Origin of the sequence: Helicobacter pylori Shi112 (genome assembly GCF_000277405.1) — a bacterium.
GTDB lineage: Bacteria > Campylobacterota > Campylobacteria > Campylobacterales > Helicobacteraceae > Helicobacter > Helicobacter pylori_C.
Window position 1 is genome coordinate 1,325,998 of record NC_017741.1, and the last position, 228,757, is coordinate 1,554,754.

225 protein-coding genes, 3 rRNA genes, 10 pseudogenes and 1 riboswitch (2 of these 239 running past the window's edge) are annotated in these 228,757 nt (G+C 38.0%); of the genes and pseudogenes, 73 read left to right on the forward strand and 165 right to left on the reverse strand.

All coding sequences use genetic code 11. The features are described from left to right. From HPSH112_RS06375 to HPSH112_RS06390, 4 genes are all read left to right on the forward strand, one after another. Positions 1 to 130 carry the final stretch of a YceI family protein gene (locus tag HPSH112_RS06375; RefSeq protein WP_000709474.1) on the forward strand. Its footprint begins 419 nt before the window's first position, so only the last 130 of its 549 coding nucleotides appear in the window; its start codon lies beyond the left edge, outside the window; it ends in the stop codon at positions 128 to 130. Positions 131 to 719: 589 nt separating this feature from the next. Further along, positions 720 to 1,376 carry a thiaminase II gene (gene tenA / locus HPSH112_RS06380; protein WP_001198274.1) on the forward strand — a complete coding sequence of 219 codons (657 nt, stop codon included), beginning with the start codon at positions 720 to 722 and terminating at the stop codon, positions 1,374 to 1,376. A 21-nt stretch (positions 1,377 to 1,397) separates the two neighbouring features. Beyond that, positions 1,398 to 1,507, forward strand: a riboswitch (TPP riboswitch). Beyond that, the gene (pnuC, locus tag HPSH112_RS06385; RefSeq protein ID WP_000909319.1) at positions 1,496 to 2,158 is read left to right on the forward strand and encodes a nicotinamide riboside transporter PnuC; all 663 of its coding nucleotides are present in this window, start codon (positions 1,496 to 1,498) and stop codon (positions 2,156 to 2,158) included. (Overlaps the previous riboswitch by 12 nt.) After that, entirely contained in the window at positions 2,146 to 2,760 is a 615-nt protein-coding gene (locus tag HPSH112_RS06390; RefSeq protein ID WP_001149185.1) for a thiamine diphosphokinase, read from the forward strand. The genes pnuC and HPSH112_RS06390 overlap by 13 nt, the downstream gene beginning before the upstream one ends. Before the next feature lie 548 nt (positions 2,761 to 3,308). On the opposite strand, the gene rplQ is transcribed toward HPSH112_RS06390, so the two are convergent. From rplQ to rpsJ, 29 genes are all read right to left on the reverse strand, one after another. Then, the gene (rplQ, locus tag HPSH112_RS06395) at positions 3,309 to 3,659 is read right to left on the reverse strand and encodes a 50S ribosomal protein L17 (RefSeq protein WP_001216127.1); all 351 of its coding nucleotides are present in this window, start codon (positions 3,657 to 3,659) and stop codon (positions 3,309 to 3,311) included. After that, the gene (locus HPSH112_RS06400; protein ID WP_000864569.1) at positions 3,659 to 4,693 is read right to left on the reverse strand and encodes a DNA-directed RNA polymerase subunit alpha; all 1,035 of its coding nucleotides are present in this window, start codon (positions 4,691 to 4,693) and stop codon (positions 3,659 to 3,661) included. The genes rplQ and HPSH112_RS06400 overlap by 1 nt, the downstream gene beginning before the upstream one ends. An 11-nt stretch (positions 4,694 to 4,704) precedes the next feature. Continuing rightward, complete coding sequence (gene rpsD / locus HPSH112_RS06405; RefSeq protein ID WP_000135247.1) at positions 4,705 to 5,331, reverse strand: 30S ribosomal protein S4; 627 nt, start codon at positions 5,329 to 5,331, stop codon at positions 4,705 to 4,707. Positions 5,332 to 5,340: 9 nt separating this feature from the next. Further along, positions 5,341 to 5,736, reverse strand: coding sequence for a 30S ribosomal protein S11 (gene rpsK / locus HPSH112_RS06410; protein WP_001129289.1), 396 nt, complete (start codon positions 5,734 to 5,736; stop codon positions 5,341 to 5,343). Between the two features lie 22 nt (positions 5,737 to 5,758). Continuing rightward, on the reverse strand, positions 5,759 to 6,121 hold the full coding sequence (gene rpsM, locus HPSH112_RS06415) for a 30S ribosomal protein S13 (RefSeq protein WP_000090809.1): 363 nt from the start codon (positions 6,119 to 6,121) through the stop codon (positions 5,759 to 5,761). A gap of 3 nt (positions 6,122 to 6,124) precedes the next feature. Beyond that, complete coding sequence (rpmJ, locus tag HPSH112_RS06420; RefSeq protein WP_000868339.1) at positions 6,125 to 6,238, reverse strand: 50S ribosomal protein L36; 114 nt, start codon at positions 6,236 to 6,238, stop codon at positions 6,125 to 6,127. 78 nt (positions 6,239 to 6,316) lie between these two features. After that, entirely contained in the window at positions 6,317 to 6,535 is a 219-nt protein-coding gene (gene infA, locus HPSH112_RS06425) for a translation initiation factor IF-1 (RefSeq protein WP_000090248.1), read from the reverse strand. Then, a complete protein-coding gene (gene map, locus HPSH112_RS06430; protein ID WP_001018115.1) occupies positions 6,535 to 7,296 on the reverse strand; it encodes a type I methionyl aminopeptidase in 762 nt (253 codons plus the stop codon). Before map ends, infA begins: the two co-directional genes overlap by 1 nt. Beyond that, positions 7,296 to 8,558, reverse strand: a complete 1,263-nt coding sequence (gene secY, locus HPSH112_RS06435) for a preprotein translocase subunit SecY (protein WP_001030195.1) — start codon at positions 8,556 to 8,558, stop codon at positions 7,296 to 7,298. Before secY ends, map begins: the two co-directional genes overlap by 1 nt. A gap of 37 nt (positions 8,559 to 8,595) precedes the next feature. Next, the gene (gene rplO, locus HPSH112_RS06440) at positions 8,596 to 8,997 is read right to left on the reverse strand and encodes a 50S ribosomal protein L15 (protein ID WP_014534306.1); all 402 of its coding nucleotides are present in this window, start codon (positions 8,995 to 8,997) and stop codon (positions 8,596 to 8,598) included. A gap of 17 nt (positions 8,998 to 9,014) precedes the next feature. Then, positions 9,015 to 9,458, reverse strand: coding sequence for a 30S ribosomal protein S5 (gene rpsE, locus HPSH112_RS06445; RefSeq protein ID WP_001860543.1), 444 nt, complete (start codon positions 9,456 to 9,458; stop codon positions 9,015 to 9,017). A 14-nt stretch (positions 9,459 to 9,472) separates the two neighbouring features. Next, positions 9,473 to 9,829 (reverse strand): 50S ribosomal protein L18, encoded by a 357-nt coding sequence (gene rplR / locus HPSH112_RS06450; RefSeq protein ID WP_000991853.1) that lies wholly within the window; start codon positions 9,827 to 9,829, stop codon positions 9,473 to 9,475. A 13-nt stretch (positions 9,830 to 9,842) separates the two neighbouring features. Further along, entirely contained in the window at positions 9,843 to 10,379 is a 537-nt protein-coding gene (rplF, locus tag HPSH112_RS06455) for a 50S ribosomal protein L6 (RefSeq protein WP_000086586.1), read from the reverse strand. A 10-nt stretch (positions 10,380 to 10,389) separates the two neighbouring features. Continuing rightward, positions 10,390 to 10,785 (reverse strand): 30S ribosomal protein S8, encoded by a 396-nt coding sequence (gene rpsH, locus HPSH112_RS06460; protein ID WP_000245805.1) that lies wholly within the window; start codon positions 10,783 to 10,785, stop codon positions 10,390 to 10,392. A gap of 9 nt (positions 10,786 to 10,794) precedes the next feature. Further along, positions 10,795 to 10,980, reverse strand: a complete 186-nt coding sequence (locus HPSH112_RS06465) for a type Z 30S ribosomal protein S14 (RefSeq protein ID WP_001085694.1) — start codon at positions 10,978 to 10,980, stop codon at positions 10,795 to 10,797. 9 nt (positions 10,981 to 10,989) lie between these two features. Next, positions 10,990 to 11,535, reverse strand: coding sequence for a 50S ribosomal protein L5 (rplE, locus tag HPSH112_RS06470; RefSeq protein WP_000467363.1), 546 nt, complete (start codon positions 11,533 to 11,535; stop codon positions 10,990 to 10,992). Positions 11,536 to 11,547: 12 nt separating this feature from the next. After that, a complete protein-coding gene (gene rplX, locus HPSH112_RS06475) occupies positions 11,548 to 11,769 on the reverse strand; it encodes a 50S ribosomal protein L24 (protein WP_000834238.1) in 222 nt (73 codons plus the stop codon). Then, positions 11,769 to 12,137: a 50S ribosomal protein L14 gene (rplN, locus tag HPSH112_RS06480; protein WP_000616110.1), complete on the reverse strand. Its 369-nt coding sequence runs from the start codon at positions 12,135 to 12,137 to the stop codon at positions 11,769 to 11,771. The genes rplX and rplN overlap by 1 nt, the downstream gene beginning before the upstream one ends. Positions 12,138 to 12,139: 2 nt before the next feature. Beyond that, a complete protein-coding gene (rpsQ, locus tag HPSH112_RS06485) occupies positions 12,140 to 12,400 on the reverse strand; it encodes a 30S ribosomal protein S17 (protein ID WP_001092746.1) in 261 nt (86 codons plus the stop codon). Between the two features lie 13 nt (positions 12,401 to 12,413). Further along, a complete protein-coding gene (gene rpmC / locus HPSH112_RS06490; RefSeq protein WP_000877876.1) occupies positions 12,414 to 12,614 on the reverse strand; it encodes a 50S ribosomal protein L29 in 201 nt (66 codons plus the stop codon). After that, a complete protein-coding gene (gene rplP, locus HPSH112_RS06495; protein WP_000928961.1) occupies positions 12,601 to 13,026 on the reverse strand; it encodes a 50S ribosomal protein L16 in 426 nt (141 codons plus the stop codon). The genes rpmC and rplP overlap by 14 nt, the downstream gene beginning before the upstream one ends. 2 nt (positions 13,027 to 13,028) lie before the next feature. Further along, complete coding sequence (rpsC, locus tag HPSH112_RS06500; RefSeq protein WP_000529972.1) at positions 13,029 to 13,733, reverse strand: 30S ribosomal protein S3; 705 nt, start codon at positions 13,731 to 13,733, stop codon at positions 13,029 to 13,031. Between the two features lie 3 nt (positions 13,734 to 13,736). Further along, entirely contained in the window at positions 13,737 to 14,105 is a 369-nt protein-coding gene (rplV, locus tag HPSH112_RS06505) for a 50S ribosomal protein L22 (protein ID WP_000030355.1), read from the reverse strand. 9 nt (positions 14,106 to 14,114) lie between these two features. Next, a complete protein-coding gene (rpsS, locus tag HPSH112_RS06510; protein ID WP_000091385.1) occupies positions 14,115 to 14,396 on the reverse strand; it encodes a 30S ribosomal protein S19 in 282 nt (93 codons plus the stop codon). A gap of 11 nt (positions 14,397 to 14,407) precedes the next feature. Next, complete coding sequence (rplB, locus tag HPSH112_RS06515) at positions 14,408 to 15,238, reverse strand: 50S ribosomal protein L2 (RefSeq protein ID WP_000985819.1); 831 nt, start codon at positions 15,236 to 15,238, stop codon at positions 14,408 to 14,410. Between the two features lie 15 nt (positions 15,239 to 15,253). Beyond that, the gene (locus HPSH112_RS06520) at positions 15,254 to 15,535 is read right to left on the reverse strand and encodes a 50S ribosomal protein L23 (protein ID WP_000763613.1); all 282 of its coding nucleotides are present in this window, start codon (positions 15,533 to 15,535) and stop codon (positions 15,254 to 15,256) included. A 3-nt stretch (positions 15,536 to 15,538) separates the two neighbouring features. Beyond that, a complete protein-coding gene (rplD, locus tag HPSH112_RS06525) occupies positions 15,539 to 16,186 on the reverse strand; it encodes a 50S ribosomal protein L4 (RefSeq protein WP_000030176.1) in 648 nt (215 codons plus the stop codon). A 34-nt stretch (positions 16,187 to 16,220) separates the two neighbouring features. Further along, the gene (rplC, locus tag HPSH112_RS06530) at positions 16,221 to 16,796 is read right to left on the reverse strand and encodes a 50S ribosomal protein L3 (protein ID WP_000395323.1); all 576 of its coding nucleotides are present in this window, start codon (positions 16,794 to 16,796) and stop codon (positions 16,221 to 16,223) included. 36 nt (positions 16,797 to 16,832) lie between these two features. Then, positions 16,833 to 17,147 (reverse strand): 30S ribosomal protein S10, encoded by a 315-nt coding sequence (gene rpsJ, locus HPSH112_RS06535; RefSeq protein ID WP_000411561.1) that lies wholly within the window; start codon positions 17,145 to 17,147, stop codon positions 16,833 to 16,835. A gap of 209 nt (positions 17,148 to 17,356) precedes the next feature. Between rpsJ and HPSH112_RS06540 the strand changes: the two genes are divergently transcribed. Next, positions 17,357 to 18,445, forward strand: a complete 1,089-nt coding sequence (locus HPSH112_RS06540; RefSeq protein ID WP_014662280.1) for an ATP-binding protein — start codon at positions 17,357 to 17,359, stop codon at positions 18,443 to 18,445. Between the two features lie 302 nt (positions 18,446 to 18,747). After that, positions 18,748 to 19,329: a hypothetical protein gene (locus tag HPSH112_RS06545; RefSeq protein ID WP_000992747.1), complete on the forward strand. Its 582-nt coding sequence runs from the start codon at positions 18,748 to 18,750 to the stop codon at positions 19,327 to 19,329. Here HPSH112_RS06545 and HPSH112_RS06550 read toward each other — a convergent pair. The 3 genes and pseudogenes from HPSH112_RS06550 to fumC all read right to left on the reverse strand — a co-directional run bounded on the left by HPSH112_RS06550 (position 19,303) and on the right by fumC (position 23,947). Next, complete coding sequence (locus HPSH112_RS06550; protein ID WP_000600328.1) at positions 19,303 to 19,917, reverse strand: ribonuclease HII; 615 nt, start codon at positions 19,915 to 19,917, stop codon at positions 19,303 to 19,305. The genes HPSH112_RS06545 and HPSH112_RS06550 overlap by 27 nt on opposite strands. Continuing rightward, positions 19,914 to 22,552: pseudogene (locus HPSH112_RS06555) on the reverse strand (P-loop NTPase). The gene HPSH112_RS06550 and the pseudogene HPSH112_RS06555 overlap by 4 nt, the downstream one beginning before the upstream one ends. Positions 22,553 to 22,555: 3 nt before the next feature. After that, a complete protein-coding gene (gene fumC, locus HPSH112_RS06560; protein WP_001160564.1) occupies positions 22,556 to 23,947 on the reverse strand; it encodes a class II fumarate hydratase in 1,392 nt (463 codons plus the stop codon). A gap of 175 nt (positions 23,948 to 24,122) precedes the next feature. On the opposite strand from fumC, the gene crdA reads away from it, so the two are divergent. From crdA to HPSH112_RS06580, 4 genes are read left to right on the forward strand one after another with little or no spacing between them, the layout of a single operon-like run. Next, complete coding sequence (crdA, locus tag HPSH112_RS06565) at positions 24,123 to 24,500, forward strand: copper resistance determinant CrdA (RefSeq protein WP_000731572.1); 378 nt, start codon at positions 24,123 to 24,125, stop codon at positions 24,498 to 24,500. A 4-nt stretch (positions 24,501 to 24,504) separates the two neighbouring features. Next, entirely contained in the window at positions 24,505 to 25,743 is a 1,239-nt protein-coding gene (gene crdB / locus HPSH112_RS06570) for a copper resistance outer membrane protein CrdB (protein WP_000948250.1), read from the forward strand. Continuing rightward, complete coding sequence (locus HPSH112_RS06575; protein ID WP_000822207.1) at positions 25,740 to 26,747, forward strand: efflux RND transporter periplasmic adaptor subunit; 1,008 nt, start codon at positions 25,740 to 25,742, stop codon at positions 26,745 to 26,747. The genes crdB and HPSH112_RS06575 overlap by 4 nt, the downstream gene beginning before the upstream one ends. Next, positions 26,748 to 29,861, forward strand: coding sequence for an efflux RND transporter permease subunit (locus tag HPSH112_RS06580; protein ID WP_000570422.1), 3,114 nt, complete (start codon positions 26,748 to 26,750; stop codon positions 29,859 to 29,861). 3 nt (positions 29,862 to 29,864) lie between these two features. Here HPSH112_RS06580 and HPSH112_RS06585 read toward each other — a convergent pair whose 3' ends face one another. The 3 genes from HPSH112_RS06585 to dnaJ are packed head-to-tail and all read right to left on the reverse strand — an operon-like array spanning position 29,865 to position 32,006. Then, entirely contained in the window at positions 29,865 to 30,206 is a 342-nt protein-coding gene (locus HPSH112_RS06585; protein ID WP_000928542.1) for a branched-chain amino acid transporter permease, read from the reverse strand. Then, positions 30,200 to 30,886 (reverse strand): azaleucine resistance protein AzlC, encoded by a 687-nt coding sequence (gene azlC / locus HPSH112_RS06590; RefSeq protein ID WP_000543680.1) that lies wholly within the window; start codon positions 30,884 to 30,886, stop codon positions 30,200 to 30,202. Before azlC ends, HPSH112_RS06585 begins: the two co-directional genes overlap by 7 nt. 10 nt (positions 30,887 to 30,896) lie before the next feature. Further along, a complete protein-coding gene (gene dnaJ, locus HPSH112_RS06595) occupies positions 30,897 to 32,006 on the reverse strand; it encodes a molecular chaperone DnaJ (RefSeq protein WP_000423861.1) in 1,110 nt (369 codons plus the stop codon). A 124-nt stretch (positions 32,007 to 32,130) separates the two neighbouring features. Here dnaJ and HPSH112_RS06600 point away from each other — a divergent pair, with 124 nt between their 5' ends. Beyond that, entirely contained in the window at positions 32,131 to 33,261 is a 1,131-nt protein-coding gene (locus tag HPSH112_RS06600; protein WP_001210164.1) for a hypothetical protein, read from the forward strand. Positions 33,262 to 33,468: 207 nt separating this feature from the next. Next, on the forward strand, positions 33,469 to 34,158 hold the full coding sequence (locus HPSH112_RS06605; RefSeq protein ID WP_000039546.1) for an NYN domain-containing protein: 690 nt from the start codon (positions 33,469 to 33,471) through the stop codon (positions 34,156 to 34,158). Between the two features lie 60 nt (positions 34,159 to 34,218). Here the strand turns inward: HPSH112_RS06605 and mnmA are convergent, their stop codons facing one another. Further along, complete coding sequence (gene mnmA, locus HPSH112_RS06610; RefSeq protein WP_000686262.1) at positions 34,219 to 35,247, reverse strand: tRNA 2-thiouridine(34) synthase MnmA; 1,029 nt, start codon at positions 35,245 to 35,247, stop codon at positions 34,219 to 34,221. A gap of 138 nt (positions 35,248 to 35,385) precedes the next feature. Here mnmA and HPSH112_RS06615 point away from each other — a divergent pair, with 138 nt between their 5' ends. Next, the gene (locus HPSH112_RS06615) at positions 35,386 to 36,147 is read left to right on the forward strand and encodes a J domain-containing protein (RefSeq protein ID WP_001062449.1); all 762 of its coding nucleotides are present in this window, start codon (positions 35,386 to 35,388) and stop codon (positions 36,145 to 36,147) included. On the opposite strand, the gene nadD is transcribed toward HPSH112_RS06615, so the two are convergent. Further along, positions 36,144 to 36,659: a nicotinate (nicotinamide) nucleotide adenylyltransferase gene (gene nadD / locus HPSH112_RS06620; RefSeq protein ID WP_014662283.1), complete on the reverse strand. Its 516-nt coding sequence runs from the start codon at positions 36,657 to 36,659 to the stop codon at positions 36,144 to 36,146. The two genes, HPSH112_RS06615 and nadD, sit on opposite strands and share 4 nt — an antisense overlap. Further along, the gene (gene nikR, locus HPSH112_RS06625) at positions 36,652 to 37,098 is read right to left on the reverse strand and encodes a nickel-responsive transcriptional regulator NikR (protein WP_000380817.1); all 447 of its coding nucleotides are present in this window, start codon (positions 37,096 to 37,098) and stop codon (positions 36,652 to 36,654) included. Before nikR ends, nadD begins: the two co-directional genes overlap by 8 nt. A gap of 336 nt (positions 37,099 to 37,434) precedes the next feature. Here nikR and exbB (HPSH112_RS06630) point away from each other — a divergent pair, with 336 nt between their 5' ends. The 4 genes and pseudogenes from exbB (HPSH112_RS06630) to HPSH112_RS06645 form a co-directional block, all read left to right on the forward strand. Further along, complete coding sequence (exbB, locus tag HPSH112_RS06630) at positions 37,435 to 37,872, forward strand: TonB-system energizer ExbB (RefSeq protein ID WP_014534310.1); 438 nt, start codon at positions 37,435 to 37,437, stop codon at positions 37,870 to 37,872. Beyond that, positions 37,869 to 38,258 (forward strand): TonB system transport protein ExbD, encoded by a 390-nt coding sequence (exbD, locus tag HPSH112_RS06635; protein WP_000836353.1) that lies wholly within the window; start codon positions 37,869 to 37,871, stop codon positions 38,256 to 38,258. The genes exbB (HPSH112_RS06630) and exbD overlap by 4 nt, the downstream gene beginning before the upstream one ends. Continuing rightward, complete coding sequence (locus HPSH112_RS06640) at positions 38,224 to 39,078, forward strand: TonB family protein (protein WP_000703745.1); 855 nt, start codon at positions 38,224 to 38,226, stop codon at positions 39,076 to 39,078. Before exbD ends, HPSH112_RS06640 begins: the two co-directional genes overlap by 35 nt. A gap of 168 nt (positions 39,079 to 39,246) precedes the next feature. After that, positions 39,247 to 39,640: pseudogene (locus tag HPSH112_RS06645) on the forward strand (outer membrane protein); the annotation flags it as partial. 139 nt (positions 39,641 to 39,779) lie between these two features. Here HPSH112_RS06645 and HPSH112_RS06650 read toward each other — a convergent pair. The 27 genes and pseudogenes from HPSH112_RS06650 to HPSH112_RS06780 all read right to left on the reverse strand — a co-directional run bounded on the left by HPSH112_RS06650 (position 39,780) and on the right by HPSH112_RS06780 (position 67,405). Further along, positions 39,780 to 40,508 (reverse strand): TerC family protein, encoded by a 729-nt coding sequence (locus HPSH112_RS06650; RefSeq protein WP_000395253.1) that lies wholly within the window; start codon positions 40,506 to 40,508, stop codon positions 39,780 to 39,782. Positions 40,509 to 40,514: 6 nt separating this feature from the next. Next, positions 40,515 to 41,471 carry a magnesium/cobalt transporter CorA gene (gene corA / locus HPSH112_RS06655; protein WP_000248479.1) on the reverse strand — a complete coding sequence of 319 codons (957 nt, stop codon included), beginning with the start codon at positions 41,469 to 41,471 and terminating at the stop codon, positions 40,515 to 40,517. Positions 41,472 to 41,486: 15 nt separating this feature from the next. Continuing rightward, entirely contained in the window at positions 41,487 to 42,695 is a 1,209-nt protein-coding gene (locus HPSH112_RS06660) for a phosphoglycerate kinase (RefSeq protein ID WP_000879996.1), read from the reverse strand. 15 nt (positions 42,696 to 42,710) lie between these two features. Beyond that, the gene (gene gap / locus HPSH112_RS06665; RefSeq protein WP_001122637.1) at positions 42,711 to 43,703 is read right to left on the reverse strand and encodes a type I glyceraldehyde-3-phosphate dehydrogenase; all 993 of its coding nucleotides are present in this window, start codon (positions 43,701 to 43,703) and stop codon (positions 42,711 to 42,713) included. Between the two features lie 88 nt (positions 43,704 to 43,791). Further along, a complete protein-coding gene (ung, locus tag HPSH112_RS06670; protein ID WP_000764778.1) occupies positions 43,792 to 44,493 on the reverse strand; it encodes a uracil-DNA glycosylase in 702 nt (233 codons plus the stop codon). Then, a complete protein-coding gene (locus tag HPSH112_RS06675) occupies positions 44,490 to 45,212 on the reverse strand; it encodes a 1-acyl-sn-glycerol-3-phosphate acyltransferase (protein WP_000841267.1) in 723 nt (240 codons plus the stop codon). The genes ung and HPSH112_RS06675 overlap by 4 nt, the downstream gene beginning before the upstream one ends. Then, positions 45,199 to 46,362, reverse strand: a complete 1,164-nt coding sequence (locus HPSH112_RS06680) for an SH3 domain-containing protein (protein ID WP_000506022.1) — start codon at positions 46,360 to 46,362, stop codon at positions 45,199 to 45,201. The genes HPSH112_RS06675 and HPSH112_RS06680 overlap by 14 nt, the downstream gene beginning before the upstream one ends. A 6-nt stretch (positions 46,363 to 46,368) precedes the next feature. Then, positions 46,369 to 47,733, reverse strand: a complete 1,365-nt coding sequence (locus HPSH112_RS06685) for a S41 family peptidase (RefSeq protein ID WP_014662284.1) — start codon at positions 47,731 to 47,733, stop codon at positions 46,369 to 46,371. 110 nt (positions 47,734 to 47,843) lie between these two features. Then, positions 47,844 to 48,119 (reverse strand): annotated as a pseudogene (locus tag HPSH112_RS06690) (adenine specific DNA methyltransferase 2 domain protein); the annotation flags it as partial. A 22-nt stretch (positions 48,120 to 48,141) separates the two neighbouring features. Continuing rightward, a complete protein-coding gene (locus tag HPSH112_RS06695) occupies positions 48,142 to 49,035 on the reverse strand; it encodes an HpyAIV family type II restriction enzyme (protein ID WP_000386432.1) in 894 nt (297 codons plus the stop codon). Further along, positions 49,035 to 50,114, reverse strand: a complete 1,080-nt coding sequence (locus HPSH112_RS06700) for a DNA-methyltransferase (protein ID WP_000346776.1) — start codon at positions 50,112 to 50,114, stop codon at positions 49,035 to 49,037. Before HPSH112_RS06700 ends, HPSH112_RS06695 begins: the two co-directional genes overlap by 1 nt. 119 nt (positions 50,115 to 50,233) lie before the next feature. After that, entirely contained in the window at positions 50,234 to 50,461 is a 228-nt protein-coding gene (locus tag HPSH112_RS08520) for a hypothetical protein (protein ID WP_041199806.1), read from the reverse strand. A 44-nt stretch (positions 50,462 to 50,505) separates the two neighbouring features. Then, a complete protein-coding gene (locus tag HPSH112_RS06710; RefSeq protein WP_014662285.1) occupies positions 50,506 to 53,844 on the reverse strand; it encodes a type ISP restriction/modification enzyme in 3,339 nt (1,112 codons plus the stop codon). Positions 53,845 to 53,867: 23 nt separating this feature from the next. Continuing rightward, entirely contained in the window at positions 53,868 to 54,689 is an 822-nt protein-coding gene (gene nadC / locus HPSH112_RS06715) for a carboxylating nicotinate-nucleotide diphosphorylase (RefSeq protein WP_000404041.1), read from the reverse strand. Further along, the gene (gene nadA, locus HPSH112_RS06720; RefSeq protein ID WP_001141821.1) at positions 54,689 to 55,699 is read right to left on the reverse strand and encodes a quinolinate synthase NadA; all 1,011 of its coding nucleotides are present in this window, start codon (positions 55,697 to 55,699) and stop codon (positions 54,689 to 54,691) included. Before nadA ends, nadC begins: the two co-directional genes overlap by 1 nt. Beyond that, positions 55,689 to 56,492 (reverse strand): phosphatidylserine decarboxylase, encoded by an 804-nt coding sequence (locus HPSH112_RS06725; protein WP_000968158.1) that lies wholly within the window; start codon positions 56,490 to 56,492, stop codon positions 55,689 to 55,691. The genes nadA and HPSH112_RS06725 overlap by 11 nt, the downstream gene beginning before the upstream one ends. Continuing rightward, positions 56,489 to 56,992, reverse strand: a complete 504-nt coding sequence (locus tag HPSH112_RS06730) for a DUF6115 domain-containing protein (protein WP_000953078.1) — start codon at positions 56,990 to 56,992, stop codon at positions 56,489 to 56,491. Before HPSH112_RS06730 ends, HPSH112_RS06725 begins: the two co-directional genes overlap by 4 nt. Before the next feature lie 12 nt (positions 56,993 to 57,004). Continuing rightward, positions 57,005 to 57,499, reverse strand: a complete 495-nt coding sequence (locus HPSH112_RS06735; protein ID WP_000544982.1) for a hypothetical protein — start codon at positions 57,497 to 57,499, stop codon at positions 57,005 to 57,007. Beyond that, positions 57,492 to 58,376, reverse strand: a complete 885-nt coding sequence (gene mqnP, locus HPSH112_RS06740) for a menaquinone biosynthesis prenyltransferase MqnP (protein ID WP_000913959.1) — start codon at positions 58,374 to 58,376, stop codon at positions 57,492 to 57,494. The genes HPSH112_RS06735 and mqnP overlap by 8 nt, the downstream gene beginning before the upstream one ends. A 28-nt stretch (positions 58,377 to 58,404) precedes the next feature. Continuing rightward, positions 58,405 to 59,718, reverse strand: a complete 1,314-nt coding sequence (locus HPSH112_RS06745; protein ID WP_000653541.1) for a ComEC/Rec2 family competence protein — start codon at positions 59,716 to 59,718, stop codon at positions 58,405 to 58,407. Further along, positions 59,715 to 61,181 (reverse strand): replicative DNA helicase, encoded by a 1,467-nt coding sequence (locus HPSH112_RS06750; protein WP_000349785.1) that lies wholly within the window; start codon positions 61,179 to 61,181, stop codon positions 59,715 to 59,717. The genes HPSH112_RS06745 and HPSH112_RS06750 overlap by 4 nt, the downstream gene beginning before the upstream one ends. 10 nt (positions 61,182 to 61,191) lie before the next feature. Continuing rightward, positions 61,192 to 62,586, reverse strand: coding sequence for a bifunctional ADP-dependent NAD(P)H-hydrate dehydratase/NAD(P)H-hydrate epimerase (locus HPSH112_RS06755; RefSeq protein WP_000938197.1), 1,395 nt, complete (start codon positions 62,584 to 62,586; stop codon positions 61,192 to 61,194). A gap of 2 nt (positions 62,587 to 62,588) precedes the next feature. Continuing rightward, positions 62,589 to 63,791 carry a copper-sensing histidine kinase CrdS gene (gene crdS, locus HPSH112_RS06760; protein ID WP_080024726.1) on the reverse strand — a complete coding sequence of 401 codons (1,203 nt, stop codon included), beginning with the start codon at positions 63,789 to 63,791 and terminating at the stop codon, positions 62,589 to 62,591. Next, positions 63,757 to 64,398 carry a copper response regulator transcription factor CrdR gene (gene crdR / locus HPSH112_RS06765; RefSeq protein ID WP_001169800.1) on the reverse strand — a complete coding sequence of 214 codons (642 nt, stop codon included), beginning with the start codon at positions 64,396 to 64,398 and terminating at the stop codon, positions 63,757 to 63,759. Before crdR ends, crdS begins: the two co-directional genes overlap by 35 nt. Before the next feature lie 87 nt (positions 64,399 to 64,485). Beyond that, a complete protein-coding gene (locus HPSH112_RS06770) occupies positions 64,486 to 65,757 on the reverse strand; it encodes a hypothetical protein (protein WP_001170524.1) in 1,272 nt (423 codons plus the stop codon). Between the two features lie 15 nt (positions 65,758 to 65,772). Then, positions 65,773 to 66,555: a site-specific DNA-methyltransferase gene (locus HPSH112_RS06775; RefSeq protein ID WP_000602629.1), complete on the reverse strand. Its 783-nt coding sequence runs from the start codon at positions 66,553 to 66,555 to the stop codon at positions 65,773 to 65,775. Beyond that, complete coding sequence (locus HPSH112_RS06780) at positions 66,542 to 67,405, reverse strand: DNA-methyltransferase (RefSeq protein WP_001024665.1); 864 nt, start codon at positions 67,403 to 67,405, stop codon at positions 66,542 to 66,544. The genes HPSH112_RS06775 and HPSH112_RS06780 overlap by 14 nt, the downstream gene beginning before the upstream one ends. Positions 67,406 to 67,646: 241 nt before the next feature. Between HPSH112_RS06780 and HPSH112_RS08630 the strand changes: the two genes are divergently transcribed. Genes HPSH112_RS08630 through HPSH112_RS06790 form a run of 3 tightly spaced genes read left to right on the forward strand, consistent with a single transcriptional unit; the run spans position 67,647 to position 73,032 of the window. Next, the gene (locus HPSH112_RS08630) at positions 67,647 to 69,062 is read left to right on the forward strand and encodes a DNA methyltransferase (RefSeq protein WP_000855789.1); all 1,416 of its coding nucleotides are present in this window, start codon (positions 67,647 to 67,649) and stop codon (positions 69,060 to 69,062) included. Continuing rightward, positions 69,046 to 70,113, forward strand: coding sequence for a site-specific DNA-methyltransferase (locus tag HPSH112_RS08890; RefSeq protein WP_000508638.1), 1,068 nt, complete (start codon positions 69,046 to 69,048; stop codon positions 70,111 to 70,113). Before HPSH112_RS08630 ends, HPSH112_RS08890 begins: the two co-directional genes overlap by 17 nt. 9 nt (positions 70,114 to 70,122) lie before the next feature. Continuing rightward, positions 70,123 to 73,032, forward strand: a complete 2,910-nt coding sequence (locus HPSH112_RS06790; protein WP_001074864.1) for a DEAD/DEAH box helicase family protein — start codon at positions 70,123 to 70,125, stop codon at positions 73,030 to 73,032. Between the two features lie 49 nt (positions 73,033 to 73,081). On the opposite strand, the gene mreC is transcribed toward HPSH112_RS06790, so the two are convergent. From mreC to fabZ, 5 genes are read right to left on the reverse strand one after another with little or no spacing between them, the layout of a single operon-like run. Beyond that, entirely contained in the window at positions 73,082 to 73,828 is a 747-nt protein-coding gene (gene mreC / locus HPSH112_RS06795) for a rod shape-determining protein MreC (protein WP_001213283.1), read from the reverse strand. Between the two features lie 3 nt (positions 73,829 to 73,831). Beyond that, positions 73,832 to 74,875 (reverse strand): rod shape-determining protein, encoded by a 1,044-nt coding sequence (locus HPSH112_RS06800; RefSeq protein WP_000577744.1) that lies wholly within the window; start codon positions 74,873 to 74,875, stop codon positions 73,832 to 73,834. A gap of 42 nt (positions 74,876 to 74,917) precedes the next feature. After that, on the reverse strand, positions 74,918 to 76,264 hold the full coding sequence (clpX, locus tag HPSH112_RS06805) for an ATP-dependent protease ATP-binding subunit ClpX (protein ID WP_001006329.1): 1,347 nt from the start codon (positions 76,262 to 76,264) through the stop codon (positions 74,918 to 74,920). Between the two features lies 1 nt (position 76,265). Beyond that, a complete protein-coding gene (gene lpxA / locus HPSH112_RS06810) occupies positions 76,266 to 77,078 on the reverse strand; it encodes an acyl-ACP--UDP-N-acetylglucosamine O-acyltransferase (protein ID WP_000034080.1) in 813 nt (270 codons plus the stop codon). A gap of 2 nt (positions 77,079 to 77,080) precedes the next feature. Next, positions 77,081 to 77,560, reverse strand: coding sequence for a 3-hydroxyacyl-ACP dehydratase FabZ (gene fabZ / locus HPSH112_RS06815; RefSeq protein ID WP_000437109.1), 480 nt, complete (start codon positions 77,558 to 77,560; stop codon positions 77,081 to 77,083). Between the two features lie 48 nt (positions 77,561 to 77,608). Here fabZ and HPSH112_RS08975 point away from each other — a divergent pair, with 48 nt between their 5' ends. After that, positions 77,609 to 77,782 (forward strand): flavoprotein oxidoreductase, encoded by a 174-nt coding sequence (locus HPSH112_RS08975; protein WP_096394549.1) that lies wholly within the window; start codon positions 77,609 to 77,611, stop codon positions 77,780 to 77,782. Here the strand turns inward: HPSH112_RS08975 and fliW are convergent. Then, the gene (gene fliW, locus HPSH112_RS06825) at positions 77,743 to 78,132 is read right to left on the reverse strand and encodes a flagellar assembly protein FliW (protein ID WP_001867287.1); all 390 of its coding nucleotides are present in this window, start codon (positions 78,130 to 78,132) and stop codon (positions 77,743 to 77,745) included. The two genes, HPSH112_RS08975 and fliW, sit on opposite strands and share 40 nt — an antisense overlap. Positions 78,133 to 78,347: 215 nt before the next feature. Here fliW and HPSH112_RS08640 point away from each other — a divergent pair, with 215 nt between their 5' ends. The 4 genes from HPSH112_RS08640 to HPSH112_RS06840 are packed head-to-tail and all read left to right on the forward strand — an operon-like array spanning position 78,348 to position 82,544. After that, positions 78,348 to 78,518: a hypothetical protein gene (locus tag HPSH112_RS08640; RefSeq protein ID WP_000516304.1), complete on the forward strand. Its 171-nt coding sequence runs from the start codon at positions 78,348 to 78,350 to the stop codon at positions 78,516 to 78,518. 18 nt (positions 78,519 to 78,536) lie between these two features. After that, entirely contained in the window at positions 78,537 to 79,199 is a 663-nt protein-coding gene (locus HPSH112_RS06830) for an outer membrane protein assembly factor BamD (RefSeq protein WP_001237316.1), read from the forward strand. Between the two features lie 40 nt (positions 79,200 to 79,239). Continuing rightward, the gene (lon, locus tag HPSH112_RS06835) at positions 79,240 to 81,708 is read left to right on the forward strand and encodes an endopeptidase La (protein WP_000133736.1); all 2,469 of its coding nucleotides are present in this window, start codon (positions 79,240 to 79,242) and stop codon (positions 81,706 to 81,708) included. A gap of 8 nt (positions 81,709 to 81,716) precedes the next feature. Then, positions 81,717 to 82,544, forward strand: coding sequence for a prephenate dehydrogenase (locus HPSH112_RS06840; RefSeq protein WP_000643532.1), 828 nt, complete (start codon positions 81,717 to 81,719; stop codon positions 82,542 to 82,544). 274 nt (positions 82,545 to 82,818) lie between these two features. On the opposite strand, the gene HPSH112_RS06845 is transcribed toward HPSH112_RS06840, so the two are convergent. Beyond that, positions 82,819 to 83,667 (reverse strand): DNA/RNA non-specific endonuclease, encoded by an 849-nt coding sequence (locus tag HPSH112_RS06845; RefSeq protein WP_000846884.1) that lies wholly within the window; start codon positions 83,665 to 83,667, stop codon positions 82,819 to 82,821. A gap of 124 nt (positions 83,668 to 83,791) precedes the next feature. Beyond that, positions 83,792 to 84,802 (reverse strand): DNA methyltransferase, encoded by a 1,011-nt coding sequence (locus HPSH112_RS08105; protein WP_195727942.1) that lies wholly within the window; start codon positions 84,800 to 84,802, stop codon positions 83,792 to 83,794. A 205-nt stretch (positions 84,803 to 85,007) separates the two neighbouring features. Between HPSH112_RS08105 and HPSH112_RS06855 the strand changes: the two genes are divergently transcribed. From HPSH112_RS06855 to HPSH112_RS06865, 3 genes are all read left to right on the forward strand, one after another. Then, a complete protein-coding gene (locus tag HPSH112_RS06855) occupies positions 85,008 to 85,856 on the forward strand; it encodes a biotin synthase (protein ID WP_001155622.1) in 849 nt (282 codons plus the stop codon). Beyond that, positions 85,856 to 86,734 carry a YihY/virulence factor BrkB family protein gene (locus tag HPSH112_RS06860; protein ID WP_001208641.1) on the forward strand — a complete coding sequence of 293 codons (879 nt, stop codon included), beginning with the start codon at positions 85,856 to 85,858 and terminating at the stop codon, positions 86,732 to 86,734. The genes HPSH112_RS06855 and HPSH112_RS06860 overlap by 1 nt, the downstream gene beginning before the upstream one ends. A 383-nt stretch (positions 86,735 to 87,117) precedes the next feature. Beyond that, a complete protein-coding gene (locus tag HPSH112_RS06865; protein ID WP_000749472.1) occupies positions 87,118 to 88,194 on the forward strand; it encodes a tyrosine-type recombinase/integrase in 1,077 nt (358 codons plus the stop codon). A gap of 64 nt (positions 88,195 to 88,258) precedes the next feature. On the opposite strand, the gene HPSH112_RS06870 is transcribed toward HPSH112_RS06865, so the two are convergent. The 5 genes and pseudogenes from HPSH112_RS06870 to HPSH112_RS06890 form a co-directional block, all read right to left on the reverse strand. Then, positions 88,259 to 89,461, reverse strand: a complete 1,203-nt coding sequence (locus HPSH112_RS06870; RefSeq protein WP_001146617.1) for a hypothetical protein — start codon at positions 89,459 to 89,461, stop codon at positions 88,259 to 88,261. Continuing rightward, a pseudogene (locus HPSH112_RS06875) lies at positions 89,461 to 90,848 on the reverse strand (hypothetical protein). Before HPSH112_RS06875 ends, HPSH112_RS06870 begins: the two are co-directional and overlap by 1 nt. Before the next feature lie 3 nt (positions 90,849 to 90,851). Continuing rightward, positions 90,852 to 93,044 (reverse strand): hypothetical protein, encoded by a 2,193-nt coding sequence (locus HPSH112_RS06880; protein WP_000860797.1) that lies wholly within the window; start codon positions 93,042 to 93,044, stop codon positions 90,852 to 90,854. A gap of 43 nt (positions 93,045 to 93,087) precedes the next feature. Continuing rightward, positions 93,088 to 94,356 (reverse strand): hypothetical protein, encoded by a 1,269-nt coding sequence (locus HPSH112_RS06885; protein ID WP_000923286.1) that lies wholly within the window; start codon positions 94,354 to 94,356, stop codon positions 93,088 to 93,090. Next, a complete protein-coding gene (locus tag HPSH112_RS06890; protein ID WP_001075336.1) occupies positions 94,357 to 95,394 on the reverse strand; it encodes a hypothetical protein in 1,038 nt (345 codons plus the stop codon). A 153-nt stretch (positions 95,395 to 95,547) separates the two neighbouring features. On the opposite strand from HPSH112_RS06890, the gene HPSH112_RS06895 reads away from it, so the two are divergent. The 4 genes from HPSH112_RS06895 (at position 95,548) to HPSH112_RS06910 (ending at position 105,899) form a co-directional block, all read left to right on the forward strand. Beyond that, on the forward strand, positions 95,548 to 103,407 hold the full coding sequence (locus HPSH112_RS06895; RefSeq protein ID WP_001169853.1) for an SNF2-related protein: 7,860 nt from the start codon (positions 95,548 to 95,550) through the stop codon (positions 103,405 to 103,407). Between the two features lie 265 nt (positions 103,408 to 103,672). Then, positions 103,673 to 104,329 (forward strand): ParA family protein, encoded by a 657-nt coding sequence (locus HPSH112_RS06900; RefSeq protein ID WP_000587367.1) that lies wholly within the window; start codon positions 103,673 to 103,675, stop codon positions 104,327 to 104,329. Positions 104,330 to 104,413: 84 nt separating this feature from the next. Further along, entirely contained in the window at positions 104,414 to 104,683 is a 270-nt protein-coding gene (locus HPSH112_RS06905; RefSeq protein ID WP_000394629.1) for a hypothetical protein, read from the forward strand. A gap of 31 nt (positions 104,684 to 104,714) precedes the next feature. Then, positions 104,715 to 105,899 (forward strand): hypothetical protein, encoded by a 1,185-nt coding sequence (locus tag HPSH112_RS06910; RefSeq protein ID WP_000665505.1) that lies wholly within the window; start codon positions 104,715 to 104,717, stop codon positions 105,897 to 105,899. A 24-nt stretch (positions 105,900 to 105,923) separates the two neighbouring features. Here the strand turns inward: HPSH112_RS06910 and HPSH112_RS06915 are convergent, their stop codons facing one another. Further along, entirely contained in the window at positions 105,924 to 107,831 is a 1,908-nt protein-coding gene (locus HPSH112_RS06915) for a relaxase/mobilization nuclease domain-containing protein (protein ID WP_001162713.1), read from the reverse strand. 280 nt (positions 107,832 to 108,111) lie between these two features. Here HPSH112_RS06915 and HPSH112_RS06920 point away from each other — a divergent pair, with 280 nt between their 5' ends. Further along, the gene (locus HPSH112_RS06920) at positions 108,112 to 108,426 is read left to right on the forward strand and encodes a hypothetical protein (protein ID WP_000065283.1); all 315 of its coding nucleotides are present in this window, start codon (positions 108,112 to 108,114) and stop codon (positions 108,424 to 108,426) included. Beyond that, a complete protein-coding gene (locus HPSH112_RS06925) occupies positions 108,419 to 108,700 on the forward strand; it encodes a type II toxin-antitoxin system RelE/ParE family toxin (protein ID WP_000921941.1) in 282 nt (93 codons plus the stop codon). Before HPSH112_RS06920 ends, HPSH112_RS06925 begins: the two co-directional genes overlap by 8 nt. A gap of 274 nt (positions 108,701 to 108,974) precedes the next feature. On the opposite strand, the pseudogene HPSH112_RS08645 reads toward HPSH112_RS06925, so the two are convergent. From HPSH112_RS08645 to HPSH112_RS07010, 18 genes and pseudogenes are all read right to left on the reverse strand, one after another. Next, positions 108,975 to 110,703: pseudogene (locus HPSH112_RS08645) on the reverse strand (type IV secretory system conjugative DNA transfer family protein). Continuing rightward, positions 110,704 to 111,261, reverse strand: coding sequence for a hypothetical protein (locus HPSH112_RS06935; protein ID WP_001167785.1), 558 nt, complete (start codon positions 111,259 to 111,261; stop codon positions 110,704 to 110,706). Beyond that, entirely contained in the window at positions 111,262 to 111,552 is a 291-nt protein-coding gene (locus HPSH112_RS06940) for a hypothetical protein (protein WP_000159821.1), read from the reverse strand. Further along, positions 111,549 to 112,004 (reverse strand): hypothetical protein, encoded by a 456-nt coding sequence (locus HPSH112_RS06945; RefSeq protein WP_000795438.1) that lies wholly within the window; start codon positions 112,002 to 112,004, stop codon positions 111,549 to 111,551. The genes HPSH112_RS06940 and HPSH112_RS06945 overlap by 4 nt, the downstream gene beginning before the upstream one ends. Next, entirely contained in the window at positions 112,001 to 112,942 is a 942-nt protein-coding gene (locus HPSH112_RS06950) for a CpaF/VirB11 family protein (protein ID WP_000625127.1), read from the reverse strand. Before HPSH112_RS06950 ends, HPSH112_RS06945 begins: the two co-directional genes overlap by 4 nt. Beyond that, positions 112,942 to 113,241, reverse strand: coding sequence for a hypothetical protein (locus tag HPSH112_RS06955; protein WP_000660134.1), 300 nt, complete (start codon positions 113,239 to 113,241; stop codon positions 112,942 to 112,944). Before HPSH112_RS06955 ends, HPSH112_RS06950 begins: the two co-directional genes overlap by 1 nt. After that, positions 113,238 to 113,501 carry a hypothetical protein gene (locus tag HPSH112_RS06960; RefSeq protein ID WP_000564645.1) on the reverse strand — a complete coding sequence of 88 codons (264 nt, stop codon included), beginning with the start codon at positions 113,499 to 113,501 and terminating at the stop codon, positions 113,238 to 113,240. Before HPSH112_RS06960 ends, HPSH112_RS06955 begins: the two co-directional genes overlap by 4 nt. Beyond that, entirely contained in the window at positions 113,494 to 113,787 is a 294-nt protein-coding gene (locus tag HPSH112_RS06965) for a hypothetical protein (protein ID WP_000773943.1), read from the reverse strand. The genes HPSH112_RS06960 and HPSH112_RS06965 overlap by 8 nt, the downstream gene beginning before the upstream one ends. Before the next feature lie 69 nt (positions 113,788 to 113,856). Continuing rightward, positions 113,857 to 115,092, reverse strand: coding sequence for a DNA type IV secretion system protein ComB10 (locus HPSH112_RS06970; protein ID WP_000734978.1), 1,236 nt, complete (start codon positions 115,090 to 115,092; stop codon positions 113,857 to 113,859). After that, complete coding sequence (locus tag HPSH112_RS06975) at positions 115,089 to 116,630, reverse strand: TrbG/VirB9 family P-type conjugative transfer protein (RefSeq protein ID WP_000737117.1); 1,542 nt, start codon at positions 116,628 to 116,630, stop codon at positions 115,089 to 115,091. Before HPSH112_RS06975 ends, HPSH112_RS06970 begins: the two co-directional genes overlap by 4 nt. Next, complete coding sequence (locus HPSH112_RS06980) at positions 116,630 to 117,613, reverse strand: VirB8 family type IV secretion system protein (protein ID WP_000416481.1); 984 nt, start codon at positions 117,611 to 117,613, stop codon at positions 116,630 to 116,632. The genes HPSH112_RS06975 and HPSH112_RS06980 overlap by 1 nt, the downstream gene beginning before the upstream one ends. Position 117,614: 1 nt before the next feature. Then, the gene (locus HPSH112_RS08895; protein WP_000243255.1) at positions 117,615 to 117,743 is read right to left on the reverse strand and encodes a hypothetical protein; all 129 of its coding nucleotides are present in this window, start codon (positions 117,741 to 117,743) and stop codon (positions 117,615 to 117,617) included. Then, positions 117,743 to 119,677, reverse strand: a complete 1,935-nt coding sequence (locus HPSH112_RS06985; protein WP_000277567.1) for a type IA DNA topoisomerase — start codon at positions 119,675 to 119,677, stop codon at positions 117,743 to 117,745. Before HPSH112_RS06985 ends, HPSH112_RS08895 begins: the two co-directional genes overlap by 1 nt. Further along, on the reverse strand, positions 119,670 to 122,168 hold the full coding sequence (locus HPSH112_RS06990) for a VirB4 family type IV secretion/conjugal transfer ATPase (RefSeq protein ID WP_000478386.1): 2,499 nt from the start codon (positions 122,166 to 122,168) through the stop codon (positions 119,670 to 119,672). Before HPSH112_RS06990 ends, HPSH112_RS06985 begins: the two co-directional genes overlap by 8 nt. A gap of 12 nt (positions 122,169 to 122,180) precedes the next feature. Next, complete coding sequence (locus tag HPSH112_RS06995; RefSeq protein ID WP_000602756.1) at positions 122,181 to 122,441, reverse strand: hypothetical protein; 261 nt, start codon at positions 122,439 to 122,441, stop codon at positions 122,181 to 122,183. Beyond that, positions 122,442 to 122,744, reverse strand: a complete 303-nt coding sequence (locus tag HPSH112_RS07000; protein WP_000649843.1) for a TrbC/VirB2 family protein — start codon at positions 122,742 to 122,744, stop codon at positions 122,442 to 122,444. Beyond that, positions 122,734 to 124,650, reverse strand: coding sequence for a toprim domain-containing protein (locus HPSH112_RS07005; protein ID WP_000332153.1), 1,917 nt, complete (start codon positions 124,648 to 124,650; stop codon positions 122,734 to 122,736). The genes HPSH112_RS07000 and HPSH112_RS07005 overlap by 11 nt, the downstream gene beginning before the upstream one ends. Before the next feature lie 10 nt (positions 124,651 to 124,660). Next, on the reverse strand, positions 124,661 to 125,425 hold the full coding sequence (locus tag HPSH112_RS07010; protein ID WP_000667750.1) for a hypothetical protein: 765 nt from the start codon (positions 125,423 to 125,425) through the stop codon (positions 124,661 to 124,663). 423 nt (positions 125,426 to 125,848) lie between these two features. On the opposite strand from HPSH112_RS07010, the pseudogene HPSH112_RS08820 reads away from it, so the two are divergent. Further along, positions 125,849 to 126,095: pseudogene (locus HPSH112_RS08820) on the forward strand (hypothetical protein); the annotation flags it as partial. A gap of 123 nt (positions 126,096 to 126,218) precedes the next feature. On the opposite strand, the gene rrf reads toward HPSH112_RS08820, so the two are convergent. The 6 genes from rrf to queF form a co-directional block, all read right to left on the reverse strand. After that, positions 126,219 to 126,336: ribosomal RNA gene (gene rrf, locus HPSH112_RS07015) — 5S ribosomal RNA — on the reverse strand. Between the two features lie 231 nt (positions 126,337 to 126,567). Next, positions 126,568 to 129,454: ribosomal RNA gene (locus HPSH112_RS07020) — 23S ribosomal RNA — on the reverse strand. Between the two features lie 752 nt (positions 129,455 to 130,206). Further along, positions 130,207 to 131,547 carry a PDDEXK-like family protein gene (locus HPSH112_RS07025; RefSeq protein WP_001287054.1) on the reverse strand — a complete coding sequence of 447 codons (1,341 nt, stop codon included), beginning with the start codon at positions 131,545 to 131,547 and terminating at the stop codon, positions 130,207 to 130,209. A gap of 15 nt (positions 131,548 to 131,562) precedes the next feature. Beyond that, positions 131,563 to 131,925, reverse strand: coding sequence for a hypothetical protein (locus HPSH112_RS07030; protein ID WP_001293550.1), 363 nt, complete (start codon positions 131,923 to 131,925; stop codon positions 131,563 to 131,565). Positions 131,926 to 131,945: 20 nt separating this feature from the next. Then, a complete protein-coding gene (locus HPSH112_RS07035; RefSeq protein WP_000331765.1) occupies positions 131,946 to 132,638 on the reverse strand; it encodes a hypothetical protein in 693 nt (230 codons plus the stop codon). Positions 132,639 to 132,906: 268 nt separating this feature from the next. Then, positions 132,907 to 133,347: a preQ(1) synthase gene (queF, locus tag HPSH112_RS07040; protein WP_000187076.1), complete on the reverse strand. Its 441-nt coding sequence runs from the start codon at positions 133,345 to 133,347 to the stop codon at positions 132,907 to 132,909. A 58-nt stretch (positions 133,348 to 133,405) separates the two neighbouring features. Here queF and rsfS point away from each other — a divergent pair, with 58 nt between their 5' ends. From rsfS to HPSH112_RS07055, 3 genes are read left to right on the forward strand one after another with little or no spacing between them, the layout of a single operon-like run. After that, positions 133,406 to 133,747 carry a ribosome silencing factor gene (gene rsfS, locus HPSH112_RS07045; protein WP_001042231.1) on the forward strand — a complete coding sequence of 114 codons (342 nt, stop codon included), beginning with the start codon at positions 133,406 to 133,408 and terminating at the stop codon, positions 133,745 to 133,747. A gap of 7 nt (positions 133,748 to 133,754) precedes the next feature. Beyond that, positions 133,755 to 134,648, forward strand: coding sequence for a tRNA (adenosine(37)-N6)-dimethylallyltransferase MiaA (miaA, locus tag HPSH112_RS07050; RefSeq protein WP_080024728.1), 894 nt, complete (start codon positions 133,755 to 133,757; stop codon positions 134,646 to 134,648). A 4-nt stretch (positions 134,649 to 134,652) separates the two neighbouring features. Beyond that, entirely contained in the window at positions 134,653 to 135,762 is a 1,110-nt protein-coding gene (locus HPSH112_RS07055) for a glycosyltransferase family 8 protein (protein ID WP_000339999.1), read from the forward strand. A 10-nt stretch (positions 135,763 to 135,772) separates the two neighbouring features. Here the strand turns inward: HPSH112_RS07055 and HPSH112_RS07060 are convergent, their stop codons facing one another. Genes HPSH112_RS07060 through HPSH112_RS07095 form a run of 8 tightly spaced genes read right to left on the reverse strand, consistent with a single transcriptional unit; the run spans position 135,773 to position 143,923 of the window. Next, the gene (locus HPSH112_RS07060) at positions 135,773 to 136,735 is read right to left on the reverse strand and encodes an adenine-specific methyltransferase EcoRI family protein (RefSeq protein ID WP_000087157.1); all 963 of its coding nucleotides are present in this window, start codon (positions 136,733 to 136,735) and stop codon (positions 135,773 to 135,775) included. Next, a complete protein-coding gene (locus HPSH112_RS07065; protein WP_001085413.1) occupies positions 136,716 to 137,570 on the reverse strand; it encodes an EcoRI family type II restriction endonuclease in 855 nt (284 codons plus the stop codon). The genes HPSH112_RS07060 and HPSH112_RS07065 overlap by 20 nt, the downstream gene beginning before the upstream one ends. Positions 137,571 to 137,573: 3 nt before the next feature. Further along, positions 137,574 to 138,353, reverse strand: a complete 780-nt coding sequence (locus tag HPSH112_RS07070; protein ID WP_000894397.1) for a UDP-N-acetylmuramate dehydrogenase — start codon at positions 138,351 to 138,353, stop codon at positions 137,574 to 137,576. A 3-nt stretch (positions 138,354 to 138,356) separates the two neighbouring features. Continuing rightward, the gene (fliQ, locus tag HPSH112_RS07075) at positions 138,357 to 138,623 is read right to left on the reverse strand and encodes a flagellar biosynthesis protein FliQ (protein WP_000445741.1); all 267 of its coding nucleotides are present in this window, start codon (positions 138,621 to 138,623) and stop codon (positions 138,357 to 138,359) included. A 10-nt stretch (positions 138,624 to 138,633) separates the two neighbouring features. Further along, the gene (gene fliI / locus HPSH112_RS07080) at positions 138,634 to 139,938 is read right to left on the reverse strand and encodes a flagellar protein export ATPase FliI (protein ID WP_001128779.1); all 1,305 of its coding nucleotides are present in this window, start codon (positions 139,936 to 139,938) and stop codon (positions 138,634 to 138,636) included. After that, a complete protein-coding gene (locus tag HPSH112_RS07085; protein ID WP_000449327.1) occupies positions 139,939 to 140,853 on the reverse strand; it encodes a CpaF/VirB11 family protein in 915 nt (304 codons plus the stop codon). 15 nt (positions 140,854 to 140,868) lie between these two features. After that, complete coding sequence (ileS, locus tag HPSH112_RS07090) at positions 140,869 to 143,631, reverse strand: isoleucine--tRNA ligase (RefSeq protein WP_000666202.1); 2,763 nt, start codon at positions 143,629 to 143,631, stop codon at positions 140,869 to 140,871. A gap of 34 nt (positions 143,632 to 143,665) precedes the next feature. Continuing rightward, positions 143,666 to 143,923 carry an RNA-binding S4 domain-containing protein gene (locus HPSH112_RS07095; RefSeq protein WP_001217152.1) on the reverse strand — a complete coding sequence of 86 codons (258 nt, stop codon included), beginning with the start codon at positions 143,921 to 143,923 and terminating at the stop codon, positions 143,666 to 143,668. Between the two features lie 101 nt (positions 143,924 to 144,024). Here HPSH112_RS07095 and HPSH112_RS07100 point away from each other — a divergent pair, with 101 nt between their 5' ends. Beyond that, positions 144,025 to 144,645 carry a hypothetical protein gene (locus HPSH112_RS07100; RefSeq protein ID WP_000671842.1) on the forward strand — a complete coding sequence of 207 codons (621 nt, stop codon included), beginning with the start codon at positions 144,025 to 144,027 and terminating at the stop codon, positions 144,643 to 144,645. Positions 144,646 to 144,933: 288 nt separating this feature from the next. On the opposite strand, the gene HPSH112_RS08825 is transcribed toward HPSH112_RS07100, so the two are convergent. The 6 genes and pseudogenes from HPSH112_RS08825 to rsmA form a co-directional block, all read right to left on the reverse strand. Next, a complete protein-coding gene (locus HPSH112_RS08825; protein ID WP_228839848.1) occupies positions 144,934 to 145,131 on the reverse strand; it encodes a hypothetical protein in 198 nt (65 codons plus the stop codon). Beyond that, a pseudogene (locus HPSH112_RS09030) lies at positions 145,082 to 145,198 on the reverse strand (hypothetical protein); the annotation flags it as partial. The pseudogene HPSH112_RS09030 and the gene HPSH112_RS08825, both read right to left, overlap by 50 nt. A 178-nt stretch (positions 145,199 to 145,376) precedes the next feature. Then, a complete protein-coding gene (gene rlmN, locus HPSH112_RS07110) occupies positions 145,377 to 146,450 on the reverse strand; it encodes a 23S rRNA (adenine(2503)-C(2))-methyltransferase RlmN (RefSeq protein ID WP_000647774.1) in 1,074 nt (357 codons plus the stop codon). Continuing rightward, positions 146,447 to 147,436, reverse strand: coding sequence for a KpsF/GutQ family sugar-phosphate isomerase (locus HPSH112_RS07115; RefSeq protein ID WP_000062512.1), 990 nt, complete (start codon positions 147,434 to 147,436; stop codon positions 146,447 to 146,449). The genes rlmN and HPSH112_RS07115 overlap by 4 nt, the downstream gene beginning before the upstream one ends. After that, positions 147,420 to 149,495, reverse strand: coding sequence for a ribonuclease J (locus tag HPSH112_RS07120; RefSeq protein WP_000131597.1), 2,076 nt, complete (start codon positions 149,493 to 149,495; stop codon positions 147,420 to 147,422). The genes HPSH112_RS07115 and HPSH112_RS07120 overlap by 17 nt, the downstream gene beginning before the upstream one ends. A 33-nt stretch (positions 149,496 to 149,528) precedes the next feature. Further along, positions 149,529 to 150,344: a 16S rRNA (adenine(1518)-N(6)/adenine(1519)-N(6))-dimethyltransferase RsmA gene (gene rsmA, locus HPSH112_RS07125; RefSeq protein ID WP_041199845.1), complete on the reverse strand. Its 816-nt coding sequence runs from the start codon at positions 150,342 to 150,344 to the stop codon at positions 149,529 to 149,531. Positions 150,345 to 150,594: 250 nt separating this feature from the next. Between rsmA and hpnL the strand changes: the two are divergent. Then, positions 150,595 to 150,759: pseudogene (gene hpnL, locus HPSH112_RS07130) on the forward strand (nickel-binding protein HpnL); the annotation flags it as partial. After that, on the forward strand, positions 150,680 to 150,868 hold the full coding sequence (locus HPSH112_RS08830; RefSeq protein WP_228921638.1) for a hypothetical protein: 189 nt from the start codon (positions 150,680 to 150,682) through the stop codon (positions 150,866 to 150,868). The pseudogene hpnL and the gene HPSH112_RS08830, both read left to right, overlap by 80 nt. Positions 150,869 to 151,312: 444 nt before the next feature. Here the strand turns inward: HPSH112_RS08830 and HPSH112_RS07135 are convergent, their stop codons facing one another. The 3 genes from HPSH112_RS07135 to sppA are packed head-to-tail and all read right to left on the reverse strand — an operon-like array spanning position 151,313 to position 154,176. After that, positions 151,313 to 152,413, reverse strand: a complete 1,101-nt coding sequence (locus HPSH112_RS07135) for a restriction endonuclease subunit S (protein WP_000937127.1) — start codon at positions 152,411 to 152,413, stop codon at positions 151,313 to 151,315. Beyond that, a complete protein-coding gene (purU, locus tag HPSH112_RS07140; RefSeq protein WP_000889166.1) occupies positions 152,414 to 153,295 on the reverse strand; it encodes a formyltetrahydrofolate deformylase in 882 nt (293 codons plus the stop codon). Between the two features lie 2 nt (positions 153,296 to 153,297). Beyond that, positions 153,298 to 154,176 carry a signal peptide peptidase SppA gene (gene sppA / locus HPSH112_RS07145; protein ID WP_000269726.1) on the reverse strand — a complete coding sequence of 293 codons (879 nt, stop codon included), beginning with the start codon at positions 154,174 to 154,176 and terminating at the stop codon, positions 153,298 to 153,300. Between the two features lie 70 nt (positions 154,177 to 154,246). On the opposite strand from sppA, the gene HPSH112_RS07150 reads away from it, so the two are divergent. The 6 genes and pseudogenes from HPSH112_RS07150 to HPSH112_RS08980 all read left to right on the forward strand — a co-directional run bounded on the left by HPSH112_RS07150 (position 154,247) and on the right by HPSH112_RS08980 (position 157,314). Then, the gene (locus HPSH112_RS07150; RefSeq protein ID WP_000752188.1) at positions 154,247 to 154,507 is read left to right on the forward strand and encodes a hypothetical protein; all 261 of its coding nucleotides are present in this window, start codon (positions 154,247 to 154,249) and stop codon (positions 154,505 to 154,507) included. A 239-nt stretch (positions 154,508 to 154,746) separates the two neighbouring features. After that, positions 154,747 to 155,415 carry a toll/interleukin-1 receptor domain-containing protein gene (locus tag HPSH112_RS07160; protein WP_000642955.1) on the forward strand — a complete coding sequence of 223 codons (669 nt, stop codon included), beginning with the start codon at positions 154,747 to 154,749 and terminating at the stop codon, positions 155,413 to 155,415. Positions 155,416 to 155,423: 8 nt separating this feature from the next. Then, the gene (locus HPSH112_RS07165; RefSeq protein WP_000897957.1) at positions 155,424 to 155,879 is read left to right on the forward strand and encodes a hypothetical protein; all 456 of its coding nucleotides are present in this window, start codon (positions 155,424 to 155,426) and stop codon (positions 155,877 to 155,879) included. A gap of 10 nt (positions 155,880 to 155,889) precedes the next feature. Further along, complete coding sequence (locus HPSH112_RS07170) at positions 155,890 to 156,357, forward strand: hypothetical protein (RefSeq protein ID WP_000368683.1); 468 nt, start codon at positions 155,890 to 155,892, stop codon at positions 156,355 to 156,357. Between the two features lie 293 nt (positions 156,358 to 156,650). Next, positions 156,651 to 156,833: pseudogene (locus HPSH112_RS09035) on the forward strand (IS1595 family transposase); the annotation flags it as partial. A 182-nt stretch (positions 156,834 to 157,015) separates the two neighbouring features. Continuing rightward, a pseudogene (locus tag HPSH112_RS08980) lies at positions 157,016 to 157,314 on the forward strand (hypothetical protein). An 812-nt stretch (positions 157,315 to 158,126) separates the two neighbouring features. Here the strand turns inward: HPSH112_RS08980 and HPSH112_RS07185 are convergent. Both HPSH112_RS07185 and HPSH112_RS07190 read right to left on the reverse strand, forming a co-directional pair. Further along, positions 158,127 to 159,631, reverse strand: a 16S ribosomal RNA gene (locus HPSH112_RS07185). A 502-nt stretch (positions 159,632 to 160,133) separates the two neighbouring features. Next, complete coding sequence (locus tag HPSH112_RS07190; protein WP_014662288.1) at positions 160,134 to 160,913, reverse strand: hypothetical protein; 780 nt, start codon at positions 160,911 to 160,913, stop codon at positions 160,134 to 160,136. A gap of 124 nt (positions 160,914 to 161,037) precedes the next feature. Between HPSH112_RS07190 and HPSH112_RS07195 the strand changes: the two genes are divergently transcribed. From HPSH112_RS07195 to HPSH112_RS07255, 13 genes are all read left to right on the forward strand, one after another. Then, complete coding sequence (locus tag HPSH112_RS07195) at positions 161,038 to 161,526, forward strand: peptidylprolyl isomerase (protein WP_014662289.1); 489 nt, start codon at positions 161,038 to 161,040, stop codon at positions 161,524 to 161,526. A gap of 17 nt (positions 161,527 to 161,543) precedes the next feature. Continuing rightward, a complete protein-coding gene (locus tag HPSH112_RS07200; protein ID WP_000906447.1) occupies positions 161,544 to 161,774 on the forward strand; it encodes a carbon storage regulator in 231 nt (76 codons plus the stop codon). Next, positions 161,774 to 162,577, forward strand: a complete 804-nt coding sequence (locus HPSH112_RS07205; protein WP_000542947.1) for a 4-(cytidine 5'-diphospho)-2-C-methyl-D-erythritol kinase — start codon at positions 161,774 to 161,776, stop codon at positions 162,575 to 162,577. The genes HPSH112_RS07200 and HPSH112_RS07205 overlap by 1 nt, the downstream gene beginning before the upstream one ends. Then, positions 162,574 to 163,032 (forward strand): SsrA-binding protein, encoded by a 459-nt coding sequence (gene smpB / locus HPSH112_RS07210; RefSeq protein ID WP_000766474.1) that lies wholly within the window; start codon positions 162,574 to 162,576, stop codon positions 163,030 to 163,032. Before HPSH112_RS07205 ends, smpB begins: the two co-directional genes overlap by 4 nt. Positions 163,033 to 163,034: 2 nt before the next feature. Next, on the forward strand, positions 163,035 to 163,487 hold the full coding sequence (gene exbB, locus HPSH112_RS07215) for a TonB-system energizer ExbB (RefSeq protein ID WP_000661853.1): 453 nt from the start codon (positions 163,035 to 163,037) through the stop codon (positions 163,485 to 163,487). 10 nt (positions 163,488 to 163,497) lie between these two features. After that, positions 163,498 to 163,899 (forward strand): ExbD/TolR family protein, encoded by a 402-nt coding sequence (locus tag HPSH112_RS07220; RefSeq protein WP_000755085.1) that lies wholly within the window; start codon positions 163,498 to 163,500, stop codon positions 163,897 to 163,899. A gap of 73 nt (positions 163,900 to 163,972) precedes the next feature. After that, complete coding sequence (gene rpmH / locus HPSH112_RS07225) at positions 163,973 to 164,107, forward strand: 50S ribosomal protein L34 (RefSeq protein WP_001847286.1); 135 nt, start codon at positions 163,973 to 163,975, stop codon at positions 164,105 to 164,107. Further along, positions 164,067 to 164,552, forward strand: a complete 486-nt coding sequence (rnpA, locus tag HPSH112_RS07230; RefSeq protein WP_001112435.1) for a ribonuclease P protein component — start codon at positions 164,067 to 164,069, stop codon at positions 164,550 to 164,552. Before rpmH ends, rnpA begins: the two co-directional genes overlap by 41 nt. After that, positions 164,539 to 164,889: a membrane protein insertion efficiency factor YidD gene (gene yidD, locus HPSH112_RS07235; protein ID WP_001245450.1), complete on the forward strand. Its 351-nt coding sequence runs from the start codon at positions 164,539 to 164,541 to the stop codon at positions 164,887 to 164,889. Before rnpA ends, yidD begins: the two co-directional genes overlap by 14 nt. 5 nt (positions 164,890 to 164,894) lie before the next feature. Then, positions 164,895 to 166,538, forward strand: coding sequence for a membrane protein insertase YidC (yidC, locus tag HPSH112_RS07240; protein WP_000360144.1), 1,644 nt, complete (start codon positions 164,895 to 164,897; stop codon positions 166,536 to 166,538). Then, on the forward strand, positions 166,538 to 167,335 hold the full coding sequence (locus tag HPSH112_RS07245; RefSeq protein ID WP_001180778.1) for a Jag N-terminal domain-containing protein: 798 nt from the start codon (positions 166,538 to 166,540) through the stop codon (positions 167,333 to 167,335). Before yidC ends, HPSH112_RS07245 begins: the two co-directional genes overlap by 1 nt. Beyond that, the gene (gene mnmE / locus HPSH112_RS07250) at positions 167,328 to 168,680 is read left to right on the forward strand and encodes a tRNA uridine-5-carboxymethylaminomethyl(34) synthesis GTPase MnmE (protein ID WP_014662290.1); all 1,353 of its coding nucleotides are present in this window, start codon (positions 167,328 to 167,330) and stop codon (positions 168,678 to 168,680) included. The genes HPSH112_RS07245 and mnmE overlap by 8 nt, the downstream gene beginning before the upstream one ends. A 203-nt stretch (positions 168,681 to 168,883) precedes the next feature. Continuing rightward, on the forward strand, positions 168,884 to 171,118 hold the full coding sequence (locus HPSH112_RS07255) for an outer membrane beta-barrel protein (protein ID WP_000915368.1): 2,235 nt from the start codon (positions 168,884 to 168,886) through the stop codon (positions 171,116 to 171,118). Here the strand turns inward: HPSH112_RS07255 and HPSH112_RS08660 are convergent. Then, positions 171,115 to 171,258 (reverse strand): hypothetical protein, encoded by a 144-nt coding sequence (locus HPSH112_RS08660; protein ID WP_012443443.1) that lies wholly within the window; start codon positions 171,256 to 171,258, stop codon positions 171,115 to 171,117. The two genes, HPSH112_RS07255 and HPSH112_RS08660, sit on opposite strands and share 4 nt — an antisense overlap. On the opposite strand from HPSH112_RS08660, the gene HPSH112_RS08840 reads away from it, so the two are divergent. Next, positions 171,209 to 171,337: a histidine kinase gene (locus HPSH112_RS08840; protein ID WP_079990323.1), complete on the forward strand. Its 129-nt coding sequence runs from the start codon at positions 171,209 to 171,211 to the stop codon at positions 171,335 to 171,337. The two genes, HPSH112_RS08660 and HPSH112_RS08840, sit on opposite strands and share 50 nt — an antisense overlap. A 300-nt stretch (positions 171,338 to 171,637) precedes the next feature. Here the strand turns inward: HPSH112_RS08840 and HPSH112_RS07260 are convergent, their stop codons facing one another. From HPSH112_RS07260 to dnaE, 7 genes are all read right to left on the reverse strand, one after another. Continuing rightward, positions 171,638 to 172,549, reverse strand: a complete 912-nt coding sequence (locus HPSH112_RS07260) for an LPP20 family lipoprotein (RefSeq protein WP_000720378.1) — start codon at positions 172,547 to 172,549, stop codon at positions 171,638 to 171,640. 9 nt (positions 172,550 to 172,558) lie between these two features. Beyond that, the gene (locus HPSH112_RS07265; RefSeq protein WP_014534320.1) at positions 172,559 to 172,900 is read right to left on the reverse strand and encodes a hypothetical protein; all 342 of its coding nucleotides are present in this window, start codon (positions 172,898 to 172,900) and stop codon (positions 172,559 to 172,561) included. Between the two features lie 7 nt (positions 172,901 to 172,907). Next, the gene (locus tag HPSH112_RS07270; protein ID WP_000795968.1) at positions 172,908 to 173,435 is read right to left on the reverse strand and encodes an LPP20 family lipoprotein; all 528 of its coding nucleotides are present in this window, start codon (positions 173,433 to 173,435) and stop codon (positions 172,908 to 172,910) included. A 31-nt stretch (positions 173,436 to 173,466) separates the two neighbouring features. After that, positions 173,467 to 174,099, reverse strand: coding sequence for a penicillin-binding protein activator LpoB (lpoB, locus tag HPSH112_RS07275; RefSeq protein ID WP_000243161.1), 633 nt, complete (start codon positions 174,097 to 174,099; stop codon positions 173,467 to 173,469). 365 nt (positions 174,100 to 174,464) lie between these two features. Then, on the reverse strand, positions 174,465 to 174,779 hold the full coding sequence (locus tag HPSH112_RS07280) for a thioredoxin family protein (protein WP_001289530.1): 315 nt from the start codon (positions 174,777 to 174,779) through the stop codon (positions 174,465 to 174,467). A 54-nt stretch (positions 174,780 to 174,833) separates the two neighbouring features. Continuing rightward, complete coding sequence (locus tag HPSH112_RS07285) at positions 174,834 to 175,622, reverse strand: pseudouridine synthase (protein ID WP_000398394.1); 789 nt, start codon at positions 175,620 to 175,622, stop codon at positions 174,834 to 174,836. Then, complete coding sequence (gene dnaE, locus HPSH112_RS07290; RefSeq protein ID WP_000662084.1) at positions 175,604 to 179,239, reverse strand: DNA polymerase III subunit alpha; 3,636 nt, start codon at positions 179,237 to 179,239, stop codon at positions 175,604 to 175,606. The genes HPSH112_RS07285 and dnaE overlap by 19 nt, the downstream gene beginning before the upstream one ends. A 147-nt stretch (positions 179,240 to 179,386) precedes the next feature. Between dnaE and HPSH112_RS07295 the strand changes: the two genes are divergently transcribed. Then, the gene (locus HPSH112_RS07295; protein WP_000748307.1) at positions 179,387 to 180,439 is read left to right on the forward strand and encodes a cytochrome-c peroxidase; all 1,053 of its coding nucleotides are present in this window, start codon (positions 179,387 to 179,389) and stop codon (positions 180,437 to 180,439) included. 84 nt (positions 180,440 to 180,523) lie between these two features. Here HPSH112_RS07295 and HPSH112_RS07300 read toward each other — a convergent pair whose 3' ends face one another. From HPSH112_RS07300 to HPSH112_RS07320, 5 genes are read right to left on the reverse strand one after another with little or no spacing between them, the layout of a single operon-like run. Next, positions 180,524 to 181,111 (reverse strand): META domain-containing protein, encoded by a 588-nt coding sequence (locus tag HPSH112_RS07300; RefSeq protein WP_001053512.1) that lies wholly within the window; start codon positions 181,109 to 181,111, stop codon positions 180,524 to 180,526. A gap of 18 nt (positions 181,112 to 181,129) precedes the next feature. Beyond that, positions 181,130 to 181,807 (reverse strand): hypothetical protein, encoded by a 678-nt coding sequence (locus HPSH112_RS07305; RefSeq protein WP_001202836.1) that lies wholly within the window; start codon positions 181,805 to 181,807, stop codon positions 181,130 to 181,132. Between the two features lie 2 nt (positions 181,808 to 181,809). Continuing rightward, positions 181,810 to 182,625 (reverse strand): MlaD family protein, encoded by an 816-nt coding sequence (locus HPSH112_RS07310; RefSeq protein ID WP_000439551.1) that lies wholly within the window; start codon positions 182,623 to 182,625, stop codon positions 181,810 to 181,812. Further along, positions 182,610 to 183,395 (reverse strand): ABC transporter ATP-binding protein, encoded by a 786-nt coding sequence (locus tag HPSH112_RS07315; protein WP_014662292.1) that lies wholly within the window; start codon positions 183,393 to 183,395, stop codon positions 182,610 to 182,612. The genes HPSH112_RS07310 and HPSH112_RS07315 overlap by 16 nt, the downstream gene beginning before the upstream one ends. Further along, positions 183,395 to 184,528, reverse strand: coding sequence for an ABC transporter permease (locus HPSH112_RS07320; protein ID WP_000845749.1), 1,134 nt, complete (start codon positions 184,526 to 184,528; stop codon positions 183,395 to 183,397). Before HPSH112_RS07320 ends, HPSH112_RS07315 begins: the two co-directional genes overlap by 1 nt. A 133-nt stretch (positions 184,529 to 184,661) precedes the next feature. Here HPSH112_RS07320 and HPSH112_RS07325 point away from each other — a divergent pair, with 133 nt between their 5' ends. Further along, entirely contained in the window at positions 184,662 to 185,357 is a 696-nt protein-coding gene (locus HPSH112_RS07325; protein ID WP_000473397.1) for an outer membrane protein, read from the forward strand. Positions 185,358 to 185,361: 4 nt separating this feature from the next. Here the strand turns inward: HPSH112_RS07325 and ilvE are convergent, their stop codons facing one another. The 24 genes from ilvE to HPSH112_RS07445 all read right to left on the reverse strand — a co-directional run bounded on the left by ilvE (position 185,362) and on the right by HPSH112_RS07445 (position 212,672). Next, the gene (gene ilvE / locus HPSH112_RS07330) at positions 185,362 to 186,384 is read right to left on the reverse strand and encodes a branched-chain-amino-acid transaminase (protein WP_001284821.1); all 1,023 of its coding nucleotides are present in this window, start codon (positions 186,382 to 186,384) and stop codon (positions 185,362 to 185,364) included. Between the two features lie 50 nt (positions 186,385 to 186,434). Beyond that, positions 186,435 to 187,181: an outer membrane protein gene (locus HPSH112_RS07335; RefSeq protein WP_000919403.1), complete on the reverse strand. Its 747-nt coding sequence runs from the start codon at positions 187,179 to 187,181 to the stop codon at positions 186,435 to 186,437. A 114-nt stretch (positions 187,182 to 187,295) separates the two neighbouring features. Continuing rightward, complete coding sequence (gene polA, locus HPSH112_RS07340; RefSeq protein ID WP_000392400.1) at positions 187,296 to 189,977, reverse strand: DNA polymerase I; 2,682 nt, start codon at positions 189,975 to 189,977, stop codon at positions 187,296 to 187,298. A gap of 65 nt (positions 189,978 to 190,042) precedes the next feature. Further along, positions 190,043 to 191,212: a restriction endonuclease subunit S gene (locus tag HPSH112_RS07345; protein ID WP_000502608.1), complete on the reverse strand. Its 1,170-nt coding sequence runs from the start codon at positions 191,210 to 191,212 to the stop codon at positions 190,043 to 190,045. 49 nt (positions 191,213 to 191,261) lie between these two features. Then, positions 191,262 to 193,301, reverse strand: a complete 2,040-nt coding sequence (locus HPSH112_RS07350) for an HsdM family class I SAM-dependent methyltransferase (protein WP_001147671.1) — start codon at positions 193,299 to 193,301, stop codon at positions 191,262 to 191,264. 32 nt (positions 193,302 to 193,333) lie between these two features. Further along, positions 193,334 to 193,909, reverse strand: a complete 576-nt coding sequence (locus HPSH112_RS07355; protein ID WP_001203560.1) for a ComF family protein — start codon at positions 193,907 to 193,909, stop codon at positions 193,334 to 193,336. Then, the gene (gene tmk, locus HPSH112_RS07360) at positions 193,897 to 194,472 is read right to left on the reverse strand and encodes a dTMP kinase (protein WP_000289772.1); all 576 of its coding nucleotides are present in this window, start codon (positions 194,470 to 194,472) and stop codon (positions 193,897 to 193,899) included. Before tmk ends, HPSH112_RS07355 begins: the two co-directional genes overlap by 13 nt. Before the next feature lies 1 nt (position 194,473). Continuing rightward, a complete protein-coding gene (gene coaD, locus HPSH112_RS07365; RefSeq protein WP_014662293.1) occupies positions 194,474 to 194,947 on the reverse strand; it encodes a pantetheine-phosphate adenylyltransferase in 474 nt (157 codons plus the stop codon). Continuing rightward, positions 194,947 to 195,510 (reverse strand): UbiX family flavin prenyltransferase, encoded by a 564-nt coding sequence (locus HPSH112_RS07370; protein ID WP_000780116.1) that lies wholly within the window; start codon positions 195,508 to 195,510, stop codon positions 194,947 to 194,949. The genes coaD and HPSH112_RS07370 overlap by 1 nt, the downstream gene beginning before the upstream one ends. A 9-nt stretch (positions 195,511 to 195,519) precedes the next feature. After that, positions 195,520 to 196,176: a flagellar basal body P-ring formation chaperone FlgA gene (gene flgA / locus HPSH112_RS07375; protein ID WP_000697511.1), complete on the reverse strand. Its 657-nt coding sequence runs from the start codon at positions 196,174 to 196,176 to the stop codon at positions 195,520 to 195,522. Next, positions 196,173 to 198,218: a DNA helicase UvrD gene (gene uvrD / locus HPSH112_RS07380; RefSeq protein ID WP_000345161.1), complete on the reverse strand. Its 2,046-nt coding sequence runs from the start codon at positions 198,216 to 198,218 to the stop codon at positions 196,173 to 196,175. Before uvrD ends, flgA begins: the two co-directional genes overlap by 4 nt. Continuing rightward, positions 198,218 to 200,752, reverse strand: coding sequence for a tetratricopeptide repeat protein (locus HPSH112_RS07385; protein WP_000931008.1), 2,535 nt, complete (start codon positions 200,750 to 200,752; stop codon positions 198,218 to 198,220). The genes uvrD and HPSH112_RS07385 overlap by 1 nt, the downstream gene beginning before the upstream one ends. 9 nt (positions 200,753 to 200,761) lie before the next feature. Continuing rightward, entirely contained in the window at positions 200,762 to 202,009 is a 1,248-nt protein-coding gene (gene serS, locus HPSH112_RS07390) for a serine--tRNA ligase (protein WP_000565792.1), read from the reverse strand. Continuing rightward, positions 202,010 to 202,807 (reverse strand): carbon-nitrogen hydrolase family protein, encoded by a 798-nt coding sequence (locus HPSH112_RS07395; protein ID WP_001263165.1) that lies wholly within the window; start codon positions 202,805 to 202,807, stop codon positions 202,010 to 202,012. 3 nt (positions 202,808 to 202,810) lie between these two features. Beyond that, entirely contained in the window at positions 202,811 to 203,071 is a 261-nt protein-coding gene (locus HPSH112_RS07400; protein ID WP_001150297.1) for an exodeoxyribonuclease VII small subunit, read from the reverse strand. A 9-nt stretch (positions 203,072 to 203,080) separates the two neighbouring features. Continuing rightward, entirely contained in the window at positions 203,081 to 203,821 is a 741-nt protein-coding gene (gene ubiE / locus HPSH112_RS07405; RefSeq protein WP_000711670.1) for a bifunctional demethylmenaquinone methyltransferase/2-methoxy-6-polyprenyl-1,4-benzoquinol methylase UbiE, read from the reverse strand. A 26-nt stretch (positions 203,822 to 203,847) separates the two neighbouring features. After that, positions 203,848 to 204,294 carry a protoporphyrinogen oxidase HemJ gene (gene hemJ, locus HPSH112_RS07410; RefSeq protein WP_000394795.1) on the reverse strand — a complete coding sequence of 149 codons (447 nt, stop codon included), beginning with the start codon at positions 204,292 to 204,294 and terminating at the stop codon, positions 203,848 to 203,850. A gap of 10 nt (positions 204,295 to 204,304) precedes the next feature. Beyond that, the gene (locus HPSH112_RS07415; protein ID WP_000854155.1) at positions 204,305 to 204,877 is read right to left on the reverse strand and encodes a YigZ family protein; all 573 of its coding nucleotides are present in this window, start codon (positions 204,875 to 204,877) and stop codon (positions 204,305 to 204,307) included. After that, on the reverse strand, positions 204,864 to 205,994 hold the full coding sequence (locus tag HPSH112_RS07420; protein WP_001008895.1) for an ABC transporter permease: 1,131 nt from the start codon (positions 205,992 to 205,994) through the stop codon (positions 204,864 to 204,866). The genes HPSH112_RS07415 and HPSH112_RS07420 overlap by 14 nt, the downstream gene beginning before the upstream one ends. Beyond that, positions 205,991 to 207,088 (reverse strand): ABC transporter permease, encoded by a 1,098-nt coding sequence (locus tag HPSH112_RS07425; RefSeq protein ID WP_000489074.1) that lies wholly within the window; start codon positions 207,086 to 207,088, stop codon positions 205,991 to 205,993. Before HPSH112_RS07425 ends, HPSH112_RS07420 begins: the two co-directional genes overlap by 4 nt. Positions 207,089 to 207,099: 11 nt before the next feature. Next, positions 207,100 to 208,089, reverse strand: coding sequence for an HlyD family secretion protein (locus tag HPSH112_RS07430; RefSeq protein ID WP_014662294.1), 990 nt, complete (start codon positions 208,087 to 208,089; stop codon positions 207,100 to 207,102). 10 nt (positions 208,090 to 208,099) lie between these two features. Beyond that, the gene (locus HPSH112_RS07435) at positions 208,100 to 209,632 is read right to left on the reverse strand and encodes a TolC family protein (protein WP_000754055.1); all 1,533 of its coding nucleotides are present in this window, start codon (positions 209,630 to 209,632) and stop codon (positions 208,100 to 208,102) included. 2 nt (positions 209,633 to 209,634) lie between these two features. Then, positions 209,635 to 210,978 (reverse strand): hemolysin family protein, encoded by a 1,344-nt coding sequence (locus tag HPSH112_RS07440; RefSeq protein WP_000533368.1) that lies wholly within the window; start codon positions 210,976 to 210,978, stop codon positions 209,635 to 209,637. A gap of 92 nt (positions 210,979 to 211,070) precedes the next feature. After that, complete coding sequence (locus HPSH112_RS07445) at positions 211,071 to 212,672, reverse strand: inorganic phosphate transporter (RefSeq protein WP_000403723.1); 1,602 nt, start codon at positions 212,670 to 212,672, stop codon at positions 211,071 to 211,073. Positions 212,673 to 212,811: 139 nt separating this feature from the next. Here HPSH112_RS07445 and HPSH112_RS07450 point away from each other — a divergent pair, with 139 nt between their 5' ends. The 8 genes from HPSH112_RS07450 (at position 212,812) to HPSH112_RS07485 (ending at position 219,308) form a co-directional block, all read left to right on the forward strand. After that, the gene (locus HPSH112_RS07450) at positions 212,812 to 213,081 is read left to right on the forward strand and encodes a NifU family protein (protein WP_000569301.1); all 270 of its coding nucleotides are present in this window, start codon (positions 212,812 to 212,814) and stop codon (positions 213,079 to 213,081) included. An 11-nt stretch (positions 213,082 to 213,092) separates the two neighbouring features. Then, the gene (locus tag HPSH112_RS07455; RefSeq protein ID WP_001168642.1) at positions 213,093 to 213,704 is read left to right on the forward strand and encodes a hypothetical protein; all 612 of its coding nucleotides are present in this window, start codon (positions 213,093 to 213,095) and stop codon (positions 213,702 to 213,704) included. Between the two features lie 3 nt (positions 213,705 to 213,707). Continuing rightward, positions 213,708 to 215,051, forward strand: a complete 1,344-nt coding sequence (locus HPSH112_RS07460; RefSeq protein ID WP_000768807.1) for a UDP-N-acetylmuramoyl-L-alanyl-D-glutamate--2,6-diaminopimelate ligase — start codon at positions 213,708 to 213,710, stop codon at positions 215,049 to 215,051. Positions 215,052 to 215,054: 3 nt separating this feature from the next. Beyond that, complete coding sequence (gene tal, locus HPSH112_RS07465) at positions 215,055 to 216,005, forward strand: transaldolase (RefSeq protein ID WP_001155051.1); 951 nt, start codon at positions 215,055 to 215,057, stop codon at positions 216,003 to 216,005. 54 nt (positions 216,006 to 216,059) lie between these two features. After that, a complete protein-coding gene (locus HPSH112_RS07470) occupies positions 216,060 to 216,596 on the forward strand; it encodes a 50S ribosomal protein L25/general stress protein Ctc (protein WP_000889354.1) in 537 nt (178 codons plus the stop codon). Positions 216,597 to 216,605: 9 nt separating this feature from the next. Continuing rightward, on the forward strand, positions 216,606 to 217,166 hold the full coding sequence (pth, locus tag HPSH112_RS07475) for an aminoacyl-tRNA hydrolase (RefSeq protein WP_000173943.1): 561 nt from the start codon (positions 216,606 to 216,608) through the stop codon (positions 217,164 to 217,166). Positions 217,167 to 217,220: 54 nt separating this feature from the next. Beyond that, positions 217,221 to 218,288, forward strand: coding sequence for an LptF/LptG family permease (locus HPSH112_RS07480; RefSeq protein WP_001236123.1), 1,068 nt, complete (start codon positions 217,221 to 217,223; stop codon positions 218,286 to 218,288). 108 nt (positions 218,289 to 218,396) lie between these two features. Further along, positions 218,397 to 219,308: a phospholipase D-like domain-containing protein gene (locus HPSH112_RS07485; protein ID WP_195727943.1), complete on the forward strand. Its 912-nt coding sequence runs from the start codon at positions 218,397 to 218,399 to the stop codon at positions 219,306 to 219,308. A gap of 296 nt (positions 219,309 to 219,604) precedes the next feature. Here the strand turns inward: HPSH112_RS07485 and HPSH112_RS07490 are convergent, their stop codons facing one another. Beyond that, positions 219,605 to 220,768, reverse strand: coding sequence for an outer membrane protein (locus tag HPSH112_RS07490; protein WP_195727944.1), 1,164 nt, complete (start codon positions 220,766 to 220,768; stop codon positions 219,605 to 219,607). A gap of 182 nt (positions 220,769 to 220,950) precedes the next feature. On the opposite strand from HPSH112_RS07490, the gene HPSH112_RS07495 reads away from it, so the two are divergent. Next, complete coding sequence (locus HPSH112_RS07495) at positions 220,951 to 221,388, forward strand: CopD family copper resistance protein (RefSeq protein WP_000338889.1); 438 nt, start codon at positions 220,951 to 220,953, stop codon at positions 221,386 to 221,388. Here HPSH112_RS07495 and HPSH112_RS07500 read toward each other — a convergent pair. Genes HPSH112_RS07500 through gltS form a run of 4 tightly spaced genes read right to left on the reverse strand, consistent with a single transcriptional unit; the run spans position 221,385 to position 226,732 of the window. Then, positions 221,385 to 223,751, reverse strand: a complete 2,367-nt coding sequence (locus HPSH112_RS07500) for a heavy metal translocating P-type ATPase (protein ID WP_000650270.1) — start codon at positions 223,749 to 223,751, stop codon at positions 221,385 to 221,387. The genes HPSH112_RS07495 and HPSH112_RS07500 overlap by 4 nt on opposite strands. Before the next feature lie 25 nt (positions 223,752 to 223,776). Further along, entirely contained in the window at positions 223,777 to 224,493 is a 717-nt protein-coding gene (locus HPSH112_RS07505) for a tRNA1(Val) (adenine(37)-N6)-methyltransferase (protein WP_000375282.1), read from the reverse strand. Then, positions 224,475 to 225,509: a dihydrofolate reductase family protein gene (locus HPSH112_RS07510; RefSeq protein ID WP_001241968.1), complete on the reverse strand. Its 1,035-nt coding sequence runs from the start codon at positions 225,507 to 225,509 to the stop codon at positions 224,475 to 224,477. Before HPSH112_RS07510 ends, HPSH112_RS07505 begins: the two co-directional genes overlap by 19 nt. Continuing rightward, a complete protein-coding gene (gltS, locus tag HPSH112_RS07515) occupies positions 225,506 to 226,732 on the reverse strand; it encodes a sodium/glutamate symporter (protein ID WP_001155973.1) in 1,227 nt (408 codons plus the stop codon). Before gltS ends, HPSH112_RS07510 begins: the two co-directional genes overlap by 4 nt. A gap of 85 nt (positions 226,733 to 226,817) precedes the next feature. On the opposite strand from gltS, the gene HPSH112_RS07520 reads away from it, so the two are divergent. Continuing rightward, positions 226,818 to 228,017 carry a saccharopine dehydrogenase family protein gene (locus HPSH112_RS07520; protein ID WP_014662295.1) on the forward strand — a complete coding sequence of 400 codons (1,200 nt, stop codon included), beginning with the start codon at positions 226,818 to 226,820 and terminating at the stop codon, positions 228,015 to 228,017. Between the two features lie 9 nt (positions 228,018 to 228,026). Here HPSH112_RS07520 and ccoG read toward each other — a convergent pair whose 3' ends face one another. Further along, a protein-coding gene (ccoG, locus tag HPSH112_RS07525) for a cytochrome c oxidase accessory protein CcoG (protein ID WP_000894227.1) crosses the window boundary here: on the reverse strand, positions 228,027 to 228,757 show its 3' portion. It continues 646 nt past the right edge of the window; 731 of the gene's 1,377 nt are visible here — the last part of the coding sequence; the start codon falls outside the window, past its right edge; the stop codon is at positions 228,027 to 228,029.

Below are 228,757 nucleotides of genomic sequence, written 5' to 3' on the forward strand. Positions count from 1 at the left end.
AGAATTCATGGTGTTACAAGCTGAAGGCAAAATCAACCGCAAGGATTTTGGTATCGGTAAAACATTTAACGATGCTGTCGTTGGGGATGAGGTAAAGATTGAAATCAAACTAGAAGCTTACGCTCAATAAACTTTTTTTGCAAGAAACAATTTTTTGTTTCTTGCAGCTTTCTTTTCTTAATAGTCTTTTTTCTGCCCAATACCTCTAAAACATCAAAGCCTTTAGTAGCGTTTTTACCCAATCGCTTAAAAAATTGAACGCCTATTTTGAATATATTAGACGCTTTTTTATTTTTATGCTAAACTATTTGAAGTTTCAGCCGATATGACTTAATACAGAGATTAAACCAATCATAAATAGTAAGGTTGATTCCATCTCGCTCTGTAGTAGGTTTGAAACCATGCATCTAAGATTGACTCCTATCTTGTAAGTGCCATACTGCAAGTTCCCATAATAAAAACTTCTAAAAATAAAAACCTGCAGAGCGAGATGGAATCAATCTTTTTATGGTTACAAATGATAGCCAGTCTTAAACAACATAAAGGCAATACAAGCCTTGCAATACCATTAATCGCTATTCAAAATCACAGATATTTTAATACAGCGTTCAACTTTTGAAAGCAAGATCCTACCCACCAACCTTTTTAAAAACAAATTTTTATACCATATCACAAGTTTTCGTGTTAGAATGCGTTGAATGGATTTTAGGAGTGTAAAAATGCAAGTTTCACAATATCTGTATCAAAACGCGCAATCTATTTGGGGGGATTGTATTTCCCATCCGTTTGTTCAAGGCATAGGGCATGGGACTTTAGAAAGAGATAAATTTCGTTTTTATATCATTCAGGATTATTTGTTTCTTTTAGAATACGCTAAGGTGTTTGCTTTAGGCGTAATTAAAGCTTATGATGAAATTGTGATGAGAGAGTTTTCTAACGCTATACAAGATATTTTGAATAACGAGATGAGTATCCATAACCATTACATTAGAGAACTTCAAATCACTCAAATAGAATTGCAAAACGCGCACCCCACCCTAGCGAATAAATCCTATACAAGCTACATGCTCGCTGAAGGGATTAAGGGCTCTATTAAAGAAGTTACGGCGGCTGTTTTGGCTTGTGGCTGGAGCTATTTAGTGATCGCTCAAAATTTAAGCCAAATCCCAAACGCTTTAGAACATGCCTTTTATGGGCATTGGATTAAGGGCTATAGTTCCAAAGAATTTCAAGCGTGTGTGTCGTGGAATATTAATTTGCTTGATTCTCTCACTCACGCTTCTTCAAAACAAGAAATTGAGAAGTTAAAGGACATTTTTATCACTACAAGTAAATATGAATACATGTTTTGGGATATGGCGTATCAAAAAAACTAATTCTCATTGATTCATGTTACAATCAAACTAAAGGGGTGCTTTTTAAAAACGCTCATTTTTAAAAGGCTGAGATCAAACCCGTAGAACTTGTCAAGGTAATTCTTGCGTAAGGAAATAGCATGTTAATAACCACCCAACTATCCAAACGATTTTACGCCACACTCATTCTTGCTTGCGTGTTTTTGATCACCACTAATATTCTTGTCAAAGGCTCGTTTATCAATCTTTTAGCAGGGCTTAGTGGGGTTTTGTATGCGTTTTTTGCCGGAGAAAGGCAAACGATTTGCTTTGTGTTTGGTCTTGTGTATAATTTGAGTTACGCTTATGTCGCTTATCAGTGGAAATTAAACGCTGATGTGATTTTATGCCTTTTTTTGTATATGCCGGTAACGATTTATGGGCTATTCGCATGGAAAAAGACACAGCAGCATGAAGGCGCTATTAAGGCTCAAAAACTTTCCAAAAATTGGCGTTTTGCGCTTATTTTAGGCATAGGGGTTTTAACTTATGTGAGCGCTTTGTTTTTTAAAGAGATTAAAACGAATTTTTTATGGGCAGAGAGTTTTAATTTCGTCATCTTTATTGTTGCTTTTATTTTGCAGGTTTTGCGCTATGTGGAGAATTATGCGCTAGTAACTTTGGGGAATATCGTGTCTATTGTCGTGTGGTTTTGTATTTTTCAAATTTCTACAGAGAGCTTGGTGCAACTCTTCACAACGATTTTATACCTTTTTATTGGCATGTATTATTTTAAGCGCTGGAACAAGTCATGCAAGCAGTGATTTTAGCGAATGGGGAGTTTCCTAAATCCCAAAAATGCTTAGACATTTTAAAAAACGCTCCCTTTTTAATCGCATGCGATGGGGCTGTTGCTTCATTGCATGCGCTTCAATTCAAACCCAGCGTTGTTATAGGCGATCTAGATAGCATTGATTCGCATTTGAAAGCCTTGTATCACCCTATATGCGTGAGCGAACAAAACAGCAACGATTTATCCAAAGCCTTTTTTTATGCTTTGAATAAGGGCTGTGATGATTTTATTTTTTTAGGGTTGAATGGCAAGCGAGAAGACCACGCTTTGGCGAACACTTTTTTATTGTTGGAGTATTTTAAGTTTTGCAAAAAAATCCAAGCCGTAAGCGATTATGGTCTTTTTAGGGCGCTAGAAACCCCTTTTACTTTGCCCAGTTTTAAAGGGGAGCAAATCTCGCTTTTTAGCTTGGATTTTGATGCCCAATTCACTTCCAAAAATCTCAAATACCCCTTAAAAAACTTGCGTTTAAAAACGCTCTTTTCTGGCTCGCTCAATGAAGCTACAGATAGTTTTTTTAGCCTTAGCTCTACACCCAAATCGGTGGTGTTGGTGTATCAAAAGTTCTTATGATCGGGTTTTATTAGGCGAATTTTTGTCTGTATATTGCGCCAAGTTAAGGAGCATTTGAGAGAGTGGGCATAGAGGGTTCATCATTTTTTAACAAAACCATCACAAAGCGGCCAAATCAACCCATATCGGCTAAAATCCAAAGCGGTTTAGTATAAAGGAATAACCACTAGCATGTCTAAAAACACAATCCATCTGGCTCAATCTCTATAGTAGTTGGATTTCTTAAGATCATCAAACCAATTAGAAATCCCAATAAAAATGCAAGAAATACCGCTCAATTAAAGGGTGAGATAGAAGCGAGTTTTGAATTTATTTTAATTTTTTAAAAAATGGGGTTTTAGTTACTTGATTTTTGCAGTTTGAAGGTTATCGCTCAACTAACGCCAAGTTCTTTTATATTTTGATTACAGAAAACGCTTTTTAGCATTTTTTAAATTTTACAATCAATAAAACAAGACCAAAGCTTTTAAGTGCTTCTTTTGAAAAGATGGAATCAAAGCGATAATTACCAACCAAGACTAAAATCTTGGCTAGTAGCCCGTCAAATTTCACACAAATTCAATGGTGGCTAGAGTGGAAGCGTCCCCTCTTCTAAAAGTGGTGCGTTGGATCCTAGTGTATCCGCCATTCCTTTGCGCGTATTTGGGTGCGATTTCAGTTACAAGCTTGTGGGTGGCTTCTTTATTTTGCAAATACGCAAAAACATGGCGGTGCGCGTTAAAATCACCCACACGAGCCGCTGTCGTTAATTTCTCAATGTAACTGCGCAATTCCTTAGCTTTATAAATCCCTGTTTCAATTTTGTTATACTCAATCAAAGCGATCGCTAAATTCTTTAATAACGCCTTTCTGTGCGAGCTGGTTCTCCCAAGCTTGCGGTATCCGTGTTTGTGTCTCATCAGTCGTTACCTCCTTTATCTTCTAATTTTTCTAATCTTTTCTTTAAACTCTCTCTTTGTTCAGGGCTTAATTCTGTGCCTACCGGATAGCCCAAATCATTCAATTTTTCAGCGATTTCATCATAGGATTTTTTACCCATGTTTTTCACGCCTTTAAGCTCTTCTTCGCTCATCAACACGAGTTCGCCCACATACTTGATGCCGATTTTATCCAAGCAGTTAAAACACCTAGCGCTCAAATTCATGCTTTCAATCTTAGCGCTCAAATCTTTAGCGTCATCTCTTTGGGCGTAATCGCCTGAATACTCCGTATTGGCAATGGGTCTTTCGCCAAAAACGCCTAGTTGCTTGCTCATCACTTTCACCGCTGATAAAAACGCTTTATAAGGGTCAATCTGCCCGTCTGTTTCAATATCAAAAATGATTTTTTCATAGTTGGGATCGCCCTCAACCAAAACATTTTCAATCTCATAAACAACCTTTTTAATCGGCGTGAAAGAGCCGTCTAGTGGCATATAGCCCTCAGGCATCAATTCCCTTGTGTTTTCGCTTGGGACATACCCCATTCCTTTATAGATAATGAGCGAAAAATTCAATTGAGCGTCTTCGTTGATTGTGGCTAGGGGCATTTCAGGATTGACGATTTCTATATGCTCAGAATTCAAATCCCTAGCCCTAAGCTCCATAGGCCCTTTAAAAGAATAATTCACCACAACCGATTGGTTTTCTAAAGAGCTATCTTGCCCCACTAACGCCTTGGCTATAAAGCGGATATTCTTTAAATTCATGATAAAAAGCGACACATCTTCAGTAACCCCTCTTAATGAGTCAAACTCATGATGCACGCCTTCAATCTTTAAACCTACAGGAGCATATCCCACAGAGCTTAAAAGCAAAAGCCTTCTAATAGGATGAGCGAGCGTAACAGCGTAACCAAACTCAAATGGAGCCAGAGAAATCTTAACCCGATTGCCCTCTTTCTCTAACACCTTAATTTCTGATGGGATCAAAGGTGCTGTTTTGATAACTTTCATGCTCTAACCCCTTACTTAGAATACAATTCTACAATGAGTCTTTCTTCAATAGGGACAACCACTTCTTCTCTTTCAGGGTAGCGGGTGAAGATGCCGTATTTTTTATCTTTTTCCACATCAATCCATGGCACAATCCCTGTTTGAGCTGTCAATTCCATCGCGCGCACCACTTGAGGGTTGCTCTTGGTTTTTTCTTTGATCTCAATTTTTTGCCCTGAACGCACGAAATAAGAGGGAATATCCAAACGCTTACCATCCACAAGCACATGCCCATGCGTTACTAATTGCCTAGCAGAGCTTCTAGTGGTCGCAAACCCCATGCGATAGACGACATTATCCAATCTCCTCTCAATCAAGCGGATAAGGTTTTCACCCGTATTGCCGTCCAAGCGATTGGCTTCCACAAAAATACTCCTGAATTGCTTTTCAGAAATGCCATACATCATTTTAGCTTTTTGCTTTTCTTTCAATTGCAACCCGTAATCAGAAGTCTTAGCGCGTCTTTGCCCATGCTGGCCTGGCCCATAAGCCCTTTTATCTAGCGCGCTTTTCCCGCTCAATCGCCTTTCACCTTTTAAGGCTAAAGAAACCCCAAAACGCCTTTCTAGTCTTTCTACTGCACCTCTATATCTTGCCATAAAGCCTCCTTACACTCTTCTTCTTTTAGGGGGTCTGCAACCATTATGAGGGAGCGGGGTGATGTCTTTAATCCAAAGCACTTTAACGCCCTCTGTCGCGCCCACGCTCTTAATGGCGGTCTCACGCCCACTGCCTGGCCCTTGAACCTTAATGCCCACTTCTTTAACGCCATGCTCTTTAGCCTTGCTTAGAGCGCTTTCTACAGCTTGTTGGGCCGCATAAGGGGTGGATTTTTTAGAGCCTTTAAACCCTAAACCGCCCGCCGTGCTCCAGCAAATCACATTGCCCATTTCATCAGTGATAGTGATGTTGGTATTATTAAAGGTCGCTGAAATATAAACAACCCCTCTAGCAATATTCTTTTTGACTACTTTCTTTTTAGCCGTTACATTTCTCTTAGCCATTAAATCATCATCTCCTTATTCGCTACTTGCTACCCACGGTTTTTTTCTTACCCTTACGAGTCCTAGCGTTATTTTTAGTGGTTTGGCCTCTTACAGGAAGACCCTTACGGTGCCTGATCCCACGATAATTCCCTAAGTCCATTAAAGATTTAATATCCATTTGAACTTTTTTACGCAAATCGCCCTCTACTAGGTAGCTTTGCTGGATTTTTTTAGCGATGCTAGACACTTCATCTTCGCTCAATTCATGCACGCGCTTGTCAAAAGAAATGCCTACCGCTTCTAAAATCTCTCTGGAACTCTTAAGCCCAATCCCATAAATATAGGTAAGGGCATACTCTACTCTCTTCTTTTTTGGTAAATCTACACCAGCAATCCTTGCCATGCTTTATCCTTGTCTTTGTTTGTGTTTAGGGGTAGCGCAGATCACTCTAATAACGCCCCTTCTTTTAATGATTTTGCACTTATCGCACATCTTTTTCACTGATGGCCTGACTTTCATGATTTTTCTCCTTTGAAAAAATTAGGCACTACTAAAAACTTTTATACTAACATATTTTCATTGAAATAACCCTTAAATTCATTTATATCTAAAAGTTATCCGACCCTTGTCTAAGCTATAGGGCGTAAGCTCTAGCTTGACCCTATCGCCTAAAGCAATCCTAATATAGTGCATGCGCATCTTTCCAGAAATACGGCACAACACCACATGCTTATTGTCTAATTCCACCTTAAAAGTGGCGTTAGGCAACGCCTCAATCACTTTCCCATCCACTTCTATAACATCATCTCTTGCCATTAACGCTCCGTAAGAATCACTGCTTTATTGCCAATTATGGCGATAGTATGCTCATGGTGGCTTGTGTTAAGCCCATCCACTGAAACCACGCTCCACTTATCCGCTAGTATTTTAGGCTCGCCTTGTTTTTGACACACCATAGGCTCTAAGCAAAACACCATGCCCTCTTTGATTTTAGGGCCGCTATTAGGTTTAACGCCTTTTTCTAGGTAGTTGGGGATTTCTGGTTCTTCATGGGGTTTTTTACCAATGCCATGCCCGCAAAATCCCTTCAAAGGCACAAAGCCCCTTTCTGCAATAGCGCCCTCTAAAATCTGACTCAACTCCTTAAAATGCATGCCCACTCTAATTGAATTAATGGCATGCATCAAGCTCTCTTTGGAGCAAGCGAGCAATTTTTCATCTTGCAAGCTTATTGCACCTATAGGAAGCGTGAGGGCCGAATCGCCATAATAGCCATCCACCTCCACCCCCAAATCCAAACCTATAATATCCCCTTCTTGTAAAACATAATCCGTAGGAATGCCATGAATAACCACTTCATTTAAGGACATGCACACAGAGTTGGGGAATCCATACAGCCCCTTAAAAGCCGGCCTGGCATGGGAGGATTTGATAAAATCTTCAGCCATTTTATCCAGCTCTAAAAGTGAAACCCCAGGCCTCACTTCTCGCTCTAAAAGGGCTAACGCTTGAGCGGTCAATTCCCCGGCTTTTCTTAGAGCTTTGATTTCTTTTGGGCTTTTAATAGAGATCGCCATTAAAAGCCTACCGCGCTTAAAGTTTTATACTTGCTCATATAAATTTGCGCTTCAATCTTTTTCATGGTGTCAATAGCGACCTGAACCACAATCAGCACCGCCGTGCCTCCAAAGTAAAAAGGCACGCCCATAGCCTTAACCAAAATCCAAGGCACGGTAGAGATGAGCGCTAAATACAATGAACCCCACAAAGTGAGCTTACTCGCTACAGAATTTAAAAACGATGAAGTCCCCTCCCCAGGCCTAAGCCCTGGAATATACCCGCCATTACGCCTTAAATTATCCGCAATATCCTTAGAATTGAACACGATAGAAGAATAAAAGTAAGCAAAAAAGATAATGAGCAAGAACATCAAAATATTATACGCATACCCTTGCGGGCTTAAAAAATCCGCAATCGCTTGCAAGGTTTTATTGCTTGTGGCTTGCTGCAAAATCGTAGAAGGGAACACGAGCAAAGCTGAAGCGAAAATAGGGGGGATCACCCCGCTTAAATTCAACTTAATAGGAATGTAATTCATGATGCGCTTGTTTTGGTTTTGCATCACCACTTTACGTGCATAGGAAATAGGGATCCTGCGCTCGGCTAATTCCACATAGATAATCGCAAAAATAGTCGCTAAAACAATCAGCACAATACCAATGAGCATTAAGATATTAATAACACCTGTATTGACCAAGTTGAATGTGCCTGAAATAGCCGATGGGATCCCTGAAACAATCCCGGCAAAAATAATGAGACTGATCCCATTCCCCACGCCCCTTTGCGTGATTTGCTCCCCTATCCACATGAGCAGCATCGTCCCTGTAAGCATAGAAAACGCTGAAACGATCATAAAGACTTGCATATCAATCATGATCGCTCCATTAACTCCCCCACTAATGCTCCTTAAGCCCACTGAAACGCTCACCGCTTGGATTAGGGTGATTAAAATGGTTAGATAGCGCACAATTTGCATGTATTTTTGCATGCCGTCTCGCTCTTTTTTCATTTTAGCCAAGTTGGGGAAAGTCGCGCTCAAAAGCTCCATGATAATTGAAGAAGTGATATAGGGCATGATACCCAAAGAGATGATGCTCAAGCGAGAAACCGCATTCCCGCTAAACATGTTAAACAACCCCAAAGCGTTGTTGGAATTGCTGTCAAAAAAAGCCTTGATCGCTGCTAAATCTACGCCAGGAATGGGGATATAAGCTAAGACTCTGTAGAGAAATAAAAAACCCAAAGTGATGAGTATCTTACTAGCAATAGCTTTATTCATATTAACTTATTCCTCTCCAATCAAGCTGATAAGGGCATTACTTCTGCCCGCTTGTTTTGATTCTCTCATCTTTAATTTTAGAAGCCAGGTTTTTAGCGTCTTTACCAATCAATTTCACGCCTTCAATATAAAGGGGGAAATGGCACAAAGCGCGCAAGCTTGAAAAAGTGATTTCTTCTAAATCCTTAATCGCTTCATTCTTTTCTACATTGATAGAATAGATATGAGAATCTTTAGTCCTAAAACCTATTTTAGGCAAACGGCGTTGTAAGGGTTGTTGCCCCCCTTCAAAGCCTCTTTTAGCCTTATAACCTGTCCTTGCGGTTTGGCCTTTACCGCCCCTTGTGGCCGTCTTTCCCATGCCGCTTCCTTGACCACGGCCCACTCGTTTGATTTTTTTAACGCTACCTTTAGCCGGTTTTAAATTTTCTAATCCCATCATCATATCCTTTTTAACTACGCCTTGATTTTCGCTAAAGCGTCAAAAGTCGCGCGCACCACATTATAGGGGTTATTGGAGCCTAAAGATTTGGTGAGAATATCCTTAATGCCTGCTAATTCCACGATAGGGCGCGTTGAACCCCCAGCAATCACTCCCGTTCCCTCACTTGCCGGTTTGAGTAAAATACGGCTTGCGTTGTATTTATGCTCAATATCATGAGCGATAGTCGTGCCTTTAATGGTTACATGGATTAGGTTTTTAAACGCATCATCTACCGCTTTTTTAATCGCATCAGGGACTTCCTTAGCCTTGCCCAAACCAAAGCCTACAAGCCCATTTTTATTGCCCACAACCACTAAAGCGTTAAAACGAAACCGCCTACCGCCCTTAACCACTTTGGTTACACGGCCAATATTCACAACGACTTCTTGAAACTCTTCTCTGTTAATCTCTTCCATACCTTTCCTTTCTGTCATAGAGCAATCCCGTTCTCTCTCAAGCTTTCAGCAAACGCTGCCACCACGCCATGATAGAGGTAACCATTCCTGTCATAAACCGCTCGCTCAATCCCTGCTTTTTTCAATTCTTCAGCAAAGAGAGCGCCTAATTTTTTAGCGTCTTCTTGCGTGTTTTTAAAGCCCATTTTCCTGCCGTCAATATGCGTTATGGTGCTTTGTTTAACATCATCAATCGCTTGCGCATAGAAATAGCGGTTGGAACGAAAAACGCTCACCCTAGGCCTTAATGCATCGCCTAAGAGTTTGCTTTTAATCCTTAATTTTCGGCGATCTCTTAAGGCTTTCTTTTTATACAATGCTTTTGCGTTCATCACTTCACCTTATTTATTTTTTGGCTGTTTTACCAGCTTTTCTAATAATGACTTCATTGCTGTATTTCACGCCCTTGCCCTTGTATGGCTCTGGGGGTCTGAAGCTCCTGATTTCAGCGGCGACTTGCCCTACTTTTTGCTTATCGCTCCCTTTGATAGTGATCGTGTTTTTTTCCACCACCATTTCAATCCCCGCTGGAATGGGGTATTTCACCGGGTGGCTAAAACCCAAACTCAAATCCAAAGTTTTATTGCCCAAAGCCACCTTATAGCCCACGCCATTGACTTCTAAAGTCTTAGCGAAACCGGTGCTTAAGCCTATTACAATGTTGTTGGCTAACGCCCCATAAGTCCCCCAATAAGCCCTAGATTGCGCGTCTTCGCCCACAGGCTGGAAGCTCAATTGGTTGTTTTCAAGCGTGATTTTCACTCGGTTGTGAGTTTCTAACTCATGCTTTTCTTTGCTGTTTTTAAAAAGAAGCTTGCTCCCTTCAACGCTCGCTTGCACAGAGCTTGGAATTTCAATGATTCTTTTCCCAATTCTTGACATTTTCAATCCTTTACCAAATGCTGCAAAGCACTTCGCCGCCGACATTTTGTCTGTAAGCTTCTTCGTTGGTGATCACCCCTTTAGAAGTGCTTACCACAATCACGCCATAGCCATTTTTAAAGCGCTTCAACTCGTTTTTTTGCTTATACACACGACGACCGGGCTTGCTTAAGCGCTTCACTTCGCTGATTTTTGAATGCCCTTTTTCATCATAAGCCAATTGCACATAAACCGATTGTTTCTTGTCTTTATCTTTGACATTGAAATCTTTAATGAAACCTTTTTCTTTAAAAATCTCTAAAATAGAAACCACGATCTTTGCGTAATAAAGCTGTGTGAATTCTAAGCGGCGCATAGAAGCGTTTCTCAAACGAGTTAATGAATCTGCAATTATATCATTTACCATATCTTATCCTTACCAACTAGCTTTTCTCAAGCCTGGGATGAGTCCCTCACTGCCCATTTTTCTTAAGCACACCCTACAAAGTCCAAAATCCCTATACACCGAATGAGGTCTCCCACAAATGCGGCATCTAGTATAAGCTCTTACTTGAAATTTTGGTTTCCTTTGAGCCTTTGCTATCATTGATTTTTTAGCCATATTAACCCCTTATCTCACTTTTGCAAAAGGCAATCCAAGCAATTCTAACAACTTGAACGCTTCTTTATCGTTGTCTGTAGAAGTTACCATAGTGATGTTCATGCCATGACTGACCATAATATCATCATAAACCACTTCTGGGAAAATCAACTGCTCATTGATCCCAAAAGTGTAATTCCCACGCCCATCAAAACCATTCCGTGAAATCCCTCTAAAGTCTTTCACTCTGGGTAAAGAAATCACAATCAGCTTTTCTAAGAAATTATACATGCGTTTATTCCTTAAGGTAACTTTCGCCCCTACCGCCATGCCTTCTCTGATCTTAAAGCCTGCAACGGATTTTTTCGCTTTAGTGATAACCGCTTTTTGCCCTGCAATCAAAGAAATCGTTTGCGCGATATTTTGCATGATTTTCATGTCTTTTGCATGAGCCCCAGCGCCCACGCTGATAACGATTTTTTCTAGCTTGGGTAAAAGCATGGGGTTTTTGATGTCTAATTCTTGAGCGAGTTTTGCCTTCACTTCATTTTGATAAAATTGTTTCAAACCAAACATGTATCCAACTCCTTAGGCTTTCTTCACATTGGAAATGTGCATGGGCTTTTCTTTATGGATAAAGCCCCCTTTAGGGTTATCATCAGTAGGTTTAATCGCTTTTTTCACCACTTTACACCCTTCAACAACCACTTGAGAAGTCTTAGGCAACACCGCTAAAACCTTAGCGACCTTACCCTTATCGTCTCCTGCAATGACTTTCACCATGTCATTTTTTTTGATTTCGCTTTTCATTATACAACCTCCGGCGCTAGAGAAATAATTTTCATGAAATTAGCGTAACGCACTTCTCGGCTCACTGGCCCAAAAATCCTTGTGCCAACCGGATCTTTTTTAGCGTCCAAAATCACTGCTGCATTGTCATCAAAACGCACCAAAGAACCATTTTTCCTTTGGATTTCTTTTTTCGTTCTCACCACAACGGCTTTGACTACTTGACCGCGCTTCACCTTACCATTAGGGATAGCTTTTTTCACGGAAGCCACGATCACGCTACCCACACTCGCATAGCGTTTATGGCTGCCTCCTAACACCTTAATGCACATGATTTCTTTAGCGCCGCTATTGTCAGCGACATTCAATCTTGTAAAACTCTGTATCATGCTTATACTCCCACTACTAAAATTTCTTTAAGCGTGAAAGACTTGGTTTTAGAAAGCGGTCTGCACTCAATCGCGCTCACAAAATCCCCTACTTTCACCTGATTGTTTTCATCATGGATGGTGTATTTTTTAAACTTTTTAACAATCTTGCGGTATTTTTCATGCACCACTTTTCTTTCCACAAGAATCACAGCGCTTTTTTCAGCAAACTTGCTGATAACCTTGCCTTGCACTAACCTCTTATGCGGCTCTTTTGTATTCATTGCTTACCCTTTTTTACTCAGCGCTAGAAGAATAATGCGCATTAATGGCCGTGTTAATGCGGGCGATATTTCTTCTGGCTTTCTTAATCTCGTTAGGATTACTCAATTGCATAGCCTTTAACTTAATGCGCAACTCAAAAAGCTCCGCTTTTTTAGCATGCAACAACTCTTCTAATTCCTTGATACTTTTATCTTTCAATTCAGTATATTTCATTTTCGCTCTCACAAGTTACAATTTTGGTTTTAAAAGGAAGTTTGCTCTGAGCTAACGCTAAGGCTTCTCTCGCTAGTCCTTCTTCAATGCCTAGCATTTCATAAACGATTCTGCCCGGCTTGATATTCATCACCCATTTTTCCACAGAGCCCTTACCTTTACCCATCCTGGTTTCTAAAGGTTTAGCGGTCAAAGGCTTATCAGGGAACACTCTAATCCACACCTTACCCGCTCTTTTAATGTGCCTTGTCATGGCCACCCTTGCGGATTCAATCTGGCGTGAATCAATCCTCCCATGCTCTATGGCTTTAATCGCAATATCCCCAAACGCAATAGAGTTACCACGATGGGCTTTCCCACGATTGCGCCCTTTCATTTGCTTTCTGTATTTTGTTCTTTTTGGCATTAACATGATTATTGCCTCCCTCTTCTGCTTCTTCTAGGCTCTCTTTCTTCTTTAGCCTCTTCTTTTTTCTCAAATTGGATTCCTTTTTGCAAAACTTCCCCTTTGAAAATCCACACTTTCACGCCAATAATACCATATACCGTCATCGCTTCAGCAAAGCCGTAATCAATCTTAGCCCTTAAGGTGTGTAAAGGCACGCGCCCTTCCATATACCATTCGGTGCGAGCGATTTCAGCCCCTGCTAAACGGCCAGAAACGCGCACCTTGATCCCTTTAGCGCCGGATTTTAACGCCGCTTGCATGACCTTTTTCATCGCGCGGCGGAAAGCGACCCTTTTTTCTAACTGGGTGGCTACATTTTCTGCGGCTAATTGGGCGTCAGCTTGGGGGCGTTTGACTTCTTTAATATTAATGGAGACTTCTTTTTTGATGAGCGTTTTTAAGCCTTCTTTGACTTTTTCAATATCCACGCCTTTTTTACCAATGATAAGCCCTGGTCGAGCCGCTACGACCGTAACGCGCAGTTTTTTAGCCGCTCTTTCAATCACAATCTCGCTCACGCCGGCATAATAAAGCTCTTTTTTAAGGAATTTCCTAATCTTATTGTCTTCATCAATATTGCTTGGAGCGGTGCGAGCGCTAGGGAACCATCTGGAAGTCCAATTCCTATTAATACCTAATCTTAAACCTACCGGATTAACTTTTTGTCCCATGCCCTACTTACCTTCTGCTTGATTTTTTTTATGGCTTTTAGAAGATTTCATTTCTTTCCCTTCTGCTACTTCTACGAATACATGAGATGTTGGCTTTCTAATGGCTGTGGCTCTGCCTTTAGCCCTTGGAATGGAGCGCCTAAGCACAGGACCAGCATCCACTCTGCAAGAAACAATCAGAGCGCTCTTGGCGTCTAAAGATCCGTTAGCGACCGCAGAAGCCACCACTTTTGAAAGCACTCTAGCCGCTTTATTGGGCGTAAATTCCAAACTAGCGATCGCTAATTCAGCGTTCATGCCTTGAATCTGTCTTGCAATCAATCTGACTTTAGTAGGAGATAACCGCACAAATTTTAATAACGCTTTACTCATTCTACCCCCTTACTTGCCAATCTTTTTTTGGACACTGCCTTTGTGCCCTTTAAAAGTTCTTGTAGGAGCGAATTCTCCTAACTTATAACCCACATGGTTTTCTGTGATATACACAGGGACAAAAACCCTTCCGTTATGCACATTATAAGTAAAACCAATCATTTCAGGCAAAATGGTGCTTCTTCTAGACCATGTTTTAATCGGGCGGTTATCCTTACCCTCTTTTGCCTTGAGCGTTTTTTTCATCAAGTGGTCGTCTATAAAAGGACCCTTTTTAATTGACCTAGACATTCTTTAACCCTTTATTTATGTTTCTTTCTGGAAATGATGAGCTTGTCGCTAGCTTTTTTCTTTCTCGTTTTATAGCCCTTAGCCGGAGTGCCCCAAGGCGATACAGGATGACCGCTTGTCCCTGTTTTACCCTCACCCCCACCATGCGGGTGATCCACTGGGTTCATAGCGCTACCACGAGTTTGTGGGCGAATGCCTCTGTGGCGGTTACGCCCTGCCTTACCGATAGAGACATTGATAAAATCCTCATTCCCTACCACGCCAATACTCGCCATGCATTCGCTTAGAATGTAGCGCATTTCAGAGCTTGGCATCCTAAGAATGGTGTATTTATTTTCTCTACCCATGATTTGAGCGCTCATCCCTGCACTTCTGGCTAATTGCCCGCCAGCCCCTGGATGCATTTCAATATTATGCACCACCGTTCCTATAGGGATATTTTTTAACTTCATCGCAAAGCCCACTTTAATATCCAAACCGCCTTCAGCAGCGATAACGCTATCGCCTACTTTCAAACCGCTTGGCTGTAAAATGTAGCGTTTGTCCCCATCAGGATAGACTACAAGAGCGATGCGCGCGTTTCTGTAAGGATCATACTCAATCGCAACCACTTTCCCTTCAATGTTGTATTTGTTGCGTTTGAAATCAATAATGCGGTAGAGTTTTTTAGCCCCTCTCTCTTTGTGGCGGCTGGTGATGCGCCCGTTATTGTTTCTCCCTGCTGTTGCTTTAAGCTTAGTGAGCAAGCCTTTGACACTGCTTTTTGCGGTAATGTCTTTAGAGTCCAACACCGACATGAAGCGTCTGCTTGGGGTGTAGGGCTTATAAGTTTTAATCGCCATAACGCTTTCTCCTTTCTACGCGCCAAGGGCGGCAATGCTAGCGCCCTCTGGAACTTTCACATAAAATTTCTTAAACGACTTTCTTTGTCCAAGCTTCCCTCTAAAGCGTTTCACCTTACCCTCTTGTTTCAAAGAATTGATTTTCAAAGGCTCAAAGCCAAAGTAAGTTTTAAACACTTCTTTGAGCTGGTTTTTGGTTACATTTTGAGCCGTTTGGACCACTAAAACGCCTTTTTCTTGCAATCCTAATGACTTTTCAGTGTAAAGAATTGACTTTATATCCATGATGTCTGCCATTTTTTACTCCTCTGTCTTATCTTGCACCACATGCTGAAACGCTGCTTCTTCCATCACAACAGAGCTAAACGCCGCTAAAAGATAAGCGTTTAACTCGCTCACATCAATAATGAGGCATTTTTTAAGGTTACTAAAGGCTAACTCGGTGTATTCGTCCATGTTCATGCACACAAACAAAGTGTCTCGTTGCTCCAAAGCCTGGAACATTTGGTTGGCCTCTTTAGTCAAATGCTTTCTTTTATTGTCTTCAACCACGCCTTTTATAGCGATTTTTTCCACCACAAAAAGCTTATTCGCTTGCGCTTTTTCTTCTAAAGCGTATTCTAAAGCCAAGCGTTTTTGTTTTTTATTGATTTTAAGGTTGTAGTTGCGGTTGTTAGTGGCCCCATGAGAGACACCCCCACCCACAAACACAGGCGAAGTGATGCTCCCTGCTCTGGCCCTTCCGCCCCCTTTTTGCGCCCAAGGCTTCCTACCGCCCCCACTCACTTCAGCGCGGTTTTTACTTTTAGCGGTATTAGCGCGTGTAGAAGATAAATAATGTTTCACATAGAGATAGAGATTATGGCTGTTGATGCCCTCATATCTTTTAGGTAACTCCACGCTACCCTTTTCTTTCAAATGGCTGTCTAAAACGATGGCCTTACTCATATCAAACCCTTTATATTATATTCAATGTATGGTTTTATACCGCTCTAATGCGTCCATAAGCCCCAGAAAAGCCGGCCACTGAACCCTTTAGCACTAACACCATACTTTCTTTATCAAAAGAGAGCACCTCGTTTTGGCAAGTAACTAGCTCATTGCCATAATGCCCTGCCATTTTCCTACCCTTTTGCACTCTTCCTGGCCATTCTCTGTTACCAATAGAGCCAGGGCGGCGATGGAAACGGCTCCCATGAGCGGCAGGCCCGCCTTGGAAATTCCAACGCTTCATCACCCCCGCAAAGCCTCTCCCTTTAGTTTTAAAGCTCGCTTTAACCCTTTTGAGCGTTTCTAAAGCGCTCAAATCCAAATCGCCCAACTCTTGTTGTTGGGAAGCTTTTAAGGTAGCGAAATGGTTAAACTCTTTACTGAGTTGGTATTTCTTTTGCTGGCCTTCAATCGCCTTATTGTGTTTTTTATGCATCGCATAGGCCACTAAAGCTTTCCCATTTTCTAATTGGCACACTTTCGCTTGCAAGACTTTAAGCAAGGTTACAGGCGTGCTGTTAGCGTCAATGGTGCGGCTCATGCCTATCTTTTGAACTAAAAATTCCATATCTAACCCTTATTTTATTATCTCAATGCGTTAGGACTACTTCGTTTCCATAGAGGTTACTTCTACATCCACTTCAGGAGCTAAATCCAACTTCATCAAGCTATCCACGGTTTCTGGGGTGGCCGAGATAATATCAATCAATCGGCTATAAACCCTAATCTCAAACTGCTCTCTTGAATCCTTATTGACATGCGGGGAGCGTAAAACGGTGTAACGCTTATTCTTAGTCGGTAAAGGGATAGGCCCTCTAATTTCAGAACCTGAGCGCTTTACGGCTTCCACGATAGCCACAACAGAGCGATCCAACACTCTATGGTCATAAGCTTTGAGCTTCAACCTGATTTTTTCCATAAACTCTCCTAAAAGAACTCGTTTTATCCGTTACTAAAAACAGAATAAAACAATAAAATAAAAACTGAAATACTACTCAAAATGCGCCATTTAGTCAACAACTTTTGCTATTTTTAGGGATTTTTAGAGATTTTTACTTCCTTTTTATAAGGAAATATAAAAAAATGCGCTACGATTATCTTAATCCAATCTCATTTGAAAGGAAGTTCATGCCCCTTTCTTGCTTGCACCCTTTTGGGCCTTTTGAAACCCCTAAAGAGCCGGCTTTAAACAACCCGCTTTTAAAGGCGCATTCAAGCGATAAAATCTGTCTTTTAGGGCCGATGAAATCCGGTAAAACCACTTCCGCCCTCAAACTAGCGAAGGATTTTAAAAACCCTGTGTATATCAATTACAATGACATGCGTTTGAACAAAAACATTCTAAGCTCATGGCTTTTAAAATGGCATTTAGAAAAGAAAATGGATTTGCTCATTTTAGATCATATTGACCGCTTGGATTTCAGCCTGCCTAAGCTTCCTAAAATCGTTCTTATCCCTAATTATTTAAGCCCCATAACAGCGCCAGATTGCAGCTTGTGCTATGCGTTAGGGTTGAATTTTAAAGAATATACTAGCCTTTTCAAACCCAACACCCCTAAAAACACTCTGTTTAACCGCTTTTTAAAAGACGGCAACGCTTTAGATTCGCTTTTTATAGAAAACGATCAAGAAAAAATCCTAAAAAAACAAGAAAATATCAAATTAATCTTTCAAGCTTACGCCCCCTTAATGGCTAAAATCTGCTCGTATCAATCTAAGTTTGTGAGCGCTTTTTATCTTTATACGCAACTCAAAAAAGAGCTTAAAATCTCTAAAGACACCCTCTATAAATTGTTACATGCGCTAGAAAACCAGTGCATCATTTTTTTAGCCCCCAGTTTTGAAAACAATAAAACCAAATTGTATCTGTGCGATTTTGCCTTGCCTTATAGCCTAACTGCTAGTCCTTCGCTTTTAAATGTTTTTGAAAACATGGTTTTTTTAGAGCTTTACAAGCAATTCCCAAATCATGAGCTTTGCTCCCATGATAATGGGATTTTTATCTTGCACAAAAACGCCACTAACAAGCTCGCCCTCATCGCCCACGCTTTCCCCACGCCGCATTTTTTAGAAAAACAGCTTTCTTGGTGCCATAAACATGGGTTTTTAAAAATTGCAGTCGTTTCTATCAACGCCCCTATTTCAGCAGCTAATACCCCTTACAAACACCTTAATTTCATTGATTTTTCTTTGGATATTCAATCTATTTTGGTATAATAATTACTTGTATTTATGTATTTATGTATTTATGTATTTATGTATTTATGTATTTATGTATTTATGTATTTATGTATTTATGTATTTATGTATTTATGTATTTATGTATTTATGTATTTATGTATTTATGTATTTATGTATTAAATATTATTACTCACATTTTTAAATTATTATTGCATATTTTAATTTTTTCTTAAGCTAACTCACTATAATCTATCCCAGTATTTCGCTTTTTTGAGAAATACCACCTACCCTAAAAGCGTAGGGCGTTTTTAATATTCTTTTATAGAAAGGAAGTTATAATGAATGCATTGAAAAAATTAAGTTTCTGCGCCTTGTTATCCCTAGGCCTCTTCGCTCAAACAGCGCATGCTAAGAGTTTGAAAGACACGATTAACTACCCTGATTGGCTTAAAATCAATCTTTTTGACGACAAGAATCCGCCCAATCAATATGTCGGATCGGCTTCAATTTTTGGTAAGAGGAACGATTTTTACGACAATTACATCCCCTATGATGACAAATTGCCCCCTGAAAAGAACGCTGAAAAAGTGGCTTTTTTAAGGGCTAAAATGAACGCTTATGGCGTTTTAGAGATTCTCTTAGTGACCAAGAAAGTGCGAGAACGCATTTATAAGGAGTTTCAAGATAAAGACCAATCTATCAACAATCTGTTTGGAGTGGTTGATTTGTTAGTCTCTAAATCCATTTTAGCTAAAAGGTATGTGGATGCCATCAACCATCGTGTGTATGTTATGGTGCAATTCCCTTTCATTCAGCCTGAAGATCTCATCGCTTACTTTAAAGCAAAGCATATCAATATCTCTTCAACAAGCGCTACCAATCTCAGCGCCATTTTAAACAAGGCGTTGTTCCACATCTAAGAGTTTGGGATTTAACAAGCGGTTTTTAAGCGTGAAGCTATGCCGATGAAAAGGCGTAGCCCCTAGCTTAATCATCGCTTCTATATGCTGTTTAGTCCCATACCCGCAATTCTTATCCCAGCCGTATTCCTTAAACAAAGCGTGCAATTGTCGCATTTCTCTGTCCTTAAAGGCTTTCGCTAAAACAGACGCCATAGCGATTTGAGCGATCTTTTCATCGCCCTTGATGATGGTTTGTATATTAGGGTAGCGTTTATTCAAACCAAACGCCGTGTTGCCGTCTATTTTTATTTGATTGGCTAAAGAGCGGCCATTTTCTAAAATTTCTTGCACAGCGAGCTTCAAACACGCCCCTAAGCCTAAGTTATCAATTTCATTCGCGCTTTTTTTAACCACCCAAAACTTGACCTCGCCATGCGTTTTGATTTTGTCTTCTAAGAAAAAGCGTTTTTTTGGGCTGAGTTTCTTGCTATCCTTAAGACCCATTTCTAAAAACTCTAAGGCTGTTTTTTCACTACACACCACCCCAGCCACAAAAAGCGACCCGGCCAAACACCCCCTCCCCGCCTCATCAATGCCTAAAATCATTTGCTTGATAAATTTTTTGAGAGATTAGGTTTTTCAAGATTAGGCAAATACTTTTCAAACACCTTCTCGCACCCCCCAATAATCTTTTGTTTATACCATGAACCTTGCCCACAAAAACTACAAAACTTTTCATGATAATCCGCCAAAACTTTCTGAATAACTTCTTGCTTATTTTTTTCAAAATGCAAAAAATGTTTTTCTAAAAATTCCCAAAAACTTCCAATAATGCTGTATTTATATTCATCTTCTTTTCTATGCTCTCCTAGTAACTCAACAGCTTGTTTGAAAAACCTAAACGCATCCTCTTTGTCTTCAGCATTAGTTCCTTGATAGATGTATAAGCGAGCTTGCTGATTATCAATATAATCCACATTGTAGAGCTTATTTTTTTGCTTCGCCTTACCATATGCTTGATTCAAATAGTCTTGTGCCTCTTTAAACTTGCCTATTGGCATATGACACATTGCATATTGCAACCAAAATTGAGGTTCCTCCGCAAGACTTGGAATCTCTCTTTTAGCATCATCATAGTAGTTAAGCAAAAATATAAATTATCCTTATCTCCATCTTTTTCTTTGCCAAACACACGACTCATAGTGTGATAATTCAATAGTTTAAGATAGACTCTATGTTCTTGATTGAATTGGTAATTTTTCTTTGTATTCCTTGATCTTTTTAATATCTCAAAAGCATACCTTGTGATCTCATCGTATGAGAACATGCGGTGCAAAACAAATAAGGCTAGAATACTAGAACCAGAATCGCCATCATTCCATAAATTTAAAGCTCTAAATTGTTTGATGTATTGCGGCTTAAATTTTCCTAATCCATCATCTCCTAATAAATGCGCCAAAAGTGCAATATCTCCACTAGTAATGCTCGCTACACGTAAGAAACAAACAACAAACAATATCTTTTTTATTTGTTTCTCTTTTAAAATATCTTCCAAATTTTCTTTTAGCTTGTTGTGAATATGTTGAGAATTAAAGATATCCAATAAAATAAGCATCATTTCAGCATTGCAATTTCTTTGAAGATACCCTTTTTGTCTTCCAAAAGATTCTCCACTCAAATCTCTCGACCACAAACCAAGATAACTAATAATCTGTGCAAAAACACCCAGATCCCAATCGCTTAGCTGTCCTATTTCTATTAGGGAATCTCCTTGAATAACCTTGTAGTCCTCATCGCCATGCCAATCAACAGCTCTTGTTGCCAATATCAATTTGACACAACGAGTTTCTTTAACTTTCTTAGCGATATATCGAGAAATCTCTGGCTGATTCAGATAAGAATCTATAAAAATATAAGCCTTCTCATCTCTATCTTTGAGTTGTCTTAGTAGCGTATCTATTTCTTCTTTTTGAGAAATAAAATCCCCATGCCTAACAAAAAATACTGAGTTGCCACTTTCAACAAGTGCTATTGCTAATTGTCTTAAAAATATCGTTTTCCCACTCCCTAATTCACCAAACACCCCTAAAATCCCTACGCTATCTCGCGCTAATTCGCGTTGAGCTTCATCAATTTCTTCTTTTCTAGGAATTAGTTTAGGAACATAATCTGACCGAATAAGATTTTTCAAGCTATCTTTATCCTTTACCCCTTCTGTTATCTTATCTCCTAGAGTGAATCCCTTACCTAAAAGACTTTTTCTAATCTGATGCCCATTTTTTAAATACTGCAAAACTTCATTTTGTAACCATCCATCTTTAAACTTACCTTGCTCAAAAAATAATTTTAGGTCATTGTCTCTAATATTGACATCCAATGAATTAGAAATGATTATTTTTTCCAAATAGTTAAAACCTAAATTAGTATCATGCGGCCAACATTCTGAAATTTTGTTTGCAAAAGATTCCACACCAATCCTAAGCAATTTCCCATACCTTTCAAATTTTTTATCACCTATAGGATCTTTATCGTATTTTTTAGAATCTGCAACCACAAAAATAACTTCCCCTCGCATATTCCCCATTTCCATAAGTAAGATTCTCTCAATAGGCATATCTGCTAGAGAATACCCCATAAACACCACCAAAGCAGAATATTGCAGATCTTTTCTAAACTTATTTTCCCACTCCGAAGAATTTGCAAAAACATCACCATTAACATAAGAAGAATGACTCAACTTAAAAGAACTGTCCAAGTGTTCTGGCTTCAATTTTTCCACACAACCATTAATGTGTAAGCAAAAATTCCTAGATTCTTCACTTGGTAAATTGTCTTCAAGCGTTAAAGTATCAATATTTTTACCAACTTGCTTGCCAGCATAACAAATCAAGTCATCGTAATTTGTCGTGTAAATGCTCTTCCATGGCCATCCTACAACAACTTTTTGTTCATCCTTTGGTTGCTTGATCATAAAAATATCTTTTAATTTTTCAACAATTTTTTGACGAGATTTCTCAAGTAGGCAGTATTCAGCCACATCTTTCAGATCTTTTGTCTCATAATACTCCCTCTTAAGTCCACAAAATTCACCTAATTTACCTCTTAGCTGATTACCCAAGGGCAATTCACCATCAAACCCTGTAGCACCAGCTGAAAAGCCAGTCCCAAAAAACACTACAGCACCCCCACTCGCAATTTCTCTTGCCCACTTTTTATAATCTTGATCCGTGACCTTATTCATGTTTCAAGCATTAGGCCCGATCATCTTTTCAGGCACCACGAATTTGTCAAAATCTTCAGCGCTCAAGAGTTTCAATTCCAGCGCGCTTTCTTTTAAAGAAATGCCTTTTTTGTGGGCGTTTTTAGCGATTTTAGCGGCGTTTTCATAGCCTACATGCGGGTTTAGGGCGGTTACTAGCATCAAAGAATGGTGCAAGTAATAATCAATCTTTTCTCTATTAGGTTCAATACCGCTTGCGCAATGGGTATTAAAACTTTCCATGCTGTCGCTCAACAGCCTTAAACTTTGCAAGAAATTATAAATGATTACCGGTTTAAACACATTCAATTCAAAATTACCCTGACTGGCCGCAATGCCAATAGCGGTATCATTCCCCATCACTTGCACGGCCACCATTGTCATCGCTTCGCATTGCGTGGGATTGACTTTACCGGGCATAATAGAGCTGCCCGGCTCGTTTTCAGGGATATTAAGCTCGCCCAAACCACAGCGCGGCCCGCTCGCAAGCCATCTAATATCGTTAGCGATTTTCATTAAATTCGCCGCTAAAGCCTTAAAAGCCCCATGCGCATAAGCGATAGCGTCATGGCTAGTGAGCGCATGGAACTTATTGGGCGCAGAAATGAATTTCACGCCGCTAAACTGGCTCAATTCTTCAGCCACTTTTTCACTCAATTCTTTATGAGCGTTTAACCCTGTGCCTACGGCAGTCCCGCCTATGGCTAATTCTCTTAAATGCTCCAAACTCTCTAAAATTTGTTGTTTAGAATGCTCTAACATGCTCGCATAACCGCTAAATTCTTGCCCCAAAGTTAAAGGCGTAGCGTCTTGTAAATGCGTGCGCCCGATTTTGACAATCTCTTTAAATTGTTGGCTTTTGTCTTTAAAGGTCTTTAGCAGATTCTCTAAACTGGGCAATAACTTGCGCGTGATTTCTAGCACGCTCACAATATGCATTGCGGTAGGGAAAGTGTCGTTGGAGCTTTGAGACATGTTCACATCATCGTTAGGGTGGATGAGTTTTTTCTCCCTGAAATTACCCCCTAAAATTTCTGTAGCCTTATTGGCAATGACTTCATTGAGATTCATATTCGTTTGAGTCCCGCTCCCTGTTTGCCATATCGCTAGGGGAAACTCGCCGCACAACTCGCCTTTTAAAATGCAATCGCACGCCTTGATAATGGCTTGGGATTTTTCTAGGCTTAATTTCCCTAACTTGTGATTGACAACCGCCAGACTCCTTTTGAGTTTGGCAAACGCGCCAATGAGTTCTTTAGGCATTTTTTCGGTGCCGATTTTAAAGTTTTCAAGACTGCGTTGCGTTTGAGCTCCCCAGTATTGGCTGTCATTCACTTGAATTTCGCCCATCGTGTCATGTTCAATTCTAAATTGCATACTAATCCTTTGAAATTTGATTTTAAAACCTTAAAAAAATAGCATAAACTCTTATACCTTCTACTTAAAAACCCTAATTTTTTTAAAAACAATTTCCACAATTTTTACACGAAAGAAAGTTATCATTCATCCGCAACAAGAATTTTCTTGTTATCTTAATTTAAAGGTCAAAACGATGAAAAAGTTAGCCGCTTTATTTTTAATAAGTGCATTGGGGGTTATGAGTTTAAACGCATGGGAGCAAACCCTAAAAGCGAATGACTTGGAAGTGAAAATCAAATCCGTGGGTAACCCCATTAAAGGCGATAACACTTTCGTGCTTAGCCCTACTTTAAAAGGTAAAGCTTTAGAAAAAGCTATCGTTAGGGTGCAGTTTATGATGCCTGAAATGCCCGGCATGCCAGCGATGAAAGAAATGGCGCAAGTGAGTGAAAAGAACGGCATTTATGAAGCTAAAACCAATCTTTCTATGAACGGGACATGGCAGGTGAGGGTGGATATTAAATCTAAAGAGGGTCAGGTTTATCGCACTAAAACAAGCCTGGATTTATAAGAGCATGCTATCTTTTATGAGCGCGTTTTATAAAAGGGGCGTTTCAATACGCCTTCTAAGCGCTTTTTTACTGCTTTTTAGTTTGGGTTTTGCTAAAGATTTAGAGATCCAATCTTTTGTGGCTAAATACCTTTCTAAAAATCAAAAAATACAAGCCTTACAAGAGCAAATTGACGCTTTAAGTTCTCAAGAAAAAGCCGTTAGCAAGTGGGATAACCCTATTTTGTATTTAGGCTATAACAACGCTAATGTGAGCGATTTTTTCAGGCTGGATAGCACCTTGATGCAAAACATGAGCGTGGGCTTGTCTCAAAAAGTGGATTTAAATGGTAAAAAACTCACGCAGTCTAAAATGATCCATTTAGAAAAGCAAAAAAAGATATTAGAGCTTAAAAAAACCAAGCAACAATTAGCGATTAATTTAATGATAAGCGGTATTGAAAATTATAAAAACCAACAAGAAATAGAGCTTTTAAAGACAGCGATTAAAAATTTAGAAAACACCCTCTATCAAGCCAACCATTCTAGTTCGCCCAATTTAATAGCGATCGCCAAGCTAGAAATTTTAAAATCGCAATTAGAAATCAAAAAAAACAATTTAGAAGAAGCGCTATCTGGCAGCCATTATTCCATGGGTGAATTGACTTTTAAAGAAAACGAGCTTTTAAGCATTGCCCCTAAAAATTTTGAATTCAATAAGGAGCAAGAATTGCATAACATTAGCGCCACTAATTACGATATTGCGATCGCTAGGCTTGATGAAGAAAAATCGCAAAAAGACATCACTTTGGCTAAAAAAAGCTTTTTAGAAGATGTGAATGTTACCGGGGTGTATTATTTCCGCTCCAAACAATACTATAACTACGATATGTTTAGCGTCGCTTTGTCTATCCCCTTACCCATTTACGGCAAGCAAGCCAAATTAGTGGAGCAAAAGAAAAAAGAAAGCTTGGTGTTTAAAAGCGAAGTGGAAAACACCAAAAACAAAACCCACCATCTGGCCCTAAAACTCCTTAAAAAATTAGAAACCTTGCAAAAAAACCTAGAATCGATCAATAAAATCATCAAGCAGAATGAAAAAATCGCGCAAATTTATGCGCTTGATTTGAAATCTAATGGCGATTACAACGCTTATTACAACGCTTTTAATGACAAGATCACTATCCAAATCACCCAGCTTGAAACCTTAAGCGCTTTAAATAGCGCTTATTTGTCTTTACAAAACCTTAAAGGATTAGAATGAAACGGATTTTATGGTTAGCCTTGATTTTATTTTTTAGCCCCTTATTCGCTAACGCTCAAAAAACTCAAGAAACTAAAGAAGTTAAAAGCCAAACCCGTTTCAATATTCCCACCACTAAGGTCATAGAAAAAGAATTTTCTCAAAGCCGGCGCTATTACGCGCTCCTACAGCCTAATGAAGCGCTGATTTTTTCTCAAACCCTGCGTTTTGATGGCTATGTGGAAAAGCTTTATGCGAATAAAACCTATACCCCCATTAAAAAGGGCGATAGGTTATTGAGCGTGTATTCCCCTGAACTAGTGAGCGCTCAAAGCGAATTGCTATCATCATTGAAATTCAACCAACAAGTGGGAGCGATTAAAGAAAAATTAAAACTATTAGGGCTAGAAAACTCCAGCATTGAAAGAATTATCAGCGCTCATAAAGTCCAAAATGAAATGACTATTTACTCTCACTTCAACGGCGTTATTTTTAAAAAAAGCCCCAATCTCAATGAGGGGAGTTTCATTAAAAAAGGGCAAGAGTTGTTTCAAATCATAGATTTAAGCCAATTGTGGGCGCTTGTTAAAGTCAATCAAGAGGATTTAGAGTTTTTAAAAAACACGCATAAAGCGATCTTGTTTGTAGAAGGGGTTAAAGGCGGGCAAGAAATCACGCTTGAAAACATCAACCCTATCATAAACAAAGAAGATAAAATGCTAGAAGCGCGCTTCAATGTGCCTAATGCTAAACAGCTTTATTACCCTAACATGTTCGCTCAAGTAGAAATCTTTCAAAAACCACAAAAAATGAAGATCCTGCCTAAAGAAGCGGTTTTGATTAAAGGGGGGAAAGCTATCGTGTTTAAAAAAGATGATTTTGGCTTAAGCCCGTTAGAAATTAAAGCCGTTCGCTTGAGCGATGGGAGTTATGAAATTTTAGAGGGTTTAAAAGCGGGCGAAGAAGTCGCTAATAACGCTTTATTCGTGCTAGACGCTGACGCTCAAAACAATGGGGATTATTGAATGATAGAAAAAATCATTGATTTAAGCGTTAAAAACAAACTCCTTACCACTTTAGTCACTCTGCTCATTTTTTTAGCCTCTTTGTGGGCGATAAAAAGCGTCCGTTTAGACGCTTTGCCGGATTTAAGCCCCGCTCAAGTGGTCGTGCAAATCACTTACCCCAATCAAAGCCCTAAAATCGTGCAAGAGCAGGTTACTTACCCATTAGTTTCTACTTTCATGAGTATCGCTAACATTGACACGGTCAGGGGGATTTCTAGCTATGAAAGCGGCCTGATTTACATCATTTTTAAAGACGGCGTCAATTTGTATTGGGCTAGAGATAGGGTTTTAGAGCAATTAAACAGAGCGCTCAATCTGCCTAAGGACGCTAAAGTGGAAATAGGGAGCGATTCCACTTCTATTGGCTGGGCGTATCAATACGCTCTATCTAGCGATAGCAAGAATTTAAGCGATTTGAAAGTCTTGCAAGATTTTTATTACCGCTATGCGCTTTTGGGGGTTGATGGGGTGAGTGAGGTCGCAAGCGTGGGGGGCTTTGTGAAGGATTATGAAGTAACGCTTCAAAACGATTCTTTGATCCGTTATAACTTGAGTTTAGAGCAAGTCGCTAACGCGATTAAAAATTCCAATAACGATACCGGTGGGGGCGTTATTTTAGAAAACGGGTTTGAAAAAATTATAAGATCGCATGGCTATATCCAATCTTTGAAGGATTTAGAAGAAATTGTGGTTAAAAAAGAAGGGGCTATCCCTTTAAAAATCAAAGATATAGCCAGCGTTAGGCTAACGCCAAAACCACGCCGAGGGGCTGCCAACCTTAATGGCGATAAGGAAGTGGTGGGGGGGATTGTTATGGTGCGCTATCACGCTGACACTTATAAGGTGCTTAAAGCCATTAAAGAAAAAATCGCCACCTTACAAGCGAGTAACCCTGATGTGAAAATCACTAGCGTGTATGACAGGAGCGAATTGATTGAAAAAGGCATTGACAACTTAATCCACACGCTCATAGAAGAAAGCGTGATTGTATTAGTTATTATTGCGATTTTTTTACTGCATTTCAGGAGCGCTTTAGTGGTGATTATCACTCTGCCTTTAAGCGTGTGCATTAGTTTCTTGCTCATGCGTTATTTCAATATTGAAGCGAGCATTATGAGTTTAGGGGGCATTGCGATCGCTATAGGGGCGATGGTGGATGCGGCTATTGTGATGGTAGAAAACGCGCACAAGCATCTGCAACACATTGATACAAAAGACAACGCTCAAAGGGTTAATGCCATCATGCAAGGGGTTAAGCATGTGGGAGGCGCGATATTTTTTGCTTTAATGATTATCGTGGTTTCTTTCTTGCCTATTTTCGCGCTCACCGGTCAAGAAGAAAAGCTTTTTGCCCCTTTAGCTTACACCAAAACCTTTGCCATGCTAGTAGGAGCCTTGCTTTCTATCACCATGGTCCCTATTTTAATGGTATGGCTCATTAAAGGGCGGATTTTAGAAGAGTCTAAAAACCCTATTAACGCTTTCTTCATGAAAATTTATGGCGTAAGCTTGAATGTTGTGCTTAAGTTCAGATACGCTTTTTTAATAGCGAGCGTTGTGGGTTTAGGGGGCTTGTATGTAGCGTATCAAAAACTCAACTGGGAATTTATCCCCCAAATCAATGAAGGGGTAGTGATGTATATGCCTGTAACCATTAATGGCGTGGGCATTGACACCGCTTTAGAATATTTGAAAAAAAGTAATAGCGCTATCAAGCGATTGGATTTTGTCAAACAAGTTTTTGGTAAAGTGGGGCGCGCTAACACCAGCACCGATGCTGCCGGTTTAGCCATGATAGAAACCTACATTGAATTAAAGCCGCAAAACGAATGGAAAGAAAAGCTCAGCTATAAAGAAGTTAGGGATAAATTAGAAAAAACCTTGCAATTAAAAGGCTTGACCAATTCATGGACTTACCCCATTCGTGGGAGAACGGACATGCTCTTAACCGGGATTAGAACGCCCCTAGGCATCAAGCTCTATGGTAATGACACGGATAAATTACAAGAATTAGCGATCCTTATGGAACAACAGCTCAAAACCCTAAAAGAGAGTTTGTCCGTCTTTGCGGAGCGATCCAATAATGGCTACTACATCACGCTGGATTTGAACGATGAAAATCTGGCTCGTTATGGCATCAATAAAAACGCCGTGTTAGACACGATTAAATTCGCTTTGGGCGGAGCCACGCTCACTACCATGATTAAGGGCGTAGAAAATTACCCCATTTCTTTACGCTTAGAAGACACAGAAAGAAACACCATTGAAAGATTACAAAACCTCTACGTCAAAACCGCTTACAATTACATGCCCTTAAGGGAGTTAGCCCATGTCTATTACGACAACTCGCCGGCGGTGTTAAAGAGCGAAAAGGGCTTGAATGTGAATTTTATTTATATTGTGCCCCAAGCCAATATCAGCTCTGATACCTACAGACAACTGGCTCAAAAAGCGCTAGAAAAAATCAAATTGCCCAGCGGGTATTATTATGAATTTAGCGGTGAGAGCCAGTATTTAGAAGAAGCGTTTAAAACCTTACAATACATCGTGCCGGTGAGCGTGTTTATCATTTTTATTTTAATTGTCTTTGCTTTAAAGAATCTCACTAATTCCTTACTATGCTTTTTCACTCTGCCTTTTGCGTTTTTGGGGGGGTTAATTTTTATGAATATCATGGGCTTTAACATGAGCGTGGCGGCGTTAGTGGGCTTTTTAGCCCTTTTAGGGGTAGCGAGCGAAACGGCTATTGTGATGATTATTTATTTAGAAGACGCGTTTCAAAAATTCATCAAAACCCCTTTAAAAGAGCAAAACAGTGCCGCTTTAAAAGAGGCCATCATGCATGGGGCGGTGCTTAGGGTAAGGCCCAAGCTTATGACCTTTTTTAGCATTCTAGCTTCACTCATTCCGATCATGTATAGCCATGGCACAGGAAGTGAGATCATGAAATCCATCGCTGCGCCCATGCTAGGAGGCATGATAAGCAGCGTTGTTTTAACGCTTTTTATTATCCCTACGGCGTATTTTGTGATTAAAAACGCTAGGGTTAAAAGCAATCAAACATCATTTTAAGAATTAAAAAAAAGCCTTTTCTAACGCATGGCTTTGGACTAAAACCATATAAAGAATGGTAGGGAGCGTGATACTTAAAACAAACACCTTAAAAATGCGGTGCAAAAGGATAACGGATAAAAAAGCGATGATTTCATTAATCCCATAAGGGGGTTTTAAAATTTGAATGTCTTTAAAACAATAAACCACGAGCATGCCTATCACTGAGCATGATAAAGCCCTACCCAAATAACGCACAAAGTCGTTGGGCGGGTTTTTAGCGTTAAACACCATAAAAGGCCAGATGCGCGTGAAATAAGTCGTTAATATGATGACTAAAATAATGAGTATAGAATGCATTAACATTCTAACTGCTTTCTAAACAAAATAAGAGCAAGCACCATTAAAACTAAAGCGATGAGCAAAAAGTATTCAGTCCCAAAGAGCGCTAAACAAACAACCGCAATAAAAATCCCAAGCCATGCGTTTTTGTGGTTTGTGTTTCGTTTGTATTGCTCCATAAACAGCACGATAAAAATCGCTGTCATCACAAATTCCATGCCTTGAGTGTCAAAAGAAAAATGCGTTCCCACCAACGAACCCACCAACGAGCCAAAAATCCAATAAGAGTGGTTGAGTAAGGAAATGCTAAAAATAAAGTCTTTTTCACTAACCCCCTCTTTAGGAGCGTATAAATTCAATAGAGCAAAGGTTTCATCCGTGAGCGCATGCGCTAAATAGGGCAAACGCCATTGGGTGTTTTTAAATCTGTCTAGCATAGAAAGCGCATAACAAGTCTGTCTCGCATTCACCAACAAGCTCACAATAACGACATTCATCAAGCTCGCTTGCGCGCTTAAAAGCGTGATCGCTACAAATTGCACCGCCCCAGCGTAGATGAATAACGACATGAACAAGGCCACTTTATAATCATAGCCATGCTGGTCTAAAAGCACCCCAAAAGTCATTCCCATAAGCAAATACCCTAAAAAGATAGAAATGGTATGAGGGAAAGCGTCTTTAAAGGCTTTTAGAAAATCATGCATCAACAACCTTTCATTTGAACCAGTCTTTAATTTTAGAAATACAAGTTTCTAAAACGCTTTTATGCGGCTCGCTCTCATAGCCAAAACTCGCATGCAACTTTTCCAATAACTCTTGCTGTTCTTTATTCAAACTTTTAGGGTAAATCACTTGCAATTCCACGATCAAACTCCCTCTATAAGAGCTTTCTGGGTGTTTCACGCCCTCGTTTCTAAACGCAAAAGTCTGCCTGTCTTTGGCGTTTCTAGGGATTTTTAATTCCAATTCGTCCCCTTTTAAAGACGGCACTTTAATCGTATGCCCTAAAGCGATAGTGGTGAAAAATACCGGCGCTTCAATGAACAAATCACAGCCTTCGCGCTTGAAATGCTCATCTTCTTTGACTCGCGCTTCTAAATACAAATCCCCTCTTTTTCCCTTCTCGTATTCATTGCCTTTATTTTTAAGCACCATGCGGTTTTGATCATCAATGCCCTCAGGGATCATCGCATCAATTTCTTCATCTTTAAGCATATAGGTTTTACCCTTACACGCTTGGCATGGGGTTTTAATGGTTTTGCCCTTGCCTTTACACGCCCCACAAGTTTGCGCAAAACTCATAAAACCTTGACGCATAAACACTTGCCCCTGCCCGTTGCATTGTTTGCAAGTTTCTAGGGCTTTGTCTTTAGCGCCCGTGCCATCGCAACTCTCACAAACGCTCTGGTATTGGACCTTAATGGTTTTTTTACAGCCAAAAACCGCTTCTTTAAAACTCAATTCAATAATTTGCAAATAATCCGGCGCGATAGAGCTTTTTTGCCTTTTACTCCCTCTAGCGCCAAAGCCAAAAGCGTCTTCAAAAAACGAGCCTAAATCTTCAAAAAAATCAGAAAAATCGCTCTGGCTCGCGCCGGCTTGGTTTAAGCCTTTTTTACCATACCTATCGTATAAGGCTCGTTTCTTTTCATCGCTTAACACCCCATAGGCTTCATTGATGAGCTTGAACTTTTCTTCGGCTTCTTTATCGCCGGCGTTTCTGTCTGGGTGGTATTTTAAAGCCAGCTTTCTGTAAGACTTTTTAATGGTCTCTTGGTTGCTGTGTTTTTCCACTTCTAAAATTTCATAATAACTCAATTCCACGATCGCTCCAAAAATGGCATCAAAACGCTTATTTTATCTTAAAAGCGGTGGGTTTGCGTGTTTTTATGCATGCCAAAACTTAGATAAAATAACACGATGAAACTATAGTAATAAAGATAACCCCATGAGATTTTTTTGCTTTTTCTTATTTTTTCTAACCTTTTCAAACGCACAGATAATGATGACTTTTGATTCTCAAACTAACGCCAAGCTCTCGCGCTCTAACGAACAGCTTTCAGACATGCTTTATAAACTCAATGAAAGTTTAAGAATCTATCAAAGCGTGCTTTCCAACAACCAAGATCAGCTTAAAGAAATCAAAAAAGCTAACAGCACCCTAAATAGCCAGAGGCGTTTTTTTAACGCCAGCCAAATCCGCCTTATGGACACTGATGCGCTATTGAAACAAAGCGCTTTGGAATTAGAAAAATTACAAGCTTTAGAAAAACGCTTAAAAGAGAGGATGGAGCAAGAACGCTTAATAGAAGAATCCCAAACGCTTTTTTTGCAAGAGCATTGCCCCTATTTGAGCGGCGTTAAGAATTTAGAAGAGGCTTCAAACGCTTTAGAAGTCCAAGAGCAAAACAACGCCCTTTTCTTACTCAAAGAGCCCAAACTCGCCCGTTTGCTCTCACGATTGGATTTGATGAGCGCTTTAAACGCCTTATGCGATCAAGTTTTAGAAAACCAAGCCCATAACCAACAATCCCATAACAAAACCCTAGAATACAACGCTCTTAAAAACCATGATTTTCAAGCCTATAAAGCCATGCGTTTGAAAAAATTTAAAAACAAGCTTCAAAGCCAAATCCAAGCTAAAGAAGACGCCCTAAAAACCTTTTTACCCTTGGAAAAACGCCTAGAAACTTTAAAAACGCATTTTTTATGCGATAAAGAAAATCTAAAATCATGCGCTAAAGAATTGCGCCAACGCTACCAAAATGCCCTCATAGAGCGAGATAAAGAACTAAAAAACGCTAAAAATAATAAAGAAAAGCATGCTCTAATCTTAGCCAATTACGAGCATACGCTAAAAACCTTGAATGTAGAATTTTTAAGCGAATTGAGTGAGCAAATGGCGTTTTTGAATGAAACCATGGCGTTAAACGCCAAAGTTTTAGCCCTTTTAGCCCAACAACAGACTAAAAAGCCCTTCAATGCGAGCGGTGGTTTGAGCGATGGGAAAGCCCTTATTAAAAATATCCGCTTAGATCCGCATGGATTCCCTAGCTTTGAAAATTTTAAGCGGGAGTAGGACAATACTTGACAAGCAAAAACGATTAGAGTAAAATAAGGGTATAACTTCTAGGAAGGATCTCTTTCTCTTTCATTAAGAGATCCCACGACCCTTGTGAACCTATAGAATACAAGTGCGAACCCTAGATATTCTTTATCCGTTTCTTGTCGCCCAATATTGAAAGGGTTGAAAGGAGCGGACTCTTATACTCATTAGGATTTTAGAATGTCAAAAAAAGTAGCTATACTTGTAGATGGAGACTTTTTTATAAGATGTTACAAATCTCATCTTAAGAAGAAGTCTGATGACGAATATAAAGATCTTAACCCAAAAAAATTAGCACACAATATTCATACTTATTGCCTAAGGCATATTAATAAAGAGAATGAAGAACTATACCGCATATTTTTTTACGATTGCAAGCCATTAGAGAAAAAGGTTCATTATCCACGCACTCAAAGAGATCTAGATCTATCCAAAAGCTCAACCTATAAAGAAAGGAAAGAGTTACACAAACACTTAATTTCCAAACCTTGCTTGGCGTTAAGGTTGGGGTATCTTGACGCAAACAACGCTAGATGGGTCATTCGTGATCAAAAAAAAGAAAAGAAACTTTTTAAGGGAAAAATATGTATAACAGATTTTACAGATGATGATTTTATCTATCACGCAAAGCAAAAGGGCGTTGATATGAAGATAGGGCTTGATATAGCCACTTTAGCGTTGAAAAAATTAGTGCAGAAAATTGTTTTAATTTCTGGCGATAGCGATTTTGTCCCTGCTGCAAAACTTGCTCGAGTTGAAGGTATCATTTTCACTCTTGATCCTATGGGAAAACCTATTAGAGAAGATCTAAAAGAGCATATTGATTATTTGACCACCAGATTGTCACAATTTAAAAAACAACAACAATAACGCCCATTCAATAAAGCATTAAGAGACTGCCAAAAGGCGTATCTCTTAGTTTTTTAATTTTTAAACAATCACGCCCCCGCCAAGCAAGATGTCATCTTTATAAACGACTAAGGCTTGCCCTTTAGCCACGCCATAAAAAGGCTCTTCAAACTCCACCTCAATCGCCTCATCTTTCAAACTCACAAATGCTTTAGTAGGCACGCTCCTGTAACGAGCCTTGATAGAATATTCGCCATTTTTAAAATCTTTCGTTAAAGATTTGTTTTTAGCCTTAAGCGAATGCGTGGCTAAATCTTCTTTTTTGCCCACAATTAACTCGTTCTTTTTAGCGTCAATCCCCACCACAAAATGCGGCTCTAACGCGCCTTTAACACTAAAGCCTTTGCGTTTGCCAATCGTGTATTGCATGTAGCCCTTATGCGTGCCAATGATTTCGCCTTGTAGGTTTTTCACCACGCCCTCTTTTTCCACTTCAACATGCTTTTTTAAAGTGTCAATGTAGCTTTTTTCCACAAAGCAGATTTCTTGAGATTCTTTATAAGTCTCTAGAGTGCCTAAAAAAGGCATCGCATTCAAGGCTAAAGGCTTAATATCCTTTTTTAACAAATCCCCTAAAGGGAACACCAATTTAGCGATAACTTCATGCTCTAAAGCGTATAAAAAATAGCTCTGATCTTTAGTTTTATCCAAAGCCTCTTGAATATAGCTTACCTTGTCAATTTCTTTGACTCTCGCATAATGCCCCGTAGCGATCTTTTCACACCCTAATTTTAAAGCGTGATCTAAAGCTAGCCCAAATTTCATTAAAGGGTTGCACAACGCGCATGGGTTAGGGGTTTGCCCTTCTTCATAAGCGCTGATAAATTCATCATAAACCGCGCTTTTAAAATCCTTTTGAAAATCCAACACCTCTAAAGGAATGCCTAAAAACTCGCATGCTTTTTGAGCGTTTTTAATGTATAAATCATGCTTTTTTTCGCTCGCATGGAGTTTTAAATAAATCCCCACTAATTCATGCCCTTGCTCTTTTAAGCTATAAGCGCTATAAGAGCTATCCACCCCCCCACTGAGTAATACCGCTATTTTCATTTCTAATCTTTCATTAAATGTTATGGCTCGTAGTCTAGCGCAAAAACCATTCATAACCACCTTTTTTAACCATTGGCATGCTAAAATACCTAAAGATTTTTAAAAATCGCATCAAAACGCATGGAGAAAATAAGGGCAATGGCCAAAATTGAATTGTTAGCCAAATTCACGCAAATCGCGCTCCCTAACAGCCAACCCTTATTGAAAAAAGTTTTAAACTACGCTAAAAAGCATTTCAGCCAGTGCCACATGCTCTCTTCATCGTTACTCATCTTAAACGACACGGAATGCTTTAAAAAAAACTACTTGCTTAATTGGGTCTATCATGCCCTTGAATGCGCGCATGAAAAAGATATTAGCCAATATTCATTAGAAGAGATTTTACAAAAAAGCCACTTGCCCATACGCATCAAAATCATAGCTCAAAACACGCTTTTAGAAAAAATAGAAGTGAAAGTTTTAACCTTTGGGGCAGAATACGCGCTTTTTATCACCAAGCACCCTATCGCCAAGCGGTTTTTACGCCAAAAATTTAGCGGCTATGTGTTTTTAGAAACCCAAGATGAATTGCATATAAGAGGCGATTCAGAGCGTTTTTGGGAACTCATTGTAACGCTCAATGAAAATAGAATCGTCCATAACGCATGCTTGCATTTCATCTATCCTAATGGCTTTGGTAAAGACAGCTACACCACCTTGGCTGAGCGCAAATTAAGAGAGTGCTATAAAACACTAGGTTTTATCAAGCATGAAAATTTCAGCGAGGTGAAAAAGCGCTATTTAGAGTTGGCTAAAACCTACCACCCTGATTTATGCGATCTTAAAGAAAAAAAGGCTCTTTATGCCAAACGCTTCGCTATCATTCAAGAAGCCTACCGCCACATTAAAAAACACGCTTAAACCCCTAAACTGGTCCTAATCGCGCTAGAAGAAATCGGCACATCAATGCCTTTTAAAGGGAAATAACGCCCCTTAAATTGGATCTCTTCATAGCCAATCCTTTCAAAAACCACTAATTCCACCCTTTTTAAAAGCTCTTTAGCGTTAGTCCAAGAAGAAAGATGCCTTAAGCAATCCGCCCCTATGACTAAATAAAGCGTTTTAGGGCGGTAGAGTTTTTGAAAATGAATCACGCTTTCTATCGTAGGCACGGCCCTTTCTTGCTTGATTTCAAAATCGCTCAATAGCACCCTGTCTATTCCCTTTAAAGCTCTTTCTAATTCCTTAAAACGGGTTTGCGCGTCCAAAAAACATGGCTTTTTGAAAGGGTTTTGATAAGCGGGTAAGACAATGAGCTTGGCAAATGGCAATAATTCTAAAGTTTGATCAATAATGGCTAAATGAGCCTTGTGTAAGGGATCAAAACTCCCTCCATAGAGCGCTAATTCTTTGTATTTTAAGACGCTATTCATTGCATTCAAAGCTAGACGCCTTGGTCAATTTAGCGAATTTAACCCCCCTAAGCCCTCCGATTTCTAATTGCAAGCGTTGGATTTCAAGCGAATTGCCTTGTAGAATGATCGTCTCTAAACAATTATGCGCGTCCATATGAATGTGCGTGGTGCATAAAACATGCGTCCCGCTGGCATGCTGAATGTCTATCATGCGCTGGTTTAATTCCCTTTGGTGGTGATCATAAATCACCACAAGCACGGCGATTTTGCTCTCATCATTAGGGTTATCTTCTGCCCAATTGTATTCTACTAATTTTTCTCTGATCATGTCGCGCACTAATTCTGAACGAGAAGAATAGCCGTTTTTAATGATGCGGTTGTCTAATTCGTCTAATAAATTTTGTTGCAAAGAAACCGAAAAGCGGATGATTGAATCGTCTTTATTGGGTGTATCCATTGAGAAAAATCCTTTTTTGGCATAAGTCTGTTAAAAGTCGCTCATGCTAGTATTATTGAATTGATTTAAAATTAACAATTATAATACAAATATAATACAAACTGGACTTAAATGGTTGGCCATAAGAGCGTTTGGATTTGATTTCAATTACTAGCTTAATTATTATTGACTTGTTATTATTAAAACAATATAATCAACAATCCGACATTCTTTTATCATTTTTAAAGCATTTATGCGAACGAATGCTTCTTAAAGAGTGCATGCTCTTAGAGTGTGGCTGTATTGCGTGTTGCTTTAATCTTAAGGGAATTATTTTATCATAGACAAGGAGTTTTTATGGGCGGTTTTTCAATGGGAATGTTGAAAGATTATGTGGATGTATTTATTTTTGCGGTGCTTGGCGTGGCCAGTTTTTTAGCTTTGTGGTTTGTGATTGAAAGGGTTATTTTTTATTCTAAAGTCAATTTGAAAGCTTACGATGATATAGATGCCCTGAATTTGGATTTAACCAAGAATCTAACCATTCTCTATGTGATTTATTCCAATGCGCCTTATGTGGGCTTATTGGGGACGGTTTTAGGGATTATGGTGATTTTCTATGACATGGGCATGAGCGGCGGGATGGACGCTAAAACGATCATGGTAGGTTTGTCTTTAGCTTTAAAAGCGACCGCTTTAGGGCTTGCTGTGGCGATTCCCACTTTGATCGCTTACAATAGCTTGTTGAGAAAATCCGATGTTTTGAGCGAAAAATTTAGGATCATGAAAAAATGAAAAGCATCAGAAGAGGCGATGGGCTGAATGTTGTCCCTTTTATTGATATTATGCTCGTTTTGCTAGCGATTGTGCTAAGCATTTCTACTTTTATCGCACAAGGTAAGATTAAAGTCAGTCTCCCTAACGCTAAAAATGCGGAAAAATCCCAGCCAAACGATCAAAAAGTGGTGGTCATCTCTGTAGATGAGCATGACAATATTTTCGTAGATGACAAACCGACGAATTTAGAAGCTTTGAGCGCTGTAGTCAAACAAACAGACCCTAAAACCCTTATAGACTTAAAAAGCGACAAAAGCTCTCGTTTTGAAACTTTTATCAGCATTATGGATATTTTAAAAGAGCATAATCATGAAAATTTCTCCATCTCCACAGAAGCTAAGTAAAGTCTCAACGAGTGTTAGCTTTTTAATCTCTTTTGCCCTATACGCTATAGGGTTTGGCTATTTTTTACTGCGCGAAGAGGTCCCAGCGCCTTTAGCGCAAGCTGGCACCACTAAGGTTACCATGAGTTTAGCCAGCATTAACACTAATTCCAATACAAAGACCAATGCCGAGTCGGCTAAACCCAAAGAAGAGCCTAAAGAAAAACCTAAAGAAAAACCCAAGAAAGAAGAACCCAAAAAAGAGGTTTCAAAGCCTAAGCCTAAACCCAAACCCAAGCCAAAACCTAAGCCTGAACCCAAACCCAAACCCGAGCCTAAGCCAAAACCCGAGCCTAAGCCTGAGCCTAAAGTTGAAGAGGTTAAAAAAGAAGAGCCTAAAGAAGAACCCAAAAAAGAAGAAACTAAAGAGGAAGCTAAAGAAAAAAGCGCTCCTAAACAAGTAACGACTAAAGACATAGTCAAAGAAAAAGACAAGCAAGAAGAATCCAACAAAACCTCTGAGGGCGCCACTTCTGAAGCTCAAGCTTATAACCCAGGGGTGAGCAACGAATTTTTAATGAAGATCCAAACCGCTATTTCTTCTAAAAACCGCTACCCTAAAATGGCGCAGATTAGGGGCATTGAGGGCGAAGTGTTAGTGAGCTTTGTGATCAATCCTGATGGGAGCGTTACAGACATTAAAGTCATCAAAAGCAACACGACGGATATTTTAAACCATGCGGCTTTAGAGGCCATTAAAAACGCGGCGCATTTGTTCCCTAAACCAGAAGAAACCGTGCATCTAAAAATCCCTATCGCTTATAGCTTGAAAGAAGACTAGCCAGTCTTTCTTTTAAAGGCGGTTTTTAAGCCTTAAAAGTTGAATCAAACCCCCATTTTTCCCAATTTACAAAACAAAATCTCTAAAATTTAGAGCTAAAATTAGCCATAAAATTCCATTTATTGCTTATAACACGAAATCTCTTTTTATCAAAGAAAAATCTATTCAGGTGTGGGTATGGATGCGCTTTATAACTTCATTAACGATAAAAACACTAACTTTTTAGGCAAGAACAACAAGCTCTCCGTGGGGCTTTTTGGTGGCTTTGCGTTAGCCGGGGCTTCGTGGTTTAATTCCTAGCAAGTGAATTTGACCATGATGAATGGCATTGATAACGCTAATGTCAGCACTTCTAATTTCCAATTTTTATTCAATTTAGGCTTGAGAATGAACCTTGCCAAAAATAAAAAGAAAAACAGCGATCATGCCGCACAGAGCATGGCGTGGAATTGGGCGTGAAAATCCCTACCATTAACACACGGATTATTATTCTTTCATGGGCACTGAACTCAAATACAGAAGGCTCTATAGCGTGCACTTAAATCATGTGTTTGCTTACTAGGTGCACACAAACCCTCTTTTAAGGGGGTTTCATTGCAAAATGCCGTGCTTATGAGTTTTGATTAAAATTTGGTTATTCACAAAGGCATGAAAGCCTTTTGCAAACAACTTCTTTAATTTTGTTTTTAAGAAAACGCTTTTTAACTTTTTTTCACTTTCTTTTCTATGAAGATATTCAAGCATTCTATGAGCAAGGCAAAACCAATGCCCGCATACAAGTAATTTTTATTGATGTGCAAATGCAATCCTTCTAAAAACAAAAACACGCCCACAACGAGCAAAAAAACAAAGGCTAAAGTTTTGATGCGGTAGTGTTTTTCAATAAAATTGCCAACGATTTTGGAAAAAAACATCATCACTATTACAGATAAAATAATGGCAAGCGCCATGACTTCTAAGTGTTTAGCGATCCCAATAGCCGTGATCACAGAGTCTAAAGAAAAGACGATGTCTAAAAACATGATTTCTATTAAGGCGATGAAAAAGCCAAACGCTTTTTCTTGGTGTTTTTCTTTAGGATAGATCTGCTCTTTTAGTTCCACTAACGCTTTAAAAGCCAAAAACACCCCCCCTACAAGCAGCACCACATCACGCCATGAAAAGCTCATGCCTGCTAAAGTGAATAAAGGCTTTTGCAAGTGGCTGATAAAAAACAAGCTCCCTAAAAGCCCTATGCGAGCGATCATAGCCAGGCCCAAGCCTAAGATCATGGCTTTATTTTGCTGGTGTTTGGGGAGTTTATAGACCATCACCGTGATAAAAATGATGTTGTCAATCCCTAAAATGATTTCTAAAAGCGTGAGCGTAGTCAAGGAGATTATGCCATGCGTTGTAGAAAGAGCGTCTAATAGTGAGGACAAAAATTCCATGAAAGGCTACAACCAGCCTTTCTTTTTAAAATAAACCACTGGGAGGATCGTAGAAATCGCCATGACAATCAATGCGAAAAGATACCCGTATTGCCATTCTAACTCCGGCATGAATTTAAAATTCATGCCATAAATCGTGCCGATCAAAGTGGGGGGCATCATCGCCATGGTCGCCACCGTGAAGAGCTTGATGATTTTATTTTGCTCCACATTGACTTGAGAAGCGAACAGGTTTTGAATGTTGTCTAGGGAGTTGAGATTGACCGTTGTAGACTCCACTAAAGAGCTAAAATCGGTTAAAATGATATTTAAATTATTTTTAGTATCGCTATCCACTTTATTGCTCCTTAATAAAGCGGTAATAATGCGCCGTTTGTCAAAAAAGGAATCCCTTAAAGCCACATTAAATTCTTGCAAATTGGACAAGCGCACTAAAATATCATCATGCGTAGAAGTTTCTTTGAAAATGATGTTTTTGCGCAACAGGCTCGTTTGTTTGTTGATCCACTCTAGGCATTCTACCCCTTTTTCAAAATACACTTCAAAGATTTTGGTTAGAATATCAAACCCGTCTTCAAATTTCTTAGGGCTAGCCAAAACCTTTTTTTGGATAGAATCAAAGATTTCTAAAGTCCCGTAATAAATCGTGAAAAGAATGTTATTAGACAAAATAAAGGTCGCCATTTCCGTGTGGAAAGTCTCATTTTCATCCTGGTTAGTGAAAAAAGCGTTGATCGTAACGCTGGAGCTGTCTTCCCAATATTTGGTAACTGATGAGACTCGTTGGGAATGGTCTGTGTTGTAATGGATAGCGTATTCTTGGATTAGAGTGGCCAATTCATTGGGCGTAGGGTTGATGAGCTCAAACCATAAAACCTCATTTTCTTCTATATCAAAGCCATTAAAATCATTAAAGCGTTTTTTAATGACAAATTTTTGCTGTTTGAAAAACACATTCACCATAAGCGATCCTTAGAGTTAATGGCGTTTATCCAAAACCTCAAAACAAGGTAAAATCTTGCCCTCTAATAATTCCAAACTCGCTCCCCCACCGGTGGAAATAAAACTCATGTTATCCTTTTCGCCCGCGCGGTTGATCGCATCAATGGTATCGCCCCCACCAATGAGCGAGAAAGCGTAAGTGTCAGCGATTTTGTGGGCTAAAAAGGTTGTGCCTCTGGCAAATTCTTGTTTTTCATGCACGCCTAAGGGGCCATTCCATATGATCGTGGGCGCGCTCTCTATGACTTCAGAAAATAATTTCACGCTCGCAGGCCCTATATCAGCGATCTTGTGTTTAGGCTCAATGTCTTGGACGGGTGAAATTTTGATGTGTTTGGGGTTAAGAATATCATCAGTGGTTACAGCGTCTATGGGTAAATAGACTTTGACTTTTTTTTCTTTCGCGCTTTTTAATAACTCTAGGGCGTCATTGATCAGGGCGTCTTCTACAGAAGAATCTTGCACATCATAGCCCAAGGCTTTTAAGAAGGTGTTACTCATCGCTCCGGCAATGATGATTTTGTCAATGAGATCTAAAATGTTTTTTAATAAGGTGAGTTTGGAGCTGACCTTAGCCCCCCCTACAATCAACAATAAAGGGCGTAAAGGGTGGTTAAACGCTTGATAAAACGAATCAATTTCCTTTTTGAGTAAAAACCCGCTCACTTTAATGGGGGCGAATTTAGCGGTGCCATAAGTGCTGGCATGCTTTCTGTGGCTCGTGCCAAAAGCGTCATTCACAAACACATCGCACAAGCCCGCTAAATCTTTAGCCAGATTTTCATCATTTTCTTCTTCACCCTTTAAAAAGCGGATGTTTTCTAAAAGAAAAATCCTTGTGGGCGCGTTTTCGTTTAAAGCTTGCTTGAGTTGCGCGATATTTTGAGAAAAAACCACTTCATGGTTTAAGAGCCTTTCAAGGCGTTTCAAAAAGGGCTTTAAACTCAATTTTTCTTCAACCCCTTTAGGGCGGCCCAAATGGCTCACCAAAATAATATCTTTAGCCTTATTGTCAATACAAAATTGGATGGTAGGCAAGCTCTCTCTAATGCGCGTGTCATCGGTAATATTCAAATTTTCATCTAAAGGCACATTAAAATCCACTCTAATAAGCACCCTTTTATGGCCCACTTCCACTTCTTGAATGTTTTTAACGTTTTGCATAAACGACATTTTAGCTAACATGAAAAATCCTTTCTTTTAATTTTGCACTATATATTGCGCCATGTCTATCAAGCGCTCGCTATAACCCATTTCATTATCATACCATGCCAATACTTTAGCATTTTTTTCGCCTATTGTCATGATTTGATCATCAATCACAATCGCGCTAAAAGGCGAAGAAATAAAATCGCTTGAAACAAGCCTTTCTTCATCAATGCTCACAATCCCTTTAAAAGCATGCTTGCAAGCGTCTTTAAGCGCATGCTGAACGCTCGCTTTACTCACGGATTTTTTAAAGCTTAAAGACAGATCCACTAAGCTCACATTAGGGGTAGGCACTCTAATAGCAAGGCCTGTGATCTTAGGGCCTAAATGCGGTAAGACTAGCGAAATGGCTTTGCTCACGCCGGTGCTTGTAGGGATGAGGTTAAGGCTGGCTGCTCTAGCGCGGCGGATGTCTTTGTGCTTGGTGTCTAAAAGGTTTTGATCGTTGGTGTAGCTGTGAATGGTGGTTAAAAGCGCGTTTTCTACTTTAAAGGCTTCATCTAAGATTTTTAATAAAGGAGTGGTAGCGTTAGTCGTGCAAGAGGCGTTAGAAATCACGCTTTCGTTATGGTAATTCTTATGATTCACCCCATAGACAAAGGTGGGCGTATTTTGCGCGGGAGCGGAGATGATGACTTTTTTCACGCTGTTTTTAAGATGAGCGCTTGAAGCTTCTAGGGAATTGAATTTCCCGGTGCATTCTATGATGATTTCTGCGTTAGCGACAGAAAAATCAAGCTTGTTAATGTCTCGCTCGCTCAACACTAAAATGTTTTTACTATGCCCGATATTTAGGGTTCTATCAGCGTTTAATTTGGCTTCAAAATGCCCATGCACGCTGTCATGGCGGATCAAATGCAAAAGAGTTTCTGTTTCAGCGGTAGAATTGATAGCGGCAATTTCTACATCTTTTCTTTGACTAGCAACTCTTATAGCGCACAAACCGATGCGCCCAGTCCCATTGATAGCGATTCTAATTGGCATGTTTCCCCTTTATTTAAAAACCACCATTTTATCACAAATGCTCTTAAATAAAGGCATTCTTAAGGGGTTCTGTCTCATTAAGCATCAATCATAAACTAAAATCAAAATCCTTATGATAAACCTCTCTGTGGGCGTTTTGGATGCTTGTAAAAACCCCACTCCCTAAAAACCCCCTAGATAAGGGGCTAGGGTGAGGGGCGGTGATGATGATGTGCTTGTTTTTGGGGATTAGATCGATCTTTTTTTGCGCGATCTTTCCTAATAACACCACGATCAAGGGAGCGTTGGCTTCAAAAAGGCGCATCAATATTTGATCGCTAAAAGCTTCCCAGCCGATGCGTTTGTGCGAAGCGGCTTGGTTTTTTTCCACGCTTAAAATGGCGTTCAATAACAGCATGCCCCTTTTAGCCCATGCGCTCAAATCCCCGCAACAAGGCACAGACACGCCTAAATTCGCATGCAATTCTTTAAAAATATTTTTTAAGCTTGGGGGGATGGGGGCGTTTTTTTCCACGCTAAAGCTTAAGCCCATCGCCACAGGCAATTCTTGCTGATTTTTTAGGTAGGTGGAATGGTAGGGATCTTGCCCTAAAAGGATGATTTTAACCGCGCTAGGGGGCGTTAGATTGAGCGCATAAAACAGATTGGAGCTTTTAGGGAAAATGGTTTTAGGGCTTTTTAGAGCTTCTAAGTAGCGTTTTTCTATTTCTAAAAAATAAGGCTTTTTAAATTCGCTTTGCAAAAACTCCCGCCAAGCCAAACTTAAAGGAGCGCAGTCAAAAAGTTTCATGGTTCGCTAGGGTTTAATTCATGGTAGTGTTTTAAATACTCTTTTTGCATGCGTTCTTGTAATTCTTCATACCAAGTGGACGAGCTAAAATTGGGCGTATAGCTTTCTAGCATGACTAAACGGGTGCGGGCTTTATAGGCTTCTAGGGGTTTGGAATTAAAGATTTTAATGGAATTGATTAACACCATGGGTTGGATTTTGAGCTGGAATTTTTCGGCGATGATTTTAGCCCCTTGCTTGAAAGGGAGGAATTTTTCTCCTCCTTTGCCTCTAGTGCCTTCAGGGAAAATCACTAAAGGGCGGTTTTGATCTAGCTTTTCTTTACACGCTTTCAAAAGGCTCACAATCCCCTTTTTATCCTCTCTGTCAATTAAAATCATTCCCGTATCCGTTAGGGCATGCCCATAAAAAGGGATTTCGCCCAACTCTTTTTTAGCGATCCAGCAAATATTGCTAGGGTGGTAGGCTTCTAAATAAATGATGTCTAGTAAGCTTTGGTGGTTTAGGACAATGAGTTTAGCGTCCGTATCAAAAGCGCCTATTTTTTCTAAAGTAACCCCGGTAAGGGGAAAAAAGCACGAACAAGCCCTACGGCTAGAGCGGGCGTTATTGTTTTTGCGGTTAAAATAATTGAAAACAATGATAACGGCTAAGCCTATAGCGATCACTAAAGCCCTATAAATCGCTCTTAAACGATTGGATTTTTTATTTGACTTCATCTTTTTTGACCCACCCTATTTGTTCATGCGGCGTTAGGATTTTATAATAATCATCATGCGAACCTAAGATTTTAATCGGCATTTCATTTTTAGAAAGCCCTAAAATGGTGGAATTTTGCGTGGGCAGAATGCGGATTTTTTTATGAGCGAGCAAAAGGGCTGATTTTTGCGTGAATAAAAGGTGATACAAAACAAACCCTAAGCACAAAATCCCAAGCCCTAAAAAAATGAGTTTGCGCCCAAAAATGAAAAACAGCACCAAGAAAAACACGCACAAAGCGAGCAGCGCCACATTAGAAAAGACTAAAAAATTGTTTTTAGGGATGAGATCGCTTTGAATACCGGTAGTGTCTTGAGTGGGAATGGTTGAAAAAGATAAGGTTTTAAACTGCCTGTTTGAAAGCGAAAAATAATCAAAAGAAAGGTTTTGAATGGTTTTAGGCAACACGCAATAATAAAAAACGCTCCCTTCTTTAGCCTTGATCTGGTTTAAAGAGGCGTTATCAAACCCTTGTTTTAGCGCTTCTTTGATGTGAAAATCTTCCCAATTAGCCTCTTTGAACGCCAATTCCACCACCAAAATATTGTTTTTATCGTCATAATCTTTGGTTTTGTATTGCAAAACTTGTAAATCTTTAGCCATGACATTCGCGTAACGAGGGTTTTTGGATAAATCCGTTACTTGCAAAGTAACTTTTGGGGCTATGGAATGATCTATGTATTTGTCTTTATTGGAAAACGCGCTCACTTCTAAAGACGGAATGTTCGCTTTTACGCCCTTAATCTTGTAATAATAAGTCGCTCTGAAAAGCTCTTTTTCCACCTTTTTCCATTTAGGCATTTTGCTTAAAAGCTCAATTTGGGTTTTATCCAGCCCGTCTTTGATTTTGGCTTCCAAAAACTCAGCGTCAAACAGCAATAAATCATAAGTTACGCCTATGATTTGACCGATATAAACCGGGTTGTTTTCCAAATCTTCTAATTGGGGGATTTTCACATAAACCACTTTAGCCTTGATTTCTTCTGGGTCATGAGTGTTTTCAGCGACCAAAAAGGTGGCTAAAAGGCTTAAAATCAAACCGATGGTTTTAACGATTTTGATTGAATGAGCGCAAAAACCCATTAACGATTTTTCAAATAAAAACCCCATGAGTTTTTATTTCTTCTTAGGCGCTTTTTCATCCATTTTATCATCCACGATAGACCAGGTTTTCAAGCTGTCAATGGCGGTTTTTAGTTGAATATCATCGTTGATCATTTTAGGGGTAACCTCTTTTTCCTCTTCGTTTTTCTTGTCTTTATCCGCCTCTTTGGAATTAGGGGTTTTATCGTCAATCTTTTTAAGCTCTTGCTCTAAATGGTGTTTTAGATCCGCTTCTTTCAAGCTGAATTTGTTTTCATTTTCTGGCGCTTTACCCGGATAAATCACAATATCAGGCGTGATCCCCTTAGCTTGAATGGTGCGCCCGCTCGGCAAATAGTAGCGCGCGGTCGTGATCTTAATGGCTTCGTCTTTATTGACAGGGAGCAGCATCTGCACGCTTCCCTTACCAAAGGTTTTTTCACCGATAATGATGGCTCGTTTGTGATCTTGCAGTGCCCCTGCTACGATCTCGCTCGCGCTCGCTGAACCGCCATTGACTAACACCGCAATAGGCAAATTGGTATAAGGGGCTCTGCCATTAGCCTTGTATTCTAAATTTTCCTCCTTATTTTTGCCTTTTTGAGAGACTAAAATCCCCTCTTTAACGAAGAGGTTAGACAAACCCACCGCTTGGTTTAACAGCCCTCCAGGATTGCCTCTTAAATCCAACACGATCCCCTTAGTCTTAGGGTTAGCTTTTAAGCCGTCTAAAACCGATTTGGTAACATTCTTGTCAAAACTACTCACTCTCACATACAAATAAGGGGTGTCTTTAACCTTTTTCACAGAGACAGAGGGGATTTTGATGATGTCTCTAACAATATTAAACACCAAGGGTTTTGGCTCGTTTTTTCTCACAATGGTGATCTGGATAGGGGTCTTTGGCTTGCCGCGCATGAGATTGATCGCATCATCAATGCTCATGCTCAGCGTGCTTTCGTTGTTGATTTTTAAAATGTTATCGCCCGCTTTAACCCCAGCCTTGTAAGCTGGAGTGCCTTCTAAAGGGGCAATAACGGTTAAAACGCCATCGCGCATGCCCACCGTGATCCCAAGCCCCCCAAATTCGCCCTCGGTTTGGGCTTGAAATTCCTTAAACTTCTTTTCATTCAAATACGCTGAATGCGCGTCCAAATTAGAGAGCAAGCCTTCAATCGCTTTAGTCATGATCTCAGAAATGGTGATTTTATCCACATATTTTTTTTCAATTTCTGTAACCACATTAGTGAAACGATTGAACGCTTCCACCCTTTTAGCCGCTAATTCTTGCGGATCTTCTTTAACCGGCTTGACCGGCTTTTTTTCCTTAACTTCACCACCATGCAAACTCACAGCAAGAGAAATCGCTAACAACCCTTTAAAAAGTCGTTTTGTCATTGTTAATAGCACCACCCATTTTTGAGATTAGAAAGAATCACCTTTAAGGTTTTATTCAATTTTTTGCGTTTATTCTATCTAAAATTTAGATAACATGCCCATTCATTCACTCATTTTGAGCCTAAACGATACAACAAAAACGCATAACTCCCCGATCCATTCACATGCAAATCGCAAAGCATGTTCGTTGCAAAAAGATTAGAAATGGGGCTTACTTTAGAGCCTCTATCGCAAATTAAAGCGAGATTGGATAAGGCAGAATAAAGGGAAAGCTGTTCCCCCACCTCTGCGCTAGATGTTGTTATCGCTTGCTTCTTTGCTGATGAATGCGCCATCAAAGTCAAGGCTGGCTTTGGCTTGATGCGATATAAGGGGCTATTATTGATATAAAGCCGTTGTTCTGGCTCGTTATGAGAGAGGTTTTTGATGATTTTGGATTGATGACAATCTTTCTTCTAACTTTGACGCTAATTGCTGATAAATCGTTTTATTTTGTTGTCTAAAATACTCTGCTAACTTTTTTAAAACTTTTTGTTCTGGGAATAAAATTAACACAAGATTGAAAATTCCATCATTATCCAAAAGCTTTCTATAAACGCTTGGCGCTAAATCTTTGATTTCTTGAAAGCTCTCTGAAGGATTTTCATCAAAATTCAAACTGGGTAAATCAGGTAAGGTTTCACGCCATCGCGCTAAATGGTTTAAAATCTCATCCCAAACTTGCAAGATATTAAGATTTTCAAACAACTCCTTACCATAACACAAGTTCAAAGGCACGCCATAACCAACAGATAATTTTTGCAATTCTTCTTTATAATAATTTTGATTTTTATTCAAACTCTCATCTATAAAGTAAAAATAGCCTTGAATGTTTTCGCCATAATGATGGATTAAAGCCTCTAATTTTCTTTTAAAGTTATCTATTTGCCCTCTCTTTTTGGTGCTGTCATGGTCATCTCGCATTTTTTGTTCTATAAAATAATAGGTGTTATCTTTTTTAGCAAACTGATCTAATTCTAAAGATTCCATTTTTTCTTTATCCTTATTGTAATAAGGAATTTTTTTAGATAAAGGCGAAAAGTTATGCTCTTTTAAATACTCTTCTATTAAATATTCAAACGCATCGCTAAACTTAATCTCATGGGAAGTCAATAAGTTTTGTAATAGTTTTGTTTTAGGCTTAGTGGGTCTAAAAATCCCCAAATAGCGTTCAGGATTTTCAGCAATATTTTCAAGTAATTTTGCTTTAGATGTTCCAAAGACAAAACGATTAAAAATCTCGTTAAAGGTTTGATAATCCATTAAAACTCCTTTTGGCAGATATAACGCAATTCATCTAGCAATAAAAATTGATTTTGGTAATACGCATAAAAAAATTTCCAGCCATTATGGTTGGTTTTATTCAAATATTTAGCGCTCATCTTATGAATAGAAGTTTCATAATTTTCATTATCCCTCACTTGTCCGTTTTCTAAAACTTGACAAATTTTTTCTTTGTTAGATGAGTATAAAAAATCTCCAATTTTTAATAATTGTTTAGAAATTAAAAGACTCATAGGGATTTTTGGGGGTTTAGTTTCTAAAACTAAATTAGTGATAAAATCGCTTTTATCCCTAGTGTTATTCAGGCGTTTTGCCGCTTCTTTGATATAAAAAGAATCTTTTTCAATGCCAATAAAATACCTATTCATGGATTTAGCCACAGCCCCTGTTGTGCCTGTGCCAAAAAAGGGATCTAAAATAATATCTTTAGGCTTAGTCGCGCTTAAAATGATTTTTTTTAAAAGCGCTTCTGGTTTTTGCGTGGAATGCACTTTCTTGCCTTGTGCGTCTTTTAACCTTTCGTTACCAATGCAAATAGGGATTTGCCAAACCGATTTTTCTTGTTTGCCATTATTAAGATACTTCATTGTTTTATAATTAAAGCTAACTTTGCTGTTTTTGTGTTTAGCGCACCAAATAAGCGTTTCATGGGCGTTGCATAGTCTCTTGCCAGCAAAATTAGGCACCGGATTACTCTTGTGCCAAATAATATCATTGAGTATCCAAAACCCTAAATTTTGCAAATGAAAACCAATTCTAAAAATATTTTGAAAACTCCCTATCACACAAATACTGCCATTATCTTTTAAAACCCTTTGGCATTCTTTTAACCAACCCAAACAAAAGGTATCGTATTCCTTAAAAGAGCCAAATTTATCCCAATGATCCTCAACGCCTTGAAATTTTGTGCCTTCAAAACGCTTCAATTCCCCCTCTGTTTGCATGAAATAAGGGGGGTCAGCAAAGATAAAATCAACGCTTCTGTTAGGAAAATCTTTCAACTTTTCTAAACAATCCCCCTCTATGATAGTATTTAAGTTTTCTTTTAAAAAATCCATTATTAACTAACCTTTTATATCTGCTACTCTAATTATTTTAACACAAGCGTTTTAAGGCTATCTTAATGTTTAATCTCTAGATTTGTTCTCATCAAATTATAGAAGTTACCTATCTCCACCTATGTTAAACGATACAACAAAAACGCATAACTCCCCGATCCATTCACATGCAAATCGCAAAGCATGTTCGTTGCAAAAAGATTAGAAATGGGGCTTACTTTAGAGCCTCTATCGCAAATTAAAGCGAGATTGGATAAGGCAGAATAAAGGGAAAGCTGTTCCCCCACCTCCGGAAGAGATGTTAAGATCGCTTGCTTCTTTGCTGATGAATGCACTATCAAAGTCAAGGCTGGCTTTGGCTTGGCGCGATAAGATAAGGGCGATATTGGTATTAAATGGGGGGGGGGGGGGGTGGATTTTGCAAGATTTCTTGCATTAACGCTTCGCTGACATTCCCTTTTAAATGGGGCAAATCGCTAGTTAAAAATCCAAGCGTTTTTTGGATTTCAATCGTGCGCGCGATGACTTTAATGATACGGGTTACATGATCAAAGTCGCAAGGCTCGTTTTTATGGCTTTTTAAATATTTTTCTAAAACGCAATACCCCCCTATTCTATAATCATAAATTTCTTGACTCACCCCACTAAAATAAGCGCTATGGTTGATATAAAGCCGTTGTTCTGGCTCGTTATGAGAGGGTTTTTTGGAGATGATGGGGTTACGCTCATGCCCTTCTTTATAGTTGGATTCGCCTATGGTAGCGTCTTTTAGTTTTTCAAAGCTGTAATTTAGGCTTTCTTGGTTTAAAACATGCAAGCCGATTAACTCAATCCCCAAAAGGCTTAAGGCTCTAAACAAATCTTTATTTTTTGTGAAAAGGATTTTAGGGTAATCAATTTTAAGAAAGCCTTCATAACGCTTGCGATAGTTTGGGGAATACAATAATGCATAAATATAGCCTAAAATCTCTAGCGGCTCAAAAGAGTGGTTATAATGCTTGTCTATAAAGCTTCTAAACTCTGGCGTAAAATTTTCGGTGTAGTTAGGATCTCTAAACTGATAAAGGGGGTAATTAACCCCGGCTCCATTGCCCCCAGAGCTTAACCCTTGATCGTTAATGCACGAGCTTATAAAGCATTGCGTCCAACTCTTATCGTTGTTTTTTAGCTGTCGTGGGGTGTTTAGCGCGACATTTTTGCACGTTTGATTGGGTGTTTTAGGGTTTGTTGGGGGGGGGGGTAACATGTGCTTAAAAACATCATATACAGGTCTAGCTAAAAATCCACAACTTTTATCAGTGTAATAAGTCCAACGATAATCAAAAGGGTGGTATTGGCACAAAACGATGTATTTTTCTAATTCATGTTGATTTTTCTTAACATTTTCAATTGCCCTTCCAAGTTTCCAACCTTCAGTATCTTTTATATCATATTTTCTGCGCAATTCAATGGGTTCTAAGGTTGAAAAATCCTTTAAAAGCTCTAGCAAGCTTTCTTTGTTCTTATGGAAAACGACATGATCTCTTTTAGAGCAAATACCAGTGCCTCCAACTTGAAACATATCTTTAACGCTAAACCCTTGTTCATATTCATCTAACAAGCGCGTTTCTAAAGGCAGCAGCAAGTAAAAAGGCTTCTCTGGGGTAAGCTCAAACCACTCAATGCTATTCAAATCATTTTGAGCTAAAAAGGCGTATTTTTCAGCCCTTTCGCCATAAACATCATAATAGTGGATTTTTTGCTTTGTTGTTTGCGGGTTTTTGACAAAGAGGTTAATGGACACGCCTTGTTTGATATTGAAAACATTTTCATCTTTTGCACCTTGTGGGGTTTTCTCCTTTTTCCTCGCATTTCCATGCAAGTTTAAGATATAAAGCTCATCGTAGCATTCTAAAAAAGAGCGCCTTAACCCTCTAAAAGTAGGGTTGTCTAAAAAGGCGTTATTAGAGATAAAGCCAAAAAGGCCATGCCCTAATGATTCGATCTTGTTTTGAGCGAAACGCATGAATTTCACATAATCGTCTAAGATCCATTTAGAGTTTTGCTCATTTTGCAGTTTGTATTTGGAATGGATTTGTTTAAGATTCTTTAGGGCGTCTTTGTTGGTGTTTTTGACGCTTTTATCGCCTTGCTTTTGGGTTTGAATGTTTTTTAAAAGCGCTTTGATTTTATCGGTGAGTTTAACCTTTTTTTCAATTTCTATTGTTTGAAATTCAGGCTCTATGCCATAAGTGGCTTTCACTTCCCATTCAAACAAGCCCTCATTACTGCTCGCCCCGCTATAAGGGGGATTACCGGTGATGATAAGGATATTTTCATCTTTTTTAATTTCTTGAGCGTTTAAAAGCTCTGTTTCAAAAATCGGGTTTAGCCCACGATAAGCGACAATCTCACTAGGCTGTATGAGGGTGTTAGTTAAAATGATTTTAAGCGCATCGTTTTCTTTGAGAGGTTTTTTAAATTCCTCCTTAAAGGCTTGGCTGAGATTCAAATGAGCGATCGCATAAGGAGCGATCAAGTATTCAAACCCATAAAATTGCTTTAAGAGATTTTGGTATTTATCCTCTTTAGTGGAGATGCCTCCATCGCTTGTTTTCCTCATTTCTAGTGCTTTTCTGAACGCTTCTAATAAAAAAGTGCCCGTGCCGGTGGCAAAATCTAAGAGCTTGATATTTTCGTTATCCAAAGCGCTTTTTAAGCCTAAGGGAGCGTCTTTGAAATGCGTTTTAAGCAAACTATCCAAAGCGTTAATGATGAATTTCACCACAGAATCTGGGGTGTAATACACGCCCTTATTCTCTCGCAATTTAGGGTCATAAGCGCTTAAAAAGGTTTCATAAAAGTGCAAATAAGGGTCTTTATCGTCATTCAAATCTTTAATGATGGAATCCATATCAACATGATTTATCGAGCTTAAAATTTCATTTAAGAGCCATTGGATTTCTTTAATTCCATCAAGTTTCTTTAAAAAATCCGCCATTTCTCTGATCACAGCGAAATTTTTAGGGATGGAACTCCTCACATTATCCAAATTAATTTTTTCAAAAGGGTGGTTGAGCTTGGCTAGAAAAAGGCTGTAGGTGAGCGTTTGAGCGAGCGCATCGCTAAAGTCTTCAAAACTCAATTCTTCATAAAGATATTCTTTAAAATTATTAAAAATGCTAGAAACTTGCGTTTTTTCTTGGTATTTGATTAAAGCGTCTTTTAAATACCTAGTGCGCGGGCTTAAATGCGTTGCGAAATCTTTAGCGTTAGTGATAGGGGCTGCTTCGTGGTTGAAAAAGCTTTTGAACAATTCAATTAAATCGCGCTCGGTTTGTGGTTTGGGTTTTAGGGGTTTAGAGAGTTCATCAAGACTAGCGACAGAGATTTCTTTTTTAATTAAAGGGGCGTTATTTTCATCTTTCCCTACCCACATAAAATTAAGATAATCAGTGAGCATGAGATTAGGGTTTAATTCTAAATATTTACGGATTTGATCGCTTTTTAAGAGCTGGATAAGATTGACCCCTGCTCTTTTATTTTCTATATAGCCGATGTTAAGCCCTTGAAAAGAAACGCGAAAATCAGGCTGGCTTCCTTGATCTCTTTTAGGTTCATGTTCAATCTTAAATTCTTTATTGAAATTGTCTTTTAACCGATTGAGCAAGTTGTATAAAGAAGGGCGGTGCGCGAGTTCATTCTTTTCAGGCGTAAGATCTTTAATGCTTTCTAAATATTCTTTTAGCATGCTAATAACCCTTTTTAAAGTCTTTAAGCCATTTTCATGTGCATGTCAATAAAAGTGGCTTGATGGATTAAAGCCCCTACGCTAATGGCATCCACACCGCTTTTAGCGTAAGCGTTGATGCTCTCTAGTGAAATATTCCCGCTCGCTTCCAATAAAACAAAGGGATAATGCATATCTCTATAAGCGGCAATTTCTTTAGTTTCTAAAACGCTCATGTTATCGCACATCACAATATCCGCCCCCGCATTCATGGCGTTTTTGGCCTCTTCAAAGCTTTCGCATTCAATTTCAATTTTAGCCGTGAAAGGCAAGTTTTTTCTGGCATGCGTTAAAAAGCTTTTGAGATCTTTGACATGCTTTAAATGCGTGTCTTTAAGCATTAAAGCGTCATCTAGCCCTAAGCGGTGGTTGCTCGCTCCCCCATTAAGCACGGAATATTTTTCAAAGATCCTTAAAAGGGGTCTGGTTTTTCGTGTGTCCAACAAACGCACTTCATGGGAGTTTAGGGCTTTCACAAAACGACTCGTTAAAGTAGCGATCCCGCTGCTGTGTTGCAAAAGGTTTAAAAGGGTGCGTTCAACCTTTAAAAGCATGCTAAAATCCCCCCTAATCTCCATTAAAGTGTCTTTAGGCTTGAAGCGTTCTTTATCCTTAATCGTTTGAACGCATTCAATGCCAGTCATTTCCAACAACTCTAAAGCGTATTTTTCGCCTGAAAACACGCCCTCTTGTTTAGCCCTAACAAAGGCTGTGGCTTTAAAGTCTTTTTCTAACACCCTTTCAAACAAATCCCCATGCCCTAAATCTTCTTTTAAAGCGCATTCTAAAAAGGTTTTAATTTCCATTAGGATAACTCCATCATTTTAGTTAAAGCGAGTTTGGCCAAACGCGCCACCTCATCTTTTAATTCAATCGCGTTAAAAGCCCTGTGGTTTTTATAAGCCTTTAAGACTTCAAACAAATCTTTTAAAGTCGTTTCATTCATGGTGGGGCAAAGGGCGAGCGTGCTAGAAAGAATGAAAGTGTTTTGATGGTTACGCTTGGCTTTCAAGCGATTGACTAAATTGCTTTCAGTGCCTATGGCGACTTTTTGATGGGGGCTTAACTTTTCTACAAATTCTATGATTTGACTCGTTGATCCGCTAAAATCAGCATTTTGGACCACGCTAGGCTCGCATTCTGGATGGACAGCGATTAAAATATCCGGGTATTTTTGGCGGTAAAATCCAATGTCTTCTAATTTGAAAAGCTGATGCACCGAACAAAAGCCGTTATAACAAACCACATCAGCGTTTTTAATTTCTTCTTTGCTACTTGCGCCTAAAATCGCGCTTTTTAAGCCATTTTCTAGGGCTAGATTTTCCCCCAAGCATTTATCCGGTAGAAAAAAGATTTTTTTATTTTGTTTTAAAGCATGATTAAAGATTTTAGAAGCGTTGCGGCTCGTGCAAACCACGCCACCATCTTTAGCGACTTTGGCTTTCACTTCAGCGTTAGAATTGATATAAGTGATAGGGTAAAACTCTTTAACGCCGTATTCTTTTAATAAATGAACGCTTCTATCGTAGTAATGGCTATCAATCATCCTCGCCATAGAACAGCATGAGAGTTTGGGCATGATCACTTGTTTGTTAAAAGCTAGGGCTTTGACGCTCTCGCCCATAAAATGCACCCCGCAAAACACGATGAGGTTTTTATCGCTTTGGCTTGCGATTTTAGCTAACTCCAGGCTATCGCCTGTATAATGGGCCAACTCCACAATCTCATCTTTTTGATAAAAATGAGCCACCAAAAGCGCGTCTAAATCGCGCAACAATTCTAAAATAGAAGTTTTTAAATCGTTATCAGTTGGCATGAAATTCCCCTATACTTTCCCCAAACTTCACGCTTTTTTCTTTCAAATCTTTAAAAGCGGTGTTTTGAACGAACAAAACGATCGTAGAGCCCATTTCAAAATTCCCTAAATTATCCCCTTTTTTAACCTTAATTGGAGGGTTGTAAGAGTAGGCTTGCGTCAAATGGGCTTTAGCGTTAGTTTGGATATTCTTATCAAAATTAAAACGCATTTTACCCACATTTAACGCTCCCACCGCTACAAAATACAGCCTATTGCCTTGAATGTCTTTTGCAACCAGCGCGACTCTTTCATTGCCCACAAACAGATTTTTGTTTTTGTATAACGAGGGCTTATTGACCGGCAGCAGTTTCCCCGCAAAGCAACGAGCCTCTAAAATTTCTAAATCGCAAGGGGCGTGGTAGTGGTGGTAATCTTTGGGCGAAAGGTAAAAATTCACATAGAAAAAAGAAGGGCCTAAGGGGTTGATTTCGCCCACTAATTCATGCGCTTTATAGGGCATGCCTTTAATTTGTAAAGCGCTATCGTTGTCTAAAAAAGCGCATTCAGTGATTAAAGCATCGCAAGGCGCAATGCATGCGTTAGGGGCTTTGTCAAAGGGGCGTTCTTTTTTTAAAGAGCGCGTGAAAAGAGCGTTCAAACTCTTATAATTTTCTAAAGGCTCAAACTCGCTCAAATCAATTTTAAAGATCTTAACGTAAAGGGCGTTGATGCCTTTTTGGATAAAAGAAGGGAATTCATAGCCAGCGACAGAGCCAAAAACCCTTGAAAGAGCGTTGCTTAAAGCCATCATTTTAACCCTGCCATGTTCAATACAAACTCCACCTCGCCCTTACTCACTTTAAATTCTTTAGAAATAGAATCCACGCTATAGCCTTCTTGATACATTTTTAAAACCTGTTTTTCGTTGATTTTATCGCTAGCGGCATAATGCCCCATGTCTTTGAATTTGTTTTCTAAAATAATGATTTTTTCTTCTAAATAATCGCGCTCTTTATCCATGGATTTTTGGATTTCTTGCAACTGGTTATAAAGGTGTGAAAGGGTCGTTCTCAATGAGCCATCCTCTTTAGCGCTTTTTTCTAAAGAAATGCCTTCCAAACGCCCCTCTAATTCTTTCAAACGCTTAGAATAAATATAATTTTCTTGATAGGATTCATCTAAGGTTTTTTCTAAACGCCTCATTTTATGGTAAAACTCTTTTTCTTTAAGATACAAATACCCCACCAAGCACACCAACACCAATAAAATCGCCCCTAAAACGACCATAAACAAATCATTAGAAGATAACATGATTGCTCCCGTTCATAATTTCAAGCCTTTCCTTTCGCTATGGACAATGAAAGAATCATAACGCTTAATGTCTAAGGCATGCATGCGAGTGATTTCTAAAAAATTTTTATCCCTAGCCACGCCAAAAAAGGCTAGGATTTTCCCCTCTAACACACAACGCCCGTAATAAGTTTGAGGCGCTATCAGGTCTTGTTTTTTGATACAAATTAACCCATGCCCTAAAGCAGCGATGCGATCCTTTTGCTCTAATTCAAGTAATTTTTCTTTTAAAAGCAGGCTCTCTAATTTTTCTAATTTAAAATACAGCGCTTTGAGCAATTCCAGAGTGTCATTTTCAACATTCAAGCGTGAAAAATCAAAGCCAGAACCCAACCAATCAAATTCTTCTAACACCGCTAAAGAGCGTGTGGTTTTAGAGATGAACCTTTCATAAGAGAGCGATAAATCGCATTGGACTAAGCGCGTTTCAAACCCTAAAGCTTGGGATCTTAAAACCAACTCATGCATGCTTGAACCCCACATCAAGGACAATAAAAATAAAAAACACCACCCCCAAATAGCCATTACTCACAAAAAAGGCTTTAGGAATGTTTTTATAATCTCTAGCCACTAAGATCTGCTCATAGAGTAAAATCAAGGCTGAAACCCCTAATCCTAAATACGCAAAAAGCCCCCCATGATAGCATTTGACAAAACAAAGCCAGCACACAAGCGCCACAAGGTGTGAGAGCCTTGAAAGATTCAAGCACCATTTTTCCCCTAATTGGCTAGGGATGGAAAACAAGCCCCTTTCTTTATCAAACTCCATATCCTGTAAAGAATAGAGCAAATCAAACCCAGCCACCCATAACATCACCCCTAAAGCCAAAAAAACATTCCATAAAGGAATATCCCCTAAAACCGCCACACTTCCGGCAATGGGGGCTAAACCCAAAGCCAAACCCACGATAAAATGCGCCAAAGAAGAAAAACGCTTGAAATACGAATACCCCCCTAAAACGATTAAAAAAGGTAACGAAAGTTTGAAAGCTAAAGGGTTAATGAAATAGCTCACCACCACGAATAAAAGAGCGTTTAAAGCGCTAAAAACCACCATGCCTTTAACGCTGATCCTACCATCCACGCTCGGGCGGTTTTTCGTCCTTGGGTTATCCTTATCAATATCTCTATCCACCAAGCGGTTAAACCCCATAGCGAAGTTTCTTGCCCCTAATAAGGCTAAAAAACAAAGGATTAAGGTTTCTAACCCAAAAAAGAGCGTTTGATTTTTTTGATAGGAGCTTATGACCATAGCCATGAGTAAAAACATGCTAGAAAATATCGTATGCTCCAAAGCGACCAATTCGCTTAAAGCTTTGATTTGATGCGTGATTTTTTTAAGCAATTATTTGATCCCTAATAAAATGACTTTTCTAACCTACAATTAAACTAGGCATTATAATATATTGATAGCAACAATACAAGAAAAAGCCCGCGCTTAAAACATTCATGCTTAAATAAACTTTAAAAAAACGCGCGCTCAGAATCGTTAAAAATAAATGCGCCCCCAAAAGCCATAAAGGCGAAAAAACAAAAATCGTAGGGATTGTTAAAGGCATGTTTAAAATACGATCCAACAAAGACCCCAAACCCACAGCATGCAAGAACAAACTCAAAGGGAAAAACACGATAAAAATCAAGCCTAAAGGAATGCTAAAGAGCTGGTAGGGCGAAAACATAGGGAAAAAGGCATGCGCAATGATGAGCATGTTCAAAAACACCAGCACGCTTAAGCTTATGACCTGAAAAGATCGCATCAAAAAAGAAGAGGTTTTAAAAAAGGCTTGAGTGTGTTTTAAAAACAAAAAGATATACCACACCCCACAAACAGAAAGCAAAAATCCCACGCTAAAAAGCAATTTAGGGAGTAACGCTATAGCGATACAGCACGCTAAAATCAAAAGTTTAAAACTCAAAAGCCTTACCCCAAAAAAGCATGCCAAAAACCCTAACAAGCCCATTAAAAACGCCCTGAAAAAAGAGGGTAAAAAATCCAATAGCAATAAATACCCTAGCAAAAAAACCCACACCAAAACCCCTATATCATAAAAAGCGTTCCTATAAGGGAAATAGCGTTTTTGTAAGGGGGTATAAAAAAGAGAGAAAAGGAAATACACGCTCGCGCTCAAAATCCCTAAATGGAATCCGCTAATGGCTAGTAAGTGGTTGATCCCTAGCGCGTTAGCCCTATCTCTTAAGTCTTTGTTCAAGCTATCCCCTATAAATAACGCGCGGTATAAATTACCCACTAAAGTGCTTGAATGAGCGCTATCAATGAAGCCGCGCCAATGCGATTTGAAATCTTGTTTTCGTGTTAAAGAAAAAGAATAGGTTTGGAAAAAGCATGATTTCATAGACTCCAAGAACGAGCAAGGTTTGATTTTGCCAAAAAATTGCGCATGGCGGTATTGGAGGTTTTTTAAAGGCTCTTTAATGGTGGTGTAAAAAATCATGCCCTTTGATTGGAGCTTTAAAACAAAATAGGTTTTTTGATCTTTAGTTTTGGGGTATTGCAACAAGATTTGAGCGTTCAGGCTTGTAGGTTTTGAAAAATCAAGCTTTTGGTAATTCAAGTATTCTAAATAAAGATTGAGCGCTAACAAAAGGCTTAAAATAACCCCACACAGCAAGTATTCTTTTGGGGTTGCAAGAAGTTCAAACGCCCCCTGAAAAGTTTTATCCTTCAAGTTGTAACTATATCAAAATCCATTTTAGTTTCTTGGTTTTCTTCTAAATGAGAATCCATAGGCATGTCTTCATATCGCGTTAAAGGAGCGTTAAAGCGCGTATAAACCGTTCCTGTAGCCCCATTCCTGTTTTTAGCCACAATGATTTCAGCCTCTTCAATACTGCCATTTTGCTTGTGGATACGCCTTTCTTCATCAACTTTTAGGCGCAACTCTTGCGCCTCTTCAATTTTGCCTTCTTTTTTGAGTTTGTCTATTTTGTTGTCTTCAGCCCTCATTTGATAGATATAGCCTCTATATAAAAATAAAACAATGTCAGCGTCTTGTTCAATCCCTCCGCTGTCTTTAATGTCAGAAAGAATGGGCCGTTTATCTTCTCGGTTTTCCAGGCTGCGGTTGAGTTGCACTAACGCTATGATAGGGATTTCTAATTCTCTGGCTAAAGTTTTAAGCTCCCTTGAAATTTCAGCGATTTGTTCATGGCGTTCTTTAGTGGCTTTATTCCCTGACATGAGTTGCAAATAATCAATAAAAGCGATACCTAGTTCCTTGTGTTGGGATTTAAGCTTTCGTAGTTGCAAGCGGATTTGCTCTATCCTCACATGACTTTTATCGTAGAAAAAGAGTTTTTTGCAAGAAAGGTGATCGTAGCATTTGGCCAAATTTTCCCATTGATCATCATCAAGCCTTGCGCTTTCTAAATCATGCATGTTAATAGAAGTGAGATCCGATAACGCCCTTAAAGCGAGTTGCTCCGCAGACATTTCTAAACTAAAAACCGCTACCCCTCTATCGTCATGGAGCGCGCTTAAGACCATGTTCATCATCAAACTGGTTTTACCCATAGACGGCCTTGCCCCTATAATGACTAAACTCCCCTTATTAAAACCGCTCGTATAATTATCCAACTGGACAAAGCCAGTCGGTATGCCAGTAACTTCCAAACTCCCCTTTCTTTGGTTTTCTACAATAAGATCCATCGTGCTTTCAAGCACTTCTTTAATATCCCTAAAGCCTTCTATCGTGCTGCCGTTCAATAACGCATAAACTTCTCGCTCCACAGCGCCTAAAATATCGCTGGATTTTTGCGCGCTTTCTAGGGCTTGCTCTCTAATGGTGTTAGCCAAGCCAAAAAGTTTTCGTTTAATGGAAGCGTTTTTAATCTCTTCAACATAGGCTTCAATATTGTCTATGGGGCTTGCCGCAAAAATAGCGACCAGATCTTCTTCTTTGATTTGCTTGTCTTTAGGCATTTTTTGGCGGATAAAATTCTCATCAATGGGGCAATTTTCTTCATGCAGTTTTAAAGCGATTTCAAAAAACAAGCCGTTAGGCGGGTAGTAAAAATCGCTAGGCTCTAAAACGCTATGAACCTCTTCAATCTTATGATTGGCCAACACAATACCTGAAAGCACGATCCTTTCCATATTTTGCAATTGCTGCAAATGCTTTAAATGATCCATTTTTATCCTTTTATAATCGTTTGATCTTTTCTATCAAATCTAGGGGCGTTAAAGCGTAATTATTCTTAAATTCTAAACTCGCTATAGCGTGCGCTAAACTTGCGTTAATAGCGGCGTCTAAAGGCGTGTAGTGTTGAGAAAGCAAGCTTAAAATAAGCCCCGCTAACACATCGCCACTCCCTGCTTTGGCTAAAGCCACGCTCCCTAAAATGTTGATAAAAACCCGCCCTTGATGAGCGATTAGGGTATTAGCCCCTTTTAAAAGCAAAACCACCTTGGGGTATTTTTGAGAAAAATCCCTTGCGATTTCTAGTTTATTGTCTAGTAATTCTAGCATGCTTATATGGATCCCCACTAATTTTAATAACGATAAAAACTCTTTGGGGTGAGGGGTTAAAACGACTTCTTTTTCTAAAGCTTGTAAGATCTCTTTATGGTAAAAAACGCCCGCATCTAAAACGCATGGGGCTAATTCAAGCCACTTGTCAAAATCCTTTGGGAAACCCTCTAACCCCATGCCAAGAGCGAACGCGCTCAATGGGTTAGGGAAATTTTCACAAAAAACCAATTCTAAAGGCTTGTTACTGGAAGTTATCTCGCATTCTAACGCTTGGACGCTCACCACCCCAGATCCAAAACTTAACGCGCTTAAAGCGCTCAATAATCCAGCCCCGCTATGCTTGCCTAAAAGAATGTGTGCATGCCCATAATCGCCTTTATGAGCGTTTTTTTTATCCCTTAAGGGCAGTTTCAAATCGCTTTTTTCCAGTAAAAAAGTGTCTGTTGGGATCCCATAAATTTGATTAAAAACCCCTAAATACCCTACTTCCAATTCCCCTATATAGTCTTTAGCCCTATCGCTTAATAAGCATGACTTAATAGCGCCCATGCTGACAGTCATATGCGCTTTAAACGCTCCCTTATCCACCCTGCCTTTAGAATCGATTCCGCTAGGAATATCACAAGCGATCTTAAAGCGCGCTTTTTGAGAAAGGCTTTCAAAGTTTAAAAACGGCTCTAATTCGCCCTTAAAGTTACTCCCTATCACGCAATCTATTAACACATCGCATTCTAAATCTCCATTCTTTTCTTCCCATGCTTTGATGACTACCCCTACTTTTTTAGCCCTTTCTTGTTGCAATTGGCACATGGGGCTTTTGGCTGGTTTCATTTCAAAGACTAGCGTTTTAAAACGCCCCGCTAAACGCCTGGCTAACGCATAGCCATCGCCCCCATTATCCCCGCTCCCACAAAGGATAATGACTTTAGCGCCTAAAGAAGCGTTTTGTAAAACCGCCCTTTCTAAAGCCATAGCGGCGTTTTCCATTAAAATGTCTTCGCTTAAATTAAATTCTTCAAGCGCCCTTTTGTCTAGAGCATTCACTTTTTCATACACTGGAAGCATCTTCATCCTTGAAATTGAACGCAAAACGAATTTTCATAAAACGATCCTTTTAAAGAGGGTTCGCTATGAATTTCTAAACGCATTTTATACTTTTCGCACACTTTTTTCACTAAATCTAACCCTATACCATAACCCAAAACGCTAGAATTGAAACGCGCATAACGAACGCTTAATTCTGCGATCTTGTCTTTAGGGATTTCATACCCTAAATTTTTCACTTTCAAGAACGCATGCGTTAGCTCTATGTGGATATACCCATGCATGACGCTGTATTTGATCGCATTCATGAGCAAATTGCTATAAAGCGAAATGAAATCCTGCTCTTTAGCCTTAAACTCCACTCCCACTAAATCGCTTTTAAATTCCAGCTTGTGGTAGTCTATCATCTCGCTAAAAAGCGTGTTTTCTTTGGTGATTAGGGCTTTTAAATCTAAAAGCATGGGGGATTCGCGCTCAATATCTTGCATCACTAAATACGAGAGCGAGCGGTATAAAAAACTCATGCGCTGGATGGCGATTTTAATGTGGCGGTGTTGTTGGTTGTCTTCTAAGGTTTTTAACGACAAGACTAGAGCGCTCATGGGGGTGTTTAATTCATGCGTGGTGTTTTTTAAAAAATGATCAATACGGGTGATTTCATTCCTAATGGGCTTTAAAAACAAACGCCCCAAAAACACAGAAACCCCTATCACGCATAAAAACGCTATGACAAACACTAAAACAATGTTACGATACAAAGAAGAAAAATGAAGGGGTTTAGAATTTTTAAAAAGCATTTTAGCCACGCCTAAGTGAGCGAAAGTTTCATCGCTAAACAGGTAATACTCTCCCCTAAAACTAAAAAATCCCGCTTCTTTATGGTTTTTAATCAAATTTGCGCTTTCAGGGATATTAGAATACAAAACACGCCTCTTGCTATCAAAAAGGGCTATGGAAGCGTCTTTATAGCGTGAAATCAGAGCGTTTAAAGCGTTTTGATAATCCCCATGCGTTTGCATATGCAAGGCGACCACTTCACTAGCGATCTTAGAAGCCATTTTGTCCATTTCCATGCGTATCATTTTGATTTTTTCGTTTTTTTCATAGTTAAACGCTAAAACGCTAATCACTAGCATTAACACAAACGAAGAGCCTAAATAAGTCCCTAAAAAGAGTTTAAGGGATTTTTTTTCATAGTGGGTTAAAGCGATAGCCCACCCCCTTATGCGTTTCTATGCAATTTTTACCTAAAAGCTTGCGCAACACTTTAATGTAAGTGCGCAAGGTGGAATCATCAATAGCTTGCTCCCATAAATTATTTTCTAACGCTTGAGAGCTAATGATTTGCCCCTTATGCTCTAAAAAGTATTCTAAAAGTTGGGCGGTTTTGGGCGCTAGGATTTCCTTTTTCCCTTTAATATTCAAAGAGTGCTGGTGATAAAAAATGTTAGGCATGATTTCTATGGGATCATCATTGAAAAACCTTTTAATGCGCGCTTCTAATTCGTCCAAATCAAAAGGCTTTTTCAAATAATCGCTCGCTCCTAAATTAAAAGCGTTTTTTAAGGTAGCGTTATCCTGTAAGGCGGTAATAAAAATCACAGGCGTAGAGATTAAAAAATCGTTTTTGATGCGCCTGAACAATTCCAAGCTATTCATTTCAGGCACTTGCACATCTAAAAGCAAGAGGTTGAAGCGCTCAACAGAGAGCCTTTCATAAGCTTCTTTCCCGTTAAAAGCGCAAAACACTTCATAGCCCAAATGCTCCAAAAACTCCTTAACGCTCTCGCTTAAAAGGTAATCGTCTTCTAGTAAAAAAATCTTTTTTTGCATGGGGGTATTGTAGCGCTAATTCTATAGCCTTTATACTAAAAGCGGTTATAAAAAACGCTCTCTTTAAAAAGACACCGCCTTATTTTATCAGCCGTTTTTAGAATGCAATAAATCTTTATTGTATTCCAACATGATATTTTGTAAATCAAGTTTATATAACACATTTTTAATGCAAGTAAAATAAAGGCTTTCTTGTTCTTCTTTTAAGCCTTTAGATAAAATCACATCGCAATCTTTAAAATACAAACAAATATGTTTATTTTGCGTTTGAGATATTTTCGCATGGTTAAAAGCATCAATATAGATTAAATTTTCCCATTTATCCAAAAGATCAAATTCTTCTATAGAGCGAGCCAAGCATAAAGGCACAATATGGTGCAATTCAAAGCCCTTTTCTTTTTTAACGCCATGTTTTTCAAAATAAAGGGCTTTCTCTTTAATAGAGCGTTTGAGTTTTTTATCGTTTTGTTTGTTTTCTTCATTGAGCGTTTTTAAAATAAGCCTCTCTTTATTGGTTTCAAAAAACACGCTTTGTTCTAGCAAGCTAAAAATTTGTTGGGCTTGATTTTTCCAATTATGATAATCTCTCTTTTCTAACTTATTTCCGTTAAAATGGTTAGGGTCGCAATAATCTTGCACTAACTCTTTTAATTTTTCTTTTTGGATACGGCTTAAACTCCTATATTCTCTAACATATTCTATAATTTCACTTCTAGTAAAATTTTCAATATTTAAAAATGTAACAAAAAACATCATTTCTTCAATGTCTAAATAATGGTTGTCAAGCTCTATCATTACCTCTCTGCATTCTGCTCCAAAACCTTGCAAAAGATTTTCTAAAGCTTGCGTGTAACAAAAATTTTTTCTTAACAAATCTTGCGCGTTTAAAAATTCTATAGCTAAGGGAGTTAAACTGATATATTTAATATTGCTTTGAATGTAGGGGTTTGTAGGTTCCTTATTCTTATTGTAGCGTTCAATCAACCCCATTCTATGCATATCTACAAAAAGATTTTTTCTCAAGCTATCTTGGGTTACTTGATTCTTTTTTCCTAAATTGTCTTGAGGCATTTCAGACTTGCAGATACTATCAACCACTTTTGCATAAACCTCTTCGCCTATGATATTGCTAGGGCGTTTGCTCATATCGGTGGTGCGAATTTGTAAAAAATCTTCTCTCACTTCATTGAAAATAGCTTGAATAATGGTTTTAATTTTATTTTGATCGTAACGATTGTGTTGGGATAAGTGTAAGCCCCTATAATCAGATCTTTTTATGCGATTAGCTAAGAATTTCAAACACTCCTTGCTGGGGTCAAGCTGTGTGATTTCTAGCAAAATTTTTTCTAATTTTTGCATGTTAAATATCCTTTTTTATCTGTATTCATTATACCTAAATATTTCCAAACTCTCATGCACATATTCAGCATGGGTTTCACACCCTATAAAATTACGCCCTAAACTTTTAGCCACTAAGCTAGTCATGCCACTGCCACTAAACAAATCTAAAATCAAATCGTTTTTGTGAGAGCTAGCCTTTATCATGCGTTCAATGAGCGCTTTAGGTTTGATGCTAGGGTGTTTTGGCTTAAGGATTTTACCATTCTCTTTTTCAACATGCCTTTGTGAAGTGATTTCCCACACATCAAGGCATAATTTGCCCTTAGGATTAGGGAACCAGCGTTTGTTATTTTTTAAAATCCCCTTACTTTGAGCATGTTTGATGCGTTCGGTGGATTCATAAGCGGTGCGAATCTCATCGGCATTAAAAGTGTAGTTTTTCTTGTGCATGCTATAAAATAAAATGCTTTCTTGCGCGTGGTTATAACGCTTTTTGGCGTTGGCAAACCCATCTTTTTTAACCCAAGTGATAAAATTTAAAAAATGCACTTTTTTATGGCGCAAATACGCTAAAAATAAAGCGCAATTAAAAGGGGTATTAAAGATATAAAAACTCCCCGTGTCTTTAAGTTTGGGCAGCATTTTATCAATCCAAGCGTAAGAAAATGTTAAAAACTCTTCATCGTTTTTAAAACTATCCCATGAAGCAATTTTAAGATTGTAGGGGGGATCAATAATGGCTAAATCAACGCTTTTATCTTCTAATTTGTCTAAAAATGTGAAAACATCTTCTATATAAATCTTATTCAAAATCAAACAAGTTTCCTAGTTTTTGATCAATCAAGGGCTTATAATTTTCATAGAGTTCATAACCTATAAAATTTCTTTTTAAAAGTTTTGCTTCTCTTAAGGTTGTCCCGCTCCCGCTAAATGGATCTAGCACCACATCGCCCACGCAACTATACAATCTAATCAAACGCCTTGCTAATTCAGCCGGCATTAAAGCCGCATGCTTACCAAAAGCAATATCATTTTTATTAGGGATTGGGATTTCCCAAATTTGTTTGGTAAATTCCACCCATTCTTCTTGAGTCAATTGGCTTTGTTCTTTTTGCTCTTTTGTGGGTTGTTTGGGCTTGCCGTCTTTGACAAACACGCCGATAAATTCTATAGTATTTTGCGCATAAAAATTTCTAGGATAAGGGTAGCTCCCAAACATCAATCTTTTAGTAGGATTTGCGCGTTTCCAAATATAGACATCTAGCAAGAACATTTTAGGCTTGTTTTCTAGCGTGTTGTTTAAATCATGCAAAATGGAGTGCTGAATATCAGCATGCAAATCAAAGATATGGCGGTTATAGTGCGTGTTTAAAACCTTTTTAAGCATGGGCATTAAAGGAACATTAATGCATAGCTTACCATTTGGTTTTAGCGCTCTATAGCACTCAAGCCAAACTTTTAAAAGACCTAAAAGATAATCTTCATATTTTTCCAATGCCCCTAAATCTTCAACATGTTGGGTTGAATGCTGTAAATCTTGTGTGCCATTTTTCGTGTAATCTTTGATGTTGAAATAAGGCGGACTTGTGATGATCAAATCCACGCTATTATCTGGCACTTCATTCATGTTGGTGCTACTGTGATAAAACACTTTATTGATATTCAATCTTATTTTTACCTTTTATTAAACTTCAATGGATTTCACAGAGATAATTTTACAATGAAATAGGGGTATTTTAAAAAAATGAGTTAGTCAGGGTAATCTGCATTTTCAACAAGTCAAACTCCTTAACGCTCTCGCTTAAAAGGTGATCGTCTTCTAGTAAAAAAATCTTTTTGCATGGGGTAAGCGTTTAATGAGTGGGCTTTGTTATAATACTTTTTCATGTTTTTTAAGGAGCGTTATAATGAAAACGAACGAAGCGCAATTTTATGAAGTTTTAGAAAACCTTTTTATAGGCGTTAAGATTGAAGACAAACAAGAAAGCCTTTTAGATCCTAACGCTAAAGCAATGAAAAATGGCATGCTCAATCTCATGAAGGCTAAGAGCAAGTATTATCAAAGCAAAAAACAAGAATTAGAAAAACTCATTGATTTAAAATGCCAAAATAACAACGATCTCAAAGAAGAATTGTTTGACAAACTCTATAGCTTTTTCAAGCGTTATTTGAGCGCTAATGGAGGGATTTATTTCAACGACACGCCCCTTTACGATAGCCTTTATACTAAAAGCGACTATGAAAAATGCTCCCTTAAAAAAGACACCGCCTTATTTTATAAAACCAAAGATCTTTATTATGTGAAAAGCGAAACGAATTATAAGGATTTTTGCTTTGAATTAGAAAACATGGTTTTTAATTTTGACACTTCTTCATTAGAAAGTAAAAAGAATAATGAAAAAGTGGATTTAGTCTTTAATCTAAAAGATACAGACACAAAAACTAACACCCTAAACTTTAGCGTTACTCTCAGCAGTAAGGGGAATCAAACAAAAATAAGTGAAATTCTAAAAGAATGTTTAAATCAAGGCGTTGAACTTGATGAAGAAGTGTTAAAAAAAGCGTTTGGAAAATTCAAAAAGCAAGGCAGTATGGATTATTTTATCCATAAAAACGCGCTAGGGTTTTTAAAAGAGCAATTGGATTTGTATTTGTTTGAATACCTTTTTAAAGAAATGACTGAATTTGATGACAAACGCCTTAATTCAATCAACACCATTAAGGAAGTGGCGTTGCAAGTGATTTTATTAGTGAGCGAATTTGAAAACGAACTCTGTAAGATTTGGAACAAACCTCGTTTTGTATTAAACTCGCATTTCATTGTAAGCCTAGACCAATTAAAAGCTAAAAACTACGATCTAAATAAAATCACAAACCACAAAAACTACCCCAAACAAGTCCAAGAATGGCAAGGCTTGAATTTAAAAACCACAGACAATTTTTTAGAAAATGAGTTTTTGCCCCTAGACACCATCTATTTTAAAGATTTAGAAGAAGAGATTAAAAACTTATTCAGTGAAGATGAAATCAATGGCACGCTCATTAAAAGCGAAAACTACCAAGCCCTAAACTCTCTAAAAAACCGCTATAAAGAAACAATTGATTGCATTTACATTGATCCGCCTTATAACACGCAAAACAATGAATTTATTTATGCGGATAATTTCAAACGCTCTAGCTGGCTTTCTATGATGGCTAACCGCTTGGAGCTTGCGCACAAGCTTTTAAACGATAAAGGCGTGATGTTTGTGAGCATTGATGACAACGAACAGGCTTATTTAAAAGCGCTCATGGACGAAGTCTTTAATGGGGGGGGGGGGTGATAACTTTGTAGCGAGTTTGATATGGCGGAAAAAATATGGTGGCGGTAAGGGTAGTCGCTTTTTTGTGGATTTGCACGAATATATTTTAGTATATGCGAAAAATATTAATAATTTACAAGAATTTTACATAGAGAGAAACAATAAACAAAAAGAAATTTTTACAGAAACAGATAAATATGAAGCTGAAAGAGGAAAATTCTATATACGACCGCTTAAATCCGGTTTAGCCGAAAGAAAAACACTTATATATCCCATAACATGTCCTAATGGTAGCATAATTACTACACAATGGATTTGTGCAAAAGAAACTTTTGAAAAAATGAAATCAGAAGAGAGAATAGTTTTTAAGAAGTTAAAAAATGGTTCTTATAATGTGTATAAAAAGTTTTATGAAAAGGATAACAACAGTCAAGTCTTAACAGAAAGTATTATTTATGATTTAGCATATAACCAACAAGGCAAGGAAGAGCTAAAAAAGCTTTTTAATATAAACGAAGGTAGAGAAACTATTTTTAATAACCCCAAACCTGAAGCCCTACTCAAACGCATTATAGAAATCTCTACCCAAGAAAACGATCTCGTGTTAGACTTTTTTGCCGGGAGCGGGACGACTTGCGCGGTGGCGCACAAACTCAAGAGAAAGTATATCGGTATTGAAATGGGGGAGCATTTTGACAGCGTGATTTTGCCTCGCCTTAAAAAGGTTATAGGCGGTTTTAAAAGCGGTGCGGCTAAAGAATTTAATGGAGGTGGGGTGGTGAAAGTTTATGCATTGGAAAGCTATGAAGAGATTTTAAGAAAAATCAAGCATGAAGACAATGACAAACCCTTAGCTTATGATGAACAATACAGCGATTTAGTGGAATGCAAAAACGAATCTTACACGCTCAATTTAAACGCGCTAGAAAAAATGGGCGTGGATATTAAAGAGACTTTGGAAAATTTATGGGGGCTGAAAGTGGAGTTTTTTAATGAAAAGATGGTGAAATTTAAAGGGAATGATAAAGAAGTAGAGATTTTAAAAGCCTTAAAAGAAGCGCTCATTTGGTAAGGAGGCATAATGGCAAAGAAAAAAGATCTAACAACCCATAATGAAATTTTTGTCGCGCAAAAACTCGCTGAAGATGAATTGAACACTAACGAGATTAACGAGCCATTAGAAAGGCTAGACTTTAAAAGCTTTGATAGCAATAAGGAGCTTTTAAATTACCAACAGCAAGCTTTGATTAACGCTTTTAGAATGCTTGTCGCTTATTTTAGAGATTTCAAAGAGAATAAAAAAGAATTTTACGCGTTTTATCAAGAGCATTATTCATTCGCTAATTGCGATTTCACTAACAAAAAACTCAATCATTTGTTAAAGAGCCATTTTAAGGTGGAAAATCAGCGCGTGAGTTTTGAAAATTTTATCAACCGCTTAGCCTTTTACATGGCCACAGGGAGCGGTAAAACGATTGTCATCATCAAACTTGTAGAGCTTTTAAGCGTGGCTATGGGAATGGGTTTAATCCCTAAGAAAAATATCATGTTTTTTAGCGCCAATGAAAATTTGATCAAGCAATTTGAAAAAGAAATTGAAAAATACAACCGGGGTAAGGACTTTTCCAAGCAAATTGATTTCAAAAACCTTAAAGAGGTTACCAATAAAGATTTCCATCGCGCTCCAAAAGATTTTTTTGAAAAAATCGCTCTTTTTTATTACCGCGCGGATTTGATGAATGATGAAGAAAGCAAGGAAAACCTTTTAAATTATAAGGATTATTGGGATAATGGGGAAAATTATGTGATTTTAGATGAAGCGCATAAGGGGAACAAGTCTGAGAGCAAAAGACAGGCTATCTTTAGTCTGCTGTCTTTAAAAGGGTTTTTATTCAATTTCAGCGCCACTTTCACCGAAGAAAGCGATCTCATCACTTCGGTGTATAATTTGAGCGTGGGCGAGTGGGTGAAGCTTGGCTATGGTAAAGAGTCTGTTTTATTGAAGAAAAACAACTTAAACGCTTTTAAGGAATCAAAAGATTTAAACGATAGGGAAAAAGAAATCGCTCTTTTAAAAGCGTTATTGCTTTTAGGCATGCAAAAACGCTATAAAACAGAAGGCTATTTTCATGACCCTTTAATGCTCGTGTTCACGCATTCTGTGAATGTGGAAAACAGCGATGCGGAAATCTTTTTTAAAACTTTAGCGCGCGTGATTGAAAATGACGATGAGAGCGATTTTTTAAAGGCTAAAGAAGATTTATTAGAGGAAATAAAAGATCCGGAATTTCTTTTTAGCGGCAACAAAGATAAAGACTATAAGGTTAAGGTTTTTAAAGAGGGTTTAAAGAGCATGGATTTTAAAGGCTTAAAAGAAGAAGTTTTTTATGCTAATAGCGGGCATATTGAAGTGATTATTAACCCTAAAAACAACCAAGAAATCGCTTTCAAGCTCAACACAAGCGATAAAGTCTTTTGCTTGATTAAAATAGGCGATATTACAGAATGGATTTATGAAAAATTAAAGAGCGTGAAGGTGGTGAGCAAGAATTTAAGCTTTAAAGAAGAAAGCTATTTCAGCCAGATTGACAAGAGCAGTATCAATATCTTAGTGGGGTCTCGCACTTTTGAAACCGGGTGGGATAGCACAAGGCCTAGCGTGATTTTATTTTTAAATATAGGGCTTGATGATGACGCTAAAAAGCTGGTGAAACAATCTTTTGGCAGAGGCGTAAGGATTGAAAGCGTCAAAAACCAACGCCAAAGGTTAGCGTATTTAGAAATAGATGAAGCCATTAAAAAAGCCTTGAAACCAAACGCCGCAATGCTAGAAACGCTTTTTGTGATACCCACTAACCATGCAAGCCTTGAAGCGATTTTAAAGATCCAAAAAGAGAGCGAAAAGAGGGGTGAGAGTAGAGGTTCTTGGCGTGAAATCAAATTAGAAAAAACGCCCATAAAACACGCATTATTCGTGCCTTGCTACCGCAAAGAACCAACAAGCGTTCTTGAACTTCCTGAAAGCGCTTCGTTTAAAATGAGCGAAAAAAATTTTAAGGATTTAAAAGAGTATTTTAATTTGATGAGCGAAAAGCATTTCATTTTAAAGCATGAAATTTATGACCCCAAAGATTATGAGCAGTTAAAAAAAATGATACAAAAAGCGCATTTTAAAAAGGTATCAACTTGGCATTATAAAGATTTAGATTGCATGATTTCTGAAATTAAAGGCAAGCTATACCCTAATCAAAAAGTGCCTAAAGACGAGTTTAACACCCTAGATAATGAGAAAATCGTGCATTTTAAAAGGATTAAAGTTAAGGCAGATAAAGAAGAAGCGTTAATTAAAACCATCCAAGAAGTGAAAGAGCATGCGCCTTTAGATAAAGAAACTTTAAGAATAAAAATCGCACAAGGCGAGATCGATCCTTATGATGCAGAAAAACACAAACAAGACAAAACATTTGAAGTTGATGACGCCGAGCTGTTAAAACTCAAAGAGCATTACTACACCCCTTTAATTAAAGCCAAAAACTGCGATTGGCTTAAGCATGTGGTTAAAGTAGAAAGTGAGATTGATTTTTTAAAAGAGTTGCAAGAAACTGAAACTATAAAAACGCTGCAAGAAAACTATGATTTTTGGGCGTTCAGCAAGATTGATGAGCATTTAGACAATTTGTTTATCCCTTATACCAACAATGTTACAGAAAGGCGCTTTTTCCCTGATTTTATCTTTTGGCTGCAAAAGGGCGATACGCAGATCGTTTGTTTCATTGACCCTAAAGGGATCACATACGCTGATTACGAACATAAGGCAGATGCGTATAAACTCTTTAAAGATAAGATCTTTAACCCTAAAAACGATCCCCATTTCAAGATCAAAGTGGTTTTAAAATTTTATGGAAATAAGGATAAAGTGGCGGATGGTTATAGAGATTATTGGATTAAAAAAGGGAAGTTAAACGATTTTTTTCTAACCTTAAAGGATTAATTTATTGAAAGGGGTTAAAGATCCGCTTAAATCAGCCTTGAATGTAACGCTAGTTTTTCACATCGCTTAAAAACACATGCCTTAAAAGTTTAGCGTCGCTTAAAAAAGCGTTTTTCAACACTGCACTTTTATAAGTGTAATGATCTTCAATGCTTGAAACTTCGCCCACAAACACCCCCGCTCCAAAAATCCCATCTAGCCCGCTCGTTAGCACTTGATCGCCTATGTTAATTTCAGCGTTAGGGACAATAAAATCCACGACTAATTCTTGCTTGAAATTAGATCCTATAAAGCCTAACACTTGATTTTTGCCTACCATCACGCTATAAGCGCAACGCTTGTGAGCGTTCAAAAACCCATTCAAGCGCCCTTTTTCTAGCACGGCAATGCCTATGGCTTGATTGTGAGAAACAAGGCCATAAATCTTATTTTCTTCTAAATCCATGATAGGGTTGAGAGAGACGCTGCGCGTGTCTTCTAAACTGGTGAATGAAGTCATAAAAGTGGGGGAATAGATCATTTTTGGCTTTTCTAAAGGATAAACGCTATTCAAACGCTCTTTCAAATCGGCGTTTTCTAGTTTTAAAGCTTCTAAAATCAAGCGTTCTTTTTGAAACTCCTTAATGTTTTTGGCTTGAAAAAAATACGCTTGAATGTTGTCCAATAGGCTGTTTTTAGCACCCATCAAGGCATTTTTAATCCTGTCGCTGATATAAGAAGAACTGGCCTTAAAATCTAAAAAATAAAAAATAAGAAAAATCCCTAAAAGCCAAAGGAATTTAAAATAAAAACGCATGCATTATTCACTAAAACCCACACGGCTGAGTAAATCCAAATCTTGTATGGCTTCTCCTGTGCCTTTGGCTACGGCCAATAAAGGCTCATCGCCCACATACACAGGGAGTTTAACCATATCGCTTAAATACTTGTCTAATCCCTTAATCAAAGCCCCACCGCCGGTAAGCACCACGCCGTTTTGCACAATGTCTTTAGCCAAATCCGGCTTCACTTCTTCAAGCACGCTCCTTAAAGCGCTAGAGATTTCTCTCACTTGATCTTTAATGGCTTCAAACACATCATCAGAGCTCAATTCAATCGTGTGTAACAACCCGCTCACTTGATCCCTCCCTGACACTTCCATCGTAAGAGGCGGATCCAATTTGATCGCGCAACCGATTTCAATCTTAATCTCTTCGCCGGTGCGCTCCCCTATCAACAGATTGAATTTCTTGCGGATATATTCCACGATGCTTTGATCCAATTTATCCCCAGCCACTCTAATGCTTTTAGAAATGACTAGCCCCCCTAGGCTGATCACGCCAATTTCAGTCGTGCCGCCGCCAATATCCACGATCAAACTCCCTTGAGGCTCTTTCACCGGTAAGCCTGCTCCAATCGCGGCTGCCATAGGTTCTTCAATCAAAAAGACTTCTCTAGCCCCCGCGCTTAAAGCGCTCTCTTTAACCGCATTCCTTTCCACGCTTGTCAATCCATAAGGCACGCACACCATGATGCGTGGGCGAATCCATGTCTTTCGTTTGTGCGCTTTTTCAATAAAGTAGCGAATCATTTTAGCGGTAATGTCATAATCGGCAATCACGCCATCTTTCATGGGGCGAATCGCTCTGATGCTGTTAGGGGTTTTGCCTAGCATTTCTTTAGCCTCACTCCCCACTGCCAAAATATCATAAGCTTTAGAATCAAACAACCCCATGCGCACCGCTACAATAGAAGGCTCATTGATAATAATGCCCTGCCCTTTGACTAACACAATCGTGTTAGCCGTGCCTAAATCTATGGCAATATCATGCGAAAACAAACCGATTAATTTGCTAAAAATCATGCCCTTTCTAATCCTTTATCATTAAATTTATAAGCGTATTTTTTAAGGAAGCATTTTAGAATGCGTTTTAGCAATGATCAAAGGTTCAGCTTGTTTTAAAACACAATCTTTGGTGATACGCACTTCCGATCCTTTAAGCTTGGGCAAATCAAACATAATATCCAAACAAAAATCTTCAATGATTGCCCTTAGGCCCCTAGCCCCGGTTTTTCGCTCTAAAGCGAGTCTAGCGATTTCTTTAATCGCTTCTTCTTCAAAAATCAAATCCACCTCATCCATTTTGAAAAGTTGCTGGTATTGCTTGATTAGGGCGTTTTTAGGCTTTTGTAAAATATCCACCATCGCTTCTAAACTGATGCTATCTAGCGTGCTTAAAACCGGCAAACGACCAATCAGCTCAGGGATAAGTCCGTAAGTAACTAGGTCATGGGTTTGAACTAAATGCAAGATCGCTTCTTGCTCTTTCTTGCTCATCTTTTCTTGAGTGAAACCCAACACATTTTGCGTGGTGCGTTTTTTAATGATTTCGGCTAACCCGTCAAACGCTCCGGCGCAAATGAATAAAATATCGCTCGTGTCAATTTGAATGAAATTGCCCTCAGGATGCTTTCTGCCGCCTTTGGGGGGGATATTCACTAAAGAGCCTTCAACGATTTTCAATAACGCTTGCTGAACGCCCTCTCCAGAAACATCTCTAGTGATAGAGCGGTTTTCTGACAAACGGCTGATTTTATCAATCTCATCAATAAACACAATGCCCTTTTGAGCTTTTTGAACATTCCAATCGCTCGCTTGCAACAATCTTGTAAGGATATTTTCCACATCTTCGCCCACATAACCCGCTTCAGTTAGGCTAGTCGCATCGCTAATGGCGATAGGAATATCCAAATGCTTGGCTAGAGTTTGCGCCATTAAAGTTTTGCCCGATCCTGTAGGGCCGATTAGTAAAATATTAGACTTGCTCAACTCCACTTCTTCTAAATGCTCTAACTCTAAATCGCTATCTTGGCTGTCTTGTTTTTTGAGTTTTTCTTTAAAGGATAAGCGTTTGTAATGGTTATACACGGCTACGGAAAAAACCTTTTTGGCCTGTTCTTGCCCTATCACATAATTATCTAAAACCGCCTTAAGCTCTTTAGGGGCTGGAATGTGAGAGAGCAAAAACTCTTCTTCATGAACGCTTGATTCCATTCTCCTCAATCGCTCTCTTTTGAGCGCTAATAAAGAATCCACTCTGTCGTATTTGTGCAATTCCCCATGCATCACATCTATACAATATTCGCACACGCACACATCTTTATTCAGGTTGCTCGCAAAAATAATGCGGCGTTTTTTGGGATCTCTTGATTCTGGTTTTTTGCAAAAACTGCAATAAAGCGTTTCGTTCATGTTATTCCTCTTGTTTTTCTTCGCTAGAATATTCGCTTGACTTATACGCCACGCCCCTAGAACTCTCTAGAATAAAAGAGCAAATCTCTTTCACAAAAGGGTTATTGGCATGCTCTTCTAACTCTAATTTAGCGCTCTCTCGCAAGGAGGGGACGGGGCGGAACAACCTCTTATAAAGCGCATGGATGAAATCAATATCCTTACTCTCTAGTAATTGGCGCATCCTGTGGCGGTTTAACCCCCTAATAAAAGCGCGATTGCCCTCTACAGTGCAATAAGGCGGCACATCTTTGCCTAAAGCGCTCTTACCGGCTATCATGCACCCTTTAGCGATACGCACAAACTGATGGATCGCTGTAAGACCGCCAATATTGACATAATCGCCTATTTCAATATGCCCTGCTAAAGTTACGCCATTAGCAAAAATACAATGACTACCAATCACGCAATCATGAGCGACATGCACATAAGCCATGAGCAGGTTTTTATCCCCGATAATGGTTTTTTTAATCCCCCCTTCAGTGCCGGGATTTATCATGCAAAATTCCCGAATAAGGTTGTCTTCTCCAATAATCAGTTCGCTGTATTCGCCCTTATATTTTAAATCTTGAGGCTGTGTGCCCAGCACGGCAAAAGGAAAAATTTCGGTGTTTTTCCCAATGAAAGTATGCCCTTGTAAGGTTACATTGTTATGGAGTTTCACGCCATCATTGAGCTTGATATGATCCCCAATAACGCAAAATTCCCCAATCTCTACGCCCTTGCCAATCTCTGCTTTAGGAGAAATAATGGCTGTTTTTGCAATTTTACTCATTTTTAATCTCTCTCTGCGATCATGGCTTTTAATTCGGCTTCAGCGACCACTTTGCCATCCACTTGAGCCGTGCCGCCCACTTGCCAGATCATGCCTTTATGCTTTAAAACTTCTAAATGGTATTCCAATCTGTCGCCTGGGGTTACAGGAATGCGGAATTTAACCTTGTCAATCGTCATGAAATACACGATTTTTGTTTTGGCTATTTCAGGGTCAAACCCCCACAAGCTAGTGAAGGCTAAAAACCCTCCCGTTTGCGCCATGCCCTCTACGATCAAAACGCCCGGGAAAATGGGCTTATCAGGGAAATGCCCGTTAAACACATCTTCATTAAAAGTAATATTCTTATAAGCGACAATTTTTTTATTGGCTTCTAGTTCCACTACTCTGTCTATCAATAGCATGGGATAGCGGTGAGGTAAAATCTGTAAGATATGCTCTATAAAAAATTGAGATTGTAAGTTTTGATGATTTTGTTCCATAAAAATAAACTCCTTGTTTTGGATTCAACTAAAGCGCTATTTTTAGCGTTGGTTATTCTAAAAAATAACCGCTATTATACCATAAGAAAACCGCTCGCTTGCATTTGCAAAAACACCGATGCATTGCACCATAAGCTTAAAGAAACGCTTTATTCAGACACCACTCATGCACCGCTCATGCATCATTCATGCGTGTGGCTTAGAATATTTTCTCTTAAATGATAGTGTGGGTATTTGTTAGAATCCAAAACCACTTGCCCCATGAGCTGTTTGTCAAAATTGAAAATTAAAGGGGCTAAATAATTCACGGTGGAAAGCTCAATGGGGGTTTGAACGACCATGATATTAGCGATCAGAACGCTCTTTGCTCCCTCTAATTCTAAAAGGATTTTTAAGGGGGTAGGCACTTCAAAATCGTATTTTCTTAAAGCAAAGGGATTAACCAGCGTGAAAGACACCACGGAATTATCTTCTGCACTATTCAAACGCAAAAAGACTTCATCAATCTTTTGCAAACGCATTTTATGAATGGTTTCAAACCCCAATATAGGCACTTTCACATCAAAAATCATAGGCGATTGCATTCCCTTTAAAAAAGCACAAAATCTTCTCCTTAAAGAATAAAGACCGCCTTAAAACCAGCGCTCAATGATTTCTAAATTAAAAACTCTGTATTATATCAAACAATTTTGGTAAAATCAATTTTTGCTAGTTTTGGGTATAATCCCAATAATTTAACCATGATGGAAGTTTAACTGAATAATTATAAAATAATAAGGAGCAAGAAATGGGCAAAATAAAACCACAAATCAAGAAAAACAATCCTAGCAAATCTCATCCTAGCACCGGGTGGAATATTTTTGGTGCGGTGTGCTTGATTGGAGAAATAGTTTTTACATTATTCGGTGAGAAAATAAGAAAGATAAGAAAAATAACCATGAGTTATTCAAAAATCTAATTTTATAAGACAGGTGGCATGCGTTTAAAACATTTTAAAACTTTCCTTTTTATCACAATGGCGATTATTGTTATAGGCACCGGTTGTGCGAACAAAAAGAAAAAAAAAGATGAATACAACAAACCGGCGATCTTTTGGTATCAAGGGATTTTGAGAGAAATCCTTTTTGCTAATTTAGAAACAGCGGACAATTACTATTCTTCTTTACAAAGCGAACACATCAATTCCCCCCTTGTCCCAGAAGCCATGTTAGCTTTAGGGCAAGCGCACATGAAAAAGAAAGAGTATGTTTTGGCGTCTTTTTACTTTGATGAATACATCAAGCGCTTTGGGACGAAAGACAATGTGGATTATTTGACCTTTTTGAAATTGCAATCGCATTATTACGCTTTTAAAAACCATTCTAAAGACCAGGAATTTATCTCTAATTCTATTGTGAGTTTGGGCGAATTTATAGAAAAATACCCTAACAGCCGTTACCGCCCCTATGTAGAATACATGCAAATCAAATTCATTTTAGGGCAAAACGAACTCAATCGCGCGATCGCAAATGTCTATAAAAAACGCCACAAGCCTGAGGGCGTGAAACGCTATTTAGAGAGAATAGATGAGACTTTAGAAAAAGAGACTAAACCCAAACCATCGCACATGCCTTGGTATGTGTTAATCTTTGATTGGTAGGATATTTCAAACCATGCAAATTATAACAGAGAGATGAAAAATGACTGAAGATTTTCCTAAAATTCTGCCTTTATTGGTGGAAGAAGACACCTTTTTATACCCCTTTATGATAGCCCCTATTTTTTTGCAAAATAATGCGAGCATTAAGGCGTTAGCTTACGCTAAAACCAATAAATCATTAGTCTTTATTGCATGCCAAAAAGACAAATTGAATGACAATGAAGCCCCTTATTATGATGTGGGGGTGATTGGATCTGTTATGCGTGAAGCCAACATGCCTAATGGGCGCGTGAAATTGCTCTTTAATGGCATCGCTAAGGGGCGTATTTTAGAGCCTGTCAAAGAAAACGAGCAAGGCTTTTTAGAAGCTCAAATAATCCCTATTGAATATTTAGAATACGATAAAGAAAACATTCAAGCTATCATAGAAGTGTTAAAAGAAAAAGTGATCACTCTAGCCAATGTCAGCTCACTCTTTCCTCCGGATTTGATCAAGGCTTTAGAAGACAATGACGATCCTAACCGCATCGCTGATTTAATCGCAGCGGCCTTGCGTTTGAAAAAAGATCAGGCGTATTCTCTTTTTGCCAGCGACAACACCGAGCAGCGCTTGTTGGATTTGATTGATATTGTGATAGAAGAGACTAAAACCCAAAAGCTCCAAAAAGAAATCAAATCCAAAGTCCATCAAAAAATGGAGCAAACCAATAAGGAATTTTTCTTAAAAGAGCAGCTCAAACAGATCCAAAAAGAGCTTGGCACAGACAAACAGCGAGATGAAGATTTAAACCAATACTACCAAAAACTAGAGAGCGTCAAGCCTTTTTTAAAAGAAGAAGCGTTTAAGGAGATTAAAAAGCAAATTGACCGGCTAAGCCGAACCCATGCGGACAGCTCTGATAGCGCGACTTTGCAAAATTATATTGAAACCATGTTAGATGTGCCTTTTGGGCAATACGGGAAAAAAGCGCTTGACATTAAGCGAGTGAGAGAGCAACTAGACAAGGATCATTATTCCTTAAAAAGGCCTAAAGAGCGTATTGTAGAATACTTTGCGACCATGCAGCTTTTAGAAATGCGCCACAAGAAAAAGCAAGAAAAAAAAGACAAAGCTAAAGGCACGATTTTATGCTTTTATGGGCCTCCTGGCGTGGGTAAAACGAGTTTGGCTAATTCCATTGCTAAAGCGATAGAGCGCCCTTTAGTTCGGATCGCTTTGGGGGGATTAGAAGATGTGAATGAATTGAGAGGGCACAGACGCACTTATATAGGCTCAATGCCCGGGCGCATTGTCCAAGGGCTTATTGAAGCCAAAAAGATGAATCCGGTCATGGTTTTAGATGAAATTGATAAGGTGGATAGGAGCGTTAGGGGTGATCCAGCGAGTGCTCTATTAGAGATCTTAGACCCTGAGCAAAATATCGCTTTTAGGGATCATTATGCGAATTTTAGCATTGATTTGTCGCAAGTGATTTTTATCGCTACCGCTAACAATATTGACAGGATCCCAGCCCCTTTAAGAGACAGAATGGAATTTATCAGCGTGTCCAGCTACACGCCTAATGAAAAAGAAGAAATCGCTAAAAACTACCTCATCCCCCAAGAATTAGAAAAGCACGCCTTAAAGCCTAGCGAAGTGAATATTAGCCATGAGTGTTTGAAACTCATTATTGAAAAATACACCAGAGAAGCGGGCGTTAGGGATTTACGAAGACAGATCGCAACGATTATGCGTAAAGCGGCTTTAAAATACCTAGAAGATAGCCCGCATAAAAAAGGGCGAACCAAAAAGAGCGAAGATAGAAAAAGCGAAAATGAAGATTTCTGCGTCTCTGTCACGCCTAACAACCTTAAAGAGTATTTAGAACGCATGGTGTTTGAAATTGACCCCATAGATGAAGAAAATAAAATCGGTATCGTCAATGGTTTGGCATGGACTCCAGTAGGCGGCGATGTGCTTAAAATTGAAGCGCTTAAGATTAGAGGCAAGGGGGAATTGAAGCTCACCGGGAGCTTAGGCGATGTGATGAAGGAATCCGCCATTATCGCTTTTTCTGTTGTCAAAGCCTTATTGGATAACGAAACCTTAAAAGCGCCTAAAATCCCTAGCGAAACCCCTAAAGATGCAGAGGGTAAGAAAAAGAAAAAAGCGCTGAAAGTTTATAACGCTTATGATTTGCACTTGCATGTCCCTGAAGGGGCTACGCCTAAAGACGGCCCGAGCGCTGGGATCGCTATGGCGAGCGTGATGGCGAGCATTTTGTGCGATAGGGCTACAAGAAGCAAGGTGGCAATGACGGGCGAATTGACTTTGAGCGGGGAAGTTTTACCCATAGGGGGGTTGAAAGAAAAATTGATCGCTGCTTTTAAAGCCGGCATTAAAACCGCTCTCATTCCTGTCAAAAATTACGAAAGGGATTTAGATGAAATCCCTGCTGAAGTGCGAGAGAATTTAAACATCGTTGCGGTGAAAAACATCGCTGAAGTGTTAGAAAAAACTTTGCTTTAAAATTTGGCATGAAAGCAGGCATTATTGGTTTAGGGCTTATGGGGGGGAGTTTGGGGCTGGCCTTGCAAGAATGGGGGCGTTTTAAAAGCGTTACAGGCTATGATCATAACGCTTTGCATGCTAAATTAGCCTTGACTTTGGGGCTTGTAGATGAATGCGTGGAATTTGAAAAGATTTTAGAATGCGATGTGATTTTTTTGGCCATTCCGGTTGAGGGCATCATTGCATGTTTGAAAAAAATGACTCCCGTTAAAAAAAGCGCAACGATTATTGATTTAGGCGGTGCTAAAGCGCAAATCATTCACAATATCCCTAAAAGCATTCGTAAGAATTTCATCGCCGCACACCCCATGTGCGGGACAGAGTTTTATGGCCCTAAAGCGAGCGTTAAGGGGCTGTATGAAAACGCTCTTGTGATATTGTGCGATTTAGAAGATTCAGGGACTGAGCAAGTAGAGATCGCTAAAGAAATCTTTTTAGGCATTAAAGCGCGCTTGATTAAAATGAAATCCAATGAACATGACACTCATGTGGCTTATATCAGCCATTTACCCCATGTTTTGAGCTACGCTCTAGCTAATAGCGTTTTAAAGCAAAATGACCCAGAGATGATTCTATCCTTAGCGGGTGGGGGTTTTAGGGATATGAGCCGTTTGTCTAAAAGCTCGCCTTTAATGTGGAAGGATATTTTCAAACAAAACCGAGACAATGTCTTAGAAGCGATTAAAAAATGCGAAAAAGAAATCGCGCAAGCTAAGGCTTGGATAGAAAATAACGATTATGAAAGCCTTGCAGAATGGATGGCGCAAGCGAACAAACTCCAGGAGTTCATGTAAAGTAAAATGATGCAGAATAATTTAAAATTTACATACCGTTGTTTTTAGAGTTGCTAGAAACAGAATGGAGTGTTTTTAGATTGTCCTTATAGGCTGTTTCATGTGGATTGCATGTGGATAGCATGGATTGATCTACAACTATAAGAGATTATCTTAAATTCAGATCTTATGAAACGCTTCCAACAAAAAACAAATTTTAGCCGTTTAGGGATTTGATTCCTTAAACCTTTTTATCAAAAATACCGGTGTTTTTACAGGCATTTTAAGGGCGGTTTTAATACTTCTTAGCGTTGTTAAGATACTTAGACAATTCCTTCAACTCAGCGTTTTTATCGTTCTTAAAAACCACTTGCTTTTCAACCCGCTCATATTCTTTACAATCTCTTCTCATTTCTTGTAAGGGATATTTTTGGTTGTCATTAGGGATGTAGAAACATTCGCTTTTAGCGTTTTCATAGCTATCGGTTAGGCTTATATCATAGTGGTACCAAAATCCGCTAGGGATAGCGATATTTTTAGAGCTAAAAGTCCTATAACCCTGTTTGATGATGGTGAGTTCTTCTACTAAAACTTGATGGTATTTCCTAGCCAAATTACGGCCCTCTTTTTCTACTAATAAAACAGAATGCCTGTTGGTGTTTTTGGCTTCAGGGGTGATATTAGTCATTCTGTAAGTCTCTCTTAAAGGGTTAGACGCAAAATCAAAAGAAGCGTCATTCGCCACAAAATGCCCCCTATCAAAACCGCTTCTTGTGTAATCTTGTGTCGTGGCTTGTTGGTATTTGGCTAATCGTGTGTCCGTTTTAAACTCATAGCGTTTTTCAATATTATTTTTATCCACTAAATCCCCAAACAACACGCTCACGCCATAAATAGGGTTTTTTAGCTCGCTAGAATAACACACCGAATAAAAGTTATTTTTTAAGACTTTACAATCAATGTTAGTGAGAATGCCATTAGCATAGGTCTTAGTGGGGTTAGCGCTATTTACTTGATCCTTGATTTCATTAAGCTTTTTAGTGGTGTAGCTGTTAATAGCCTTAGTGAAATTATCCAGCATGTCCGCTTGGAGCCAACTCATAGCAATCAGGCTAAAACAGAGCAAGTTTTTAAAGGTTTTCATGTTTTGCTCCTTTTTGATTGGCTTGAATGCTACAACAATATTTTTAATCGTTTGTTTTTACCCACTAAATAGCCTAGCGCCTAGCGTTTTGATATGTTAAACGGCGTGCATTGAATGATCAAACTTAAGAATAAAAAATTTCATTGTATTTTTTAGTGATCCCATCTATCCCCCATGCGTCTTCGTCAATATCGCCCAAGTTTAAATAGTCTTCGTTAGAGTCTAAAAGCGTGCAACAAATCCTTTTTTGCTCGTTTAAATCTAAATTTTGGAACTCTTCGCTATGGATTTCACCAATCTTGCAATCGGCGCGTTTTAAAAAACGCTCGCTAAGATCGTTAAAGATTTTTAAGCATTCGCTCTTGCTTTTAGCGTTAAGGATTTGTTTTTTAACTTCTAAATTCACTTCTTTCAATTCAGCATAGACAAAACTCCCGCCCCCTTTAAAATCGCATTTTTTAGAAATGCCCCCTTGCTCGCCCCCTATGACTTTTTTTAACCTTTCTTTAGTGATCGTTTCTATATAGTCCATTTGCTCGATGCCAATGTAGCGGCGTTTCATTTTGTGCGCCACCGCGCAAGTCGTCCCGCTCCCGGCAAAAAAGTCTAACACGAGGTCGTTTTCTTGGGTAGAAACCTCTAAAATTCTTGAAATTAGGGCTTCGGGTTTTTGACCTTTAAAATTTTCATCATCAATTGCTATAGTTTCATCAACTCTTGAAACTGAACTATCAATAGCAATTGAATTTAATTTATCCCACTTATTACTATTCCATGTATCTTCTAATGGATATTTTTCACCTCTATTTTCATGATTTATAAAAGTTAAAAAATCATCTACTTTTTCTTGCGGAAAAGAAAATTTTTTAAAAGCATTTTGCACTTCATTTAAGGTTTTACCGCTACCGGTTGCCATTTCAAACATGAAATGCTTTTGAAAGGGGTTGGATTGTCGTTTTTCTAAATAATTATTTATCGCTTGTTTTTGATAATTTCTAAGCTCGTTTTTTAAGTTGCTTGTGATGTGAGTGGGTAGCTCTATTTCTCCATTATTGGACGCGTTATTGGGCGTGCGATCTTTGATTACTGATTGGGGGGGGGGGGGGGGGTAACCTTGAGTGAATAAATCTTGCATAAAATCCCTTAATGAAAAAGTGAGAAAATTATAGCGTAAAGTTTTGAGATTGACTTTAGAAGCGCTAACGAACAATTGAATTAAAATCAAATAAAGTTTTAGTTTTAATATTTAATGGAATAAAACCCTTAAAATCAAAAGCGCTTCTTTTTCTTTGCTATAATCAGTCTAAAAAAACCAACTTTTTTAAAACAAGGGAATGATGATGCAAGAGATTTTTTTATGTTCTATTTCCAATGTGCGCAGTGGGGATTGCAAAGAAGATTGCGCTTATTGCACGCAAAGCTCACACCACCAAGGAGCGATTAAGCGCTATAAATTCAAAGATGAAAAAGTGGTTTTACAAGAGGCTAGAGCGTTAAGGGAATTAGGGGCTTTAGGGTTTTGTCTGGTTACTTCAGGGCGCGAATTAGACGATGAAAAATGCGAATATATCGCCAAATTGGCTAAAGCCATCAATCAAGAAGAATTGGGCTTGCATTTAATCGCATGCTGCGGGCGCGCGGATTTGGAGCAATTAGAGTTTTTAAGAGATGCGGGCATTCATAGCTACAACCATAATTTAGAGACTTCGCAAAATTTCTTCCCTAAAATTTGCTCCACGCACACATGGGAAGAAAGGTTTATCACATGCGAAAACGCTTTAAGGGCGGGGTTAGGCTTGTGCAGTGGGGGGATTTTTGGGCTTAATGAGAGCTGGGAAGACAGGATTGAAATGCTTAGGGCGTTAGCTTCGCTCTCCCCGCACACCACACCCATTAATTTTTTCATTAAAAACCCGGTATTGCCCATTGATGCAGAGACTTTAAGCGCGGATGAAGCCCTAGAATGCGTGCTTTTGGCTAAAGAGTTTTTGCCTAACGCTAGGCTTATGGTGGCTGGGGGGCGTGAAGTGGTGTTTAAAGATAACGATAAAAAGGAAGCCAAGCTTTTTGAATACGGCATCAATGCGGTGGTTTTAGGGGATTATTTAACCACCAAAGGCAAAGCCCCTAAAAAAGATATAGAAAAACTGCTCTCTTATGGCTTGACAATGGCGACAAGCTGTCATTAATGAGAGAACTTTTTAAAAGCGTTAGAGGGTTTTTGCGCCTTCTTAGAATGATTTTCCCCGAGCGTTTGAAAAACGCCTTTTTGGGTTTGAGCGAATTGTTTTACTACGCTTCCAGCTTGAGTTTTTATACGATTTTGTCTTTATCGCCTATTTTGTTGTTTGTGTTTAGTCTTTTTGTGTCCAATTACATGCAAGCGCACAGCGGTGAAATGGAAGCCTTGATTTTCCCCAACGCTCCTAAACTCATTGGCGCGATTAAGGATTTTTTAGAAAACTTTAAAAAAACAGACATGACCTTAGGCACGCTTGAAGAGGTGTCTATTTTAGTGGCGTTGGTGCTTTTTTGTGAAAACTACCGCTCCATCGCGTCAAAGATTTTTCAAGCAAAGCCCAGAGATTATGCGCATTTTAAGGGTAAAGAAATCTTTTTATTTTGGGGTTTTGGCACGACTTTAGTGTTTCTATTCGCTCTGCCTTTGGTGGTGTTTTTTGACATTAAGATCCAAGTGTTTTTTGAAGATAAAAATTCAAGTTTGTTGCATGTTTTAAGATGGATAGGCACTTACGCGTTTTTTTTGATCCTTTTTACCATTCCTACAAATAAGGTGTTTAAACATTATTTTTGGGTGTTTTTATGGGTGTTTTTTACGAGCGTTTCTTGGCATGTGCTGAAATGGGCCTTCACTTATTATGTGTTGTATAACCGCACTTACCATGAGCTTTATGGGAGCGTTTCTATTTTGTGGTTTTTGATGAGCTGGGTGTATGTGAGCTGGCTTGTGATTTTAATTGGCATGTATGGGTGCAAGGTGTGCGACACATTCGATCCTAAAGAAGTGTTTAAGAAATTTTTAGGCTTTTTTAAAAAAGAAACTTGATGAAAAAAGTTTTCTTTTAGATCGGTTCTAAAAATCCAAAAACACAAAAACCATTCAAACACAACCCCCCCAACTAAAAAGTTAAAAACAAAAAGAATGTAATTATTCAGTTAGCTCTAAGCTTCTTAATTTTCTAATTCTAACTTTCTAAAAACTATCTTTGTATTCTACCATAAATTTTTAAAAATTTGTTTTTTTTTGTAAATCGGAAATTTTTTTCTTTATAATTTTATTATAATAGGGGAGAGAGAAATATATATAATTACAATTATTATATATATCTTTTTATTCTTTTTTTTATAAATAAGCTCCCTGTTTTTGATTTTTTATAAATTACATTCTTTTTGATTTCTATTGAAAAATTTAATATTAAGAGGACTTTTATGAAAAAATCAAATGACAATAACGCACTCGCCAGAAGTCAAAGGGAGTTGTTTGTAGGGATTAGGGATTTTATTGTTTTTAAATTTAAGCGTATGGTTGTTTTTAACGGAGTAAGGGATTTTACAAAAATGAGATTTTTGTCCATAGAATTAGAAAAATGCGAAAATATTAAAGATTTGGAAAAATTATGTCATACAATTTATAATCAAGGCACAAAGCATATTTTGATGATGCGTGTATTGTTTTTATTCTTTGACTATTTTTGCAAGAATTTGAAAGTTAAGCGATTGAGACTAATCAATGAAGAAATGCTTGTGAATTTTTTATTTGAGTTAGCTAAACAAAGAAAGATTAATTCAATGGCAAAATATGTAATGTATATTAGGCAATTTTTTGATTACTTGGATAGGACTAAACATTATGAATTTTATTTTAGTCTTAAAAATATAGCCTTTGCTAAACACAAGGATAATTTGCCTAAACATCTAAATTCAAAAGATTTAAAATCTTTTGTATATACTCTTATAAACTATAGAACTAGAAGCAGTTATGAAAAGAGAAATAAGTGTATTTTACTCTTAATTATTTTGGGTGGTTTGAGAAAATCTGAGGTTTTTAATTTAGAATTGAGAAATATTGTTTTAGAGAAAGAGCATTATATCTTGCTTATAAAAGGCAAAAACAATAAAGAGCGAAAAGCGTTCATTAAACGAGAAATGCTAGAAAAATCTTTAGATGAGTGGTTGGGTGATAGCAAACGATTGAGTAGTTTTAATGGGCGTTTTGTATTTAAGAAGTCTTTGTCTAACTATACTCAAAAGTATTGTTCAATCAGTAATTTTGTGTTAAAGATTTTTATGTTGAGTGGTATTGAAAATTTTAAACAATATGGCACAGGATTGCACCTATTTAGGCATAGTTTTGCCACTTTAGTCTATGCTAAGAGTAGGGATATTGTTTTGACTTCAAGAGCATTGGGGCATCAGTCCTTAAGCTCCACAAAAATCTACATTCACACCGCACAAGAATATAATAAACAAGTAGCAAGCATTTTTGATAATTTGTTGAGTGGGTGAAAGATGGTTAATTTCCTCATTCAAAAATTCTTTAAAAGGTTGTTTTTTGATGTTTTTTTGCAGTTTATCTCGTTGCTTTAGAACCAACATTAACAAAACCAACCGAAGTTCTTATGTTTTCAGGCTGAGAGGCTCTGTTTTTAATGTTATTTACAGCATTGCCTATTACACCTCCTGTTTCCACAAAAAAATTGCCAGTTCCCACAGAAGCGCCTTTAACGCCACCGCTTACTGCACTACCTACATTACTAGCAAAGCTTAAAAAACTTTGCGACCCAGCTTTTAAGAAGTTAGCTAAATCAACCGAGCCACCTTGTGTTCCAAAAATGGTATTGATAATATTTGGAATATTGCTAATTAAAGCTGAAGTAATCGCTGAAATGATAATAATGCCGATAGTTTCTATGATATTTTGAGTAGGGTTAAATAATTCTAACCCAATGGAGTTTAGCATGGCAAATAAAAATACAAGAGGTGCATAAAAGGTTAGAGAAAAGACTTTTTTAATGTAAGAAAAGAAAAATCCTTGAGTTTGTTTAAAAAATAAACAAGGCGTCATAAAAATAAAGCATAGTAAATAAAAAGTTTTTTCTATAAAAATAATACAAATAAGATAAATTGTTTTAAATATAAGTAAGATTTGAAAAAACACAATAGCCACAAAAGATAGAGACTGCATAATGAAAACAAATGGTTTGCTAAAACCTACATTATTTTCTTTAAAGCTTTCATAAAAAGCAAAAAGTTGCTTGGTTTGATTTTTTATGATTCCTTGTATATTACCATTAAAACTTATAAAACTTTGATTTGGTTTATTTTGGGATTGATTTGATTGTTGTTGAGCTTTTTTGTAAAAAGTTTTTGTTGTTTCTTCAATAGCGTTATTAAGAATGATTGCAGGCGTTTCTACAAAAAACTCTACATATGAATGGAATTTTTTAGGACTATTCAAAGCAAAGTGCATTAAGGATAGAAGAGCAAGAAAAAAAGCAAATTGCGTGAAAGTTTTTATTTCAAAAAATTCATTATTTTTGTATTTTTTTACAGAATATGCAAAAATAAGTATTGTTCCTATAGAAACCATAGCAGGTGCGATTGTTTTTGCAATATTGTTGTATTTATCTTTAAATTCATTGGTGAAATTTTGAAATACGCCTATAATACTACTATAAAGCCCATCAGTAGCCACATTGAGATTATCAGCTGGTATGAAATAAGAAATAATACCAATAGCAAGAGAAATACCACCCCAAACCAAATAAGGCATTATTCATCCCATCCTTGTGTAATATTGTTTTTCATTTGTTCAAACTTTTCTGTTGCTATATTCCCACCTTGTGTCATCATAAAAGATTTTTCAACATCAGGCAATTGTGAAGTGGGTAGTCCAAATTTATTTAAATTTGCTTTAAAAGCTTGACTTGTCTTTTTATTTATTTCTAAAAACTCTTTTTTAGTGCTTTCAGGAGGATTTAAAAGTGATGGCATAATGATATTTTGTTGTTTATAATAAGTGTCCGAATAGGCACTTGCCATAAGAGACAGGGTTTGATTTATAAAGTTTAGGTTATTAGCAATATTGAGTAAAATTTGCGTGTTTAACATTTCAAATTTTTGTTTAAAGTCTGCATAGACTTTTGCTTTAGTTTCTTGATTTGTTGCTCCTTTAAGCCTTTCTATATACGAACTGTTGTCTTTCTCAAAAGTGTTTATCAGTCGTTCAATTTCAAGTATATTACTAAAACAATAATCCTTACCATCAATATTTTGTTTAGAGCAATATCCTTCTTTTGCATAAATAGGATTTTTAACGGAAAGCTCTTGTGTGAAACTTGCACCCCTGTTCTGTAAAGATGAAAAAAGTTTAAATGTTCTAGCTTGAGCTTCTTTGAATATTTCTAAATCAATTTGTTTTGACTGAGATAAAAAATCTCCATAGCACTGAAAATTTTTTGATATTAGACAAGTTTGTGCTTGAGCTAGGTATTGTTGCTTTTTTATCTCTAAAAATTCTCGCTCTTTTGTTTTGCAAATAAAGTCTGCTAAAACCCTACCACTTAAACTTGTTGTTATATCTTGAGTGGTTGTAATTTGTGTATTTCCAAGCGCATTAGCTAAATTTTCTAAAACTTGTCTAGCGGCACTCTTTTCTTTTCCCTTATCGGAGAAAAAAATCTCTTTTGTTTTTGGGTTAATTTTATTCATATCTAATTCAGGGCATTTGTTAGCAATATTTCGTAATAAAAATTTTTCGGCTAGATTGTAGTTTTTAGCGCTTTCTTGTAGAGCGAGAGCGTTTAATTTTATATTCTTTTGGCAATTTGAGTTGCATTTTCTACTAAACCCATAGGGTTAGGGATATTTAAAATAGAACCATTCATAAACTGATTGGTTTTCAGTAAAATATCATTCACTTTATTTAGTTGGTTAATGGTTGATTGAGCTTTTTCTATCATATCTTGGTATTTTTTGATTTGGTCAGTCCAGTGATTGACCTGTTGAACAAAGCGAGACTTGTCTATGGCGTCTTTTGCTTGTTGCCAGATATTCTGCGTAGGGTTATCCACAATCATAGCCACAGCGTTCAGGTGATTTAAAGCAATCGCCAACAACAGAATAAGGGATTTTTTTAAAAAAGTCTTTAACGCTTTCATGCCTTATCCTTGAAAAGGTCTATAAATCAGTCTTTGAGTGCAAGAAATTTTATTATCATGCCAATAATACCAATTCTTACCAATTTTTGTGCTTTCACTCCAAATGTTATATTGAGAGCAAAAGCCTTCACTTTGATTGAGATAGTAATTAGTCCAATCAATATAGCCTTGCGATTGTTTAAGATCGTTATCCTTATAATAGCCTTGATGGATTTCTACATACTTCAAATAATCATTACCCAATTTCAATTCGTTTTTCAAAATGTTTTGAGTCCTGTTGATGGTGGTTTGAGTGGTGATAAGATTATAGGTTGTGGGGCTTTCATTATCTTGGGCTGGGCGTAAATAAGGTTGAGTGGTTTGAGTGGTAGTGGTTTTATAAGTGGCGCTCCAATCGGTGATACTAGGATTAGTATGGAAATATTGCGGTTGGCAACGATTGACTCCATAAGGTTTTTGGCATTGTTCCCTCTCACCATAATTTTTTCTTTCTATCTTAAAATAATGGCTTGTAGTCGTATCGCTTAAGACTTTAGAGCTGGACACACCCATCACATAAGGACTAACAACCGCACCACTTTTAATCCCTGCTTCAAAATTACAAGGCGTAACTTCTACCCATTCGCCATTAAGCTTGTTATAGCTTTTTAACATTGTAGGTCTTTTGGCTTCTAATTTAGCGTCATTGTATTCCCATTGACCGCATGCAAATTCTTGATATTGTGAGCTTAATTGGGTAGCAATCCCACGATTTAAAATCTGCTGTTTGTTAGGATTGTTTGGATCATTGTAATATTGATCCACGATGGGCGTTAAGGTTTGTGTTTTATCATTTTTTTCATACCTAACAATCCTGTCTTGCACTCTTGCATAATCGCTGCAAGGCACAGCGACATGGATTAGATTATCCATCCCACGAAACACGATTTCAGTTTGGAATGTCTGAGTTTTCCCCATACCATAACCTTTATCGCTCGTGGTTTGTAAGGCGCATTTGCTGTCATCTTTGTAAAGTTGCATGGCGTATTGAGCGCCTTGTAAATCCACACAACCACCGATATTTTGCGTTTTGTTTTCCCTATCTACATAGTAGTATTGCGTTTGCTTGATAGCCTTACCGGCTTCAAAATCGTATCTATAAGTGCATTTAGTGTCATCTCTTAAAGCGTTCATAGAAATACAAGAACCATCTTTAGCGATAACATCTAGTTTCATCGTGTTGTTAGGGCTCAATTCAGGCACTTTACAATACTGGCTGGAGTAATTGTTTTCTTGCGAGTTAGGATTAATGGTGCTATTAGAACTACTGCCATTAGTTGGGCTAGTGGTGTTAGTAGGATTATTGGAATTGTTTGTGTCTCCATTACCAAAAGGAATAGGGAAAAGCCCCCCATTCCCTAACCCCCCACCACTTGAACTACCATTATTAAAATTGTCATACCCTCCTGTGTTATTGTTAGTAGAGCCATGATTAGTGAAATTATTCTCATACCCCCCTACAGAACCACCGCTTGAAGAACTAGAGCCATTCACTCCATCCACACCTAACACGCCATCTGTATCAATACCACTGCCCACTGCATTATGATTTGAATTATTTCCATTTGCACCATTACTCCCACTGCTCCCATTTATCCCATCGTTGCCATTTATCCCATAGCCATTACTCCCATTTGCACCATCTTTACCATTGATAGCGTTATCATTGGGGCTGTTAGGGTTGTTGCTAAAAGGCGTGTTAACATACATAGGGTCATTGGTAGCGTTCGTTTGAGCGATATTTTCTAGCTTTTGGTACTCTTCTTTACTAATACCTAAAATTTTAGCCACTTCTTCAGCATTCTCGCCTTTTAAAACAAGGAGAGTGGATTCTTTAATCTTGGCGTTAGGAGGTATCTTTAAACTGGTTTTAGCAGGGCTAGTCAAAGGAAACGATTGATTGTCTCTTAAAAGACTGGTGATTTCTATATCTATGCTGTTAGTTGCGTTGTTTCTAAAATAAAACCCATGAGCTTCTACTTTAAACACCCTCTTGCCTAACACCACCCTGCTTTCTATCGCTCCATTAGGCAAATTAGCGTCAATTTCTTTAGTGGTGATAATGCTCAAAGCATAAGCTGGACTAAGCAAACCTAATAAAAACGCTCCCAGAATAAAGTAGGAAAATAAAAAATGGTTATATAAATAAGTTTTCATTTGTTTTTTGCTCCTTTATTAGAGCTTTTGTTGGGGTTTATTTTCAAAAACTCATCTCCATAGGTATAGACACGCCATTATTTGCTAAGCTTTGATTATTTTTTAATTCTTTAGACTTTGTTAATGCGTTTTGTATGTTTTGCTTTGATTTATTTTCAAAAGCTTGTAGTTTAGGACTTAATGGCTTCTTCTCAGTGTTATTTTTTACAGATTTTTTACTATTAAAATCAACAGAATGATTACCCTGATTAAAATCAATAGGTTCATCATCTAAAAAAGACAAGTCATTGTTATTCTTTACATTTTTAACCATCTCATTAACATTAGCATTATTTTGAGTTAAATTATTTTGATTTTCGCTATTAAACTTCCAAACACCCAAAACTCTTTTATCCACTTCGTTATTGGCAATAGCGTTTTGTAAGATTTTATGTTGCTCTTCATTGAGTGGGGGAATATGATTTTCTTTTTGATTGTTAAAAATGCCATAAGGAGTTTGATTGGCTTTTGAATTTTGAATATTGTAAGTTATGGCAAGTTTTATGGGGTCATTTTCTTTTAAATTTTTATTATTGATTAGAGCTGTCATTAAAACTTCATTTAAAAATTCTTTGTGCTTTGTCTTCATAGCGCTTGGTTTTTTATTAACCAGCATGGCTAAAACTTGCAATTCTTTGGCACTCATATTGTGTTTAGCGTATTCTAAAAGCTCTTTTTTGAATAATTTATCAGAGTATTTTTTTTGTTTTTCACTAGGTAAATCTTGTTGTGTAACCTTAAAATTTTCTCTTCTGTTATGTAAAAAATTTTTTAAATTTGTTATAGGTATCAAATGAGAGTTTTTAGAATTTTCCCTAATGTTTTCCTTTGTTTCTGTATTTAATTGTTCTTTATTTTGATAATTTTTATCGTCTTGTTTGTTGATAAACTCTTTGATCTCCAAGTTAAGCTTATCGTTTTGTAAATCATCACTTAAATGTTCTAAATCTTTTAAGTCATTTTGTAAAGCACTTTGTAATTCAAAATCAATATTATCTTGTTCTAAAAGTTGCTGTTGCGTTTTATCTGTCGTGATTGTTTGTTGTAACTCTTCAAGCTCTTTAGAATAGATAGATTGTAAAGTTTCAAATTCTGCATAATTAGATGCACGGCTTAAATCATTAGAAAACCTAGTTAAAAAAGTTGTCCATTCTGCATTGCCACCAAATTTATTATAAATTTCTTTCATATCTTTTTTTAGCTGTTTAAAAAAATCACTCCAAGCTTTTGCTTTTTGTTGCTCATTGATGGAAAATAAACTATCAAGTAACATTTAAAACTCCATTGTAGAGTATTGATCTACTTGCTTTTGTGTTTGGTTTTGTTTTTGATTTTCAAAAAAGATTTGTTGGTATTTTTCGTTTTTAATCGTGCAATAGTCATTGATAGTTTCAAACAATTTATCAATATTGTTTTTATAAGCGCTTTTTTGTTCATCACTAAAAGCATTGTTTTTATCTATATCGTTTAAAATCCTATCTTTGACATCTTTTAATACAAGATTAGAAGTGGCTCGTTTTTCCATAGGATAATCTTTATCATGTTCTAGTCTTATCATGGCGTTTGTAGATTTTTCAAAATGAGCGTTATTAAGGGGTTTTAGGTTTTCAATGAAATTATCCATTTGTTGTTCGCTTAAATATTTAGAAAACGCTTCTAAATTATATAACTTTTCAATTTTTACATAAGGTTCGCATTTTTCTTGCACCCTTTCAAAATAAGTCTCACCCATTGAGTTAGTTTTTTCTTGAGTTTCATACAAGGGGATTTTTTCGCCCTTAGCATTTAGAATGTATTCACCTTGATTGTTTTTTGTATAAATAATCTCGTTGTTTTCATTTCTTAGAATTTTATCTTTTGAGTGTTTAATGAACATAACTTCCACGCAAGGCTCATTGTTTTTAATTTCTCTTAAAGCGTTTCTAAGTTCATTAGCTTTTTGTGGTTCTTCATTGGTAAGCTTCCCTATTTCTAGCTTAATTGCAGCATCACTAAGCCCTATCCATGCACTTGAATTATAGTTATGTATAACCTTTTCTAAATCAAGGTTAAAATCATTTACATTGTTATAAGGAGCGCCTGAGTAAGCGCAAAAATTACGGCTATTTTGAGCTATGCTTTGTCTGTAATTATCTTTACTAATACCCATCTTTTCTAATTTAGCACCACTTTTATAAGGCGCTTCCACTTTATTGCTTGGGTTTGCTATAAATAAGAGATTGTCTGCAACTTTTTTTGTGTAATAAATCTTAGCTCTCTCAAACTCATTTAGTCCCTTGTTTTGTGATACTTGCTCTGTATTTTGGTTCATATAAAACCCCTAAAAATAAAAATTTTTTAAATATAACCATATTTTTAAAAACTAAACAATACGGGTTTTTTAAGATTTTTATTCTAAAAACCCGTATGTTCTAGTTACTGAATTTATGTCCTAATAGTAAAAACCTATTCCAAAGGACTACACATGCAAAAAAAGAAAGCTAAAAACCCACAACCGAATTTATTTAGCATCTTAGATAATGGCGATATTGCAACAAACAATCTTGCTGAAGAATCAGACAAGGTCAATGAAACACAAGAGCCACTCCCTTATGTCGTAAAAACTCAAATCAATACAGCAAGAATGATTTCTAGAAATCCTATTGAATGGGCAAGGTATTTAAGCTTTGAAAGACGAGTGCATAAGGATAATAGTAGAGAAGATGTCAATTTCTTTGCTAATGGTGAGATAAAAGAAAGTTCTCGTGTTTATGAAGCGAATGAGAAAGGGTTTGAAAGGCGTATAACTAAAAAATACGATCTGATTGATAGAAATAAAGAATTTTTTTCAAAAGAAATTGACATTTTAACCTACAAAAACAGCTTAGAAGAATTGAAAGAGCAAGGTTTAGAAATCCAATTGACCCACCACCATGAAACGCATAAGAAAACCTTAGAAAATGGCAATGAAATCGCTAAAGAATACGACTATCTTAAAGATATTTATCACGAAGTAGAAAGAACAAAAACTGGTGAATTGGTAAGAGGAATAATCCCTAGTATTTCTAGCGCTGAGTATTTTAAGCTCTATAACAAACTGCCTTTTGAATCCATAAACAATGAAAATACCAAACTGAATACTAATAACACTATTAAAAATACAATAGAGACTAATGCTTCTAACAATATTATTCAAAATAATGATAATAATAATCCAAATTTAAGCATTGCTGATTTAGAATTAGAGCAACAGAATTTAGGAGAACAAAATGGAAAAGAAAGAACAAATCGCGCAGATGAGCCGAATAGAACTAGAGCAGGAATTCCGCAAGAAATTCACCGCAGAAGCGAACATGGAGGACAGCAAGAGGGAGTGGAGCGATCGAGTGATGAAGAACTTTTACACCAAGACTCTAGTTTATTTATTGAGCCTAGAGAGCAGGGAGGAACAAGAGGAGTTTATAGATCTAGCGACCAACAGGCAGTTTCAGAAAAATCCCATAGAGAGAGAGATAAACTACATGAACATGTATCTAGAGGAGATGGAGTATCAGCAAGAGCAGATACAAGAGCAGATAGCAATGGAGCATCAAGTCAAGCAAGCCGAATGGAAAATGGAGCAAGAAGCGAAGAAAAGGGGGATAATCCCAGCGATGAGAGAGGAGTATCACCCACACCGCAATCCCCATCTCATCAACAAAATAGCTCCAGAGATTTGGGGCTTTCTCTCTCTAGAGAACAGCCAGGACAGACTGGACGCTTACGCCTTTTTGATCATGGACAGATGGGCTCATTATTTCCCACAGACCATGAAAACCAAAGATCAAAGAACGATAATGAGCTTGATAGAAGCAGTAATAGAACAAACGAAAATGGAGACAAAAGCCCTAGACAGAATGGAAGCGCAAATCAAGAGAGCGCAAGGAGTGAGCGATATGGAATTGCTCAAGGAAGCTCAAGTCAATCAGTATTACCACTTGCTCAAAGCCGATTACATCATGCAGGACTCAGCACACCAAATGGACTTGGAAACCTTGAAGAAGACAGGGATCAAGAGAGAGGACTTTTATCAAATTTAGACCATTTAGAAAGCCTGCTTAACGCTATTAGAAACAACACCATAGCGAGTGAGCCTGACTTTAGAACTAGGCTCTTAGAAGCCATTCAAAACAACGAGCCTTTAAAAGATAGCATTGTAGGGATGCAGCTCCTTAAAGACCCTACGACTAAAATCTTTTATGACAAATTCCAATTAAAAATCAGCCCTAAAAAAGTATTAGAGATTTTAGAAAATCGCATTAAAAAATCCATTGAAACAGCGAATGAAACGCTAAACGCATTCAACGCGCTGGATAGTCAAGCCATTGATGGAAACGCTATTTCTAATAGTGTAGGATTAAATCCCACACAAGAGAGTGGGATAACAGACAATAGCGTAGAGTTAAATAACGCTCAAGAACAAACCGCGCAAGAGCAAGACACGCAAGAAAACGCGCAAACCACGATAAAACAAGAAACACCAACCGCACCAGCCATCCCCCTTAATCCTAAAATAGATTTTAAACCGAGCGAAGAAGTTTTAATTAAGGGAGCTAAAACTCGCTACAAGGCTAACATAAAAGCCATTGAGCTTTTAAAAGAATTGCAAGCCAAACAAGAGATCTTAAAAGGCGATTATTACGCCACTCAAGAAGAGCAAAAAATCCTAGCGCAATTTAGCGGATGGGGTGGGTTAGAAAGCTACTTTAAAAAGGATCAACGCCCTGAAGAATTTAAGGAATTAAACGCCTTACTCACTAAAGATGAATTCAGAAGAGCTTATTCAAGCACAAGAGACGCTTACTACACCCCTAAATTAGTTATTGATAGCATTTATCAGGGATTAGATCAATTAGGGTTTAATAACGACAACCATCAAAAAGAAATCTTTGAACCCAGTTTAGGCACAGGCAAATTCATCGCTCATGCGCCAAGCGATAAGAATTACCGCTTTATGGGAACAGAATTAGATCCTATTAGCGCTAATATTTCTAAATTCCTTTACCCTAATCAAGTCATCAACAACACCGCTTTAGAAAACCACCAATTCTATCAAGAATACGATGCGTTTGTGGGCAATCCTCCTTATGGCAGTCATAAAATCTATAGCTCCAATGACAAAGAATTGAGTAACGAGAGCGTTCATAATTACTTTTTAGGGAAAGCTATCAAAGAATTGAAAGATGATGGCATAGGAGCGTTTGTGGTGAGTTCTTGGTTTATGGATGGTAAAAACCCTAAAATGAGAGAACACATCGCGCAAAACACCACTTTTTTAGGAGCGATAAGATTGCCTAATAGCGTGTTTAAAGCAACAGGCGCTGAAGTGAGTAGCGACATTGTGTTTTTTAAAAAAGGCGTTGATGGAGCAACCAATCAAAGCTTCACTAAAGCTATGCCTTATTATGACAAGATCATTGATAGCTTGGATAATGACACCCTTTTTGCCTTGCAAAACAACCGCTTTGATAGTTTTACTCCTAGCGATCAACTTAAGATTGTCAATGCGATTGCAAGCCATTTTGGTTTCAAACAAGAAAAATTGCAACGCTGGTATGAAAAAATAGACACCGCTAACTTTGGCTACAGAGAACAAGACTATAAGATCATCAAAGGCTTCATTGATAAAGTTGGCGAGAATAATATCAATCTCAACGAACAAACCTTAAATGAATACTTTATCCACCACCCTGAAAACATTCTAGGGCATTTGAGTTTGGAAAAAACCCGCTATAGCTTTGAAATAAATGGCGAACAAATTTACAAATACGAGTTGCAAGCTTTAGAGGATAAAAGCTTAGACTTATCCCAAGCTCTTCATCAAGCGATAGAAAAATTGCCTAAAGATGTCTATCAATACCATAAGACTACCTTTAAAACAGACGCTCTCATTATTGATGCAAATAACGAACGCTATCAAGAAGTTCAAAAGCTTATCAAAAATTTAGAAAGGGGGGAATTAGTCAAGTGGGATAATCTTTATTTCCAACTAGAACAAAATAATGAAAGGGGCATTTTTTTAAAACCCACTAAAATCAACTCTAAAGTCCAAGATTCACGACTAAAAGCCTATTTTAAAATTAAAGACGCTTTGAATGATTTAACGAGTGCAGAATTAAGCCCCTTAAGCTCTGATTTGGAGCTAGAAAGTAAAAGAGTTAGGCTCAATCTTGTTTATGATGAATTTGTCAAGAAATTTGGCTATCTCAATGAGAATAAAAATCGTAAGGATATCAAACAAGATTTGTATGGCGCTAAAGTCTTAGGATTAGAAAAAGACTTTGAAAAAGAAATCACCCCTAGAAGCGCCAAAATGCAAAACATAGAGCCAAGGCAAGCTCAAGCTAAAAAAGCTCAAATCTTTTTTGAAAGGACTTTAAACCCTAAAAAAGAACTTATTATCACTAACGCCAAAGAGGCATTAATTGCAAGCATCAATCAAAAAGGGGGTTTAAATTTGCATTTCATTAGAGATCATTTCGCAACCCAAAGCTTAGAAACCACGATTAAAGAACTTTTAGAGCAAAAACTTATTTATAAAGACCACAAGGATAATGGCGACTATGTTTTAGCGAACGATTATTTGAGCGGCAATGTGAAAAGAAAACTCAAAGAAGTTAAAGAAGCCATCAATCAAGGCGTGGAGGGATTAGAGGCTAATGTGAAAGATCTAGAGCTGATTATCCCTAAAGATTTGAAAGCCACTGAAATCATGGCTAATATCAACAGCCCTTGGATACCCACTCAGTATTTAGAAGAGTTTTTAATAGAATTAGCCGCTAACCATTATGAAAAGCAATACGGCGATAAAATGACAGATTACCAACTAGGCAATCTCAAAGAAGGCATCAAAGTAGAACACCTAAGCGGTGCTTATGAAGTTTTGGTTAGAAACAATGAATTAAACGAGCTTTATGGTATTAGGCATAAAGACAAACCGCATTCTTATAAAGCGCCTTTTGAAAGCCTTTTAATAAAAGTCTTAAACAACAAGGATTTGAGCGTTAAATACGCCCAAGTTGATCCTAATGACCCTAAAAAAGAAATCTTTATCACTGATGAAGAGCAAAGCAATCTCGCTAGACAAAAAGCAGAAGAATTGAAAGAAGCTTTTAAAGACTGGATTTATAAGGATTATACAAGAAGAACCCATTTAGAGCAAATCTATAATGACACTTTCAACAATTCTGTTTTAAAAACCTATGATGGCTCGCAATTAGAACTAGAGGGCTTTAACCACCATATCAGCTTGCGCCCCCACCAAAAGAACGCTATTTTTAGAACCATCCAAGACAGGGCGGTGTGTTTAGACCATCAGGTTGGAGCAGGCAAGACTTTGTGCGCTATAGCCAGTTGCATGGAACAAAAACGCATGGGGTTAGTGAATAAAACGCTCATTGCCGTGCCTAACCATTTAACCAAGCAATGGGGCGATGAATTTTATAAGGCTTACCCTAACGCTAATGTGTTAGTTGTTGATAGCAAGGACATCACTGAAAAAGAAAGAGAGCTTTTATTCAATCAAATCGCTAACAACAATTATGACGCTGTGATTATCGCGCACACCCATTTGGAATTATTGTCTAACCCTAGAGGAATCATAGAAGAATTGAAAGAAGAAGAACTAGTGAATGCCGAAAAAAACTTTGAAAGGCAAGAACTGGCTTATAAAAATAACCCTAGAGAAACTAAAAAACCCAATGAAAGAGCCTTTAAAAGCAAGCTGGATAAAATCCGTGCTAAATACGATGCGATTTTAGAAAAACAAGGCTCTCATATTGATATTAGTCAAATGGGGATTGACAATTTGATTGTGGATGAAGCCCACTTATTCAAAAATCTAGCCTTTGAAACTTCTATGGAAAAAATTGCAGGGCTTGGTAACCAACAAGGCTCTAATCGCGCCAGAGATTTGTTGATTAAAACGCGCTACTTGCATCAAAACAATAAGAAAATCATGTTTTTAACCGGCACGCCTATAGCTAATTCCTTGAGTGAAATGTATCACTTGCAACGCTACCTGACCCCTGATGTGTTGGAAGAAAGAGGGTTAGAATTCTTTGATGATTGGGCTAAGACTTATGGGGAAGTGGTGAATGATTTTGAATTAGACACTTCCGCTCAAAGTTATAAAATGGTTAATCGCTTTTCTAAATTTAGCGATGTGCAAGGCTTAAGCACCATGTATAGAGCTTTTGCGGATATTGTCTCCAATGATGATATTTTAAAGCATAACCCCCACTTTGTGCCTAAAGTGTATGGGGATAAACCTATCAATGTGGTGGTGAAAAGAAGCCAAGAAGTGGCTCAATTTATTGGCGTGGCTGATGAAAATGGCAAATATAATGAAGGCTCTATCATTGATAGGATGCAAAAATGCGAGGGCAAGAAAAGCAAAAAAGGGCAAGACAATATCCTTTCTTGCACCACAGACGCTAGAAAAGTGGCTCTGGATTACCGCTTGATTGACCCTAACGCTAAAGTAGAAAAAGAATTTTCTAAAAGCTATGCTATGGCAAAAAATATCTATGAGAATTATTTAGAAACTAATGCCACTAAAGGCACACAACTTGGTTTCATAGGTCTATCCACACCCAAAACCCATAGCCAAAAAGTGAGTTTAGAAGCGCTAGATAACGCTCATGAGATAGAAAATAAAAATCCCCTAGATGAAGCTCAAGAACTTTTAGAGAGCTTGTCTAGTTATGATGAAAATGGCAATCTTATCGCTCCTAGCAAGAAAGAATTAGAGAACGAGCTCAAAGAGAAAGAGGCTAAAAGCGTCAATTTAGATGAAGAGCTAGCTAAAGGCTGTAAGTTTGATGTTTATAGCGATGTTTTAAGGCATTTAGTCCAAATGGGTATCCCACAAAATGAAATCGCTTTCATCCATGACGCTAAAACCGAAGAGCAAAAACAGGATTTGTTTAAAAAGATTAATCGTGGCGGAGTCAGGGTATTATTGGGCAGTCCCGCTAAAATGGGCGTAGGCACTAATGTGCAAGAAAGATTAGTCGCTATGCATGAATTAGATTGCCCATGGAGACCTGATGAATTGTTGCAAATGGAAGGGCGTGGGATAAGACAAGGCAATATTTTGCACCAAAACGATCCTGAAAATTTTAGAATGAAAATCTATCGCTACGCCACTGAAAAAACTTATGATAGCCGTATGTGGCAAATCATAGAGACTAAATCTAAAGGCATAGAGCAATTTAGAAACGCGCACAAATTAGGCTTGAATGAATTAGAAGACTTTAACATGGGGAGTTCTAATGCGAGTGAGATGAAAGCAGAAGCAACAGGTAATCCCTTAATTATTGAAGAAGTCAAATTGAGAGCTGAAATCAAAAACGAAGAAGCAAAATACAAAGCTTTCAATAAAGAAAATTACTTCAATGAAGAGAATTTGAAAAACAACTCCTCTAAATTGGATTATCTTAAACAGGAATTGAAAGATTTAGAAACGCTTCAAAGCTCTGTAATGATCCCCACTCATACAGAGATCAAGCTCTATGATTTGAAAAATGAAGAGAGTAAGGATTATGAGCTTATCAAAGTTAAAGAAGTAGAGCCTTTAAAAGAAAACGCCTCTATGAGTGAAGAATTAACGCACAAAAAACTCAAAGAACAAAACAAGCAAATAGCCGAACAAAATAAAGAAAAGCTAGATGCTATTAAAAAGCAATTTGCAAGCAATTTGAACGACTTGTTTTTCAATGAGGAAAGAGATTGTAAGCTTTTAGAATACAAGGGCTTTGTGGTGAATGCTTATAAAACTAAGTATCAAGTGGAGTTTAGTTTAAACCCTAAAGACAATCCAAATATTGCCTATAGCCCTAGCAATATGGTTTATAAAAACGATACTGCCAACATGTTTAGCTCTTATAATTTCTGCGGCGAGATTAAATTTGATGGGTTTTTAAAAAGATTGGATAACGCTATCACTAAACTCCCTGAAAAAATCAAGGAATTAGAAAACTCCATTAAAATCACTCAAGAAAATATCGCTAAATACACAAGATTAGTGGAACAAAAACCTCCTTACCCACGACTAGAATACTTGCAAGCTTTAAAATGGGATCATAAAACTCTAATAGATGATTTAGCTAAAATGAGCAAAGACAGAGATTATAAGCCTGTGTTCAACCCTAAATCTCAAGAAGTCTTAGAGAAAATGAACGCTGAAAAAAGAGCGAGTTTAGAGAATGAGGGTGTAACAGAAGAGATAAAAGAACAAGCCAAAGAAGAAGTGCATAGACCAATGAAAAAAGCATCTAGTGGTGATTACGACATGGGGATGTGAGTTTCACTAATACTTTCAATAACATGTTATTAAGTAATGTTATTGAATTTAGCGTAATGCCTTTTAATATTCTTTTTCTCTAAACTTTTCCCTTTTTAAAAACACCCTAAAAAACCACCACTAATAAAATTCTACTAACATTTCAAAAAGAACTAATAGATAATATAACTATTTACAATAACATATTATTAAGTTTTTCTATTTTATATACTTTTAAGCTATTTATCTTTAAAATATGTTTAACAAAATGATAAAGGAATAAGAGATGATAATCACCATAGCTAATGAAAAAGGAGGGAGCGGTAAATCCACTTTGTGCTTGAACTTGTGTATTCAATTATTGCTAGACAAGAAAGATATTGCCGCATTAGACACTGATAGTCAAAAGAGTTTGGAAGTGTTCAATAATATTAGAAGTGAAACAAGTTTGCCCAATTTCACGCTCTTTAATCGCACAGGCAATATCACAGACACCTTAAAACAGATGATGGATAAATACGAATACATCCTTATTGATACTAAGGGCGAACATTCTAAAGAAAGCCAAAGGGCTATGTTATTGAGCGATTGGGTGCTAATACCCACCACGCCAAGCCAACTAGACACAGCGGTGCTATTAGACATGCTAGAAAGGATTAGGGACATCCAAGCGTTGAATGAAAACTTAAAAGCTTGTATTGTGATGAACCGCATCCCTACTATCCCCACTCTTAAAGAGAAAAAAGCTCTCATTGATTTTATCAACCAAAATAACGCTAATGAAAGCGTGTTTTTAATGGATAATGTATTAAGCGAAAGGATAGCTTATAAGCGTTCAGTGAGTGAAGGTATGGGCGTGATGGAATACAATGATAATAAAGCTAAAAACGAATGGTCTCAATTCTATGATGAATTGAGCGGGTATTTAAGGATCAAAAAATGATGAAATGGTAGAATTTATAGTTTAATTCTAAATAACGCTTAATTGTGTTATGATATTAAAAACAATCTACTTTAAAGGATAAATATGGAATTTAAAAACACTAAAAAAGACAGGTTGAGCGATTTAGAAAATCGCTTTGAAAATGCCAACAAACATGAAAAAGAAGATAGGAAAAAAGCCCACACGCTCTATATTTCAGAGAAAGTGATGGATAGCGTAGAAGAGTATTTGAATGAATTTGGAGCGTTCAGAGAAAATAAAAGCGTGTTTGTTCAAGACGCTATTGTTTTTTATTTAGAACACAAGAAAAAAGAAATGAAGCAAATACTTTTAGATAAGGCGAGCAAGTTGTGATTTTATGGTGTTTTCATACCAAGGAGCTTAAATGAAAGAAACAAGACTTTTAAAGTTGAGGGCGTTGGGTTTAGCATGTTTAATGGGATTAGGCGTGAGTGGGTGTGCGTTTTTAGACAAGCAAATTTTAAACGACCACTTGACTAAGGCTAAAAACAATCCAAAATACGATTGCCAAAAAGAAATGTGGTCTTTCCCTAAAAAATACGATGGGATAAATCAGTGTTTAAAGGCTCAAGAAGAGCTTATCGAACCGATTATCACTAAAAAGATTGATCAGTATCAATGCGATGATTTCACTAATGAAGGCTTAAAAGATAAGTGCTTTAAAAGAAACGATGCCTACTTAAACACTCTTTTAACGCCCATCATTCAAAAACAAGAGCGTCGTTTTAGCTGCTCTGACTTCCATAACCCAGAACTAAAAGAACAATGCATGGATAAAACTAACGCTTATGAAAATCAAAAAAAAGGGCAAGAAAGACTGATTAATCTTGCGCAATTAGAAGCGTTTGAAAAAGAATACGCGCAATACAAACCATACATTATCCCTTACTTCACCAAAGAATGCGTTAAAAATGCGCCCAATTTAGCTAACAAGGAAAGACTATGCCAAAAAGAAGTGCATGAAAAATTTAGCGATCCTTATTCTAGCTCTAAAGAATTGAGCGTTAAATCAGCTATTTCTTTTTGCATTAAAAAAGTTGGTGCTAAATTAGAAAAAGCCGCTCTTATGAATGGCGTTTATATAAGCCCTTATAAAAAATCCACCCATTGCCAAAGAACACATTTAGAAAATAAGAGCTTGAAAGAAATCGCTTTAGAGATGAACCCTAAATTAGAAAAGCAAAGCCCTTTTATTGATGCGCACCAAATGGCTATTCAATCTGCGGAGCTGTTGAGAAAGAATAAAGGCGTCTTAATCGCTTTTGCTACAGATATTTGCATGGAGCGTAACGAACACAAAAAAGAAGAGTTTAAAAGCCTTAAAGAAGCTTGCACCCAAGAGCAAGCCAAAGCCTATAACCACAAAGAGCGCTTTGACAAATTCATACAAGATTATCAAAAAGGCTTAAAAACTTGTCTTTTAGACACTTCTAACACTAAAGAAGAAGTGGAGCAAAATTTTTCACAATGCCAAAAAGAGCAATTGAGAGACGATAACAAAGCCTTGGGCTTCACTTTAGAAGAATTGGTTAAAAAATACGCTAAGTAAAATTATTTAATTTTATGGATGGTTTTAAAAATCCATTTCATGGTTATTGTTAGGGTTTGTGGGTTCATTGGTAGTTTTGTTAAAATCTTGAGTGGTATTTTTGAGTGCGTTTGTGTTTTCTTGTGTGTCTTGTGTAACGGCTGTGATTTGATGGTTGCTTTGCAAGTTTTCTAAAGCTATACTTGCACTTTTCAATAAGGTTTTAAAGCATTGTAATTCTTTCTGCAAAAAATTAAGCGATTTTTCACAGCGTTTAATGATTTTATCCCTTTGCCCTCTTTCATAAATAGGCAAATCATTTTCATTGGCCTGTGTTAAAAATTTTAAATCTTTTGATAGCTCCATAGCTCTAGTTTCTAAGAATTCTTTTCGCTTCTTAGCAAAACAATAGTTTTTCTCTTCAAGTCTTTTTAAATGTTCTAAAAGATTAAGCCAAGCTTGTTTGTCTAATAAATTGCCTTGTGGGTTAGAATTTTTAACACTATCATCTATCTTTTTCATTTCAAACCTAGCAATATTAACAAGTAAAGCACTATCTTTAAAAAACTTAGCCACTAAAAACATATTGCCTTTATCAGTCAAGCTTAAATTTTGATAATTCATATACCTAAAAAATTCAAAAGCTCTTTGCGAAATACTATGTCTATCGCTTTTAAAATTTAAAGCAATTTTTTCTAAATTTTTAACAATGCTTTTGCTTATAAAAACTTTGCTCATGCTTTTTAGTCTAGTGTAAAGCTCAAAGCGTTTTTTTGAATGGGATAAATCAGCTTCTAAATCTTTGCTAAATTCTTCCTTCAAGACTTTTAAATCTTTATAATCTTTCTCTAAAGCTATAATCTTTTTCTGTGTGGCAAAAAGTTTTTTGGTAGTATAAAGATAATCTTTTATTAAAGGGCTTTTACAGACAACCAATTTTTGAGTTTTTTTATAAGTGTTTTTGGGGGTTAAAGATTCTTTATTTAACCATTTTATTTCTTTAAGTTGTTGGTTAAGTTCTTTTTCATTTATTGGGGGCGTGAATTTTTCTTTTTCCCAATGTGTTTTTTCTAATAAACTTTTTAGACTATCTAAATGATCAGATAGGGCATTTTCTCTTTTTTTCAAGCTTTCTATTTGAGAAGTTGCACTGCCCAAAACTTTATAGAAATAGTTTTCATACCTAAAACTCTTATTGTTTCTAGCCTGTTTTTCTAGCGTATCTAACTCTGTTTCTATGTCTTTAATCACCTTATAAATATTAGGCGTGTTAGAATATTGCAATTCGCCTTTTGAGTTAGCAAATAAATAATCTTTAAATGTTTCTCTTAGTGTGTGGTAAAACTCTTTACAGCTGTCTTTAGAATTAAAGCGTAGTTGCTTATTGGTAATTCTGTTAGTCTTGTTGATAATCACATGCGCATGCGGATTGTTTTGGTGTGTATGGAGTTTCATTATAAAAGGATAATCATAACCTAGCGTGTTAGTGAGTGTTTGATACACGCTTAATTCTAAAGCTTTTAAATTTTTTTCATTACAATTTTCATCAATGCTAAACACTAGATGTAAAGCGCAATTTTTAACACGGCTCTTATTTTCTAATAATTTTTCAAATTGCTCATTCCATTGCTCTGCTATATCATTATAATTAACTTCATTAAAAAATTCATCTCTCACTAGCTCACCATGTTTAGCGATATAATCCATCGCCCTTTTTGAATGCAAGCGTGTCATATTGCCTATGTTTTTGATGACCACTTGTTTTTGCGGATCTCTTAAACGCATAAATTCTTCTTGTGTAAGTTGAGTTAAATTTTTAGCAAACTTTTCCACTTCTTTATAGTAGCGTTTAGCATAAGTGTATTGTACCTTAAGCGTCTTTTTGGGCTTGATGATCTCATAATCAAAAAGCTCATCGCTTTCAAAGTCTTTATAACTTTTTTCTAACGCCATTTTATTCTCCCAAAAATTTTGTCGCTTGTTTTAATTTTTTAGCTTTTATTCTACATTATTCCCCCTTTTTAAAGTGCAGGATAACACTTCAACTCCGTAAAAATTGAAGTCAATTTGACCTTACAGGTAGCTAAAACACGCACTTTTAAGATATTCTTAAATCAAACTTAATTAAAAAAACTTATTTTAAAACTTTCAATTCACTCTTTTCAAACCAATTTTTTACAAGAATTTGGGCTATAATCTCTCTTAACAATCTCTCATTAAAAAGGAGTCCAATATGTCAAATATTATTACAGATTACTCGCAATACAATGAAAAACAACTGCACAATTTCTTAAACGCCATTGAAAAACAATTGCTTAAGGCAGAAGGGGATAAAAAAAAGGCGATAAAAAAAATCCAAGAGTGTGAATTGCAAGAACAAATGATCAGACAAGTTTTAGCCCAAAAACATTCTCAAGAAAAAGAACCCACACAAAGTTTGTTAAATACGATCGCCTCAAAAGATAACCCAGAATGCGATGTTTCGTTTGGAGACTTCAATGATTTTTTACAAATAGCAAAACAAGAAAGAGAAAGGCGTAATGCTTAAAGTCAGAACTAAGAAAGATTTTCTTAAAGACTTTAATAAGCATATCTTATCCGGGCGTATTACAGAAAGCGATGTTACAAGCGTTGTTGATTGCCTCAAAGAGCAAAAACCACTCCAACAAAAGTATTGCGACCATGCCTTGAGCGGCAATCTTAAAGGACTGAGAGAATGCCATGTCAAGCCAAACTTGTTATTGATTTATGAAATCAAAAAACAAGAAAACGAACTTGTTTTATTGCGTCTAGACACTCATAGCGAGCTATTTAAAAAGTGATCAAACACTAAAAAAATTTATCTACAACAACAATCCGTGCTAATTTTTAATTTAAGTTGCGCTAACTCTAAAATAGAGCATGCTAATTTCTAAAAATAAGCTGTGCTAAGCTACACTACAAAAATGTTAATCTTTATCTTAAATCTTACTAATCATCTAACGCAAATCTGTGTTAGAAATTGGTGCATTCTTTTTTAGCAACAAGGATAAGAAGTTGCAGAAAGCGATTTTTAAAAAGCAATTAAAAAGCGCTCATGCAAACTTTTTTAATTCATCAAAACACTTCTTCATTGGGCTTGACTTCCCAGTTAATACGAGAGAGTAATTCTTTGTTTTTGAAATAATAATTCGCTTTTAATTTTAAGGGTTTAGCCTTATGAGCGCTTACTAAAATGATCACTTCATCTTTATCAATATTCATAATGTCTTGCGCGCTCAATAAGTCCCACGCCTCTTTACCTATACTAGAAGTTCCTCCGGTAATGAGTTGTCCTTTTTCTGTAGAGTGGCTTCGTGTTTTTCTAGTCATCTTACCGACTTCTTCGCTCACTTGTTTAGCATATTCTAAATCATCCATTTTGAAAATTACTTTGTAAGCCACGGTGCTATTAACAATTCTTGCATCTTCTCTACCATAATATTTTTCAATAAGAGCGTTGGATTGCGTGATAAAAATTAAAACCACACCATAGCTCCTACTTAATGCGGGCATTTCTAATAAAAAAGGCAATTTACCAAAACGCACAAATTCATCTAAAAACAGATAAACCCTTTCTTCAAATTTCTTACTCTCTTTCAATAAAAGATTTTTAGCAATACTTTCCAAAAGGATACGGATAAGCGGTGCGAGTGTGTCAATATCTGTTTGAGCGATTTTAATATAGAGTGAAATATTATCAGCCCTTAAATCCTCGTATTCAAAACTCATGCTATCTGTAGCGCTTTTAACTTGATAACTTGTAAAGACTTGCATAAAACGGCTATAAACTGATTTAATGCTCGCAAACTCTTTATCATTCGCCTTAGCCCATTTGTTCGCTTCGTTTCTAATAACAGGATCTAACATGCCCTCTTTCATTATAACATTGCCTTGATCGTCTTTTTCTAAATTATTCACAGATCCATCATAATTTTTAGGATTTTCTGGGTCAGTATAGACTTGTTCGGCTACTTGTTTATACCATAGCAATTCCACATTGACATTAGGTTTCATTTTTTTTAACGCCATTTTCTACTTTAGCCATATAACGCCCATTCTCTTTAACAAAACCATTATCACTACTTTGACATTCATATAATTCAGTATAAAATCGGCTTTGTGGATTGATTAAGGGGACATAATTTTTTATAGGAGCGCTTGCAATTTCAAAAAAGGTGCTAGTGTTATGCACACACAAATCATAAAGAGCGTAAAAGACAAATAAATTTTTAGCTTGCTGTGTCCAATGAGGGTCTTTATTTGTCCCATCTTCAGCAAAAATAGTATTACCCACTTCATCTACAAGCCTTCGCTTTCTGTTAAAATCTAATTTTTCTACAATGCGTTTATCAAACGGATTGAATTTAAGCGTGTTATCATTTCCTAAGGGATCAAATACAAAAATTTTATTTTTTAGAACTTGTTGTCTGTAACCAGCCGTTAAATCAAACAACTCCCCTTTAATATCTAACACCACACAAGAGCTAGGCACATTTAAAAGATTAGGCACAGCCACAGCTGCGGTTTTACCACTTCCAGGAGGAGCGATAATTAAAGTAGAAAGCGGAGCATCATAATAAGTAGGCTTAAGTGAATTTAAACCTTTATATAGCCCCACACAAAAACCTTTGTTAAAATTTAAGGTCATAGGATAACTCTTAGAAGAACCTAGCGTAAAGACATCTTTGCAAGCCTTAGGGAAAGTTTTAGTGTAATAATCTTTTTGAATGCTATTAAGCTTATGGAATAAATTGTTGGTTTTATCCTTAAATTTATCTCTTAATGTTTTGAATTTTTCTCTCATTTAAAATAATCCTTTTAGATATTTCATAAATAGCGTTAGTTTTACACTTAAAAATCCCCTAAATATAAAGGTTAAGACACAAGTCACTACTAAAAAAGATAAGATCGTAAAGAAAACCTTAGGTCTTTTCTTGGCAAATTGATAAACTTCATAAAATATACACCCTATAAAAATAGGCAATAGCGTAAAGCTAGAGACAACAAGCATTAGAGGTAAAAACAAAATTAAGAACAAGCCTTTAAGAATATTAAAAATCCTATATTCGTATTTAATAATATCTTTCATTTCAGCCCAAACTGCCTTGCCATGACTATCCATATTGCGCCCATTAAAAAATAAGTAGGCTGTCAAAAATAGCGGTAATAACGCACAAAAGAATGAAAAATAAATCTCAAATTTAAAATGGGGAAAATTATGCAGATTAAGAATAATCTTTTTTAGATAGTTATAACTCGCTAAAAAACTAGGAAAATCTAAGAAATAATGCGATACACCTAAAAAAATAAAAGGAATGGCTAAAATAGAAATGATATAGCAATAAGGCTTATAAATTTGCATTTATTCTACTTTGATTTTATTATCTAATAAACTCATAAAATACATAAAATCATTCTCAAAACTCTCATCTTTCATAAACTCTTCAAACTCCTCTTCGCTTTTAACCCAAACTTCACTAATATATTCCATTAAAAGAGTGAAATTTTCTTTTAGATTTTCTTGTAATATTTTTGCTTGATTTTCATCTTTTAGAAAATGGGGAGCATTGATAATGCTTTGAGAACTTTTAATAATAGATGCCATTTTTTCTAAATAATTTCTAATCAAATCAATATCAGTTTCTTTTGTCATAAATTCATCCCTTTAAAAATTTTCTTATCCCCTTTTAAACAATACGCTACGATGAAAGCGCTTTTTTTGATAGCTAGGTTTAAAATTTTTGTTTTTTCGCTCCAAGCTTTCAGTTGTATTTCAATATCTTGCAATAAGCCAAAATGGATAACATTTTCTCCTAAAAGTGCCGCATTATTTAAATGGTAAGCAATCTGGTTAAAATTAGAACAAGTCGCATTCAATGAGTTATATAGCATCGCTAAACTGCCTAAAGCACTTGTGATTTTTTGCTGTTTGTAGAAACTAATTTGGCTATTTAAAATAAGATTTTCTACAATTTTGGTGTAAGACTTGTTATGTCTCGTTTTTAAATCATTTAAAATTTGGACACATCTAACATCCAATAAAAATTCCATCCTTTTAGCACCAACTTTTTGTTTAGATTTTCTATAAAGTCTTGGATTTTTCATAACATCAACTCCTTTTTAAATTCGCTTTTAACATTTAAAACATCATCAATTATCCTATCACTACCTTTTTTTTTGATTTGGATAACATAGTCCATACCAGTGCAAAAATAATCTAAAAGCGTTTCTTTAGGCGTAGGCTTACCGCCTTTATTCAAGTTTATATTCTGACAAATAGCTATAAAAGCATCTGCTACACTATTGGCGTGTAAGGTGCTTATCATTCCGCTATGCCCAGTATTTGCTAAACGCAAAAATAACGCAGTATTATGCGTGTCAATTTCACCTAATAATAATCTATCAGGAGACATTCTCATAGCCGCATTTAATCCATCTTCATAAGTAAAAAATCCGCTCCCACTTTTATCTACTAAAATATTAACTTGGTCTTCGTTACTGATTTTTAACTCAGGACTATCTTCAATAGTAACCACCCTTTCGTTTTTGGGGATATTTTCAATCAAAGAATTAACAAAGCTAGTCTTGCCACTAGTTGTGCCACCACTTATTAAAATATTTTTACCTGCACTTACTAAGCTAAGTAAAAAATCATGGGTAATGTTTTTAGCCAGACATTTCTCACTTAATTTAAAGGCGTTAATTTCAAACTTGAAATTGCTAGGCACTCTGATATTGATAGAAATATTAGAACTAGCAATAATGCTAGGGTGTAATGCGTTAATTCTAATTTGTGTGTAAGGCAAAGAAGTGTTTAACTTATGCGTTTTTAGAGTGAATTTTTGGTTTCTAAAAATGGCTAATTGCTCACAAAAAACTAACAAATAATCATTAGTAAATTTTTCATTAAAACACCTCACTTTTTCCTTTGGGCGGTGCAAGAAATACTCTTTTTCTTTATTAAAAACCACTTCATTTAAATTAGGCTGGCTTAAAATAGGCATAAAGTCATCAAGGTAACTTTTTAAAAGATTAGAAATCATTATGGCTCTCCTTGATGATTATCAAAATCCCTTAACATTTTTTTTTGAAATTCAATGTGCTCTTTTTCTCTTTTATCTTCTATTCTTTTAGCTAAAGAATAGAGATGGTGTATTTTGGAAAGCCTTTTATTATTAGCTTTAATCTCTAGGTTTTTTTCACAAATTTCGTGTTTTTCTAGTAAGTATTCTTGGTAGATTTTATGACTTGTGAGTTTTAGATTAGATAACTCTTTTTCTAAATCCAGTTTATCTAATTCATTAAGCTCTAATTTTAATAATTTGTCTAATTTTTCTTTCATAATTGTTTCCTTAAGTTTTCTAGTTCTTTTAATAAACTATTGAGTTCTTGCTGTTTTTGTTCACACAACCTATAAGTCTCATCAAATTTTTTTTGGATTTCAACATTTTTGCTCACATAGGAGGCATAAAAATCTAAATCCTTAATTTTAGAATTTCTAGGCTTTTTAGGTTTTTTATCTTTTTTAGGCGCTTCTAAAATGGGCCGCTCTTCATTTAAATGAGCAAGCTTTTTATCGCAATTAAAATTTTCATCAATCATTGCTATAAGTCCTTTCTATATCAAAAATAATTTCAAGCGGTTTCTCGTTTTGGATAATCTTTTTTGAAAAATGCTCTTCGGTATTTAAAATTTCTGAAACCAGCCTTTCAGTAATCCTTGCTTGCATTCTAGATCTTGACTCTTTGATTTCATTTTCTAGGCGTTTATCCATAACTTTTCTTAATTCCATTTGTGCCTCTACTACTTTTTTGCAAAGCTCCACATATTCTGTATCTTTGCTTTCTTCTAGAGTGTTCAATAATTCTTCTTTAGGGTTGAGTTTCATTGGTAATCCTTATGTTTAATATTATATTTTAATTTTACACTATTTAGAATAAAATTATTATTAATAGTGCTATTTTGTATCATTGTTTTGCTCCTTTTCTTCATTAAAAAATTTCGCTAAGACTTCATTGTTTTTAGGGATAGGAAACCAAATATCCGTATTAGGACTAATAAAAATATGGCTTCCTTCTCTAATAGTGATAATGGGCTTAATCCTGATTTGCTCTCGCATGATTTGAGCGATAATATCATTTAGGCTGATACCAGTTTGCCTCGTCATTTGCATCATCATGTAATCTCCAAAATAGTTTTGGTTAAAACCACCCTTTTTGTTTTTCATCGCTTCGGTAAGACCGCTAGTAAGACCTATGAGTAGCCCATTTGACAAGGTGCTTAAGGATAAAGGAATACCATAGCGTTCCCAATATTTGTTATGGAGTGTGCCTATCATGCCGTTATAGCCCTTGATATCAGCCCCCTTAGCATCGCTTAGTATAATATTGACCCCTTGTGGCGTGATTATCCTATTCCAAGCAATTTCTAAGCGGTATTCTCCTATTTTGTTATTAGAGTTGTAATAACCTATGGCTCTACTCCCTTTAGGGATTAAAACCGCTCTACCCATCGTTGCGTATATATCACTCTCCACTTGAGCGACTATCTTACTCCCCCCTATTTCACTACTAATAGGAGTGATCAGAATGGCTGGGATCATTCTGTCAGCTGTAATCGTTCTCAAAAGTTTGTTTTCACTGCTAGCTACATTTTTTCTTTTAAAATTTTTAAAACCGCTAGAGCCGTATTCTTTTTCAAGTTCTTGTTTTTCTTTGTATTTTGTATTAGAAACACTATTTTTTATAGAGGTTGGAGGCTGTGTTTCTTTTTGGCTGCTAACACGAGACGCTAAAATCACAAGGCGGGTTTTTTCTTCTTCGTTAGCGGTATTGTAATTGAAGGATGGACTTTGTGGCTTAATAAGCGTTTTATCAAAATCCTTAGGCAAATTTGGTAATTTTTGCACTAGCGCATTAAAATCATCTAAATCTTTTTGTGTTTTTTCTATATTCTCATTAACGCTTTTAGTTTCATCGTTTGGTTTCACTTCATTGATAGTATCTATTTTATTCTTAATGCCTTCGTAAGCTTGAAACAAATAAGATGAAGTAGGGAATTTACCTTGAGAAACATTAACAGCTTTTTCTTTGATTTCTTGTTCGTAAAAAAGAAAAAAACCAGCTAATACAATCACAATAATTAAGCCAATTTTTATGATTTTATGCTCTAAAAGTAAAAGAAGTTTTTTCATTTCTTGTTTTCTTTAATCTCTTTAATAGGGTTTGCTTGATTTTGTTTTGGGGTGTTATTCATCCCCTTTTTATTATTCTCTAAACCATCAGTGGTTTTTGGTCTTTCTATATAGGGGATAGGCACGCAATAATGGGTTTTGATTGTGTGTTTTTTAAGCTTGTTTTTCAAATCTTTTTGCAAAGGCTTGGGAGCTTTTATGATGTTTTTAACCTCTTCTAAAGTCTTAACTTCTTCTTCATTTAAGGATCGGCATTTTTCATTTGGAGTTTGGTTTTTGATTTGATCTAACAACTCCGTTACGCTAATGGCATTTTTAGGTTGAGGCGTAGTGTCTTCAATCAAGTGAACGTTGTTTCGTTTGGCTTTCATGGCTTCATCTTGCTCTAAAAGCCTTTTTAAGCGCATGAAGTCCTTAGATTTTTGGTATTTGTGTTTATCTCTTCTTACGCACACATATTCCTTACCGCTCCTTAAAGTCCATTTTTTAGAAACATCTTCAGCAATAATATAATTCCCTACCACACGGCTATTGATAGGATTATCATACCCATCTACAACCTTATAGGTGTAAGGAAATTTTGAAAAGGCTTGATCTCTGTCATATCTAAAATAAGTGTATTTGCCATCATCAAAGACATCTAGTGCCTTTATATCAAGCGCATCATCACTGGGTTTTTTATAGAGCCACAAACTCCACCAGGTGCGTTTGTGTTTGGGTTTTTGCAAATAACCACGATTGATTTTAGCTTTTTCAATGAAAATGTGATTGACCTCATCTCCAATTCTTATAAACTTGCCATCATCAATTTCCTTGCTCTCATAATTGATTTTTCTGTAGTCAAGCTTTTGTTTGTCTTGTTTATTGGAGCTATTTGTATTTGTTTCTGTTTTAGCCCATTGTTCTTGCTCCCTTTTTTCTAGCTCGTTTTTAGACAAAATATTGAGCTTACCGATAGCCCTTTTATTAGAGACAAACACTGAAAAATAGCTTTGAAATTTGCTAGTGTAAGTGGTGCTAAACAAGTAAAAAGTATAAATTGTTCCGCTCGCTCCGACTACGGTTAGGTTTGTATCCACCCCTATAAGCAAGGGTTTGATCACTAGCATGTTGGACAAGTCGTAATGATCATTAGTGGGGTAAGTGAGTTCAAATCCGCTAGAATCTCCTAAACTCACATAGATAATAGGATCATTGTCAAAAATAAAAGTGGTAGTCATCGCATAGCGTAAGCGGATTTTGTTGGTGTTGCCTGCCACATATAAGACATTAAAATTATTGTCTTGCAATTTTCTATTTTTAGAAAAATACACGCTCTGTAAGGCTTTTAAATCCATAAGCTGTTTGGCTTTTTCTTTGTTTTCTTGTTCTTTGAAACTTTCTAAACTATCAGATTTTGCTGGGATAAGATTGTTGTTTTCTTTGCCATGTTCAAAAGAACTTGTAAGATCAGTTTCATTTGTATGGTTTCTAAAAATATCCTCTTCAGCACTAAGTAAAGCGCAATATAAAAATAGCGATAGAGTGAGTTTTTTCATTATTGTTCCTTAACATCTTTATATTGGCTCATATGAGGGTCTTTTTTCTCGGTATGGATAATCCTAGATTTCACACCATCATCTTTGACTTTATTTTTTTCATCTAGGTCTTTTAAAATCGCAATTTCAGTTACATCATAACCTGTAACAATAAAGCCTGTAGGATTTAAGGGAACAGATTTTGTATCAATTTCAATGGGTTCAAATTCAAAGGTCATAATTATTCTATAACGCTTTTCGCTTTCTAACTTTTCTTTATTAAAAAGTTGTGCGGATATTTCAATATTGGCTTGGGTTTTACTAATTAAAGCGATATTGATAATGCTAATTTTTCGTGTTAGATTGATATTAGTGTAAATGCTATGTTCATAGGAAACAAGTTTTTCAAAAAAATCCCATACTTCAAATGCACTTTGCAATCTAATGGTTTCGTGGGCTATTTCGTTTTGCTCTTTTATATTTGAAATATTTTCTCTATTATTGACATAAGATGCTACCAGTTGTCTTATAAGTGCTTGATTGGCACGAATGCTCTTGTCTGCTCTTTGGACTATGGCAAAATTTTGTGTAGCGTTTGAAAAGGTTACCAAATAAGGCACTTTTTCTTTTAAGGGCAATAAGCATATAATAATGGCTTCTATAAGAGCTAAAGCAAAAAAGAATACCGCACTGCTAAAGATCCAATCGCCAATTTTACGCTCTGCTTGAAAAAGCGCATCAGCTTCTTTGACTCCATCAAACAGCATAGTGCTTTGTAACATATCACGCTTTTTTAGACCAACTTTTTTTAAAAATCCACTGAGTGTTTTTTCTCTTTGTATCTTTTGTTGCTCTTTGGCTTTATCTTTGACTTGTTCTTCAAGCTCTTCTTCGTTTATTGCTTTAGCCTTAACATATTTTTCCCAATCATCGCCATATTTTTCTTTTAATCTTTCTTCTAAAACCTTAGGCAACTCCCATGCGTTCATGCAAACTTTTTCCATTTTATGCCTTAAAGCCTTTTTGTGGATTTTCTAAGTTCGCGCAAGGGCTTTTATACATTTCATATTGTTTATTGGAGCAACCCATAAGAATAATGACTGCATAGCAAATAGATACAAGTTTTAATACCATCAATTATCCTTTTTGGGCATTTTTTTACTATGTTCTTCTATAAACTTCATGCACGCAAACTTGTCTTTTTTCGTCATATCAGAAGCTTTTATTTGAAGAGTTTTTTCTATAGTTTCTACAAAATTAAGTTGTTTTTCAGTTGGAGGTATCATTTCTTTTTTTGTAGCAGAAATGTTGTTATTGCTATTATTTCTATATAAGTTAGAAATTTCTGTGCCTAATTTCTTTTGGATATTTTGCATTAAATCAAGATAAGCACTTTTACCATCTTTTATAATCATATCTAACATTTCTTCTAATTTTTTTGTAAAACTATTATCCACTTTAGAAATAGCAATCCATTGTGTTTGGTTATCATTCAAAAAGAAATCAACAATGCTTTTACCAAGAGCTGTGGGCGTGATCTTACTATTTTTGCCCTCTAATGTAATGTAATTTTTGTTTTTTAAGATCTCAAATACACTTGTATAAGTGCTAGGTCTTCCTATGCCATAGGTTTCCATCATTGCGATAAAAGTGCTTTCAGTATAAGGGCTAGGAGCTTTAGTTTTTAGTTCTTTGATATTAAAATCTAAAATAGGCATTTGAGTTTTTAATTGCAAGCTAGAAAAATCAAGATCGCTTTCAATCTCTTCTTCATCTTTCTTTTCTTCTTCTAAGTCTTTAATCGCTTTAAAGCCTTTAGATTTGAGTTTGCTAAAACTGCATTTAAAGCTGTGCGTTTTTACTTTAAAATTTAAAGTTGTGTTTTCGTAAATAGCGTTTTTACTTTGAGAGCAAATGGTGTTAAAAAAGATAAGCGTATAGACTTTTAAATCATTAATATCTGTAATATTGTGTTTCTCGCACACTTTTTTAAGATCTTCATAGCAGTGAGGGTGTGTAATTCTTATAGCCTCATGCGCTTCAGCTTGTGAATTTTTACCAGCCCTATATTCTCTGTACTCATACACGCTAGGATAAATATTTTCAAAAAACGCTTGATGCTCTTGCAAGTATTCTTTACTTAACGCTTCACTATCGGTGCGAATATAAGTAATCAATCCAGCTTCAAAAAGTTTTTGGGCGTGTTCTTGGATTTGCTTAACGCCCATTTCTAAAATTCTAACCCCATCTTTTAAAAGATTAGAAGTGGTGAAAGGTTTAGGTGGAGATTTTTCTTTATCTTTTTGCTCTACTGCGTCTAAAAAAGCTAAGGGGTTAAGATTGTTTTTTAAGTCATTTAAAAAGTTTTGGGCTAATTCTTTGGTCTCAAACACTTTCCTTTTATTCTCTTCTACTAAAGTAATAGAGATTTGAGAACCTAACACATCAATAATAGCTTCTATGCTATAACTTAATTTCTCATCAATATTCTTTTGTTCAAAGGCTTGGATTTTTCTGTCTAATTCTACTAAAATGGAAAGAGCAGGAGTTTGAACCCTACCAGCACTCACTTCAAAATTTTTAATGTTTTTGCGCAAATAAGGCGTTAAAGTAAAGCCTACAAATTGATCGCTTACAATCCTACCTAGCCAACTATAATATAGATTGAGATTGCTTTGAGAAAATAGCACAGCATTGTTCAAGCCTTTTTCTACACCGCTTTTTGTGATTTCATGAAATTCAGTGCGATAAATTGTTTTAGCTATATTTTTGATTTTTTCATAAAATTTATAACCTATACCATAACCCTCTCTATCAGGGTCAGTAGCAATATAGACCACTTTATCTTTACATTGATTTATCATATAGTTGATATGAGTGGATTTATCCTTTTTCTTATCCGTGCTTTTTTTGATTTCAAAAATAGGATTAAATTCTTTACTCACTTCAATATTGACTAGCTCAACAAAATGCCCACCAGTCGCAAAAACAAATGAACTTCCTGTTAATTCTTTGATTTTAGCGATCTTATTGGGACTTTCTATGATAAATACGCAGTTTTTATACATATTGAATATTCTCGCTTTCTTTTTTCATTTTAGTTTTTAAATACTCTTCCTTATAAGTTTCTTGGTTTGATTTTTTAAGATCATTGAGGATTTTTCTATTACCAGCATTGCTATCAAGAATATAAAGTAGTTCTTGCAAATCTTTTTTTAAATCAATTTCAATAAAAGCTGAAGCGTTTGTAACGATATTTTTTACTAGCACTTGTCTGGCTCTCATATCCGTGTTGTGTAAGAAATTGATTTCGCTATCGCTTAATGGAACACCGCATTCTATTAGTTCATCAGTATCTTTTGTGGGGTAGATAATCACTTGAGAAAGGTTGCCTATCAAACTCTTTGCTTTATCAATACCTAATTCTTTGACTTGAGATATTTTTTGAAACGCCATGCAAAGTGTTCCATTGATTTTTCTAGCTTGAGCGAGTGCGTTAGCGATATAGTTAAACATTATAGGATGCATAATGTAGCCTTTAGTTTCATCAATGAATAGAAAAAAAGGTTTGTTGTGTTCCTTTGCTTCAAAAAACAATTTGTGGAACAAATACATAGCAATTAGCCCCATAAGTTTTTTATCATTAGCAAAAACATCCATATTGATCACACTTAAAGGACTTTTAGAAAAGTCTAAACAATCTTGAAATTTTTTAAAATAGACTTTTTCCCCTTGTGATTTTAAAATCTCATTAAAATCTTGTTCGCTAGAGCCTAAATTTTTGGCAATTTCTAATAAGTTTATTTGATTTTTTTGTTCACCCATGTAATTATAAGTATCTCTAATAACCTTATCTATAGACTGAGAAGCCTTATTATCTTGTTGGTTATTGCTATCAATATTGAGCATAAATTTAATCCAGTTTGCTAGAAATTGCCTATTTTCTTCTGTATCTTTTAAACTGAAAGGGTTGATATAAAAACCACCATCTGTATTAGCAGTATTGTATTGACCTTCAAAAAAGTCAGTCATAATCTCCAAACCATTCATTCTGTCAAGAGCTACCACGCTCATATCGTATTTAGTCAGTAAATTGGCGATTAAAAAACTAATAAAAGTGGATTTACCGCTCCCTGTGCTACCAATTATCATGGTATGACCTACAACATTGTCGTTTCTATCTCTACCTTGCTTAGCTTGAAAATTGAAAAAGTGGGCTGATCCATTTTGATTTTTAAACACGCTGATAGGACAATCCCCCCAACTATTTTCTTTAAAGCCTTCTTGATATTTTTCAAACATAATCAAACTAGCAATATTTTGGCTAGTTTGAGGTCTTAGGCGTGAATTTAAAAAGTTTCTTTCAGGAAAAAATGAAAAAAATATAGGACGCATATTGATGCTTTCTAAAACCGCTGAAAAGCCTTCTTTTTTCAAAGTGTTATATACAATAATTGATTTTTTATCTAATTCTTTTTTAGAATTAGCAAAAACCATGATCGATAAACTAACTTTTTGTATTTGCGCTCTGTCAGTAGAAACCATTTGCTCTAAATATTCTATATTTTGATAGCTAATATCTTTAGAGCGTTTTTTACGCTCTCTAATAAAAAACAAAGCTCTTTCTTTATCCATAGCTTCTATAGTGAGCAAAATATCTAAGTTAAACTTTTCACACAAAAGATTAGATAAAGCCAAAGAAGTGATATTATCCACATCATAAGCTTTCACAGCAATAAAACGCTTAAAAGTCTCTATTCCGTTATAGTCATGTATAAAGTGGTCTTTTTTAAAATATAAATGAGATTGGATATTCCCATCGCTCAATCGTCCTTGTTTGTATTTAAAATCACAATAATGACCATTACAATATTCAGCGTATAAATTCAATAGATCGTCTGAACTTAAAAATTTAGGCTCAAAGTCTGTTAGTATGGAACTCATCTTATTTAAAATCTCAGCTAAAAGAGTTGCTTTATCTTGCAATTCTTTATTTTCTACCGCATTCTTTTTTATTTTATAAGCTTCCTGTTTTTGTGCTTCTGAGTTTTTAAGATTATCTTTTAAAGGTTTCTCTTCATCATTATTTACATACTTATCAGTAGTCATTTTTGCTTTCCACTTTTCTAAAAGCCCTTTTATATTGACGCTTTTTGTTTCAATAATTAAATAGTAAGTCGTGATATAAAATTCTTTATTTTTTTCATAAGCATTAACAATTTTTTTAGCGTATTTACTCACGCCATCTTTGTTGTAAATAGTTTGAGTTTTTATATCTCTTCGTTTAGCAACAATTCTTAGAGTAACACCATCTATCAATTCATTTAAAGCTTGTGTTCTGTATAAAAATTGTGTAGCCACATCTTCTTTATCAAAATTTGAATAAGTTATTCCATTTAAAGATATTGCTCCTACTAAGTTTCCTTTATGCGTTAACACAAACTTTTCATCAAATTTTCCATTAATATTGTTTTCTTGAACTAAAGAATATTGTCTAGGAATACAAGAACTTAAGAAATTGAAAATAAATTTTTTAAAACCTTCTAAACCAAGAAACATTTTTAAAACTCTTTAAGCATAATATTCTTTAGTGTCATTTTTTAGCGTTAGGTTTGCCAAAATAATGTTTGTAATATCTTCATCAAAAAATTCTAGTATGTAAAACATTGTTATTAATGCCACCAATAGCACCACGCCATATAATAAAGACCACACAAATAAGAAAGAAGCGCTCAAAAAAGAAATGATCCAACTATTCATATTAAGCTTTAAAAACTTCTCTTTTTTAGATATTTCTCTAACATTGATGGTCTCTACATAATTTAAAATCATTCACCCAACTCCAAATAATTTATTGGCAATAGTTTGAGCGTTTGCAATGGCAATAGTGGCTAAAATTATCCCTATACATTTCCACGCAATTTCTCCTAGCCTATCTAGGTTTTTAACTACATAAATACCAACACAAATCACAATAACTGCACCTATTGCTTTCATAAAAGGACCGCTAGTAAAATTGATGATTGTTTGTAATGCATTAGACTGCCACACGCCACTTCCATTTGCCAACAATAAATTGGGCATAGCCAACAGCATAAAATATAAAGCTTTTTCTTTGAAATTTTTACATTTCATAATCTACTCCTTGAATTGGTTTTTCATTTTCTTTTGTGTTGTTTTGTGAGATTGTTTGTTCTTGTGGTTTTAATAAGGCTAAGCACTCATTTTTAAGAGCTTCTAATTTTTCTTTTTTCTCACCATCAAAAAACAAAGATTGCTTCTCTATTCTTTCTAAAAAGTTTTTTATCATTTCATTATTGATATAATCATTACCGATTAAATTGGCTAGCTTTAAGTCATCGTTACAGTCCTTAGAATATGGGATAAAAACATTAGGCATATTTTCTGTATGCTTATAAATGATTTCTTCACTAATCTGTGTATAGATTTGTCCATTTTTATCATTGTCATAGGCTAAAACAATATTTAAAGACAAATCAGGTTTACTCACAGGCTCAGGCTTTGTGGTTTGAATTTGCGTGTTCTGTGTAAATAAATTACTCATTGCTTGTTGTTTTAAATGGGTTATATCCATAATGCGTCCTTTTAAAATAATAGGTGTTGCATCATTAGGGCTTTTATAATACGCCCTTGATTGATCCACAGAAACTTTTTTATCTATGTAGTCATAAATACCCAAAGCCTTAGCACAAAAATTGTTAAAGGCACTAAAATCATTGTTACAATTAAAATCTTGACCTATAGTTTGCTGTGTAGGGATAATGATTCTAAATCTTTCAGCAATGTGTCCGTGCTTTTTTTTATTATGGTTTCTTGATGGGATAATAAGCGTTTCTATGCCATGTTTTTTAAAGAGATTTTTAGTATCTTCTAGGCTAATATTAGGCTTATCTTTGTCATTATCTATATCAAAAATAAGCAAGTTAGAAAAGCCTTTGGTGTTATGGGTATTTCTATAGTTATTCTTATAAATCGCACTTGAATAATGGTAGTTTGTAATCACCCTAACTAATTCATCTAAACTTTTTACACTTTCATTAACCCAATCTTTAGCTGGCATAAAATCTGTGCTACTAGGATATTTAGCCCTTGAAAAATGGATAGTTAAATTATCTCTAGTGGTGTTTGTTTTATTTTCAATTCTTGTTTGAGTGCCTTTATATAATTCAAAGCTCTGAACCTTTTTAAGATAGTCAGCGTATTCTTTGCTTTTAGATTGCTCAATATCGCTCAATAATTTTTCTAAAAAAGCGTCTAATTTATTAGCATTAAATTGCCCATTACAGCTTAATAGAATACTTTCATAAGCATTGAGCTTTCTTAATTGCAAATAACTCATGCTATCAATAATGCTTTCACTTAAAACAATATTTTTAATCAGCTTTAAATCCTTAGGGGCAAGCATTTCTATACCTTTTTCCCCCTTATTTAAAGCATTGATAGGTCTGTTTAACACTTGATTATTTAAGCTAGTCATAGGATTTTCCAGGCGTCTAGTGTAAGAAACGATCTTATTAGAATGGCTATTTTTGGAATATAAGAAGTTAGGCACACACATGTTATTATGTTTATCTCTTTTTAAAGAGTGGTTATAGACTAAAAACAGATTACCATTAAGCTTTCTTTTTTCTAACATTTTGGAATTGGTTAAATCATAAAGTTCAAATTGATTGAATTTATCAATAATTTTTTGTTGCTCTTTAAATTTATCTGCTTCTTTACTAGTTAGTTTAGAGGCATTTTCTTTCATGGTGTCATCGTTTATGATTAAACCTTGCGTAAAACCCATTAAATCTAAATTTCTGTTCTTACAGAAATTGATAATATTACCGCTATCAGCTTTATTGTCGCAGTTTAAATAAAACCATTGAAAATTAGCATTTTGCCTTACAAGAAGCTTTTCATTACTATTACTATAAACTTTCCAAATTTTAGTGCTTTTTTGTGCGTTCAATCTATAACCATTTCTTTCTAAAAGGCTATCTAGTGGTAAGTGTATAGCGTTCTTTACATAAGCCATAATCAAGCCTTTATGCGCACCCTCTTAAATCTTTAGATTTAACGCTCAATCTATGAAAAGCTCTTTGCAAATTTTTCAATACAATAGCTTTTTGATAAGGACATTTGTTACTAGGGAGCGCTTTTTTGCTCAAGCTTTTATAGTTAAGCGTAAAAATTGTCTGTGCGTCATTTAGGGGGCTAAAACTAAAAAGTAAGTCGTTAAATTGTCTGAATTTATTAAAAACAATCTCTTTAAGCTCGCAAATTTGATTATTAACTCTATACTTCACGCTTTTTAGCCTTTGTGTGTTCTTTTGTAAAAAGTTAATAATTTTCAAAAAAAAAGGGGAAGGGAGTGTGTTTTTATTGAATTTACTCCCTTGAAACTCCTTATTTTTTGTGAAGTCTTTTAAATAGATATACACATAGCCTGGCTTATTTTTTACCGCTTCAATTAACCCTTGAGCTTCCAAATCATTGATTGCGTTTCTTAAAGACCTATCTACACACTGATGCACTTGCGTGTAATAGTGTCTACTTAATGCAATTTTATTGCTTTTTGAACTTAGTGCAAGCTCACAAAGCTCTCTGTAAAGCCTTCTAGACCCAACCCCACCAAATAAAGTGCTATAAAACCTATCTTCAACAACTTTTCTAAAGATTTCTACATTAACATCTGGATAGTTTTGGAAATAAAATTGTTGTGTCTTTTTGGAAAATTTAACATTGTCTAAAAACATTTCTTGGCACTCTCTAGAATTTAAGTGCAGTTTAGGGATTTTAAAAAACTTCATAAACTTCCTTCTAAAAGAAGTTAGATAAGAATTCTATAAATAATTACATTCCCTAAAGAATGAAAAATCCACCATAAAGAATAAAGAATAAAGAATAAAGAATAAAGAATAAAGAATAAAGAATAAAGAATAAAGAATAAAGAATAAAGAATAAAGAATAAAGAATAAAGAATAAAGAATAAAGAATAAAGAATAAAGAATAAAGAATAAAGAATAAAGAATAAAGAATAAAGAATAAAAACCTAAAAATGCCTAAAAGCGTTTTTTACAATCAAACTAAAGAGCTTGGTTGTGTGAAGCGATAACTTTTTAAAGAATAAAGCTTTCTAAAAACATTTCTTACCACTCTTTAGAATTAGTGCAGTTTAGGGATTTTAACAAACTTTATAAACTTCCTTTTAAAAGAAGTTTAGATAAGAGCTTCATAAACAATTGCATTCTCTAAAGAATAAGCGATCAAGAATCCATACCAACGGCATAGAGAACTTTTGGAGCTTTTCTTAAAAGGGCATTAAGTCAGTTCAAAGGAATAGAGAGAAAGAATTTCTTGCTCCATTTAAAAGAGTGTGAGTTTAGGCATAAGGAAAACCTGTATCAAATTCTGTTAAGATTAATCAGAAAAAATTTTATCGCATTGGATTTTATTTTTTCATCAAACTCGTTTTCTTAAAACCCTAAAAACTTTGAATGAAGAATAAAACTCTATAAAAACCCAACCATCTAAACCAAACATTAAATATTAAAAATAAGATTAAAAAAAGATAAAAAAGCAAGATTAAAAAACATTTCCCTATCCCTGCACCGACCTACATTCCCACTCTTGAAAAGAGCAGTATTATCAGCGATGAAGAGCTTGACTTCCAGGTTCGGAATGGTTAACTGGGTAGTTCCTCTTCTCTAAAGGCACAAGGAAAAGGGAGCTAAAGATAAAACGCATTTACCCTTAACTCCCCTTTCTCTTTATAGGGAGCTTGTTTTTAGAAGATCGTTAATAGCCCTTAATTAAAACGAGTCAGATTTTATCCTAATTTCTCATTAAAGTTTATTATATAAAAGTCTTTATAAAACGCCAACTCTCTTACACTCAGTAAGGCAGTGGTAACTTATCCGCGCTTATTGCCGTTATACTTATACAAAAAGCAAAAAACAAGCCAAACGCTCTATTAGTAGTAGTCAGCTAAACGCATTACTGCGCTTACACATCTACCCTATCAAGCACATAGTCTTTGTGCGAGCTTCAGGGAAAGTTTATCTTGGAGTTGGCTTCCTGCTTAGATGCTTTCAGCAGTTATCACATCCGTGTGTAGCTACCCAGCGGTGCTCTTGGCAGAACAACTGGTGCACCAGTGACACGTCCATCCCGGTCCTCTCGTACTAGGGACAGCTCTCCTCAACTTTCCTACGCCCACGGCAGATAGGGACCGAACTGTCTCACGACGTTCTGAACCCAGCTCGCGTACCGCTTTAAATGGCGAACAGCCATACCCTTGGGACCTGCTCCAGCCCCAGGATGCGATGAGCCGACATCGAGGTGCCAAACCTCCCCGTCGATGTGAGCTCTTGGGGGAGATCAGCCTGTTATCCCCGGGGTACCTTTTATCCTTTGAGCGATGGCCCTTCCACACAGAACCACCGGATCACTATGACCGACTTTCGTCTCTGCTTGACTTGTATGTCTTACAGTCAGGCTGGCTTGTGCCATTACACTCAACTTGCGATTTCCAACCGCAATGAGCCAACCTTTGCAAGCCTCCGTTACTTTTTAGGAGGCGACCGCCCCAGTCAAACTACCCACCAAGCATTGTCCTGCCTGTGGATAACACAGACCAGTTAGCTAACAGAAACATCAAGGGTGGTATCTCAAGGATGGCTCCATAAGAGCCAAAGCCCTTACTTCAAAGCCTCCCACCTATCCTGCGCATGATATTCCCGTTAGCAGTACTAAGTTGTAGTAAAGGTCCACGGGGTCTTTCCGTCTTGCCGCGGGTAGGAGGAATTTTCACCTCCACTACAATTTCACTGAATCTCTGGTTGAGACAGCTCCCATCTCGTTACGCCATTCATGCAGGTCGGTATTTAACCGACAAGGAATTTCGCTACCTTAGGACCGTTATAGTTACGGCCGCCGTTTACTCGGGCTTCAATTCAACGCTTCATCTTGCGACTGACGCATCCTCTTAACCTTCGAGCACCGGGCAGGCGTCACACCTTATACTTCCTCTTACGAGTTGGCAAAGTGCTGTGTTTTTGGTAAACAGTCGGGAGGGACTCTTTGCTGAGACCGCATTGCTGCGGCACACCTTATCGCGAACTTACGGTGCTAGTTTGCAGAGTTCCTTAACCAGAGTTCTTTCACGCGCCTTAGAATACTCATCTCATCTACCTGTGTCGGTTTGCGGTACGGACGACTATGGATATGCTTAGAGGCTTTTCTTGGCACGACGGTATCAGCGATTCTCCCTTTGTCCTGAAAGGACTCAAAGAGCCTGTTTGGGTTTCAAATACAGAGGTGGATTTGCCTTCCCTCCAATCTACGCCCTTAGACTAGCTATTCCATCAGCTAGCTCGCTTAACCCTATGCGTCCCCCCATCACGCTCCACAGTCGGTATTGGAATATTAACCAATTTGCCATCACCTACCCCTTTCGGACTCGGCTTAGGACCCGACTAACCCTACGATGACGACCATCGCGTAGGAAACCTTAGATTTACGGCGGATACAATTCTCATATATCTTATCGTTACTCATTCCTGCATGCTCACTTCATACCGCTCCAGCACTCCTTACCGGTATACCTTCAACGCTGGTATGAACGCTCTTCTACCACTGTGTTTAACACAATCTACAAATTCGGTGTCTATCTTAGCCCCGTTATATTTTCAGCGCATGACCACTAGACCAGTGAGCTGTTACGCTTTCTTTAAAGGATGGCTGCTTCTAAGCCAACCTCCTGGTTGTTTGAGTAGCCACACATCTTTTTCCACTCAGAATAGAACTTAGGGACCTTATTTGGTAGTCTGGGTTGTTCCCCTTTTGACGATTGATTTTATCACCCACCGCCTGACTCCCAAGATACGATAAAAGGTATTCGAAGTTTGATAGGGTTTGGTACCGCGGCGAGCAGCCCTAGCCCAATCAGAGCTCTACCCCCTTTTATTATCACTTGAGGCTATACCTAAATATATTTCGAAGAGAACCAGCTATCACTAAGTTTGTTTGGCCTTTCACCCCTATCCACAGCTCATCCCAACCCGTTTCAATGGGTACGAGTTCAGTCCTCCACGCGCTATTACACGCGTTTCAACTTGGCCATGGATAGATCACTTAGCTTCGGGTCTGCAGCATCTGACTCAATCGCCCTATTAAGACTCGCTTTCGCTACGGCTTCGCATTCGCTTAACCTTGCCAGATACCACAACTCGCAGGATCATTATGCAAAAGGCAGTCCATCACCCTGATAAATCATAGGGCTCTGAATGATTGTAAGCAGATGGTTTCAGGTTCTATTTCACTCCGCTCACTGCGGTTCTTTTCACCTTTCCCTCACGGTACTTGTTCGCTATCGCTCAAAGAGTAGTATTTAGGGTTGGAGAGTGGTCTCCCCGGCTTCAACCTGGATTTCTCGTGTCCTGGCCTACTCTGGATCCTGCTACCTAAGAACGCCTTGTCGCATACAAGGCTATCACTTTCTATGGCTTACCTTTCCAGGTAACTCTGCTAAAGCGTTCTCTTGGATGTTGCAGTCCTCAACCCCGAATGCAAGCACTCGGTTTGCCCTTTTCCCCGTTCGCTCGCCACTACTTAGGGAATCTCGTTGATTTCTTTTCCTCTAGTTACTGAGATGTTTCACTTCACTAGGTTCGCTCTCTAAATTAGAGTAACTAATATCTCTATTAGTTGGGTTGCCCCATTCGGACATCTACGCATCAAAGCTCCTTGACAGCTCCGCATAGCTTATCGCAGTCTAGTACGTCCTTCATCGCCTCTCTTTGGCAAGGCATCCGCCATCTGCTCTTAAAAGCTTGTTTTAAATTTTAAAATATCCTTTAAAACCCGCCCTTTTATAATGAATAACGACAATTGCACGAATATTCTATTAGCGCTACCACTGCCTTAATGAATATAAGACAGAGTTATTGTAGTTTTACTTTACTTTTACATAGGCTATTAACAATGTTAAATCAAATAACTTCGTTTCTCTTTAAAAACTTGCTATAATCGCTCTTAATGTTAAACCCTTTAAAGAAGACTAAAAATGCTTGATCCCTAATCTTTTTTTAATCGCCAAGTTTTATCAGCTAATGAGCTTTTTATATTCAAAAGCTTTTTGACCTCTATAACTTAACTTGTTTAAAAGCTTTTTGGCTTTTATGACTTGTTTGAGTTGTTTCAAATTAAAGAACTTTTTAAAGCTTGTCTTTAAAAACGAAATGTAATTATAGACATGCAATGCTTAAAGTTTGCTTAAATATAAAAAGATTTGGGGAAAGACTGAATAATAAGTTCAGTAGAAGGGTTATTAGGCTGTTGTGAGTGCTTTGAATAGGTGCTTAAAGGGGTATTAGGAGAGTAAGAAAGAGAGAAAGATTAAAGGAAGTTGCACTGGAGATAGAGATTAGATAGAGATTAGGGGGTAATTTATGGGGTTGTAGGGTTCTATTTGGTGGTAGGGGTATTTGTTAGCAAGAAGTAAAGTAGGATAGATTTTAAATCTACCCTTATGATAGCCAACACTCCTATTTATAGTAATGCTAACAATTCTTGCTTAAAGCCCATGCTTTTATTTTTTTGCATATTCTTTAATGTTAGCATTTAGTGTCTCTACTAATGCTTTATTCTCGTTGAAGTAGTCAAAAATAAACTCGCCCAATTTTTCTGCACTTAGGGTTTTATCAATAATACAATCCACAAAATATTCATTGATATTCAATGATTCATTAATATATTTATAATATTTTCCTTTAAACCATTCCCTATTTTTTGTTAGCCCATCTTTTTCATTGATATTAAATTGCTGTGCAATTTCTTGATAGTCTGTCTCAAGAAATTTATTGAATATAGACTGCTCAAATTTTTTACCTGCCGCATTGATTTCAAGATTAGGTTTTTTAAACTTAAAATCTCCTTCATGTGTCATAAGCAATTCAACTCTAAAAAAATTATACTCTTTGAAAATAAATTTTAAGCCTCTCGCCACGTTCTTGCCAAGCTTATTAGTATCAGTTTCGCAAGATACTTCCCACTTCACTCTATCATCGGCACTCATTTTTTCCTCTATTTGTTCTTTAGCTTGTGTTAGAAACTCCACTACTTTTTCCGCCTTAAATGGATTAAAATTTTCAGCTACTTCCTTGGCTATTTCATAATTGACTTCCATTATTTTGTGTAATTCGCTATTCATGTTTTGCTCCTTATGATAAAGTTTGTCTAATAATTTGTCGTATTGCTTGAAAAACACGCTTAAATCATGCAAATTCGCCACTTCTTCTGAACACTTGTTAATCCATTCTTTTATCTCTTTTTTATAGCAAAGGTTTTTAAAAAGTATGCCTTGCTCTAAATTTTCTAGTTTAAGAATTTTTTCATCATTGCCCTTATAAAATAGCTTTGCCTTACTCTCATCTAATTCAAAATCGCCTAAGCTGTTTGGATCAGGCGAGCGTCCTTCTTTTGTTAAATACAAAACACAAATATCTTGTGCATCCTTAACTTTATAGGCCTCAACTACGCCTAGAATATAATCAGAAATTTGATTTTTATTATCGCGTGCGTATATCTTATTTTCTAAAATAATATGCTTAAACCGATCGCTCAAAAACAAATCCATTCGCTTACTGCCATTTGTAGTAACTTCGTTTTCAACAATTTTAGTATCCGCACTATTAAAACCAAAACTTTCTAAATGACACACCTTTAAAAACGCCTTTAAAAACAAGCCTTTTTGATAGTGTTCCCCCATAGGGTCTAAGAATGAACATAAGATTTTAGAATGCCTTACTTCATCGCTCTCACGCATCAGCACGCTAAACACATTGTAATCATGCAAACCCCTAGCTCTTTTCATTTCAAGCTCTTTTAAAGCGAGTTTTATTTCATTAAAAAAAGTTCTATAATCACTCATTTTCTACTCCTTAAATTATTCCTTATGGCTTTTATCATAACTCCCCCCACAATACCATGTAAAGTTTTTAATCTCATACAAAGTGTTGCACAACTCCTTTTTTGCTTGTGGGTCTAGCAAGTTTTGACTCTCTAGCACCTTAAAAGCTTGTTCGTTTAGCATTCTTAAATTGCGGTTGATATTGACTAATGGCGTAACTAACGCACCCGCCCCTGCTTCATAACAAGTATGCCCATCAATCCAATAAGCAAACAACCTGCTAAGACCTTTTACTTCTTCAGCAATTTTTTCTTGCTGTTTGACTAAATTTTGCGTTGCTTGTGCCATAGTTTCTAACGCTGTAGCCATTCTTTCTAAAATTTCTTTATTCTCACTCATTTTTTGACTCCCTTTTTAACTCACACACCCTTAGACTTTCTGTAATTTTCAATTAAAGGTTTAATTTCATCTTTAAAAAGAGCAATGTATTCATCACTTAGCCCTATCGTGCCTGTAGGGTGTGGGAAAGCTACAACTTCGCATTTTTCAAAACTTTGAAACCCTACCCTAAAAGACTTGCCTTCAAAAGGCTTAGTGATATAATTTGGCTCATTTTTAGCCTTACCTAGAAAATTTTCAGCATAAGGTTTAATTCTTTCATCATTTAAAGCCCTTAGCATATCAATCCCAAAGAAGAATAACAATTTAGGCTCTAGGACTTCCAAATGATGCAAAAAGCTTTCTTTGTGTTCTGCTTGAAAAAATGAATGACAGTTTTCGTTATCCATGCTGTCTGCTCCGTTGCTAAGCCAGTTTATCCCTATAAGACTTCTTTCAAACGCCCCCACTTTATCAAAGTCTGTTTCCAAGCAACAATCCCATAAACCAAAAAATTTAGTAATGCGTTTTTGAAAAGCAAAATCATCTTTGCTAGGATAATTGACAAAATTAGAGAAGCAATGCTTTTTGCCTTTATAATCATCTAACAAATTAGCGATTTTATGTGGCTTTTTATCTCCATCAGTTCCAAATTGCAACCCACAAATTACAAGACCTTTCTTTTCATTTTCTTTAAACTTGCTATTAAAAGCTTTGATTTTTGAATACGCCATTTTTGTCCTTTTTTTAACTTTATTAACCCCACATGTATATAGAAAACGCCTAAAATATGGGGTTGAAAAAATTAAATGCGAAATTTGAAAAATTGAGTGGCTAGGTAAGAGCCTAGATGAAGAGTAATAAGAAATTTTAATCTTACAAGAGAGAGAGAGAGAGAGAAGACAAATTTTTGAGAATGAATTTCATTGTCAGCAATCCTAATTTTGATATGCCCAAAACTATAACCAAAAAATATTAACAGATACACAATGAATTTTTAGGTCATTTCGCATTCAAAAGGCGTTTTTCTTTAAATTCCTGGTATTCTTTGATCGCGTAATTCACAAAGGGCTTGATTGCAATCCCACCCCTAGAGGCAAAATCCCCATACACTTCCAAATACTTTGGCTCTAGCAATTGGACTAAATCTAGTAATATCGTATTGATACAGCTCTCATGAAAACTCCCATGGTTTCTGTAACTGAATAAATAGAGTTTTAAGGACTTGCTTTCTACCATTTTATCTTTAGGGATATAGCGGATGTAGATAATGCCAAAATCCGGCTGGGAGGTGATGGGGCAAAGGCTTGTAAATTCCTTACACTCTAGCGTGATTAAGGGGTCTAAATTGGGGTTTGGGTTGGGGAAAGCTTCTAATAACTGGCTGTTGTATTCAAAAATATAGGGCGTTTTAGCGCCTAGGGATTTTAATTCAGGGGTCATTAATCTTCCTTGATTTAAGTTATAATAAGGCTATTTTAACCCATTTTTTAGGAAACTCATGAACAAACGCATAGAAACGATTACGGCTTTATTAGATGAAAAAAAAGCTTTTGATATTACGCATATTGATTTATCCAAAACCCCCTACTTGGTAGAAGATGTCATTATCGCCACCACGCTAGCGAATAAGCATGCCCTTTCTTTATTAGACGCGCTTAAAAACACCCTTAAGCCTTTAGGCGAAGTCTTTTACCAAATAGATGAGTCTAATGAAGAGTGGATCATTTTGGATTTAGGGGATTTGATGATCCATCTTTTCACCGAAGAATGCCGTAAAAAATTTGACTTAGAAGGGTTTTTAAACACCTACAAGAGGGAGAGCGTTCATCAAAACGCCTAAGAAACTCATCGCGCTTCTAGGGCCTAGCGGGAGCGGGAAAAGCGCTCTTTCCATTGAATTAGCCCAAGAATTGGACGCTGAAATCTTTTCTTTGGATTCTTTGAGTATTTATAAAGACATTAATATCGCTTCGGCTAAACCGAGCTTGAAAGAACGAAAAAATATCAAGCATTACGCCCTAGATTACCTTAACATTGATGAAAAAAATAACGCTCCCCTTTTTAAAACCCTTTTAGAGGACGCTATGAGGGTGTCTTCTAAAGAGGTATTACTCATTGTGGGGGGGAGCAGTTTTTATCTCAAATCCATTTTAGAAGGTTTGAGCAGCATGCCAAAAATTAGCGGTGAGGAGGCTGTAAAAATAGAGCAAGAAATCAACTCTTTGGCTAACCCTTATGCATTCTTAAAATCCATTGACCCCACAAGCGCTTTTAAAATCCATCCAAACGACACTTACCGCATCCATAAGGCTTTAGAAATCTTTTATTCCACCCACACGCCCCCAAGCGAGTATTTTAAAACTAACCCTAAAAAACCCTTTGAGCATGCCATCTCATTATTCGCTCTTTCTATTGAAAAAAGCGCGCTTGCAAACAACATCAAACAGCGCACCAAGAACATGCTTGATTGTGGCCTTATAGAAGAAATCAAAGCCCTTTATGCTCAATACCCTAAAGATTCGCAGCCTTTTAAAGCCATAGGCGTTAAAGAGAGCATTCTTTTTTTAGAAAAACAACTCACTTTAAAGAAGCTAGAAGAAGCGATTATCTCTAACACCATCCAATTAGCCAAGCGCCAAAACACTTTCAATAAAACCCAATTCAACAACCTTTACACAGGAAGCGTTGGAGAAGTTAGGCATGCGATTTTAAACCACTCAAAAAGCGCTATTAAAGGATAATCTAATGGATGCGCAAACTTTACAAAATCAAATTATCCCTATTTTTATGAGTTTTGATAAGAATTACGCGCTAGGGGCTGGCGTGAGCCTTTATTCTTTACTTTCACATGCGAGCAGGCACACAAGCGCGATAGATTTTAGCCCCTTAAGTCAAAACAACGAGCTTTTAGGCGCTAACATCGTGTATAAAATCCATTGTTTGATTAAAGGCGTCACTTTAGAGCAACAAAACAAGCTTTTAAAAACCCTTGAGCCTTTTAAAAAATTCGCTTCATTGGAGTTCATAGACATTAACTCGCTAGATCATTCCATAGAAAGCTACCTTAATGAGTCTTGTTCCAAGCGTTATGGCGGGCTTCTTGTTTTGTGCCGGCTTTTGCTCGCTTCACTCTTCCCTGATTATTCTAAAATCATTTCTATAGATGTGGATACGGTGTTTTTGGGCGATGTTGCAAGCGCTTATTTTGCACTAGATAATGACCCTACTAAATCACTTGGCATGGTGAAAGACACTTTTTCCCACCTTCCTTTTGAAGCCTTTTGTGATTTTTGCGAGCGGGCTTGTAGGAATTTTAAAATGGATTTTTCACGCTTTAGCCCAAACGAATTAAAACGCATCCATCAAGGCTTTAACATGGGCTTTTTGGTAGCGCATCTGGATCGGTGGCGTCAAGACGGGTTTGAAAAGATCGCTTTAGAGTTTTTAAAAACTAGGGGGAAAGACCTTTTCTACCCTGAGCAGTGTTTGGTTAATATGGTGTTTTGGGAGCGTATTTTAGAATTGCCTATTTATTATAATTGCTATTCTGACTTTTTCAACCAGCACTACCCTAAAAACATCATCATGCTCCATTTCATCAAATACAAGCCGTGGCGTTCTGTCAGTTCTTTGAACGGGCGTTTGATTTGCTATGAGGCTGAAGCGAGTTTTTGGCTTGCAAACCTTTTTTGCACCCCTTTTAAAAACGATTTTTTGAAAGAACGCCTTGAAATGGCCAAAGACCAACAAATGCACTCTTTTAAAACCCACATCAGATCGCAAACTATTAGAAATTATTTTTATTTTAGGGTAAAGACTTTTTTAAAGTCCTTTTTTTGTAAAACTAAGCATTAAGAATACACCTTCAGTAATCTTTTTTATGTCTAATTAAAACTCTAAAATAAGGGCATTTACCATTCACGGACAAATCCTTGCCATCATTTCCCTTCCTAAAACCAATAATCTCAAACTGATTAGGGTTAAACTTGTGTAAAAAAGTTATAGGGACTCCCATAGAACCCCTATAGTCCAAAGGTATATCTATGGTTCTATTCACATTAATTCCATCAAAATTATCGTATAGCTCGTACTTATTTTTATCGTATTTTTTTGTGAGTGGTAATATCTCATGTCTTTTTTTATAATCCAAATTTGTAAGCCATAAACAATTATTAGGAGAGATCAAGCGATTACCTAAGCTATCAATTTTGGTTTCTGTGCCATAAAGTTCATAATGTCGTGGAACAATAAAACTTGAAATCCCTCGACCAAGATGCATGCCTAACCATGCTTTATTGTTTTTAATTAGAGTAAAGATGTTTTTGTATGTAATTGCATTGATATTCCCAATAATCAAAAATTTCTTGTTGTGTTCGATCAATTGTGCTACAAACTCTCTAAAAAGTGAAAAAGGTGGATTAGTTACTACAATATCTGCTTCTTTTAACAACTGAATGCTCTCCTTACTGCGAAAATCACCATCTCCTTTGAAAAAATTCAGCTCATTAATGGTTGTTTGCCAATCCTTTTTCCCTTCATATTTGCAATAAAATCCTTTTGAATTTTGGTTGCTACCACTAAATATTTTTGATTCCACATAGCAAGCAGAAATCAATTTTTTAATCCCTAGTTCTTGAAAATGAATAAAGAAGTATTTAAAAAAATTACTCACCCTTGCGTCATCACAATTACAAAAAACAACTTTATTTTTAAAATGTTGTTTATAGTATTGCAACTCATTTTCTATATCTACCAATTGCGTATAAAATTCATCGCTTTTAAGTTGCTTGGCTTTTTGCAATATTTGATTAGTCGCTTTTCTTGACATTGTTTTTACTAGTAATTTGATTAAAAAGTGAACTACCTAAGATTTTAAGAGAAGTTTTAGCTACTTCAAACATGACTTCAAACATTTTATTTAAATTCCATCTTTGTCCATCTCCTTGTGTGTAAATAGAAATAGCTTGTAACATAATAACTCTATCTTTATACTGAACAAACTTGTTTTGACATAAATTTTGATTGATGGGCATTCCGTAATTAGCTGCCGTTAATTTATCCAATCTATTAAGAACTCCAGAATTATACTCAAGAATTACTACCCTTCCATCAGGTCTTTTTACCGATATGGTTTGAGTTAAAAAATTAGAACCTTCTAAAAATAAAATGTAAGGAAAATGTAATTCTTTGAGCATAAAGTTAGCCATTTCAGCAATATTTTTATACGCCCTTTCTATAGCATTCCCAGCCTGCATTAAATCTTGATTGCTATCTTTGCCCACCAATATTCCTTTTTGAATATTTTCTATATCTTTTCCTTGATATTTAGCTTCTGTTATCAATATAACTCTCCAATTCCCATCATCATCTTTAACTTCAATAATACCTCCATCAGGTTTTATTTTAGAACTTTGAACAAACAAGGTTCTTCCAAGCTCACTATCAAGTCCTTGCAATACGGAATTAATTTCTCTCTTAGTTATGCTTGCTCTGTGCCTAAATGACAAGCCCTTAAATTCATTTTCAAGTTTTTGCATAACAAGTTTAGAGATACTGCTCACACCCATATCGTGCAATTTGGCCTCATCGGTAAAAATATTCGTAACGCCCAAAGACTCTTTATGCTGTTTGCTTAATCTTTGAGATTGATTTTTCTTAGCCATTTTCTACCTTAAAATCTTCACTTCTTCTTCTAAATGAATGCCGTATTCTTGTAACACTCTGGTTTTGGCGAGTTCTATCAGATCTAGGGCTTCTTCAAATTCTGCGTCCCCCAAATTCACCAAAAAATTCGCATGCTCTTTGGCAAAGCCCACTCTTTTTAAGCGATACCCCCTTAAGCCCACGCTCTCTAAAAGCCTGCCTGCATAATCGTTAGGCGGGTTTTTGAAACAGCTCCCAAAATTAGGCAATTTGGGGTGGCTTTTGCGCATGTTTTTACACGCTTTTAAAACCTCTTCTCTAAAGCCATGCGTTTTTTTAAACCTCGCTCTTAAAACAACGCCATTAAATTTGCTGCTGCGATAATCTAACCCTAGCGCTTCATTCTCTAGCCATTGGTTATTAACACAAGCGCTTTCTAAAGCATTTTTTATTTCAAATTCTTTCATGCCAGCATTCATTTTAACTAACGCCCCTAAAGTGCCAGGCAATTGCCCTAAAAACTCCAAACCCCCTAAATCATTCGCTCTAAAATAATTAAAAATTTTAGAAGCATTAGTCGCTCCCCCTACCTCCACCCACTCACCCTGATCGCAAATGTAATCGTAATTCTTGCCCAATAAAGCGAGATTTTTCGCGCCAGGAGCGATTAAAAGGTTGTTCGCTAAACCTATAATCTGGTGTTCTTGAGAAATTTCATTATCGTTTTCCAAAACGCTCACTTTCAAAGGTGCACCGATTTTCACGCTGCTGTAACGAGAAAAATCAATAATGGTTTCTAGCATTTTCTAGCCTATGATTTTAGGAATGAGCTTGATTAAGGTTTTGGTGTAGTCTAAAAGCATGTTAGTCATCCACGGCATGGTTAAAATCAGCACCCCAATCACGGCTAAAATCTTAGGCACAAAAGACAAAGTCATTTCATTGATTTGAGTGGTCGCTTGAAAAATGCTGACTAATAGCCCCACCACTAAGCCCGCTAGTAATACCGGTAAAGAAATCATCAAAGTGATTTTATAAGTTTCAATGGCGAGTTTCATGAGCTGTGATTCCATGATATTCCTTTTATCTTAAGATTTCTTCTAATTGCTGAAAGCTTTGTTCAAAAGGCTGTAAAGCGTTTTCATCTTGCGCTAAAAATTGCTCCATTAAAGCCTTTTTTTTAATCGCTTCATCAAGCTCTTTATCGTTCCCCATTTGATAAGAGCCGATACGAATGAGCATTTCATTTTCTTTCAATAGCGCATACAAACGGCGGAATTTTCTCGCACAAAGGTTTTGAGACTCGCTGATGATGTCTTTAGCCACCCTTGATGCGGAGTTTAAAATATTGATAGGCGGGTAGATCCCATAATCGGTTAATTCCCTGCTTAAGACAATATGCCCGTCTAAAATACTCCTAGCCTGATCGGCTATGGGATCGCTCAAATCATCGCCCTCCACTAGCACGCTAAAAAAAGCCGTAATGCTCCCCTTATTTTCTTCCTTACCCGCTCTCTCCATCAATTGAGGCAATAAAGAAAGTGCGGATGGGGGGTAGCCTTTGGAAGTGGGCGGTTCGCCTAAGGCTAAACCAATCTCTCTTTGAGCCATAGCGAAACGAGTCACTGAATCCATGATAAACAACACATCTAGCCCCTGGTTTTTAAAATACTCCGCCACGCTCATCGCGCAAAAGGCCCCGTATTTGCGCATTAAAGGGCTATCATCGCTCGTAGCGACCACCAACACGCAAGAGCTTAAATCCCCTTTTAAGTTTTTCTCTATAAATTCAGGGATTTCTCTGCCCCTTTCCCCAATCAAAGCGATCACTTTAATAGGCGCTAAGCAACCCCTAGTGATCATGCCCATTAGCGTGGATTTACCCACCCCAGAGCCGGCAAAAATGCCCAGTTTTTGCCCCTTACCGCAAGTCAAAAGCCCATCAATGCTCTTCACTCCCACGCTAAAAACCTCATCAATCAAGCCTCTTTTTAAAGGGGCTATAGGCGTTGTAATCACAGGCGCTAATCGCTCATAATCTAGCGCTCCTTTATTGTCAATGACTTGCCCTAAAGGGTTAAGCACCCTCCCTAAAAGATTACGGCCCACAGGGAAATTCAACCCCTCTTTTAAAAACAGCACCTTATCGCCAGCCCTAGCCCCCTCTATAAAATTAAAGGGCGTGAAACCAAACTGCTCTTTTTCTGCCACCACCACCATTCCCACGCATTCAGTGCCATCGCTTTTTTCAATCTTCACCACATCGCCCACAGACGGGTTAAAGCCATCCGCATAAACGATATTGGGCATGATTTTTTTCACGCTCCCGTAGCGAGGCGATAGTTCAAAATGCTGATTCAAGCGGTTTTTTAAGGATTTTAGGGGCATTTAAAGCTCTTTAGTCCATAAGACTTCAGCGATTTGGCGCTCATTGTTGATCCTATTCACATGCACAATCACATCAATCGCGCTTCTAAAATACGCTCGCATTAAATCCTTATCCAAAGAATGCGTATAACGCATGCTTAAATTCAACGAAAGGGCTTCTAAAGTGTTTTGAGCGCTATTAGCGTGAATGGTTGAGAGCATGCCCTTATGCCCGGTGTTTCCTAAACGCAAAAAGAGCGCTGCATTCCTGGTGTCAATCTCGCCCACAATGAGCCTGTCCGGGTTTAAGCGCATGGCCATATTGAGAGCGTCTTCATAATTAAAGCGCGTGTTTTCTTGCTTGCCCACTAAAAGCCCCACGCAATTACTAAACGCTTTTAAATCCAATTCTTGGCTGTCTTCAACGCTCACCACCCTTTCATCTTTATTGACGCAATCTAAAAGAGCGTTCAATAAGCTTGTTTTACCGCTTGAAGTCTCCCCGCTAATGAGAATGTTATGCCCTTTAAGCGCTAAATCTTTCAAACCTTTTGGATTGCTTGTTTTGAAAGTGAAATCCTCTAAACTTAAGGGCTTAAGCCTAGGCACACGGATATTGAGCGTGATTTGATTGTTTGTGGTGATGCTAAAATGATTCGCGCTCACCCTATAGCGCGTGAAAGGGATAGAGCAATTTAAAGTGGGGTGCTCTTCATCAAAAAACAACCCCCTAAAACTAGCCAGTTGCTCGCAAAATCTCAGCAAAAACGCCTTATCAAAAAGCGCATGCCCTCTTTTTTCTCGTGTGTTATTGACTTTATAAAGCCAAAGCTCCTGCTCGGTATTGATTATCAGCTCTGTGATCCCACTTTCTAAAAAAGGGGTAAAATGGCCAATTAGGGCTTGTAAAACTCTATGGGTTTGTAAAGTTTCCAAAACCCTATCCTTTTATCATCGCTCTTTTAAAACCTGTTCGCAACGCTTGCAAGGGGCGTTTTCTAGCTCGCTTTTAAAACGCCAACACCTGGGGCATTTATAAAAGGGGGCTTTAAAGAGCGTGAATGCTGGCGTTTCGCTTAATTTTTCTTTTGCAATCCCCACAAAGCTTACCATCAGCAATTCTTCTACTAAATTTTCACACAACGCTTTTTCTCCCACTTCAATAGCGCATTCCAACGAATTTTTAATGACGCCTTCTTTTTTCAATCGGTCTAACTCTTCATTAAAGGCAGAACGCAAGGCCAAAACGGCTTCAAAATTTTCTGGTTTTTTAAACTCTTTAAGGTGGAGCTTTTCTGAAACGCTAATGTCTTTCAAACCAAACACATCTTTGGCTTGTAAAAAAATACGCAGCGCTTGGCTGTGCTCCAAAACTTCTTCAATCGTGTGCGTTAAAATCGGGGCTAAAAAGTAGCACAATTTACTAGCTGTAGCGAGTAAAACCATTTGAATGGCTTGGCGTTTTTCATTATTTTTGCTATCGCAATACAAGCTATCTTTACAAGCGTCTAAATAAATCCCGCTCAATTCATTGGTAACAAACGCCATTAAAACATTCAAGCCTTTCACAAAATCATGCTCTTCAAACGCGCTATTGACTCCAGCGCTTATGGTTTCTAAAGACTCTAATATAAAATGATCTAAAGGGCTGAAGTTATGGGGGCGTTCTAAATTCTTAAGATCCATATCGCTAAAATTAGCGAGTAAGAATTTTAGGGTGTTGCGGAATTTTTTATAATGCTGTTCTGTTTGAGTGAAAAAGGTTTGAGAAACCCTCAAATCGTTTTGGTAGTCATTAAACGCTACCCACAAGCGCACCACATCGCTCCCATGCGTTTTGAGTAGCTTGTCCAAAGACACCACATTGCCCTTAGACTTGCTCATTTTCTCGCCCTTTTCATCCACGATGAAGCCATGCGTGATGACCTTTTTAAAAGGGGCTTGGTTGTTTAGAATGCAACCGATTAAAAGCGAGCTTTGAAACCACCCCCTATGTTGATCGCTCCCTTCTAAAACCACATCGCTAGGGCTTTGCCCTTTTTCTCCTTGATAGTCTTCTAAAACCGCCTTAAAGGTGCTACCACTATCAAACCACACGTCTAAAATGTGCATGACTTTTTCATAATACGTGGCGTTATCTTGATAGTTAGGGGGCAATAGATCTTTCACGCTATACTCCCACCACACATCACAACCTCTCTCTTCAAAGAGCTTAGCGGTATGCTCCAAAACTTCGCTTTCAAAACAAGGCCTATTGGTGCGTTTGTCTATGAAAAAAGCTAGTGGCACGCCCCATTTTCTTTGCCGGCTCAAGCACCAATCAGGGCGGTTTTCTATCATGATTTTTAGGCGGTTTTTCCCGCTATTTGGCACAAATTCCACCTTTTCAATCGCATCTAAAGCCACTTCTCTTAAGGTTTTTTGAGAGCCATCATTTTGGATAAAAGGCTCATCCATTAAAATAAACCATTGCGTGGTCGCTCTGTAAATCACAGGCTTGTGCGTCCTCCAGCAATGCGGGTAGGAATGCTCAATCTCTTGCTCTAGCAATAAAGAATCGCCTAATTGCTCTATAATGCGTTTTTGAGCCTTAAAAACATGCTCGCCCAGATAGCTTTCATCCAATAATTGATTATGGATAATGCCCTCATCATAGCAACCCTTTTCATCCACAGACATTAACACTTCTAAATTGTATTTTAAGCCTAAATAGTAGTCCTCTTCACCATGCCCGGGCGCAGTATGCACGGCTCCTGTGCCATCTTCTAAACCGACATGCTCTCCTAGAGTGATTAGGGAATCTCGTTGGTTTAAAGGATTGAGCGCTTTCAAGTATTCTAAATCATTGGCATTGAATTCATGCATAATCTCACTATCCACCACCCCTAAAGCGGCTAATTTTTCATGCAAGGCTTTAGCGACTAAATAGCCTTTTTGGGTGAGCGCATAGATAGCGTCTTTTTTCAAAGCGATCGCCACATTCGCATACAAAGTCCAAGGCGTGGTCGTCCAGATCACCAAACTCGCTTTTTTGACTTTTAATTTTTCTAAACTCTCCTTTTTCAAACCAAACGCCACGAAAATGGAGGGCGATTTTTTCATCTTGTATTCCACTTCAGCTTCCGCTAAAGCGCTCTCGCATGCATAACTCCAATAAATAGGCTTATGGCGCTCTTTCAAAAGCCCTTTTTTAGCCACTTCCACTAAAGCCCTATAAATGCTCGCTTCAAATTTAAAATCCATGGTTTTATAAGGATCTTCAAAATCCCCCAAAACGCCTAATTGCAAAAATTCATTCTTTTGGATTTCTAAAAACTTTTTCGCATGATCTCGGCACTTTTCTCTAAACAGCGTGGGGTTTTCTAGGCTTGTTTTTTCTTTTTCTAATTGCTCTAAAATTTGCTGCTCAATGGGCAAGCCATGGCAATCCCAACCGGGCGTGTAATAGATTTTCTTCCCTTTAAAATATTCTCTTTTAACGACAATGTCTTTTAAAATTTTATTTAAGGCATGCCCTAAATGCAAATGCCCGTTCGCATAAGGCGGCCCGTCATGCAAAGTGAAAACCCCATGGTTATCTTTCCTATTCTGCATGCGTTTAAACGCTTGTTGCTCTTGCCACTTGGCGTAAGTTTTAGGCTCATTAACGCTCAAATTCCCTTTCATAGAAAAGGTGGTTGCGTTTAAGTTTAGGGTGTCTTTGTATTCTTTCACTGATTGATCCTTGGTCTTTTATTGATCTTTTATCTCATGATTCTTTTGTTTTAGGAGCGATATAAAGGTGCGTGTCTTTTCGTGGCACATTTTTTAAAGTGGGGATTTGTAAAATCGTGTATTCTTCTATCCCTTTTAAATAGTGCAAGCTAATCGCATCGCCCGCTTTCACTTCTTTACTAGCCTTAGCGCAACTCCCATTGAGCCACACCGCCCCCACATTGCACATATCTGTCGCTAAAACGCGCCGTTTCACTAAACCCACTGATTGTAAAAATTTGTCTATTCGCATGCGTTTATTTTACCCTATTCTTTAAGTTTTTATCCATAACTTATAAGGGTTTTAGTTTTAGCATGTTAGCATTCAGCCACCACTCTTTTTAAGGAATTTGTTTGAAGTTTCAAATTGTGAGTTTGTTAGCCGCTCTTTTATTAGTCTCTTGCTTGCCTCCTAAAGGCCATCATTCTGGTTTGGTGAATCTTTATATCGCTCATCAAGGCCAAAGCGTGCGCACTTATTGGCGCAAAGTGGATAGAGAAGTTGTCGCTAAACACAATGAAGCGCTTAAAAAAAACCCTAAAGCAAAGCTCAAAGACCCTAGGGGGCCTTTATTCATGCTGGGGAGTGAGCGCTTCATGCTCTTATGGAAAAACCGCTACGCTTTAGCCAAACCCCAATCGTTCAAGCTAGAGCCTGGGTTTTACTACTTGGATTCTTTTAGCGTGGAAACCCAAAAAGGCATCTTGCAGAGCGCTCCTGGCTATTCATACACCAAAAATGGCTATGATTTCAAAAACAACCGCCCCTTTTTCCTAGCCTTTGAAGTCAAACCTGATAGCAAAATCATTCTTCCTAGCGTGGAATTGAGCCTAATTAAAACCCCTAGAGGCTTTTTAGGGGTGTTCTTGTTTGACAATAATGAAAAGGGGGCTAACGCTAAGTGGATCGAGGGGAGTTTGAATTTAAAGCTTAAAAAAGCTTCCTTTAAAGACGCGTGGGGGTTGGAACCATAAAGCGCAAGGCTTTGTTTTATGGAGCGTTGGCATTAAACTTCCCTTCACTTAATCGTTATTTTAGTTTTCTTGTATCTTTGGAATGTAGGTTATAATTTCTATCGTTTGGATTTGTTAGCGTTTCTTTGGAATGCAGATTAAACCCTAGCATAGGATAAAAAGCTAAAAATAAAAATTGATTTTAAAAAATGGAGGGCAACTTGCCAACTTGCATATTCTTTGATTGAAAAATGGATTTAATGTTTGAATGCTATAAAGCAGTGGTTTGATTGGATTTAATGGGTTTGATTAGAATGGGTTAGATTTGAATGATGGTATTTTGAAGTCAAAGCCAGAGACAACCCTAGTCAAGTTGCCCCTAGCCACACCGATATTACTCGTGATGCCCGTGGCAACAACCTTCTTCTTGATGATGACTGTCGCTAGTGCTGCAACAACCTTCTTCATGATGAGAGCTGTGGTGGTGATGGTGGTGTTCACCGCCATGATAGTGGTGGTGGTGTGTGTGATGGTGATGGTGGTGTTCACCGTGTTGTTCTTCATGGTGTGCCATGATGACTCCTTTGATTAAAAATTTAAATTCTAGCTCACTGGCTAGGATTTCATTCTACAATATAAAATCTAACCAATTGTTAATGGAAGGAATTTTAACGCTAATTTTTTTGAATCATCGCTTGAGTGAAACCAACGCCCCCCCATTAGAAAAAAGACAAACGCCACAAAAAAAGTTTTTAAATTTGTTGGGAGAGTTTTTTCTCTCTCAATTGCCCGCAAGCCGCTTCAATATCCAAGGCTTTAGATTCTCTAATGGTGCATAATAAGCCTTTGGAGTTTAAAAAATCCGCAAACATTCTAGCGCTCTCTAAGCTAGGGCGCTCAAACTTAGAGCCTTCATGCGGGTTGAATAAAATCAAATTCACTTTGGATTTAATGCCGTTTAAAAGTTTTAAAAGTTTTTTAGCGCAATCCAGGCTATCGTTTAAATCTTTGATCAAAAGGTATTCAAACATCACTCTTTTGCGCTGCTCTAAAGGCCATTTTTTCACTTCATTCAAAACGCATTCAATATTGTATTTTTTATTCAAGGGCATTAAAGATGAGCGCGTTTTGTCATCTACGGCATGTAAGGATATGGCTAATTGCACGCCTAAGTTTTTGCCCGCTAAAATGGGGATTTTATCGGCTACGCCACTAGTGGAAATCGTGATTCTTTTAGGTGAAATTTGCATGCCAGCATTAAAAATCTCAATCGCTTTACACACCTCATCTAAATTGTTCAAAGGCTCGCCCATTCCCATAAAAACAATGTTGAGCGCTTTTTCAATGGGGAGGTTATTGTCTTCTTTAATGAGTAGGGCTTGCTGGATAATCTCGCTCGCTTTTAAGTTCCTTACAAAACCGCCTTTTTGAGTGAAACAAAACGCGCAACCCACTTGACAGCCGATTTGACAAGACACGCATACGGTGTATTTTTCCCCCTCTAAAATAGCGTTCGTTTCTTCATCAATCTTTTTATCCTTCATTTTCAACAACACCGCTTCAAAAGTGTGGTTATCTTTTAAAGATTTAAAAAGGTATTTTTTAGAGCCATCAACGCTCTCTCTCACATGCGTGATTTCTATCGTGCGCAAAGTAAATTCTTGCTCCAAATAAGCGATAAAATCTTTTGAAAAATTATTTTGCATGTCTTTAAAGCTTGTTTTATACTTCGCATAGAGCCACAAATAAAGCTGTTTAGCCCTAAAGCTTGGTTTTAAAAGCTGGCTCAATTCCTTTAGAGTGAAATCATAAATGCTCGCTTTCATGCTTTAAGCCCTAATTCTAAAAGTTGGTGCAAGTGCAAGACCCCTAAAACCTTATTGTGATCATCCACGCACACTAAAAGCTGGATCTTATGGCGCTCTAAAAATTCCAACGCTTCTAAAAGAAGAGCGTCTAAATTCTTAAAGCTTTTAGGTTTTAAAGTGGCAAAACGCTTCACTTCGCTCTTTAAGTTAAGCCCTTTTAATAGCGCCCTACGGACATCGCCATCGCTCAAAATCCCCACAAGCTCGTTAGCCTCATTGACTAAAATCGCGCTGCCTAGTCGTTTTTCACTCATTTCTATGAGCGCGTCTTTAAAGCTTGTGCTAGGAGCGATTAAGGGGAGGTTCGTGGTTTGCAGCAAGTCTTTAACCTTGACAAAAAGTTTTTTGCCTAAAAGCCCGCCCGGATGAAAGGAGGCAAAATCTTCTTGGCTAAAGTTTTTCGCTCGCATCAAGCATGCCATTAAAACATCGCCTAACGCTAGAGTTAGGGTGGTGGAAGTCGTTGGAGCGGTGTTAATCGGACAAGCTTCTTTTTGAATTTTCAAGCTCAAATAATAATCGCCGAGTTTAGAAAGCGAGCTGGTGGGGCTTTTAGTGAAAGTGATGATTTTATGGCTCAAGCGTTTTAAATGGCTCACCAGATTCAATAATTCTAAAGACTCGCCCCCATAGCTAATCATTAAAACCACATCGTTTTTTTCCACCATGCCCAAATCCCCATGCATGGCTTCTGTGGGGTGTAAAAACGCGCTTTTGTTACCGGTGCTTAGCATAGAAGCAACGATTTTTTGCGCCACTAAAGCGCTCTTACCCACGCCCACTATCACAAGCTTACCCCCTTTTTCTTGGCTTTTTAAAATGAGCCTAACAATCGCTTCTAAATCGTTAGGTTTTTGGAATTGCTTAACGCTTTCTAAAAGCGCGCTCGCTTCATCTCTTAAGACTTGCGCGGCGATAGCGTTGTAATCAAGTGGCATGGACATGACAAATAATAGCCGGGTATTTTCTAAACTTTTTAAAGAGCGCTTTTCTGATGAAATTACGGGTGTGATCTTCTAATTTCTTAGGGCTATTCAAAATTTCGGCGTTGCTGGATTTCAATAACAACTCCAATCCCCCTTGAATTTCTTTTGTCAAATGCTTTTCATCTTTAAAGCCCACAAGTCCTAAACTAGAAAATTGAGAGCTTTCTAAAAGCGCTTGTTTGTTTTTATTCACAAAAATCGTAGCGGCAAACACCCCAGCGCTAGCGACTTCTTCTCTTTGTTGCACAATGCTTGTGTCAATACTCAAATTGCTTTGGTTATCCACATAGCTTTTACCGCTTTTAATCGTGCCTACTTTTTTAATGAACGCAGGGCCAACTTCCACTTGATCGCCATCTTCCATTAAATAGATATTTTTTTCAGGCACCCCACAAGAAATAGCGGTTTGCTTGTGGCGCGCGACATGGTTATATTCCCCATGCACGGGTAAGAAAAACTTAGGCTTGATGAGTCTCAACATGAGCTTTTGCTCTTCTTGGGCGGCATGCCCGCTCACATGGATATTGTCAAATTCTTGATAAGCCACTTTAGCTTCTTTTTTGATTAAGAAATTCAATACCGCTGAAACGCTCGCTTCATTGCCAGGAATGGCTTTAGCGGAGATGATGACTAAATCGTTGGGTTTGATAGAAATGTGGCGGTGTTCATCAGTCGCCATGCGATAAAGCGCGCTCATGGTTTCGCCTTGTGAGCCGGTCGTTACGATTAAAACTTCATTATCCGGGTATTTAGCGACTTCATTGGCTTCAATAAAAGACTGATAAGGCAAATGGATATAGCCTAATTCTCTGGCGATGTCTAGGTTTTTTTCCATAGAGCGCCCGATCACAGCGATCTTGCGGTTGTATTTAATGCCGTATTGTATGGCTTGATACACCCGGTGGATATTGCTAGAGAATGTGCTCATAATCACTCTCCCTTGCGCTTCTTTAAAAAGCGTATCAAAAGCCGGCGCTATGGTGCTTTCACTCGGTGTGGTCCCGGATTTATGGGAATTAGTGGAATCGCTTAAAAGAAGCATCACCCCCTTTTCGCCATAGTGCGCTAAACGATACAAATCAGTGGGCAGATTATCCACTGGGGTGTGATCGATTTTAAAATCGCCGGTGTGGATGATGGTTCCGGCTTTAGTTTGGATCGCTAAAGCGCTGCTGTCAATAATAGAATGCGTAATGTGGATCCATTCAATGATAAATTCGCCCACGCTAATGGGGCAACGCTTTTCTACGATTTTAAAATACGAGCGGTATTTTTTCAAACCATGTTCATCAAACTTGCTCCCAATCAGCCCCAAACTCAAGGGCGTGCCATAAAGGGGGAATTGCAACTCTTTAAACAAATAAGGCGTGGCCCCTATGTGATCTTCATGGGCATGGGTGATGATAATGCCAGCGATTTTGTCCTTGATTTGGTGCAAGTAGGAAAAATCCGGGATTAAAATATCCACGCCAAAGAGCCCTTCTTTAGGGAAGCTCATGCCCGCATCAATCACGATCGCGCTTTTTGGGGTTTCAATGACCATCATGTTCCCCCCAATTTCGCCCAATCCCCCTAAAGGCGTGATTTTAACGCTCGCTTTAGAGTTTAGATTCATCTTATAATGCGGGTTTAAATGCTCCACCTGGATCTTGTTATTAGCTTCAACGCCCTTTTTGAGCTCCTTATGAAAGCCTAAAGTCCCTCTCTCATTCACATGCAAAATTTCCGTAACGCCCTCTACTTTGTTGTTATCCAATTCTTCTTGGGCGTAATTTCTGGTCTTTTGGGGGGTGTGTTTGGCTTTGTGGTGGTGGTTTGGTTTTTTGTTGGGGTGGTGCTCTTTTTTATGGTGTGAAAGCACTTCATGGTTTGAAGACTCTACGTTTTTTTGCGCGTTTTCTCTAAAACGCTTTTTGCGGTTGGTGAATCGCTCAAACGCTCCGGCTCGCGCCTCATGATGAGCTTTTGAATTTTCACTGCTGTTTTCATTGTTTTCATAATGGTTGTTATCAGTCATAACGATTATTCCTTTCAATTTTTTAAAAAGGCATTAGCCTTTTAAAAGGTATTCTAAGAGCTTGAGATAATCTTTTATCTCAGACGCCCTCACGCTTGTTGGTTGGTTTTCTAACGCTAAAAAATCTAACACCTTATCAAGCTTTTCTCTATAAGAAACGCTTTTTTTAAGATTGTTTGAAAGCGTCTTCCTGGGAGATGAGAAACAGGCTTTCAAAAAATCTTCTAATGTTTCAAACCCTTTTTGTAGGGCTTCTTCAAAAAATGGTGCTTGGAGTAATGAAGCTAACGCCTTTTCTTTCAGCGGCTCTTTAATCACTTCAAACACGCTAGAAAACACCTTTGGAGGCGGGCTAAACACGCTAGGCGGCACATCAAACAAAAGGGTAGCATCCCCTATTGCTTGAGTTAAAACGCTTAAGGCGTTCTGTGAATCTTTAGCGCAAAATTTGAGCGCCACTTCCTTTTGCGTCATCACCAATAAACCCCTGCATTTAGGGTCTTTGAGCGCGTTTAAAACAAGCCTGGTAGCGATATAATAAGGCAAATTAGAGATCAAAAAATAAGGCTCTTCTTCTTTTAAAAAAAGAGCGTCTTTTTCCACTAATTCTAATGCAAAAGGCTTTTTTTGCGCCTTTAGTTTTGATCGCATTTTTTCGCACAAACTGCTATCTATCTCATAAGTCTTTAAAGGATAGCGATCCAACAACTTAAGAGTCAAATCCCCTAACCCCACGCCAATTTCAATTAATTTCAATGGGTTTAAGGGGGGCAAAGCATTAACAATTCTGTCTAAAAACGACTCGTCTGTTAAAAAATGCTGTCCTAAAGACTTTTTAGCTACTACCATAAGAAGCGCTTCTAAACTCCTCATATTATACCTTAAAAAGGGGATTTGTCTTTCCTTTTTAATGCAACTTCTTTATTATAGCTTTTTTCATTCAGATGTTGGTAGTTTTGACAATAGAAGCACTTAAATTGGTGCTCGTATTAAAAATTAGTATTAAAATCTTTTTCGTTAATAATTGGTTAGATTTCGCATTATAAAATGAAATCCTAGCCAGTGAGCTAGAATTTAAATTTCAATTAAGGGAGTCATCATGGCACACCAACAACAAGCGCAACAACAGCAACAACAACAGGCTAACAGCCAACACCACCACCATCACCATGCACACCACCACCATTACTATGGCGGCGAACACCACCACCATAACGCGCAACAACATGCTGAACAACAAGCAGAGCAAAAAGCTCAACAACAGCAACAACAACAAGCACACCAACAACAACAACAAAAAGCGCAACAACAAAACCAACAGTATTGATTGGGGCGTTTGTGGGGGCGGCCTTAGGGCTACTCCTAGCTTTTAACCCTTTCTTTTAATCTAGTAAATTTATCCGTTTAAACTAGCCCTTTTAACTCCATTAGATTTTTAAACTTTTAAATTTCCTCTTTTTTATGATTGCCAAATGGCTCTGTTTTTTGTCAAATAAAGATAAGCTTTACTAATTGAGTGGCCGTTAATTGGGGTACAAAAACTTTACCATGCGTATTTGGCACGATCTAGGGGTGTTTTAAGGGGGTTTGTTGTAGGATTTCATCACGCCCCATAGTTGCGATATGGGGCAAATCTGTTCTTAAAAGGGTTTATCATGAAAAGAAAACATGATAAAAACTCTTGGCTAGTATTATACATTAAAATCTCTTTTAAGGGGTTTAAAGTAATCTTTTCTATTATTAGCCAAAGTTCCCCTGAGCTTAAAAGCTTAGGGATTTGCTTTGCGAAGTGGGTTTGTCCTTGACTTTTGGGGCGTTTATTTTTTTAAAACCCTGATTTTAGCGCTCATTAAATCGTGGTTTAAAGCTTTTTTGATGTTTTCAAATTGGCGTTTTTTGTTTTTAAGGCTGGTGATCTCATTATCCAAAGCGCTTAAAATGTTAGCGATAGCGATTTGTTCGTTTAGGGGGGGTAAAAAAATAGTCTTTTCTTTATAATCTTTGAAATAAATATGCGGTATTATGCTACCGCTTGTGAAATTTTTAAAATCAAAATTAGATAACAAATAAAATAAAAACTCTGTTGTTGTTCTATGATTAGCAATTAACGCTCCCATAGTAGATAAAATATTTGTTTTAGGTGGCAAAATCCTTACTCTGCCTACACTTCCATCTTTGACAATAGAAATATAAGGCTTATCACTAATGAAAGTTGTATCTGTATAGCCTATGAAATTATTCACATCATAGACTTTAATTTTTCCTTGTTGCGTGATTTGTTCTACACTTAAATTTGATGTTAAATAGTTGGCAATATCCCCAAGCCTCACTCTTTGCCAAGCTTGATTAAAGCCTTTCAAGCGTTTTCTTTGGCTCAATAGTTCAAAACTTAAAGCTTTTTTAACGCCCTCTTTTTTAAGAATGAGAGCGTCTAATGCATAAAGATAACGATCCAAAGCGCTTAAAATGTTAGCGATAGCGATTTGTTCGTTTAGAGGGGGTAGGGGGATTTCACATAGTGCAACTTTTGGGATTGTTAATTGTGGAATAGTAGTTTGCTCGGTGTTAAATTTTACTTTTGAATTGATATATTCCGCATAAAACCTACAATCAATATTACTAATTTTTGGCTGTAAGACTAAAAGCCTACCGATAGGGACATAAGGATAGTCTCTAAAAAAAGCAACACCTATTGTTCCTCTAGCCGTTATTGTTATGCTCTTATTTTTAATAATAAAAAAAGATGAATATCCACATAAACCTTTTTTTTCAATCGCATTTGAATAAATGGGGTAATTAAAATCACTTTGTTTTGTATTTGAATAATGTGGCTTAGATAAATCGCCTCCAGCCGTAATGAAAAATATATCCCCAAGCCTCACTCTTTGCCAATTTAAGGGCAGTATTAATGGGAGCATTCAAAACACCACCGTTTTGTTTTCATGCACAAACACTCGATCTTCTAAAACCAGTTTTAAAGCCCTAGCCAAAACCAGTTTTTCTATATCCTTACCCGCTAGGCGCATTTTTTCCACGCTGTAATTGTGGTTAATGGGCAGAGTGTCTTGTATGATAATCGGCCCGGCATCAAGGCTTTCATTCACAAAATGCGCCGTGGCCCCGATGACTTTCACGCCCCTTTCAAACGCTTGCTGATAAGGGTTAGCCCCGATGAATGCGGGCAAGAAACTATGATGGATATTGAGAATCTGGTTTTCATAGCGCTTCGTAAAATCATGGCTTAAAATGCGCATGTATTTGGCTAAAACGAGCAAATCCGCGCTCACTTTGTGTTTTAATTCCAGGTTTTTAATGATTGCTAAAACTTCTTTTTCATGCAAAGCTTGATTATCACAAGGCGCATAAAAATAAGGGATGTCAAATTTTTCCACTAAAGGGCGTAAAATCTCGTGGTTGGAAATAACGCCTAAAATTTGAGCACTCAATTCCCCTCCATACACCCTTAAAAGCAAATCCCCTAAGCAATGGCTCTCTTTAGTAGCGAGCAAAATGATGTTTTTTTTATGCGTTAAAATGACTTCAATCAATAGTTCGTTAAAGTTTTCTAGGGCTTTAAAAAGAGCGGTTTTTAAGGATCGCTCTTCTTGCTCTTTAATTCCAGTATTCAAGGGCTTAATTTCTTTTTGGATTTTTAGCCGCATGAAAAAGCGCTGTTTTAAGGAATCAACAAATTCATCGTTTTTAACGATATTATAGCCCTTGTTAGCGATAGTGGTGCTAATCGCGCTCACCAAGCCTTTAGAATCTCTAGCTTGAATTTTTAAAATAAATTCTAACATGTTCATCTCATTAATAATTGATAGCCAAACGCTTGCGTGATGATATTTGTCGCTGATTGCGTGGCTTTTTCAATGAAGCGCTCCATGGGGCTTTTTTCCAGCCAATAGGCTTTTTTAACCTTACTCAATTCCATTAAGCGATTTTGCGCTTGCTTGATCGTGCTGATTTTATCAATGAGTTTTAATTTTAGAGCGTTTTGAGCGCTAAAGACCTTCCCTTCAGCAAAATCCTTATAATCCTTAGCGTCTAATTTCCTGGCTTTTGCGACATCATTCACAAACATTTGGTATTGCTCATTGACTAAATTTTGCAAAAATTCTTTTTCGTTGGGTTTCCATGCCCTAGTGAAAGTGCCTATTTCTTTGTATTCGCCCGCATGCACGCCTTGAGTGGCTACGCCAACTTTATTGAGCAAGTTTTCCACATTCGCGCCCGAAAAAATCACCCCAATCGATCCGATCAAACTCGCTTTAGAGGCATAAACTTCGCTCGCTTGCATGCCCGCATAATAACTCCCGCTCGCCATAACCCCCCTAGCATACGCTAAAACGGGCATTTTTTGCTTCAAATCAGCGATTTTTTCGCTCAATTCCACGCTCGCTGACACCGCCCCACCAGGAGAGTCAATCAAAAGTAAAACACCCTTAATGCTAGGGGTTTTTAAGATCTTATCCACTTCTTTGTCAAAATCCTCTGCGCTAAAAATCGCCCCATTTAAATAGAGTTTAGCGAGATTGGGCGGGGCGCTTGGCGCGCTTTCTTTAGCGCTAAAAAAGACTAATACAATCAATAACAGCACAAACGACTTGAAATACTTCGTGATAAAATCTAAAGGCGCGATTATTAAAGCCTTAAAGATTTTTTGAATGAGACTCCACATGCGGTTTTCCTAGACTTAAAAATTTGACCATAAGAGTGTATTATACTTCAAATGTTTTAAGGATTAAATCATGGCGTGTAAATTTTGCCCTAAGATCAGAAAAACAGATTGGATTTTTATTTTAATCGCTGCTTTAGGCTTTTATGCAGCCAATAAACTGGGGTATGCGCCCAAATTCAATACCCCCACTTCAAAGCTTTCACGCCCTCTTCCACACCCTATTGAAAAGTCTGACAATATGACCGAAGAAGAGAGGAAAAAGCGCTTCATAAAGTTGCAAAAAGCATGCTTACTCCATAAAGACAAAAAGGCATGCGAAGAGGTTTTTTAGATTGCATTTGTTGTTTTTGCACTTTTTAAGGTCGTTGTAAATTGATACGCCCTTTTTGTTTGTAAAAAGGCTTTTTTTTAGCGGCGATTTTTAGCGCCAAAATAGCCCTTAAAACCCCAAAATTTAGGCACTCTTAAGCTAATTCTAAGTCTACTATAATCAAAAGATTTTAAAGGAAACTTAAAATCGTGTTTGTAAAGGTTTGAGAATTTCATAAAAATATTAAGGAAAATTGTATCATGAAAGCTTTTAAGGTTGATTTAGATAGTAGTGAAAATATTATTTTAAAACCCAGCGCACGCCCTTCTAACAACCAAGCCTATCAAGTTGATAAAGTGGCCAAAAAGATTTATGAATTGATTAAAGGCGCTAAACATTCTAACGATGACATCATCTTAAACCACAATAAAATTAAAGAAGCCTTTTTTAGCCCGTTCAAACCACAGCTAAAAAACGCTCAAGTGTTCCTATCGCATTCGCATGCGGATAAAAATAAGGCTTTAAAGGTTAAAAACTATTTGGAAAGCGAAACAAATCGCAGAGTATTTATAGACTCGCTCTTTTGGGATTATAAAGACGATGTCTTAAACGAATTGGCAAAATACGATGATACAAGCAAGATTGAAGACGCTTTCACGCTCATTCTCAGAGAATCTTTACAAGACATGATTGAAAAATGCCCTTATTTCGTGTTTTTACAAAGCAACAACAGCGTTTCCAATCAAGGGCTATCGCGCATCACTTATTCGACATGGATTTATGAAGAATTAAAAATCGCTCATTCCATTAGAGAGAGTCGTCCAACTCCAATGATGGAAAGCGCGCAAGTCTCTCATGATATATCGCCATTTTTAGAAAGTCTAGAGATTATAACCCTTAGCGAACTATCACAACAAATCAATTCATAGGAACAAGCATGCTTTTTAAAACTTATCAAAAATTATTGGGCGCGAGCTGTTTAGCGCTGTATCTAGTGGGCTGTGGGAGCGGCGGTGGCGGTGAATCGCCGGTTGAAATGACTACAAATAGCGAAGGTGTGTTTCAAATCAGCTCCAAAGCGGATAGCGTTACTATTCAAGGCGTGAAGCTCAATAGAGGTAATTGTGTTGTCAGTTTTTCTCCAATATATGCTCGATTAATTTCTGTGCAAGACTTTAAAGATGAAGCACACACGTACGAGTATATAAAAAATAAGAAAAGCTTAGCAGAAATGCAGAATAAAATTTCTCAATTAGAGCAAAAGGGTGTGATGATGGAGCCTCAAACCCTTAAATTTGGGGAAAAAATAGAGGGCATTTCTCAAGGGTGCGATATTATAGAAGCAACAATACAAACCGATAAAGGCGCTTGGACTTTCAATTTTAACAGATAATCAGGCAAATATGGACAATCATAACCCTACAGAAAGAGAAAAAGAAAGAGCAAAAATCCTTGCCGAAGAGCTCAAAATCTTGCAGGGCGTTACCAACAGAATGGCGCAAAATTCTTTGGAGTGCAAGAAATGGACACTCGCGCTCGCTGTGGGGGTTTTATCCCTCAAAATAGAGGCGATCTCTCATCTTTATGGGCTGTGTGTTTTAGGGGTGTTGTTAGCATGCTTTTATCTTTTAGACGCTTATTATCTCATGCTAGAAAGGTTGTTTAGGGAGCAATACCAATGGCTGATAAAAAACAGAATTAAAACCGATGAAAGGCTGTTTGAAGTCTTTCCTGCTCATCAAACTTGCCGGTTCGCACTATACTTATGCGCCATGCGTTCGTTTAGCCTTTTCCCTTATTGGGCGTTAGGTCTTTGTTTGGTGGGCTATGGTTTTGTTTTTAATTCTGTTTCAATAAAGTGTTGGCTATAAAAGAGCTTGACTTCAATCAAACGATAACTTTTAAAGCGTTTTAGGATTTAGGGTATCGCAAAATAACCACTTTCCATGTCCATTCCCATAAACCTGATACAAGTTCTCCTTATACCCAAACTCACACTCTTTTAAATGAAGTAAATGGTTGATTTATGAGTGGTTTTTTTGTTTTAAGAGCTAAACATCTATTTAAAAACACTAAGTCGTTTCTAAATCAAGCTTTGAGAAATCTAATTGTATATTTTTATCTAACATAGCGGTATCCAAATTTGATCTGAAATGGTGCTATTATAGAGAGTTTTTGGAGCTCTTCTCAAAGGGGCGTTTGAGTCAGTTCAAGAGGATAAAGAGAGAGAATTTCTTGATCCATTTGAAGGAGTGTGAGTTCAGGTATTAAGGAAAACCTGTATCAAACTCTGTTAAGATTGATTAGAAAAAATTTGATTAGTTATTTTGACCCAAGGGAGATATGAGCATGATCATCTACTATCAAAACAGATATGGTGAAGGGCATGAGCAAAGAGAAGAACGCCCATACTTTGTTATTTATGAAAACAAGGACTTTTTCTTAGCATTCCCACAAACAACAAAAAAGAAACAAGGCAAAAAATACCCTTCACATAAAAACTACATTATAAATGAAGAAAATGAGATAATGATTGATCAGTTGCAAGTTGTCCCAAAAGCACAAGTTTTAGAGAATAATATGGCAAGAAGTCTTGCATTAGCATTACAAAAAGCGTCTATCCCTAGATCCGCATCAACGCATAGAGCCCTACTCATCAATCATTTTTTAGAACAAGTTATTTTACAAAGCCCATCTGATAAAAACAAAATATAGAACCAATTGCTTTTGGAAGTATTATCAAACTCAACCCACACAATAGAAATCCCTTATTAAAACCCTACAGCGCATTTATTGCGCTCAATTCCATTATTCAGGCATGCTCCTAGTGGCCCCCTATGAAAACGATTCTATGATTTTTGAGTTATTGCATTGCATTGATTTTCAAGCGTGCAATTTTGAACGCCAACCACTTGTTCAACTAGATCCCAAAGAAATTAAAACCCAAATCTTTGAGCGTTTAAAACTCTAAAAATAAGGCTTTAAACACCAATACCTGAACGGAGTTTTCAAATCCAAACGCATTCAATCATAATCAACCAAAACTTAAACAAAAGAAATAAGAAACAAAACAAGCAAGCAATACAAGCATAAGATAAAAACAAGATTTAAGAAAAATAAAACTTAAAACAAACTAAAACATTAAACATTAAACATTAACAAACAATAAGCAATCAAAACACAAGAATAAAAAAACAAGATTTAAACAACCAACACAACTAGTAAAAAATTTAAAACAGCAAGTAAGAAGTAAAAGCTCAAGCACAAGAATGAAAAAACCAAAAACAAGCGATTGAAACCAAACCAACCCAATTCAATGGAAGTCAAAATTAAGTAAAAACAAAAAGTAAAAGCTCAAGCACAAGAATAAAAAAACAAGATTTAAACAACCAACACAACTAGTAAAAAATTTAAAACAGCAAGTAAGAAGTAAAAGCTCAAGCACAAGAATGAAAAAACCAAAAACAAGCGATTAAATTCAATAAAAGTCAAAATTAAATGAAACCAATAAAACAAAGAAGATAACAAATAAGAAAAAAGAAAGAATAAGCCCAATCCTTCAAAACTAAGCAACAAGAAGTTCTTTTGTCAGGTAATACTCTTGGCTTTCAATAAGCGAATATTAAAAGCTTTTCTCTAGAAAGGAGGTGATCCAACCGCAGGTTCACCTACGGTTACCTTGTTACGACTTCACCCCAGTCGCTGTGTGTGCCGTGGGCAGTAGCTAATTTAGCATCCTGACTTAAGGCAAACACAACTCCCATGGTGTGACGGGCGGTGAGTACAAGACCCGGGAACGTATTCACCGCAACATGGCTGATTTGCGATTACTAGCGATTCCAGCTTCATGCAGGCGAGTTGCAGCCTACAATCCGAACTGAGAGGTGTTTTGAAGATTGGCTCCACTTCGCAGTATTGCTTCTCTTTGTGCACCCCATTGTAGCACGTGTGTAGCCCTAGGCGTAAGGGCCATGATGACTTGACGTCGTCCCCACCTTCCTCCTCCTTACGGAGGCAGTATCCTTAGAGTTCTCAGCATGACCTGTTAGCAACTAATAAAGGGGGTTGCGCTCGTTGCGGGACTTAACCCAACATCTCACGACACGAGCTGACGACAGCCGTGCAGCACCTGTTTTCAAGGTCTGGCAAGCCAGACACTCCACTATTTCTAGCGGATTCTCTCAATGTCAAGCCTAGGTAAGGTTCTTCGTGTATCTTCGAATTAAACCACATGCTCCACCGCTTGTGCGGGTCCCCGTCTATTCCTTTGAGTTTTAATCTTGCGACCGTACTCCCCAGGCGGGATGCTTAATGCGTTAGCTGCATTACTGGAGAGACTAAGCCCTCCAACAACTAGCATCCATCGTTTAGGGCGTGGACTACCAGGGTATCTAATCCTGTTTGCTCCCCACGCTTTCGCGCAATCAGCGTCAGTAATGTTCCAGCAGGTCGCCTTCGCAATGAGTATTCCTCTTGATCTCTACGGATTTTACCCCTACACCAAGAATTCCACCTACCTCTCCCACACTCTAGAATAGTAGTTTCAAATGCAGTTCTATGGTTAAGCCATAGGATTTCACACCTGACTGACTATCCCGCCTACGCGCTCTTTACGCCCAGTGATTCCGAGTAACGCTTGCACCCTCCGTATTACCGCGGCTGCTGGCACGGAGTTAGCCGGTGCTTATTCGTTAGATACCGTCATTATCTTCTCTAACAAAAGGAGTTTACAATCCTAAAACCTTCATCCTCCACGCGGCGTTGCTGCTTCAGGGTTTCCCCCATTGAGCAATATTCCCTACTGCTGCCTCCCGTAGGAGTCTGGACCGTGTCTCAGTTCCAGTGTGTCCGTTCACCCTCTCAGGCCGGATACCCGTCATAGCCTTGGTAAGCCATTACCTTACCAACAAGCTGATAGGACATAGGCTGATCTCTTAGCGATAAATCTTTCCCCCGTAGGGAGTATCTGGTATTAATCATCGTTTCCAATGGCTATCCCAAACTAAGAGGCACATAACCTATGCGTTACTCACCCGTGCGCCACTAATCAGCCTTCTAGCAAGCTAGAAAGCTTCATCGTTCGACTTGCATGTATTAGGCACGCCGCCAGCGTTCACTCTGAGCCAGGATCAAACTCTCCATAAAAGTGTTTGTCCTAAAGCTCTTTTGTTTTTTGATAGGCTGTTATCATTTCTAACAACAGCTTTAGCGTATCACAAGAACTCGTTTTATACTTTATTGAATAAAACGGGTTGTGTTCTTAAGTATTACAACAACAAAACAGAAAGAAACTTTTTAAAAAGGTTTAGCCAAACGCTAACCTATAAAATACTCTCATGCTATTCAACCAACAATTATATACGCAATTATATACGATAATACAATCAATGGTATTGACCAGCATTCGTTGGATAAGAATTTCTTATAAAAGAATGAAAGTTATTCAAACCCTCACTCTTTCAAATAAGTTATCCTTAAATAATGTTAGAATATCCCTTTAAAAAGAACTTCTATCAATTTGCTTAGTTTTCAAAGATCGTTTGCTCTAATCAGCTATCCTTGCAAGTTATCAAGCAGCTTTTTAAAAGCCCTTGCTGAAACAAGGAAATGAAAGTATAGTCATACAAAGCTTAAGGTTTGCTTAAATTTAGGGAATGTTTTGAAAAATATTTTGATTTTTTAGATCGCTTAAAAATTGCACGATCTTTTCTTTAGGGATAATCACCAAACTTTCTTGATTTTCTAAAGTGCTGCTAGCCATTCCCATAAACTCCCCCACTTCGCTAAAATAAGGCCTCCCTCCCCACAACACGCTCCCCTTTTTAAAAGAAGCATCAAGCGAAAGAAACTTTTTAGATTTCAAAAGTTCAGCCACAGAAATATCCGTTATCTGTATAGAAAAAGAATTCTCCTCATTCAACGCCGGGTAGTAGAGATCAGAATTGGGTGTTTTTTGATTGGTGTAAGGATTTGAATGAAAAGTTTGAGCGTATTTTGTGTAAATCCTTGCATGATAATAGCTCTCTTCTCTTTTATGGCAATAATCGTCTCTAAAATCGGCGGTTTTTAAAAGCGAAAGCCCTTGATCCCTATCCATCGCTTCAAGGCGCAAGCTGGCTATACAAATCAGCTCTTTAGCGCTGCTGTCTTGCATTTTGGCTAAAATCGTTTTAGGGTATAAGCCGTTAGAATAAAGCGTTTCAGAAGAAGCGATATAACGCCCGTTTTCTAGCAAAGTCGCGTAGCCTTCTTTATAAGTCCCATCGCTAAAATACACTTTCAATAACGCAACAGAATAAACCCATGCAGGGAGCGCTGGATCAAGGGGCGGATCGTCTCTAACGATCTGAATGTTATTAGCGTTCATCATGCATGAAAATAAAACGATACAACAACCCACCGCTAATCTTTTATGCCAAAACGCCATCATCAAAACTTACCGCTTAAATTTCAAAAGTATCCTACAACACTATCGGCCAAAATACCATTTGTTTTAATTTATTGCTATAATAGATCATTTGAATGACAAAAGCTTATCGCAAAGGTTTATGATGGATCCAATTAAAACTTATGAAATTAAAGAAGAAGAGCTTGCAAAAACCGCTTACGCCACGATCAAAACCAATAAAGGCAATATCGCTCTAGAGCTTTTTTATAAAGACGCGCCCCAAGCGGTGAGTAACTTTGTAGCTTTGGCTAAAGAGGGTTTTTATGATGGGCTTAACTTCCATCGTGTGATCGCAGGCTTTGTGGCTCAAGGAGGTTGCCCTTATGGCACAGGCACAGGCGGGCCAGGACACCGCATTAAATGCGAAGTGGCCCATAACCCCAACAAGCACAAAAGAGGCTCGCTCTCTATGGCGCATGCTGGAAGAGATACAGGGGGGAGTCAATTTTTCTTGTGTTTTGTGGATTTGCCCCATTTAGATGGCGAGCACACCGTATTTGGCAAAATCAAAAACGCAGAAGGCCTTAATGTCTTGGATAAAATCAAACAGGGCGATATTATAGAGAGCGTTGTGTTTAGCTCTTCTCTATAAGGAACAAGAAACTAGACATGCTCATACTCAGCCGCAAAGTTAATGAAGGGATTGTCATTGATGATAACATCCACATTAAAGTCATTTCCATAGATAGAGGGAGTGTGCGTTTAGGGTTTGAAGCGCCTGAGAGCACCCTTATTTTGCGCGCTGAACTCAAAGAGGCCATTGTGAGCGAAAACCAAAAAGCTTCTGTGTGCGTAGATGAAAGCTTGTTAGAAAACATCAAAAAGGTCATTAAGCCTTGATGCATGCTTTTGAAGTTTATCCTAAAGTCAATATTTTTTTAAAAATCCTTCACAAAGAAGGGGCTTACCATAAGCTCATTTCTCGCATGTGTTTGGTCAAAGATAAATTCAAAGATATTATCAGCGTCAAAAGCGCGCTTTCCTTTTCGCTAAAAGGGGATTTTGACTGCCCTTTAGAAGAAAACTCGCTCTTTAAAGCCCTCCAAATTTTAAAAAATTTTTTAAAATCAAAAAATTTCTCTCATTCTGCCATCAAATCCCTAGACACCCTAGCGATTGAAGTGGAAAAAAACATCCCCACTCAAGCCGGGTTAGGCGGTGGGAGCGCTGATGCTGGGGGGCTATTGTATCATCTGAATCAAATTTTTGACTGGCGTTTGAGTTCAGAAGAGCTTTATAGCATGGGATCTTTAGTGGGCACAGACACCAATTTTTTCATCTCGCAACACAAAAGTGCTAACGCCACTTCTTACGGCGAAGTTATTGAAAATTTTGAAGAAGAGCCTTTAGAAAATCGCCTAGAAATCTATGCGCCAAACCATGTTTTTTGCAGCACCAAAGCTATTTATCAAGCCTATAAGCCTGAAACTTGTTTTTCTCAAGCTAAAGAGTGGCTTAAAAAACCGAGTTTAGAATGCCTAAAGACTTGCGACAGAAACGAATTAAACGATCTTTTAAAGCCGGCTTTACTCACTAACCAAGCCTTAAGAGATATAGAAAGCGAATTAGGCAAGGAGTGGTTTTTTAGCGGGAGCGGGAGCGCGTTTTTTAGGCTAAAGCCTGCGTTAAAAGGGGGCGAATGAAACTCATTGCCAGCAATAAAAAAGCCTATTTTGACTATGAAATCTTGGAAACTTTGGAAGCGGGATTAGCGCTTTTAGGCTCTGAAGTGAAGGCTTTGAGGCAAACTAGGGTGAATTTAAAAGATAATTTTGTTAAAATAATCAAAGGAGAAGCTTTTTTATTTGGTGTTCATATATCATATTTAGATACAATCCATGCGTATTACAAGCCCAATGAAAGGCGAGAGCGTAAGTTGCTTTTACACAAAAAGCAATTATTGAAATGGCAAATTGAAGCGTCTAAAGAACGCTTGAGTATCGTAGGATTGAAATTGTATTTTAACCAAAGGAATAAAGCTAAAATCCAAATTGCTTTAGTGAAAGGAAAAAAATTGCACGATAAAAGACAAAGTCTTAAAGAAAAAGCGCTCAATAAAGAAATTCTTGCTGATTTAAAACACCACTTTAAAGGATAATAATGAAAGAAATGGTAGATTATGGGGTTATAGGGTTTTTGATCTTTTTATCAGTCATCGTTATAGCGATCGCAATAGAAAGGTTGTGGTTTTTTGCCACTCTTCGTGTAGATGACTACACAGACAGGCGTAAATTAGAATTAGCCCTACACAAACGACTGACTTTAGTGGCCACGATTGGCTCTAACGCCCCTTATATCGGTCTTTTAGGAACGGTTATGGGGATCATGCTCACTTTTATGGATTTAGGATCCGCTTCTGGCATTGACACTAAAGCGATCATGACTAATTTAGCCCTTGCCTTAAAAGCGACTGGCATGGGGTTATTGGTAGCGATCCCTGCGATTGTGATTTATAACTTGTTAGTGAGAAAAAGCGAGATTTTAGTCACTAAATGGGATATTTTCCACCACCCGGTTGATGCGCAATCCCATGAGATTCATAACAAAGCCTAAGGATTAAGCGGTGAAAAAAGTAGAATCCATGAATGTGGTGCCTTTCATTGACATCATGCTTGTGTTGTTGGTGATCGTGCTTACAACAGCGTCTTTTGTGCAAACTTCAAAGCTCCCTATTAGCATTCCCCAAGTGGATAAAGACAGCACTGATTCTAAAGATGTGTTGGACAAAAAACAAGTTACAATCTCCATTTCCAATAAAGGCTCTTTCTATTTAGACGATAAAGAAATCAGCTTTGAAAATTTAAAACACAAGGTTTCCACTTTGGCTAAAGACACCCCTATTGTCTTGCAAGGCGATAAAAAAAGCAATTTGGATAACTTTATCAAAGTAGTGGATTTGTTGCAAACTAACGATCTGAAGCAACTTTACATTCTTGTTGAAGATAAAAAGAATCAAAAAAATTAGTTTTAGTCAATTTTTAGCATTCTTTAGCTAAAATCTACGCTTATGTAATTTTTATAATTTAAGGGAGTTTTAAATGAAACGCACTTACCAACCACACAACACCCCAAGAAAGCGAACCCATGGCTTTCTTGTGAGGATGAAAACCAAAAACGGGCGCAAGGTGATTAATGCCAGACGAGCTAAGGGCAGAAAAAAGCTTTCCGTCTAAACCCTATGACTCTTTAAAAAACAAGAGTGAGTTTGATAGGGTTTATCAAAAGGGTTTCAAAAAACACAACCCTTTTTTTTCGCTCTTTGTTTTGGATTTATCAAAAGAGCCACCAAAAGAAAAAGAGGGCTTTAAAGATCCGCTCTCTTGTAGGCTTAAAGACAAAAAAGCGCTTTATTTATTAGGTTTGAGCGTGTCCAAAAAAGTCGGCAACGCCGTGAAACGAAACCTTATCAAACGCCGTTTGCGTTCGCTCACATTAAAGCATGCTGCACTTTGTCAAGGGCTTGCTTTGGTGTTTGTGCCTAGAAGCGATTGTTACCATTTAGATTTTTGGGCTTTAGAAAAACATTTTTTAGAAATGCTAACCTCCATTAAAAACTATATGAACAAAGCCTTAAAAGGCTTGAAAAAAGGAATAACTCATACCTATGCGAAACAATAAAACGCCTTGCACGATTTTTACGGCATTGATTAGGGGTTACCAACGCTTTTTTTCGGCTTTCACCTTTTCAAGCTGTCGGTTTTACCCCACTTGCTCCAATTACGCTCTGTGGTTGCTCTATTTTGAAAACCCTTTGAGCGCTATGGGTAAAATCGCTATAAGGATACTCTCATGCAACCCTTTTTGCTCTGGAGGCATCGCTTACCCCACTACTCGCTTGAAACGCCCGAGTTTGCTCCAATCTCATAAAGATTTTAATCGCAATTTTAAAACCATCACTTTTTGGCTCGTTCCTACTACAAAAAGCCACGCAACTTACTACATCATTAAGGTTTAATCACAATGGATAAAAACAACAACGCCAATATTCGCTTGATTTTAGCGATCGCTCTGTCTTTCTTGTTTATCGCTATTTACAGCTATTTTTTCCAAAAACCAAACAAAACAACAACCCCAACCACAAAGCAAGAAACAGCCAACAACCACACAGCAACAAGTCCTAACAACACGCCCAACGCTTTTAGTGCCACTCAAGCAATCCCCCAAGAGAATTTGTTAAGCACGATTTCTTTTGAGCATGCCAGAATTGAAATTGACTCTTTAGGGCGTATCAAACAGGTTTATCTCAAGGATAAAAAGTATCTAACCCCCAAACAAAAGGGCTTTTTAGAGCATGTGATCCATCTTTTTAACCCCAAAGCTAACCCGCAAACCCCCCTAAAAGAACTCCCCCTTTTAGCAGCCGATAAACTCAAGCCTTTAGAAGTGCGTTTTTTAGACCCTACGCTCAATAACAAAGCGTTCAACACCCCTTATAGCGCTTCAAAAACCACTCTTGGGCCTAATGAACAGCTTGTTTTAACCCAAGATTTAGGCGCTCTTACCATCATTAAAACCCTGACTTTTTATGATGATTTGCATTATGATTTGCAAATCGCCTTCAAATCGCCTAACAAGATTATCCCTAGCTATGTGATCACCAATGGTTACAAGCCGGTGGCTGATTTGGACAGCTACACCTTTTCAGGCGCGCTTTTAGAAAACAACGACAAAAAAATTGAAAAAATTGAGGATAAAGACGCTAAAGAAATCAAACGCTTTTCTAACACCCTCTTTTTATCCAGCGTGGATAGGTATTTCACCACTTTGCTTTTCACTAAAGATCCTCAAGGTTTTGAAGCCTTAATTGATTCAGAAATCGGCACTAAAAACCCCTTAGGGTTCATTTCCCTTAAAAATGAAGCGAATTTGCATGGCTATATTGGCCCCAAAGATTACCGCTCTTTGAAAGCGATTTCGCCCATGCTCACTGATGTGATAGAGTATGGCTTGATCACTTTCTTTGCTAAAGGCGTGTTTGTTTTACTGGATTATTTGTATCAATTTGTGGGTAATTGGGGTTGGGCCATCATTCTTTTAACGATTATCGTGCGCCTAATCCTTTACCCCTTAAGCTATAAAGGCATGGTGAGCATGCAAAAGCTCAAAGAAATAGCCCCTAAAATGAAAGAACTCCAAGAAAAATACAAGGGCGAACCCCAAAAGTTGCAAGCCCACATGATGCAGCTTTACAAAAAACATGGGGCTAATCCGCTAGGGGGTTGTCTGCCCTTAATCTTGCAAATCCCGGTGTTTTTTGCGATTTATAGAGTGCTTTATAACGCCGTGGAATTGAAAAGCTCAGAGTGGATCTTATGGATTCATGATTTATCCATTATGGATCCGTATTTTATTTTGCCGCTTCTTATGGGAGCGTCTATGTATTGGCACCAAAGCGTTACGCCAAGCAGCGTGACCGATCCCATGCAAGCGAAGATTTTTAAATTCTTACCCCTATTATTCACAATCTTTTTAATCACTTTCCCTGCAGGGTTAGTCTTGTATTGGACCACGAACAACATCCTTTCGGTGTTGCAACAACTCATTATTAATAAAGTCTTAGAGAACAAAAAACGCGCACACGCGCAAAACAAAAAGGAAAATTGATGCAAAATCCTATTGAAATCAAAGCCAAAACCTTAGAAGAAGCCCTCATTCAAGCTTCTATCGCCTTGAATTGCCCCATTATCAATTTGCAATACGAAGTCATTCAAACGCCCTCTAAAGGTTTTTTAAATATAGGCAAAAAAGAAGCCATTATTTTAGTTGGCGTTAAAGAAAGCGTTAAAGAGATTCAAGAAGAGAGCGTTAAAGAAACCAACACGAAAGAAATCCATCAAAGCGCAGAAGAAAAAAAACAAAACTTAGAAATAGAAACACCGCAAGGAGAAATAATCACCCCTAAACCCCCTAAAAAAAACCTTAAAGAAGAATCTCATAATGGAGACAAACTCCATGAGATTAAACAAGAATTGAAAGACTTGTTCTCCCACTTGCCCTATAAAATCAACAAAGTGGAGGTGAGTTTTTATGAACCGGGGGTTTTATTGATTGATATTGATGGCGAAGATTCCGCTCTTTTAATTGGCGAGAAAGGCTATCGTTACAAAGCCCTTTCTTACTTGCTCTTTAATTGGATTCACCCTGCTTATGGTTATAATATCCGCTTAGAAATCTCCACCTTTTTACAAAACCAAGAAAAGGTTATGGACACGCAACTCCAAAGCACGATCATGACCGTTCATGAAGTGGGTAAGGGGCAGATGAAAGCCCCTGATGGCGTTTTAACCTATATCGCTTTAAAGAAATTACGAAAAGCGTTCCCTAACAAATATGTTTCCATCAAAACCAATTTAAACGATGAAAAATACATCGTCATCAACGATTTCCACCACAATGAATGACACCATCGCCGCTATCGCTACCCCTTTAGGCAAGGGAGCGATTAGCGTTATTAAAATCAGCGGCAATAGCGCTCTAAACATCCTCAAACAACTCACCCAAAAACAAGACTTCACCCCCAGATACGCTTATGTGCGCGATATTTTTTCTAATGGTGTTTTATTGGACAAAGCGTTAGTGATTTATTTCAAAGCCCCCTATAGTTTCACTGGCGAAGATGTGTGCGAAATCCAATGCCATGGAAACCCTCTTTTAGCGCAAAATATCTTACAAGCTTGTTTGAATTTAGGAGCTAGGCTTGCTAAAGCGGGGGAATTTAGCAAAAAAGCCTTTTTAAACCATAAAATGGATTTGAGCGAGATTGAAGCGAGCGTTCAGCTCATCCTTTGTGAGGATGAAAGCGTTTTAAACGCTCTAGCCAGGCAGCTTAAGGGCGAGTTAAAAATTTTTATTGAAGAGGCTAGAGGCAATCTTTTAAAGCTTTTGGCGAGCTCAGAAGTTTTGATTGATTATAGCGAAGAAGACATTCCTAACGATTTTTTAGATGAAGTATCTCTTAATTTAGAAAAACAAATCGCCTCTTTTAAAGACTTACTGGATTTTTCTAACATGCAAAAACAAAAAAACAAAGGGCATGCCTTAAGCATTGTTGGCAAACCCAATGCTGGCAAAAGCTCTTTATTAAACGCCATGCTTTTAGAAGAAAGGGCTTTAGTGAGCGATATTAAAGGCACAACAAGAGACACTATAGAAGAAGTCATTGAATTGCAAGGGCATAAGGTGCGCTTGATTGATACGGCTGGCATTAGAGAGAGCACGGATAAAATAGAACGATTAGGGATTGAAAAAAGCCTTAAAAGTTTAGAAAATTGCGACATTGTTTTAGGCGTGTTTGATCTTTCTAAACCCCTAGAAAAAGAAGATTTTAACCTTATTGACACCCTCAATCGCGCTAAAAAGCCTTGCATTGTTGTTTTGAATAAAAACGATTTAGCGCCCAAACTGGAGCTTGAAACCTTAAAATCTTATCTTAAAATCCCTTATTCTTTACTAGAAACCAACACCCTAAATTCCAAGGCTTGTTTGAAAGATTTGAGCCAAAAAATCAGCGCCTTTTTCCCCAAACTAGACACTCAAAACAAGCTCTTACTCACTTCCCTAGCCCAAAAAACCGCCCTAGAAAACGCCATTTTTGAATTGCAAAACGCTAAAAACCATTTAGAAACTTTGGAGCTTTTTTCTTATCATCTTTTAAGCGCGATAGAAAGCTTGAACTTGCTCACCCGCCCTTATGAAACCAGCCAAATGCTAGACAGCATGTTTAGCGAATTTTGCTTAGGCAAATGAAACCGCTTAAAGAATGGGTTAAAACCCCTTTTTAGCGCCACTTTTTAAGACTTTTTTACGCATTAGCGCCGTTTAATATCTATATTTACAAAAAACAATACTGCCATTTTTCAAAAAGGGGTAAAATAAGCTAGTTTAAAATATATACATACTATAAGCTATTTTTGAGTAGAAATGTTAAAAAAGACCATTAAGGAGATTTTATGTTAAAACTCGCTAGCAAAACAATTTGTTTGTCCCTAATCGGCTCATTCACTGCTTTAGAAGCCTACCAAAAGCACCAAAAAGACGGCTTTTTTATAGAAGCCGGGTTTGAAACCGGGCTATTACAAGGCACACAAACTAAAGAACAAACCATAGCCACAACTCAAGAAAAACCCAAACCAAAACCCAAGCCCAAACCCATTACCCCTCAAAGCACCTATGGGAAATACTACATATCCCAAAGCACCATTTTAAAGAATGCGACCGAGTTATTTGCAGAGGACAATATCACCAACCTAACCTTTTATTCTTTAACCCCTGTGTATGTAACCGCTTACAACCAAGAAAGCGCTGAAGAAGCTGGCTATGGCAATAACAGCTTGATTATGATACAAAACTTCTTGCCTTATAATTTAAACAATATTGAGCTTAGCTATACAGACGATCAAGGCAATGTGGTCAGTTTGGGCGTGATAGAAACTATCCCTAAACAATCTCAAATCATTCTGCCCGCAAGCTTGTTTAACGATCCACAACTTAACGCTGATGGCTTCCAACAACTCCAAACCACCACCACACGATTTTCTGATGCCAGCACGCAGAATCTGTTTGATAAGCTCAGTAAGGTTACAACCAATCTTCAAATGACCTATATCAATTACAACCAATTTTCTAGCGGTAACGGCAGTGGCTCTAAACCCCCATGCCCTCCATACGAAAATCAAGAAAATTGTGTGGCTAAAGTGCCGCCTTTCACCTCTCAAGACGCTAAAAATTTGACCAATTTAATGCTGAACATGATGGCGGTGTTTGATTCTAAATCTTGGGAAGATGCCGTTAAAAACGCCCCCTTTCAGTTTAGCGACAACAACCTGTCAGCGCCATGTTATTCTGATTACCTCACATGCGTGAATCCTTACAACGATGGGCTTGTTGATCCTAAATTGATCGCTAAAAATGCCGGAGATGAATACAATATAGAAAACGGACAAACAGGATCAGTGATATTAACGCCGCAAGATGTCATCTATAGCTATAGAGTCGCTAATAATATTTATGTGAATCTCTTACCTCCAAGAGGAGGGGATTTGGGGTTAGGATCTCAATATGGTGGTCCTAATGGCCCAGGCGATGATGGCATCAACTATGGTGCTTTAGGGATATTGTCTCCTTTCTTAGATCCTGAAGTGCTGTTTGGCAAAGATTTGAATAAAGTCGCCATCATGCAATTAAGAGACATCATCCATGAATACGGGCATACTTTAGGCTATACGCATAACGGGAACATGACTTATCAAAGAGTGCGCATGTGTGAAGAAGGCAATGGGCCAGAAGAGCGCTGTAAGGGTGGGAGGATAGAGCAAGTGGATGGGAAAGAAGTGCAAGTGTTTGACAACGGGCACGAAGTGCGAGACACCGATGGCTCTACCTATGATGTGTGTTCTCGTTTTAAAGATAAGCCCTATACAGCGGGCAGCTATCCTAACTCCATCTATACCGATTGCTCTCAAGTCCCCGCTGGGGTTATAGGCGTTACAAGTGCGGTTTGGCAGCAACTCATTGATCAAAACGCCCTACCGGTGGATTACACTAATTTGAGCAGCCAAACCAACTATTTAAACGCTAGTTTGAACACGCAAGATTTTGCAACCACCATGCTTAGCGCGATCAGTCAAAGCCTTTCATCCACTAAATCTAGCGCCACTACCTATCGCACTTCAAAAACCTCACGGCCATTTGGAGCCCCCCTATTAGGCGTTAATCTTAAAATGGGCTATCAAAAATATTTTAATGATTACCTAGGGTTGTCTTCTTATGGCATTATCAAATACAACTACGCTCAAGCCAATAACGAAAAAATCCAACAATTAAGCTATGGTGTGGGAATGGATGTGTTGTTTGATTTTATCACCAATTACACTAACGAAAAGAACCCTAAAAACAATCTAACCAAGAAAGTTTTCACTTCATCTCTTGGGGTGTTTGGGGGGTTAAGGGGCTTATACAACAGCTATTATTTGCTGAATCAATACAAAGGGAGCGGTAATTTAAATGTAACCGGTGGATTGAATTACCGCTACAAGCATTCTAAATATTCTGTGGGCATTAGCGTTCCTTTAGTCCAGTTAAAATCTAGGGTCGTTTCTAGCGATGGTGCAACCACTAATTCTATCACCCTCAATGAAGGGGGCAGCCATTTTAAAGTGTTTTTTAATTATGGGTGGGTGTTTTAGGGGTTAAAATATTCTTTAGCTCTGGCTCTAAAAACGCTCTTTTTAAGCTCTCTTATAAGCGGTTTTAGTTCTGTTTTATGCGTGAGCGTTATGGATCGCTCTTTTTGTTCTCGTATCGCTTGCGTGATTGGGTCTTTCACGATTGGATATATCGCCTACTGCTCCTTTCGTATTCAAACGCCCCTTTTTAAGCGGTCGTTTGGTTTAAAATTGCGTTAGCCTTTAAAAAAGTTGTTAGTTTGTGGGACAAAAAGACAGACCCTAGCTTTGAGAATTTGAAAGCCCAAAGTCATTTGGTTTTTCAAATAATCTCGCTTGTGTAGGTTCTTAAAAAGATTTTAGTTTTTAACGAGTGTGGTTTTAAGTAAGATTGTGAAACAAAGAGTATTGAATAATATTTTAGTTTATTTGGCAAGAACAAAAGCCACAAACTTTCAGAGAGTTATTTTAATGGGTGCAAAAGCCAAACAATAACGCTACCAAACTGGATCATAAGTGCAAGCAAGATTAATATCTTGCTTATAACCCCGTATTGCCTTGCCCTTCTTTATTGGCATAATCTTTCAGTTCTTTATAAAGCAAAGATTGTAAGCGCGTGATAGCAAAATTCTTATTCTTTTCATCCACTTCAAGGCTTCTATTCAATACAGGCGTGCCTTGACAATCGCTCGCGCTAACAACCACTCTAATGCGTGTGATGCCATTAGCGCTGTCTGTGAAAACTTCATTTTTGATTTGATAGAGTTTTTCTTCATCGCTAGGGGTTAGCACTCTGGCATAAGCGCTTATGAGAGCGCTTTTGATTTCTGCATCGCTGTTGTTATCAAAAGTGATTTGCACTTTAGGTTTGAAAGCGTTTTGATAATAGATTTTTTCATAATTTTCTAACGAACTCACCGGGACAGAATACGCTTTTAAAATCCTTTCCATAGGCATCGCTTTAGCCAATAAATCCCCCATGCTCTTAGATTGCTGTAAAAAAACCCCTTTGCAAACCTTAGGCATTAAGGTGGAAAACTGCCCATAAAGAGCGTTATACTTATCCCTTAAACCCTGCAAAAACAAGTTTTGATTAATCCTTACTCTGGTGTAGTAGATCCCTTTTTGCACTTCTTGATTGATTATTTCTACATTATTCAACTCCAAGTCATCGGTTTTTAAGTTAATCGTTTGTGAATCACTGGATTTTAACTTATTATCCACACGACTTTTTTGAATATGGATCTGGGAATTGACCACCACGCTAATAGACGCCACTAAATCCGCTAACGCTTTTTGTTTAGAAGCTTCTTTAGAAGTGGCTGAACCACTCCCATAAAGATAGCCTTTTTGGGTGTTTGTTTTGTTATAGGCCTTGCTATACCACTTAGGCTCTGCGCTTAAATTGGCACCCACAAAAGCCATAAGGCATGCAAGAATAATCTTTTTCATTATTAATCCTTACTCATTCATTAAAGCGATGTGTTTCTTAGTGATTTTGAGAAGCACATAAACTTTATCCGTATCAACAAAAGTGGCCTTTAGCTCACTAGCCTTAATCTCTATTTTATCCTCCTTGAAAGCTTCCATCACTTTCTCTAAGGCGTTTTGTCTGGCTGAGGACAAGCTATAATCCATATCCGAAAGCAATACATCGCTCATCCCACACACTAAAATTTTTTCATCTTTGGTTTGGGTCTTTTCAATTTGCACTTCTTTTGAGCAATCTCTCGCCCACTTAGGCAAGGTTTTCCCCCACGCAACCCCCAACACCAAAGCGAGTGCGATAGTAAGGCGTTTCATTAAAACCCTACTTTTTAACCATGCCCAACTCTTCGCGCACTTTATCCACAATTTGCTTATCCAAGCCCACTAAAACAAAAACCCTGTCTTTACCGACATAGCGGGCAAGCATTTTAGAAGCGATCAATTCCTTATCCACTAATTGGGAAATTTTTTCAGTATCAGTGCCGCTGATGGACCTTTTACCAGAAGCGTCTACAGTTCTAGTTTTTTCATTTTCCAAATCTTTTTGTAAAGTGGATTTTAAATTCGCCGCTAAATTAGCCCTAGCTTTCGCTGTAGCCTGGTTAGTAGAATAATCCACATCATTATTAGTGATCAAATCTTCAGCCCTTCCTAAAAAGACCCCTGAATATTTTTCATACTTCGCCACTTTTTCTAAATCCCCTACAACCCAATCAGGAGCGCCTTTAGTCGCTTCTTTGTATGCCTTATTGCTTTTACTGATACCTGATTTTGGGGCATGGCTACAACCTACGATCACCATCGCTGCTATCACACTCATCCCTAAAATTTTTTTAACTTGATTTTTCATTGTTCATCCTTTCAAATATAAAAATATAAACTTAAAACATACGCTTATTGCTAGCGTTCTTCACAATAGGCTTAACATCGCTCCATACCTCTTCACCCGTTTTCCTATTGGTAAGGCTTAGGGTGAAGTCATAGTCCAAGCGTTGCCTAGAACTACTAATAGAGGCTGCGATGCTAGATACTTTACCACTTAAAGATAAATCAGCGGCTTTTAAAGTGCCTTTTTCTACAGTGGTGTCTTGATTATACTCTTCGCTCTCTCGTTCTTTTTCGCGCTGTTTCACCATTCTGCTATCCGCCGCAATGCCACTCCCTCCGCTCGCCCTTGTGATATTGAACCTCCCATTAGATCGCAACCGCAACTGCCGTGCGATTTCAGTCGTGAGAAGATTCATGTCCAAATTGGGCTGCGTGGTGTCGTTAATCACATCTGAGACTTCAATCAAATGCTTGCCCTTGAGTTGCTCAAAATTAGGGTCGCTAAACATGGAATCTAACATTGCGTTAGCGGTTAGCAATAAATCCGTGCTATTAATACTTGCAGTTGTATTTTTAGTGGCATCATTCACATTTTGATAAGTTGCCATTTCGCTTGAGCAACCCACCCATAATAAAGCGCTCAAAATCACCGAGCTTATAATTTTTAATTTTATTTTCAATACCATAGTGATAGAAACTCCCTATTCAAAATTTAAAACAGATACTTCCGTTCCTAATTTTAAACTTCTAATATAAACACATCGTCAGTGTTTTTGCGGATTTTAGCATTTTATGTGTCTTTTTTTTCACATTTTACAAGTTCTAGCCCTACAAATTTCACACTGCGAGCATTAATACCACAAATTCGCTCATTTTTAGCTTAATTAAAGAAATTTTTTTAACAAACATGCTCATTTAAAAACGATAAAAAACGATTTTTTGAGATAAAGAAACGATAAAAAGCTATTTAAAGTTAGCCCCCTTATCAAAAAAAGGGGCTAAAAAAGATTCCTACGGATTCTTATTTTAAAACAAGGCTCTTTAATGCCCTTTATAAGAGCGTTTTAATCGCGTCTTCAATCGGCTTTGAAGATCCGGGCTCTACAAGCCTTTCACCCACTTCTTTCCCGTTTTTGTAAAAAATCAAAGTAGGGATCTTGCGAATGCCTAAGCTCTCTTTTAAATCCTGGCTCTCATCAAAAGAAACCTTAAAAAATTCCACCTTGCCTTTGTAAGTTTTGGCTAAATTTTCCATAATCGGCTCAATCTTCCTGCAATCCGGGCACCAGCTCGCCCCAACATTAACCACTACCGCTTGATGAGCGATCTTCTCTGCGTAATTCTTCCCGTTAATAATTTCTGACATGATAATCCTTATTTTTTATTTCCCCCAACTCCAAAGTATAGCATAACTCGTAAGCTAATCCCCTTTAAGATTAGTCATATTAGCCATAAACGCATGCAACTCGTTGTATTCTTGGCGGTTTAGAAAACGCATTTTCCCTACCGGCAAGGCATTCAAATTCACAAAACCATAACGAACGCGCCTTAAATCCAACACTCCAGCGTTAAAAAACGCAAAAAAGCGCCTCAATTCTCTGTTTTTCCCCTCATTGATAATGACTCTAAGTTTAGAGTATTTGGCATGGTTTTTGATGATTTCATAACCAATAAAGGGGGCAAATTCCATGCTTTTAATGGGGGTTTTTTGGTGCGCTCCCTTAGTAGCGTTTTCTAATTTCAAGCCCTCTTGCATCGCGTTTTCCATCTCTCTTGTAACAAAGCCTTGAATTTTAATGAGATATTCTTTTTCTAAATTCGCATGCATTAAAGCGCTCACCACCGCCTTACTATCGCTCAATAATAGCACCCCTTCGCTCGCAAAATCCAAACGCCCCACAGGCACAAAATGGGCGTATTTTTTCTCCAAGCTTTCATAAATCACGCGCCGTTTTAAGGGATCGTTTTTACTCACCAATTCGCCCTTTGGCTTGTGATAAACCAGCACGCTGAATTTTTTATTTTTTAAGGGCTTGATGAGTCGTTTGTCTAAAAACACCTTGTCGTTTTCTTTAACCACGCTAGCGAGTTTGGCATGCTCATGATTGATTTTCACCCGCCCTTCTAAAACCAATTTTTCAGCTTCTCTTCTTGAATGCTTGGTGTAATGGGCCAAAAACTGGTTGATCCTCAAGCTAAATCCCTCCACTCTAACCCTTTAAAATCGTCCTTAATCTTTTCATTCACCATTAAATCGCTTTGGATTTTGAATTGCTTATCCTTGTCTTTGATGATCAAATACAAGGGGCGTTTGCCCTGGTGTTTTAAAGCGCTTTCTTTGATTTGTCTTAAAAATTCTTTTTTCACATCGTTTTCTAACACGATCGCTAAAGAGCAAGAACTGGAGGCGAGTATTTCAATGGGGGGGATTTCGCGCACCTCTTCTTTTTGCTTTTCAGGGTCTTTATAACGGGCTTTAGGGATTTTAATCTCCCTAGCGCTCTCTAAATCCAAGATTTCAAAAAGCCTTAATCGTGCGACCTCTTCTTGCTCTTCAATCTTGCATTTAAACACTAAAGGCTTATTAATATCCAACTCTTCTAAAGCGCTCAATTGCTTTTCAAACAGCATGAGTTCAAACTTGCCGTATCTGTCCAAAATGTCCGCTGTGCCATAAGGCTTACCGCTTCGTTTGCCAATTTTCTTTTTAACTTCCATGATTTTACCCAGCAAATAAGCTTGCGAGCCGATTTCTAACTCTTCAATATCAATGCTTTTGACTAAATTTTTAAAGCCCTTAATTTCTTCTTTAAACTCGTCTAAGGGATTGCCTGAAACATGGATGCCTAAAGTCTCGTATTCGCATTCTAAAAGCGTTTTAGCGTCATGTTCGCCCAAATCAATCATGTCTAAAATAACCTGCTCTTTTGTCCCGCCATCCATTGCCCCAAAAAGGGAGTTACCCCCTTGCATCATTTCATTAGCCTTGTCTTTAGCGCGCCCAGCATCACAGATCAGATCCAAGTTAGCGAGCATGGTTTTTCGGGTGTAGCCTAAATTATCCAAGCTCCCTGATTTCACTAATGGCTCTAAAGATTTTTTAGTGAGTTTAGAAAAATCCACCCGTGAAATAAAATCTTCTAAACTCTTATAATCCCCTTTAGCCCTTTCTTCAATGATGTTTTTAATCGGCTCACCCCCAACCCCTTTAATCGCTCCTAAACCAAACACGATTTTCTTTTCTGGCTCGCCCTTTTGGTTTTTAAACTCCGCCACGCTGAAATCTTGCATAGAAGAATTGATGTGTGGGGGCATCACTTCAATTTCTAAAGCCCTAACCTCATCAATATAGCGCGCCACGGATTCAATCTTATTGGATTCACTAGTGAGCATCGCTGCCATGAACTCATGCTTGTAATAAGTCTTTAAATACGCCGTTTGGAAAGTGATCATCGCATAAGCAGCCGAATGCGATTTGTTGAAACCATAGCCGGCAAATTTAACGATCAAATCCCACAAATTAGCCGCTTTTTGGTCATCATGCCCTAGATTTTTAGCGCCTTCTACAAACTTAGCCTTATTGTCTGCCATGATTTGAGCGTCTTTTTTCCCCATAGCGCGACGGATGAGATCCGCTTCACCCAAACTAAAACCGCCAATAGTTTGCACGATTTGCATCACTTGCTCTTGATAGATAATCGTGCCGTAAGTGGGCTTTAAAATCGGCTCTAATTCTTTAAACGCATAAGCGATAGGCTCAATGCCATGCTTTCTGTTCACAAAATCATCTACCATGCCTGATTCCATGGGCCCTGGTCTGCCTAGCGCAATAATAGCGATAATGTCTTCAAAGCTTGAAGGCCTTAAGCGTTTGTTAAGCCCTTGAAACATCCCGGATTCAATCTGGAATATCCCCACCGTATCCCCGCTTTGGATCGTTTTATACACTTTCGGATCGTCCATATCCAACGATAAAAAATCCACGCTAATTTTGTGCTGCGTTTTAATGATTTTAAGCGCATCATCAATCACGGTCAAGGTTTTAAGCCCCAAAAAGTCAAACTTAATCAAATCCACCGGCTCTAAATACTTCATGGAATATTGCGTAACGATACCGCCGGTTTTTTCAGAGGCAAACAAAGGGGTTTTGTGCCACAACTCTTTTTGGCTATCCACCACTAAGGCTGCCGCATGCACGCCTGCATTGCGATTCAAATTCTCTAAATTGAGCGAATACTCCCACACTTGTTTGGCTAATTCATTACTCTCTACTAATTCCTTGATTTTAGGCTCTAATTCCCACGCCCCCTCTATGAACTCGCCATTTTTTTCATAACCCTTAAGCGTGATGCCTAAGCGGTTGGGTATGAGTTTGGCAAAATCATCCGCTTCTTTATAAGGCATGTCCAAAACCCTTGCGACATCTCTGATCACGCCTTTAGCCAACATTTTATTAAAGGTGATGACTTGAGCCACATTGTATTTGCCGTATTTTTCAATCATGTATTCTATGATTTCCTTACGCCGGCGTTGGCAAAAATCCGTATCAATATCAGGCATGCTGACTCTTTCAGGGTTTAAAAACCTTTCAAAGAGCAAATCGTATTTCAAGGGGTCAATATCCGTGATTTTTAAAGCAAAAGCCACCAAACTCCCGGCCGCGCTCCCCCTACCAGGCCCTACAGGAATACCCATTTCTTTAGCGTAACGGATAAAATCCCACACAATCAGCATATACCCCGGGAATTTCATGCTCGTAATGACTTCAATTTCTTTTTCTAAGCGTTCTTTGTATTGATCATGCTTTTCTTTAGGCACTAAAACCAAGCGCTCTTTCAAGCCTTCTCTAGCCTTATAGGCGAAATAAGAAGCGTCATCTTCAAAATTCAGTCCCTCATTTTGGGCGTAAGCTTTAGTGAATTTGAAGCTTGGAGGGGTTGGGGGGTTCTTTTTATCGTCTTTTAAATCAATCTCTAAAACGCATTTATCAGCGATTTCTTGGGTGTTTTCTAAAGCTTCTGGAATATCTGCAAAGAGCTTTGCCATTTCTTCAGGGGATTTGATGTAAAACTCATGCACGGAGTGTTTCAAGCGCCCCTTATCGTTTAGGGTTTTACCCATCGCTACGCACATCGCCACTTCTTGAGCCTTAGCGTCATTAGGCATGGTGTAGTGGGTGTCGTTGGTGGCAATGATTTTTAACCCCGTTTCTAAAGACATTTTAATAACCTGCTCATCAATGAATCGCTGATCTAAAATGCCATGGCGCATGATTTCTAAATAAAAGTCGTCTTCAAAAATCTCTTGGTATTCGCAAGCGATTTTTTTGGCTTCATCATAGCCTTTAGCCCCATACTTGCGGTTTCTCTCATTATGAGTATTCAAATGGTAATTGACTTCCCCTTGCAAGCACGCGCTAGAAGCGATAATGCCTTTAGAATGCTCCCTTAGAAGTTTTTTATTGATGCGCGGGAAATAATAAAACCCTTCTAAATACGCCATAGAGCTTAAGAACATCAAATTTTCATAGCCCTCTTGGTTTTTAGCGAATAAGCACAAATGGAAGCGTTGTTTGGTTTCTTTGCTAGAAAGGTTGTCGTCATTATGGATATACGCTTCCATGCCGATGATAGGCTTAATGCCTTCTTTTTTCATGCTCGTATAAAAATCAATCGCTCCAAACATGTTCCCATGATCGGTTACGCTCACGCTTTTCATGCCCAATTCTTTAATGCGTTTGGCCAGAATTTTAATCTTGTTCGCCCCGTCTAAAAGCGAATATTCCGTGTGCAAGTGCAAATGCGTGAAGGCTTTATTCTCTTTCATTGTATAACCCCTATTTGGATTTAATACCATTATACCTATCGCTCTTTAAAAAACTCTTTATCGGTTCATTTAGTGGTAAATTATTTTAAAATGGTGGTTATAATAAGAAAGTTTTTATTATTTTTAATGCTATTTTAGGAGTTCATCATGAAAAAATCCATTTTATTGGGCGTTTGCTTGGCTTTTTCTTGCGCCCATGCCTTGAACGATTTAGAACTGATCAAAAAAGCGAGGGAAAGCCAATTAGAGCCTATGCCTATGGGCAAAGCGCTCAAAGAATACCAGATTAAAAAAACTAAAGATGTGGGTATTGGCACCAAAAACAGCGAGATTATGACCCCCGCTCAAGTGGAATTAGGCAAAATGCTCTACTTTGATCCTAGGATTTCCACTTCCTATCTCGTGTCTTGCAACACATGCCATAATTTGGGCTTAGGCGGGGTGGATTTAGTCCCAAGCGCTGTAGGTTCTCAATGGAAGAAAAACCCCCACCTTTTAAGCTCCCCAACGGTGTATAACTCTGTGTTTAACGATGTGCAGTTTTGGGATGGGAGGGTTACGCATTTAAACGAACAAGCGCAAGGGCCCATCCAGTCTTCTTTTGAAATGGGGGCTGATCCAAAAGTGGTGGTAGAAAAAATCAATTCCATGCCAGGCTATGTCAAACTCTTTAGAAAAGCTTATGGCTCCAAAGTCAAAATTGATTTTAAATTGATCGCAGATAGTATCGCTATGTTTGAAGCCACGCTTATCACCCCAAGCCGTTATGATGATTTTTTAAGAGGCAATCCTAAAGCGCTCAGTAAAGCCGAAAAAGAAGGGCTGGATTTATTCATTTCTAAAGGCTGTGTGGCTTGCCATAACGGCATTAATCTTGGGGGAACGATGCAGCCTTTTGGGGTGGTCAAACCTTATAAATTCGCTAATGTGGGCGATTTCAAAGGCGATAAAAATGGGCTTGTGAAAGTGCCTACTTTAAGGAATATCACCGAAACGATGCCTTATTTCCATAACGGGCAATTTTGGGATGTCAAGGATGCAATTAAAGAAATGGGCTCTATCCAGTTAGGCATTGAAATCAGCGATGAAGAAGCGAAAAAAATTGAAACTTTCTTTGAAGCCTTAAAGGGTAAAAAACCGAAAATACTCTATCCAGAACTCCCTGTAATGACAGACAAAACCCCTAAACCCTCTTTTTGATTTCAAAAAGTCCTTTAAAAAGCGATCAAAAATTTCTTTTTAATCCCTAATTTAGCGGTTAGATTGTTGAAATCAAAAACCCACTCAAGGCGTTTTCAAATAAATTTTCATTTTTTGGTTGTCTAAAATGAGCGTGTCCTTGCCCTTAGTTACCGTAAAATTACCCTTAAAATTCTCCATAAATTCCAATTCAAACGCCATTAAATGCTCATCTTTACACACTTTTCTTGAAATCCCGCTATCTTCAATTCCAATGTGCCTATCGCCCTGCCATACATAGCTGGCAAAATACCGGTTGCAATAGCCTTTGCCATAAATACGATTTTCTTTTTGGTCAAACACAAACTCTCCCATAGAGCTTTTAGGCTTTGGCTTCTTTTTAAAAAGCTCATACCAGTGTTTTCTTTTTTCTTTTTGCTCCTGCTCTTTGGCTTCAAGCGCTGCCTTATCCTCAGGTAAAGCGGTATTTAGAGAAGAATCTTGCTCTTCTTCATGCTCTCTAAAAGCGCTATCAGCGAGCATGGTTTCAATGTCATACACTTGATGGTTCATTTCTACTTTTTGGATATGCCAATCATTGCTAGAAAGTTTTTTATCAAACATTTTTAAAAAAAAACACCCAGAAAAGACACAAGCCGTTAAAACGCTTGCTCCAGCCAATCGTAAATTCAAACAATTCCTCCTTATGTTTTATTTTTTTAATGGGCTTACGCTTTGCGCTTCAATCGCTTTTTTAATCAAAAAAATCGCTTCTTGCATCGCTTGTTCGCTTACATGTTGGAGGGATTGTATCGCGCTTTCTTGAAAATCTTGATTGCCATTTTTAGTCGTTTTGGTCGTTTTGTTTTCCAGGCTAGAAATATTTTCATGCTTAACGATCACTCCAGAATGCGAATCGCCTTTCACGCTAATATCATAGCCTAGCGCAAATTCCGCCCTATAGGTAGAATTTTCTTTTTCTAAAAGAGAAAACGATAAAATCGTAAAACGGACCGCATAAGTTGGCGCGCCCGCGCCATAAGGGGGCAAAGCCACGCCTAAGCATGCTTTTTGCGCTTCTTGCATGAACATGGTTTTTAACATGTTGCGAGGCAAGTCTATCCATTTTTGGTGTTTCCCATGCGTGATCTGCCCGTCTTTGGCTTTAAACACGATCTCTTTAGTGTTGAATAAATCCGCGCTCAAAATACTAATGAGCCTCACTTCAGTCAAAGGTTTAGGGCATTGCGTGATTTCAAAAGAACTCGCATTCAAATCATAAGTTCTGATCTCTGGTAGCATTTGTTTTAAATTGATGCTCAAGCAACCCTGAAGCAATAGGGCTAATGCTGATGAGAGTGAAAAGATTTTTATCGCCGTAGCTCTCATGATTATTTCCTTTCTCCAAAAATCGTTTTATAGGGGTTAGCGTCAAATTTGTCTATCAAAGCAGAGCCTTTTTCCACAAAATTATCAATGTTTCTCAAGCTCAACTGCGCTTGCATGATTAAGGGAGTGAACATCGCTTTAAAGTCGTATTGCCCTTCTTTTAAGCGCTTATCCACATCTAAAGCCACATTATTGGCGCTAGAAACGAGGTTGTTAGCGTTTTTGATTAAAGCGTCAAATTGCACCTTTCTTGAATCCAAGTTAGCGATAAGATCATCTACTGAAACAAGAATGTGCTTGAATTTTTCCACATTTTCATCATCTAAAATCTTATTCACATTTTTAATCGCTTTCATCACTTCTTGCATCACTTGATTAGCATCCACGCTCAAGCGATCCATAAACCCTTCTTTAAAGATCAAAATCCGCTCCCCTTTATCGCCACTGCCATAAAATTCTTCATTGTGGCTTTGCTCTAAGGCTAAAAATTTTAACCCCATAAACCCCCTAGAAGAAACCGCTACTTTGGAGTCTTTACGGATCTTAACGCTGGATTTAATCATCAAATCCAAACGGACCACCCCCACTTTATCCTTTGCAAAACCCACCTTGATGACATTACCCACTTGAATCCCTTTGTAATTAACGGGCGAGTTGGTCGCAATGCCTCCCAAGTCTTTGTCCGTATAAACCACATATTCATAATATTTCCCGTCCTCTAATCCCAAATGGCCTAGCCATAAAATAAAGCCTACCATGCACACTAAGCATAAAAAGAAGAGCCCGCCGATTAAAGTGTAATTCACATGCCTTTCCAAAATTTCTCTCCTCGTGTTGAATTGAATAAATTGCCTTCATCTAGCCCTTGAGTTTGAGCTTTTTTGATAAAATCTTTTAAATCCCCATTAAACTCTAATAGCCCGTCTTTGAGCATGATAAACCGATCCACGCAGTCATGCACGGAATCTAAATCATGCGTAATCATCACCACCGTAAGCTGTAAGCTCTCTTTGAGCGTCATGATAAGTTCGTCAAATTTGCCCGCGCTATAAGGATCTAGCCCGCTTGTTGGCTCATCTAAAAATAAGATCTCCGGATTAGTCGCCATAGCCCTAGCGATACCCACGCGCTTTTTCATCCCCCCACTCAATTCATAAGGGTAAAGGTGGTAAGCCCTAGGGGGCAAACCCACTTTTTCAATCCACATTTTAGAGATTTCTTCAACAATTTTTTTAGAATAAGCGCCGTATTGCTCTAGCATGACACCCACATTTTCTAAAACCGTTAAAGAGCTATACAACGCCCCAAACTGGAAGCAAATACCGCAGCGGTTAAAAATCTTTTGCTGCTCTGTTTCTTTGAGTTTCCATATATCTTCCCCAAAAAGCAACACTTCCCCCTTTGTAGGGCGATTGAGCAAGATCATGCACCTTAAAAGCGTGCTTTTACCGCTCCCTGAACCCCCTAAAATCGCCATCACTTCGCCCTTATGCACGCTAAAACTCACGCCCCTATGGATAATGGTGCTCCCAAAAGCGCTATGGAGATCCTTCACTTCAATTAAGACTTGATTGTCAGTAGCGCTCATCATATATTCAACTTAGAAAAGATAATAGAAAAAACAGCGTCTAAGAAAATGATCCAAAACAACGCATTCACGACGCTAATGGTGGTCAAGCGCCCAATGCTCTCAGTATCCCCCTTGACTTCAAACCCGCGCATGCACCCTACCATCGCAATCGCAAACCCCCAAAAAGGGGCTTTGACAATCCCTACCAAAAAATGATTCCAACCCACTGTGTCATGCAATCTGTCTATATAACTCGGGAAGCCCAAATCCAATTGGTATTTAATCGCAAACATGCCACCAAGAATGGCGAACGCATCGGCAATAAACACCAATAAAGGCAAAACAATCACTAAGGCTAACACCCTAGGCAACACTAAAAATTCAAAAGGGTTAAAGCCCATGGTTTTCATCGCGTCTAATTCTTCAGTGATCTTCATCACCCCAATTTGCGCAGTAAAACTGCTCGCGCTCCTCCCAGCAACCACAAGGGTTAAAATAAAAGGGCCGATCTCTCTTAAAGCGAGTTTAGCCGTCATTTCCACCGACATTAAAGGCGCGCCCATGTCTTGCAATTGCAAAGCCCCTTGTAAAGCAACGGCAAACCCCACGATAAACACCGTTAAAATGCTCACGGGCAAAACCTTAAACCCAGATTCATTGATATGATAAAGCAAAGGAGTGATGCAAAAGCGTTTGGGGTTGAAAACGCTTTTAATGAAGTAAAATAAAATCATGCCGCAAAAATTGAACGCGTTTAAAAAGGTGTTGTAAGTTTCTACGATACTCTTACCCAATTTAGTGATCATGAGTTCGTATCGTTTGCCCGCTTTTTTAGACTCTAAATCCTCTTCTTTTTCAAGCCAGTCTTTAACCACTTTCAAAGCGCATGCGTTATTCTCGCTCACATTGCACAATTCAATGTTTAAAGAACGCTCCTTAACCAAATCAAATAAAAACATGCCAAAAACAAAATCTATTTTTTGGCACCCTGAAAAATCCACTTTTAAAGACCCTTGATGATCTAATAATTTTTTTTTCAACTCATCTAAACGAAACACGCTCGTTTTAAAATCCCAATCCCCTCTTAAAATCAGCACAGAGTTCGCCCCATCTTTACGCATTTCTAAAAATTTTTGTTTCTCTGTCTTCATTAAAATATATTCTCTCTTAGATTAGGTAAAATCTATTAACAAAATTTTGTTTGTTAAAACGACTATTTTAACACAATGATAAAACAAAAAGTTAAACGATATTCTATTTGATAAAGGATTGATTATTTTTAAAATGTTTAAAAAAATCATTTTTTTTTGTGTTTTCTTAATGGGGGGTTTTGTTGTCTTTCCCCTTGATGCAATGCCTATTTTGCACGATAAAACCCCTAAAAAAAATTACCAAGAAGCCCATGAAAAACTCTATAGAAGCATCATTAACCGCCAAAAGCTCACTCGTAAAAAAAGCGGGTGGTATTTTTTAGGAGGGTTTGGCGCTGTAGAAGCCATTAAGGACTATCAAGGCCAAGAAATGAAAGATTGGATTGCAACGCTTGATTTAAAAACCGGTGTGCAAAGTTTTTTTAAAAAGTATATCGGGATTAGGGGGGTTTTTGCATGGGATCTTGGGTCAGGAAAAGTGAATTACCAAAGCCATAAAGATCCTACAAACTCTTTTTTTACCATGCTTGCGGTGGGTTTGGATGTTATTATGGAATTTCCTTTAGGGAGTTATAAGCATTATTTGGGGGCGTTTGGGGGAGCTAGGGGAGCTTTAGTCGTTTATACAGACAAGCAAAATTTCAAGTTTTTTAAACATTCTGTGGTTTCAGGGGGCTTAGCGATTAATGGGGGGGTCATGCTCACGCTTTTTTTAAGACACCGCATTGAATTAGGGTTTAAAATCTTACCCACCGCCAGATTGCTTTCTAGCTCCAAACGCTTTGAGACTTCGCCCTTATTTTATGCGGCATACAGCTATAAATTTTAACCTTTTAGCAAACTTCAAAAATCCAATCTTTGGGGGCTTTTTGTTCGCCTTGCTGGATGGATAAAAGCAAATCATAGAGTTGTTTAGTGGTGTTGCCCGGTGCTTCAAAAAAATAAGACTTGTTATTGTGCGCGATTTCTTTAATGGGCGTAATGATCGCAGCTGTCCCGCACGCTCCAGCTTCCTTAAACGCGCCCAACTCATCCATTAGGATTTCCCTCTCTTCTACTTTGAGGTTCAAATATTCTTTAGCCAAAACCATCAAGCTTTTTTTTGTAATGCTTGGCAGAATGCTTGGCGAATGCGGGGTGATAAAGGCGTTATCATGCGTGATGCCAAAAAAATTCGCCGCCCCCACTTCTTCAATTTTAGTGTGCGTGGTAGGGTCTAAATAAATGCAATCATCATAGCCTTGCTCTGTGGCTATTTTGTGGGCTAACAGGCTTGCAGCATAATTCCCCCCCACTTTCACCCCACCGGTGCCTTTAGGCGCGGCCCTATCAAACGCCGTAGTGATAAACCTAGCCCCTCCTTTTTCTATGCCCCCCTTAAAATACGCCCCCACAGGCACGCAAAACACGATAAAAAGGTATTCGCTGGCCGGCTTCACCCCCAAATTATCCCCCACACCTATGACAAAAGGGCGCAAATACAAACTCGCCCCGCTTTTATAAGGAGCGAGCCATTTTTGATTCGCTTTCACCACTTCAGCGCATGCCCTTAAAAACAGCTCTTCGCTCACTTTGGGCATGAGCAGTCTTTCGCATGAAGTTTGCAAGCGTTTGGCGTTTTCTAAAGGGCGAAAAAGTAGAGCTTTCCCCTTTTGAGAGCGGTAAGCCTTCAAGCCTTCAAAACAAGCCTGCCCGTAGTGCAAAACCGGCGATCCTTCGCTGATTTGTAACGCATTTTCGCTAACCAATTCGCCTTGCGACCAAGAGCCGTTTTTATAACTAGCGATGAAGCGAAAATCCGTTTTAATGTAGCTAAAGCCTAGATTTTTCCAGTCTAAATTTTCTAAATTTGCCATTTCACACCTTTAAATGGATAGTTTTAAGTGTGATTGTATCTAAAAAGGGGTTAAAAATCCCTCAAGTAACTGATTTGAAACGCATAGACTCTACGCACATCAGCCTGTAAGGTGTATCCCTTTTCGTTGGTGATAGAGAAAAGCCGGTGCGTGATCGTAGGCACTTTAATCCCTAATTCCAAGCTGTTGTGTTTAGCGATATGGGTGCGGACCCCAAACTTCCATAGAAACTGGAAATTAGCCGGGCTATAGCTAGAATTGCTGTGGTGTTTTGCATAGCTAGCGATCTCTTTACTAATGCTCGTTGCCCAACTATCCCCGGCTAATTGGATTCCCACCACAAAACCAAAAACCATGTTTTCTTTATTCACAAAATTCCACAGCGTATCTAGCCCTGCACCATAAGTGAATAAATTGACATAGTATTGCCCCTGATAGGAATCCCTCTCCGTTAAAGTATTCCCTCCAAAACTGAAACTATTGTAAATAAACCCGCTATCGCCCACCGGAATACCCTTTTTCATCACGCCAAAGCGGTTGTGCGCGTAGTCAAAAAACCCATAATAACGCATGCCAAACCATTTTTTCTTACCGAAAAATTGCTTATAGCCCACTTCAAAACCCGCTCCTGCGTAAGGCGGGAACTTTATCAAAGGCTTTTGCAAGCCGTTGTCATTCACCATTTTAGTCTGATTTTGTATCATGCTCACCTGGTAATTGACTCCCACAAAAGCCGCGCTCTCTTCAGCGCTCGCTCCAACACCCAAAGCCCCTAACAATATAATTCTTTTCAACATCCAGTCTTTTCCCTTTATTTTTGATAATCACTTTATATAATAATTAGCTTAAAATGGCTAAGTATTACTTATAAAGAAATAATAATATATTTTTTCTTAAACTCAATTAAAAAACTACCCTTTTAATTCATTCCAACGCTTAGCCACAAACGCGCTCGTTTCTAGCGGCACCCTCAAAGGATAAACTTCATCATTGAGGATGCGTTGGATTTCTTGCTGCAACTTTAGGGCGTTTTTTTCTTCAATCTCAAAAATCAATTCGTCATGCACTTGCAAAAGCAGCCTCACCGAAGGGTTATTTTTGAAACGCTCGCTCACTTTAAGCATGCCCAATTTCAACAAATCGCTCGCGCTCCCTTGGAAAATCGCATTCACGCCCTCTCGCAAATAATTGCCCTTGATGTGATCATTTGCACCGGTAAAATCAAACACCCGATAACGCCCAAGCAAAGTAAAGGCCTTAGAAGTTTTTAAAATCTCTTCTTTCATGCGGTTTAAGTAATCTTTGATGCTAGGGAATCGTTTGAAATACGCTTCTATGTAGCTTTTAGCCTCATTTAAAGGGATGTTTAAAGTTTCGCTCAATTTCTTACTCCCCATGCCATACACCAGCCCAAAATTAATGCTTTTAGCGATGGATCGTTTTTCTTTGGCCAAATCTTCTCCAAACAACGCCTTAGAAGTTTCTAAATGGATGTCTCGCCCCTTTAAAAACGCATCCATTAAATCCTTATCCTGACTAAAATGGGCTAACAAGCGCAATTCAATCTGCGAATAATCCACCCCTAGCAAGCAATATTCTTTAGAGCTGGCGATAAAACCTTTACGAATGAGTAAGCCTTTAGGCGATCGCACCGGGATATTTTGCAAATTAGGCGAATGCGAGCTTAAACGCCCGGTAGCTGTGCCGGTTTGGATGAAAGTGGTATGGATTTTATCGTCTTTGTCTTTTAAGCGCAATAAGGGGGTGGTATAAGTGTTAAAAAGCTTATTCAATTCTCTGTATTCTAAAATCAAAGCGATGCTTGGGTGCTTGTCTAGGATTTTTAACAAGCTTTTTTCATCAGTAGAACGGCTTTTATTTTGAGGAAGCTCTAATTTTTCATACAAAATCTCGCTGAGTTGTTTGGGGGAGTTGAGGTTAAAATCCACGCCGATTAGATCCAAAATTTGGCGCTCTAAAACATGCAATTCATTCTTAAACTCCTGCTCTAAGCGCTTGAAATAAGGTGCATCAATCTTAAAGCCTTGAAATTCCATGCCCATTAAAACTTTCATTAACGGCGTTTCAACTCCTCTAGCCAAAGCAAGCAAACCCTCTTCTAGCCCCCCTTTTTCAAAATACTCGCACAAACGCTTTAAAGCGTTTAATTCCATATCCAATTGCTCTAATTTTTCCACCTTACTTTTTGTCTTAAAATCTTTGATTGTTTCATGCGGGATCAATTCTTCTTTTAAATATTCCTTTAAAACTTCATCAAACCCCACTTTTTCCGGATTTTTTAAAAACGCTAAAATTTGAGTGTCTTGGATGCGAATGTTTTCTAAAGAAACCTGGTATTTGGCTTTTAAAAAGCTTAATAAGGGTTTTAAATCATGCCCAATGATTTGCACATGCTGTAACATTTTAAAAAAAGCGTTTTGCAAAAACTCTAAAGAAAAGGGCGAAAATAACGCCTCTTCTAAAGGTAAAAAATAGCCTTGATCTTCATATAAAAACGCTAGGGCCAGAACTTTTTTTTCTTTATCTAACACCAAACGCACAAAAATCCTTGCGTTAGAATTTTTTAATTTTTCTAAAAACGCGCTCAAAGGCTCGGTGTTTTCTAAAACGATCAAGCGTGATTTTTTAGGGGCGTTGTCTGATGCGGGCGTGTTTTCTAATAGAGGCGTGTTGTCTAAAATTAAAGGCGTAGGGGAATTTTCTAAATCCCTTAAAGTAGAAATAAAACCATATTCTTTCAATTCATCTTTGATTTTCAATAAAGGGTTTTCGCTAGGAAAAGCGCAACTTAAAAAATCAAATTCTTTAATGCATCCTCTTTGTAAAGTGGCTAATTCTTTGCTTAAAAACGCGCTCTCTTTGTCTTGTATAAGGGCTTGATACATTTTAGGGCTGAGTAAATTTTTCGCCAAGTCTAAATTTTCATAGATTTTTTCCAAACTCCCTAAGCGCTGTAACAATTCCTTAGCGTTCTTGCTCCCAATGCCTTTAACCCCCTTGTAATTATCGCTGCTATCCCCCACAATGCCCTGATAATCCGTGAATTGACTCGGCAAAATCCCGTATTTTTCCACGCAATCTTTCGCCAAAAATTCCGTTTTGCCATCAAAAAGCGCGATTTTATCGCTCAAAAGCTGGTTAAAATCCTTATCTTTAGAATAAATGCGGGTTTTATAAGGGCTTAGCGTGGCCAGGCTTGCGATGACATCATCAGCTTCAAACCCGCTCACCTCCACGCAAGTAAAACCCATTTTTTGCAACCATTCTAATGCAATAGGGATTTGTAAAAGCATCTCTTTAGGGGCGTCTTTACGATTTTGTTTGTATTCGCCTAATCTTTCAGCCCTTTTAGTTTTAGTCTGGCTTTCTAGAGCGAACACGATAAAAGGCATGTTTTTTTTATCTTTATAAAATTTTTTAACCATGCCCACAAGCCCCGTTAAAAGCCCCGTAGGAAAGCCCTTATCATTGGTTAAAGGCTTGTTTTTAGCGCTCATGTAATAGCTTCTAAACAAATACGCAAAAGTATCAATTAACGCTAAAGTCCCCTCTTTAATGACTGGCTCTTCCATGCATCAACCCTCTTCAATCAAGCAAATTTTAAGTTTATTGTAACACAAGCTTGACCTCATCTGTTTCAAAACAACGAGTCTTTTTGGGTTGGCGTTTCTTGGCTGATGGCTTCTTTTGTGGCCTGTATTTTAGCGCTGCTGTATTGAACCACGCCTTGAATGGTTTGTTTCATTAGGGCGTTGATAAAGGTGCGCATGAAATGAAAATCAATATCCTTAAGGGTTTGAGTGTTAGCGGTGGGTTTTAGGGGTAGAGAAAATTTAAATTCCGCAATGCTTTCTGTTGTAGAGCCTAGCCCCCAAGTTAAGGGTTTTAAAATAAATTGTAAAATCGCGCTTATAAAATATAAAATTTTAGGACTCTTGAAAGCAAATTTTGGTTTTAAAATTTTAACCCTATTGCCTGTAAAATAAGGTTGTTTTTGATAGAACACGGTGAAAGTGTCTTGCGCGAACGAAAGGGTATTTTTTTCATTAGCAAATGTAGAGTCATCTATAATAAAGCCTTTTATACCATTGTTGGTTGCAGCGCGCACGACATAAGGGTAGCTGTTTTCTATTTGCGTGTCATGGATTTTTATCGTGTTGGCATGATAAATTTTCTTACTTGACAACACTTCAAACAAATCCCCTAATTTGAAGCTTTGCCATGTTAAGCCGCATGGGGTATTACCCCCCCCAGAATTTTTGCCATTGAAAAGGTTAAGGGCGTTTTCTTCATCGTTAGAAAGGGTGGTGTTTGATAGCCCTGTAGCTTTTAAATAAGCCTCAAGTTCGGCGAGCCGACACTGCTCAAGTTCGGCTATGAATTTTTCCATGAAATGAAAATCAATACCATCAAGGGTTTGAGTGTTAGCGCTGGGTTTTAGGGGTAGAATGACTTTATCGTTTTTAATTTTTGCCCATGAACACATGTTTTCATAGCCGAATTTTTTAGGGTAATCAAAAAATAGCGTGGATAAAAACAAGCCGATTTTATGGTTGATTTCAAATTTAGGTTTGAGAGAAAATACCCTAGCGTGTGTTACCATTTTATAAGGAAAACTGCGATAAAACGCGCAACCAAACATGTCAATAGTAATGCTATGGCTTTCAAAAACTTTTGCTTTTATATCGCTTTGCCCTAAAACGCCATTATTGCTAAGCCCTGCGGTGATGACAAATTCGCCCTTATGATTGATGTGGCGTTTTTGAATGTCAAAATCGCCGTTACTCGCTTCAAACAAATCCCCCAATTTGAACTCGCCCCACTTAATAGCGTTGAGTTGGCTACTAAGGGGCCAATCACTTTGGGGGCGTTTGGCTTTTTAAAATCAAGCCCACTTCATAAGAAAGGTAATCGGCTATCGTTCTTTTAAAATCCTCTAATTCGGGTTTAGTCTCATTCTTTTGATGGGCTTCAAAATTAAAGTCTTTAGCATGCTTACTTTCATGCGGCTTAGCGATAAAATCTTCAATATAGATGGTTTTTAAATCGCCCCACAGCTCTTTAGAAACTTTAGCGTTTAAGCCGGCTTTGTAAATTTTAATGATTTCTTCGTAGCGTTTGGTGGGGTTAGAGGTTTCATTTAAGCCTCTTTTGGTGCGCTTGAAGCCGTCGTTTCTAAAGTCTATGAATTTAACGGGCTTTTCATAATCGTGTGGCTCATGAGCTTTAAAAATATAAACGCTTGTTTGCACCCCGGCTTGCGGCATGAATAAATCGGTGGGCATTTTAACGCTCGCTAAAAGCGAATGTTTTTTTAAAATTTCAACATTGGATTTTAAAGCTTGCCCACTCCCTGCGCTATCTTGGATAATGATCGCTCCTAAAGCGCCTTTTTGCATATATTCTAATCCAAACTTGATAAAAGGCATGCCGTTTTCTTCGTAGCTAAAAGGAGGGTTTAATAAAAGGATATTGGGTTTAAAATCTTCATAAATCTTTTTATTGGTTTCAAAAGTGTTGCCTTTGATGATCAAACTTGATCCATCGCCTCTTAAAATCATGTTAGTGGTGGCTAGCGAAAACATTTCAGCGTTAAGCTCCACGCCTAAAAGTTGCGTGGTTTTTGCGTTTTTTATTTTTTCGTTAGCTTTAGTGGTGTTTTTACCATAGGTTTTTTCAATGTCTTCAATCATTAACACCATAGAAGAAATTAAAAAGCCCGCGCTCCCTGTGGCTAAATCCATCACAAAAGACTTCGCATTAACCCCTAAAAGTTCGCTCATCATTTTAGTTACATAAGGTGGGGTTAAAACAATGCCTAATTCCTTACCATCCCCTAAAGCGTATTTTAAAAATTCGCTATAAAGTTCGCCCATGATGTCTAAATGACCGGTATTGTCGCTTTCATTAATGGGCTTATGGACAAATTCATAAAGAAAGGTAAAAATTTGCTTAGTGATACTTGAATCTTTTTCTAAAAGCATGCTTATGGCTTTATCAAGGCTCGTTTCTTTATCGCGCTGCGGGTCTTTACTGATTTCTTTAAAACTGGCGAGCATTAGATCTCGTTTTTCTTCGCTCAAGTTTTTGGTTTTCAAAAATTCGCTAATTTGGTTAAACACTAAAACACCATCACGGCTAGTATCGGTCAATTCGCCTTTCAAATCGCTTGGTTTTAAGCCCTCTTTTTTGCCTTTAATTTCTTGCATGGATAAAAGCATGCCGCTCACATATAGCGCGCGCTGAGGCGCTGTGATGTTGTGGTTATGCATAAGGCGGTTGAGTTTTTTAGCGGTTTCGTTTAGATCGGCTTTGGTTTTGATTAAGATAGAATGCTTTTCTGCTTCAGTGAGCGTGCATTCTTCATAAAAAGCGTTAAACGATTCTTGATTTTCTAAAAAATGCAGGTTTTTAGCGTTAGTGAGTTTGTGCGAATTGATCCCGCTTGCAAAAACATAATACACTTCTATAAAAAGGTTCTCTTCATCATCGCCGGCTATGCCTATGGCGATACATTCTTTATATTTTTCTTTGTTTTTTAGGATATTTTGAGCGTAGTGTAAAGCCCCATTCACGGCGTATTTTGAAATGGAATGGTCATCGTTTTGCAGCGTGGAGTTTTTGAGCTTTTTTAAATTTTTAGCGTAGAGTTTGTTTTCTATGATTATAGGGATAACGCTCTCTTTATTTTTAGGGTGCGTGTATTTTTCTAAACTAAAATCTGGCTCGCCATAAGAAGTTTTGTCTTTAGTTTTACTCGCATTCAAAAGGGCGCTTTTAAGGCTAGAACTCATTTGGCTTTTAACATTAAAATCCTTATTTTTCATAAGCCCTAATTTTGCCAATTCTTTTTTAACATAATCATCAACATCATCTTCTAACTGAAAAGCTTGCATGGTTTTATCCTTTTAAAAATTAAAATTATAACTCATTCATCCGCGCTGCAAAGCGCGATCGCAAAGTGCGCTTTGATGTTTAGGGTTTTAAGGTATTTTAGGGCTTCTTTTAGGGTGGTGCCGGTGGTGATAATATCATCTAATAAAAAATAATCTAAATTTTTATCGCCTTTGAAGGTGAAATTCCGTGGGTTATTGGCGCGAAATTCTAAGCTTTTCCCAGCATACGAAACAGCATTAATAGCCCTTAAACGCCCGTAAGTGGCTTTTAAATTGCCTTGACAAAAGCCTTTTAAAAGCGCGGCTGAATGCGAGTAAAAGGATTTGATTTTATCATCAATGGCGATGCCATAAAGGGGGGTAGTCAAGCCTTTTTCTTGCAGGATTTTCACAAATTCCGCGCCGGCTTTTAGAGAAAGCAAGGGCAAAATGCGAGAGCCAATCAGCGCGTATTTGCTTTTAATGAGCTCTTCTATTTCGCTATAAGCGTAAAAACTATACACGCTCACGCCCTCTAAAACCCTTACCTTTAAGCTTAAGGGCAAATCGTTCAAGCAATTTGGGCAAAGGGGCTTAAAAGAAAGCTTCAAACAAGTTAAACAACGCATTCAATAAAGGCTACGATCTGGCGGTGCAGATCCCAAACGCTTTTTTGAGCGTCTAATTCCAAAACTTCGCACCCGAATTTTTCTTTTAACGCATGAGCGTGAGTTTTGAGCTTTTGCTGGATTGTGAGTAATTTTTCTGTGCCTTGGTTTTCTATTTTGTCTAAACTTTTAAGGCTTAAGCGCTGTTTTAAGCCCTCTTTGTCTATGAGTAACAGAATGATTTTTTCAGGCAAGACGCTTTGAGTGGCAAGCAGGTTTAATTCTAGGCTTGAAAATTGGCTATAAGCCATGCCAGAAATCAAACTCCTATCGCTAATGATGAGCTTTTTTTCTTTCAGTGCCGGTTTTATCACGCTTTCTATATGCTCAGCCCTATCGCTTAAGAATAAAAACGCTCTAGCCAATTCGCTGATGCTTTCATTTAAAGCGATATGCCTTAAATGTTCGCCCATTCTCGTCCCCCCTGGCTCTTTGGTAACAAGGGCGTTTTTAAACCTGTCTTTTAATAATCCTACTTGAGTGCTTTTGCCCACGCCATCAACGCCTTCTAACACCACATACATTTTAAACCTTTGAAATAAAAGGGTGGATTTCTTTAGGCACTAAATGGCTCGCATCGCCCTTATGCGCGATAATGGATCGCACGATAGAAGAGCTTATGAAAGCGTTTTGTAAAGTGGGCATGAAATACAAGGTTTCTAATTCGTGGTTTAAGGATTTGTTCGCATAGCCCATTTGCAATTCGTATTCAAAATCGCTCACCACCCTTAAACCCCTAACTAGCACCTTGCAATGATACTCTTTAGCCAGATTGGCTAATAGCCCTTCAAACGCCACGCATTCTACATTTTTAAAACCTTTAGTGGCCAGTTGCATCATTTCTAAGCGCTCTTTCAAACTAAACATGGGGTTTTTAGCGCAAGAATACGCCACAGCGACAATGAGCTTTTCAAACAATTCGCTGGATCGATGGATAATGTCTATATGCCCGTTAGTGACCGGATCAAAAGTGCCCGGGTAAATGCCAATTTTTTGCATCAGTTCATTCCCCATCGTGGGTATAAGTCATTTTCTATCCCTAAGCTGTCAAACCACTTCCCCACTAAAAAATCTTGCATCGCTTCTAAAGTCTTGCTCTGGGTGTAATAAGTCATCATCGGCGGTGCAATGATTGCATTAGAGCGGGCGAGTTTGAGCAAATTTTCCAGCATGATAGCGCTTAGGGGCATTTCTCTAGGGGCAATGAGTAAGGGGCGCTTTTCTTTAAGCATCACAGACGCGCTCCTAGAGATCAAATCCCCCCCAAAGCCATGCGCGATTTTAGCCACCATGTCCATGCTCGCTGGAATGATCGCCATTTTATGGATACCATAACTCCCTGAGGCGATGCTCGCATGGATGTCTTGCTCGTTAAAAAAAGTAGCGCTAGGCCGTAAATCTTTCATGGCGTTTTTAAGGTTAATGTTAGACTCTTCTAACGCCACGACATGCGCGTTTTTAGACGCCACGACAAAAACTTCAATTTCTTTGGGTAATTTTTCTAAAAACCGCAAGGCTAGGGGTATCCCGCTCGCCCCACTGATACCTAAAACTAATTTCATGAATGTCCTTTATAAGATTTGCGCTTTAGAGCTGCTCAACACTTTTGCTTTCAGTATTTTATTGCTTTCTAAATTTTTCGCTTGAATGATTTGATTGAGCGCGCCATTTTCTAGGGCTTTTAGGCTTATTTCTATGCTGATTTGCCCTTCTTCATACACCCCAGTGATAATGTCGTTTTTACGCACGATGATTAAGGCTTGGGTTTTATCCGCGCTTAAAAGCGTGTTAGGGGGGATAAAATTTTTCGCGCTCACTTTATTAATCGCGCCCTCTAATAAGGGGTTAGAAAGCGCGCCAAACAAAACGCGCTCTTTTTGGGTGTTGTTAGCGGTGATGTTTTCATCTTTTTTAATCGCTCCTACGCTTTTAAAAGCCTGCATGCTGCCTATCACGCTATAACGCACCGGTAGGCGTAAATTAGGCTCATTTTCTAACCTTAAAAACACGACCCCATCTTTTTTAAGCTTGTTAGAAGCGTTTAATTCATAGCTTAAAATTGAAGCGTTAGAAAAGCGCTCTGGGATTTCTAAGTTAATGGTTTCAATTTCTAATTTTAAGTCTTTGTATTCTTTAAGGTAAGCTTTTTTAATCTCTGTTTTAAGCGCGTTTGAATCTAGGGCGAATAGCGCGTTTAAACAAATAAAAAAAAAGATTAAAATTTTCAAAACCCGTTATCCACTTTTTCTACAAATTTTACTGAGATTTTATCATAGACATTCCCTCCGCAATTGATTTTCAAGCACAAACCGCTCAAGCCTTTTTCTACGCCTAAAACCCTACCGGTGCCAAAAATCTTATGCCTGATCAAATCCCCCACTTTAATGGGCGCGTCTTTTTTGTGATCCTGTTTAGGGGGGTTGTCTTGCTTGAGCAACTTGGCTTCTTCTAAAAACACAGAGGGCGAACAAGAAATTTTCCTCCCAAAATACGAACGCTCTTGAACATAAGAGAGCTGCAATCCTTCTTTAGCCCTAGTGATCGCTACGTAAGCCAAGCGCCTTTCTTCTTCTAAATCGCTTTCTTGATTGAACCCCCTATGCGGGAAAAACCCTTCTTCTAACCCGATCACAAACACATGCTTAAACTCTAACCCCTTACTCATATGCACGCTCATGCAACTCACTTTTTGCGCGTTTTCTGTATTATGGGTATCTAGAACGCTTTCATTCAAAAAATCCAATAAAGAATGCGTGGGGTTAGTTTTAAAATGCTCTTTCACTAAGGCTAAAAGCTCTTTAACAAAGCCCTCTCTTTCTTCGTAATTGTCTTCTTTTTCATAGCTTTTTAAAAGGTTGGTTTCTTCTAAAAACCGAGCGCAAAACTCCTCTACTGAAATTTCAAAAGCCTCCCTCAAACGCCCTATCATAGCGATAAATTTATTCAAAGCGTGTTCGTTTTTAGGGTTTAATTTGCCTTTAAACACCCCAAGTTTTAGCGCTTCTTCTAAATTCAAACCCTCATCATCTAAAAGAGAAAAAATCCATTCTTGGGTGATCTTGCCAAGGCCTCTTGAGGGCTTGTTTAAAACGCGCCTGATAAAAAAGCGATCGTCTTTTTTAGCCACTAAATGCATGAACGCCAAAGCGTCTTTAACCTCTGCTCTTTCATAGAAACTTACCGCTCCAATAAGCCTATAGGGGATATTCAAAGCGTTCAAGCTCTCTTCAATGCTGCGGCTAAGCCCGTTTAAGCGATACAGTATAGCGATATTTTCTAAATTTTCACCCTTCTTTAAAAGGGCTTTGATTTGATAAGCCACATCTAAGCTCTCTTCTTTTTGCGTCAAATATTCCTTACAAACCACGCTTTTATGCGATCCTTTGAAACTTTGAAGCGTTTTTTTGTGGCGGTGTTGGTTATGGCTAATAAGGGAGTTAGCGCACGCTAAAATTTCAGCGCTGGAGCGGTAGTTGGTTTCCAATTTCACCACCTTAGCCCCTTTAAAATGCTTGGAAAAATTTAAAATATTAGAAATATCAGCCCCCCTAAAACCATAAATGCTCTGATCGTCATCGCCCACCACGCACAAATTATGGTGCGTGAAACTCAATTTTTTTAAAAATTCTAATTGCAAGGCGTTCGTGTCTTGATACTCATCTACCATAATGTAATGGTAGCGCTCGCTAGTTTCTTTGGCGATGGTTTCATTATCTTGCAAAATCTTAAGGCTTAAAAAAAGCAAGTCGTCAAAATCCACTAAATTGTCTTTTTTAAGCGCGTTTTGGTAAAGCTCATACGCTTTATGACATTCGCTATCTTGCATGCTTAAATCAATCATGCCGTTTTTGATCTGAGAAATACTGGCTCTAAAGCTTGAAATTTTAAGCTGTTTGCACAGCGTTTTTACTTCATCGCTATCTAACACCGAAAAATCGCACGCTCTTTTTAAAAGGCCCATGTGTTGCCTTAAAAACAGCAAACCAAAACGATGGAAAGTGCAAAGCAAGGGGGGGATAAGGGTTTGGTTTTCCAACAATTTCAAAGCCCTTTCTTGCATTTCTTTACTCGCTTTATTGGTGAAAGTGAGCGTTAAAGTGTTCTCGCTAGGCACGCCACAAGCGCCAATCAAATACGCTAAACGGCTCGTTAAAGTCTTAGTCTTACCGCTCCCAGCTCCCGCTAAAATCAGCAAAGGCCCTTGAATGTGGCTTGCGGCGATTTTTTGCGCTTCGTTTAAATTGTCTAAAATACTTTTTTCAAAATCCATTATTCTAAAAACTCGCCCTTTTTTTCTTGGTTCAAACGCTCTTTTAAAAGGTTGGTGTCAATTTCAAAATCAAAATAAGGCGAAGAAAAATCAGAGGTTTTAATGGCTAAAAAATGGTTTAGCGCTGATTTGAGATCCCCTTTTCTTTGATACAACAACCCTAAAGCGTAACGGATATTTTCATTATTAGGATCGTCTAATTTCCCAAGCTCTAGCCATAAAGCGGCGTTATTATAATTATTTTGCGCGATATAGGTTAAACCCGCTAGGATTTTTAAGCGCACCTCATTGTCCTTAAGATCGCTAATTAAGTTTTGATACAACGCGCTCGCTTTTTCATACTGGCCTTGAAACAAGCTCACTAGCGCTAAATTTTCTAACCAATCGTTAGGGGCTTGGCCCTCTTCTAAACTGGCGATTTTTTGCTCCAATAATTTTTCTTGATGATCTAAATCATTGACCATAAATCCCATGTAAGTGTAGAAATGACGCCCCAAAATAGGCCCTTGCATGGTTTGATCCCAACTGATTTTATGCGAATCTAAAAGGGTGTAAATGCTTAAAGTATGCCGGATGCTCGCATCATAATACGAAACGATTTCATAAAAGATATTAGAGATGAGATCTTTAGGGAGCATTTTTTTCAAATTACCAAAAGATTGCACCATCAATTTTTTATCCTTGCTCTCTTTAGCGAACACCGCTTCTAGCGCGTAATAAAAAGGGATCTTTTTAGGGGCGTTTTTAAGCCAGTCCATATCCCAATTGGTGCGGTAATTCAAATAAGCGATGAGCGAAGATAGTAAAGCTTTTTGCGTGGGGCTAGAAAAATCCTGACTATAAAAATTCTCTGTGATTTCTCTTAAAAGCTCCGTGGTGTCTTCGTGGGTGAAATGCGAGGCTAAAATTGCAAAAATCGCACTCAAATAATCCGCAGAATTCAAATGAAAAGCCCTTAAAAAATGGAAATAGGCTTTGTGGTAATTTTCTAATTGCGCATAAATCAAGCCCGTATTATAATGCAAAAGCGCGTTATTGGGGCTGTTTTTTAAAGACAAATCAAAAAAAGAAAGGGCTTTTTTCAAGCGCTTGTTTTCCAACGCTTTCAACCCTTTAAGCGCGTTTTTATCCGCTATCGCCATCAAACGCCCTCTTTTAAAAGCAAGGCTTGCCCCCTCTAAATCCTTTTTAGCATCAGAGTCTAAAAGAAACAGCCCCTCTTCAATCACGCCTAAGGTTTCTTTAGAGTCTAAAACCTTAAAAGGGGCGTAATAAAAGAGCAAGCGGTAAATAAAATCCCTCTTGCCTTCAAAATATTGCGTGTTCCAAAAACGCTCTTTGACCCTTTCTTTATCCAAAAAAATAGGGTTTATAGTGGGCTTGATGGGGTAAAAAGAGTTGGCTAATAGCGTGTCTTCTTTTGTGTGGCTAGCTAGTTTTAAGGCTTCGCTCGCTTTAAGGGTGTCGCCTTTTTTCAAGCTCACCAATTCCAAAGCCATTAAAGCGTTTAAATCTTTAGGGTAGTTGTGCAAATAATGCTGCAAATGCTCCAAAGCCTGCTTGTAATGGCCCAAACGCGCCTGTAAAAGCCCTAAAGCAAGCCCATCTTGGGCGTTTGCGCTTTTTTGCAATTGTTGATAAGCGTTCGTTTCATCTTTAAACATCAAAAACAATTTAGACGCTAGGCGCGCGTTAGGTTTTAAAAAGGCGTTGGAATTAGGGTGCATTAAGGGCGAAAGGGCTTCAAAATACTCCCCGGCGTAATAAGATTTGAGCGCGTAAGCGTAGGAATAAAAAGACTTTTTATAGTCTTTATACAAAGTGTCTCTCGCAATTTTTAGATAATGATAATACAAATCCGGATCTTGCAAATGATAAGCGCTCACCAACGCATCAATCGCGCTCACGCTCGCATTTTCTTTAGAAGCGATGCTAGAATCAAACAAATCCAACGCCCCATTAAAATCCTTTTCCTTAAACTTAATCACCCCTAAATTATGGCTCGCAATCCCTTGTGAAAAAGAAGCGGCTTTGTCAAACAAATGCAAAGCTTCATCTTTTTGCCCTTGCTCATATAGAAGGCTCGCTTTTTTCATCATCGCATCCACTTGATTCTCATCGCTTCGTTTGAGGGAGTCCTTGCCGATTAAATCGGGTAAGTCTAAATTCTCTATTTGCCCCTCAGCTTCTGTGCTGTTAGCGTTGTTGGTGTCGTTAGGCGTTTCGCTATTAGTGGTAGCGCTTTGTAAAGAAGCGGGCTGGCTTTCTTTTTTATGCCCTAGCAACAAACTCAAAGCCACAATGAGCGCAATAAGTAAAAGCAATGCCCCAAGCGCGATGTAAAGCTTTTTTTTATTGTGTAAGAGTTGTTTAAAAAACTCTTTAGAGCTTTTGATTTTATTGAGCGTTTGCTCTAAAGCCTGCTTAAAAGAGGGGATTTTAGAATGAATGCCCTTTAAAGGGGCTTCTTTTTCGTTTCTGTTTTCGCCCCCTTTTTCTTCTAATCCTTTAGAATTTTGCTCTTCATTCAGCACAAACTAGCCTTAAAGGTATTTTTCTAACGCCTTAGGAATATGAATGCTCCCATCCGCTTGCTGGTGGTTTTCCATTAAAGCGACCATCGTCCTGCCTACCGCTAAAGAAGAGCCGTTTAAGGTGTGCACTAACTGGTTTTTTTGATTTTCTTTGAAGCGGATTTTCGCGCGCCTGGCTTGAAAATCCCTCGTGTTAGACACCGAGCTGATTTCTCGGTAGCAATTTTGCCCGGGCAGCCACACTTCAATATCTATCGTGTTGCTTGCGCTAAAGCCTAAATCCGCGCTGCACAATTGCACAAACCGGTGCGGTAATTCCAAAGCCTTTAAAATTTCGCTCGCGCTCTCTAGCATATGCTCTTGCATGGCATCGCTTTCTTTAGGGTGCGTGATAGCCACTAGCTCCACTTTATCAAACTGGTGCTGTCTTATCATCCCCCTTGTGTCCTTGCCCGCACTCCCTGCTTCACTCCTAAAACAAGGCGTGTGCGCGGTCATTTTAATAGGGAGTTTTTCAACGCTAACAATCGTGTCGTTGTATAGATTAGTGAGCGTTACTTCAGCGGTGGGGATCAGGTACAAATTTTCATTTTCTATTTTGAAAACATCTTCTTTGAATTTGGGCAATTGCCCGGTCCCAAAAAGCATTTTTTCATTCACTAACGCCGGCGTGTAGATGATTTCAAAGCCATTTTTTTCATTAAAATCCAACATTAAATGGATGAGCGCGCGATAAATTTTAGCCCCAAAACCCCTAATGACAGAAAAACGGCTTTTAGCGAGTTTCACGCCGCTTTCAAAATCAATCCAGCCATTTTGTTGAGCGAGTTCAAAATGCTCTTTGGGTTTGAAAGTGAAATTTCTAGGGGTTAAGATTTTTTTAATTTCTATGTTGTCTTCTTCGCTTGCGCCTAAAGGGGTTTTTTCATCCACCAGATTAGGGATTATTGAAAGCCTTAAATCTATTTGTTGTTCCAATTCGCCCACGCTTTTGGAAAGCTCATTCAGTTTGATTTTATTGTTTTCTAGCTCTTTTTTGAGATCGCTTGTATCCACTTTTTGAGCCATTTTGATACCAAATTCTTTAGAAACCTTGTTTTGAAAGGCTTGCAAGCCTTCTAATTCAATGAGTTGCTTTTTATAATGCGTGATGACTTCGCGCAAGCGCTCCAATGCATCATCCATCGCATTATTACGCTTTTTTAAAGAAAGAGCCACCATCTCAAAATCTTGCAATAAAAGTTTTTTATCAATCATTCAACCCTCTTTAATCGTTCTAAAATGCCACAATTTAGCCCATTCATCTATATCGTTTTTATCCATTTGAGCGCTCAAAGCCCCCATTTTACCCTCTAAAGAATCTTCAATAGTGCCATTAGGCAAAGCCACAAAACTATCCCCATAAAATTTCCACAAAAATTCGTTTTTTTGATTTTCTTCTACAATGATTTGGCGATACGCTCCGATTCTATTGGCCCTAACCACCACGCAAGAAGCGCAAAAAGCGCGCATCTGGCACAAAAGCCGCCACCTTTCATGGGATTCAAAGGTGGCCACACTGCTTAAAAGCACCACATCCACGCCCTGATTTTTAGCCTGAACCCATATTTCATCAAAATGCGCTTCAAAGCCAAACAAAGGGGCGATTCTCAAGCCGTCTCTTTCAAAGATGAGCAATTCTTTAAAAGCGCTTTTTTCATTGTCAAAAAAGCTCTCTTCATCCCAGTGAGGATAGGGGATTAAGCGTTGTTGCGTGTAATATTTCACGCTTTCTTTAGAAATGAGGGCGATTTTTTTATAGATTTTAGAATGTTCTTCTAAAAGCACCGGGGCTGAGATGATTAAGTCTAGTTCTTCGCATTTTTGCGATAAAAATTCAACCGCTCGTGCAGACTGCGCGCTGATTTCATTCAAATCCAATCCCATGTTATGGTGGAAAAAGGGGTTGATCACGTATTCAGGCAGCACGATCACGCTCCGCTTGGGTATAGAGTTGAATAAGGATTGCATGAGGGTTTCTTTAAAAGACTCTAATTGCAAAGCAAACACCCGCATGCTTTAAGCCTTTTTGTCGGGCGTTTGGAGTTTTTCATACTCTAAATAAGCGTTTTCTAAAAGCTTTTGAGCCAAAAACAACTCTTGCATGGCCGTTTTATACAAATCCATCCCGTCTTTTAAGGACAAATTCGAATCATTCAAGCGATCTATGGCTTGCTCTAGGGAATGAACATGCTCTTCAAAGCTTTTTTTAGGGGCGTTTTTAGCGTTTTTGGTGTTTTTTTGGGGGGCTTTTTCGGTTTCAAATAATTCATCTTGCATGGCATTCCTTTAGCTTTTTCTAACAAGCATGGTCGTTGAAATTTGAGCGATAGAATCTTCAGTTCTTAAAATCTCAAACCCTGCGTTTTTTAATTCATGTTTCAAACCCTCCAAACTCAAAAACCCCTCAATGGATTGCGGTAAATAAGAATAAGCACCATAATTTTTACTGATAGCCCCTCCCACTAAAGGCAAAACCTTATTCGTGTAAAACCCTGAAATTTTATCCAGCCATGTGGGGTTGTCCTTTTTTAAAAATTCTAAAATCACTAAAACGCCCCTAGGCTTTAACACCCTAAAAAACTCTTTTAAGGCCTCTTGTCTTTCCACGATATTACGCAAGCCATACGCAATGGAGAGAATATCCACGCTGTTATTTCCAACGCCTTTTAAGTCTTTGGCTTGAGCCTGGATGAAAGAAACTTTGTTTTCAAGCTTCTCAAATTTTTTAATGGCTAATTCAAGCATGTTATTAGAAGGATCAATCCCCAAACATTCCTTAAATTCTATAGCGCAATTTAGAGCGCTTTTTTGCCAAGCAATAAGCATGTCCCCCGTCCCGCATGCCACATCCACAAGCCTTAAGGCTTTCTTGTTTTCCAAAAACAAAAACGCATGCTCGCAAGCCCTTTCTCGCCATTTAACATCTAAGCCAAAACTCATCAAGCGGTTGGCTTGATCGTAAGAGCTGGCTATATCATCAAACATGTTGATGATTTTTTCTTGCTTGAGGTGCTTTTCTTTCTTCATGACTTTTCTTTTTTCATGACTTGTCTTTAAAAAGGCTTGACAACCACTAAGATCACAATGAGAATCATTAAAATCGTTGGAATCTCATTAAACACACGATAAAACCTTGCGTTTCTTCTTGTAGGGTCTTTTTCTAGCTCGCGCATGCATTTTTTGCAATAAAAATGATAGGCTAAAAGCAAAACCACTAAAGCCAATTTAGCATGCAACCAACCCCCACTTTTAAACATTTCAGGGGCAATCAACAGCATTAAAATCCCTGTAATAAGCGTAAAACCCATAGCCGGTGAAGCGATAAAGGAATAAAGCTTTTTTTCTTGGATTTGAACCACGCCTACAAACTCCTTTTTATGCGCGTTTTCGGCATGATAGACAAAAAGGCGCGGCAAATAAAACAACGCCGCCATCCACGAAATGACCGCTATCACATGGAAAGCCTTAACCCATAAAAAATACCCGCCCAAAAATTCCATACTACTCTCCCTAATCCATCTTATTTTGTTGCAAAAACGCTTGCAAATTTTCTCTCGCGCCGCTGATTTCCACTTCCACGCTTTGGTCTGAAAAATTCTTTTTGCTTAATTGTAAGCTAAATTTCTTAATTTCACGCTGAAGAGCGTCTAATTCTTTGTAAGAATAATGAGCGCTTAAAGTTTCCAACTCCACAAAATCCTTAAAAGCGTTTTCTCTTTTAGCGTTTTCTACGCACAATAACGCGCTGGTGGCATAAGCTTTCATCAAGCCCCCCACCCCTAAAAGCGTGCCTCCAAAATAACGCACGCTCACTAATCCTATATTGATCAAATCCTCTCGTCTCAAAACGCTAAGCATAGGCATCCCTGAACTCCCTTTAGGCTCGCCATCATCGCTAAAACCCTCCGTGATTTTGCCCTCTAAACAATAGCGAAACGCCGTTACAAAATGCGCGGCTTTAAAATGCTCTTTTTTCAATTGTAAAAGGGTTTTTTCAAAATCATCAAAAGGCATAAGATACCCTAAAAAACGAGACGCTTTAGTCTGATGCTTGGAAGCGATGAGGTTTTTAAGCGTTTTCACAAGCTTTCTTTAAAGAGCTGAGTTTGAACACACTCCCTATAAAACTCGCGATAAAAATCGCAATAAGCGCGTAAAAATGGATGGAAACATCTATAAATTCCGCATGCATTTGATTCAACCGCCCTAGCAAACTAATCGCATGATAAGCTGGCACTATTTGGACGAACGCTTGTAAATAAGAGGGCAAGGATTCAAAAGGCCACACAAAACCCATCATAAAAATCAAGGGCAAAGAAGAAATTAAAACGATTTGAGTGGTGTGGGCTTCATTTTTGATCCATGCGCCTAAAAACGACCCCAAACTCAAGGTTGCAAGCATGAAGATGGAGCTATTCAAAAACACCATTAAAGCGCTCGCATGCCGTTCGATCCCATAAAAAGAAAACAACGCCCCAAAATACCATAAAATAAAAACGCTAAACGCTCCCATAAAGATCAAAAGCCTTGCAAATTGCCTTAAAGCGATTTGCTTTTTGTCTAAAAGGGCTAATTCCAAACGCCTGGAGCTGACAAACATGCTGCTTGCAATGAGCATCACTTGGTGCAAAATGAAAATAAACACGCTAGAGAGCGCGTAATTCAAATACCCCTCACTAGGGTTATACAAAGCGATAGGCCTGATCTTAATCCCATCTGTCCCCAATTCGGCTTCTTCTATTTGGGCGTTGCGTTTGAACCTTATTTCATCATTTAAAGCGTTGATGCTCTCCACCACCGCATTCGCTAAGGCGCCATAAATCAAAAAGTAATTGGAATTCGCATAAAAATCTATCGTTACAGGCACTTGCTTATGGATATTGGCTTCAAAATGCGAAGGGATATGCAAGATCCCATAAACTTTTTCTTCTTTTAAAAGCTTTTTGGCTTCCAGCATAGAGGGGCTAAAAAAAGCGATTTCTAACTCGTTGGAGCTTTGCGCCATGAAGGCTAATTGCCTAGAAAGAAAGGAATTGTCTTCATCTACAAGGGCGATTTTTTGCTGCGTTACGATGTCTTTTAAATAAGGCAAAGGGTATAATAAGCCATAGATTAAAGGAGCGCCTATAAGGATTAACAAAACGCCCTTATGAGAAACAATAGCCCTTAACTCCATTAAAAGGATTTTAAAAAAATTCATGCGCTAGCCTTGCCTTTTTTAAAAGAAAAATAAAAAATCAAAAGCCCTAAGACTAAAAAGACTAAAAAGAACGCAAGCGGCATTAGAGAATTTAAAGATTCTGTAAAATCCGTCTTATAATAGGCCTCTTGTAAAAAGAACTTCATAAAATGGCTAATAGGCAAGCAATGACTCCAGAAACTCCCAAAAATTTCCATGTTGTTTTGCGGGTAAGTAACCCCAGCAAACGCAAAGCTTGGAGCGGTATAGACTCCAATTGCGCCAGCGGTTTCAATAACGCTTTTTGAAACGCCATAAACCAACACCACAAAACCGCTCATAATGAGCGCCATTAAAACTACCGCCAAAAAGACCAACAACAAATGCGCATAATGCCCCTCCATGCCAATGCAATTAAAATAAAACGCCATGCCCATCCCCCAAAAACTAAACACACACACATTCGCTAAAATACTGATTAAAAGCTCGCGCATGTTAGAGGTTTTTTGAATGAAATTGAGCATGCCAATCGCAATAAAAATAAGCCACATGCAAGGCAGCATCACGCTTAAAAGGTATTGCGTGTAATTGTTTTCTTCATTGTATAGCGCATGCAATTGCAAAACAATAGGCATTGCTTGGGCTTTAGCAGAAATCAAATTGGAATCTCGCACTAAAGCTTTGGTGGCTAAGGTTTTAGCGTCCAAAGTCAAAGCGGTTTGTAAAAAAGCGTTTTTGAGCGTTTTCCCCACTAAAACATATTCCGCGTTATAATAAAAGGGCAAATCCACCTTTCGCCCCATTTTGATTTTTTTCTCTAAATCTTTAGGCAAAACTAACGCCCCATACACTTCAGCGGAGTTTAAAAAGCGTTTGGCTTCTAAAAGGCTAGCCACTTGGTATTTGATTTCAAGCGCGCTCGTTGCGCCTAATTCAAACGCTATCTGATGGCTTGTAGTGGTCTTATCCCAATCCACCACCACGATAGGGAGCTGTCTTGGGATTTCTTGTTTAAAGATTTGCGTGCCTAAAACCCCTAAACAAAAAGGCAATATAAAACACACGATAAACAAGAACTTGTCTTGTAAAACCCATGCGCTTATCAATCTGAACAAAACAATCCTTTCTAAGGCTTAATGGTAACTAACACGCTCATCCCTACCCTAAAATTTTCCAGCTTTTCTAAGGGTATGGCCTCCACTTCATAACTTTTCATGTCATAAGTGTTGGAATTATTCGTCGCTTTCCAGGTCGCAAAATCCCCCATCACGCTCAAGTATTTGACCCTGAATTTCGCGCTTTTTTTCAACGCCGGGATATAACCTTCAAATTCCTTGCCCACCTTAAACTCGTTCAAATACTTTTCAGGAACGCTGATTTTTAACCAACTATCCTTTAAATCTATCATTAAAACCACAGGAAAGCCTTTCGGGCTAAGCTCGCCACCGCTTAAAAGCACATTACTCACTTCCCCATCAATTGGGGCTGTAGCTTTGACATCTTTTAAATAGGATTCCACTTCATTCACTTGCCCTAAAGCCGCGCTCTCTTTAGCCTTAGCGGCAATCTTGCTTTCAGAGCTCGCCCCCCCTAAAGCCATTTTATACTTTTGGTAAGCCGCGCTCTCGTTGTATTTAGTGCTTTCATAAGCCGCATAGGCTTCATCGCGCTTTTGCAAACTCGCCACGCCATTATCATACAAATCCTGAACACGCTTATAAGTCTCTTTGGCTAAAGTCGCTTGAGATTTTGCCGCTTGCCAAATATCTCTTGCAGAATTGATCGTTTCATCTCTTGAGCCTCTTTTGACTTCATCGCTAAGCGCTTTAGCGGCTTTATGCCCGGCTTCAGCTTGAGCAAGCTTGGCTTCTAATTCAGGGCTAGAAATGCTAAAAACCAAATCGCCCTTTTTAATGTGATCGCCTTTTTTGACAAACACCTTTTCAATGCGGCCAGGGACTTTGGAGCTCACGCTGTATTCTCTGGCCTCCAAAAACCCTTGTAACACTTCAGCCTTAGGGCGGTAGGCTAAATAAAAAAGCACGATTAGCCCTAATAATAAAGCCCCACTCCCTGTAAGAATCGCTTTATTTTTATCCAACATGCTATTTGACATGATTTTTTCCTTAATAAACAAATTCATAAAATAAATCAATATGATCGCTTAACGCCATTAAATTCGCTAATGAAACAATGTATTTATAAGCCACGCTTTTTTGCTCCACAATGATAGAAGAAAGCGTGTTCCTCGCGTCAATGACTTGAGCGTTCGTGCTTAAGCCTTGTAAAAAGGCTTGCTCTTGGAGTTTTAAATTTTCCTTGGCTAATTCCACGCTAGAAATCAAGCTTTTGTATTCTTTCAAATAAGAAAGCGTCTCTTTATAAGTCTTATCCACTAACAATTCCATGTTTTTTTTAGCCTGGATTTGCTCGCTACTAGCTTGCAACTCCGCTAATTTGCTCGCTTGGTATTTTTGGATACGCCCTGTGGGGGAGAGTATGGGCATGCGCCCGGCCACGCCCACAAACCAACTAGGGATCATGTCTTCAAACACCGAATTGTTTTGTTTCATGAGGTAAGAGCCAAAAAAATGCACTTGGGGCAAGAATTTAGCGATCTGAAGTTTCGTGTTTTCTTTAGAAATTTGAATCTGATTTTCTAAAGTCTTTAAAACCGGGTAAGAATTGAGCGTGGAAGCAACAAAAAAACTCAAATCGGGCAGATTTTTCTCTGTGTGGATCTCTAATTTGCTTGAAGGCTCTAGATCGTCTTTGCTAGACAAAATGGAATTGAACGAGAGTTGCGAAACTTCTAACACATCTTTAGCCTTAACGCTAGCGATATGGGCCTTATCATAAGCCACTTGAGCGCCTAAGGTTTCTACCCTAGCGATTTGCCCTACTTTTTGCATTTTTAAAGCGTTTTGGAAATGCTTATAATGGCCTTTTTCCACTTCTTCTAAAGTTTCAGCCACTTCTGCGTTTAACACCATGCCATAATACACGCTCACAAGCTCTTGAAAAGTGGAAAGCTTTTTCAAACGATACACTTCGTTAGCGTCTTTTTGCATCAGATCCGCAATGCGCACCATCGTGAATCTTGCCCCACCCATATAAAGGGGATAAATAATGCTCAAAGCCCCAATCACTACATTTTGCTTAGAAAACAATAAGGGGGATTCTAAAGTACTGCTCAAAGCCCCAAAACCTTGCATCACCCCTTGCATGCCCGCTTGGATTTGAGGGGTTAATACTTGAGGGGGGATATTTTGCTGAATGTTTTGCAAGCCTTGATGGATCTGGTTGGTGGCTTTTTGCACGCCCGGTTGTTTTTGGCTGGCAAAATCCATTTTAATAGGGTTAGAGAGATACACGTAAAAAGCGCTCAAATCAATTTGAGGCAAAAAAGAAAGTTTAGCCGCTAATTTCATTTTATTCGCTCGCTTAATGGCGTATTCTTGTGCATGCAAGCCTTCATGGTTAGACAATACCCTAGTCCATGCGTTTTTTAAAGAGAGTTTTTGAGCGTTAGGATGGTTCAAAGGCACGCTGTCTTCAGCCATGCTCAAAGAAGAAAGATCGGTTTTAGAAACTCCATCAACAGCGTTCAAAGAGCTAATGAATAACAAGCTCAATACAAAGAGGGTTGTTTTTTTCATGCTTAATTTTCTCCCTGATCTTTTTTGCTCGCTTTTAAGCGTTTTATCCTAGCCCCATCCACGCTTAAGACTTCAAAGGCATACCCATGCGAAATGATTATATCCCCCTCCATAGGCATGCGTTCTAACAAGCTAAAAACATAGCCCCCAAGCGTTACCTGCTCGCATTCTTTATCAAATTCAATGTGAAGCACTTCTTCTACGCTCTCTAAATCCAGCATGCCCTCTAATTCAAACACACCCTCTTCAAGCTTGTTCACGCCCTCTTGCTTCAAATCATGTTCGTCGCTAATCTCACCCATGATCTCTTCAATAATGTCTTCCATAGTGAGCAACCCGGCCGTGCCGCCGTATTCATCAATCACCAAAGCGGTATGGATCTGCTCTTTTTTCATTTTAATAAGGATTTGAGAAATGGAAGCGCTTTCGGGGACGATGATCATTTTCCTAACGATTTGCTTGAAATCATGCATTTTAGGGGTAAAAATAGAGCGAGAAAGCAAGTCCTTAATATGCACCATGCCGATAATGTTATCCTTAGAACCCTTACAATAGGGGTAGCGCGTGAAGCGGCTTTTTAAAACAATGTCTATATTTTCTTCATAGCTGTTTTCTTCGTCCAAACACACCATGTCTTTTCGTGGGGTCATGATTTCTTTAGCGCTCGTGTCAGAAAAATCCACTGCGTTTTTAATGATTTCGCCCTCCACTGAATCAATAATACCCTCTCTCAAACTCTCGCCCACAATGATCTTTAACTCTTCTTCAGAATGCGTGCCGTCATGCTCTTTAGGATTGATGCCCACTTTTTTTAAAAAGAAATGAGCGATCACATCAAATAGGCGCACCACCGGATAAAACACGACCCAAAACACATGCAAGGGGCGCGCGGCAAAAAGAGCGGCTTTTTCAGATTTAGCGATCGCTAAAGATTTAGGCACAATCTCGCCCAGCACGACATGCAAAAAAGTGATGCTTAAAAACGCTATAACCACGCTCATTGAATGGATGAAAATAGGATTTTCTCTCAAATCCATAGACTCAAACAGCGCGGCTAACAATTTTGCGATAGCGGGCTCACCCACCCAGCCTAAAGCTAATGAAGAAAGGGTGATGCCTAACTGCGTTGCGCTCAAATAAGTGTCTAGTCTTTGACTCATCTTTAAAGCGAGTTTAGCGTTGGAATTACCGATTCTAACCAGCTCTTCTAAGCGGGTTTTACGCACTTTCACAAGGGCAAACTCTGAAAGCACAAAAAAAGCGTTCAACAGCACCAATAAAAAAGCAACCATCAACATCAGAATTGATTCAGACGGATCCAAATAAGCTCCTTGATTCCTCCCCATGACTTTAAACCTAAATATAAAATAAATATAAAATCCTAGAATTTTAACATAAAAGATTAAGCCTAACTTTAAAAATCAAGCCCTTAAAAACCCTAGAAATACTTTTCTATAAAACCAAGAGCCACAAAAAGAATCGCCCCCAAAAGCGCAGAAACCGGCACGGTTACAAGCCAAGCGGTAACAATCTTTTTTAAAATGGAGCGTTTGATCACTTCTTCTTTATACACTTTTTTAAGCGACTTTTTTTCTTTCTTTTTCAATTCCAAAGCGATGGCGGTGTTCTTGCTTTTTTTCAAGCTCTCTAGCATGAGCGATTTTTCTTTCAAGTTGGCTTTATCAAAGCGCTCTAAAAAGCCTTCAATTTCTTCTAAATCTTCCCCAAAGTGCGCCGCTACAATGTTGTCTCTGATCCTAGCAAAACGCCTTCTTGATTGCTCTCTTAAGCGCTCCCTTAAAAAGCCCACCCCAAACACCGCGCCCACCACAATATGCGTAGAGCTCACGGGCAAGCCTAATTGAGAGGCTAAAAGCACGGTGATAACCGCAGAAAGCGCGATGCAAAAAGCTTGCATTTTGTCTAATTCTGTGATTTCAGACCCCACCGTTTTAATGAGCTTTGGCCCATACAAACTCAAGCCTAAAGCAATCCCAGCTGCCCCCACTACCATAATCCACAACGGCACAGAGCTTAAAGTATTCCCCATAGGGCTATTTGCATCTTCTAAAGTTTGACTGATGGCCGCTAATGGGCCTATAGCGTTAGCCACATCATTAGCCCCATGCGCAAAGCTTAAAAGCGCAGCGGCAAAAATCAAAGGGATATTGAAAAGTTCATTAATGCTTTCATGGCTATTTTCTAATTGTGGGGCTTTCTTTAACACAAACCTTTTAAAAAGGATAAAGATTAAAAGCGCAAGGATACAGCCGCAAGCCAGTTGGATTTCAAAATTCAGCGCATAGAGGCGTTTTAAAACCTTAACAATCAAATACCAGCTAAATGTTAAGCTCATCAACGCTACCAAGTAAGGCACGACCTTTAAAGCCGCGCTCTTTTTATCTTCTTTATAAGCGATAGTCTTTTTAATGAGCATTAAAAAAAACATGGCTATCAAAGCCCCCATTAAAGGCGAAACCACCCAACTGGCCACAATACCTGATAAAAAATGCCAATTGACAGCAGACATTCCAGCTGCTGCCATTCCAGCCCCCATAATCCCCCCCACCACAGAGTGTGAAGTGGAAACGGGAGCGCCAATTAAAGTGGCTACATGCAACCACAATGCCCCACTCAAAAGGCTAGCCAACATGACATTGATGAAAACATGCGCATCATTAATGGATTCAGGCGAAACGATACGACCCTTAATCGTAGAAACCACTTCCCCCCCAGCAATGATCGCTCCAAGCATTTCACAAACCCCGGCAATCAAAATCGCCCCGCCCATGCTAATGGCTTTAGAGCCTACGGCAGGGCCGACATTATTGGACACATCATTTGCGCCAATATTCATCGCCATATACCCCCCAATCACAGCCGCAAAGATGAGCAACAATCCCTTAGAATTAGCCTGCCCAAAAATAAGAGCGAGCAAAGCAGTGCCAATGAGAAACAAAAGAGCGAGAGCGATCTTTAAAGTGTCTTTTTGGAGTTTTTTAGAAGCTTTTTCAAACTCCTTGATGTTTTTAATTTCCATATCGTCATAAAAACCTTATTCTAATAGTGGTTTTATTCTATCCAATTAGCCCTTGAGCCACTCTTAAAAAGCGTTGTTTGATAAAAATGGCTCATTATATGGTATCTTAAAGTAAAATTTTAAAAGAGAGTTTTAAAAAATGATAGAATTTAGCGATGAAGATTTACAAAAACCGGTGCGTATTGTGATAGAAAAAATCCGCCCTTACTTGCTCAAAGATGGCGGTAATATTGAAGTGTTAGGGGTGAAAAGCATGAAAATTTATGTGGCTTTAGAGGGAGCGTGTAAAACTTGCTCTAGCAGTAAAATCACTTTAAAAAATGTCATTGAAAGGCAGCTTAAAACGGATATTCACCCCAATTTAGAAGTGGTGTGCTTAGAAAACGCTAAGGAGTTTCACGAGCTTTAAGGATTATAGGCATGCAGAAGTTTGATTATGAATTTAAAAAGCGCGCGTTGGTTAAAGAGGGATTTTTAGCGTTCAAACAAGCCCATTACGCTGAAGCGTTACGCCTTTTTTCTGAAGTGTTGTTTTTGGATAAAGACAACCAAAAAGCCAAAATAGGGGCGTTATTGAGCGATATAGCTAAAGATTTCCCTAAAGAAGCCCATAGCTTTTATGAATTGTATCAAAGCCTGATCGCTATGCAAAAACGAAGTTTAAAAAACCAGGCTGAAGAGCAAATCATCAATTTGATCGCTTCTTTTGATGAGGGGCTAAACCAAATGGCTGAAAAGATTGATGCGCAAATTTCTCAAAAAAGCGAAGAATTGAATGGCATTTTGTATGCGGATTTCAAACGCTTGAGCTTGGAGCGCGGCTTTAAGGAAGCGTTTGAAGATTTGATGTTCAGCTCTAGGGTGATTTTTGACAATAAAGAGGATTTTTATGAATTTTTGAAAGAATTGAACCATCATGGCTATTATGAATTAGCGATAAATTACATTGAAAACATGCATGAAGATTCTTTTATTTACGATAATTTTTTGCGCTCTCTTTTAGAAGACGCTCTCAAATCCAATAAGGCTTAAAGAATGAAGCTTAAAAAAACCCTGACTTATCAAAACCACACCTATTCTTTTTTAAGCGATAACACGCATGAAGTTTTAGAAAACCCTAAAGAAATCCTTTTTGTCAAAACGCCTTTAAATGAAAAATACTCTCCTTTCATTGCAGAAAAAAACCTGGCTATTTTAGATTTTAACGAGCTTAAAAACTATTTTGACTTTAAAATGAAAATTGTAGGGATTACTGGCACTAATGGCAAAACGACCACAGCGAGCTTGATGTATTCCTTACTCTTAGATTTGAATAAAAAGACCGCTCTTTTAGGCACAAGAGGGTTTTTTATCAACGACAAACGAATCAAAGAAAAGGGCTTGACCACGCCCACTCTTTTAGAGCTTTATAGCGATTTAGAAGAAGCGATGCGTTTAAAATGCGAATACTTTATTATGGAAGTGAGCTCCCATGCGATTGTCCAAAAGCGCATTGCCGGGCTTGATTTTGCCCTTAAAATCCTCACTAATATCACAAGCGATCATTTAGATTTCCACGAAAGCATAGAAAATTACAAAGACGCTAAAAACAGCTTTTTTAAAGATGAGGGCTTGAAAGTGATCAACAGAGATGAAACAAACTCCCTTTTTAACCCCATTAACGCGCACACTTACGCGCTGGATAAAAAAGCGCATTTAAACATTCAAGCCTTTTCGCTCACCCCCTCCATTAGCGCATCTTTATGCTACCAACAAGATTTAAGAAATCCCAATCTCAAAGAAATCGCCCTCATCCATTCCCCCCTTTTAGGGCGTTACAACCTTTATAATATCTTAGCGGGCGTTTTAGGGGTCAAATTACTCACCCAATTAGCGCTAGAAGCGATTGCGCCGCTATTAGAAAACTTTTATGGGGTTAAGGGGCGTTTGGAAATTGTGCATTCTAAACCTTTAGTGATCGTGGATTTTGCCCACACCATAGACGGCATGCAACAAGTCTTTGAAAGCTTTAAAAACCAAAAAATCACCGCTCTTTTTGGAGCAGGGGGTGATAGGGACAAGACCAAGCGCCCTAAAATGGGAGAGGTAGCGAGTTATTACGCTCATAAAATTATCTTAACTTCAGACAATCCTAGAAGCGAAAACGAAGAAGACATTATTAAGGATATTTTAAAAGGTATCAGCGATTCTTCTAAAGTGGTTATAGAAAAAGACCGAAAAAAAGCCATTTTAAACGCTTTAGAAAATTTAAAAGACGATGAGGTGTTATTGATTTTAGGCAAGGGCGATGAAAGCACTCAAATCTTTAAAGACAAGACGATTTTTTTTAGCGACCAGGAAGTCGTTAAAAGCTATTACCAACATTTAAAACAAGGATAAAACATGCAAGAATTCAGTTTGTGGTGCGATTTTATTGAGAGGGATTTTTTAGAAAACGACTTTTTAAAGCTCATTAATAAGGGGGCTATTTGCGGGGCGACGAGTAACCCTAGTCTGTTTTGCGAAGCGATCACAAAAAGCGCGTTTTATAAAGATGAAATCGCTAAGCTCAAAGGCAAAAAAGCTAAAGAAATTTATGAAACCCTAGCGCTAAAGGATATTTTACAAGCTTCTAGCGCGTTGATGCCTTTATATGAAAAAGACCCTAACAATGGCTACATTAGCCTAGAAATTGACCCTTTTTTAGAAGATGATGCCCCTAAAAGCATTGATGAAGCCAAGCGCTTATTCAAAACATTAAACCGCCCTAATGTGATGATTAAAGTCCCGGCGAGTGAGAGCGGGCTTGAAGTAATTAGCGCTTTAACTAAAGCCTCTATCCCTGTTAATGCAACTTTAGTCTTTTCGCCTAAAATCGCTAGAAAAACCGCTCAAATCTTAGCCAAAGAAGCGCAAAAAAGAGCGGTCATTAGCGTGTTTGTTTCACGATTTGACAAAGAAATAGACCCTTTAGTGCCAAAAAATTTGCAAGCTAAAAGCGGGATTATCAACGCTACCGAGTGCTATTACCAAATTAATCAGCATGCTAATAAGCTAACAAGCGCTCTTTTTGCCTCCACAGGCGTTAAATCCAACGCCTTAGCTAAAGATTATTACATTAAAGCGCTGTGTTTTAAAAACTCTATCAATACAGCCCCCCTAGAGGCTTTAAACGCTTATTTGCTTGACCCAAACACCGAGTATCAAACCCCTTTAAAGATTACAGAAATTGAAGCGTTTAAAAAAGAACTAAAAGTGCACAACATTGATTTAGAAAACACCGCTCAAAAACTCCTTAAAGAAGGCTTGATAGCGTTCAAACAATCCTTTGAAAAGCTTTTAAGCAGTTTTTGATTTTTAAGGGTTTTTTGGATAGAATAAGCCCTTATTTTATTTTAAAGGATTGACATGTTAGAAGGCGTTATTAGAGAGAGTATTACTAAAGCTAACGCTAAAGCTTTAAAAAAAGATGGCTATCTAATCGCAAATGTTTATGGAAAGGGCGTTGAAAATGTGAATGGCGCGTTCAAATTAAACCCTTTCATTAAATACCTTAAGGAAAAAAAGCATTTGATTTTTCCGGTGAAATTAGGGGATAAGACTTTTGAAGTCGTGGTTCAAGAATACCAAAAAAACCCTGTTACTAACGAGCTTATCCATGTGGATTTACTCGCTGTTACTAAGGGCGTGAAGTCTAAGTTTAAAGTCCCTGTTAAACACCAAGGCACTCCAGTAGGCTTGAAAAATAAAGGGATTTTAATGCTCTCTAAAAAGCGTATCAGCGTGGAATGCGCTCCAGAGCATTTGCCCGATCACTATTTAGTGGATGTAACCCCTTTAGATGTGAATGAGTCTATTTTGGTGCGCGATTTAGAAAAACACGAGAATGTTAAGATTTTAGATCATGATTCTATCGCTGTGATCGGTGTGATTAAGGCGAAGTGATTTCAGGTTATGACGCTTTTAGTAGGTTTAGGCAACCCTACTTTGCGTTACGCTCACACCAGACACAACGCTGGTTTTGATATTTTAGATTCGCTTATTAGCGAATTGGATCTTTCTTTCACTTTTTCTTCCAAACACAATGCTTGTTTATGCGTTTATAAGGACTTTATCTTACTCAAGCCCCAAACTTACATGAATTTAAGCGGCGAGAGCGTTTTAAGCGCTAAAAATTTTTACAAAACTAAAGAGCTTTTAATTGTCCATGACGACTTGGATTTGGATTTAGGCGTTGTGAGGTTTAAAAATGGTGGGGGGAATGGAGGGCATAACGGCCTAAAATCCATTGATTTATTGTGTTCTAATTCTTATTATCGCTTGAGAGTGGGGATTTCTAAAGGAATGGGCGTGATTGAGCATGTGCTTTCAAAATTCCACAAAAACGAAGAGCCTTTAAAAAACGCTGCGTTTGAACATGCCAAAAACGCCTTAAAATTTTTTATAGAAAGCCATGATTTTAACGCCATGCAAAATCGTTTCACGCTTAAAAAACCTTTAAAAATAGAAAGTTAAATGCACTCTATCAAGAATTTCAAGTTTTTATCGTGGTTTGAATAAGGGCTTAAAGTGCGTCTGTTTAGATTTGTGGGGTGGTATTATTTCAAATACTTTTTAATCGTGCTTTTAGCTTTGGAATTGTTTTTTGTAGGTATTGACAGCCTAAAATACGCCGATAAAATGCCCGATTCTGCGAACATGATTATTTTATTTTTCACCTATGACATCCTGTTTGCTCTCAATTACACCTTGCCCATTTCCTTGCTTTTGGCGATGGTTTTATTTTATATCGCATTCATTAAATCCAACCAATACACCGCCCTGCTCTCCATTGGCTTTTCCAAATGCCAGATTTTAAGCCCTATTTTTTTGATTAGCTTGTTTTTTACGACCGTTTATGTGGGGTTGAACGCAACTCCTTTTGTGTATATGGAGGAAAAAACGCAAAATTTGATTTATAAAGACAATTCTTTGAGCGTCTCAGAGCATTTGTTAGTGAAGTATAACGATGATTATGTGTATTTTGATAAGATTAATCCCTTATTGCAAAAGGCCCAAAATATCAAGGTTTTTCGCCTAAAAGATAAAACTTTAGAATCTTACGCTGAAGCTAAAGAAGCTTTTTTTGAAGACAAGTATTGGATCTTGCATGACACTACTATTTATGAGATGCCCTTAAGTTTTGAGCTGGGTGCCAACGCTTTAAACACCACGCGTTTAAAAACCTTTAAAACGCTCAAAAATTTCCGCCCTAAAGTTTTAGACACCATTTATCAAAACAAGCCCGCGGTTTCTATCACAGACGCTCTTTCATCCTTGCATGCTTTAATGCGCCAAAACGCAGACACGAAAAAAGTGCGCTCGTTTTTGTATGTGTTTGCGATTTTGCCCTTTTTTGTGCCGTTTTTAAGCGTTTTAATCGCTTATTTTTCGCCCAGTCTCGCCCGCTATGAAAACCTGGCTCTTTTAGGGCTAAAGTTTATCATTATCACGCTCGTTGTTTGGGGGCTATTCTTTGCTTTAGGGAAGTTCAGCATTTCAGGGATACTCATTCCTGAAATAGGCGTGCTATCGCCCTTTTTTTTATTCTTAGCTCTTAGTCTTTGGTATTTTAAAAAGCTTAATAAGAGATTGTAGGATTTATAACCTATAATAAGCTCTCACTAGAGGGCTAAATTAAAAGACTTGCAACGCAACATTAACTTAAAGCTTGTAAAACAGCTTGAAAAATCATTAAGGTTTTTGGTGGGTTCTGTCCAAATTCTATCTAATCTCAATTATCCCAAAGTGATTAATGAAGGGCTAAGAAATTCTTTAAACACTCACATTGCAGTTGCTTTTTTAAAATACAGTGGGGTGGAAGTTATTCAAGACGCTTTGATCGATTCTTTAGAAAAGGGGGCAGAATTTGAGATTATTGTAGGGCTTGATTTTAAAACAACCGACTCAAAACCCATACGATTTTTGCTAGACTTAAACAAGACTTATAAAAAATTAAAATTTTATTGCTACGGCGACAAAGAAAACAACAAAACAGATATTGTCTTCCACCCTAAAATTTATATGTTTGACAATGGAAGAGAAAAAACTTCCATTATAGGTAGCACCAACTTGACTAGAGAGGGATTGGAGAGCAATTTTGAAGTCAATACCATTTTTACAGAAAAGAAACCCTTATATTACACGCAGTTAAATGCTATTTATAATTCTATAAAATACGCAGATAGCCTATTCACTCCTAATGAAGAGTATTTGCAAAGTTATGATGAAGTTTTTAGCGCCATTATTCAAAACGAACAAAAAGTCTCAAAAGATAAAAGCATTCAAGAAAAGATTAAAAAGATTGAAAAACAAGAAAAATTGCTTCCTGGAACTATCCCCTCTATCAAGGCAATGATAGTGGAATTTATTTTTGATTGTGAGGAAAAAGGCGTTAAACAAGTAGCATTGCAAGATATTTATCAAGCATTAGAAGAGCGAATAAAAAAAGAAGAGTGGGGAGAAAGATATAAAAGCGATACTTTTAGAAACACTATCAGGGGCGAACTCAACCACCATGCGCTAAAAGATAACCCTTTAAAAGATAGCTTGGGGCTTTTTGAGAGACCAGAAAAAGGTTTTTATGCACTAACACCGCGTTTGTATCAAGGACGCTAAAGGTATTTATTTTAGATATTACTCAGTCTAGCCTAATTAAACTCTTTGCGAGATTATCTCTATTAATCAAAATAAAGAATTGAAAGAAAAATTTGACTCCAATATATCTTTAGCGATGAAGAATTAGAACGCATTATAGAAATATCCCCACAGCAACATAAAGACTCATTGCACGGTAATGATAGATTTATCAAAAAAGTAGAAAATAGCGCAGAATGGCTACAGCTCAATGACAATTTGAAAGCTTAAAGCATCAAGCTTTCATACCTAAGCCTTGCCTAAAAACCCTACCAAACTTAAAAAGTATAAACATAGCGCAAATACATAGAATACTGACGGCGTAAGGTTTGGGTTAAGCTGAAATTGGTTTCTGCTCCGGTGATAGTGGTTGGTTTGCCGTCTTTTAGCGGACCTTGGCTTTGCTCTTTAATAGTGGTAGAGCCTTTGAAAAAGTAATTGGGGAGCGTGGGGATTTTGATACCAAACTCAATGCCATGGTGTTCAAAAATATTAGTCCTAATGCCCACATTCACTAAAAATTGGAAAATCGTGTGATTCACTTTAGCGTTTAATTTTCCTGTGGTATAGACGCTATTAGGGTTAATCCCTACATTACAACTCGCCGGCGTCGTGTCCCCGCATGTGATCGTGCCATCAGCGTTAGTCATGTAAGCGTCAGCGTCGGTATTGACGCCATAAACATACCCGTCCTTAAAATACCCCACACGATTATTAGTCCAAGTGTTACCCGCAAAATTCACGCCCACAAAAAACCCGGCCGTGGCTTTAGGCTTATCTATAATGTTAAAAAGCATGTCTGTGCCAAAACCATAAGTATACATGTCTGCTTTTTGATCGCTCAAATAAAAAGGCGATATAGCGTTAGCGGCCCTGGAGTTAGAGAAATTGGTATGCCCATAATCAAAAAAGCCATAATAGCGCAACCCAAACCACCTTTTTTTACCGATAAAATGCTTATAGCCTGTCATCACGCCTAGCCCATACATCGGCTGGTTACGGCCAGGAATGTTTTTATTGGTGCTAAGCATGGTGCGCGAAGTCCAATTGACCACGCAGTTAGCTTCAGTATAGCCTGGCGTTCCTGGCGTCCCTGAAGCTGGCTGACAGCCACCGGTCTGCCCGTCAGGAACTTTGCCATTATCATTAGCCGAAACATCGCCAAAAGGCACTTGAAACAACCCACCGTTTTTATAAGCGTTTGTCTTTTGATCAGCCCTACCCACTTCCAAGCTAATCCCCACAAACGCGCCATTCTTTTCATGGGCATTTAAAGGGTTTGTCAGCCATAACGAACTCAAAAGAGCGCCTAAAATTACCGAACCTTTTTTAGAAATATCTAAAGATTGAGCTATCAAAACAGATTCCTTACGATTAAAATTTTTACCAACCATTTTGCAATCTTGCATTCTATTTTTCTTCCTTGTCATAAAATTGAACATCACTCTCTAGGGTACTCCGCTTAAGTGTTACTTTTTTAATTATTTTATTATAGCTAATTGCAATCTTAAAAGTCAAACAAAAACCACCCCTAAAATTCCCATAATAGTGGGCTACTTGACAATAAAATCCTTTTATAGTAGATTAAAAACTCTTTAATTTTCCCATGAATAAAGGATTTCAAATGGATGCGATTTATCCTTATGTGTTGGTTGTTCATTTATTGTGCGCCATTATTTTTATTGGCTACTTGTTTTTTGATGGGGTAATTTTCCCTAATGTGAAGAAAATGTTTGGCGAAGAGTTTGCCAATAAGGCAAATACAGGAATCACTCAAAGAGCGGTTAAAATCATGCCCTTATGCGTTTTAGGACTTGTTTTAACGGGGGGCATGATGCTTAGCCAATACATGGGGGGCGATAAAGGCTGGTGTGAAACCCCTTTTCAAAAGATACTCATGCTTAAAGTGATCTTAGCGTTAAGCATTTTTCTTTTGGTGCTTTTTTCTTTATCGTGTAAGTTTTTGGGCAAGAAAAACCCCATTGGTAAATATATCCACCCTATCGCTCTAACTTTTGGTTTTTTAATTGCCATTTTAGCCAAAACGATGTGGTTTGTTTAAGAGCGTTTCAACCTCAAAGAATTTAAGACCACTAAGAGCGAACTACCACTCATGCTCAAACTCGCTATTAAAGGGTTAATATATCCTAGCATAGCGACCGGGATTAAAATAGCGTTATAAATCAAGCTCAAAACAATGTTTTGCAACACCACTTGATAGACTTTTTGAGCGTTATCAAACGCTTTTTTCAGCAAACTCAAATCCTCTTCTAAAAGCAAAATATCGCATGCACTCTTACTCAAAGCGCTTTTTTCAAACCCTAAAGAAACGCTCGCTTGTTTTAAAGCTAGCGCGTCATTATTGCCATCGCCTATCATCGCGCACACGCCCTTATAAGAACTGATGATTTGAGCCTTATCTTCAGGGGTCAAATTGGCATGATAATTAGAAATCCCTAATTTTTTCGCGCACTCCTTAACCGAGCTTTCATTATCCCCGCTTAAAATTTCTAATTCTAAGCCTTTATTTTGTAAAGCCTGAATAACTTCTTTAGCGTTATTTTTCAAACGCTCCTCTAAAATGAATAACGCGCATAAGGTCTTATTTTTCGCAAAGCCTACCATGATATTAGCGCTCTCTTTAGCCTTTATATTAACCCCCATAGCGTTTAAAAATTTCAAACTCCCCACTAGCAAAGTTTCATTATGGTAGCTCGCTTTCAGGCCATGAGCGAAAAACTCTATCTTTTCTAAACTAACCTCATCGCTATCTAGCGATTTAAGAATCGCGCTATGGGCTAAATGCTCTCTCACTTTTAAAAGGCTCTTTAAAAGCCTTTCGTCAAATTCTTCATAAATGATTTTTTCTTTTAAAAGGACTTCTTTTTGCGTGAGCGTGCCGGTTTTGTCTATAAAGATTTTTTTCACTTTAGCCAGAGTTTCTAAAAACAACGCTTCTTTAAACACGATCAAAGGGTTTTTAAACACCCCTATCACTAACGCAATGGGCGTAGCCAGAGCGAACGCGCAAGGGCAACTGATGACTAACACGCTAATGCACACCATTAAGGCTTTTTCAAAATTACCCCCCAAACCAAATTGCCATAATAAAAAACTTATAAAAGCTAAAAACAACACCGCTTTAGAAAAAATATCCGCAATTTTATTCGCGCTGCTCTCAATTAAGGGCTTTTCTAAAAAACTCTTTTTTAAAGTTTCTAACAAACTAGAAAGGCGTGAGTTTTGAAAATTAGCACTCACTTGATAGCTAAAAGGCGCACCCACATTCACATAACCCCCTAAAATTTGATCATTAACCCCCAATTCCAAAGGCTTAAACTCCCCACTGATCAAAGACGCATCCACGCTCGCATGATTTAAAAGCGCACCATCTAAAGCGATTTTAGCCCCGCTTGGCACCAAAACAACAGAGCCTATAGCGACATCTTTAGGGTGTTTTTCTATTTGCTTGCCATTTTCTACAACGATCACGCTATGGATTTCATGCGATTCTAGGGCCAGACATTTTTCATTCGCAAACAGCCTAGCTTTTAATTCCAAAAACTTAGAGCCAAAAACAAGCGTTAAAATCGTGCTGCTCGCTTCAAAATAAGTCTCTTGGGACACCAGCATGGCATAAATAGAATAAACAAACGCCGATAACGCTCCAAAAGACACGCTCAAATCCATGCCCAAAACGCCATTTTTTAGCCCATAAAACGCCCCCTTAATGAAAAAACGCCCCACAACCACTAGCACCAACAAGCTTAAAAAGAGCGACACGAGATCCAAATTCCTTTGCATGAGCTTATCCATGCCAATGCCATAACTCGCACCGCCATAACTCGCGCTACCATAACTTGCGTATTTGGCAATTACAATAAACATCAAATTCATGGTGGCAAAAAACCCCACGCTTAAAGTGAGCAAATAGGAGCGTTGCTCTTTTTGGGCTTTTAGAGCGTAATTTTTTGCGTTATAAATTTTAGCCCCATAGCCCAAACTCTCAATTTTTTGAACGATCTCTTTAGGGCTTAAAGACTTGTCAAACACGATTTGCAAATGGTGGGTGGTGAAATTCACGCTCACTTTTTTAACCCCCTTTAAACGCTCTAAAACCTTTTGATTGAGCCACAAGCAAGCGTTACAATGCGTTTTTTCTAACAAAAGATTAAGGATAAAATCGCCCTTATTGTTTTCTTCAAGGGTCTGTTCTAATTCTAAAGCGCTCATTGAATCTTGGGGCGTTACGGGGGCTAAAGTGGAATCGTTTAATTTGTCATAAAAGCTCTCTAAATTCAAATCTGACAATAACGCATACACCCTAGCGCACCCCGTGCAACAAAAATACAATTCTTTATGATTGATCACCTCTTTAAAAAGCTCACTTTCTTTAAACTCCAACTGGCAATGCGAACATTTCATGTTTTAATCCTTAATTGATGAGGCGCTAATTTAGAAGCGCTTTGATAGAATAAGTGTTACAAATTTGATAGATACTTAGAACTTCTTTGGTGTTGTCGCTTTGGTTTTTGGAATGATGCGTGATTAAAGGGGGTAAAACTTTTAGAGTGCTTTTGGAATTATTCCTAGCCGCTCCAAGCATCAAATGGGCGTTTTTGTCTTTAAAACTTTGGACAAACCTTAAAGTTTCTAGCGTGAGTTTAGCGCTTTTTAAACTCTCTATGACCAAGCAAAGCGACAAGGCTTCATAACAAAAAATAAAATACCCTTTAGGTTTTAGGCATTTTTTCACTTTAGCCGCTAAAGAAGCGAAATCTAATTCGCTCTGGTGTCTCGCATGCCCTTTAATTTTAGATTTGATAGAGCCTAAGGCATAAAAAGGAGGGTTGCACACAATCACATCATACAAAATCGGGGGTTTGAAATCTAAAAAATCGCTTTCAAACACTTGGGCGTTGGGGAATTTAAGGGCGTTTTTTTGGGAGCAAAACGCCATTTTGCCATCCTTTTCCACTAAATGAACGCTCGCTAGCGGGTTATCTCTAGCGCAGAGTAAGCCTAAAACCCCACACCCTGAGCCTATGTCTAAAATCGCGCCGCTATTTTTGATAAAAGGGCGTGAAAAATCGTATAAAAAAAGCGAATCGCTATTGTAAGAATAAGCGTTTAAAGGCTGGTATAATCTTAAGAGTTTTCTATCCATAAAAGGGCTTCATTTTCTAAGATTTGCGCATGCAACAACCGCCCTTTAAAAGGGGTTTTTAGAGCGAATGCGCTAAACGCTTCGTTAATCATAGACGCATGCGAATGCAAAAGCAATGCATCTATTTTATCCCTCAAGCTCTCAAACAATTCCCACCCCCCTTCAATGAAATTAAACCCCTTCTCTAGGGGCAAATCTTTAGGGTCATAGAAAGCATTAACCAAACGATTAGGTGCAGAAAAAACCTTTGAATTGGGGTCAATTGAATGCTTGGATAAAATAGCGATATTGGGGTTTTTATTTTGATAAAAGCTATCGCAAAAGCGAGCGTCTAATAAGGGGTTATCCGTTCTTATGGTTTTCCCAGAAACAATAAGCGTGTCGCATATTGCTCGCTGGTTGTGCGTGAAAATAACGCTTTTTTGCCCGGTGATTTTGCCATGACAATAATCCCCATTCATCCTTAAAGCGAGTTTGAACAAATTAAAACGCCCCTTTTGTTCCATTATCCTAAAAGGCAGGAGCAAGTCTTTAGCCTTGTTTTCCAAACTCTCACAAACCACCCCTTCAATACGAGCCTTTTGCAGCCTTGCTAAACCCCCTTTTTTCGCTTCGTTTTCTTCTGTGGCAATGACCACTCTTTTAGGCTTTAAAATTTCTAACAACCCACTGCACGCCGGGGTTTTACCATAAGAATTACATGGCTCTAGGGTGATTAAAAAAACGCAGTCTTTAAAAGCGTTGTCGTGGTGGGTTTTTAAAAAATCGCTTAAAGTTTTAGGGTCTTCTAATTTTTCTAAATCGTTTTTCAAACCGGGGCGTAAAATCTTTAACGCTGATTGGGCGGCTAAGACTTCTGCATGTGGGGTTTTGGCTTTTTTGTGGGTTTCTAAACTCAAGATTTCATGGTTTTTATCTAGCACCATGCAAGCCACGCTTGGGTTTTCTAGGGCTAGGGTTTGATGCTCCCATGCCTTATTCAAGCAAATTTCTAATAAACTCTCATAAAGTCTCATGATGGGAAAAAAGGCAAGAGCAAAAAGCCTTTAATCGCTAAAGCGTTAATAATATCAACAAAAAACGCTCCCACTAAAGGCACGACGATAAACGCTACATGCGATGGCCCGTAGTGGTTGGTGATGGTTTGCATATTCACCATAGCCGTTGGGGTCGCTCCAAGCCCAAAACCGCAATGCCCCGCGCACAACACCGCCGCGTCATAATCCTTCCCACATACCCTAAAGGTTACAAGCACCACATAAAGGATCATAACCGCCACTTGAACGCTCAAAATAACCGCTAACGGCACAGCGAGTTTTAGCAATTGCAATAAATTCACGCTCATTAAAGCGTAGGCTAAAAACAGACTCAAACTCACATTCCCTATGACTGAAACCTCTCTGTCAAACACGCTATGGATTTTAAAAAACGACAAGGTGTTTCTTAAAATAACCCCTACAAACAAGCACCACACAAAAGTCGGCAAGGTGAAGCTTTTAGGCATCAAATGCGATAAAAAAGTCCCCACCAATAAAGCGATCGCAATTAAAGCTAAAGTTTCTACAAAACTGGATGCGGTGATTAGGCGCTGCTCTTTAGGGGTTTCAAAGCCTTTAGACATCACGCCCTCTAAAGTATCTTTTTCTTTAGTGTCTTTAGGTTCTAGTTTGTATTTTGAGATCAAATATTTAGCGACAGGCCCTCCAATAATCCCCCCACTCACCAAGCCAAAAGTCGCGCACGCCATGCCCACTTCTAAGCTGGAGCTAAAATTATAAGGTGGTTGGGTGAAAAAATTAGCCCATGCCGCGCTAGTGCCATGCCCTCCCACTAAAGCGATAGACCCCCCTAAAAGCCCCATTAAAGGATTGACCCCTAAAAGGCTAGCGATAGAAATCCCCACTGCATTTTGACACACCACAAACCCCGCCACAGCCAGCAAAAAAACCGCAAGCATTTTCCCGCCTTTTTGTAAAGATTTGAAATCCGCGCTCAAACCAATGGTGATAAAAAAAGTCAGCATTAAAGGATCTTTTAAAGAAGAATCAAATTGCAAGCCAAAATTGTAAAACTGACGCGCTAACATGATAGCAAAAGCGACTAAAACCCCGCCCACAACGGGCTCTGGAATATCATAATCGCGCAAAAACTTGACTTTAGAAATCACATAACGCCCCAAAAGCAGCACTAAAACCATGCACACCAAAGTGGCATAAATATCCAACTTAATTTCTTGCAAGCTTGCATCCTTATTAATCAAATTTATCTTATTATAATATAATACCCCCCTAAAAGAACGAGATTAGTTAGAAAGTAGGTGTTCCTTGCATACAGTATTACAAATTGGAGCTGGTGGCGTAGGCAGTGTGGTAGTGCACAAAATGGGCATGAACAGAGATGTGTTTAAAAATATCATTTTAGCGAGCAGAAGCTTGGACAAATGCTATGCGATTAAAGAAAGCATGCTCAAAAAGGGTTTGGGGGAAATCAGCGTTGAGCAAGTGGATGCAGATGATACGCAAGCCTTAGTCGCTTTAATCAAAAAATACAAGCCTAAAGTCGTTATTAATGTGGCTTTACCCTATCAGGATTTAACGATCATGCAAGCATGTTTAGAAACTAAAACGCATTACATTGACACCGCCAATTACGAACACCCGGATTTAGCGAAATTTGAATACAAAGAGCAATGGGCGTTTGATAGGGCCTATAAAGAAGCAAGGATTTTAGGGATTTTAGGGGCTGGGTTTGATCCGGGCGTGACTAACGCTTATGTCGCTCACGCTCAAAAACACCATTTTGACACTATCCACACTTTAGATATTTTAGATTGCAACGCTGGGGATCACAAACGCCCTTTTGCGACGAATTTTAACCCTGAAATCAATTTGAGGGAAGTCAGCTCTAAAGGGCGTTATTATGAAAATGGCAAATGGATTGAAACAAAGCCTTTAGAAATCAAGCAAGTGTGGGCTTACCCGCAGATTGGCGAAATGGATTCGTATCTTTTATACCATGAAGAATTGGAATCGTTAGTCAAAAACATTAAAGGCTTGAGGAGGGCGAGGTTTTTTATGACTTTCTCTCAAAATTATTTAACCCACATGAAATGCTTAGAAAATGTCGGCATGCTAGGCATTAAAGAAATAGAGCATCAAGGCGTAAAAATCGTGCCGATACAATTTTTAAAAACCCTGCTTCCCGATCCAGCAACTCTAGCCAAAGACACCACCGGCAAAACCAATATTGGGTGCTATATGACCGGCATTAAAAACAACCAAGACAAAACGCTCTACATTTACAATGTGTGCGATCACAAGAAATGCTATGAAGAAGTGGGTTCGCAAGCCATAAGCTACACCACCGGCGTGCCAGCGATGTGCGCGGCTAAAATGATTTGCAATGACACTTGGAGCGCGGATCATTTTAGGGCTGGGGTGTTTAACATAGAAGAATTAAACACCGATCCCTTTATGGAAGAATTGGTTAGGCAAGGCTTGCCTTATGAAGTGATTGAGCGCTAGTTTTAGGCTTCAATCCTCACTTGGCGCAATAAACACCGATTCCCTTTCTATCGTAATATCCTTATCATCCGCGCTATAAGCTTGTATTGTAATGGGGATGAGAGCGTCTTTAGCGTTCTTGTATTCTGTGGCGTTATTTTTTAGGGGTTTTCTTAAAATCACTACCGCTTTAATCTTTTGCCCGGCTTTAATGGCGATAGGGTTTAAAGGCTTTTTGATTTGAATGCCTTTTTGCCCTAAAATTTTGAAATAAAACTCATGGTCTTTATTGTCCGTGTTGTGGAATAAAAACACATAATCGTTATCCACATACCCCCTAGAGCGCAATTCATACAGATCGCTGTTGCGGTTAATGTCTAAGAGCATGCGTTCTTTTTTAAACGAAGTGATGGCTAAAAGAGCGATCACAATAGCGATAACCCCCAAATAAGCGATCGTTTTTAAACGCACCAGGCGCACTTTTTGGCGCGTATTAATGGCGTTAGTTGAAGACCATTGGATGAGTGAAGGGCGGTTGAATTTGGCCATGGTAATTGTGCATGCATCCACGCATTCTAAGCAATTGATGCATTCTAATTGCAAGCCCTTCCTGATGTCAATGTGCGTGGGGCAAACCTGCACGCAATGCAAACAATTCACGCATTCGTTTTCTGGGTTGCGTTTTTTGGGGGGTAAGGGGAAGAGATGACCCTGATTGTTATAAAGCGCTCCGCCGCGCTTTTCATCATAAATGGGGTTTA

What these genes read in the sequence shown, in the direction of transcription:
- tenA (WP_001198274.1), top strand. Translation starts at nt 720, where the DNA reads ATGCAAGTTTCACAATATCTGTATCAAAACGCGCAATCTATTTGGGGG.
- pnuC (WP_000909319.1), top strand. Translation starts at nt 1,496, where the DNA reads ATGTTAATAACCACCCAACTATCCAAACGATTTTACGCCACACTCATT.
- HPSH112_RS06390 (WP_001149185.1), top strand. Translation starts at nt 2,146, where the DNA reads ATGCAAGCAGTGATTTTAGCGAATGGGGAGTTTCCTAAATCCCAAAAA.
- rplQ (WP_001216127.1), bottom strand. Translation starts at nt 3,659, where the DNA reads ATGAGACACAAACACGGATACCGCAAGCTTGGGAGAACCAGCTCGCAC.
- HPSH112_RS06400 (WP_000864569.1), bottom strand. Translation starts at nt 4,693, where the DNA reads ATGAAAGTTATCAAAACAGCACCTTTGATCCCATCAGAAATTAAGGTG.
- rpsD (WP_000135247.1), bottom strand. Translation starts at nt 5,331, where the DNA reads ATGGCAAGATATAGAGGTGCAGTAGAAAGACTAGAAAGGCGTTTTGGG.
- rpsK (WP_001129289.1), bottom strand. Translation starts at nt 5,736, where the DNA reads ATGGCTAAGAGAAATGTAACGGCTAAAAAGAAAGTAGTCAAAAAGAAT.
- rpsM (WP_000090809.1), bottom strand. Translation starts at nt 6,121, where the DNA reads ATGGCAAGGATTGCTGGTGTAGATTTACCAAAAAAGAAGAGAGTAGAG.
- rpmJ (WP_000868339.1), bottom strand. Translation starts at nt 6,238, where the DNA reads ATGAAAGTCAGGCCATCAGTGAAAAAGATGTGCGATAAGTGCAAAATC.
- infA (WP_000090248.1), bottom strand. Translation starts at nt 6,535, where the DNA reads ATGGCAAGAGATGATGTTATAGAAGTGGATGGGAAAGTGATTGAGGCG.
- map (WP_001018115.1), bottom strand. Translation starts at nt 7,296, where the DNA reads ATGGCGATCTCTATTAAAAGCCCAAAAGAAATCAAAGCTCTAAGAAAA.
- secY (WP_001030195.1), bottom strand. Translation starts at nt 8,558, where the DNA reads ATGAATAAAGCTATTGCTAGTAAGATACTCATCACTTTGGGTTTTTTA.
- rplO (WP_014534306.1), bottom strand. Translation starts at nt 8,997, where the DNA reads ATGGGATTAGAAAATTTAAAACCGGCTAAAGGTAGCGTTAAAAAAATC.
- rpsE (WP_001860543.1), bottom strand. Translation starts at nt 9,458, where the DNA reads ATGGAAGAGATTAACAGAGAAGAGTTTCAAGAAGTCGTTGTGAATATT.
- rplR (WP_000991853.1), bottom strand. Translation starts at nt 9,829, where the DNA reads ATGAACGCAAAAGCATTGTATAAAAAGAAAGCCTTAAGAGATCGCCGA.
- rplF (WP_000086586.1), bottom strand. Translation starts at nt 10,379, where the DNA reads ATGTCAAGAATTGGGAAAAGAATCATTGAAATTCCAAGCTCTGTGCAA.
- rpsH (WP_000245805.1), bottom strand. Translation starts at nt 10,785, where the DNA reads ATGGTAAATGATATAATTGCAGATTCATTAACTCGTTTGAGAAACGCT.
- HPSH112_RS06465 (WP_001085694.1), bottom strand. Translation starts at nt 10,980, where the DNA reads ATGGCTAAAAAATCAATGATAGCAAAGGCTCAAAGGAAACCAAAATTT.
- rplE (WP_000467363.1), bottom strand. Translation starts at nt 11,535, where the DNA reads ATGTTTGGTTTGAAACAATTTTATCAAAATGAAGTGAAGGCAAAACTC.
- rplX (WP_000834238.1), bottom strand. Translation starts at nt 11,769, where the DNA reads ATGAAAAGCGAAATCAAAAAAAATGACATGGTGAAAGTCATTGCAGGA.
- rplN (WP_000616110.1), bottom strand. Translation starts at nt 12,137, where the DNA reads ATGATACAGAGTTTTACAAGATTGAATGTCGCTGACAATAGCGGCGCT.
- rpsQ (WP_001092746.1), bottom strand. Translation starts at nt 12,400, where the DNA reads ATGAATACAAAAGAGCCGCATAAGAGGTTAGTGCAAGGCAAGGTTATC.
- rpmC (WP_000877876.1), bottom strand. Translation starts at nt 12,614, where the DNA reads ATGAAATATACTGAATTGAAAGATAAAAGTATCAAGGAATTAGAAGAG.
- rplP (WP_000928961.1), bottom strand. Translation starts at nt 13,026, where the DNA reads ATGTTAATGCCAAAAAGAACAAAATACAGAAAGCAAATGAAAGGGCGC.
- rpsC (WP_000529972.1), bottom strand. Translation starts at nt 13,733, where the DNA reads ATGGGACAAAAAGTTAATCCGGTAGGTTTAAGATTAGGTATTAATAGG.
- rplV (WP_000030355.1), bottom strand. Translation starts at nt 14,105, where the DNA reads ATGAGTAAAGCGTTATTAAAATTTGTGCGGTTATCTCCTACTAAAGTC.
- rpsS (WP_000091385.1), bottom strand. Translation starts at nt 14,396, where the DNA reads ATGTCTAGGTCAATTAAAAAGGGTCCTTTTATAGACGACCACTTGATG.
- rplB (WP_000985819.1), bottom strand. Translation starts at nt 15,238, where the DNA reads ATGGCGATTAAAACTTATAAGCCCTACACCCCAAGCAGACGCTTCATG.
- HPSH112_RS06520 (WP_000763613.1), bottom strand. Translation starts at nt 15,535, where the DNA reads ATGGCAGACATCATGGATATAAAGTCAATTCTTTACACTGAAAAGTCA.
- rplD (WP_000030176.1), bottom strand. Translation starts at nt 16,186, where the DNA reads ATGAGTAAGGCCATCGTTTTAGACAGCCATTTGAAAGAAAAGGGTAGC.
- rplC (WP_000395323.1), bottom strand. Translation starts at nt 16,796, where the DNA reads ATGGAATTTTTAGTTCAAAAGATAGGCATGAGCCGCACCATTGACGCT.
- rpsJ (WP_000411561.1), bottom strand. Translation starts at nt 17,147, where the DNA reads ATGGAAAAAATCAGGTTGAAGCTCAAAGCTTATGACCATAGAGTGTTG.
- HPSH112_RS06540 (WP_014662280.1), top strand. Translation starts at nt 17,357, where the DNA reads ATGCCCCTTTCTTGCTTGCACCCTTTTGGGCCTTTTGAAACCCCTAAA.
- HPSH112_RS06545 (WP_000992747.1), top strand. Translation starts at nt 18,748, where the DNA reads ATGAATGCATTGAAAAAATTAAGTTTCTGCGCCTTGTTATCCCTAGGC.
- HPSH112_RS06550 (WP_000600328.1), bottom strand. Translation starts at nt 19,917, where the DNA reads ATGATTTTAGGCATTGATGAGGCGGGGAGGGGGTGTTTGGCCGGGTCG.
- fumC (WP_001160564.1), bottom strand. Translation starts at nt 23,947, where the DNA reads ATGCAATTTAGAATTGAACATGACACGATGGGCGAAATTCAAGTGAAT.
- crdA (WP_000731572.1), top strand. Translation starts at nt 24,123, where the DNA reads ATGAAAAAGTTAGCCGCTTTATTTTTAATAAGTGCATTGGGGGTTATG.
- crdB (WP_000948250.1), top strand. Translation starts at nt 24,505, where the DNA reads ATGCTATCTTTTATGAGCGCGTTTTATAAAAGGGGCGTTTCAATACGC.
- HPSH112_RS06575 (WP_000822207.1), top strand. Translation starts at nt 25,740, where the DNA reads ATGAAACGGATTTTATGGTTAGCCTTGATTTTATTTTTTAGCCCCTTA.
- HPSH112_RS06580 (WP_000570422.1), top strand. Translation starts at nt 26,748, where the DNA reads ATGATAGAAAAAATCATTGATTTAAGCGTTAAAAACAAACTCCTTACC.
- HPSH112_RS06585 (WP_000928542.1), bottom strand. Translation starts at nt 30,206, where the DNA reads ATGTTAATGCATTCTATACTCATTATTTTAGTCATCATATTAACGACT.
- azlC (WP_000543680.1), bottom strand. Translation starts at nt 30,886, where the DNA reads ATGCATGATTTTCTAAAAGCCTTTAAAGACGCTTTCCCTCATACCATT.
- HPSH112_RS06600 (WP_001210164.1), top strand. Translation starts at nt 32,131, where the DNA reads ATGAGATTTTTTTGCTTTTTCTTATTTTTTCTAACCTTTTCAAACGCA.
- HPSH112_RS06605 (WP_000039546.1), top strand. Translation starts at nt 33,469, where the DNA reads ATGTCAAAAAAAGTAGCTATACTTGTAGATGGAGACTTTTTTATAAGA.
- mnmA (WP_000686262.1), bottom strand. Translation starts at nt 35,247, where the DNA reads ATGAAAATAGCGGTATTACTCAGTGGGGGGGTGGATAGCTCTTATAGC.
- HPSH112_RS06615 (WP_001062449.1), top strand. Translation starts at nt 35,386, where the DNA reads ATGGCCAAAATTGAATTGTTAGCCAAATTCACGCAAATCGCGCTCCCT.
- nadD (WP_014662283.1), bottom strand. Translation starts at nt 36,659, where the DNA reads ATGAATAGCGTCTTAAAATACAAAGAATTAGCGCTCTATGGAGGGAGT.
- nikR (WP_000380817.1), bottom strand. Translation starts at nt 37,098, where the DNA reads ATGGATACACCCAATAAAGACGATTCAATCATCCGCTTTTCGGTTTCT.
- exbB (WP_014534310.1), top strand. Translation starts at nt 37,435, where the DNA reads ATGGGCGGTTTTTCAATGGGAATGTTGAAAGATTATGTGGATGTATTT.
- exbD (WP_000836353.1), top strand. Translation starts at nt 37,869, where the DNA reads ATGAAAAGCATCAGAAGAGGCGATGGGCTGAATGTTGTCCCTTTTATT.
- HPSH112_RS06640 (WP_000703745.1), top strand. Translation starts at nt 38,224, where the DNA reads ATGAAAATTTCTCCATCTCCACAGAAGCTAAGTAAAGTCTCAACGAGT.
- HPSH112_RS06650 (WP_000395253.1), bottom strand. Translation starts at nt 40,508, where the DNA reads ATGGAATTTTTGTCCTCACTATTAGACGCTCTTTCTACAACGCATGGC.
- corA (WP_000248479.1), bottom strand. Translation starts at nt 41,471, where the DNA reads ATGGTGAATGTGTTTTTCAAACAGCAAAAATTTGTCATTAAAAAACGC.
- HPSH112_RS06660 (WP_000879996.1), bottom strand. Translation starts at nt 42,695, where the DNA reads ATGTTAGCTAAAATGTCGTTTATGCAAAACGTTAAAAACATTCAAGAA.
- gap (WP_001122637.1), bottom strand. Translation starts at nt 43,703, where the DNA reads ATGCCAATTAGAATCGCTATCAATGGGACTGGGCGCATCGGTTTGTGC.
- ung (WP_000764778.1), bottom strand. Translation starts at nt 44,493, where the DNA reads ATGAAACTTTTTGACTGCGCTCCTTTAAGTTTGGCTTGGCGGGAGTTT.
- HPSH112_RS06675 (WP_000841267.1), bottom strand. Translation starts at nt 45,212, where the DNA reads ATGAAGTCAAATAAAAAATCCAATCGTTTAAGAGCGATTTATAGGGCT.
- HPSH112_RS06680 (WP_000506022.1), bottom strand. Translation starts at nt 46,362, where the DNA reads ATGGGGTTTTTATTTGAAAAATCGTTAATGGGTTTTTGCGCTCATTCA.
- HPSH112_RS06685 (WP_014662284.1), bottom strand. Translation starts at nt 47,733, where the DNA reads ATGACAAAACGACTTTTTAAAGGGTTGTTAGCGATTTCTCTTGCTGTG.
- HPSH112_RS06695 (WP_000386432.1), bottom strand. Translation starts at nt 49,035, where the DNA reads ATGGATTATCAAACCTTTAACGAGATTTTTAATCGTTTTGTCTTTGGA.
- HPSH112_RS06700 (WP_000346776.1), bottom strand. Translation starts at nt 50,114, where the DNA reads ATGGATTTTTTAAAAGAAAACTTAAATACTATCATAGAGGGGGATTGT.
- HPSH112_RS06710 (WP_014662285.1), bottom strand. Translation starts at nt 53,844, where the DNA reads ATGCTAAAAGAATATTTAGAAAGCATTAAAGATCTTACGCCTGAAAAG.
- nadC (WP_000404041.1), bottom strand. Translation starts at nt 54,689, where the DNA reads ATGGAAATTAAAACCTTTTTAGAATGCGCTTTAAAAGAAGATTTAGGG.
- nadA (WP_001141821.1), bottom strand. Translation starts at nt 55,699, where the DNA reads ATGCCAACTGATAACGATTTAAAAACTTCTATTTTAGAATTGTTGCGC.
- HPSH112_RS06725 (WP_000968158.1), bottom strand. Translation starts at nt 56,492, where the DNA reads ATGATGGCTTTAAGCAACGCTCTTTCAAGGGTTTTTGGCTCTGTCGCT.
- HPSH112_RS06730 (WP_000953078.1), bottom strand. Translation starts at nt 56,992, where the DNA reads ATGTTATCTTCTAATGATTTGTTTATGGTCGTTTTAGGGGCGATTTTA.
- HPSH112_RS06735 (WP_000544982.1), bottom strand. Translation starts at nt 57,499, where the DNA reads ATGCATGAGTTGGTTTTAAGATCCCAAGCTTTAGGGTTTGAAACGCGC.
- HPSH112_RS06750 (WP_000349785.1), bottom strand. Translation starts at nt 61,181, where the DNA reads ATGGATCATTTAAAGCATTTGCAGCAATTGCAAAATATGGAAAGGATC.
- HPSH112_RS06755 (WP_000938197.1), bottom strand. Translation starts at nt 62,586, where the DNA reads ATGCTTCCAGTGTATGAAAAAGTGAATGCTCTAGACAAAAGGGCGCTT.
- crdR (WP_001169800.1), bottom strand. Translation starts at nt 64,398, where the DNA reads ATGCAAAAAAAGATTTTTTTACTAGAAGACGATTACCTTTTAAGCGAG.
- HPSH112_RS06770 (WP_001170524.1), bottom strand. Translation starts at nt 65,757, where the DNA reads ATGCAAAAATTAGAAAAAATTTTGCTAGAAATCACACAGCTTGACCCC.
- HPSH112_RS08630 (WP_000855789.1), top strand. Translation starts at nt 67,647, where the DNA reads ATGAAAACGAACGAAGCGCAATTTTATGAAGTTTTAGAAAACCTTTTT.
- HPSH112_RS08890 (WP_000508638.1), top strand. Translation starts at nt 69,046, where the DNA reads ATGGGGGGGGGGGGTGATAACTTTGTAGCGAGTTTGATATGGCGGAAA.
- HPSH112_RS06790 (WP_001074864.1), top strand. Translation starts at nt 70,123, where the DNA reads ATGGCAAAGAAAAAAGATCTAACAACCCATAATGAAATTTTTGTCGCG.
- mreC (WP_001213283.1), bottom strand. Translation starts at nt 73,828, where the DNA reads ATGCGTTTTTATTTTAAATTCCTTTGGCTTTTAGGGATTTTTCTTATT.
- HPSH112_RS06800 (WP_000577744.1), bottom strand. Translation starts at nt 74,875, where the DNA reads ATGATTTTTAGCAAATTAATCGGTTTGTTTTCGCATGATATTGCCATA.
- clpX (WP_001006329.1), bottom strand. Translation starts at nt 76,264, where the DNA reads ATGAACGAAACGCTTTATTGCAGTTTTTGCAAAAAACCAGAATCAAGA.
- lpxA (WP_000034080.1), bottom strand. Translation starts at nt 77,078, where the DNA reads ATGAGTAAAATTGCAAAAACAGCCATTATTTCTCCTAAAGCAGAGATT.
- fabZ (WP_000437109.1), bottom strand. Translation starts at nt 77,560, where the DNA reads ATGGAACAAAATCATCAAAACTTACAATCTCAATTTTTTATAGAGCAT.
- fliW (WP_001867287.1), bottom strand. Translation starts at nt 78,132, where the DNA reads ATGATTTTTGATGTGAAAGTGCCTATATTGGGGTTTGAAACCATTCAT.
- HPSH112_RS08640 (WP_000516304.1), top strand. Translation starts at nt 78,348, where the DNA reads ATGGGCAAAATAAAACCACAAATCAAGAAAAACAATCCTAGCAAATCT.
- HPSH112_RS06830 (WP_001237316.1), top strand. Translation starts at nt 78,537, where the DNA reads ATGCGTTTAAAACATTTTAAAACTTTCCTTTTTATCACAATGGCGATT.
- lon (WP_000133736.1), top strand. Translation starts at nt 79,240, where the DNA reads ATGACTGAAGATTTTCCTAAAATTCTGCCTTTATTGGTGGAAGAAGAC.
- HPSH112_RS06840 (WP_000643532.1), top strand. Translation starts at nt 81,717, where the DNA reads ATGAAAGCAGGCATTATTGGTTTAGGGCTTATGGGGGGGAGTTTGGGG.
- HPSH112_RS06845 (WP_000846884.1), bottom strand. Translation starts at nt 83,667, where the DNA reads ATGAAAACCTTTAAAAACTTGCTCTGTTTTAGCCTGATTGCTATGAGT.
- HPSH112_RS08105 (WP_195727942.1), bottom strand. Translation starts at nt 84,802, where the DNA reads ATGCAAGATTTATTCACTCAAGGTTACCCCCCCCCCCCCCCCCAATCA.
- HPSH112_RS06855 (WP_001155622.1), top strand. Translation starts at nt 85,008, where the DNA reads ATGCAAGAGATTTTTTTATGTTCTATTTCCAATGTGCGCAGTGGGGAT.
- HPSH112_RS06860 (WP_001208641.1), top strand. Translation starts at nt 85,856, where the DNA reads ATGAGAGAACTTTTTAAAAGCGTTAGAGGGTTTTTGCGCCTTCTTAGA.
- HPSH112_RS06865 (WP_000749472.1), top strand. Translation starts at nt 87,118, where the DNA reads ATGAAAAAATCAAATGACAATAACGCACTCGCCAGAAGTCAAAGGGAG.
- HPSH112_RS06870 (WP_001146617.1), bottom strand. Translation starts at nt 89,461, where the DNA reads ATGCCTTATTTGGTTTGGGGTGGTATTTCTCTTGCTATTGGTATTATT.
- HPSH112_RS06880 (WP_000860797.1), bottom strand. Translation starts at nt 93,044, where the DNA reads ATGAAAACTTATTTATATAACCATTTTTTATTTTCCTACTTTATTCTG.
- HPSH112_RS06885 (WP_000923286.1), bottom strand. Translation starts at nt 94,356, where the DNA reads ATGTTACTTGATAGTTTATTTTCCATCAATGAGCAACAAAAAGCAAAA.
- HPSH112_RS06890 (WP_001075336.1), bottom strand. Translation starts at nt 95,394, where the DNA reads ATGAACCAAAATACAGAGCAAGTATCACAAAACAAGGGACTAAATGAG.
- HPSH112_RS06895 (WP_001169853.1), top strand. Translation starts at nt 95,548, where the DNA reads ATGCAAAAAAAGAAAGCTAAAAACCCACAACCGAATTTATTTAGCATC.
- HPSH112_RS06900 (WP_000587367.1), top strand. Translation starts at nt 103,673, where the DNA reads ATGATAATCACCATAGCTAATGAAAAAGGAGGGAGCGGTAAATCCACT.
- HPSH112_RS06905 (WP_000394629.1), top strand. Translation starts at nt 104,414, where the DNA reads ATGGAATTTAAAAACACTAAAAAAGACAGGTTGAGCGATTTAGAAAAT.
- HPSH112_RS06910 (WP_000665505.1), top strand. Translation starts at nt 104,715, where the DNA reads ATGAAAGAAACAAGACTTTTAAAGTTGAGGGCGTTGGGTTTAGCATGT.
- HPSH112_RS06915 (WP_001162713.1), bottom strand. Translation starts at nt 107,831, where the DNA reads ATGGCGTTAGAAAAAAGTTATAAAGACTTTGAAAGCGATGAGCTTTTT.
- HPSH112_RS06920 (WP_000065283.1), top strand. Translation starts at nt 108,112, where the DNA reads ATGTCAAATATTATTACAGATTACTCGCAATACAATGAAAAACAACTG.
- HPSH112_RS06925 (WP_000921941.1), top strand. Translation starts at nt 108,419, where the DNA reads ATGCTTAAAGTCAGAACTAAGAAAGATTTTCTTAAAGACTTTAATAAG.
- HPSH112_RS06935 (WP_001167785.1), bottom strand. Translation starts at nt 111,261, where the DNA reads ATGCAAATTTATAAGCCTTATTGCTATATCATTTCTATTTTAGCCATT.
- HPSH112_RS06940 (WP_000159821.1), bottom strand. Translation starts at nt 111,552, where the DNA reads ATGACAAAAGAAACTGATATTGATTTGATTAGAAATTATTTAGAAAAA.
- HPSH112_RS06945 (WP_000795438.1), bottom strand. Translation starts at nt 112,004, where the DNA reads ATGAAAAATCCAAGACTTTATAGAAAATCTAAACAAAAAGTTGGTGCT.
- HPSH112_RS06950 (WP_000625127.1), bottom strand. Translation starts at nt 112,942, where the DNA reads ATGATTTCTAATCTTTTAAAAAGTTACCTTGATGACTTTATGCCTATT.
- HPSH112_RS06955 (WP_000660134.1), bottom strand. Translation starts at nt 113,241, where the DNA reads ATGAAAGAAAAATTAGACAAATTATTAAAATTAGAGCTTAATGAATTA.
- HPSH112_RS06960 (WP_000564645.1), bottom strand. Translation starts at nt 113,501, where the DNA reads ATGATTGATGAAAATTTTAATTGCGATAAAAAGCTTGCTCATTTAAAT.
- HPSH112_RS06965 (WP_000773943.1), bottom strand. Translation starts at nt 113,787, where the DNA reads ATGAAACTCAACCCTAAAGAAGAATTATTGAACACTCTAGAAGAAAGC.
- HPSH112_RS06970 (WP_000734978.1), bottom strand. Translation starts at nt 115,092, where the DNA reads ATGAAAAAACTTCTTTTACTTTTAGAGCATAAAATCATAAAAATTGGC.
- HPSH112_RS06975 (WP_000737117.1), bottom strand. Translation starts at nt 116,630, where the DNA reads ATGAAAAAACTCACTCTATCGCTATTTTTATATTGCGCTTTACTTAGT.
- HPSH112_RS06980 (WP_000416481.1), bottom strand. Translation starts at nt 117,613, where the DNA reads ATGGAAAAAGTTTGCATGAACGCATGGGAGTTGCCTAAGGTTTTAGAA.
- HPSH112_RS08895 (WP_000243255.1), bottom strand. Translation starts at nt 117,743, where the DNA reads ATGGTATTAAAACTTGTATCTATTTGCTATGCAGTCATTATTCTTATG.
- HPSH112_RS06985 (WP_000277567.1), bottom strand. Translation starts at nt 119,677, where the DNA reads ATGTATAAAAACTGCGTATTTATCATAGAAAGTCCCAATAAGATCGCT.
- HPSH112_RS06990 (WP_000478386.1), bottom strand. Translation starts at nt 122,168, where the DNA reads ATGTTTCTTGGTTTAGAAGGTTTTAAAAAATTTATTTTCAATTTCTTA.
- HPSH112_RS06995 (WP_000602756.1), bottom strand. Translation starts at nt 122,441, where the DNA reads ATGATTTTAAATTATGTAGAGACCATCAATGTTAGAGAAATATCTAAA.
- HPSH112_RS07000 (WP_000649843.1), bottom strand. Translation starts at nt 122,744, where the DNA reads ATGAAATGTAAAAATTTCAAAGAAAAAGCTTTATATTTTATGCTGTTG.
- HPSH112_RS07005 (WP_000332153.1), bottom strand. Translation starts at nt 124,650, where the DNA reads ATGGCTTATGTAAAGAACGCTATACACTTACCACTAGATAGCCTTTTA.
- HPSH112_RS07010 (WP_000667750.1), bottom strand. Translation starts at nt 125,425, where the DNA reads ATGAAGTTTTTTAAAATCCCTAAACTGCACTTAAATTCTAGAGAGTGC.
- HPSH112_RS07025 (WP_001287054.1), bottom strand. Translation starts at nt 131,547, where the DNA reads ATGAGTGATTATAGAACTTTTTTTAATGAAATAAAACTCGCTTTAAAA.
- HPSH112_RS07030 (WP_001293550.1), bottom strand. Translation starts at nt 131,925, where the DNA reads ATGAGTGAGAATAAAGAAATTTTAGAAAGAATGGCTACAGCGTTAGAA.
- HPSH112_RS07035 (WP_000331765.1), bottom strand. Translation starts at nt 132,638, where the DNA reads ATGGCGTATTCAAAAATCAAAGCTTTTAATAGCAAGTTTAAAGAAAAT.
- queF (WP_000187076.1), bottom strand. Translation starts at nt 133,347, where the DNA reads ATGACCCCTGAATTAAAATCCCTAGGCGCTAAAACGCCCTATATTTTT.
- rsfS (WP_001042231.1), top strand. Translation starts at nt 133,406, where the DNA reads ATGAACAAACGCATAGAAACGATTACGGCTTTATTAGATGAAAAAAAA.
- HPSH112_RS07055 (WP_000339999.1), top strand. Translation starts at nt 134,653, where the DNA reads ATGGATGCGCAAACTTTACAAAATCAAATTATCCCTATTTTTATGAGT.
- HPSH112_RS07060 (WP_000087157.1), bottom strand. Translation starts at nt 136,735, where the DNA reads ATGTCAAGAAAAGCGACTAATCAAATATTGCAAAAAGCCAAGCAACTT.
- HPSH112_RS07065 (WP_001085413.1), bottom strand. Translation starts at nt 137,570, where the DNA reads ATGGCTAAGAAAAATCAATCTCAAAGATTAAGCAAACAGCATAAAGAG.
- HPSH112_RS07070 (WP_000894397.1), bottom strand. Translation starts at nt 138,353, where the DNA reads ATGCTAGAAACCATTATTGATTTTTCTCGTTACAGCAGCGTGAAAATC.
- fliQ (WP_000445741.1), bottom strand. Translation starts at nt 138,623, where the DNA reads ATGGAATCACAGCTCATGAAACTCGCCATTGAAACTTATAAAATCACT.
- fliI (WP_001128779.1), bottom strand. Translation starts at nt 139,938, where the DNA reads ATGCCCCTAAAATCCTTAAAAAACCGCTTGAATCAGCATTTTGAACTA.
- HPSH112_RS07095 (WP_001217152.1), bottom strand. Translation starts at nt 143,923, where the DNA reads ATGCGAATAGACAAATTTTTACAATCAGTGGGTTTAGTGAAACGGCGC.
- HPSH112_RS08825 (WP_228839848.1), bottom strand. Translation starts at nt 145,131, where the DNA reads ATGGCGGTGAACACCACCATCACCACCACAGCTCTCATCATGAAGAAG.
- rlmN (WP_000647774.1), bottom strand. Translation starts at nt 146,450, where the DNA reads ATGAAAGCGAGCATTTATGATTTCACTCTAAAGGAATTGAGCCAGCTT.
- HPSH112_RS07115 (WP_000062512.1), bottom strand. Translation starts at nt 147,436, where the DNA reads ATGTCCATGCCACTTGATTACAACGCTATCGCCGCGCAAGTCTTAAGA.
- HPSH112_RS07120 (WP_000131597.1), bottom strand. Translation starts at nt 149,495, where the DNA reads ATGACTGATAACAACCATTATGAAAACAATGAAAACAGCAGTGAAAAT.
- rsmA (WP_041199845.1), bottom strand. Translation starts at nt 150,344, where the DNA reads ATGGTAGTAGCTAAAAAGTCTTTAGGACAGCATTTTTTAACAGACGAG.
- HPSH112_RS07135 (WP_000937127.1), bottom strand. Translation starts at nt 152,413, where the DNA reads ATGCTCCCATTAATACTGCCCTTAAATTGGCAAAGAGTGAGGCTTGGG.
- purU (WP_000889166.1), bottom strand. Translation starts at nt 153,295, where the DNA reads ATGTTAGAATTTATTTTAAAAATTCAAGCTAGAGATTCTAAAGGCTTG.
- sppA (WP_000269726.1), bottom strand. Translation starts at nt 154,176, where the DNA reads ATGTGGAGTCTCATTCAAAAAATCTTTAAGGCTTTAATAATCGCGCCT.
- HPSH112_RS07150 (WP_000752188.1), top strand. Translation starts at nt 154,247, where the DNA reads ATGGCGTGTAAATTTTGCCCTAAGATCAGAAAAACAGATTGGATTTTT.
- HPSH112_RS07160 (WP_000642955.1), top strand. Translation starts at nt 154,747, where the DNA reads ATGAAAGCTTTTAAGGTTGATTTAGATAGTAGTGAAAATATTATTTTA.
- HPSH112_RS07165 (WP_000897957.1), top strand. Translation starts at nt 155,424, where the DNA reads ATGCTTTTTAAAACTTATCAAAAATTATTGGGCGCGAGCTGTTTAGCG.
- HPSH112_RS07170 (WP_000368683.1), top strand. Translation starts at nt 155,890, where the DNA reads ATGGACAATCATAACCCTACAGAAAGAGAAAAAGAAAGAGCAAAAATC.
- HPSH112_RS07190 (WP_014662288.1), bottom strand. Translation starts at nt 160,913, where the DNA reads ATGGCGTTTTGGCATAAAAGATTAGCGGTGGGTTGTTGTATCGTTTTA.
- HPSH112_RS07195 (WP_014662289.1), top strand. Translation starts at nt 161,038, where the DNA reads ATGGATCCAATTAAAACTTATGAAATTAAAGAAGAAGAGCTTGCAAAA.
- HPSH112_RS07200 (WP_000906447.1), top strand. Translation starts at nt 161,544, where the DNA reads ATGCTCATACTCAGCCGCAAAGTTAATGAAGGGATTGTCATTGATGAT.
- HPSH112_RS07205 (WP_000542947.1), top strand. Translation starts at nt 161,774, where the DNA reads ATGCATGCTTTTGAAGTTTATCCTAAAGTCAATATTTTTTTAAAAATC.
- smpB (WP_000766474.1), top strand. Translation starts at nt 162,574, where the DNA reads ATGAAACTCATTGCCAGCAATAAAAAAGCCTATTTTGACTATGAAATC.
- exbB (WP_000661853.1), top strand. Translation starts at nt 163,035, where the DNA reads ATGAAAGAAATGGTAGATTATGGGGTTATAGGGTTTTTGATCTTTTTA.
- rpmH (WP_001847286.1), top strand. Translation starts at nt 163,973, where the DNA reads ATGAAACGCACTTACCAACCACACAACACCCCAAGAAAGCGAACCCAT.
- rnpA (WP_001112435.1), top strand. Translation starts at nt 164,067, where the DNA reads ATGCCAGACGAGCTAAGGGCAGAAAAAAGCTTTCCGTCTAAACCCTAT.
- yidD (WP_001245450.1), top strand. Translation starts at nt 164,539, where the DNA reads ATGCGAAACAATAAAACGCCTTGCACGATTTTTACGGCATTGATTAGG.
- yidC (WP_000360144.1), top strand. Translation starts at nt 164,895, where the DNA reads ATGGATAAAAACAACAACGCCAATATTCGCTTGATTTTAGCGATCGCT.
- HPSH112_RS07245 (WP_001180778.1), top strand. Translation starts at nt 166,538, where the DNA reads ATGCAAAATCCTATTGAAATCAAAGCCAAAACCTTAGAAGAAGCCCTC.
- mnmE (WP_014662290.1), top strand. Translation starts at nt 167,328, where the DNA reads ATGAATGACACCATCGCCGCTATCGCTACCCCTTTAGGCAAGGGAGCG.
- HPSH112_RS07255 (WP_000915368.1), top strand. Translation starts at nt 168,884, where the DNA reads ATGTTAAAACTCGCTAGCAAAACAATTTGTTTGTCCCTAATCGGCTCA.
- HPSH112_RS08840 (WP_079990323.1), top strand. Translation starts at nt 171,209, where the DNA reads ATGGATCGCTCTTTTTGTTCTCGTATCGCTTGCGTGATTGGGTCTTTC.
- HPSH112_RS07260 (WP_000720378.1), bottom strand. Translation starts at nt 172,549, where the DNA reads ATGAAAAAGATTATTCTTGCATGCCTTATGGCTTTTGTGGGTGCCAAT.
- HPSH112_RS07265 (WP_014534320.1), bottom strand. Translation starts at nt 172,900, where the DNA reads ATGAAACGCCTTACTATCGCACTCGCTTTGGTGTTGGGGGTTGCGTGG.
- HPSH112_RS07270 (WP_000795968.1), bottom strand. Translation starts at nt 173,435, where the DNA reads ATGAAAAATCAAGTTAAAAAAATTTTAGGGATGAGTGTGATAGCAGCG.
- lpoB (WP_000243161.1), bottom strand. Translation starts at nt 174,099, where the DNA reads ATGGTATTGAAAATAAAATTAAAAATTATAAGCTCGGTGATTTTGAGC.
- HPSH112_RS07280 (WP_001289530.1), bottom strand. Translation starts at nt 174,779, where the DNA reads ATGTCAGAAATTATTAACGGGAAGAATTACGCAGAGAAGATCGCTCAT.
- dnaE (WP_000662084.1), bottom strand. Translation starts at nt 179,239, where the DNA reads ATGAAAGAGAATAAAGCCTTCACGCATTTGCACTTGCACACGGAATAT.
- HPSH112_RS07295 (WP_000748307.1), top strand. Translation starts at nt 179,387, where the DNA reads ATGAAAAAATCCATTTTATTGGGCGTTTGCTTGGCTTTTTCTTGCGCC.
- HPSH112_RS07305 (WP_001202836.1), bottom strand. Translation starts at nt 181,807, where the DNA reads ATGAGAGCTACGGCGATAAAAATCTTTTCACTCTCATCAGCATTAGCC.
- HPSH112_RS07315 (WP_014662292.1), bottom strand. Translation starts at nt 183,395, where the DNA reads ATGAGCGCTACTGACAATCAAGTCTTAATTGAAGTGAAGGATCTCCAT.
- HPSH112_RS07320 (WP_000845749.1), bottom strand. Translation starts at nt 184,528, where the DNA reads ATGAAGACAGAGAAACAAAAATTTTTAGAAATGCGTAAAGATGGGGCG.
- HPSH112_RS07325 (WP_000473397.1), top strand. Translation starts at nt 184,662, where the DNA reads ATGTTTAAAAAAATCATTTTTTTTTGTGTTTTCTTAATGGGGGGTTTT.
- ilvE (WP_001284821.1), bottom strand. Translation starts at nt 186,384, where the DNA reads ATGGCAAATTTAGAAAATTTAGACTGGAAAAATCTAGGCTTTAGCTAC.
- HPSH112_RS07335 (WP_000919403.1), bottom strand. Translation starts at nt 187,181, where the DNA reads ATGTTGAAAAGAATTATATTGTTAGGGGCTTTGGGTGTTGGAGCGAGC.
- polA (WP_000392400.1), bottom strand. Translation starts at nt 189,977, where the DNA reads ATGGAAGAGCCAGTCATTAAAGAGGGGACTTTAGCGTTAATTGATACT.
- HPSH112_RS07350 (WP_001147671.1), bottom strand. Translation starts at nt 193,301, where the DNA reads ATGCAAGCTTTTCAGTTAGAAGATGATGTTGATGATTATGTTAAAAAA.
- HPSH112_RS07355 (WP_001203560.1), bottom strand. Translation starts at nt 193,909, where the DNA reads ATGCGTTGTTTAACTTGTTTGAAGCTTTCTTTTAAGCCCCTTTGCCCA.
- tmk (WP_000289772.1), bottom strand. Translation starts at nt 194,472, where the DNA reads ATGTATGTGGTGTTAGAAGGCGTTGATGGCGTGGGCAAAAGCACTCAA.
- coaD (WP_014662293.1), bottom strand. Translation starts at nt 194,947, where the DNA reads ATGCAAAAAATTGGCATTTACCCGGGCACTTTTGATCCGGTCACTAAC.
- HPSH112_RS07370 (WP_000780116.1), bottom strand. Translation starts at nt 195,510, where the DNA reads ATGAAATTAGTTTTAGGTATCAGTGGGGCGAGCGGGATACCCCTAGCC.
- uvrD (WP_000345161.1), bottom strand. Translation starts at nt 198,218, where the DNA reads ATGGATTTTGAAAAAAGTATTTTAGACAATTTAAACGAAGCGCAAAAA.
- serS (WP_000565792.1), bottom strand. Translation starts at nt 202,009, where the DNA reads ATGATTGATAAAAAACTTTTATTGCAAGATTTTGAGATGGTGGCTCTT.
- HPSH112_RS07395 (WP_001263165.1), bottom strand. Translation starts at nt 202,807, where the DNA reads ATGCGGGTGTTTGCTTTGCAATTAGAGTCTTTTAAAGAAACCCTCATG.
- HPSH112_RS07400 (WP_001150297.1), bottom strand. Translation starts at nt 203,071, where the DNA reads ATGCAAGATGAATTATTTGAAACCGAAAAAGCCCCCCAAAAAAACACC.
- ubiE (WP_000711670.1), bottom strand. Translation starts at nt 203,821, where the DNA reads ATGAAGAAAGAAAAGCACCTCAAGCAAGAAAAAATCATCAACATGTTT.
- hemJ (WP_000394795.1), bottom strand. Translation starts at nt 204,294, where the DNA reads ATGGAATTTTTGGGCGGGTATTTTTTATGGGTTAAGGCTTTCCATGTG.
- HPSH112_RS07420 (WP_001008895.1), bottom strand. Translation starts at nt 205,994, where the DNA reads ATGAATTTTTTTAAAATCCTTTTAATGGAGTTAAGGGCTATTGTTTCT.
- HPSH112_RS07430 (WP_014662294.1), bottom strand. Translation starts at nt 208,089, where the DNA reads ATGTCAAATAGCATGTTGGATAAAAATAAAGCGATTCTTACAGGGAGT.
- HPSH112_RS07435 (WP_000754055.1), bottom strand. Translation starts at nt 209,632, where the DNA reads ATGAAAAAAACAACCCTCTTTGTATTGAGCTTGTTATTCATTAGCTCT.
- HPSH112_RS07440 (WP_000533368.1), bottom strand. Translation starts at nt 210,978, where the DNA reads ATGGGGAGGAATCAAGGAGCTTATTTGGATCCGTCTGAATCAATTCTG.
- HPSH112_RS07445 (WP_000403723.1), bottom strand. Translation starts at nt 212,672, where the DNA reads ATGGAAATTAAAAACATCAAGGAGTTTGAAAAAGCTTCTAAAAAACTC.
- HPSH112_RS07450 (WP_000569301.1), top strand. Translation starts at nt 212,812, where the DNA reads ATGATAGAATTTAGCGATGAAGATTTACAAAAACCGGTGCGTATTGTG.
- HPSH112_RS07455 (WP_001168642.1), top strand. Translation starts at nt 213,093, where the DNA reads ATGCAGAAGTTTGATTATGAATTTAAAAAGCGCGCGTTGGTTAAAGAG.
- HPSH112_RS07460 (WP_000768807.1), top strand. Translation starts at nt 213,708, where the DNA reads ATGAAGCTTAAAAAAACCCTGACTTATCAAAACCACACCTATTCTTTT.
- tal (WP_001155051.1), top strand. Translation starts at nt 215,055, where the DNA reads ATGCAAGAATTCAGTTTGTGGTGCGATTTTATTGAGAGGGATTTTTTA.
- HPSH112_RS07470 (WP_000889354.1), top strand. Translation starts at nt 216,060, where the DNA reads ATGTTAGAAGGCGTTATTAGAGAGAGTATTACTAAAGCTAACGCTAAA.
- pth (WP_000173943.1), top strand. Translation starts at nt 216,606, where the DNA reads ATGACGCTTTTAGTAGGTTTAGGCAACCCTACTTTGCGTTACGCTCAC.
- HPSH112_RS07490 (WP_195727944.1), bottom strand. Translation starts at nt 220,768, where the DNA reads ATGTTCAATTTTATGACAAGGAAGAAAAATAGAATGCAAGATTGCAAA.
- HPSH112_RS07495 (WP_000338889.1), top strand. Translation starts at nt 220,951, where the DNA reads ATGGATGCGATTTATCCTTATGTGTTGGTTGTTCATTTATTGTGCGCC.
- HPSH112_RS07500 (WP_000650270.1), bottom strand. Translation starts at nt 223,751, where the DNA reads ATGAAATGTTCGCATTGCCAGTTGGAGTTTAAAGAAAGTGAGCTTTTT.
- HPSH112_RS07505 (WP_000375282.1), bottom strand. Translation starts at nt 224,493, where the DNA reads ATGGATAGAAAACTCTTAAGATTATACCAGCCTTTAAACGCTTATTCT.
- HPSH112_RS07510 (WP_001241968.1), bottom strand. Translation starts at nt 225,509, where the DNA reads ATGAGACTTTATGAGAGTTTATTAGAAATTTGCTTGAATAAGGCATGG.